This is a genomic window from Streptomyces sp. NPDC006476, assembly GCF_040612015.1.
GTDB classification, from domain to species: domain Bacteria; phylum Actinomycetota; class Actinomycetes; order Streptomycetales; family Streptomycetaceae; genus Streptomyces; species Streptomyces griseorubiginosus_B.
Genome location: NZ_JBEXPK010000014.1, coordinates 1 through 207,655 on the forward strand (window position 1 = coordinate 1; position 207,655 = coordinate 207,655).

Genomic DNA, 207,655 nt, shown 5'->3' on the forward strand with positions numbered 1-207,655 from the left:
TCGAAGACGATCGTGGCGGTCAACAAGGACGCCGAGGCCCCGATCTTCGACCTGGTCGACTACGGCGTGGTCGGTGACCTCTTCGACGTCGTCCCCCAGCTCACCGAGGAGATCAACACCCGCAAGGGCTGAGCGCGTTCAGGGGCTGCCCGGGCCGGTGGCGTCAATGCGACCTGGGCAGCCCAGCACGTGCTGGGACACGTAGTTCAGCACCATCTCCTGGCTGATCGGCGCGAGTCGCAGGAGCCGTGACTCCCGGAAGTACCGCTCCACGTGGTACTCGCGGGCGTACCCCATGCCGCCCAGTGTCTGCACGGCCCGGTCCGCGGCCTCGAAGCCGGCGTCGGCGCACAGGAACTTGGCCATGTTGGCCTCGCGGCCGCACTCCAGCCTCCGGTCGTAGCGCCAGGCGGCGTTGCGGGCCATCAGACGGGCGGCGTCGAGGCGGGTGAGGGCCTCGGCGAGCGGGAAGGCGATGTCCTGGTTCTGGCCGATGGGGCGGCCGAAGACGACGCGGTCGCGGGCGTAGCGGGTGGCCGCGTCGAGGGCGGCCCGGGCGAGGCCCAGGGCCTCGTGCGCGAGCAGGATGCGCTCGGGGTTGAGGCCGTCGAGGAGGTACCGGGAAGCCCTCGCCCTCCTCGCCGATGCGGGCGCTCGCCGGGACGCGCAGGCCGTCGATGAAGATCTCGTTGAGCCGACGGCGTTGCGGCCCATCTTGGGGATCGGGCGGATGTGTTCGCTGCTGGCCAAGGCGGCGGCCGGCCACGCTCTGACGGCGGCACGGCACTGCCGGCAGGTGCTGGGCGGCATCGGCTTCACCGCGGAGCACCCACTGCACCGGCATGTGCGCCGGGCCGTCGTCCTGGACGGACTGCTGGGCAGCGCACGGGAGTTGACCCGTGAGGCCGGAGCGCCTGTGCGCGCGGAGCGGGCGGCGCACCGGCTGGTTCAGATGTGAGTCACCAGGGCAGGCGCCCGTTGACGTCGAAGTAGCCGCCGGTCGGGCCGTCGGGGCCGATCTGCGCCATCCGAACGATGATCTCGGCGCCCTCCTCGACGGTCTGCGTGCCCGTGTTGCCGTTCAGGTCCGTCTTGGTGAAGCCCGGTTCAACGGAGTTGATCCGCATCGTGGGGTACGCCTTCGCGAACTGCACGGTGAGCATGTTGACCGCGGTCTTGGAGGTCGGGTAGGCGATGCCGGGATAGAAGTGGGCGGGGTGTTCCGGGTCGGAGAGGTGGGTCAGCGACGCCAGTCCGCTGCTGACGTTGACCACGACCGGCGCGGGCGAGCGTTCCAGCAGCGGCAGGAACGCGTGCAGGACGCGGACCACGCCGAAGACGTTGGTCTCGAACGTGGTGCGCATGTGGTCGGCGGTGACGCTCGCCGCGACCGGCACGCTGTTGTCCTCGGTCCGGGTCTCCATCCCGGCGTTGTTGATCAGCACGTCGAGTCCGCCGTCGGCCTCGATCGCCTTGGCGGCGGCGTCCACGGAGGCGTCGTCGGTGACGTCGAGCCGGACGAACCGGGCGCCGAGCCGCTCGGCGGCCCGACGTCCGCGCTCGGGGTCGCGGGCGCCGACGTACACGGTGTGGCCCGCAGCGACGAGCCGACGGGCGGTCTCGAAGCCGAGACCCTTGTTCGCTCCGGTGATGAGTGTTGTCGTCATGCCGTCCAGCGTCCGCCGGCACGACGAGATCAGCCAGAAGACCCTTCTTCCTGGGACTGCCGGTACCAGGCACATATGCGGCCGACGGTGTTCACTGGGTGGCATGACGGCGACGGAACTCGGACAGGCGCTCAGGCGCTGGCGCGACCGGGTCGCCCCGGACGCGGCCGGGCTGCCCACCGGCGGGCATCGGCGCGCGGCCGGGCTGCGGCGCGAGGAGCTGGCCCTACTGGCCGGGATCTCGGCGGACTACATCACCCGCCTCGAACAGGGCCGTGCGACCAACCCCTCCGCGCAGGTCGTCGAGGCGCTGGCCCGGGCGCTGAGGCTGTCGGCGGACGAGCGGACGTATCTGTTCCGGCTGGCGGAGCTGGTGCCGCCGGGTCCGGAGGTGGTGCCGGCGTTCCTCACCCCCAGCGTTCAACGTCTGCTGGACCGGCTGGGGGACACCCCCGTCGGCGTCTCCGACGCGGCGATGAACCTGCTGGTGGCCAACCCGATGTACGCGGCGCTGATGGGCGATCAGTCCGCCCTGCGCGGCTTCGAACGCAATGGCGTGTGGCGCGCCTTCACCGGGATGCCGACCCGGGTGCGGCACACCCCGGAAGAACACCGCGCCTTCGAGACCGGACTGGTCGCCGAACTGCGGGCGACCGCCGCGCGTTATCCGGCAGACCGTCAACTGCGGCAGATGATCGCCGAGTTGCGTGGCCGGAGCGAGCGGTTCGCCGAGCTGTGGGACGCGGGGGTGGTGGGCCGGCTGGACGCCTCCCACAAGACGATCGACCATCCTGAGGTGGGTCTGCTGACCCTGGACTGCGATCTGCTCAGGGTGGATGCGAACGACCTCCACATCCTCGTCTACTCCGCCGAACCGGGCACCGAGGCGGCCGAGAAGCTGCGCCTGATCTCGGTCCTCGGCACCCAGAACCTGGTCGAGAGGCACTGACCTCCGGCGGTGCGACAACGCTCGGACGCCGATGCCTGTCGCAGCTTCTCCTTCATCTCGTCCAACTTGGCCAGGATCGGGTAGCCGCTGACGCTGAGGGCGTTGCCGTGTCCGGCCGCGGCCTTGGCCATGGAGGCGGCCAGGCCACGCCGTGGGTCGCCCTCGGCGATGGTGAGGGCCGCGAAGTAGGCGAGGGCCGCGGGCGCGTTCGACGGCCACGTGCATGTCGGCCGCCTTGTGCTGGACGGCCTGGAAGGAGCCGATCGGGGTGTCGAACCGGTGGCGGCCGCGGACGTGGTCGAGGACCAGGTCGAGGGCGCGCCGACAGGCGCTGACGACGGTCAGGGCGAGACCGGTGAGGGCGATGTGCCGGGCGGCCTCCGGATCGGCCCGGCCGCGGTCGCTCTCGGTGACCCGGACCTCGGGGAAGATGACCTCGGCGATGTGCAGCCGGGGGTCGAAGACGGGGGTGCGTACGGCGCTCACCTCGGTGGCGGGTACGACGTACACGCCGGCGTCGGTGACCACGCCCAGGTGGTCGGCCCGGTCCCCGTCCAGTACGTGGCGGGCGGTGCCCTCCAGGAGCAGGCCGCCGTCGACGGGGCGCGCGGTGACGCCGGAGAGGACGGCGGCGCCGGACCGGCCGGGGGCGGCGAACTCCGGTGCGAGCGGGGCGAACTGGGTCAGCGTTGCCAGGTACGGGGTCGGGTCGGTGGCCCGGCCCAGCTCCTCCAGGACGATGGCCAGTTCGACCGCGTCGGCCGGATCCGTCAACTCCGTCCAGCCCAGGTCCCCGTACGTGCGCCACAGCGGGTCCGGGTCCGGCGCCGTCGTCGGCGCGCACCAGCGTCGGCAGGCACTCCTTGAGGACCGTTTTGTGCACGGCGTCCTGCCACAGCCGCTGCTCGGCGTCGAACTCAAACAGCATCGGGACCCCCGACTGCGAGAATTACATTCTCCGATTTCAGAATCAGCAGTCTCCCTCACGTCATCCGAGCCGTCCAGCCTGGTCATAGGATGCTTGTCGCTAAACTGCAGTAATGTTCTCCGCATGGCACCTGAGGCGGACCAGCCCGTGAGCACCCCGGCCGCGGAACCGGCCTGGAAGCAGCGCGCGGTCGAGCGTTCCACGCAGGCGGCGAAACGTCGGGCCGAGCAGCGCGTGGAGCGGTTCCTCGAGGCGGCCCAGGCGATCATGGCCGAGAAGGGTACGACCGACTTCACGGTCCAGGAGGTCGTGGACCGCTCGAAGCAGTCGCTGCGCAGCTTCTACCAGCACTTCGACGGCAAGCACGAACTGCTGCTCGCACTGTTCGAGGACGCGATGAGCAAGTCGGCCGACGAGCTGCGGGCGCTCGCGGTCCAGCAGGCTGATCCGCTGGACCGGGTCCGGGTCGTCGTCCAGGAGTTGTTCGAGATCTCCCGCCCTGGCCTCTCCGCCCGACAGCGACCGCTGTTCAGCGACTTCGCCATGCGCCTGCTCGTCTCGCACCCGGCCGAGATGCGGGTCGCCAACGCGCCGCTGCTCGCGCTGTTCACCGAGCTGATGGAGGAGCTGGAGGAGGCGGACCTGCTGCGCTCGGGCTTCACGGCGAGGCGGGTCGCGGCGCTGACCATGCAGACGGTCATGTTCAACGCCCAGTCCAGCGGTCAGGAGGGCGCGCACCCGATCACCGCGGAGGAGATCTGGGACTACTGCGCGAACGGCTTCACGATGGACGCGTACTCTTCCTGAGAATTGCATTCTCAGGAATCGAAAGCGTCGCTTACGCTCGGGGCATGCCGCTTGCCTCGAGTGACCTCTGGGACGACCTGCTCGGCTGCCTCGATCTGCGCCCGCTCCCGTCCCCGGCCCCCGGCTGCACGCGGCGGGAGCGGCCGTGGTCGTCGCCGATCTCGCCGACGACAAGGGCAAGGGCCTGGAGGCCGAGCTGGGGGTCCGCTATGTGGGGACGGACGCCACCGACGAGGCGGACATGCGGGCGGCGATCGCGGAGGCGGAGGCCCTGGGACCGCTGCGGATCTCCGAGGACACCCACGGCGGTCCGGCGAGCGGGGGCCGGCTGGTCGGCCGGGACGGTGAGCGGCTGGACCTCGCGGAGTTCCGGCGGACGATCGACATCTATCTGACCGGCGTCTTCAACGTGATGCGACTGACGGCCGCGGCGATGGCCCGCCAGGAACCGGCGGACGGGGACGGGGGCCGGGGTGTGATCGTCAACATCGCGTCGATCGCCGCGTACGAGGGCCAGATCGGTCAGCTGCCCTACGCCGCCGCGAAGGTGGGTACCGCATCCCCGGCGGATGGGCCGCTCCCCCGAGTACGCGGCGCTGGTCCAGCACATCTGCGAGAACGGCTATCTCAACGGCGAGGTGATCCGCCTGGACGGGGCGCTGCGGTTCCCGCCCAAGTGAGTCCCCGAAAAGGCGGATGCCGGGTCGGTGACGACCCGGCCTCTCCTGCTTCCCGGCTCAGTCCGTGCCGGACTCCATGGCCGCGCGGTCCAGCAGCGCGTCCTCCTCCGAGACCGCACCGCGGGAGGCGATGGCCTCGGCGCCGCCCTCGGGCAGTTCGGGCATGGTGCCGATGAGCCCGGTCGCGGCGGCCTGGGAGGCGCCGATGGTGGGGCTGCCGGTGCCGATCAGGCCGAGGCCGACGTACTGCTCGAGCTTGGCGCGCGAGTCGGCGATGTCGAGGTTGCGCATGGTCAGCTGGCCGATCCGGTCGACCGGGCCGAACGCGGAGTCCTCGGTGCGCTCCATCGACAGCTTGTCGGGGTGGTAGCTGAACGCCGGGCCGGTGGTGTCGAGGATCGAGTAGTCCTCGCCGCGCCGCAGCCGCAGGGTGACCTCGCCGGTGATCGCCGAGCCGACCCAGCGCTGCAACGACTCACGGATCATCAGCGCCTGCGGGTCCAGCCAGCGACCCTCGTACATCAGCCGGCCAAGGCGACGGCCCTCGTTGTGGTACTGGGCCAGGGTGTCCTCGTTGTGGATGGCGTTGACCAGGCGCTCGTAGGCGGCGTGCAGCAGGCCCATGCCCGGGGCCTCGTAGATGCCGCGGCTCTTGGCCTCGATGATCCGGTTCTCGATCTGGTCGGACATGCCCAGGCCGTGGCGGCCGCCGATGGCGTTGGCCTCCATCACCAGGTCGACGGCGGTGGCGAACTCCTTGCCGTTGATCGTCACCGGACGGCCCTGGTCGAAGCCGATCGTCACGTCCTCGGTGGCGATCTCGACGGCGGGGTCCCAGAACCGGACGCCCATGATGGGCTCGACGGTCTCGACACCGGTGTCCAGGTGCTCCAGGGTCTTGGCCTCGTGGGTGGCGCCCCAGATGTTGGCGTCGGTGGAGTACGCCTTCTCGGTGCTCGCCCGGTAGGGCAGGTCATGGGCGAGCAGCCACTCCGACATCTCCTTGCGGCCGCCGAGCTCGGTCACGAAGTCCGCGTCGAGCCACGGCTTGTAGATCCGCAGGTTCGGGTTGGCCAGCAGGCCGTAGCGGTAGAACCGCTCGATGTCGTTGCCCTTGTAGGTCGAGCCGTCGCCCCAGATCTGGACGTTGTCCTCGAGCATCGCCCGCACCAGCAGCGTGCCGGTGACGGCACGGCCGAGCGGCGTGGTGTTGAAGTAGGCGCGCCCACCGGAGCGGATGTGGAACGCGCCGCAGGTCAGCGCGGCCAGGCCCTCCTCGACCAGCGCGGCGCGGCAGTCGACCAGGCGCGCGATCTCGGCACCGTAGGTCTTCGCACGCCCGGGCACCGAGGCGATGTCGGGTTCGTCGTACTGACCGATGTCGGCGGTGTAGGTGCAGGGGACGGCGCCCTTGTCGCGCATCCACGCGACCGCGACCGAGGTGTCGAGGCCGCCGGAGAAGGCGATGCCGACGCGCTCGCCGGCGGGAAGGGAGGTGAGGACCTTGGACATAGCAAGAGTATGCATCAACTCGCATGGTCATGCAAAGCCCGTATCCACGACCTCACCGAAGTCACACACCGGCCCCCGAGGAGGCCACCCGCCGGTTCCGCAGAAACCGCACCACCGACCCCCAAAGAGACAGCACGCCTGCGCCCACAGAAGCCGCACTGTCGGCCCCCCGCAGAGACAGCACGCCTGCGCCCACAGAAACCGCACCACCGACCCCCGAAGAGACAGCACGCCTGCGCTCGCAGAAGCCGCACTGTCGGCCCCCCGAAGAGACAGCACGCCTGCGCCCACAGAAGTCGCAGTGTCGGCCCTCGAAGAAGTCCCGGTCGGCGCCCGCCGAGACCTCAAGCGAAGCCCCGCATGAGCCTCACGTGGACTCCCGCACGACCAGCCGGCACGGCACCGTGTGCACGCCCGGCACCGGCCCGGAGTCGATGGCCTCCAGCAGCTTCAGCGCGGCGATCCGGCCGATCTCCGTGAGGTCCATGTCAATCGTGGTCAGCGGCGGGCGGCAGGCCAGCGCCATGGTGTCCCAGTTGTCGTAGCCGACGACGGCGATCCGCCCGGGCACCTCGATGCCGCGCTCGCGCAGCGCGTCCGCCACCCCGCGCGCGATCTGGTCGTTGCCGCAGAAGAAGGCGTCGGTGTCGGGTGCCGTACGCAGGACCGCGTCGGCGGCGCGGCGCCCCCACGCCTCGCTCCACTCGCCGAAGTGGACGCGCCCGCCGGCGAGCTCCAGCGAGGAGTGGGCGAGCAGGTCGAGGGCGTGACGGGCGCGGTCGCGGGCGGCGGCATGGTGCTCCGGGCCGGTGACATGGGCGATACGGGTGCGCCCGGTGGCTATCAGGTGCTCGACGGCGAGACGGGCGCCGCCCCGGTCGTCGGAGGCGACGGAGGTGTCGGAGGGGTCGGTGGACGGGGAGAGCGCGTAGACGATCGGGATGCCGTCGACGCCCTGCAGGGACGGCCGCGGGTCGGTGCGGCGGCCGGTGACGATGATGCCGTCCACCCGCCGGTCCATGAGATTGCGCAGATGGTGCTGTTCCCGGATGGTGTCGCCCCGGGTGTCGCACAGCAGCACGGAGATCTTCCCGGCGCCGAGCGCGTCCTCGGCGCCCAGCAGCACGGGCGTGCTGAAGCGCCCGATGCCGTCCGTCGTCATCAGTCCTACCGTCCAGCTGCGCCCGGTGTGCAGGCTCTGCGCGTGCTGGTTGGGCCGGAAGCCGAGCTCCTCCACGGCGTCGAGCACCCGCTGCCGGGTCTCCGGGCGCATCCGGCCGCTACCGCTGAGCGCCTTGGAGGCCGTGCCGACGCTGACGCCGGCGAGCGCGGCGACGTCGGCGAGCTTGGCCCGTCCGGCAGAGGGGGAACGCGGAGCGGCTTCCGTCACGAGCAATCCTTTTCTCAATCGTCGTCCCTCTCGGGTTCGGCGCCGTCCATGGTGTCAGGCGGCCCGCTGGAGTGCCAGTCCTTGAGCAACCAGAGAAACACTGCGCAGACCTCTTGACCGCGATCCTCTCCCTGCCCTCTACTCAACGGCGAGGAAAACGGTTGCGCACACCGTTACTCAGTCCCGGTCGCTCCCCCGCCTTCGACCTCTCGGAGAGCCATGCCCCGCACCAACTCCGCCCAGCCCTCCCCCACCGGACCGGTCCGCCTCGGCCCCGGCTCCCACTCGGCCCTGCGCCCCGTCGCGGTCGACGTGGCCGACGGCTTCTGGCACGCCCGCCGCGAGGTCAACGCCCGGACCTCCATTCCCCAGGGCCCCGGCCTGCTGGAGTCCGCGGGCAACCTGCACAACCTCCGGCTGGCGGCCGGCACGGCCGACGGCGAGTTCCAGGGCGCATACCCGTTCGTGGACACGGACGTCTACAAGTGGCTGGAGGCCGCCGCCTGGCAGCTGGCCCAAGGCCCGTCCGAGCAACTGGAGTCGGACGTCGACCGGATCGTCTCCCTCGTCGCCGCCGCCCAGCAGCCCGACGGGTATCTGAACACCTGGTTCCAGCTGGTCAAGGGCGGCGAGCGCTACCAGGACCTGCGCTGGGGCCACGAGTTGTACTGCGCCGGCCATCTCATCCAGGCCGCCGTCGCCCACCACCGGGCCACCGGCCGCACCGAACTCCTCGATGTGGGCCGCAAGTTCGCCGACCACCTCGACGCGGTCTTCGGTCCGCCCGGCAGCGGCAAGAAGATCGACGGCATCGACGGCCACCCCGAGGTGGAGACGGCCCTGGTGGAGCTGTACCGGGAGACCGGGGAGCGCCGCTACCTCGACCTCGCCGGCTACTTCGTCGACCGGCATGGCCATGGTCTGCTCGGCGGGGAGGCCTACTGCCAGGACCGGGTGCCGGTGCGCGAGGCGACGAACGTCGAGGGCCACGCCGTACGGCAGTTGTATCTGCTGGCTGCGGTCGCCGACCTGGCCACCGAGACCGGGGAGGCCGAACTCCGGTCCGCCGCTGAGCGGTTGTGGCAGGCCATGACCACCACCAAGACCCATCTCACCGGCGGGCTCGGCGCCCACCACGAGTGGGAGGACTTCGGCGACCCGTACGAACTGCCCAACGAGCGCGCGTACTGCGAGACCTGCGCCGCCATCGCCTCCGTGCAGTGGAGCTGGCGCATGGCCCTGCTCACCGGCGAGGCCCGCTACTCCGACCTGATCGAACGCACCCTGTTCAACGGCTTCCTGGCCGGTGTTTCCCTCGACGGCGAGTCCTGGCTGTACGTCAACCCGCTCCAGGTCCGCGACGGCCACACCGACCCCGGCGGCGACCAGTCGGCGCGCCGCACCCGCTGGTTCCGCTGCGCCTGCTGCCCGCCGAACGTGATGCGGCTGCTGGCCGCCCTGGAGCACTACCTCGCCACGAGCGACGACGACGGCCTGCAGATCCACCAGTACGTCAGCGGCCGCTACACCGCCGGCCCGGTCGCCGTACGCGCCGAGACCGACTACCCCTGGCACGGCACGATCGCCCTCACCGTCGAGGACACCCCGGCCGACCGGCCCTGGACGCTGTCCCTGCGCATCCCGCGTTGGTGCCGTGACTTCCGGGTGCGGTGCGGGGAGGAGACGTACGACTCCCCCGCGCGGGACGGCTGGCTGCGGCTGGAGCGGACCTGGGCGCCCGGGGACCGGGTCGTGCTGGAGCTGGTCATGGAACCCCGGCTCACCGCGGCCGATCCGCGGGTGGACGCCGTGCGCGGCTGCGTGGCCATCGAACGCGGGCCGCTCGTCCACTGCCTGGAACAGGTCGACCACCCCGGGGGCGGCCTGGACGACATCGTCATCGACACCACACGCCCGCTCGCCGTGAAGCACCGCCCCGACCTGCTGGGCGGCGTCACCACGGTCGTGGCGGCCGGCCGGCGCCGGCACATCCCGGACGCCGGCTGGTGGCCGTACACCACCGCCGACGACCCCGCGCGGCAGGACGGCGACCCCGTCGAGCTCACCGCGATCCCCTACTACGCCTGGGCCAACCGCCAGGACGGCGCGATGCGCGTCTGGCTGCCCACCTCCTGAGCCCCTTCTCCACGACAACGAGGTCACCCGTGATATCCACCCGCCGCACTCTCCTGGCCGCCGTCGCCGCCGTCGGCACGCTCGCCTCGCTCACCGCCTGCGGAGGAAGCTCCGGTTCCTCCGGCTCCTCCGGCACGACCGGCGGGACGTACACCTTCTGGGACCCCTACCCGCAGTTCGACGCCTCCTCGGCCTGGGGCAAGCTCGTGACCTCGTGCGGCACCAAGGCGGGGGTGAAGCTCAAGCGGACCGCGTACGACACCACGGACCTGGGCAACAAGGCGCTGCTGGCCGCGCAGCAGGGCAACGCACCCGACGTCATGCTCGTCGACAACCCGGTCGTCTCCACGCTGGTGGAGGCGGGGATTCTCAACAAGACGAGCGACCTGGGCCTGAACACGTCGTCGATCCAGAAGAACATCATCGGCGCGGGCACCATCGACGGCGCCTCCTACGGGGTGCCGATCGGCGCCAACACCCTCGCCCTCTACTACAACAAGAAGATCCTCACCGCGGCCGGCGTCGACCCGGCGTCCGTCAAGGACTGGAACTCCCTGACCGCCGCGCTGAAGAAGGTCAAGGGGGCCGGGAAGAAGGGCATCACCTTCTCCGCGATCAACACGGAGGAGGGCAGCTTCCAGTTCCTGCCCTGGTTCTGGGGCGCGGGCGGCGATCTGACCAAGCTCGACTCCGACAAGGGCGTTGCCGCCCTCACGCTGTGGAAGCAGTGGGTGGACGCCGGCTACGCGCCCAAGGACGTCCTGCAGAACACCCAGACGACCAGCTGGCAGGAGTTCGCCACCGGCGACTACGCGTTCAGCGAGAACGGCACCTGGCAGCTGGGCAACGCGGACAAGGCCGGCTTCGGCTACGGCATCATCAACATCCCCGCACAGAACGGCGGTTCGGCGCCCGTGCCGACGGGCGGCGAGTTCGTGACGGTGCCCGTGCAGAAGGACACCGGGCGCTACTCCGCAAGCAAGAAGATCGTCACGTGTCTGACCAGCGACGCGAACCTGCTGCCCACCGACACCACACTGATGTACGTCGCCCCCACGGCCTCGGTCCAGGCCGAACAGGTGAAGCAGAACCCGAAGCTCAAGCCGTGGGTGGACGCGGTCGCGGCCGCCCGTGGCCGCACCAGTGGCGGTCTGGGCACCAAGTACCCGACCATCTCGCAGCCGATGTGGACCGCGGTCCAGGCGGCGCTGTCGGGCAGCAAGAGCCCCAAGGACGCGCTGGACGCCGCGCAGGCCGCGGCGGGGAAGGGCTGACCGGTGGCCGTGAGTCTGCGGGTCCGTGGGGGCCCGCCGCGCCCCGCGGCAAAGCCGCGCACCGGCGCGGCGCGGCGCCCCGACCGGGACGCCGCGCCGCAGGGAGCCCGCCTGTCCCCTGCCCTTCGGCGTCGGCTGACCGCGTTCGCCTACGTCCTTCCCCTGCTCGCCTACCTCGGCGCCTTCTACCTCTATCCGCTCTACCGCAACCTCGACCTGAGCCTGCGCGACTACACCGTCCGCTCCTTCGTGGCCGGGGACGCCCCGTTCTCCGGCTGGGCCAACTTCCGGAAGGTGCTGGACGATCCGACGTTCGGCCCGGCGATCCGGCACACGATGGTCTTCACCTTCGTGTCCATCGCCTTCCAGTACGTCATCGGGCTCGCCCTCGCGGTCTTCTTCAACCGGCACTTCCGTCTCGCGCCCACCCTGCGTGCCCTCTTCCTCATCCCGTGGCTGCTGCCGCTGATCGTGTCGGCGTCGACCTGGTCGTGGATGTTCAACAGCGAGTCGGGAGTGGTGAACTACTTCCTGCACTTCCTCGGGGTCGGCCCGGTCGGCTGGCTGACCTCGCCGGACTGGGCGCTGACGTCGGTGATCGTCGCCAACATCTGGATCGGCATCCCGTTCAACCTGGTGATCCTCTACAGCGGTCTGCAGAACATCCCGGCCGAGCTGTACGAGGCGGCGGCCCTGGACGGGGCGAGCGCCTGGCAGCAGTTCCGGCGGATCACCTTCCCGCTGCTGCGGCCGGTGTCCGCGATCACGCTGCTCCTCGGTCTCGTCTACACCCTCAAGGTGTTCGACCTGATCTGGATCATGACCAAGGGCGGTCCGGGTGACTCCTCCTCGACCCTGGCGACCTGGTCGTACCAGCTGGGCTTCGGCACGCTGCTGCCCAAGTTCGGCCCCGGGGCCGCGGTCGGCAACATCCTCATCCTCATCGCGCTCGTCTTCGGGCTGCTGTACATCCGCGTCCAGAGGAGGCAGGAAGCGTGAAGTCCCGCTCCAGAAGCCGCCGTTACACCGTCGTCGGCCTCGTCCTCACCGCGTTGATGCTGTTTCCGGTGTACTGGATGCTCAACGTTTCGCTCACCCCGCAGCAGGACATGCGCAAGGACCCGCCCGACCTGTTCCCGCTGCACCCCACCTTCGAGGGCTACCGGGCCGTCCTGGACGACCAGTTGCCCTACCTCGGCACCAGCCTGCTCATCGGCCTCGGCACGGTCGCGCTGACCCTGCTGCTCGCCGCCCCCGCCGGCTACTCGCTGGCGAAGCTCCGTCCGCGTGGGGGCGGCGCGCTCGGACTCGTCCTGCTGGTCGCGCAGATGATCCCCGGGATCGTCATGGCGATGGGCTTCTACGGCATCTTCCTGGACCTCGGTCTGCTCAACTCCTGGTGGGGACTGATCATCGCGGACTCCACCATCGCCGTGCCGTTCGGCGTCATGATCTTCACCGCGTTCATGTCCGGCATCCCCGGCGAGCTCATCGCCGCCTCCCGGATCGACGGTGCCGGCACCTTCCGCACCTTCTGGTCGGTGGTGCTGCCGGTGAGCCGCAACGCCCTCGTCACCGTCTCGCTGTTCAGCTTCCTGTGGGCCTGGTCCGACTTCGTCTTCGCCAACACCCTGGACGGCGGCGGCGATCTGAGGCCGATCACCCTCGGCATCTACAAGTACATCGGCAACAACAACCAGGAGTGGAACGCGATCATGGCCACCGCCGTCGTCGCGTCCGTCCCCGCAGCGGTCCTGCTGGTCCTCGCCCAGCGTTATGTGGCCGCGGGTGTCACCGCGGGCGCCGTGAAGGACTGACACCACCCGCGATTCCCCTCTCCCCCTTCCTCCCTGAGGAGACCTCTGTCATGAGCCGCACAAGACCCCCCGTTCCGGCGCGCCTGACGGCCGTCCTCGGCGCCGCCACCCTCACCGCGGCCGCCCTCGCCACCGCCGCACCGGCCCAGGCCGCCCCCACCTCCTCGACCACCCTCGTCGTCAACGCCGACCAGACCCTCCGCTCCGTCACCCATGTGGCGACCGGCAGCCTCTACGGCCTCGCCGACGCGAGCACCCCGGCCGACAGCCTGGTCACCCCGCTCAAGCCGAACACCTTCGTCCAGATGGCCCCGGGCGGCTCCCAGTTGCCCAACGGAGAGCCCAAGCCCGCGGGCGACGCCCTGGTGGTGGCCGCCAAGGCGGCGAACGCCGGCGCCAAGGTCGTCGTACGCATGCCGGACTGGTACCCGAACTTCCCCTACAAGTGGGTGAGTTGGAGCGACTGGCTGTCCGCCGTGGACAAGCAGGTCGCGTCCGTGCAGTCCTCCGGCGCCACGAACATCGCGGCGTACGAACTGTGGAACGAGCCCGACTGGACGTGGGACACCACCCACGCGGGCGCCTTCGACGCGGGGTGGGCGCGCACCTACCAGGAGGTCCGGGCGAAGGACACCAGGACGCCGATCCAGGGCCCGAGTTACTCGGCCTGGAACCAGTCCTGGATGAGCACGTTCCTCACCGACGCCAAGGCGAGCGGCACCGTGCCGGACATCATCTCCTGGCACGAGCTGCAGGGTTCGCAGAACATCGCCGCGCATGTCTCCGCCTACCGCGCACTGGAGACCAGCCTGGGCATCAGCCCGCGCCCCATCGCCATCGAGGAGTACGGCACCACGAGCGAGGTCGGCGTGCCGGGACCGCTCGTCGGCTATGTCGCCAAGTTCGAGCGGGCCGGAGTGCACGACGCCGAGCTGGCCTTCTGGAACCACTACGGCACCCTCGGCGACACCCTGACCGACACCGGCGGCTCACCGAACGGCGCGTACTGGCTCTACAAGTGGTACGGCGACATGTCCGGGAACATGGTCGTCACCACTCCTCCGGCGCAGACCGGCATCGACGGCTTCGCCGCCCGGAACGGGGCCGGCAACCAGATCAGCGTCGTCGCCGGCGGCTGCACCGGCTCCTGCGCCGTCACCGTCACCGGCCTGTCCTCGCTGTCGGCCTTCGGCAGCACGGTGCACGTCAAGCTGGAGTACACCCCCTCGAAGGGCCGTACGACGGCGGTCTCCGGGCCGCTCACCGTCTCGGACACCGACTACCCGGTCAGCAACGGCTCCATCACCGTGCCCGTCACGATGAATGCCTCCGACGGCTACCACCTGGTCATCACCCCCAGCGGCACCAGCACCTCACTGGCCGGGCGGTACCAGATCACCAACAAGAACAGCGGCCTCGCCCTCGACACCAGCGGCGCGGGCACCGTCCAGGGCACCTCGGTCGTCCAGGCCACGTCCACCACGGGCACCGACCAGAACTGGACCCTCGTGGCCGCCGGGAAGGGCCTGTACAAGATCCAGCAGCAGGCGAGCGGGCTGCTGCTCGGCATCAACGCCATGAGCACCGGCGACGGCGGCACCGCCCTGATCTGGGGCGACAACGGAACCGCCGACCACCTCTGGCAGCTCATCCCGGACGGCGCCGGCTACTACAAGATCGCCAACTACAACAGCGGACTGCTGCTCGGCGTGAACAACATGAGCACGTCCTCCGGCGCCCAGGTCCTGCAGTGGGACGACAACGGCACGGCTGACCATCTGTGGAAGCTCACTTCCCGGTGAGCCGGGCCAGCGTGTCGCGGAAGTCGTCGGTCTGGAAGGACTGTTCCTCGGCGCTCGTGGCGTAGTCGAGGGTGGCGAGCACCGCGCGTTCCAGATGCGTGTTGAGGACGCGTTTGGTGCTCTCCGCCGCCTGCCTCGGCAGCCCGGCGATCCGTTTCGCGCAGGCCGTCGCCTCGGCCGGCGGTCGGCCACCACATGGTTGGCCAGCCCCAGGGCGACGGCCTTCTCGGCCGGAATACGGGCGCCGGTGAGGTCGTACTCCTTGGCCGGCAGCAGGCGGTGTGCGGGCCAGGTCAGCGGACCGCCGTCGGCGGCGAAGGACTCCTTCACAGGAACCGGACAGGTGACTCGGACTGGTACCGCGTTCACTCCTCGAGCACCTTCACGTCCCAGGGGCCCAGTGGCACACCGTCGTCGTACACGGTGTCCGACAGCACGTCCCGCAGGGGCCCGGGCACGGGCACGGACACCGGCTCCCACGACCAGTTGTGCAGGAAGCGGACCCGGCGGCCGTCCGGGGCGGTTGCCGTGGTCGAGGTGACGCTCGGGTGGGCCGGGCGCCAGGAGTCGACCGGGGCGGTCCAGTCGAACAGGGCGCGGGCGAAGGCCGGGTCGGGGACCGTGCCGACGTGGGTGACACGCCCCTTGCCGTGCGGGTGCGTGGTGACCGCGGGCCACCGGCCGAAGTGCGGGTGGACGTACCCGGCCAGTTCCTCGGCACCCTGCGGACGCAGACCGTCCGCCCAGTACAGGGCGTGCGCCTCCGGCGGGAGGGCGAGGGTGGCGGTGCCGCTGACCGGCAGGGGTCCGTCAAGGTTGCTGAACTCGTCGTACGTCACCCCGGCCGCCTCCGCCAGACGCGCCGGCTGGGCGTCGGTGCGGGCCCGTGCCTCGTGATCGGCGTAGGCGGTACGCGGACCGAGGACGAGGTGGCCGCCCCGCTCGGCGTAGGCCTTGAGACGGTCGAGGACCGCGTCGTCGGCCGCGTAGTAGGCGGGGACCACCAGGACGGGAGGCAGGTCGGCGTCGGCGAGTTGGCCCGGGTGCAGGATGCGGGACTGCAGGCCCGCGTCGAAGGCGCCCCGGTAGAAGGCGTCGAAGATCCTCTCGTACGAGCGCGCGTCCGGGCCGCCGTCCGCGTCGGCGAGGGGCGGCTGCCCCTGCAACGCCCACTTGCTGGGGCCGTCGTAGAGGAACACCACGTCGGCGTCCGGGGTCAGCTGGGCCGCCAGCTCCCCGGCGTTCTCCAACTCGGCCCCGAGAGCGGCCAGTTCGCGGTACACGCGGCCCGGCCGGCCGTTGTGCGGGAGGATGCCGCCCCAGTAGGTCTCGGCGCCGAAGTGCAGGGTGTGCCAGTGCCAGTACTCGATCATCGCGGCACCGCGCGAGATCAGCGCCCAGGCGGCCTGGCGCCACTGGCCGTCATAGGCAGGCCGGTTGTTCCAGGAGAAGCCGATCGCCTGCGCGTTGGTCTCCGTCACCAGGAACGGCTCCTGGCGGGAGGAGTACATGCGGTCGGCGCTGCGGTACAGGGCCCAGGTGCCGTTGGTCGTCCAGTCCTGGCCGGAGCTGCCCCGGTCGGGCAGGGCGAGGGCGTCCTGCATCGTGTAGTAGGGGTTGCCCGCCGTGACGTCGAGGCGTTCGGTGAGCCGGTCGTCCTCCACGCCCGGACGGTCGTAGGAGATGCAGGTGGTGACGAACTGGCCAGGGCCGGCGTACTCGCGCACGATGTCGGCCTGCCAGGCGATGAACTCCGTGACCAGACGGGCCTGGAACCGGCGCCAGGCGAGGTCGTACTGCGGCTGGGCGTTGCCGTCCGGCCGCCACAGGTCGGCCCAGGTGGACAGCCGGTGCGACCAGTAGACCAGCCCCCACTCCCGGTTGAGGGTCTCCACATCGCCGTACCGCGCGCGGAGTTCGTCGGTGAAGCGCTGGAACACGCCATGGTTGTGCAGGAGATGCAGGCCCGGTTCGTTGTCGACCTGGAAGCCGATCACGGCCGGGTGATCGGCGTACCGGGCGACGACCTTGCGGATGATCCGCTCGGCGTGGAAGCGGAACGCCGGGTGGGTGATGTCGACCTCCTGCCGGGCGCCCCAGCCGATGCGCTCACCCGTGCGGACCTCCCCGGTGATCTCCGGGTACTGGCGGGCCAGCCACGGCGGCACGGCGTACGTCGGCGTGCCCAGGATCACCGAGATGCCCCGCTCGTGCGCGCCGTCGAGCACCGGCTGGAGCCAGTCCAGGTCGAACCGTCCGTTCTCCGGCTCCCAGGTAGACCACACCGATTCGCCGACCCGGATGACCGTGAAACGCGCCTCGGCCATCAGGTCGAGGTCGTCCTTCAGCCGCTCGTGGGGCTGGTACTCGTGGTAGTAGGCGGCGCCGAACAGAACGCGGCGAGGAAGCGGGAACATGGTTCTCCAAATGGTGATTGACGGGACGTCAGCCCTTGACGGCGCCCGTGGACAGTCCTTCGAGGAGCTGTTTTGTGTGCGCGTGCGCGACCGTCCCGGGCGGCGCACGCGGGCAGGGCTGTCCGGGCCCGCGGCTGGGGTGCCGGGGCCGTTCGGCCGGGGGGTCAGCGGCGGGGCGGTGCGGGTCTGCGGGCCGGTCCGGTGGAGGCCCGTACGGTCAACTCAACGGCGGGGGCGCTGGGTTCGTTGGGAGTGGGCCGTCCTTCGATCATGGCGACGAGCACGTCGATCGCGCGCTCGGCGATGACGGTGAAGTCCTGTCGGACGGTGGTCAGGGGCGGTGAGAGGTAGGCGGCGGCGGGGATGTCGTCGAAGCCGACGACGCTCACCCCGTCCGGGACGGACACTCCCGCTTCGGCGAACGCCCGCAGCGCACCGATGGCCATGTCGTCGTTGGCGGCGAACACGGCGGTGACGTCCGGGAGTCGGGCGAGCCGCCGTCCTGCGGCGTACCCGGAGGCCGGGGTCCAGTCGCCGGCCTCGGGCAGGGGCGGTTCGCTCGCGCCGGCGGCGGCGAGGGCCTCGCGCCAGCCCCGTACACGGTCACGGGCGGCCCACCAGTCCTGCGGACCGGGGATGTGCCAGACGGTGCGGTGGCCCAGGGAGAGCAGGTGCTCGGTGGCGATCCGCGCGGCGAGGGCGCCGTCGGCGCCGACCACCGCACTGACGCCGCCGGTCTGTTCCAGCCCCTCGGCGAGGCTGACGACGGGTACGTCCGCGCTGATTCTGAGCGGGGTGCCGTCGTCGATGGGCTCGGACAGGATGATGCCGTCGACGCCCTGTCCCAGCAGCGCCTCGACGGCGACCGGGACGCGCTGCCCTTCCAGGGTGCTGGCCACGGCGAAGGAGTAGCCCGCCCGCTGCATCGCCCGTTCCAGCGCGATGAGCAGGGTCGAGGGGCCGTACAGGGCGGTGCCCAGGGAGACGACGCCGATGCGCCGGTAGCGGCCCAGGAGCAGGGCGCGCGCCGCGTTGTTCGGGCGGTAGTCCAGTTCCTCGATGACCCTCAGCACGCGGTCGCGCACCTCGGGGCTGACGTGCGGTTCCCCGTTGACCACCCGTGACACGGTCTTCTGTGAGACGCCGGCCGCGCGGGCGACCTCGGTCATGCCGGGGCCGCGACGACGGCGCCCGGAACCGTCCGGGATCCCCTCGGTTCTACTTGTGGCCATACGCTCTCCCGCGGATTCCCTGGCGTGACTACGTAGTCAATCGAGCCCGGCCGCGGGGGTGGCCGCTTTGACTACGTAGTCACGCCAGTGTCGGGAAGAACGAGGGCCGCGTCAATGGCTCTGTACGGACATGGGTCCGTACGGACAATGGGTCTGTTCGGAGACGAAGCCGCCGACGTCGGTTCCGGGTCATCGCGCGAGCGCAGCCCGGGTGACCGCGAGGGCCTGCTCGGCGTAGGAGCGGCCGAACAGCACGGCGTGGACCAGCAGGGGAAAGAGCTGGTGCAGCCCGACGCGGTCGCGCCAGCCGTCCGCCAGCGGCGCGGCCTGTCGGTAGCCGTCCAGGACATGGTCCAGGTGCGGGCAGCCGAAGAGGTGGAGCATCGCGAGGTCGGTCTCCCGGTGGCCGCCGTGCGCGGCCGGGTCGATCAGCCAGGCGTGGCCGTCGGCACCCCAGAGCACATTGCCGTTCCACAGGTCGCCGTGCAGCCGGGCGGGGGGTTCGGCAGGACCCGCCAGGTCGGGCAGCCGCTCGCAGAGGCGCTCGACGGCGGACGTCTCGGCGGGGCGGATCACGCCCCCGTCGACCGCGGCACGCAGATACGGCAGCACCCGGTGCTCGGCGTACCAGCGGGGCCAGTCGGCGCCGGGGACGTTCCGCATCGGGGCGAGCCCGATGTACGCGTCGACGGGTCCGTCGGGCGGCGGCGCGCCGAAGGCGGGTGCGCCGGTCGCGTGCAGTGCGGCCAGCTCGCGCCCGAACTCCTCCGCCGTCCGTGCCGTCGCCCGGCCCTGCGGTACGAGATCGGTGACCAGCCAACTCCCCTCGCACCCATGGACGTTCGGAACGCGAACCGTGCCCGCGTCCGCCAGCCAGCGCAGTCCCGCCGCCTCGGCCCGCACGGCGTCGGCCTCGTCGGCCCGCTTCACCAGCACCGATCCACCGCCGTCGAGGGCGACTTCGGTGACCGCACCGGCCAGCGGGCGCTCACCGCGCACCGCGCGCCCGGTCAACCGCACCACCGCCGCACCGGGCCCGTCACCGACCGGAGCCCGTCCGCTCATGCGGTGCGCCGCCGGACGGTCCCGGGGGCCGCGAGGCTCACCGTCGAGGTCCCGGGCCCCCTCACGCGGGCGGAGCCTCCATCACCCGGCGGACCCGCGTGACCGCGGCCGCCACCTGCTGCTGGACCTCCTCGCGCAGCGGCAACCCCTGCACCGTGTCCACCAGGTCCTGCGCCAGCACATGCAGCTTGGTGTTGGTGTTCTGCGACGCCGTGACGAGCACGGTCCATGCGGCCTCCGGAGTCAGGTTGAACGTGGCCATCAGGATGCCCCGGGCCAGATCTATGGCGGGCCGGGTCCGCATGGCACGCCGTAACTCGGCGACCTCCCTGCGCAGTTCCCCGTCGACGTCCACGCGCGGGACACGCTCGTCCGGGGTGGCCCCCGCGCTCTGAGAGGCGGGCCCGGCCTGCGGGAACAGCTCCCGGGCGCCGGTCAGTTCCAGGAGCCGGTCGACCGAGGGACAGCTCACGCGCAGGGTCACCGTCTTGCCGTGGTCCATGGCCCGCCGCCGCAGATCCAGCAGCAGATTCAGCCCGGCGCAGTCGCAGAACGCGACCTCGCCCAGGTCCAGGTCGACGCCTCCGGCCGAGTTGTCGAGCGCCTCCTCCAGACGGTCCCGCAGCTGTCGGCTGCCGAAGTCGAGCTCGCCGTCGATCCGGATGTCCGTGCGCTCGCCGACCGGCAGCACATGGATCGTCGCGAGGCACGGCGGCACGGACGACGGGGCACCGCCGACCGTCGTGTCGTCGGCGTCCTGCCTCGTACGGGGCCGCGCCGCGTGCGCCGGCTCCGGCATGGCGTGTCTCCCTCGTATGCTCGGCCGCCCTCGACTCCCAGGTTCCCCGGTTCGACCCACATACGTCAACCAATACAGGAAACGCAGTACGTGTTTTTGAATGCGCGAAACCTGGGTCGCTAGAGTGGGGGCATGGATGGAGTGCCCGAGCCACACACCGGATGGACGTTCATCACGAATCATGCGCGGGTGCTGGCAGCCATCGCGGACAACCACAGCGCCCGAATCCGCGACATCGCCGCCCACTGCCGCCTCACCGAACGCGCCGTCCAGAAGATCATCGCCGACCTGGAGCAGGCCGGATACCTCTCCCACACCAGGGAGGGACGCTCCAACACGTACCGGATCGACCCCAGCAAGGTGCTGCGGCATCCGGCCGAGGCCGGCCTCACGGTGGCGTCGCTGCTGTCGCTGCTCATCCAGGCCGAGGCGGACCGCACGACCACCGCTCAGCCGAACGCCCGCCCGCACGCCTCGGCCTGAGCGAGCGGCGGTCGCGGTCGGCCCGGACGGCCGCGCAGGTCAGTGGTCGGCGGTCTCGCCGAGGGCCGTCAGGACGTCCTCGTCCGTCAGCTGCTCGAACTCCTCGTAGCACGGGCCGACCGCCATGAAGTCGTCCCGCCGCTGCAGACAGATCACCGCGTCCGCCTCCGCGCGCAGCAGGTCCGCCGCCTGCGGCGAGCAGACCGGGGCGGCCAGCACGACCCGCTCGGGTCCCTGTCGGCGTACGGAGCGCAGGGCGGCGCGGGCCGTGACGCCGGTGGCGAGCCCGTCGTCCACCACGATCACGGTGCGGTCCGCCAGGTCGGGGGCGGGGCGGTCCTGCCGGTAGCGGCGCTGGCGGCGCCGGAGTTCCTCGCGTTCCCGCTCGACGACGGGCGCGAGTTCGGTCTCGGTCAGGCCCAACCGGTCCAGGGCGTCCTCATCGAAGAGCGGCTCGTCGTCCCCGGCGATCGCGCCCACGCCGAACTCCTCCTGGAAGGGGGCGCCGATCTTCCGTACGACCAGCACGTCGAGCGGGGCGTCCAGGGCCCACGCCACCTCACGGGCGACGGCGACACCGCCTCTCGGCAGGGCCAGGACCAGGGGGTGGGGCAGCACGCCCTTCTCCTGCTCGATCCGCAGCCGCTCGGCCAGTTCCCGCCCGGCGTGCCTGCGGTCATGGAACTGCATCGCGGTCGTCACGGTCGTCACCCCTTCCCGCACGACGTCCACACTCTCCTGCCCGCCTACCCCGGGCGCCCCGGCCGATGCACCGCTCCCGATCGCGCGTGCGGGTCATGGGCCGCCGGGACGGGGGTACCCGTGCTGGTGAACGACCTCTTGTGAGGATGTTGAGGAGATGACTCGGATGCTGTTCCTCGGACTGCTCCTCCTCGGCGCGACGGGCGCCTTCACCGCCCTGGCGATCGCCGGCAACCTGTCCGGTGGCCCCGAGTACTCGGTGTCGGTGCTGGACCACCACATCGCCACCATGAACACGCTGGCGATCTTCAGCTCCGGCCTGGCGCTGGCGCTGCTGTTCTGCCTGGGTCTGGCCATGGTGAGCGGGGGCGCGCACCGCCGCCACCGCACCCCGCGGTCGTACGACACGGGCGCGAACAGTCACCTCGACGAGATGATGGGCCCGGACACCCGCGCCTGACGCGGCACGGCAGTCCCTCTCACCGGTCCCGCAGTTGTACGAGGTGGTGGAGCACCGGCATCGCGGCCGTGCGGTTCTCCCGCAGGGTGGGCCCGAGGAAGCGGTAGAAGCTGGGCTTGGTGAACTGGCGCAGGGCGACGGCGGCCAGGCCCGCGTCCCAGCGGGCGTGGGCGACGAAGCTGTAGTCCGACGCGCTCTCGTCCAGCGGCTGGAGCAGCACCGAGTTGTCCAGGCCCGTCTCGGCTGCGTACCAGCCGACGAGGTGCTCCCACAGCTCGGCCGTGCGCTGCGGGTCCTCCGCCACGAAGTAGGTGAACTGGAACAGGCCCTGGTGTCCGCGGTCCACGTCCGCCAGGCACTTGGCGCAGCGGGCGGTCATCTCGTGGACGTCCCGGGCCGCGTGTTCCAGCCGACGGCGCAGACGGCGGTAGGCGACGCTGTCCCGTACCGGGGCGATGTCGCGTGGTGTCCGGGTCTCCACGAGGAGGACGACGTCGTAGCGGGCGCGGTGCAGTCCCTCGGGCGGGTCCCAGCCGACGGCGGGCGCGAGGGCCGCGGCCCGGTAGACACTCGCCCGCTTCACCTCGGTCAGGCTGGCCAGGTCCTCCGCCTCGGCCCGCAGCAGGTCGAGCAGGTGGGACTTGCCCCGGCTGTGTCCCGGCCTGCCGATTCCGCCCGGGGGCGGCTCCACGGCTGCGGCGAGATGCAGATAGCCGGTCGGCGGCGGTTCGATGAGCCGTACCCGGGCGAACTTGGGGCGCGGATGAACGCTCATGGGAGTCTCCCGCGGGACGATGCGGTCCCTGACCGTGCGCCTACCCGTGAGGGCACGCCCTCACGCCCGGTGCGCTCAATGGTTGGGAGCGGCCCTGCTGATGTCCGCGAGGGCCGCATAAGGGTCCTCGGTGGTGGCGAGATCGCCGATGCTGACCACGCCGACCGGGCAGCCGCCGCGCTCGACGACCGGCAGGCGACGGACGGCGTACCGGCCCATCAGCTCGATGGCGCGGTCGGTGGTGTCGTCCGGCGACAGGGTGGCCACCGGTGGCGGGGTGCAGACGGACCCGACGGTCGTGTGCTCCGGGTCGAGTCCCGCGGCCAGGGCCCGGATCACGATGTCGCGGTCCGTGAGCACGCCGAACAGATCGCAGTCGTAGGCGACGAGCACGTCACCCACGTCGCGCTCCCGCATCACGCGGGCGGCGCGTGCCACGGTGGTCATGGGTTCGAGGGCGGCCGCGCCGGGCGACATCACGTCTCGTATCTTCCGGCTCATGAGGACCTCCCGGGTGCCGGAGGGAGCACAGGTGGCATGCCAGCCGCGTAGCCCGCACCGGCCCGGGTAAACCGCGCCTCCCCGGCAAGATCCGCCCGACGCACTTCCCGGCCGGACGCCCGCCTGTCCAACCTTCGCCCCTTGGACGGCCGACTGCAGGTCGTCAACGGCTACTACCGGCTGACGCGGGGCATCTTCGCGCAGTTCGGGCTGCCGGTGTCCACCCCGGAGCGGGTCGTGGACACGGTGCTGGACCACGCCCGAGACTCCCGGCACTTCGGGCCGGGCCAGGTCAACGCCTGCAACGTACTGGACGTCGCCCACCCCTTGCGGCTGTGCACGCGCCAGATCGGCACGCGCGGCGACGGCTACCGCACGGCCGACATCAGGGCCTGGGCCGAGCGGCAGCTGACGGCCGCACTCTCCCGCTGGCAGGACGGCAAGGGCTTCGGGTGCGGAGCGGGCGGCCCGGGGCCCGAACCGGGTCTGCAGGGTACGGAGATGTGGCTCGCCGTCGTCTGGTACCTCGCCGGCCTGCTGGGCCGCTCCGACGAGCTCGGCTACCGCCCCCGCGGAGTCCACCGGCCGGAACCGGCCCGCACGGGACTCGGCCGTCCCATCAGGTGAGGGCCGACTGAGTCATACGTGCGGGCCTTGCGGGGATGAACGCGCAGCAGGCGCTCACCGGCGCCGCCACGGCAGCACCGTCGGGTCGTCCGCCTCGTCGACGCGGTGCAGGGCGTCGCTGATCGCCTCGCCGATCTCCGCGAACTGCCGTATCTGCTCGGGCGTGAGGGCGTCGAAGACCGCTCGGCGGACGGCCTCCACATGGCCCGGGGCGGCCCGCTCCAGCAGGGCGTGGCCCTCGTCGGTGAGGACGGCGAGCTGGCCGCGGCCGTCGGCGGGGTCCTCGCGCCGGTCCACGAGGCCCGCCTCGCACAGCCGGTTGACCGCGTGGGTGAGCCGACTGCGGGTGATCTTCAGCCGCTGGGCCAGTTCGGACATGCCGAGGACGCCGTCGGGCGCCGAGGAGAGGTGGGCGAGCAGGCTGTAGTCGGCGTGCGTCATGCCGGCGTCCCGCCGCAGCTGCCGGTTCAGGTGGTCGGCGAGCAGGGTGGAGAAGTCGATGTAGGCCAGCCAGGCCCGTCGCTCCTCGGCGTTGAGCCAGCGTGGCGTCGTGGACATGGGCACACCCTACGGAGTCGCCGTCAGGCCGCCTCCTCCAAGGCGCCCTCGGTCTCGGCGGGCCGTCGAGGTACGGAACCGTGTCCGCCCGGGGCCCGGTGGAGCAGGACCAGGGCCGTGCCCAGGACGAGACCCACGGCGGCCAGGACGGGGACGCGTCCGTCCTCGGCGAAGCCCCGGGTGGCGAAGCGGATCAGGGCGAGGACGGTCGCGGCGAGACCGGGCCACAGCAGCCATGCGCGGTACGGGCCGGTGTCCGGGCGGATGTGCTCGTACCGTGCGACCAGGGCGCCCTCCGAAGGACGCAGGGCCGACACGACGACGGTGAGGAGCGCGCCGAGCACCAGCAGCCAGGGCAGGCGCAGGGCCCACCAGGACGCGGAGTTCAGGGCGGGTTCGGGAGCGAGGCCGGTCAGGTAGAAGGCGGCCGCGGCGATCAGCACGGGCAGCATGTGCCACAGATACAGGGTCATGCTGACACCGCCCAGCGTCCGCACGACCCGCCACCCCCGCTCGCGTTCGAGGAGGCGCCGGAGGGCGGGCGCGGCGAGCAGACAGGCGCCCACCTGGGCCACCGCCCAGGCCAGCATCGCCACCGACGGCGGATTGGTGTTGCTCGGGGTCTGTCCGGTCACCAGGATCAGGCTGACGGGGAAGGGGCCGAGGCCGACCAGCGCCGCGAAGACCAGCCCGCCGCCGACGGCCATCGCGGCGGGCAGCCGGCGCCCGGTCAGCAGTCCGTCGCGCCAGCAGAAGCCCAGCTGGTAGGCGACGCCCCAGACGAGGACGTAATTGAGCAGGCCCACGAAGGGCGCGTGGACGGTGAGCACGAGCGTGTCGGCGGCCACCGCGACCGCGCCCAGCACCACGGGGACGGCGAGCCCCCAGCGTCGGTGGGCGTCGTGCAGCACCGGCGTCAGCGCGCTGACCAGCAGGTACACCGGCAGGAACCAGAACTGCATCGCCATGGCCCAGCTGACCAGCGCGAGGGTGCCCGGATCCACGCCGACGGCTTCGCAGATCCCGACGGCGAGCAGCACCAGCCCGCTGTAGAGCCCGGTCGGCAGCAGCAGTCGTACGGCCCGCCGTCCCACCCATCCCGTGGCCGAACCGCCCGCCGCACGCGTCCGCGCCCAGGATCCGGCCGCCGCGTGTCCGCCGGCCAGGAAGAAGAGCGGCATGATCTGGAACAGCAGGGTCAGCCACTGGGTCCAGGGCGCTGTGGCCAGCAGCTCCGGCGCGCCCAGCGAACCGTCCGGGCCGTGCACCAGGGCCGTGATCAACCAGTGGCCGAGCACCACCAGAACGATCGCCCACGCTCGCAGAAAGTCGACGTACCGATCTCTCCCCATGGCTCGTCATGCTGCCGGAGTCCCCGGCGGGGCCGCTCCGCGAATCCCCGGCCGCAACCAATCCGTGCCCGCGACGAGATCGGGAACGCCGTGTTCGGCCATTCTGCGGGCGTGCGGGCATATGCCAGGCGGTTCGGCAGGACGCTCCCGAACCGGCCCCGGCCTGCCGAACGGGCATGGGGTCATCGCCCGCCATGCCATACGAACTGCCGTTTTCCTCTCATACGGCGGTCGTCGGGAGCCGTGGGGCGTCTCGGCACCCGCCTGGGACGCCCCCGCGTTACCGGTGGTCCCGGGGTGGCCGGAATCAGTCGGGTGCCGGGTCCGCGGTGACATTGACCTGTCAGTGTGCGCTCTCCAGTGGGGAGGCTTTCGGTGTTGACAGGGGAGGGATGCTTTGTGCTGAGACGAGAGGCCTTCCGGGTGCCCCGGCACCCGGCTTCCGTGGGCTTCGCCCGGCATCGGGTACGACGTCATCTGGCCACGTGGGGACATGGCAAGGATGACGCGATCACGGAGAACGTCGTACTGCTGGCCTCCGAGCTGGCGGCGAACGTCGTCCGCCACGGACCGATCCTCGAGCGGGAGTTCGAGATATCGGTGACCGCACGGGCCGACGGCTCCTGCTTCATAGCGGTGTCCGACCAGAGCCCGGCCCGGCCCGTTCTGCGGGACGCTCCGAGCCCGGACGACGAGCGCGGCCGCGGACTGCATCTGGTGGACCAGCTGGCCCGGACCTGGGGGGTACGGGACCGGGGGCGCAACGGCAAGACCGTGTGGGCCCTGGTCGGCGCGTCCGGTTAACCCCCGCTACACAGCCAACTGCGGGTAGAGCGCCGCCAGTTCGCCGGCGAGTCCCGCCTTGACCTGGCGTGAGATGTCGTCGGCCAGTACCTCGTGCGCCCCGGACTCGATGCCGTCGAGCGCGAGCGCGGCGACATCGCGGGCCGCGGACTTGGGGGCGTCGACACGCGCGGTCAGGTCGGTGTCCACGTATCCGACGTGCAGGCCGGTGACCGCGATGCCGCGGGGCTGCAGTTCGAGGCGCAGGGAGTTGGTCTGCTGCCACAGGGCCGCCTTGGAAGCGCTGTAGGAACCGGCGTTGCCCAGCCAGGACAGCACGGAGTGGACGTTGAGGATGTGTCCGCCGCCGTTGCGTTCGAGGACGGGTACGAAGGCGCGGGTCACCAGCAGCGGCCCGTAGAAGTTGATCTCGAACTCCCGGCGCACGTCGTCGACCGGGGTGTCGAGGAAGGGCCCGCCGACGGAGACGCCGGCGTTGTTGATCAGGACGGTGACGTCCTGCGCCCGCGCCGCCGCTGCCGCCACCGAGTCGGGGTCGGTGACCTCCAGGGCCAGCGGTACCGCATCCGGGTGCGTCACCGTGCGCGGGTCGCGGGCGGTGGCGTACACCTTGCCGGCGCCACGCGCGTACAGCTCTTCCACCAGGGCCTTGCCGATCCCCCGGCTGCCGCCGGTGACGAGGACGACGGCGTCTTTGATCGCGGTCATGACCACTCCTTGAGAACGAGGATGCACAGAACAGATACGGAAACCGATCGGTTTCATCTCACTGTAAACCGATCGGTTTCCGGACTCAAGGCCGGCCGTCTGTTGAGTTTGGAAAACGAACCCCCTGGGTCAGCGCGCGGCCGCGCGCTGGTCGAGCCGCTTCAGGGCGGCGTCGCCCCACTGCACGTTCGCCCGCTCCAGCGCCAGGCCGCCCAACAGGGTGAGGTAGGGGCCGATGCGCTCGGCGTGGGTGAAGTACTCGTCCTCGGTGCGGCCGTCGAGCAGCCGCTCCCTCAGCCGCTCGTAGCGGGCGAGCTTGGCGGTGGCCCGCTCGACCCGCTCGGCGACCGCGGCCCGTACGGCGTCGAGGTCGCCGATGTCGACGCACTGCACCTTGACCATCAGCTCGTCCCGGATGGCCAGCGGCTTGGCCGGGGTCGCCAGGATGTAGTCGCGCAGGACCTCCAGGCCCGCCTCGGTGAGGGAGAAGAGCCGCTTGTTGGGGCGGCGCTCCTGCTGCACGACCCGCGCCGAGACCAGCCCCTCGCCCTCCATGCGCTCCAGCTCCCGGTAGAGCTGCTGCGGGGTGGCCATCCAGAAGTTCGCCACCGAGGCCTCGAACCCCTTGGCGAGGTCGTAGCCGGACGCCTCGCCCTCCAGCAGTGCGGCCATCACCGCGTTGCGCAATGCCATTGCCCCAAATTAACACCGCGTTGATTAATCAAAGGGGTGACCAAGGCCCCCCAAGGGGCGCGGGACTGTATCGACATGCGACTCCGCCGCAGCGGCGCGACCAGCCACGACGGCAGATCGCGGCACTCGCACCGGAGCACTCAGATGCCCTCGGCCGGCACGGTCACCGGGAGCAGGGCGGGGCGCTTGGGCCCGCGTCCGTCGCCGGAGGAGCGGCCGCGTGCACGGCGGACGATCCAGGGTCCGAGGAAGGTTCCGGCCCAGCGCAGTTCGGCGCCGACGGCCCGCAGGCCCGAGCGGGTCGCCGCGCCGGGCGGCAGGGGCCGGGTCCAGCCGTCATCGCTGTCCGGCAGGGCGAGGGCATGGGCGACCGCGTCGGCGATCAGCGCGTGGCCCTCGGGGCTGGCGTGCAGCCGGTCGGCGCTCCACAGCCGCGGATCGGTCACCGCCGGGTGGGGCGAGGAGTCGGCCACCAGGACGCCGTGCCGCCGAGCGGCCTCACGGATGCGGGCGTTGAGGGCGAGGACCCGGGGCGCGAGCGGCCGGGCCAGCGGGGCGATGCGGCCGATGTCGGGGAAGGTGAGCGTGGCCACGCGGGCACCCCGTGCGGTGAGCGCGGCGAACATCGCCTCCAGATGGCCGGCGACCTCGTCCGCGTCGAACCGGGGCCGCAGCACGTCGTTGACCCCGGCGACGACCGTGGCGAGGTCGGGCTCGAGGGCCAGGGCGGGCGCCAGTTGCCCGTCCCGCACCTGCCCGGCGAGCCGGCCGCGGACGGCGAGGTTGGCGTACAGCAGGCCCGGGCTGTCGCGGGCGATGCGCTCGGCGAGCCGGTCGGCCCACCCCCGTAGCCCCCCGAGTTCGTCCCCGTCGCCGACCCCCTCGGTCTGGCTGTCCCCCAGGGCGACGTACCGCAGATACCCGCTGTCGGCCATTGAAGCCCCCAGTCGATGAGCCATCAGTCATACGACTAGTCACCTATTCGCATTGTTGACTATAGCGTCGGCCGGTCCGCTCCGTCGGTCCGGGATTCCAGGGCGTGCAGCACGGCCACCATGTCCTCGCCGCCGTGCCCCTGCTCGACGGTCTCGCCGAAGAGCGTGTGGCATACGTCGAGCAGGGGCGAGGCCAGGCCGGCCTTGCGGGCGGCCTCGGCGATCAGACGGTTGTTCTTCAGTACGTCGGAGGCGCCCGCCTGGACCGCGAAGTCCCGGGCCAGCAGCTTCGGCGCCTTCATCCGGGAGACCGCGCTGGCCATCGGGCCCGCGTCGAGGACATCCAGGAACAGCCGCCGGTCAAGGCCGTGCCGGTCGGCGAAGTGGAAGGCCTCCGTCAGACCGGTCACCAGGGTGATCAGGAACAGGTTCACCGACAGCTTCATCAGCAGCGCGTCCGGTACGGCACCGCAGTCGAACGTCTCGCGGCACAGGGGCGCCAGCAGCGGCCGTACCTCCGCCACGGCGTCGCTGTCGCCGGCCAGCATCGCAACCAACTGCCCCTGTTCCGCCGGGACTCGGGAGCCGGAGACCGGCGCCTCGACATAGCGTCCGCCCGCCGCCCGCACGGCGTCCTGCAGACCGCCCGAGTACTCCGGCGCGGTCGTCCCCATGTGGACGACGGTGCGTCCCGCGACCCGCGCGGTGAAGTCCGGTGTGCCCCGGCCGAGGACGGCGTCGGTCGCGACCTCGTCGGCGAGCATGAGGAAGACGACGCCCGCCCGGGCGAAGACCTCGGCGGGGTCGGCGGCGACCTCGGCTCCGGACGCGCGCAGGGGCTCGCAGCGGTCCGGCGTGCGGTTCCAGACGAGGAGCGGTGTTCCCGCGCGGGAGAGGTTGAGCGCCATCGGGCGGCCCATCACCCCGAGGCCGACGAATCCCACGTAGTCCACGATGCACCGCCGTTTCCGAACCCCAGCTGCCGGCTATGACCGCGGTCATAGTAGCCGTCTCTATGACCACGGTCATAGAGTGTCCGCGGAGACGTCGAGGGAGGTCGGGCATGGCGGAGTCCGAACGCGGGCCACGCGAGCGGATGGTCTTCAGCGCGGCCCAGCTCATCCGGCGCGAAGGCGTCGGGGCCACCGGGATGCGCGAGGTCGCCGCGCACGCCGAGGCCCCGCGCGGCTCGCTCCAGCACTACTTCCCGGGCGGCAAGGAGCAGTTGGTCAACGAGGCGGTGGGCTGGGCCGGCCGCTACGCCGGCAAGCGGGTCGCCCGTTTCCTCGCCACGCTCGCGGAGCCGACGCCGAGCGGGCTGTTCGCCGAGATGGTGCGGCAGTGGACGGACGAGTACGAGACCGTGGGCTTCGCGGGCGGCTGCCCCGTCGCCGCCGCCACCGTGGACTGCGCCGAGTCCAGCACGTCCACCCGGGAAGCGGTGGCCACCGCGTTCGCCACCTGGACCGGTCCCGTGGCCGAGGCCCTGACGGACATGGGCGTACCCGGCGAACGGGCCGGTGCCCTCGCCACGCTCATGATCAGCGCGCTGGAGGGCGCCATCCTCATCGCCCGGGCCGAACAGGACACCCGCGCCCTGACGACCGTGGCCCGGGAGCTGGGCCCCCTCCTCGACGCCGCTGCGCACACCACCGGTTGACCGCTGCTCTCAACTGACCCTTACGCCACAGTCGTTGACCGGACTTCGCTTCCGCCAGCAGAATGGGCCCACACCGCCTGAGAGCGCTCTCAGGCGTGACCGTAACCTGCCCAGGGAGACCCATGACCGGCAGTCGAGGCCCCGGAATCAGCCGCCGTGCGCTCATCGGGACCGGAGTCGGCGCGGGCGCCGCCCTCCTCACCGCCGGGACCGGCACAGCCGAGGCGGCGAGCGGCCCCTCGGCCCCTCGCCGCGCCCTCTCCTTCCTCGCCGCGGCCATGGACGCCTACCCGGACCACGGCACCGTCCGTCTGGCCCAGAGCTACACCGACCAGGCGGGCCTGTTCAGCACGGCGTTCACCTACGACAACGCCCTGGTGATCCTGGCGAACCTGGCCTCCGGCACGGCGGACGGCGGCACCCGCGCCACGGCCCTCGGGGACGCGCTGCTGTACGCGCAGGCCCATGACCCCGGCTATGACGACGGCAGGCTGCGTCAGGCCTACAACGTCGGCCCGTACACCTTCTACGACGGCTCGGCCCAGCCGGACGGGTTCGTCCGGGCGGACGGTACGGCCAACGTCGGCACCCAGTTCGGCTTCACCGGCACCGCGGTGGGCGACATGGCGTGGGCCGGCATCGCGCTCGGTGCCCTCGCCGGGCGGACCGGAGAGCGCCGGTTCCTGACCGGCGCCGTGCGGATCGGCGAGTGGATCGAGCGCAACGCCCGCACCGACGAGCCGCTGGGCGGCTACACGTTCGGGGTGAACGGAGCGAACGAGAAGCAGCCGTTCAGCTCCACCGAGCACAACACCGACCTGGTCGGTCTGTTCGGCCGGCTCGCCCGGCTGACCGGGGGCCGGGTGTGGCGGGAGCGAAGGGCCTGGGCGAAGGCCTTCGTCGAGCGGATGTGGGAGCCCGCCGGGGGCTTCTTCTACACCGGCTCCAACGACGGCGTGACGATCAACAAGTCGCCCGTCCCCGAGGACACCCAGACCTGGACCCGCCTCGCCCTTCCCTCCCCCGCCCACGCGCGCTCCCTGGACTGGGCGGCGGCCCACCTCGCCGTGCTGGACACGGCCGACCGCCCCAACAGCACGGTTGCGGCAGGACAGTCGTACGCGGGCGTCACCTTCAGCTCGGCCGGTCCGGTGGCGAACGAGGACGCGCCGATCGCCAGTGGGCAGCCGAAGCCCGACCGCAACGGCGTGTGGTTCGAGGGCACGGCCCATCTCGCGCTCGCCCTGCGCGACCGCCGCGCTCCCGGCGACGAGGCGCGCGCCCGGGGGCTGATCGCGTCCGTCGAGCGCGCCCAGGACCTGCTCGGCGGCGGCCAGACCCTCGGGTCGGTGGCGGTGGCCGAGCGGTCCGGTGTCGTCTCGGCCAGCAGCCCCCTCGACACCGGTTTCGGGTTCGGCTACTACCCGTACCGGCACACGGGCGCCACCGCCTGGTACCTGCTGGCCGTCGCACGCGCCAACCCGCTGCGGGCCTGAGTCAGTTCGCCGCCACGGTGCGCCCGGACCGCGAGCGCATCAGCGGCTGGATACGGGTGCCGAAGTTCTCGATGCCTTCGAGGAAGTCGTCGAAGACGAGCATGATGCCCTTGGTGCCGGGGACTTCGGCGATCTCGTCGAGCATGCGGGCGACGTTCTCGTACGACCCGACGAGCGTGCCCATGTTGAAGTTGACGGCGCCTTCGGGGGCCACGATGGTGCGGGCGGTGGAGGAGTCGTCGGCGGTCGTGTCCGTGGCCGACTCCCCCGCCATGTAGGCCAGGGCAGCGTGGTCGGCGTGGTCGTGGTAGTCCTGCCACGTGGCCCGGGCCGCCTCGTCCGTCTCGTCCGCGATGACCATGAACAGGGAGAGCGCACCCACGTCCCGGCCGCTGTCGCGGGCCGCCTCCGCCAGGGCGGCCGTGGTGTCCGCGAAGGCGAGCGGGGTGTTGACGCCGCTGCCCAGGACGAAGTTGTAGTCGGCGTGCTCGGCGGCGAAGCGGATGCCGGTGCCGCTCTGGCCGGCGGCGACGATGTCGATGTGCCCGTCCGCCGGGCGCGGGGAGAGCACGCAGTCGTCCATCTCGTAGAACTCGCCCTTGAAGTTGCTGACGCCCTCGCGCCACAACTCCCTCAGCACGGTGACGTACTCGACGGCCCGGTCATAGCGGTTGCCGAAGTGCTCGTCGCCGGGCCACAGGCCCATCTGGCCGTATTCGCCGGGCGCCCAGCCGGTGACGATGTTGACGCCGAAGCGGCCGGGGGCGATGGAGTCGACCGTCACGGCCATGCGGGCGACGATCGCCGGCGGCAGGGCGAGGATCGGTGTCGACGCGTAGAGCCTGATGCGGTCCGTCACGGCGGCCAGGCCCGCCATCAGGGTGAACGATTCGAGACTGTGGTCCCAGAACTCCGTCTCGCCGCCGAAGCCCTTGAGTTTGATCATCGACAGGGCGAAGTCGAGGCCGTGTTCCTCGGCCTTGCGCACGACCGCCTTGTTCAGCTCGAACGTCGGCATGTACTGCGGCGAGCTCTTGGATATGAGCCAGCCGTTGTTGCCGATGGGGATGAAGACACCGATGTCCATGCCGCTCCTCATGATCGGAAGCCTGCCCGTGCAGGGGCACGGTACTCGGCCGAAATTTCAACAACTTGCCGTTGTCCGTTGGCCGTTGCCGAGGAAGAGTTGGGGTGGGCGGCCGGTCGGAATCCGTGAAGCAGGTTTCGATCGGAAACAGGAACGATAAGTTCCCACCATGAACGCGCGGCTCGCTCTTCTCGGCACGGTGCCTCCCGGTGTGACGGAGAGCGAGGTCTTCAGGCTGGCGCTCGGGCAGGCGGTGGGCGAGCTGAGCGGGCTCGGCGGCACCATGCACCTGCGCGGACCGATGTCGGCTCTGCGGCTGGTGTCCTCGGTGGGGCTGCCGCCCGCGCTCACCCGCTCCTGGGAGATCGTCGACCAGGAGGGCCCCCTGGCCCCGGCCCGTGCCCTCCAGCAGGGCGAGGGCGTCTGGGTGCCGCACTCCGCTCCCGGCACCCCGCCCCAACCGGTGTGGCCCGGCACGGGGCTCGCCGCCCTACCGGTGTTCAGCGGGCGGCGCAGCATCGGCGCGCTGACGGTCCTGGCGGGCGACCGAGGCGAACCCACCCCGCAGCACTGGGACTTCCTGCGGGACGTGGTCGCCTGGACCGAGGACCGCATGGCCCAGGCCCCGCCACCGTCCGGACCCGCGCAGCCCGAGCTGAACGGCGAGCGCCTGCGGCACGCCCTCAAGGAGGTCCAGGTCGGCTCCTGGGACTGGGACATCCGGGGCGGCGAACTCATCTGGGACGAGGCGGCCCTGGAGCTGTACGGCACCCGGCCCGCCGACTTCACCGGGAAGATCGAGAACTGGATGCGGATCGTCCACCCCGACGACCTGGCCCCCACTCTGGCGGCGGCCCAGCGGGCGATCCTCGACCACAGCGTCTTCGAGGCCGAGTACCGGGTACGGCGGCTGGACGGCACCTGGGGCTGGACCCAGGCGCGCGGCCGGGCCACGTACGACGAGAACGGCGAGCCGCTGCGGATGATCGGCGTGGGCTGGGAGAGCAACGAGTCGCGCACCGCCCGCGACGCGCTCGGCCGGGCTCTGCGGCACATGAGCGACGGCTTCATCGCGGTGGACGACGAGTGGCGGATCACCTTCGCCAATCTGGAGGCGGAACGTTTTCTGGGCTTCTCCGAGGAGGAGTTGTTCGGCCGGCTGCTGTGGGACCTGCCGGCCGCCCGGGACATTCCGGGGCTGCGCGGCGGATGTCTGGAGGCGGCGGTCGAGGAGCGGCCCGCCGGCTTCGACGTCCTCGTCCCGGACTGCGGGCGGCGGCTGCATCTGCGGCTGGTGCCCGGACCCGACGGACGCACCCTCTACTTCCAGGACGTCACGGAGAAACGGCGGCTGGCGGAGGAACAGCAGGCGGCCGATCGCGACGCGGCCGAACGCTCGGCCCGGCTGGCGGAGCTGACCGCGGAACTGGCCAAGGCGACGACCTCCCAGGACGTGGTGGACGTGGTCGCCCGGCGGGTGCTGCCGGCGTTCGCCGCCGCGGGTCTGCTGGTCCAGGTCATCGAGGGAGACCGGCTGCACCACGTCGGGGCGGTCGGCTTTCCCGACGGCTTCGTCGACAGGCTCGACGCCCGTCCCCGGCCGGGACGCGGCGACCCGGCGTGGGACACGATCACCGTAGGGACACCGCTGTTCCTGTCCTCGTCGTCGGAGTTCGCCGCGCGCTACCCCGAGACGGCCCACCTGGCGGCCGTCGGCGGCAAGCGGTCCTGGGCCTTTCTGCCGCTGACGGCGTCCGGGCACACCTTCGGTGTCTGCGTGGTCGCCTTCGACCGGCCTCGGCTGCTCACCTACCAGGAGCGCGACCTGTTGACCACCATCAGCGCCCTGGTCGCCCAGTCGCTGGAACGGGCCCGTCTCTACGACGCCGAGCACACCCGGTCCCGCGAGCTCCAGCGCAGTCTGCTCCCCCAGGCCCTGCCCGACCTGCCGGAGTGCACGGCCGCCGCCCGCTATCTCCCGGCCGGGCCGGGCACGGACGTGGGCGGCGACTGGTACGACATCATCCCGCTGTCCGGCGGACGGGTCGCGCTCGTCGTCGGCGACGTCATGGGGCACGGTCTGCCGGAGGCGGCCACCATGGGCCGGCTGCGCACCGCCGTGCACACGCTGGCCGATCTGGAACTGCCGCCCGACGAGATCATGGGCCACCTCAACGACATCGTCGACGGCATGGGCGAGACCTCGTACGTCACCTGCCTGTTCGCGGTGTACGACGCCACCACCCGGGTCTGTTCCATCGCCCGCGCCGGACATCCGCCGCCCGCCCTGGTCCGCCCCGACGGCACCGTGCACTTCTCCGACCACGAGGCCGATCCGCCGCTCGGCGCCGCTGAACCGCCTTTCGACACCGTGGAGTTGGAGGTGCCGGAGGGCAGTCTGCTGGTGCTGTACACGGACGGTCTGGTCGAGTCGGCGAAGCGGGAGATCGACGAAGGGACGGCGGAGCTGGCACGGCTGCTGGGCACGGCCCACGCGGACGGCACGGCACGGGATCTCGAGCGGCTGTGCGACACGCTGACGGCCGGTCTGCTGCCCGCCGGCCAGCAGGCCCCCGACGACGCCGCGTTCCTGGTCGCGCGGCTGCACGCGCTGCCTTCGGACCGGATGGCGTCCTGGTCGCTGCCCCTGGACCCGAAGGCGGCGGGGCAGGCGCGCCGCCATGTGCGCGAGCAACTGGCCGCCTGGGAGCTGGACGGCCTGACCGCCACCACCGAGCTGCTGGCCAGCGAACTCGTCGGCAACGTCGTGCGTCACGCCAAGGGCCCGGTGCGGCTGCGGCTGCTGTACCGGGCGGGGCTGGTCTGCGAGGTCTTCGACGGCAGTCAGACGATGCCGCGGATCCGGCGGGCAACGGAGACGGACGAGGGCGGGCGGGGGTTGCAGCTGATCGCGGCCCTGTCGGCGCGCTGGGGAGCGCGCTACACACCGACGGGCAAGTGCATCTGGGCCGAACTTCCGCTGCCGGACGGCTCGGACGAGGAGCCGGCCGACGCGATGGAGCTGATGTTCCTCGGCGGGGGTGACCTCGAGACGGACTGGGACGCGCTGCTGTGAACTCGCTCGCGGGCGTCTGTCTGGTGCGGGCGCTGGGCGAGGAGAGCGCGTACGTCGTAGGGGCACGACTGGGGCGCGCCGGTGGCCTGACACACGGCGCTGCTGCGGCCCGACGTGGTGCTCGGCGTGGCCGGCCTGCGCGTGCCGGCGCCGCTCCGGGGCACACGGCCGCCGCCGGCCGTCAACGCGGCCCTGATCGACGTCCTCACCGAACACCGGGAGGAGCAGGGCCACTCGTGGGCGGTGGGCTCCGGCCGTTAACGAGACCGTTCCGGGCCGGCGCGGCACAATGGCCGTATGGTCGCCGAGGTCGTGGACGAGGCGGTACGGGTGCTACCGGCGCCGCCGCTCAGGGGACTGGTCGGCTGGTACTCCGGCTACCGGCAGCGCGGCGTCCCCGCCGCCACGCACCGCGGGCTGCCGTCCCCGTGGCTGACGCTGATCCTGACCCTGGACGAGCCGCTGAGCATCGCCGCCCACCCCGACCCGGGCGCCGCGCCCGGCGACTACCCGACCCTGCTCGGCGGTCTGCACACCTCGCCCGCCCTCATCCGGATCCCCGGCCGGCAGTCCGGCATCCAGCTGGCGATCAGCCCGCTCGGCGCCCGCGTCCTGCTGGGGCTGCCCGCGGGCGAGCTGGCCGGGATCGACGTCCACGCCGACGACGCCCTGGGGCCGGACGTGCGCAAGGTGCACGACAGACTGCGCGAGGCACCCGACTGGCCCGCCCGCTTCCGTGTCCTCGACGACTGGCTGCTGACCCGGCTGACACGCCACGACGGCACCCCCACGGCCGCCGCGGCCCTCACGGAGGCCTGGCGGCGGCTGCTGGCCACCGGCGGCCGGGTACGCGTCGAGGAGCTCGCCGCCGTGACCGGCTACAGCGACCGCCATCTGCGCAACCGCTTCCGCGCGGAGATCGGCCTCACCCCGAAGGCGGCCGCCCGGGTCGTCCGCTTCGACCTGACCCGGCGCCGCCTCGCGCGGCGGCCCGGCCGGCCCGACCTCGCCGCCCTGGCCGCCGACTGCGGTTACGCGGACCAGTCCCATCTCGACCGCGAGTTCGCGGCGCTGGCCTCCTGCACGCCGAGCGCCTGGCTGGCGCAGGAGTTCCGAAACATCCAATCCGGGCACCATCCGCCCGCGTGACGCTGAAGGGGTACGGCCGACTCTGGCTCCCCGCACCGAAAGGCCCGCCGTCATGACCGACACCGCCAAGCAGCCGCCCGCCCCGCAGGTCTGGCCCACCCTGCGCGCCCGAGACGCCCGGGCGCTGATCCGCTTCCTGGTCGACGCCTTCGGCTTCGAGGAGACCGTCGTCCACGGCGACGGCGATCTCGTCGAGCACGCCCAGCTCAGCTGGCCCGAGGGCGGCGGGGTGATGCTGGGCTCGGTGCGCGAGGACCAGGCCCCCGGCGAGGGCCCCACCCCGCCCGGCGCCTTCAGCGCCTACGTCGTCACCGCCGACCCGGACGCCGTGCACGCCCGTGCCAAGGCGGCCGGCGCCGACATCACCACCGGCCTCCACGTCACCGACTACGGCTCCCGCGACTTCGCCGCCCGCGATCCCGAGGGCAACCGCTGGTACTTCGGCACCTACCGGGGCGAGCCGCGCTGAGTGCCGGTCTCAGGTCGCGGTGTAGCCGAGCTGGCGTCGCATGTACGGCGTCATCAGGGTCTTCGCCTTGGCCAGCACCGAGGTGCGGCCTCCCAGGACGGCGGTCTCGCCGCCCGGGATGGGCACCGTCGTGACGCCGTCGGCGGAGCCGAACGGGACGATCATCGGGGTGCGGTGGAAAGGCCGGTACAGGCGCAGGTCCCTGCGGTGGCGTCCGGCGCTGTTCAGGTAGGTGCGGATGTTCCAGGCGGCGAGGTCGGCCTGGGTCAGCGCGGCCGGGGTGATCTTGAGCTCGGTGGCGTCGTTGACGTCGCCGACCGCGAAGACGTCCAGGCGGCCTCCGACGCGCAGCGTCCGGTCGACCTTGATGTGTCCGGTCTCGTTCAGCCAGTCGCCGTGGCCGCCCAGTCGCAGCCAGAGTGTGTTGGGCGTGGTGCCCGTCGCCCAGAAGGACAGGTCCGCTGCGATGACGTTGCCCCGTGCGTCGCGGTAGGTGCCGAAGTCGTTGCCGGGCGACATGAACGAGTCGAGGCGGACCTCGACGTCGTGCGACTCCAGCCAGGCGCGGGCACGCCGGCCGGCGCGCGCGATGCCCGTCGAGTGCAGCAGTTCGGTGCCGGAGTGGGCGAGGGTGACCCGGGCGTCCGGGCGGGCCAGGCGTATCTCGGCGCTGAGTTCGACCCCGGAGGGCCCGCCGCCGACGACCAGGATGTGCTCGGCGTCGGCCACCTTGTGCTGGTGGCCGGCGAAGGCCTCGACCGCCTCGTCGGCAGTGCTGCCGACGAATCGGGCCGGTTCGGGGTAGTCGGCGCCGGTGGCGATCACCACCACGTCGTACGGCAGTCGCTCCCCCGTGCCCAGCACCACCTGCCGTTCGGCGGTGTCGACACGGACCACCTTGCCCAGGACGACCCGGCCGTGCTGCAGCAACCGGTCGTAGGGGATGAACGGCGTCACGGACCACTCCGGGCGGACTCCGGCCCGCAGGGAGGCGATCCGGTGGAAGAACACCTCCTTGCGGTCCACGAGCGTCACCCGCGCGGTCCCGTCGAGTCGTTTCGCCACGCGCACGCCCGCGTAGCCACCGCCTATCACCACTACGTCGCCGTGCAGCACGCCGGGTCTCCTGTGCAAGTGGGGGGTGGTGAGCGGCGCCCTCCGTCGGCTCCCCCGGCCACTCGAACTGATGAGCAGCCTAGCGCTTGAACTTTTAAGCAAATGGGGGGAGTTTGTGTGCGTCCCGTGAAGCGATGGGGCAGGCTCGCCGCCGAACTCAGCGTACGAGACAGGGGCGTTGGGCGTCGAAGGTCCAGCCCTCGATGAGATAGCGCATGCCGACCGCGTCGTCGCGCCCCGACAGCGCCTTCGCCCGGTACAACTCGTGGGCCGCCATGAGCCGTTCCCGGTCGAGACGGACGCCGAGGCCGGGAGTGTCCGGCACGGCGACCTCGCCGCCGACGATCCTCGGCGGCTCGACGGTGAGCCGCTCCTGTCCCTCCTGCCAGATCCAGTGCGTGTCCAGCGCGTTGTACTCGCCCGGGGCCGCGGCTCCGCAGTGCGCCATCATCGCGAGCGAGATGTCGAAGTGATTGTTGGAGTGGCAGCCCCAGGTCAGCCCCATCGCGTCGCACAACTGGGCCACGCGCACCGACCCCTGCAGGGTCCAGAAGTGCGGGTCGGCGAGCGGGATGGAGACGGACTGCAGCGCGAGCGCGTGGGTCAGCTGCCGCCAGTCGGTGGCGATCATGTTGGTGGCCGTCGGCAGCCCGGTGGCCCGGCGGAACTCCGCGAGGATCTCGCGGCCCGAGTAGCCGTCCTCGGCTCCGCAGGGATCCTCGGCATAGGCGAGGGTGCCGACGAGGGGGCGGCACAGCTCGACGGCCTCGCGCAAGGACCAGGCGCCGTTCGGGTCCAGCGTGACGCGGGCTTCGGGGAAGCGGTCCTTCAAGCCCCGTACGGCCTCGACCTCCTCGGCGCCGGGCAGGACACCGCCCTTGAGCTTGAAGTCCCGGAAGCCGTAGTGGTCGTAGGTGGCCTCGGCCTGGCGGACGATCGCCTCGGGGGTCAGCGCCTCCTCGCGGCGGACGCGGTACCACGCCACGTCGGCGTCCGGCGCGCGGTGGTAGTCGAGGTCGGTGCGGTCGGGGTCGCCGACGTAGAAGAGGTAGCCGAGGACGCGTACGGCGTCGCGCTGCTTGCCGTCGCCGAGGAGGGCGGCGACCGGGACCTCCAGATGCTGGCCGAGGAGGTCGAGGAGAGCCGACTCGATCGCGGTGACGGCGTGCACGGTGGTGCGCAGGTCGAAGGTCTGGGCACCGCGGCCGCCCGCGTCACGGTCGGCGAACCGGGCCCGCACGGACCGGAGTACGCGTTTGTAGTCGCCAACCTGCGCGCCCAGCACGAGGTGTTCGGCGTCGCGCAGGGTCTGGGTGATCTTCTCGCCGCCGGGCACCTCGCCCAGACCGGTGCGCCCTTCGGAGTCCTCGATGACGACGACGTTGCGGGTGAAGTAGGGGGCGTGGGCGCCGGAGAGGTTGAGCAGCATGGAGTCCCGGCCGGCGACCGGGTAGACGGAGAACGTCGTGACGACAGGCTGGGTCATGGGCAAGTGCCTTTCTCGTGCGGGAGGTTGGCGGTGAGGTGTCACACGTTGAGGGCGTCGAGCACCTGTTCAAGGACGAGCACGCCGCCCAGGCCGAGTATCGCGAGCACCGTCGTGTAGGTCGTCCGTGCCTTGATCGCGTCGATGACGGACAGGTTGAAGTACTCCTTGAACATCCAGAAGCCGGGATCGTTCACATGGGAGAACGCGATCGAGCCGCAGGAGACGGCGAGCACCATGACCTCGGGGTGGACGCCGCTGCCGGCGAGCAGGGGCAGCGCGACACCGGAGGCGGTGACGACGGCGACGGTCGCGGAACCGAGAGCGACGCGGAGGATGACGGCGATCAGCCAGGCCAGGATGATCGGCGAGATGGACCAGTTCTCGGTGGAGTCCTTGATGTAGTCGGAGATGCCGCCCTCGACGAGCACCTGCTTGAAGGCGCCCCCCGCGCCGATGACCAGCAGGATCATCGCCATGGCCTGGGCGGCCTCCCGGCAGGAGGCGGCGACGTCCGCGAGGCTGCGCCCGATGCGCGGGCCGAGCGCCCAGATCGCCAGGAGCAGGGTGAGCAGCAGGGCGATCGGCGCGGAGCCGATGAACGCGACGAAGTGCAGCCACGGGCTCGATCCGGAGGTGGCGAGGTCGGTCACCGCGGCGCCCGCGATCAGCACGACGGGCAACAATGCCACGGCCAACGACCAGCCGATGCCGGGCAGTTCCTCCTCCTCGAAGACGCGCTCGCTGACCAGCCCCTTGGGGACGGTCGGGTTCATCGCGCGTACGAACGGCAGCCGCGGCCAGACCAGGGCGATGAGGGCACCGGCCGGGACGGCGACGAACAGGCCGTAGAACAGGGTGAGTCCGACGGAGGCGTGGAAGGTGGCGGCGACCGCGGTAGGGCCCGGGTGGGGCGGCAGGAAGCTGTGCATGGTGGACAGGGCGATGGACATCGGCAGGCCCACCCACAGCAGGTTGGAGCGGGTGACGCGGACCAGGGTGAAGGCGACCGGCACGATGATGACGAAGGCCACCTCGTAGAACATCGTCACGCCGATGAGCATGGCGGTCAGCACCATCGCGACCTGGACCCAGCGCGGGCCGCAGACGTCGAGGATCCTGGTGGCGATGTGCTGGGCCGCGCCGGAGTCCCCCATCACCCGGCCGACCATGGCGCCGAGCCCGATGGTGAGCATCGTGTCGCCGATCTGGCCGCCGATGCCCTCGGACAGGACGTCCGAGATCTTCTCCAGGGGAATGCCCCGGACCACGGCCACCCCCACCGCCACCAGCAGCAGCGCGGCGAAGCCGTTCAGCCTGAGCTTCGTCATCAGGAACAGGAGGATCAGCACGCTGATCCCGACCACCACGAGCGGCATCTGTCAGTTCTCCCTTGAACTGCCGTCCATTCACTTGAACGAAGTCCTCCCATGAGGACGTCGTCTACATATGAGGACGGAGGTTAGGTTGATCGACACGGCCGGGTCAATGGGTGCGCACCGGTCGGCTTGGGCTGACGCGCCGTCAGCCGGTCCGGTACCAGAGGGATACGGCCAGGCCGAGCCCCGCCAGCGCGATGGCGATCCGCAGCGGTTTCTCGGGCAGCCGTCGTACGACCACCGGCCCCACCCGGCTGCCGATCAGACAGCCGAGGCCGAGTGCCGCCGCCGCCCTCCAGTCGACCGGCGCGAGGAAGGCGTAGGCGATCGCCGCGGTGACGTTGGCGGCTCCGGTGGCGACGTTCTTCACGGCGTTGGTCACCCGGAGCGGCTCGTCGGCGGCGAGGGACAGCACCGCGAGCATCAGGACGCCGGCCGCGGCCCCGAAGTAGCCGCCGTAGAGCCCCACGAGGAGGACCGCGAGGATCAGCGGGAGCCGGCCGCGCAGGCCGTCCCGTGGCGGGCGTCGGTCGGCGAGCCGACGCAGTGGTTCACGTACCAGGATCAGGACCGAGCCCAGGGCGATCAGCCATGGCACGACATGCTCGAAGGTCGACGACGGCGTGCCCAGCAGCAGTGCCGCGCCGACCGAGCCGCCGGCCGCAGAGAGGAGCCCGAGCCGGACCAGACGGCGGCGCTGTCCGCGCAGCTCCTCGCGTGAACCGGCCGCGGTTCCCAGGGTGTTGGTGAACAGCGCGACCGTGTTGGTGACGTTGGCGGCCACCGGTGGCAGACCGGCGGCCAGCAGCGCGGGATAGCTGAAGAGCGAGGCCAGTCCCGCGATCGATCCGGCGAGCCCGGAGGCGACACCGGCCACGGCGAGCAGGAACACGGAGCCGACCGACACGGGGCCTCCCTCTCCAGTCGGTGAGCACGGAGGCCCCATCTTGCCCGGCGAGCGTCCCACATGTAAGACGGTGTCTACATAGGGAGACGGTCTTCTGGTCCCTTCCACGTCCAGGCCGGGGTCAGCGGGACCGGCTCAGGTCGCTCCACGGAGGTCGTCAGCGTGATGCGCCTGCCCTCGGCAGCGGAGCGCAGCAGCGCGGTCATCGTCTCCAGGACGTGCAGGGCGACGTCCCCGCCGGCGCGGGGCGGGCGCCGGTCGTCGGCCCTGAGAAAGTCGAGCAGGCCGATGCCGCGGGCCGCGTCGGCGTAACCCGCCGACGGAGCGAGGGTGCGCCAGTCGGTGCCGCCCAGTTCGAAGAGCTGTACCTCACCGTCGAACTGGTTGGGATCGGGGACGGCCAGGGTCCCCCTCTCGCCGTGGACCTCGATCGGCGCGGCGGTCGTGGTGACACCGTCGAAGCTCGTGGTGAGGGTGGACAGGGCGCCGCTGGTGTGTTCCAGGACGCCGGAGACATGACTGTCCACCTCGACCGGGATCCGCTCCCCCTGACGCGGCCCGGAGCCGATGACCCGCTCGCCGCGCAGCCGGCTGGACGCGCCGGTCACCGTCCGCACCGGGCCCAGGAGGTGGACGAGCGCCGAGATGTAGTACGGCCCCATGTCCAGCAACGGGCCGCCGCCCGGCCCGTAGTAGAAGTCGGGGTTGGGGTGCCAGCGTTCGTGGCCCGGGGTGACCATGACCGCCGACGCCGCGAACGGCCGCCCGATCAACCCGGCGTCGACGGCCGCGCGGGCCGTCTGGGTACCGGTGCCCAGGACGGTGTCCGGCGCGCAGGCCACACCGACTCCCGCCGCGGCGGCGGCGTCGAGGACCGCTCTGCCGTCGTCGAAGGCACTGGCCAGCGGCTTCTCGGTGTAGACGTGCTTGCCGCGGCCGATCGCTTCGAGGGCGATTTCGGCGTGCGCGGCCGGGGTGGTGAGGTTGAGGACGGTGTGGAGGTCGGAGGCGGCGAGCAGGTCCTCTACGCTCAACGCCTCGGTGCCCGGCAGCTGTTGGGCGACCTCGGCCGCGCGGGCGGCGTCGAGGTCGGCGACCGCGGCGATCTGCACGTCTGGGTGCTCCGTGAGCGTGCCGAGGTACGCCTGCGAGATGACGCCGAGCCCTACGATGCCGATGCGGTGCGCGTCGCCCACAGCATTCCCCTCTCGATGACGGTCCGGACGGCGGCGTCCTCCAGTACGTCGAGACTGTGTCCCGGCGTGGTGACGACGATGCGTCCCTCGCCCCACCGCCGGGTCCAGATCGCCGGCGAGGTCACCGGACGGTTCCAGGGCTGCCAGGGCCGTACCGGATGGGTGGTGGTGGCGAGGACGTCGATGAGGTCGTCGTGGAGCACCCAGTACTGCTCGGTCTCCAGCTCGAAGTCCTCCAGCCCCGCGGTCACGGGGTGTTCACGGCCGAGCTCCGTGAAGTGCACGGTGTGCGGCAGGAAGTTGTCCTCGGCCTCCCCGCGCCGAAGACAGGGCTCCTTGCCGGGGTGGGTCGCGAACTGGCCGCCGACCAGGTGGAGATAGTCGGAGGAGGCGCGGAAGGAGTCGGCGATCCCGCCGTGCCAGCCGGTGAGGCCGGTTCCCGCGGCGACCGCCGCGCCGAGTCCGGCCACCTGCTCGTGTGTGATCTCCGCCATGGTCACGCATTGCACGATGAGATCGGTGGCCCCCAACTCCTCGGCGTCGCCGTACACTTCAGTCGTCTCCTCGACGCGCACGGCGTAGTCGTTGTCCTCGAGGAAGGGGATGAACAGCTCGGTCGCCTTGACCGGTTGGTGCCCCTCCCATCCTCCGCGCACCACCAGGGCCCTTTTCTGCGCCACGTGCCGCTCCCTCTCCGGTTGTTGGCTTCGACGCCATGGGGCCTGCCCAGCCTGAACCACGGATGAACCGAAGATAGACTCGGGCGGCATGACCGTCTCACACCCGTTCACCCGCTACGTCGCGATCGGCGACAGCCTGACGGAAGGCGTCGGTGATCCCACCCCGACGGGCGGGCCCCGGGGCTGGGCCGACCGGCTCGCCGAGACCCTCGCGCGGACGCAGCCCGGTCTGACCTACGCCAATCTGGCCGTGCGCGGAAAGACCAGCACCCAGATCAGGGCCGACCAGCTGTCCCCGGCGCTGGCGTTGCGGCCCGACCTGGTGACGGTGACGGCGGGCATGAACGACGTCGTACGGCGGCGCTACGACCCCGAGGCGGTCGCCGCGAACATCGAGGAGACGTTCGCCCGGCTGACCGCGTCGGGTGCCCACGTCGTCACGATGACCTTCCCCGACCTCGGCACGGTCTCCCCGGTCGCGCGCCGGGTGCGACCGCGCATCATCGGTCTCAATTCCCGGCTGCGCGACATCGCGGGACGGTACGGCGTATCGGTCCTGGACGTCTTCCCGCACCCCTTCACGGCCGACCCCCGCCTGTGGAGCGACGACCGCCTGCACGCGAGCCCGGTCGGGCACGCCCGGATCGCCGCCGGCATGGCCCACACCCTGGGGCTGCCGGGCCACGAGAACTGGGCGGAGCCGCTTCCGGCCCTGACCCCCGTGTCGGTGTTCCGCGCCCTGGGAGCCGATGTCCGCTGGGCGGTGGACCATGTCGGCCCCTGGGCATGGCGGCGCCTGCGCGGCCATGTACCCGGCGACGGTTTCGTGGCCAAGCGCCCCGTGCCGAGCCCGGTGCTCCCCCAGCACGCGGGCTGAACCGCCCGGCCGGCTTCAGCGGGAGCCGGTTCCGTCGCGCCGGGGCCGGGCCGCCAGGACCGCCACGTCGTCCTCGGCGTGCCGCGCGCCCAGGCCGGTGAGGACGGTGTTCAGGATGTCCTCCACTCCGGCGCCGGGCCGGAACCGGATCCGGGCGAGCCGTTCCAGGGACACGTCGATGTCCTCGCCCCGCCGCTCGACGAGGCCGTCGGTGAACATCAGCAAGGTCTGCGTCTCGTCCAGGGCGTAGGTGGTGGGTTCGTAGCCCCCGAGCCCGGTGCCGAGCGGCGGCCCGACCGGCATCGGCAGAGCGGCCGTCCCTCCCCGGCGGCCGATCACCGTGGGCGGCAGATGCCCGGCACCGGCCAGCGTCACCCTGCCCCGGGCCGGGTCGACGCGGGCGATCAGACAGGTGGCGGGTCTGCGGTCGGGTGCGGCTGAGGCGATCTCGTCCAGCTGGCGCAGGATGCGCTGCGGCGGCAGATCGGCCGCGGCCAGGGAGCGCAGGTCGGAACGGTAGGCGGCCATGTCGACGGCGGCCTCCACGCCGTGCCCCATGACGTCGCCGACCACCAGCAGCGTGCGCCCGAAGTTCAGCCGTACCGTCTCGCACCAGTCACCGCCGACCAGGGCGCGCCTGCCGGCGGGCAGATAACGGGTGGCCACGTCGAGGTTGGGGTGCGGGCGTCCCGGCTCGGCACGCAGGGCGCGCTGCAGGTCCCCGGCGGTGCGGCTGACACCGGCGTAGTCCCGGGCGTGCCGGAGATGGGAGGCGGCCCGCTCCGCGAGAAGGGCGAGGAGACGGCCCTCGGTCGGGGTGAAGGGGGCGTGGTCCCGGGCGCAGACGAGGATGCCGTAGCGCAACGCGCCGGTGGCCACGGGCACGCACAGCGCGGGACGTGACCGCCCGGGTGCCGTGGAACCCTCCGGCAACCCGGCCTGTGCTTCGGCCCACGAGTCCACCGTGTCCCGCGCGATCGCCCTGGCCCACCGGACGTCCGGCAAGGCGTCCGCGTCGCCGACGATCGCCACGTACCCCGAGACGGTCGCGCCCTCGACCCGGACGACCGCGGCCGAGCAGCCGAAGCGGTCGGCGACCGCCCGGGTCAGCTCAGCGCAGGTCGTCTCCTCGTCGAGGGTCGTGCCGATCCCGGCCACCGCGGCCCGCAGCGTCTCCAGCGCCTCGCCGACGGAGCCGCACGACTCCACCGCCGGGGACGCGTCCACCGGCCTGGCAGTGCGGAGCGACCGGATCAGCCGCACGACTCTGAACACCTTCAAATCGTGACAAACAGCGGCGCCACCCGCACCGTACCCGGCCCCACCGTCACCGCCGCCGCACGCTCCAGTCGAAGCTCCCCCGGCACACCAGCGCTCCCGATGCGTCGACGACCTCGACCTCGGTGGAGAGCCGGACCCGGTCCGTCTCACGCGTCCACAGCGGGCGCAGGGCGTCGCGGGCCTCGTCCGTCAGACGACAGGAGGCCAGGAGCCGCCCGCGCGCCGGGGCGAGAAACTCCACGGAGGCGGATCTGCCGAGCGGCACGACGCCTTCCATCTCACCGTCGGCGCCGCCGGCCGCGATGATCGCCGCCAGGCCGGTCGCGTCGATCAGGGCGACGAGTCCGCCTGAGTGCAGTGAGCCGATGACGTTGGCCAGCTCAGGAGACGTCCGCAGCGCCACCTCGGCCGCGGCGTCGGCGGCGCGGACGACCTCGATACCGGCGGTGCGATGTGCGGGTATCGGCTCCAGCAGCGCGCGGGCCAGCGCGGTCCTGTCCATGGCCGCAGCCTCGCACGGGCCACTGGCCAGAAGGTGTCCACAAGGACAACAGCCCCGTCACCGCATCACGTGATCGACGCCACACCACGACAGATGTTCAAAATTTGAAGCACAGCGGCTATGGTCCAGCTATCCGATTCAAATTTGAATAAGCCATCGCCCTCGGGAGATGCCATGACCGCCCACGCCCCCGCCGCCTCCGTCCGCACCCGTGTCACCATCCCGCTGCGCTTCCCCGACGGCTACGAAGTCACCGCCGAGACCGTCACCTTCCACGGGCTCGTCGACGGCAAGGAACACGTGGCGCTGATCCTCGGGGATCCCGCCGCGGCCCCGGCGCCGCTGGTACGGATGCACTCGGAGTGCCTGACCGGGGACGTCTTCGGCTCCGCCCGCTGCGACTGCGGACCCCAGCTGCGCGAGGCCGTCGAGCGCATCGCCGAAACCGGCGGCGTCCTGCTCTATCTGCGTCAGGAAGGCCGCGGCATCGGCCTCTACAACAAGCTCGACGCTTACGCCCTGCAGGACGCGGGCCTGGACACCTACGAGGCCAACACCGCCCTGGGCCTGCCCGAGGACGGACGCGACTACACCGCCGCCGCCCAGATGCTCGGCGCGCTGGGCATCACCGGACTCGACCTGCTCACCAACAACCCCGACAAGGCGGGCCAGTTGCGGGCCCTCGGCGTCGACGTCCGCCTCGTGCGGCCCACCGGCGTCCACACCACCCCCAGCAACCTGCGCTACCTCCACGCCAAGGTCCGCCGTACCCACCACACCCTCGACCTGCCCCTGGTCGCCGGTCTCGCCGGCTGACGCCCTCACCCCGGAGTCGCACCATGCCCATGTCCCACGGCCGCGCCGCCACCGACGCCGCCCCGCGCTACGCCAAGCAACTCGCCTCGCACTTCGGCCGGAAGATCCCCACCGAGGAACTGCCCGAAGGGCGCCACCGCCTCACCTTCCAGCAGACCGACGTCCTGCTGGAGCCCGCGGAGGACCACCTGCTGATCCGGGTGACCGCGCCCGACGCCTCCGCGCTCACCGCCATCCAGGACGTCGTGGCCAGCCACCTCGAACGCTTCGGCCGCCGCAACGAGTTGACCGTCGTCTGGGAGCAGTCATGAGGGCCGTCACGATCGACGGCTTCGGCGCCGAGCCGCGCCTCACCGACCTTCCCGTGCCGCAACCGGGCCCAGGAGAGCTGCTGGTACACCTCCACGCGGCCGCGCTGAACCCCTTCGACTGGAAAGTGGCCGACGGCGCCCTCAGGGACGCGGTCGAGCACCACTTCCCCCTCGTCATGGGCTCCGACGGCGCTGGAGTGGTCGAGCGCATCGGTGAGGGCGTCAACCGCTTCCGCCTCGGCGACACCGTCTACGGCCAGTTCATGAACGTGGCCCGGGGACACGGCTCGTACGCGGAGTACGTCCTGGTCCCGGAGGACGGCAGGCTCGCCCGCATACCCGAGGACCTGCCGTTCGCTGTCGCCGCGGCCCTGCCGACCGCCAGTGCCACCGCCTACCAGGCCATCGAGGCGGCCCGGCTGGACACGGGGCAGATCATCCTCGTCAACGGCGCCTCCGGCGGCGTCGGTCAGTCGGCGATCCAGTTCGCCGTTCACGAAGGCGCACGGGTGCTGGCCACCGCCGCCCCCGACATCGCCGGTCACCTCCGCGACCTCGGCGCCCACGAGACCCTCGACTTCACCGCTGCGCCCGTCGCCGAGCAGGTGCTGGCCGCGCACCCGGACGGCATCGACGCCGTCCTGGACCTGATCACCCACCCCGGTGGAGACATCGGCGCCTTCGCCGCCCTGCTCAAGCCCGGCGGCCGGCTGATCAGCACCAACCACGCCACCGACCCCGAGGCCCTGGCCGCCCGCGAGATCCACGGCGTCAACCTCTCCAGCAGCCCGAGCCAGGCCGAACTCGCGGCCCTCGCCGACCTCGCGGCCGCCGGAAAGCTCCGCGTCACCGTCGACGCGGAGATCTCCCTGGCCGACGCCCCCGCCGCGGTGGCCCGCGCCCGCTCCGGCCACGCCCGCGGCAAGACGGTCATCCTGCTCTGAGCCGTATGGTCATCCGCGGTTCGGCTCCACGTACTCGCGGTCCTCGCACTCCCCTTCGACGGCGTCCCGCCTGTGCCGCCGCTGCGGCACAGGAGTCGAGGTCCCTCGCGGGACGTAGACGTCCCCGCTCAGGCGGCGCAGCGGTGTCACCCGGCTGCGGATCCGTGACGTTCCACTGATGTTCATGGTCCCACCCTGCGTCGCGGGAGCCGACGCAACCAGGTCCCTCCCGCACGCAGGATCACCGGTCCCGGTAGCAACGCCACCAGCGTCAGCGGGAATACGCGGGCTCCCGGCGCACGACCCAGCCGTACACGACCACCGAGCACACGGCCGCGAGCGCGCACCACGTCGAGACGAACTCCAGCCGCCACAGCACCCAGCACAGCAGCGCCCCCACCCCGGCCAGCAGACCGAGTCCGCGCACCCATCCGTCGGTGGCCAGCAGCAGCGCGCCCACGGTGGCCAGCAGATACCCCGCCACGAGCACACCCCCGTGTGTCAGCCCGAGCACGTAGCCGACGGTGTGGCCCCGGATCTCGGCGCGGACGGGGCGGGTGGCGATGGCGTACGACAGCGCGGCGGCGGTCGCGACCCCGCTCGCCACGGGAACGGCGAGCCGAACCCTGGCCCGTCGCGGAACCGCGCACAGCACCGCGAACGGCACCCACACCGCCAACAGCGGAAAGGCGATCACGGCCCAGGCGACGGTGGCCGGACCGGTACCGCCGTCGGCATGCCAGACCCACGCCTCGACCAGCTGATGGCCGCCCAGCAGCAACGGCAGTGCGGCCAGCGGAAGTTCACGCACCCGACGTACCCGCGCCACGCAGACGGCGCCGACGCCGGCGATCCCGGCGCCGGCGACGAGATCGGCCGTCGCGCTCCAGCACATGGCTCCACCCTGACCTCGACCGTGCCGCGCCGCCATGGCGGGACACCTGTGTGCGTACCGGTGCTCAGTCCGCCGGCGGCGGCCCGCTGGTCCCGCGTACCACCAGCTTCGGGTCCAACACGGCTTCCCGGGGGTCCAGTTCGGGTTCCTCCAGCCGCTCCACCGCGAACCGCACCGCGTGTTCGGCCATCAGCACCGCGTCCTGCCGTACGGTCGTCAGGCCGATCGGCATCAGATGCGAGAGGTGGCTGTCGTCGTACCCCACGACGGACATGTCCCGGGGGACCTCGACACCGGCCCGGGTCAGCGGCATCAACAGGCCCATCGCGCATCGGTCGTTGCCGGCGAGGACGGCGGTGGGCAGGGGCAGGCCCCGGTCGCGCTCCTGAAGCAGCAGACGTCCGGTCTCGATGCCGGACTCCTCGGTGTGGTCGCCGGGCAGGACCCGCGCCTCCTCCTCCAGCCCGTGCCGACGCATCGCCGCCCGGTAGGCCCGCCGCCGCTCGGCCGACCCCGGTCCCCGGCCGCCGTCGATGTGCAGGATCCGTCGGTGGCCGAGTTCGACCAGATGGTCCATGGCCTGCCGGACGCCCTTGCCCTCGGCGGAGTGGACGAAGTCCACATGGGCGTGCGGGACCCGGCGGCTGACGGAGACGGCGACCGTGCGGCGCCCCAACTCGTCCAGGAAGGCGGGCTCGGCGAAGGAGCCGAGCAGGATCACCGCCTCGCAGCGGTGACTGAGCAGCGCCTCGACGGCCTTCTCCTCGCTGCGGCCCCGGGTGGCGCCGGAGAGCAGGACCTCGTAGCCGAGACGTTCGGCCTCGGGGTAGATGCCCTCGATCAGATTGGTGTGGAAGGTCTGCTGGACGGTGAACATGACGCCGAGCGTGCGGCTCCGGCCACGCGCCAGCAGCCGGGCCGCGCTGTCGGGCCGGTAGCCGATCTCGTCGGCGACCCGCAGCACCCGCTCCCGGGTCTCCTCGCTCGCGCCCGGCTGGTTGCGGAACACGATCGAGACGAGCGCCCGCGAGACGCCGGCCTTCTCGGCGACGTCCGCCATCGTGGGCCGCTGCTTGCCCGATGCATCCACCCGTGACCACCCTCCGACGCCGCCCACCCTATTGGCATGACCTTGGGGCTGGGGACATCGTACCCGGCTAGCGCGCACTAATAGAGCGTGCGAGTGAAGCGTCGGACCGCTATCCGCCCAACGAAGGTGCGTCACCATCTTGACCGGTGACGCACCTCATGCGAGCCTGAGTCCCACGGCGGACCGCAGAACTCGATCCGCCAAGCGAACAGCGGAGGTTGACCGTGGAGATCCAGAGCACCCCGAGCAGCGCTGCGGCCGCGCGCCACGCACGGTTCGGCACGTTGCCCGAGCGCATCCGCTACGAGGACATGACCGAGGAGAAGGCGGCCACACCGCACGACCCGGCACGGGAGGCCTACAACCCCGAGGGCGCCTGGATGTCCTTCTCCTGCCTGGCCGCGGACCTCGGCCTGTGAGACGCCCGCGTCGACCGAGGATTCATCACCTGTCAGGACGGTGATGTCGATACGCCTAGTGCCAGTTGCTGATCCTGACGTCCTGAGGTGCCGGGTCGCCCTTTCCGGTCTCGACGAGCTTCTTGAGGCTCATCAGGAAGGTCGCCCACTTGGTGCTGCAGTGGTACATGAACTCCACCGGCTCCCGCCAGCCTTCGTGCCGGAAGAGGACGATCGTGAAGCCGTCCTCCTGCTTCAGGTCGAAGGTGATGTGGGTGCCGACCCATTCCTCGGGACCGTCGACCACCTCCCAGCGCACCAGCTCGCGGGGCCGGGCCTCCAGGACCTTGATGTCGAACCCGCCGGGCTCGAAGCGGAACCGGACCACTCCCCCGGTCTCGGGGTCGCCGTCGGTGTCCTGGGTCCACCAGTTCGCCAGCCCGTCGATCGTGGTCAGGGCCGCGTAGACCTCGTCGGGAGACGAGGTGACGCCGATCCTGTGCAGGATGTCCACCATGTCGATATCTCCTTCTCCGATGCTTCTCGGGCACTCGCCGCGCTCGCGCGCGGTCAGTGCTCCTCGTTACGGCGCTGGATCGCCTCGGCGATCCGCTTGATGCGTTGGAGCCGGGCGTCCCAGGCGGCGCCGACCGCTGACAACTGGTCGACGGCCCGGGCAAGTTGGGCCTCGTCGACCCGGTAGAGACGCTCGCGTCCGGACGGGGTGACGTGGACCAGTCCGACCCGGCCGAGCACGAGGAGGTGCTTGGCCACGGCCTGCCGGGTGACCGGCAGTCGCTCGCTGAGCGTGGTCGCCGTACCGCCGCCGTCGGCCAGCAGCAGATCGAGCATCCGCCGGCGTATGGGGTCGCCCACCGCCGACCAGAGCTCGTCGTCGATGGCAGTGCTCACGGCGTCGACACCACCCGGTCGACGTAGCTGACGAGCCGCGGGAGGAAGTGGTCCCAGCCGGCGGCGTTCTGCCGGTAGCGCTCTTCGAGCACGGCGGCCTCCCAGCCGTTCTCCCGGAAGCCGCCCTCGGAGAACCGCAGCAACGTGCCGGTGCCGGAGGGGACCAGGTCGAAGGTCACCAGCAGCGAGTTGTCGACCGACGCGACCTCACCCTCCTCGTACGCCCACCGGAAGGAGAAGCGCCGGGGCGGGTCGGCCTCCAGCACGGTGAGCGGTACGACGTTCGCCCCCGGGGTCGTTCTGTCGCCGAACACGACGACCCCGGTGGCCCCGGGCTCCGGCTTGAGCTCCGCCTCGTCCGGCCACCACTCCTGGAGGTGTTCGGGCGTGCTGACCACCTCGTAGACGACCTCGGGTGCGGCCTCCACGTAGATCTCGCGCTCGATGCTGCCGTACTCCATCCGCCCTCACTCCATTCGCAACCTTTGGTTGCACATCACCGTACGCCCCGAGCGACGAACGTGCAACCATTCGTTGCGCGACGGCTCCGTCAGGACAGCGGGGGCGGCGGGAGCTGGAGGTGGCGTACATCCTCCGGAACCGGCCCGCTGGGGCGGAACAGGGGTGCCGACTCGCCGTCCGCGGCCGTGGCCGGCGCGTCGGTCAGGCGCATGCGGTCACGCAGGCGGCCGTAGAAGTCGGCGGGGCTGAGCCTGACCAGGCGCAGCGGCTCGGGCGCCGCGATCACGCCGATCCAGTCCCCGGGTTCGAGGACGCCGCGCGGCTGGCCGTCGACGCTGACTGCGGCGCGCCCGGAGTGGGGCAGGACGCGCAGGGCGATCGGCTCGTCGGCGTTGGCGATCACCGTGCGGTTGAACGTCATGTGCGGGGCGACCGGCGTGAACACCACCGCCCGCATCCGGGGCGAGAGCACCGGTCCCCCGGCCGCGAAGCTGTAGGCGGTCGAGCCCGTGGGGGTGGCGACGATGAGACCGTCGGCGGAGTACGAGGCCAGCAGCCGGCCCGCGATGTAGACGCCGACACTCACCTGGCGGTCCCGGGCCAGCTTCTCCACCACGATGTCGTTGAGCGCGGTGACGTCCAGCGCCACGCCCCACGAGTCGTCGGAACCGGACCGCGGCGGTGGCGGCGGCAGCGCGGGGCCCCGGCCGTAGCACAGGATCTGCTCCATGTCGGAGGGCATCTCGAGCGGCTTGGACGCCCGCATCGTGAGGGTCATCCGCTCCTCGCACTCCGAGCGCCCGGCGTGCACGGCGTCCAGCGCCCGTTCGACCTCGGTGACCGGGGTCTCGGTCAGGAAGCCGACCTTGCCGAGGTCGACGCCGAGCACCTGGATGTTCTTCTTGGCCGCGATACGGGCGCCGCGCAGGAAGGTGCCGTCCCCGCCGAGGGTGACGATCAGGTCGGGACTGCCCGCGGCCCGCATCTCCTCCCGGCCGCTTCGGCGGCTGCCCTGCCCCTGCCACACGTCGATGTCCACGCAGCCGATGTCGCGCCGCGCGCACCACTCGCGCACGGCCTGCGCTCCCGACACCGCCTCGGGACGTCCTTCGTGCACGACGAGTCCCAACCGGCTGATCGGCATGTCGTCTCCCGGGCTGCCGTGGTCTGTCTGCGGGCTCTGTGACATGGTCACAGCTTTCGCAGGCGCCTGCCATGAGGCTGACGTACAACCGCTCCCCAGGATGTGCAGGGTCATCTGTTTTCGAGATGAGCGACATCTTGGATCATCGCAACAGGTGCGGAAGCTTCCTCCCTGCATCGGTGCTGAAGCCCTACGAGCGCCGACGCAGCCGCTCACCGAAGCTTTCCGTTCCGAGACCGAGAAGGCGGCCATGTCCCCGGATACCGGCTCCATGCGCTCAAACACAGCTCCAGCCCAGGACGCCCTCGCGCCGGCGTCCGGCGTGCCCGGCAGGCTCGTCGCGCTGCTGGCCGTCGCCTCCGGGCTGACGGTCGCCAACCTCTACTACGCCCAGCCCCTGCTCTCGACACTGCGCTCGGTCTTCCACACCGGTACGGCGACCGTCGGCCTGATCATCACCGTCACGCAGATCGGGTACGTCGCCGGGATGCTGCTGCTCGTCCCGCTCGGTGACCGCGTCGAGAAGCGACGCCTGGTGACCGTCCTGCTGGCCGTCACGACCCTCGCGCTCGTGGCGGCCGGTACGGCGACGGGGTTCGCCGTGCTGCTGGGCGCGTCCCTGATCGCCGGGGCCACCTCGGTGGTGGCGCAGATCCTGGTGCCGTTCGCCGCCGGGCTGGCCCCGGACCACGCGCGGGGCCGGATCGTCGGGCGGGTGATGAGCGGCCTGCTGACCGGGATCCTGCTCTCCCGGACCCTGAGCAGTCTGGTCTCCGACGCCGCGGGCTGGCGGGTGGTCTACCTGGGCTCCGCCGCGCTCATGGCGATCCTGGCCGTGACCCTGCATCTGACGCTGCCGGAGCACGCGCCGACCACCAGGGCGCCGTACCACCACGTCCTGCGCTCCACCCTCCGCCTGGTGCGCACGCACCCCGCGCTGCTGCGCCGCGGCCTCTACCAGGCGGCGATGTTCGGCGCGTTCAGCGCCTTCTGGACCACGGTGTCCTTCCTGCTCACCGGACCGGCGTACGGCTACTCCGCGATCGGCGTGGGGCTGTTCGCCCTGGTGGGTGCGGCGGGCGCGGCCGTCGCACCGCTGGCGGGCCGCTGGGCCGACCGGGGGCTGGCCCGGCCGGTCACCGGGATCGCGTTCGGGGTCGGCGCCCTCGCCTTCGTGCTGGCCGGGCTCGGACAGCACGAGGTCGTGCTGGTCGCGCTGGCCGCCGTCCTGCTCGATACGGCCGTGCAGACCACGCTGATCGTCGGGCAGCACACCGTCTACCGGCTGGACCCGGCCGCCCGGGCCCGCCTCAACAGCGCCTTCATCGCCGTCTTCTTCGCGGGCGGCGCACTGGGCTCGCAGCTCGGCTCGGTCGCCTACCACGCGGCGGGCTGGAACGCGGTCACCGCGCTGGGCGCCGTCCTTCCCGTCCTGGCCCTGCTGTACTGGCTGACGGAGCGGCGCACCCGCTGAACCGTCAGGCGGGCTGCCAGAGTTCGATCCGGTTGCCGTCGGGATCGGTGACCCAGCCGAAGCGGCCGACGCCCTCCATGTCCTGGGTCTCCGGGTCCACGTCCGCTCCCTTGGCGCGCAGCTGCGCGAGCATGGCGTCCAGGTCGCGGACCCGGAAGTTCAGCATGGTCTGCTGGGCGCGGGAGCCGAAGTAATCGGTCCCGGACTCGAAGGCCGCGAACACCGTGTCCCCGGGCTCCTGACGCCACAGGCCGTGCTCGTCGGTGTCCAGGCCCAGGCAGTCCCGGTACCACGCGCTCAGGGCCTGCGGGTCGCCGGCCCGCAGGAAGTATCCGCCGATTCCCAGCACACGTTCCATGCCGCCATCGTGCCAGGACCGGCCGTCCCCGGCCGGGCGAACTCCCGGTCCCGGCCCGTCAGCTGATGTACCGCAGCAGCGCGGCGACCGCCGGCGGCACCGGGCCCGGCGGACGGGCCAGCAGAACGTCCCAGTGCGGGGCCTGCCGCATGAAGCGGCGCAGGGTCAGATCCGGGAAGCGGGCGGCGATCGACTCCGGCATGGCGCAGACTCCGAGGTCGTGCCGCACCAGCTCGGCCGCGGCCACGATGTCGTTGACCTCGAACACCGCGCCGCGCTCCACCCCGGCCGACCGATAGGCCCGGTCCACTGCCTGGCGGACGGCCCATCCGGGGGCGAAGTCGACGAACGGCAGGCCGGCGGTCTCGGCGAGGGTGACCTCGTCGGGGCGGGCGAAGGACCGGGCGGGCGCCGCCGCCAGCACCATCTCCTCACGGGCCAGCACCTTGGTGACCAGCCCCCGTTGCTGCTGCCGGTCGAAGGCCACGACGGCGAGGTCCACCGACCCCTCCCGCAGGGCCTGCCGGATGTCGACGACCGCCGCCTGCCGCAGCCGGACCATGACCCGGGGGTGCTCGGCGCGCAGCGCGGCCAGCGCCCGGTGCAGGTCCGCCCACACGCCCTGCATCGTGCCGACCGTGATCCGCCCGCGCAGTTCACCGCGTGCGGCGGCGGCCGCCTCGCGGGCCTGCTCGGCCGCCCGCAGCGCGGCACGCGCCGCCGGCACGAACTCCTCGCCCGCCGCGGTGAGCGTCACCCGGTGCGTGGTGCGGTCGAACAGCCGGATGCCGAGCTCCTTCTCCAGCTCGCGCACGGTGCCGGAGACCGCCGACTGCACCACGTGCAGCCGTCGGGCGGCCGCCGTGAAGCCGCCCTCTTCGGCGACCGCGACGACGACCTCCATCTGCCGAAGGTCCATTCCCTCTCCCCACGCATCGCTCCACGGCCACCGACGTGCACCCGATCATCGCACCCACGGCCGGGCCGAACCCCGTCCCGCCACCGCTGATACCCGCAGGGCATGACAGCGGCCCGAAGAGGTCTTGGACGCCCCGCCCCGACCGCCCGCACGCTGAAGTCGACGTTTTCGACACCCCTTTGAGGAGCACATCCGATGAAGGTCTTCCTGACCGGCGGGTCCGGTTACATCGGCAAGGCGACGATCGCCGCCCTGATCCGGCACGGGCACACCGTGGAGGCGCTGGCCCGCAGCGAGGACGCGGCCCGTACGGTCGGCGAGCTGGGGGCCGTACCGGTGACCGGCGGTCTCGGCGACCTCGACGTGCTGAACGCCGCCGCAGCCCGCGCCGAGGCCGTCGTCCACCTGGCGCAGGCCGACACCGGTGAGGCCGATCTCGCGGCGGCCGGAGCCCTGCAGGACGGAATCGGCTCCGGCACGTACGTCCACACCGGCGGGACCTGGGTGTACGGCGACACGGACGGTGTGGCCGACGAGACCGCCCCGTGGAACCCGCCGCCCGTGGTCGCCTGGCGCCACCCGGTCGAGGAGGCGGTCCTGCGGCGGGCGGAGCGCGGCGGGCGCCCGGTCGTCGTCCAGCCCGGCCTGCTGTACGGCGGGGAGAACCGCCTGATCGACCTGTTCTTCACCGCCCCCGGCAGGCAGGCGGGCGCCATCCCCTACATCGGCGACGGCGGCAACCAGTGGGCGCTGGTCCACGTCGACGACGTGGCGGAGCTGTACGTCGCCGCGCTCGGGGCCCCGGCGGGAGCGGTGTACGTCGGCGTGGGCGGGGTGAACCCGACAGCCAGGCAGGTGGCCCTGGCGCTGAGCCGGGCGGCGGGCATCGCGGGGAAGATCGTCTCGATCTCCCTGGACGAGGCCCGTGAGCGCATGGGCGCCATCGCCGACGCCTTCGCCCTCGACCAGCGGTTCACCCCGGCCCGCGCCCGCACCGAGCTGGGCTGGACGCCGGTCCACACCGACCCGCTCGCCGATCTCGAACGCGGCTGACCGGATCAGCCGGCGGCGGGAACCGGCTCGCGCACCATGAACACGTCCACCGGATCCTCGCTCTCGACCCGGAAACCATGCCGTTCGTAGAGCCGGAGAGCCGGGCTGCCCCGCAGCACGTTCAGCCGGATCGGCGCGTCGTCGCGGTCGTGCCGTTCCAGGAGCGTGCCCAGCACGGCCGAACCGATGCCCCGGCCCTGGAGCGCGGGGTCCAGGTAGAAGTGCTCCAGCCAGTGGGCGTCCTGGGCGGGCCGCAACGCCACGCAGCCGGCGAAGGTGCCGTCGACCTCGATCACCCAGGTGTGCGCCGGGACGAACCCGTCCCGCAGCCGCTGCCGTACGCGGTGTTCGTCATAACGGCCGAGCCGTTCCAGGTCCGGTCGCATGACCTGCGCCCGCAGCTCAGCCACCGCCTCGAGGTCCGCCGCCGAAGCCGGCCGTATCTCCCAGTCCGCCATGATCGGGATGCTATCCGGCCGCTCCCCGGCCGCCGTCGGGCCGGTTCTGCCGCGCGAGAGCGAGGGCGATCTCCACGAAGTCGCGGATCAGGGGCGAGCGGCGGACCGCCGTCCACGCCAGGCACACCTGGCTGGGCCCGATGTCCTCCACCGGCACGGCGACGACGTCGGGCCGCGGGTAGAAGCCGGCCGTCGACAGCGGGAGCACGCACACCCCGGCCCCGGCGGCGACGAGTTCCAGCTTCTCCTCGACATGGCGGATGGGCGGGTTCCCGGGCCGGTCGGCCCGGCGCAGTTCCAGCGCCACGTCACGCCACTCGGGCACCGCCTCCGGGTCCTGGAGCAGGTGCTCGGCGGCGAGGTCGGAGACGGTGACGGCCTGCTTGCCCGCCAGCCGATGTCCGACGGGGAGCATGACGACCCGCGGCTCCTGGAACAGCGGGCGTACCTCCAGGCCCTGTTGGTCGACAGGCAGCCGGACGACGCTGACGTCGGCCCGTCCGTCCCTGAGCACCTCGACCTGGTCGTCCCAGCTGGTGCGCAGGAGGCGGACGCCGAGGCCGGGACGGCGGGCCGTCAGCGCGCGGACCTCGGCGGTCACGGTGATGCCGGGCATGAAGCCGATGGTGAGGGTCGGCACGCCGGTGGCGGCGTCGGCGACCCTCCTGACCAGTGCCTCGGCGGAGGCGAGGAGTGGACGGGCGTCCTCGAGGAGCTGTTCGCCGACGGCGGTGAGCTCGGTGCCGCGGTGGTCCCTGCGGAGCAGCTCGGCGCGCAGCTCGTCCTCCAGCGCGCGGATCTGCCGGGAGAGCACCGGCTGGGCGATGTGCAGCCGCTCCGCCGCGCGCCCGAAGTGCAGCTCCTCGGCCACGGCCACGAAGTAGCGCAGCTTGCGCAGGTCCACGTCCATGCGTCACCGTCCTTCCTAGGCCAGGATCTCCTGTTCGGCCACCGACGCGGCATGTCCTCGCACATGGTCCAGGAACCGCCCGGAGCTCGGCGGGAGCGTGCGGGAGGTCAGCCAGGCGATGCCGATGTCCCGGGCCGCCTCCACGTCGGTGACCTGGAGGTAGGACGGTCCGCCGGCGGGCGCGGCGGCGTGCGGGCGTGGGACGAGCGCGACGCCCAGGCCCGCGCTGACCAGGCCGCGCAGGGTGGCGACCTCGTCCCCCTCGAAGCCGACCCGGGGGCTGAAACCGGCCTCGCCGCACAGTGCTTCGGTCACCGAGCGCAGGCCCTGCTCGTGCCGCAGCAGGATGAAGGGCTCCTCGGCGACCTCGGCCAGCCGGGCCCGGCGGCGCTGCGCCAGCCGGTGCCCGGGAGGCACGGCCAGCCACAGCGGCTCGACCAGCAGACGGCGCCAGGTGATCAGGGGGTGGCCGGGGTCGCCGGCCGTGAGGAGCAGGTCGGCGGTGCCGTCCAGCAGGGAGGCGACGAGGACGGCCTCACTCCCCTGGCGCAGTTCGAACCGGGAGAGCGGGAACCTCTCCCGGAAGCCCGTGATCAGCGGGGGCAGCAGCCAGGTGCCCAGCGAGTGCAGGAAGGCCAACGGGATCAGGCCCGCTTCGGGGGCCACGGTCTCGTGGACCGCGCGCAGCCCCCGGTCGAGGCGCTCCAGTGCCGCGTCCGCGTGTTCCTTGAAGGCGCGTCCGGCCGGTGTCAGCCGCAGCACGCGCCCCACCTGCTGGAAGAGCTCGGCGCCGACCTCGTGCTCGAGGCGGCGCAGCGCCCGGGAGAGGGCCGGCTGGGTCATGTGCGCCTCCTCCGCGGCCTGGGTCACCGTCACACCGTCGGCGACCGCGACGAAACAGCGCAGTACCTGCACGTCCATGCGATCCATGTTACCGGTACATGGGTTTCCCCGTATCGAGTCATTGGACGCATGGAAGTGCGGGGTCCACTCTGGGGAGGGACAGGGCGACCGGCGGGTCGCGATCCGGACACGTCATGGAGCGACGATGAGTACCCAGTGGAAGCCGCAGGCCAACCAGTTCGAGACCTCGGCGCGCGGACGGGCCGTCCTGGCCGATCCCCGCCTCAACCGCGGTACGGCGTTCACCGAGCGGGAGCGCCGGGACCTGGGCCTGGACGGACTGATCCCGCCCCGCGTGCTGACCCTGGACCAGCAGGCCGACCGGGCCTACGGCCAGTACTCGGCCCAGCCCACCGACCTCGCCAAGCACGTCAACCTGGCGGCCCTGCACGACCGCAACGAGGTGCTGTTCTACCGTCTGCTCAGCGACCACCTCTCGGAGATGCTGCCGATCGTGTACACGCCGACGGTCGGCACGGCCATCGAGCGGTACAGCACCGAGTACCGGCGTCCGCGTGGCATCTACCTGTCGGTCGACGCACCCGAGGACATGGAACGCGCCCTGCGCGCCTCGGGGCTGGGCGCCGAGGACGTCGACCTGGTCGTGGCGACCGACGGCGAGGCCATCCTGGGCATCGGCGACTGGGGCGTGGGCGGCATCGACATCTCGGTCGGCAAGCTCGCCGTCTACACGGCCGCGGCCGGGATCGACCCCGCCCGCACCCTCGCCGTCGTCCTCGACGTCGGCACCAACCGCAAGCAACTCCTCGACGATCCGCTCTACTTGGGCAACCGTCACCCGCGGGTGGACACGGAGACGTACGACGCCTTCATCGAGCGCTACGTCACCACCGCCGAACGTCTCTTCCCCGATGCGCTGCTGCACTTCGAGGACTTCGGACCGGCCAACGCGCGCCGCATCCTCGACCGTTACCGGGGCGGGCACTTCGTCTTCAACGACGACGTCCAGGGCACGGGCGCGGTCAACCTGGCCGCGGTGCTGTCCGGCGTACGGGCCAGCGGGATGCCGCTGCCCGAGCACCGGGTGGTGGTCTTCGGCGCCGGTACGGCGGGCATGGGCATCGCCGACCAACTGCGGGACGCCATGGTCGCGGAGGGGCTGAGCCGTGAGGAGGCCACCGCCCGCTTCTGGGCCGTGGACCGCTACGGGTTGATCACCCGCGACCAGGAGGGACTGCGCGACTTCCAGGCCCCCTACGCCCGTTCCGCCGACGAGGTCGCCGACTGGCGGCGGGACGACAAGGTCCAGGGCATCTCGCTGGAGGAGGTCGTCCGGCGGGTGCGGCCGACCGTGCTGATCGGCACCTCCGGCCAGGGCGGTGCCTTCACGGAGAGCATCGTGCGGGAGATGGCCGCGCACACCGAGCGCCCGATCATCCTGCCGATGTCCAACCCGACCCGGCTCGCCGAGGCGGTGCCCTCGGAACTCCTTGACTGGACGGACGGGCGGGCGCTCGTCGCGACGGGCAGCCCGTTCGAGCCGGTGACCAGCGGCGGGGTGACCTACGAGATCGGCCAGGCCAACAACGCGCTGATCTTCCCCGGCCTCGGTCTCGGCGCCGTCGTCGCCCGCGCCACCCGTGTCACCGACTCCATGCTCTCCGCCGCCGCCCACGCCGTCGCCGAGCAGGTCGACTCCACGGACCAGGGTGCCTCCCTCCTCCCCCACACCCGGGACCTGCGGCGCACCTCCGCCGCCGTGGCGGTCGCCGTGGCGCGGGCGGCCGCCGAGGACGGTGTCGCCCGCGAGACCGTGGACGACGGCATCGAGGAGCGGGTGCGCCGGGCCATGTGGGAGCCGGTGTACCGGCCGGTGGTGGCGGTCTGAGGTGCCGGGGACAGGGATCACCATGAGCAGCGAGACCATCGACCGCGGGCCCGGCAGGAGGTTGTTCGCGGCGACGAGGGCCGTCGTGAGCGAGGACGACCGGCTCGTCCCTCCGCTGCTGATGCTGACCCTGCTCAGTGGTGTGATCGACGCGGTCAGCCTGCTCGGTCTCGGCCATGTGTTCGTGGCGAACATGACCGGCAACCTCGTCCTCGTCGGCCTGTCGCTCACCGGCGCGCCCGGGTCCTCGCCCACGGGTCCGCTGGTGGCGCTCGGCGGCTTCGTGGTGGGCGCCCTGCTGGTGCGGGCGGTGGCGCCACGCCAGGTCGGCCATCGCACGCTCCTCGGCATCTGCGCCGCGCTGGAGGCGGCCCTGTTCGTCGCGGCGGCCCTGGTGTGGTCGTACGACGATGTCGCGGTGCTGCCGATCCTGCTGGGCGCGGTGGCGCTGGGCATGCAGAACGCGGCGGTACGACGGCTCGGCCTGGCCGGCCTGACGACCACGGTGATGACCAGCACCCTGACCGGCCTGGTCGCGGGCCGGGCCGAGGAGCGCACCGCGTCGACCTCCCGCCGACAGGCGCTCAGTGTTCTCACCCTGGTCGCCGGTGCCGCGCTGGGCGCGGTGACCGTGCGGTCGGCCGGCACGCCCTGGACGCTGACGGCGGTCGCCGTGCTCGCGGTCGTGGTGGCGGTCACCGTGCTCGCGGGTCCGTCCGCCGAACGGGACGGATGACCGTCGCTCAGCCCGCGTTGGGCCGGGCGAGACCGATGTCGTACGCGAAGATCACCGCCTGGATGCGGTCGCGGGCGCCTATCTTCGCCAGGACACGGCCGACGTGGGTCTTCACGGTGGACTCGGAGAGCACGAAGTGCGCGGCGATCTCGCCGTTGGTCCAGCCCTTGCCGATCGCTTCCAGAATCTCGCGTTCGCGGTCGGTGAGGCTGGTCAGTCTCGGGTCCTCGTCCGGATCGCGGCAGGGGGCCGGCCGGTTCTGTGCGTACTCGTCGAGGATGCGGCGGGTGAGGGCGGGGGCGATGACGGCGTCGCCGGCGGCCACCGCGCGGATGCCGGCGAGGAGTTCCTCGGGGCGGGCGTCCTTGAGGAGGAAGCCGCTGGCCCCGGCGCGCAGGGCGGCGTGGACGTACTCGTCGAGGTCGAAGGTGGTCAGCACCAGGATGCGGGAGCGGTCGCCGGCGGCGACGATGCGGCGGGTGGCCTCGATGCCGTCCATGCCGGGCATCCGGACGTCCATCAGGACGACGTCGGGGCGCAGTTCGGCGGCCTTGCGGACGGCCTCGGCGCCGTGCGCGGCCTCGCCGACCACGTCGGTCTCGGGGACCGACTCCAGCAGGATGCGGAAGCCGTAGCGCTGCAGCGGCTGGTCGTCGACGATGAGCACGGTCGTCACTCGGTACCGCCCTGGGGAGTGAGGTCGAGGGTGGCCCGGACGCTCCAGCCGCCGCCGGGTGCCGGGCCCGCGCTCACGTCGCCACCGTAGAGAGCCGCCCGTTCGCGCAGACCCACCAGGCCGTGTCCTTCCTCGCCCGGCGGTCCGGGCAGCAGAGCGGGGCCGGTGTCCTGGACACGGATGGTCAAGGAGGTGTCCTCCACGAGGATCGCCAGGTGGACCCGGGTGTCGGGGCCGGCGTGCTTGAGGGTGTTGGTAAGGGCTTCCTGAGCGATCCGGTACACCGTCAACTGCACCCCGCTGTCGAGGGTTTCCACGTCCCCGGCGGTGCGGTAGACGACCTCCAGACCGGCCGCGCGCACCCCGGCGCACAGGGCGTCGATGTCGGCGAGGCCGGGTTGCGGGCTGAGCGCGGGCTCGGCGTCGGACGTGCCCGCGGTCTCGCGCAACACGCCGAGGACGCGCCGCAGTTCGCTCAGCGCCTGGCGGCCGGTGTCGCCTATGAGCTCCAGGGCCTCCTTGCCGCGTTCGGGGGCGAGGTCGGTGGCGTATCTGCCGGCGTCGGCGAGGGTGATGATGACGGACAGGTTGTGGCCGACGATGTCGTGCATCTCGCGGGCCACCCGGGCCCGTTCGGTGGCCACCGCCAGCCTGCCGCGCTGGTCGCGCTCGATCTCGAGGCGGGCCGCCCGCTCGCGCAGCCCGGCGAGCTGGGCCCGGCGGATGCGGACCGTCAGCCCCAGCGCGAGGGCCGCGGTCGCCGTGCTCAGCAGGAAGAACAGGGCGTCCCACACCGACACCGCGTGCGACACGCGCAGCGCGACCACGGTCAGGGCACCCGCCATGACCGCGCAGGCCCACGGCAGTTGTCGTAGCCGCCCGTGCAGCACCAGGCTGTAGAGGGCGATGAACAGGGCGAAGTCCGCGCGCAGTCCGGCGCCCAGTGCCCACTGGAGCAGAAAGACGGCCGTGATGACGCCGAAGGTCATGAGCGGCCGTCGCCGCCGCCACAGCAGCGGCAGCACCAGTCCGACCTGCACCGCCAGCATCGCCGGCAGGGACAGGTCGGTGAGGGCGAGGCGGAGCCGGTGCGGTCCGTCGTCGTCCGTGGCGGCGCCGGTGGCGTGCATCAGGTCCGGCACGCAGAACAGCAGGAAGACCAGGACCACGACCGCGGTGTCCAGCACCCACGGCCGCGCCCGGTCGGCCTGCCGCAGCCGCTGGCCGGCCCGGGCGAGCCGGGCGACCAGCGGCCCCAGCCCGCCGGCGTCGTCGAAGGTCACGGATGTCACCCGTCCATGGTGCAGGTGCTCAGACGTCGCTGCGCACCAGCCGGTACGCCGCTCCGGCCAGCGCGAGGACCGTCCAGCCGAGGAAGACCCACAGTCCGGCGCCGGGCGAGAGGCTGGTGGCGTCGTGGGTGAGGGCGTACATCGACTCGCCGGCGTTGCTGGGCAGGTAGGGGCTGATGTTGTCCTGCCAGGAGCTGGGCAGCAGCGTCACCAGGCCCGGGATCAGCATCAGCGTGGCGACCAGCACCGAGATCCCGCCGGCCACCGAGCGCAGCAGCATGCCCAGGGCCGCGCCGACCACCCCGACCAGGCCGAGGTAGAGCCCGGCGCCGAACAGGGCACGGACGACACCGGCGTCGGAAAGGCTCATGGCGGCCGGCGTGCCGGAGACGATGCCGCTGCCGATCTGGAAGGTGACGAACGCGCCGACCGTGCCGACGACGAGCACGACCACGCCGTACAGGGCGGCCTTGGACCACAGCACGGGCAGCCGGCGCGGCACCGCGGCCAGCGTCGAGCGGATCATGCCGGTGGAGTACTCGCCCGCGGTGACCAGGACACCGAGGACGCCGAGGGCCAGCTGGGCGAAGTTCGTGCCGAACAGGGACAGTTCCACGCCCGTCCGGCTGGCGAAGTCCTTGTCGAGGGTGCCGGAGTCGTAGCCGGACTTGTAGCGGGCCGTGGCGATCAGCCCGAACGCGACGAGGAACAGCAGCCCGAGCCCCAGCGTGATCCAGGTCGAGCGGAGGGACCACAGCTTGGCCCACTCCGAGCGCAGCACTCCCGCCGTGGTGACCCGGTAGGCGGGGCGTTCGGGGGTGGTGGTGCGCGGTGTCTCGGTGGTCGCGGTGATGGTGGTCATGCCGCCCTCCCGGGGATCTCGATGGCGGTCGTGGTGCCGTGGTACTCCACCGCGTCCCTGGTCAGGTCCATGAAGGCCTGCTCCAGCGACACCGTGCGGGAGCTCAGCTCGAACAGGGCGATGCCGTGCTCGGCCGCCTTCAGGCCGATCTCGCGGGCGGTGACCCCGGTGACCTGCAGCTCTTCGGAGCCGATGTGTCCGGTGATGTCGACGCCGGGTCCGGCCAGCACCTCCCGCAGCCGCGCCGGGTCCTGGGTGGCCACCGTCACGGTGTCACCGCCGGCCTGGCGGACCAGGTCCGACACGGTGGTGTCGGCCAGCAGCCGGCCCCGTCCGACGATGATCAGGTGGTCGGCGACGAGGGCCATCTCACTCATCAGATGTGAGGAGACGAAGACCGTACGGCCCTCCTCGGCGAGCGAGGTGAGCAGGTTGCGGATCCACAGCACGCCCTCCGGGTCGAGCCCGTTGACCGGCTCGTCCAGCATGACCGTCTGCGGGTCGCCCAGGAGGGCAGCCGCGATGCCGAGCCGCTGCCCCATGCCGAGCGAGAAGGCGCCGGCCCGCTTCCGGGCCACACTGCCCAGTCCCGCGAGCTCGATGACCTCGTCGACGCGGCCGCGCGGGATGCCGTGGGTCAGCGCCAGTGCCTTGAGGTGGTTGTAGGCCGAGCGGCCCGGGTGGATCGACTTCGCCTCCAGGAGCGCGCCGACCTCCTGAAGCGGCGCGCGGTGCTGGGCGTAGCGACGGCCGTTGACCGTCACGGAACCGCTGGTCGGGGCGTCCAGCCCGACGATCATGCGCATGGTGGTGGACTTGCCCGCGCCGTTGGGTCCCAGGAAGCCCGTCACCGTGCCCGGCTTGACGACGAAGTCGAGCCCGTCCACGGCCGTCTTCTCCCCGTACCTCTTGGTGAGCTGCTGTGCCTCGATCATCCGCGTGCTCTCTCTCGGTCCGCGGCACCCGTCGGCCGCCGCACCTCACACGCTAAGGAACCGGACCCTCCGATCCGGTGGTACCGCGGTTCGATCTAGGCCGGGCGGGTGGTACCGGGGTACTACGCGGGCTCGCACCCCCGGGGTCGGTCGCCGTCGTCGTTCAGCACGAGATCGAGCAGTCCGGGAAAGCGCGCCTCGAACTCCTCGCGGCGCAGCCGGTTGACGCGCCGGGGCCCTTCGTCGCGCTGCTCCACCAGGCCGGCAGCGCGCAGGACGGAGAAGTGGTGGCTGAGCGCGGCCTTGCCGACCGGCACGTCGAAGCTTCCGCAGCTGCGGCTCCAGTCGGCGGAGCCCGCGAGCTCGCGGATCAGCCGCAGGCGCACGGGATCGGCCACCGCGGACAGCGCGGTGAGCACGGAGACGTCCTCGGGATCGGTGTGCACCGGTGCCGCGCGGTGACCGCCGCCCACAGCCTGCTTCGCCATGCCCCTCTCCCCGTCCCCCGTCGTCCCGCCCACGCCGCTTGCCGAGTGTTCGATGGATATCTTACAGTCCCAGTGTTCGCTTTCCATTGAACACTGGCCGATGAAGACGACCGAGAGGCGGGGACGACCCATGCGCGCAGTCGAGTTCCAGGAGTACGGCGGCCCCGAGGTGCTGAAGGTCGTAGCGGCAGACATCCCCGAACCGCAGGCCGGACAGGTGACCATCGACACGGCCTATGTCGGCGTGAACTTCGCGGACCTCAAGGCACGCGCCGAGGGCTACCGGGTGCCGTCGCTGCCCTTCCGCCCCGGTCTGGAGGTCTCCGGCCGGGTCCGGGCCGTGGGCGAAGGCGTCGAGGGTCTGCGTCCCGGCCAGGAGGTCGTGGCGCTCGTCGAGGGCGGGGCGTACGCGGAGGTCGTCCTCGCCGAGCCGGCCACCGTCTTCCCGCTCCCCGAGGGCCTGGACCTGCGGACGGCGGCCACGCTGCCCACGGTGCTGCCGACGGCGCACGCCCTGCTCCACGAGGTGGGCCGGCTGCGCGCCGGGGAGAGCGTGCTGGTGCACGGCGCGGCCGGCGGCATCGGCACGGCGGCCGGACAGCTGGCCCGGGCGGCCGGCGCCGGCGCGGTCTACGGCGTGGTCTCCTCCCTGGGCAAGGCCGAGCACGCGCTCAAGCACGGCTACGACGAGGTGTTCACCGCCGACACCTTCTCCGAGGACGTGCGTCGCGCCACCGGCGGCAGGGGCGTCGACCTGGTCCTCGACCCCGTCGGTGGCGACACCCTGCGCCGCGGCCTCGAAGCGCTGGCCGTCTTCGGACGCCTGGTCTCCTTCGGCAACGCGAGCGGAGCCGAGCCCTGGCGGGTGGGCCAGCCGGAGCTGTACCCGTACGGCAGCTCCGTCGCCGGATTCTCCATCCTCGCGCTGGCCCGGTCCGCGCCCGAGGAGCTGCGCTCCCTGACCGAGCGAGCCTTCCGCAAGGTCACCGACGGCACGGTGAGCCTTCCCGTCACCGCGGAGTTCGATCTGTCGGACGCGGCCGAGGCACACCGTCTGATGGGCGGGCGCACCTCCACGGGCAAGCTGCTGCTGCGCGCCACCGACTGAGCAGCGCCTGCGGTCAGGCGGCGTGGCGGCGGACGGCCCCGATGAGGTGGTCGACGTCCTCCGGGGTGGTGGCGAAGGACGTGACGAGGCGGACGACGCCCGGCTCCCAGCGGTCGTGGTAGAAGGCGTAGCCGTCGGCCAGGAGTCCGTCGATGACCTGCCGGGGCAGACGGCAGAAGAGGATGTTGGCGTCGGCGGCACCGAGCAGTCCGACGTCGGGCACGGCCTTCAGGCCCTCCTGGAGACGGGCCGCCATGGCGTTGGCGTGCGCCGCGTTGCGCAGCCACAGGTCGTCGGTGAGATAGGCGTCCAACTGGGCGGCGTGGAAGCGCATCTTGGCGGCGAGCTGACCGGCGCGCTTGGCGCGGAAGGACAGTTCGGCGGTGAGTGAGCGGTCGAAGACGACGATCGCGTCGGCGGTCATGGTGCCGTTCTTGGTGGCCCCGAAGGACAGCAGGTCGACCCCGGCACGCCAGGTCACGTCGGCGGGCGCACAGCCGAGGGCGGCGACGGCACCGGCGAAGCGGGCACCGTCCATGTGCAGACGCAGCCCGGCGTCCTTGGTGATCGACCCCAGGGTGCGTATCTCGTCCAGGCTGTAGACGGCACCGGTCTCGGTGGCCTGGGTGACGCTCACCACGGAGGGCTCCACACTGTGCACGTCCCCGGCCTTGTGCCGTACGGCGGCGCGCAGTTCCTCGGGATCGATCCTGGCGTCGGATCCACCGAGCGGCACGAGCTTCGCGCCCGCGGTGTAGAACTCGGGCGCCCCGCACTCGTCGTTGTTGATGTGGCTGTCCCGGTGGCACAGCACGCTGCCCCAGGGCGGGGTGAGCGCGGCGAGGCTCAGGGCGTTGGCGGCGGAGCCGGTGGAGACCAGCAGGAGGTCGACGTCCCGCTCGAACACCTCGCACAGCCGGCGCCGGACCGTGGCCGTGATGTCGTCGGCGCCGTAGGGCAGGGCCTGGCCCGCGGCGGCCCGGCTGACGGCCTCGAGTACTTCCGGGGAGGCGCCGGCGGTGTTGTCGCTGCTGAAGACACGGGCTGCGGGAGGAGCGGAGCTCATGATGGTGTCCTTACGGTCCGTCAGGTGCGGGGGTGTTCGCTGACCGCGGGTCGCGCTCGCCCGGGTCCGCGGCCTCGATGAGCTGGCGCAGGGCGCCGAAGTAGACCTCGTGATCGGTCACGGCGGGCACGATCGCGGCGAGGTTGGCGGTCAGCGCGGGGAACCGGTCCGGGTCGAGGGCGGCCAGGGCGGTGCGGGTGGCCGCCCGGGCGGGTCCGGGGTCGCGGTGGTCGACGAAGCCGGCGCTGCCGAGGGTGAGCAGATACATCCGCCGGTACGCGGCGATCGCCTCCTGCGGGGTCATGCCGGCGGCGAGACTGTCGGCGAGCTGCGGCTCGACCAGCCGCGCCAGCAGATTCGGGCCGAGCCACGGGCGCGTCCCGCGCAGGGCGAGCAGGCCGGGATGGGCCGCCAACAGCTCGTACAGCGCGGTGAACCGGGCTTCGGTGGCGGCGGCCCACTCGGTACCGGGCTCGACATCGGGCAGCCTGGCGGCCACCTGGTCGACGCACAGGTCGAGCAGTCCCGCCAGGTCCGTGCAGCGCCGCTGGAGGGAGGCGAGCGAGATCTCCAGCCGCACGGCCAACGCCCGGAAGGTCAGCGCCTCGGGCCCGCCTTCGTCGAGGAGCCCGAGGGCGGCTTCGGCGATGCGCTCGGGGGTTGCACGGTCGAGAGCGGCGGAGTGGCGGGGCATACGGGTCAGTGTACGGTACGACGTATCGCTCATGGAGTGCGGCAGCGGTCAGTCGCTGGGGCGTCTGGTGGGCGGCGAGCGGGGCAGCCGTACCGCATGAAGCCCCAACCTCGTTTCTCGCTGGCCGCGACCACCCTTGACGCACCGAACGCCCGCGCGCTCGCGCACTTCTACCAGGGCCTGCTCGGCTGGCCGGTCCGGAAGGAGGAGCCGGACTGGCTGGAGATCGCGCCGCCCGACGGCGGCCAGGGGCTGTCGTTCCAGACCGAGCCCCTCTTCACTCGCCCCCAGTGGCCCTCCACCCGCTCCGACCAGCAGATGATGATGCACCTGGACATCGAGGTGACGGACCTCGCGTCAGCCGTCGAGCACGCCCTGGCGCTCGGAGCCACCATGGCGGACTTCCAGCCCCAGCACGAGGTACGCGTCCTGTACGACCCGGCCGGCCACCCCTTCTGCCTCTTCACGGCCGACGGCCACGACGCCTGAGCCCCGACCGGCATGACGGCCGGGCCGATGACGTGTCAACGACGGCTCAGTGGTGCGGAGGAGGGTTGCGGCGTGGGGTGATGACGGCGTTGGGCAGGGCGGGGGCGGGGAGGCGGCCTCCAGGGAAGTCCTCGAGGGTGCCGAAGCGGTCGGAGGAGGCCTCCCAGTCCTCGCGGGCCCGGGCGATGTCCTCGTGGCTGCGCCCGATGAAGTTCCACCACATGACGATCTCCTCCTCGAAGGGCGGGCCGCCGAGCAGGATCGTGCGTGCGGGCTCGTCCGATTCGTTGACCAGCGTCGAGGTGTCGGTACCGCAGGGGACGTAACCGAGATCGGCGGGGTGCAGCACGGTGTCCAACAGGCGGACGTCCCCTGCGTCCACGAGGAGTCCGTGCTCGACCGCCATTCGGCATCCGTGTACTCGGCGTCGCGCCGACGTTCATGCCGACCGAGGGGAACATGGCGGCGGCCGCCGCTGCGGGGGTCCCGCTGGACTCCGAAACGATCATGACGGTGATGCAGCCGGGCCCACTGGGCCGGCTCGGCGTGCCGGACGACATCGCGCGCGTGGTGCTGTTCTGCGCGAGCGACCTGGCGGCCTTCATGACGGGCAGCACACTCCTCGCCGACGCCGGTGAGACGGCCTGACCCCGACGCCGTACCCGCCGACCGCTCCGTGGAGGGCCCTCATGCTCCCGCCCCGCAGCAGCCCCACCCGTGACATCGTCGGATCGGCGCCGTCCCCGCCCTGGCGGGCGGCCTGATCATCAAGGTCTAGGTGAGGTCGGTCCGCTGAGCGGATGATCGGCCGGGGCCACCCCGCCATCGGCGGAAGCCGCGCAGTCGACCGTGACCGGGTCCGCCTCGTCCGCCGCCCCGGTCATACGGCGGCTCGCCTCGCCGAGCCCGTCGGCCAGCGCCCGCACCTGCTCGGGGCTGAGGGCGTCGAAGAGCAACTCCCGCACCAGCTCCACATGACCGGGAGCCGCCCGCTCCAGCAGGGCCATGCCCGCGTCGTCGAGTACGGCGTAGACCGCGCGTTCGTCACTCGGACAGGACCGCCGGCGCACCCATCCGGACTTCTCCATCTGCCCGATCTGATAGGTCAGCCCGCTCTTGGAGTTGACCAGGGCCCCCGCCAGCTCGGCCATCCGCAGCTCCCGGTTCGGCGCGCCACTGAGCCGGGCGAGGATCTCGTACTGCAGCCCGGAGAGACCGAAGTCGCGCTTCAGCCGCTGCTCGATCCGCCGGTACAGCAGCGCGTGGGCGTTGGTGAAGGCACTCCAGGCGCGCTTCTCCTCCTCGTTCAGCCATCGTGTATGACCCATGCCACCACCTTACCGTTCGTTCAAATTGGAACATCCGGTCCGGAGCCAAGGGGAGACACCTCGCGCTCGCCGGTACGGAGCCTGCTCAGCGCGGTGCGGGCGGCGGTGAGGCGTGCGGCGTCCTCCATGCGGCCGACGAGGTCGTCGGCGAAGTCGGGCAGGGGGTCCCGGTCCGGTAACCGGGCGAGCGCGGCGCTGTGTCGGCGGGCGGCTCGGCGGATGTTGCGCAGGACGTTGGTGGCGATGCCGTACAGCCAGGACCGCAGGCTCTCGTCCGCGGGCGTGGCGGTGTCCCGGTCGAGGCCGGCGGCCTCGGGTCTGAGTCGCTCGCGCAGCCGCCAGGCCTCCAGGAAGGTCAGGGACACCACGTCCTCCGCGGTGCCCCGGTCCCCGGTCAGCCGGGCGGCATGGCCGTAGACGGCCCGGGCGTGCGCGGTGAACAGCTCGGCGAACGCCTCGGGATCGCCCGCGCGTATCCGCTCACGTAGGGAAAGTTCCACAACCAGCTCTGTCCGCCCGGCCCGGGTCGTCTCTGTGGCGACGATCACATCATGCGTGGGCCGTCAGGGCGCGAGGCTCCCGTTGAGGGCGTCCGTGAGCAGGCTGCGGAGCTCCGGTTCGGTGACCGGGCGGGGGTTGGCGTAGGGCTGGGCCCGGGCCTGGGTGACGACCTCGTCCAGGTCCGCCTCGGTGAGGCCGAGTTGGGACAGGGAGCGCGGTGCTCCCAGCGCGGCGGACGTGCGGGCGAGGTGGTCGGGTACGTCGTCGGTGGCCAGCGCCCGGCGCAGGGACTGGTCTGCTTCCGTTGCCGCCGGGAGGTTGAAGGCGGCGACGTACGGGAGCAGGACGGTGTGGGTGGCGGCGTGGGGCAGGTCGAAGGTGCCGCCGAGGATGTGGCAGAGCTTGTGGTGCAGGGACATGGTGGTGGCGCCCAGGCACGCGCCGCACAGCCAGGCACCGCGCAGGGCGTCGGCGCGGGCGTCGGTGTCCAGCGGGTCGGCGGCGATCGCGGGCAGGGCCGTGCCCAGGGAGCGGACCGCCTCCTCGGCCATGGCGGAGACGATCGGCGAGGCGTCGGGGGCGTAGAGGGCCTCCACGGCGTGCGCGACGGCGTTGAAGCCGCTGGTGACCGACACCTCGACGGGGAGGCCGACGGTGAGGTCGGGGTCGTAGACCACGCTGCGGGGCAGGACGGCACGGTCGCGGCCGGTGCGCTTGCGGCCGTGCTCGGTCAGCCCCCACACGGGGGTCATCTCCGAGCCGGCGTACGTGGTGGGCACGCAGATCACGGGCAGCCCGGAGTCCAGGGCGATCGCCTTGCCCAGGCCGACGGTCGATCCGCCGCCGATGGCCAGACAGCCGTCGGCACCGGTGTCCCGGGCCGCCGCGCGGGCGGCCTCGGCGACCTCGACCGGGACGTGCATCCGGGCCTCGGTGAAGGTCCCGGCGCACGCGTCGCCGAGGAGGGTGGCCGCCTGCTCGGCGAGGGCGCGCTGACCGGGCGTGGACAGCACCAGCAGCCGGCGCAGCCCCAACCGCTGCGCCTCCTGAGGCAGTTGGCGCAGACTGCCGGAACCGAAGACGACCCGCATGGGCAGGGCCTCGTAGGTGAAGGTCATCGGGAGCCCTCCGGCGCCAGCACGATGTCGAAGCGGGCGTGCGCGAACGGCACGGCCACGCCGAGGCGTTCGGCGTCATCCTCGTCGCGGGACTCGGCGAACTCGGTGATCAGGCCGCTCTTCACGGCGAAGACGGCGTCGGAGTCGATGTAGGGGCTGTCGGCGACGAACACGTGCGTGGTCACCGGGAGATGGCCCGCCGCCTTCACGATGAAGTGGATGTGGGCGGGGCGGTAGGGGTGGCGGCCGGTGGCGTCGAGGAGGCGGCCGACGGGGCCGTCGGTGGGGATCGGGTAGTGGGAGGGGACGACGGTGCGGAACCAGTAGCGGCCCTCGTCGTCCGCGCGGAACAGTCCGCGTCCGTTGCCCGGCGGCTGGACGTCGGGCTGCTGGACGTCGTAGAAGCCCTGCTCGTTGCACTGCCATACGTCGAGCTCGGCGCCCGGCAACGGGGTCCCGTCGGCGGTGAGCACCCGGCCGGAGACCACGCATGCCCGGCCGGTGCCCAACAGGTCGATGGAATCGCCGAGTTCGCGGCTCGGGGACTCGGTCATGTGGAAGGGACCCAGGACCGTGCTCTCGGTGCCGTCCTCGGTCCCGTTGATGGTCTCCACCAGCATGGAGACGCCGAGGACGTCGGAGAGCAGGACGAACTCCTGCCGGGTGTCGTCGCACTTCTGGCCGACGGCGGTGAGGAAGTCGATCGCCTGCTCCCACTCCTCGATCGTGGGCTCGACCTCCCGCACGAAGTCGTGGAGGTGGCGGGTCAGGCTCCCCAGCAGCTCCCGCAGCCGCTGGTCCTTGGTGGTGCGGAAGCTTTCCACGACCGCGTCGGTGGCGGTCTCGACGGTGAAGTCCATGGCGTTCCCAGCTGTTCGAAGATCGCGGCCCAGTAGTTGATCCATAAACCAGTCTGCAGCGTACGCGTAGCGTTCGCCTGCGTGGCCGTAGAGCGTGTGTTCCCCGGGAAGCGGCCTGACCCGGCCTCTCCGCGAGCGGGCACGCCGGAGGACGACCGTCGCCCGGGGTGCCGCGGCGGCGGATACAGCCAGCCGGTGAGCGTCCCGCGGTGAGGGATCTCGACGCGCTCCAGTTGCTCGTCCGCGATGGCCACGGCCGCATCCTGCCACCGTGTCCAGCCGGCGGTCCCGGCGAGCGGCCGAGGGGCGTCCGCGTCGTCCCTGCCACAGTCGACCAGCCGGGTGAACGGCATGGCACAGTGCGGGCGCGCCGGCTCCCGCCTTCCGGCTGGTCCGACCGTCCGCTGCCGTGGTCCGATCTGTGGGCGGCTCCAGAGGGCCGTCGTCCGCTACCTTCTCGACATCCCCGGTGACCGCTGAACGCCTCGCAGGAGCCCGGGTGAACCCAGGGGGAACTCTTGGTCATGGCTTGTTGTGGACTCCTGTTCGTGCCGATTCCGGTTCCTAGGATGTGGTGATCACGTACGTACGACTCCGGAGGTCCGGATGCCGTTCTCCGGCCTCAGGCTGACCCCGCTCCGGCTGGGCGGGGCGCTCGGTCTGCTGCTGGTGCTCGCGCTGGTCGGCCTCTCGCTGGCCCGCTCCGGGGGCGGAGCCCACGCCCGGACCGCCTCCGACGGGCTGCCACACACCACCGTCGAGGTCTCGCCGAGCCGCTGCGGCCGCGGCTGGGACGACCCGGTCCCCGGCGTCCAGGTCTTCGACCTGCACAACACCACCGACGGCGCCGCCGAGGTCTTCCTGGAGGACCCGAGGAGCCAGGCCGTGTACGGCGAGGTCGAGGACATCGGCCCCGGCACGACCCGCACCCTGACCGTCCGTGTCGGCAAGGGCTCCTACGCCTTCAAGTGCGTGCCCGACGACGCCGACGCCGTCACCGGACCCACCGTCCGGATCAGCGGCGGCCGTCCGGGACCGGCCGCCGCCCCGGTCAGCGAGCACGACCTGATCTTGCCCGCGATCGCCTACCAGAAGTGGGTCGGCACCGGACTCTCCGACGTCGTACGGCTGACCACCACCCTGCGCGACGACATCGACCGCGGCGATCTCGCCGGGGCGCGCACCGACTGGCTGCCGGCGCATCTGGAGTACGAGCGGCTGGGCGCCGCCTACGACGCCTTCGGGGACGCCGACGGGCAGATCAACGGCACCGACGCGGGGCTGGCCGCCGGGGCGCGCGACAAGGACTTCACCGGGTTCCACCGGATCGAGTACGGGTTGTGGCACGGGCAGTCGGCGCAGGAACTCCGCGGCCCGGCCGGCGCCCTGGTGAAGGCCGTCACCGCGTTGCGCGACGACTGGGCGCAGACCCGGATGGACCCCGCCCAGCTCGGGCTGCGGGCGCACGAGATTCTGGAGAACACCGTGCAGTTCGAGCTGACCGGCCGGACCGACTTCGGCAGCGGCAGCAACCTCGCCACCGCCCGCGCCAACCTCGACGGCACGCGCGAGGTGCTCTCCCGGCTGCGGCCGCTGCTCACCACCCGGTACGCCGATCTGCCCGGCCTGGACAAGGAGCTGGACCGGGCCGGGCAGACCCTGGACGGTTTCCGGCACGGTGGCACCTGGACGCCGCTGGACCGACTGAGCCGTACGCAGCGCGAGGACGTCGACGCGGTGTTCGGTGATCTGGTGGAGCGGCTGGCGTCGGTGGCGACCCTGTTCGACCCGCGGAGGACGGTGTGAGCACGCACGAGCAGCCGGGCGGAGTCGGCCGGCGCCGGTTCCTGCGCGGCGCGGCCCTGGCGGGAGCGGGGCTGGCCGCGGGTGGCGCGGCCGCCCCCGGCGCGGCGACGACCGCCTCCGACGCGGCCACTCCCCCGATCGCGCCGTTCCACGGCGTCCACCAGGCCTCCGTGATCGCCAAGCCCCGCAGGTGCACGGTGTTCGCCTCCCTCGACGTGACCGCCGAGAACCGCGCCGAACTGACCGACCTGCTCAGGACGGTCACCGAGCGCGCCCGCTTCCTGACCGCGGGCGGCACCCCCGACCCGGTCGGCATCACCGCCCCGCCCGCCGACTCCGGCGTCCTCGGCGAGCAACTGCCGTCCGGGGCACTGGCGGTGACCGTGGGCGTCGGCGCGTCGCTCTTCGACGACCGGTTCGGGCTGGCCGAGCTCAGGCCCCGCCGTCTGACAGCCATGCCGTCCTTCCCGGACGACGACCTCAGGGCGGACTGGTGCCACGGCGACCTCAGCCTGCAACTGCACGCCGACGACACCGACACCGTGCTGCACGCCCTGCGGGACATCGCCCGGCACACCCGCGGCGGGATGCAGGTCCGCTGGCGCCTGGACGGCTTCTCCAGCCCGCCGAGGCCCTCCGGCACCCCGCGCAACCTGATGGGCTTCAAGGACGGCACCGCCAACCCGGACCACACCAGTGCGCGCGAGATGGACCGGCTGGTGTGGGTGGGCCGCTCGCTGGGCGAGCCGGACTGGGCCGTCGGCGGCAGCTACCAGGTCGTCCGGCTGATCCGGATGCTGGTGGAGTTCTGGGACCGGGTCTCGCTGAACGAGCAGGAGCGCATGTTCGGCCGCTCCCGTGAGTCCGGCGCGCCCCTGGACGGCGACGCGGAGCACGACACGCCGAGGTACACCGACGACCCCAAGGGCGACGTCATTCCGCTGGACTCCCACATCCGGCTCGCCAACCCCCGTACGACGGCCACCGCCGACCAGCGCGTCCTGCGCCGCGCCTACAACTACGACCGGGGCATGGACGGCAACGGCAACCTCGACATGGGGCTGCTGTTCTGCTGCTACCAGCAGGACCTGGCCCGGCAGTTCGAGACCGTGCAGCACCGGCTGTCCGGAGAGCCGCTGACCGATTACATCAGCCCCTTCGGCGGCGGCTACTTCTTCGCCCTGCCCGGCGTGCGCGACAGCGGGGACTGGTACGGGCGCGCCCTGCTGACCTGACCGCGTATCACCTGACCGTGTATCACCTGACTGTGTATCACCTGGCCTTGTATGGACAACTTCTTAGCCCGATCGGTCAATACACAGTCAAGGTTTGTCCCAGCATCCCTGACCCGGTGTTCACCCTCGCGCCATCATGTCTCCGCCGAAGTGCCCCGCGCACGGCGGAGCATCCGTGCCGGTAAGACGCACCGACCTTCATGCCCGGAGGGTGAACCAGCATGGCCAGCACTGGAAGACGAACGGCGACGAGGAGCCTTGGGGCAATGGTGGGGGCCGCCGCGCTCACCGTCCTCGGCAGCAGCGCCCCCACCTGGGCGGCCGTACCCGCGGGCCACCCGGGCCACTCCTCGACCGCGACGCCGATCAAGCACGTCGTCGTGCTGTTCGACGAGAACATCTCCTTCGACCACTACTTCGCCACCTACCCGAAGGCCGCCAACACCGACGGCACGAAGTTCACGGCGTCCAAGAAGACGCCGAAGAACATCGACACGCTGGCGCACGCGGGTCTGCTGACGAAGAACCCCAACCAGTACCTGCCGAAGCGGCTCACCCCCGCGCAGGCCCTGACCTGCGACCAGAACCACTCCTACGGGCCGGAGCAGTACGCGGCGGACGGCGGCAAGGCCGACCAGTACGTGCAGAACACCGAGGTCGACAAGTGCAGCGGCGGCCTGTTCGGCGAGCCGGGCCTGGTGATGGACTACTACGACGGCAACACCGTCACCGCGCTGTGGAACTACGCCCAGCAGTACTCCCTCAGCGACCGCTCCTTCAGTTCGGTCTACGGTCCCTCCACGCCCGGCGCGCTGAACCTGGTCTCGGGGCAGACGCACGGTGTCGTCTCCGTCGACCCCACGACCGGCAAGCAGACCTCGACCCCCGACTCGTACGCGGTCAAGTCGCCGGACGCCAAGGGTGTCGGCACGGTCATCAACGACCCCGACCCGGCCTTCGACGACTGCTCCGACAAGGACCGCACCAGCGCCAGCGCGCTGGCCGCGATGCAGGGCAAGAACATCGGTGACCTGCTCAACGCCAAGAAGGTGACGTGGGGCTGGTTCCAGGGCGGCTTCCGGCCGTCCACGGCCTGGGACGGCAAGTCGGGCGACTACGCCAAGTGCGACACCGCGCACGCGAACATCGGCGGCGCCTCCTCGGTCGACTACAGCCCGCACCACTCGCCGTTCCAGTACTACAAGTCGACGTCCAACCCGCACCACCTGCCGCCCAGGAGCGTCGACGAGATCGGGCACAACGGCCAGGCCAACCACAACTACGACCTGACCGACTTCACCGCCGCGGTCAAGGCGGGCAAGCTCCCGGCGGTCAGCTTCGTCAAGGCCGGCGAGTACCAGGACGGCCACGCCGGCTACTCCGACCCGATCGACGAGCAGCACTTCCTCGTCAGCCAGATCAACGCGCTCCAGAGCTCGCCGCAGTGGAAGTCGACGGCCGTCGTCATCGCGTACGACGACTCCGACGGCTGGTACGACCACGCCTACGTCGCCCCGCGCAACGGCTCCACGGACACCTCGCTCGGTTCCAACAACAAGGCCACGGACAGCCCCGCCTGCCAGGCCGGTCCGAAGGCGTCCGGCGGCTACGCGGACCGCTGCGGCCCCGGTACCCGTCAGCCGCTGCTGGTCATCTCGCCCTACAGCAAGGTCAACAAGGTCGACCACACGCTGACCGACCAGTCCTCCATCATCCGTTTCGTGGAGGACAACTGGCACACCGGCCGTATCGGGGACCACTCCTTCGACGCCACGGCCGGTTCGCTGTCCGGCATGTTCGACTTCCGGCACCCCAACGACAAACAGGTGCTGCTGAACGCGAACGGCTCGGTGAAGTCGGTCGGTCCGATCCGGCACATCGCCCCGGTCTCCACGCACATCACCCCGGGCCCGGCGATGCAGAACACCGCCGCGAGCACCGAGGCCTCGCAGTACCCCACCCTGGCGGTGGGCCTGGGCGTGGGCGCGCTGCTGGCCGCGGGCGCCACGGGCACGTACCTGACGATGCGCCGCAGGCAGCACGGCGCCGCCTGATGCCAACCGCATGACCAGTGGGGCCCGGTCCTTCCGGAAGGACCGGGCCCCACTGCGTGCGACGCGCTCAGCGCGTGCGCAACGCCGTGAGGGCGGCGTCGAGGTCGCTCGCAGGCGGGCGGTTGTGGGGCAGCTTGGCGAGCAGGGCCGCCATGCCGCACGTGTTCGTCAGGGCGGAGACGACCAGACCGGCCGCGACAGCGGCGGCGAGCAACCGCAGGGCCGGGTGCACCAGCAGGCCGAGGAGGAGGCCGAGCAGGACCACGCTGCCCGCGGTGAAGCGGACCTGACGCTCCATGGTCCAGCCGGCCCGTGCGGCGGGACGGTGCAGTTCATGGCCGTCGGCGGCCCAGGCGGCGGTGCCGCCGGCGAGGGTGGCGGTGGCGACACCGTGTTCGGCCAGGAGCCGGGAGGCGGTGTCCGAGCGGGCGCCGGACGCGCAGACCACAAGGACGCCGCCCCGGTCGGCGGCACCGCGTATCTCCGGCAGCGCGCGACGGACGTGGTCCAGCGGGATGTTGAGTGCGCCCGGGAGATGACCGGAGGCGTATTCGCCTGGCGTGCGGACGTCGATGACGGTGAGGTCGGGCAGCCGGGTGCGGGCCTGGCCGGGGTCGAGGGCGAGGGGGGTGGTCATGGCAGGTGTGATCCTTGTGATCCGGTAATGGTCGACGCCGTCCCGAACCGGGACGTACAGTACCCCTAGGGGTATTGGTCGAGGAGTGATGGTGGAACTGGAACTCGAGGGCGCGGACCTGAAGTCCGTGCTGAACCGGCTGCGGCGCGCACAGGGTCAGATCTCCGGGGTGATCCGGATGATCGAGGAGGGACGCGACTGCGAGGACGTCGTCACGCAGCTCGCCGCCGCCTCGCGCGCCCTCGACCGGGCCGGTTTCGCGATCATCGCCACCGGTCTGCAGCAGTGCCTGACCGATGTCGAGTCCGGCCGCAGGAACGGTGAGGACACCGAACAGATGCGGGCCCGGCTGGAGAAGCTGTTCCTGTCACTGGCGTGAGACGGGCGGCCGTTGCGGTCACAGCAGCGCGTCCAGCAGCATGAAGGCCGCCACGAGCAGCAGGACGACGGCGAAGATCCGCTGAAGCGCGATGCCGGACACCTTGGCCGCCAGCCGCTTGCCGTCCCAGGCGCCCAGGATCGCGGCCCCGACGAACGGACCGACGACGGCCCAGTCCAGGCTCTGCGCCGTACGGCCCCGCATCGCCAGTGCCGCCAGCGAGTTGACGGTGATGACGAGCAGGCTGGTGCCCACCGCCGCCCGCATCCGCAGGCCGAGCACGCCCACCAGCGCGGGCACGGCGAGGAAGCCGCCGCCGACACCGAGGACACCGGTGACCGCGCCGAGACCGGCACCGGCCGCCGTCGCGCGGCCCGGACGCACCGCCACGGCGCCCTGCAGGGCGGGCCGCGAGCCCAGCATCCGTACCGCCGCCGCTCCCGCCATCACCGCGAAGCCCGCCGTCAGCACCGGCTGGGGCACGCTCCCGGCGAGCGCGCCGCCCAGCATCGCCGGGCCGGTTCCGGCGGCCGCGAACAGCAGTCCCGTACGCCAGCGCACCTGGCCGTCGCGGGCGTGCGCGGACAGGGCGGTGGCCGAGGTGAGGGTGACGATGACCAGGCTCGCGGTGGTGGCCGCGACCGGGGTGAAGCCGAGCAGGTAGATCAGGGCGGGCACGGCCAGGACGCTGCCGCCGCCCCCGAGCACGCCGAGCGCCAGCCCTATGGCGCCGCCGGCGACCAGGGCGAGGACGACGGCGGTCACGCGACGGTGCCGTTGCGGCCTCGGGCGTCCACCACCGGCAGTCCGGAGGCGGCCCAGTCCCGCATTCCGCCGATGACGTCCACGGCGTCCGCTCCCCGCGCGGCGAGCAGGTCGGCGGCCTGCCGGGACCGGTTGCCGGAGCGGCAGATCACGACCAGCGGCCGCGCCTGCGCCCGCGCGGGGAGCCCGGCTCCGGCGACCAGCGCCGAGAGGGCCAGATGCACGGCCCCGGGCGCGTGCCCGGCCTGCCATTCGTGGGGTTCGCGGACGTCCAGCAGGACGGCGTCGCCGCCGTCGCCGGTCCGGGCGGCGGCCTTTTGGACGCTCACCCGGCCCGGACCGCCCCGGCCCCGCCGGAAGAGACTCATCATGCTGTTCACTTCGTTCCCTGCTCCCTGCTCCCTGCTGGGGTGGCTCAGCCGTTGCGGACGACGAGCCCGGCCTGCTCGGCCGCGTCGAAGCCGTCGTCCACGGCGACGACGTCACGGCCCGCGGCGTCCAGCAGGGAGGCGGCGACGGCGGCGCGCATACCGCCCGCGCAGTGCACCCAGACCTGGCCGGCCGGGACCTCGTCGAGGCGGCGGTGCAGGGTGTGGACGGGAAGGTGCACCGAGCCCTCGACATGTCCGCCCGCGCGTTCGGAGTCACGGCGGACGTCGAGGACGACGACGCCGTCGCGGGGATGCGCGGCGAGGTCGGCGAACGTGGCGCGCCGGAAGGAGGCGGGCCGTTCGCCGGGGCGGAGCCAGTCGGCCGGAGCGCCGGTCGCCGCGGCGGCCGGACGGTCGATGCCGACCCGGGCCAGCTCGCGCTGCGCGGCGGCCAGTTGCTCGGCCGACTCGGCGAGCAGGGTGACCGGCTTGCCCCAGGGGATCAGCCACGCCAGGTAGGTGGCGAGCTGTCCCTGGGCCTCGAAGTTGAACGAGCCGGCGACATGCCCCTCGGCGAAGGCGACCCGGTGGCGCAGATCGACCACCCACTCCCCCGCGTCCAGCCGGCCGGCGATGGCTTCGGGGTCGGCCTGGGCGGGCGGGGTCAGGTCGACGGGCGCGGGGCCGGCGGCATTGGCCGGTCCCATGTGCGTGTAGTAGGCGGGGATGTCGTCCAGGCCGGCCAGCAGCCCGGCGACGAAGGCGTCCACGTCCCGGGTGAGGGCGTCGTTGGACGCCTTCTCCTTGCCGATGGTCGTGTCGCCGCCGGCCGTCTGGGCGGACGAGCAGAAACTGCCGAACCCGTGCGTGGGCAACACGGCCGTGCCGTCGGGCAGTTCGGCGGCCAGGCGCCGGGCGGAGGCGTGCTGGGCCCGGGCGAGGCGTTCGGTCAGCCGCGGCTCGACCAGGTCCGGCCGGCCGACGGTGCCGATCAGCAGCGAGCCGCCGGTGAAGACCGCGACGGCCGTGCCCTCGTCCTCCAGGACGTAGGAGATGTGGTGCGGGGTGTGGCCGGGGGTGGCCAGCGCGCGCAGGCCGAGCCCGGCGTCGACGGCCACGCTGTCGCCGTCGTGCACCGGGGTGCGTTCGAAGGAGACGTGGGCCGCGGCGGGGACCAGGTAGGCGGCGCCGGTGACGCGGGCCAGTTCCAGGCCGCCGCTGACGTAGTCGTTGTGCACGTGCGTCTCCACGACGTGGGATATCCGCACCCCGCGCCGCGCGGCGACGGTGATCACCCGGTCGATGTCGCGCGGCGGATCGACCACCACGGCGGTTCGCTCACCGCCCGCCAGGTAGCCGCGGTTGCCGAGGCCCGGCACCTCGATGACGTCGACGAAGAACACGACCTGCTCCCTTCCGTTCGATCATTCGGGAAAGCGAGAATTCGAAAATTACCCCCTGGGGTATATGGACGACGGTAGCACGGATACCCATGGGGGTATTTTCTCGGGAGCCCGGTGTCCGGTCAGGCGGTGCGGTTCAGGCGTTCGACCCGCGCCGCGGCCGTTTTCGCGCGTCGGCCGGCCTCGCGTACGCGGCGCTCGGCGGCCCGAGCCCGTTCGCGGGCCTCGCGGACGGCGGTCCCGGCCTGTCGCTGCTCCTCCTCGAGCCGGCGCAGCTCCTCGCTCAGTTCGCCGACGCGCCGCCGTAGGGCATCCGCCCGCTCCTCGGCCTCCCGGATCCGCCGGTCGGCCTCGGCCGCCTCGTCCCGGCCGGCTCTGAGCTCCGCCTCGGCCTGCTCGGCCTCCCGCCGGGCCTCGTCCAGACGGCGGCGGCGCTCGTCGGCCGCCTTGTCCGCGCGCCGGGGCGTGGAAGGAGGCGGCGCCGGCCGACGGGCGGGCGGGGTGCGGCGGGCGGTGGCGTCGGTGGAGGCGGCGGGGAAGCCGACGGTCGGGCCGAAGGGCTTGACCAGTCGTCCGGTGGCCCATTCCCGTCCGGCGTCGGGGTCGGCGAGGACGGTCTGCAGCATCGCCTCGATCTCGCGCTGGACGTCGTCGCCGATCGGGTGGCCGGCCTGGTCGGCCAGATGGCGTGCCTGCCGGGACAGGGCGTTGATCAGAACGTGCTGCCGACGGCTGAGATCGCGCAGCTGCGCCCCGTCCAGGTCGTGGTGGGCCTGGCGCAGCGCCTCACCGAGCCGCAGCAGCGGTTCGACGTCCTCCGGCTGCCGCCGTACCAGGAGGTTGCTGGCCCAGGCCGCCAGGCTCGGGCGGCGCAGCCTCCCGATCCGCTCGGCGAGGGCCCGGTCGCCGCTCTCCCGGGCCGCGGCCGCGCGGGCCTGCCGGGCGGCGGTGAAGTCCTCCGGCCGCAGCCCGTACAGCTCGTCGGCGACAGTGTCCAGGTCCACCAGCGTCCTCTCCGGTCACCTCCCGGGTTTCACACCTGCCGCCGCTCATGCGGTGCGCCGAGGCATCCGTCAACCGTCACTGGCCCGGACACGGCCAGGGAGGAGCACGGGCGCGAAGGGTCGTCCCGCCGCCCGAAGCTGGAACGGCCGGCGGCTGAGGAGGACGGGACATGGAACTCCCGGTCACGATGACGCCCCGGGTACCGGCAGGAACATCGGAGCGAGACGTGGAGGACGTACGGACCCGGGACGCGGCGCACACCCGTGAGCCGGCCGCGCGGGGTCGGGTGCCGCCATGCCCCCGCGGGTCTGGCGGACCGACGAGGAGCTGAGCGGACGCGGCCCGCGCTCCCTCCCCACGGCCGACTGGCTGCGCATCGAGACCGTGCCGCTGACCCGGCACCCCAGCGACCCGGGCTCGCGGGACTCGGCGCCCGTGACGACCCCGGCGGCATGACGGACGAGGAGTCGACAGTGAGTGATCTCTCAGGGAGCACCGTCGTCGTCATCGGCGGCACCTCCGGCATCGGTCTGGAGACGGCCCGCCAGGCGCACGCGGCCGACGCCCGGCTCGTGGTCACCGGCCGGGACCAGGGGCGGCTCGACGCCGTACGCGAGGAGCTCAAGGCGTCGACCGCGACCCTCGATCTGGGCGACCCCGCGGGGCTGCGCGCGTTCTTCGCCGATGTGCCCGCGCCGATCGACCATGTCCTGGTCAGCGGTGGCGGGCCGATCTACGCGACGATCGCCGAGATGGACTTCGACCAGGCGCGTGCCGTCCTCGACGAGCATCTGCTGGGGTCGCTGCGCATCGCCCGCGAGTGCGCCGCACGCGTGCGGCCCGGCGGTTCGCTGACGTACGTCACCGGAACCGGCGCGCGTCGGCCTGGTGTGGGGCTGAGCGTCGCGGCGATCGCCACCGCGGCGACCCCCGCCGTGACGGCCGTCGCCGCCCTGGAGCTGGCCCCGGTCCGGGTCAACGCGGTCGCCGCCGGTTTCGTCGACACCCCGCTGTCGGCGCGCCTGCTCGGTGACGACATCGAACGGCGGCGGGAACAGCTGCGGGCCACGCTGCCGATCCGCCGCGTGGTCGGTCCCGCCGACGTGGCCGCACTGGTCCTGCACCTGATGACCAACACGGCCCTGACCGGGGCGACGTACGACGTCGACGGCGGCCAGCAGCTCATCCCCTGAGCCGCTCCTGGCGCCCGAAGCCGGACTCGCCGCGGGCCGGGACGTCCCGGAGCTGTCGACGGGAGGTGATCGACAGCTTGGTGAAGATCTTCCGCAGATGCCACTCGACCGTGCGGGGGCTGAGGAAGAGCCGGGCGGCGACCTCCGGATTGGACAGGCCGTCGCGGACGAAGAGGGCGATCTGGTGCTCCTGGGGCGTGAGCTCCTCGCTGGACGCGGTGGACTCGACCTTGCGCTTGCGGACGGTTTCGCCGGTGGCGAGCAGTTCCCGCCGCGCTCGCTCGGTGAAGGCCTCCATCCCGATCGACACGAACATCTCGTGCGCGGACCGCAGTTGGTCCCGCGCCTCCGTGCGCCGGCGCTCCCGGCGCAGCCACTCGCCGTACAGCAGATGGGCGCGGGCGAGTTCGGGCCGCAGCCGGGTCCGGCCGAGCCGCTCGATCGCCTCGCGGTAGAGACCGTCCGCCGCTGCCGTCTCGCCGAGCAGCGCCCGGCAGCGGGCCAGGACGCCCTGGGCCCAGTCGGTGTCGCAGGGTCCGGCCGCTTCCGCCAGGGCGTCGAGCGCGTCCCGGGCGACCGGGTCGTCCCCGGCGCGCACCGCCGCCTCGACGAGTTCGGGCAGCATCCACACGGAGACCCACGGCTCGGCGATCCCGGTACTGGCCTGGGCCGCCGTCATCGCCTCCTCGTAGCGGCCGAGACCGTTGCACAGGACCGCGGCCGCCCAGTGCGCGACCGTGACGTCCATCAGCCGACCGCCGACGCCGGCCTCCTCGATGGTCGCGGCGATGAGCGCCTCCGCCTCTTCCTTGCGGCCCCGCAGCGCGCTGAGCCGGAGCTTGACGTGCGGTGCGAGGGGAACACCGGTGGCCTCGGCCAGGAGGTCCGCCTCGGCGACGACGGCCGCCGAGGCGGCGAAGTCCCCGGTCCAGGTGGTCGCCATCCCGAGGGAGGCGAGGCAGAAGGGCAGCTCGGCCAGGGCGCCCGCGGTGCGGGTCACCTCGACGGCCCGGCTGTGGAGCGTGCGCATGGCCCGGTCGTCCCAGACGGCCCAACCGACGCCGTTGGCCGCCCAGCCCCACTTCAGGACGTCGCGCGCGGGAAGTTCGGCCAGCGCGGCCAGGGCCCGCCGCAGCACGGGTACGGCGGCGGCCCGGCCGTCGGTGACGAGCAGCGCGTAGCCCTCGATCACCAGGTCCAGGGCGCGAGGCGTTCCCGTGGGTGCCGGCAGGGTCCTCATCGCCTCGGAGATCGCCAGGAGGCTGTCGGCGTCCCCGGCGATCAGGGCCGAGGTGCCCCAGGCGACCAGGTACGTCTCGCGCGCGAGGTCGCTGTCGAAGGGCTGGAGCCGCCGGGCGGCCGCGAGCAGCAGCGGCGGTGCCCGGCCGTCGAGGCCCGCCGCGAAGGCGATTCGGCTGTGGGCGAGCTGGGCGCGTGCGTGCTGGAACTCGGTGCGGGCGTCCCGGCCTGCGATGTCGGCGAGTCGGCGGGCGGCCTCGGGGTCGCCGGCCTGGAGGGTGGCGTCCGCGGCCGCGAGAGCGCGGTCGGCGCGCCGCGAGGTGTCGACGGTCAGGGCCACGGAGCGCTGCAGGAACGCGGCCGCGGCGGCCAGGCCGCCGCGTGACTGTGCTCGGCCGGCGGACCGTTCGAGCTCGACGGCCACGGACTCGTCGGGTCCGGCCGCGGCCGACGCCAGGTGCCAGGCGCGGCGGTCGGGGTCGAGGCGGGCGTCGGTGACCTCCGCCAGGGCCAGGTGCGCCGACCGGCGCTCCTCCTTCGTCGCCGACCGGTACACGGCGGACCGCACGAGCGGATGCCGGAAGGTGACGCGGGCGTCGAAGGACAGCAAGCCGTCCGTGCCGCCCGCGAGCGCCGTTCGCGGGCGGGCACCGAGCCGGTCGGCGGCCCGCCACACAAGGGCGGGGTCGCCGACCGGTTCGGCGGCGGCGACCAGGAGGAACTGCCGGGTCCGTTCAGGTAGGGCCTCGATCCGGCTCACGAAGCCCTGCTCGATCCGGCCGTGCAGAGCGTCGGTGTGCAACAGGCCGAAGCCGCCCGCCATCTGACTGACCGTCAAACCCCGGGGCAGTTCGAGCAGGGCCAGCGGGTTGCCCCGGGTCTCCGCGACGATCCGGTCGCGCACCTGCGCGTCGAGCGCGGAGTAGGTGACGGAGTCCAGCAGGGCCTGGGCATCGGCGTCGTGCAGTCCCGTGACCTCCAACTCCGGTAGTCCCAGCAGGTCCTGGGCCCGCTCGCGGACGCCGAAGACGAGCGCCACGGACTCCGCCAGCAGCCGGCGGGCGACGAAGCCCAGCACCTGCGCCGAGACCCGGTCCATCCAGTGCGCGTCGTCGACCACGCAGAGCAGTGGTTGCCCCTCGGACGCGTCCGAGAGCAGTCCGAGGACCGCGAGGCCGACCAGGAAGCGTTCCGGCGGGGTTCCGGTGCGCAACCCGAACACCGTCTCCAGCGCGGCGCGTTGGGGTTCGGGCAGGTTCGGCAGCCGGTCCAGCAGCGGCACGCACAACTGGTGCAGGGTGGCGAACGCGAGCTCCCGCTCGGACTCGATGCCGATGGCGTGCAGCACCCGCAGTCCGGCGGCCGCGTTCGTGGCGTACTCCAGCAGGGCCGACTTTCCGACGCCGGGTGCCCCGTGGACCACGAGCGCGCGGCTCTCTCCGGTACGGACCGCACCGATCATCCGGTCGAGTACGGCGCACTCGAGCCGTCGCCCCAGCAGGCCCGTTTTCGCCCCGTGCTCTGGTTCGTGCCCCGGATGTACCACCGTTGGCCGCCTTTGCCGCGGTTGTCCCGCAGGTCACTCAGCACGCTACAACGGCGTCGGCGCGACCCGCATCCGCACCGGGCAAAGCTTTCCTCACAACGGTCCCGGACGATCACGCTCCGTCGGGCCGCGTCGACCGCCGATCCCAGCCGTGGAAGGAGGCGTGGTCGCCGGACTCCCAGGCCTCGCGCAGGCCGGGGCTGCTCAGGTCCCAGTCCGGCCGGATCTCCCGGGTGGCATCGCGCAGATCCCGCCACAGGTCGTCCACGGACGGCCGCCCCCAGAACCAGTAGCCGTTGTAGACGCTGTGCACGACCAGGCCCGGTTTCAGTACGAGGGTGTGCGGAATCATCGGGTCGTGTTCGGGTCGGTGTACTCCTGGATGTCGAGTTCGCGCTGGACGATCCGGCCGGGGTCGGACAGGAAGGGCCACTGGGCGCCCACCGCGAGACGGAACTCCTGCAGGGTGTGGTGCTCGTCGGTGGAGATCGTGGCGATCTGCGTGTAGGCCACCGCGGCCTTCGGCTGGAACACCCTGGCCAGCTCCTGGTGCTGCTGGTGCTCCTTGGGGCAGTAGTGCCCGCGTGCCAGGGTGAGGACCAGCGGATCACGGCCCTGCAGCTCGCTCAGCTTGCGGACGGTCCCGGTGTGGTCGGGCAGCGCGAAGTCGGGAAGGACCCCGCCGGGGACGATGTCGGGACGCATGGTTTCAACCACCTTTCTTCCTCGCCGTATGCGGGTCCTACGAGGCCGCGGCGCACGTCTCGGCGGTCAGGTGGGCAGGTCCGTGCCGGCCTGTTCGGCGACCATGTACCGCGCGTACCAGTCCGGCCAGTCCGGGTCCTCCGCGCCGATGCGTGCCTCGTGCTCGCCGTGCGCCGCCGCGGCCCGGCGCAGGGCGCTCGCCAGGTCGTCGGCCGAGGCGAAGTCCGTGCTCGCGGGGTCCAGCCGGCCCGGGAGCCGGGTGGTGATCTCCTGCAGGAGGTAGCCGTTGCCGTCCGGGTCGCTGAACGACAGGAACGAGCCGTAGCTGCTGCGCCGCGGGTCCGGCCCGGGCACCCGGGCGTCGGTCCCGGCGTGGTGGAAGACCCCGCCGGCGTCGTGGAAGACCTCGCTGGGCTCGGCGCCGCGCCGCTTCAGCTCGTCGTGGGCGGCGTCGATGTCGTCCACGATCAGGTGCAGCCCCCGCGCCGAACCGGGCGCCTGGTCCGTGACGGAGGTACCGAAGATGACCGACGCGGGGGAGCCGGGCGGGGTGACCTGGACGACCCGGAAGTCCTCGCCGGTGGCCACGTCCGCGTCGAGCCGCCAGCCGAGCGCCGTGTAGAACTCCTTGGCCCGGTCGACGTCGGACACCGGCACCACCACGACCTCGAGTTTCATGTCCATGACTTCCACCTTCCGCGCGGGGGACGACATGCGGACGGGTACGAGACTCACGCGGCCGGCCGCCCGTTCGCGCCAGGGAGTCCCACGGGTGATGGACGCCGGAGAAGGTTGTTCCAGTTGACGCTGAGGCTCTGGACGTCCAGCATCAAAACGTTACCCTCGCGGTCAAAAACGCCCATCCTTTGACAGGTGGAAGGCGGTGGCCCCATGGCAGACGGGACCTCGAGAAAGGTACTCCTCGGCGAACTGGCCGCTGAGTTCCTCGGCACCATGGTTCTGATCCTCTTCGGTGTCGGTGTGGTCGCCCAGGTGGTGGCCGGCGGCCTCGGAGATCACGACAGCATCACGTGGGCGTGGGGCTTCGGCGTCACCTTCGGTGTGTACATCGCCGCTCGCCTCAGCGGCGCCCATCTCAATCCCGCGGTGACCGTGGCCCTGGCCTGCTTCAAGGGCTTCCACTGGGCCAAGGTGCTGCCCTACATCGTGGCGCAGACGCTGGGGGCGTTCGTCGCCGCGCTGCTGGTGCGCTGGAACTACACGGAGGTCCTGGCGAAGTTCGACCCAGGTCACACGATCAAGAGCCAGTTCGTGTTCTCCACGCTGCCCGGCAACGGCGCCCTCCCGATCAGCGAGCTGGGCGCACTGCGCGACCAGATCATCGGCACCGCCATCCTGCTGCTGCTGATCTTCGCTGTGACAGACTTGCTGAACACCCCGCCCGGCGCCAACCTGGCCCCCGTGGTCATCGGTTTCCTCGTCGTGGCGATCGGCATGGCCTGGGGGACCGACGCCGGGTACGCGATCAACCCGGCCCGTGACTTCGGACCCCGACTGGCCAGCTACCTCACCGGATACGGCACGGCGTGGCGAGATCAGTACGGCAATCTGTACTGGTGGGTGCCGATCGTCGGGCCGTTCGTCGGCGGTGTGATCGGCGCCGCGGTGTACCGGTTCGTCATCAGTCCGTTCCTGCCCACGGCGGAACAGGAACCGGGTCGCGTGCCCGCGCCCGACGCCGAGTGACACGGCGGCACTCACCTACGACACCGGGGCGGCGGCGACCGTGAGACGGTCACCGCCGCCGCGGCCACTTCAGCCCGCACCAAGGTCCTAAAAACCCCGCCGTGCCGCGAAGAAGGCGGGCAACGTGGCCCTGGCGGCAGCCCTCGGCGGCTTCGTCCGTCGGGCCGTCACCTGTCTCCTCGGCCGCGTCGGCTGACGCCGGGGTTCTCACGCTCGGTGAGACGGTCACCGAAGTGATCGGCGACGAGTTCCGCCATCGCGGAGGCGTCGCGGGAGCCGTCCACCTCGAAGACGCGTATACCAAGGCGACGCGCGCCGCGGACGGCGTCCTCGGCCACGGTCACCGCCGCCGCGGCCACTTCAGCTCGCACCAAGGTCCTAAAAACCCCGCCGTGCCGCGAAGAAGGCGGGCAACGTGGCCCTGGCGGCAGCCCTCGGCGGCTTCGTCCGCCGGGCCGTCACCTGGCTCTTCGGCCGCGTCGGCTGACGCCGGGGTTCTCACGCTCGGGGAGACGGTCACCGAAGTGATCGGCGACGAGTTCCGCCATCGCGGAGGCGTCGCGGGAGCCGTCCACCTCGAAGACGCGTATACCGAGGCGACGCGCGCCGCGGACGGCGTCCTCGGCCACGAGCCGGTCCCGGGCCAGCCGGTTGGCCTGCGCCCGGACCGGATCGCTGACACGGTGACCGAGGGAGCCCGCTCGGGGCAGGTCGCGGGCCTGCCGGAGGCGGAACTCGGCGGTGGGCACCAGGACGACCATCCGACGGGGTGAGTCGAGGAGAGGAGCGACGAGCTCGGGCCGCAGCCCCCAGCCCTCCGCGATGACAGGACGGCCGGAGACGAGCGCGCGCAGATCGTCGAGGGCCCAGTCGAACCGGTCCCGGAAGCCCGCCAGGGCCGCGGCGGCCATCTCCTCCGGGGTGGTGTGGACCCACACCTCGTCCGGGTCGGGCTCGTCGGCCGGCTCACCGCGGGCGATGCGACGGGCGATCCGCCGGTCGTTGTGACCGCGAGCGTCGTGGTAGTCGTAGTGGTAGGCGGTGACGCCGTGCCGGAGGGCCAGCAGCCGGGCGACCGTCGACTTGCCGGCCCACTGGCCCCCGCCGATCCACAACGCCCGCCGCAAGGTGCCGAACGGGTCCCAGACGTCGCTGTCCGCCCGAGAGTCATGACTGGCCAACCGACGTCCCCCCTGGATCACCTCGGACTGCCGCCGTACGCGCCGCTTCCCCCGCCCTCAGCGCATGGTGAGGACCATCCGGAAGCGAGCCGCCCCCGAGAGCATCCGCTGGTACGCCTCGCCGGCCTGGTCCAGCGGCACGGTCTCGGTCATCGGGCGGATCCCGTGCAGGGCGCTGAACTCCATCGTGTCCTGGACGTCCTGCGCCGTACCGGACGGATGACCGCGCAGGATCCGACCGCTCATCAGCAGCTGGGCCGGGTTGACGCCCAGCGGTTCGGGGGCGCCGCCGATGACGACGAGTTCACCGCGCGGCGCGAGACCGTCGACGGCGGAGGTGATGGCGGCGGAGTTGCTGGCGGTCGCGAGCACCACGTTCGCCCCGCCGAGGGACTGCAGGGCGTCCGCGACGGAGGTGTCCGCCGTGCTGTCGACATAGTGGTGGGCGCCCAGCTGCTTGGCGAAGTCGGCCTTGTCCGCGCCCCTGGCGATGGCCACGGTCTCGAAGCCCATCGCGACCGCGTACCGCACCCCCAGGTGCCCGAGCCCCCCGATCCCCAGCACGGCGACCAGAGCGCCGGCCTTGGCGGAACTGCGCCGCAGCCCGTTGAACATGGTCACGCCCGCGCAGGCCAGCGGACCCGCGTCAGCGGCGGACAGCGCCTCGGGGATGCGGGCCAGTGCGTCGACCGGCGCGATCGCCATCTCCCCGAATCCGCCGTCGTACGCCCAACCGGGCACCTTGAGGTTCTGGCAGACGATGAAGTCGCCCTGCCGGCAGGGCTTGCAGTGGCCGCAGCTGCCGCCGAACCAGCCCACCGTCACCCGGTCGCCGACCTGCCAGCCGTACTCGGCCGCGCCCTCGCCGAGCTCGTCGACCCGGCCGGCGATCTCGTGCCCGGGAACCACCGGGAAGCTCACGCCGGGCACCCCGGCGTTCACGAACAGGACGTCGCTGTGGCAGATCCCGCAGGCGTCCACGGCGATCCGTACCTGGCCCGGACCCGGCCGTGGAACGTCACGCTCGGTGATCTCGAAGGCTCCGCCGCGGGTGGCCACTTGTGCAACTCGATAGGTGCTCATGCTTCTCTCCGCACATCGGGTACGACCTTGTCCGCGAACCAGCACACCAGCTACGGCGGAATCACGCGCGCCGAACGCCGGTGGTATGTGACATGGCACTGGGCCCGGTACCCCGCATCACCCCTCCCCCACCACCCCAGTGGACCCCCGCACCTCCAGAAACGGCGCCGCCAGCTCCACCGCACCCGGTCGCCCCGGGTTCTCGATCCGGTCCAGAAGGCGTTGCGCGGCCCGGCGGCCCACGTCATGACTGGCGTTGTCGACGGTGGTCAGCCACAGGTGCCGCAGCCTCGAAAGGTAGGTGTTGTCGTAACCGACGAGCGAGAGGTCGCGGGGCACCCTGAGTCCGCTCTCCTCGGCGGCCGACAGCGCGCCGACGCACGACATGTCGTTGACCGCGAAGACGGCGGTGGGCCGCCGCGGCCGGCTCAGCAGCCGTACCGTGGCCCGGTAGCCGCCCTCCTCGGTCAGGTCGCCCTGTTCCACGACAGCCGTGTCCGCCAGCCCGTGCTCGCGCATCGTGGCCTCGAAGCTGCGCCGGCGCAGCTCGCCGACCGCGCCGTGGCCGGCGATGTGCGCGATGTGCCGGTGGCCGAGGCGGATGAGGTGCTCGGTGGCCAGTCGGGCGCCTTGCTCGTCGTCGTTGGCCACGATGTCCACCCCGGGCAGCACGGGCTCGCGGGTGCCGACGACGACCGTGGGGATCTGTCCGGCGGCGGTGCGCAGCGCCTGCGGGTCCTGCAGGGTGCCGACGGCGACCAGGCCGTCGACGCGCAGTTCGGTGAAGGTGCGGGTGAGGTCCTCGCCCAGGCGCCGGTTGAGGTGACCGTCGGCCAGCAGGGTGTGCAGTCCGCTGTCGTACAGGCGGGAGTTCAGGCCGTCGAGGAGTTCCACGAACCAGGGGTTGCGCAGGTCGTTGAGGAGGACTCCGACGGAGCGGGTGCGGCGTTCGCTGAGGCTGCGGGCGGCGGCGTTGGGCCGGTAGCCGAGTTCCTCGATCGCGGTCATGACGGCCGCGCGTTTTTCGGGGCGCACGCCGTCGGCGCCGCGCAGCACCAGCGACACCAGGGACTTTGACACGCCGGCCCGCGCGGCGACGTCACGGATGGTCGGGGTCCTCATGGGTTGGACCGTTCCATACACTCTCCGTGCTGTAAAGACCTTTCCTGGACCCCTCTTGACACTTGCCTTAGGGACGACCCATGGTGGGCCGGACGTTTGGATCGGTCCAAAGAAGGGCTGTCATGGTGAAGACGCTGGGTATCGCCGTCGTGGGATTCGGCTGGATGGGACGGGTGCACACACAGGCGTACACCCGTCTGCCGCACCACTTCCCGCAGCTGCCCCTGCGGCCCGAGCTGGTCGCCGTCGCGGACGAGGTACCCGGCCGGGCCGAGGAGGCGGCGGGGCAGTACGGCTTCGCTACCGCCGTCCGCGACTGGCGGGAACTGGCGGCCGATCCCCGGGTGCGGGCGGTGAGCGTCACCGCCCCGAACTTCCTGCACCGTGAGATCGGCGTCGCGCTGGCCGAGGCCGGCAAGCACATCTGGATCGAGAAGCCGGTGGGCCTCACGGCCGAGGACGCCCGGGCGGTCGCCGACGCCGTCGGCAAGGCGGGTGTGCAGGGCACCGTCGGCTTCAACTACCGCAACGCCCCCGCCGTCGAGGCCGCCCGGGACCTGGTGGCCTCCGGTGAGATCGGCACGGTCACCCATGTCCGCGTCCGTCTGTTCAGCGACTATGCAGCCCACCCCGAAGGCGCCCTGACCTGGCGCTACGAGCGTGCTCGCGGCGGCAGCGGAGTGCTCGGCGACCTCGCCTCGCACGGTGTGGACCTGGCCCGTTTCCTGCTCGGCGACATCGAGTCCCTCAGCGCCGACACCGCGGTCTTCGTCCCGGAGCGGGCCCGCCCGACCGGCGCCACCGCCGGCCACACCCGCGCGACGGGCGGCGAGCTCGGCCGGGTCGAGAACGAGGACTACGTCAACTGTCTGCTGCGTTTCGCCTCCGGTGCCCGGGGTGTCCTGGAGGCCTGCCGGGTCTCGGTCGGCGAGCAGAACAACTACGGCTTCGAGATCCACGGCACCAGGGGCGCCGTCTTCTGGGACTACCGCCGCATGGGCGAGCTGGGCGTCAGCCGGGGCGCCTCCTACCAGGACCAGCCGGTGAGCACGGTCTTCGTCGGCCCGGGCGCCGGTGAGTACGCGGCCTTCCAGCCGGGCTCGGCCAACGCCATGGGCTACGACGACCTGAAGGTCATCGAGGCGTCCCACTTCGTGCGCTCCGTCGCGGAGGGCGTGCCGCACGGCCCGACGCTGCAGGACGCCGTGGCGAGCGCGGCGGCGCTGGACGCCATGGTGCGCTCGGCCGAGCGGCGGACGTGGGTGAGCCTGGAATGAGCGCCGTACGCGTGGGCGTGATCGGCGCGGGCAACATGGGCGCCGATCATGTGAACACGCTGCACCCTCGCCGAACTCGCCGCCCGGCGCGGCCTGTTCTGCGCGGAGGCCCTGTGGACCTTCTTCCTGCCCAAGTTCGACGTCGTACGGCAGATCCTCGACTCGGGTGTCCTCGGCGAGGTCCGCACGGTGCTGGCGGACCACGGTGAGCAGTTCACGGCCGGCCACCGCATCCTGCGCGCCGACCTGGCGGGCGGCCCGCTCCTCGACCTGGGCACCTATCCGCTGTCCCTCGCCACCTGGGTACTCGGCGCTCCGGCCGGGATCACGGCGCAGGGGCAGCCCCACCCAGCCGGGTTCAACGGCCAGGTGTCGGCCGTCCTGCGGGACACCGACGGCAACCAGGCCGTTATCCACACCACGCTCTTCAGCGACACGCCCACCAGCGCCACGATCGCCGGCACGCACGCCACCCTGACCCTGCCCGGCCCCTTCTACCAGCCCGGCGACCTGCTGCTGACCCCCTCGGGCGAGGGCACCCCGCTCACCTTCACAGAGCCGCGCACGGCCCACGACGCCCTGTACTTCGAGGCCGCCGAGACGGCCCGGCGCATCAGCACCGGCGACCGCGAGACGCCCCTGCGCCCACCGGCCGACTCCGTCACCACGCTCCGGGCGATGGACGAGATCCGCGCCCTGTGCGGGATCACGTTCCCCGGGGAGGACCGCGCCGACGCGTACGCGTAGGTGCTAGGAGCCGACCGCCCTCCTCGCCTCGGACCAGTTGGCGTGCAGCCGGTCGAGGTACGCCTGGGCGTCGGTGCCGGGGGTCGCACCGCGGGCGAAGGCCAGCATGGTGCCGGGACCGGCGTCGTAGCCGAGCGCCAGCAGTTCGTCCTTGGTGTACGGGGCGGACCACTGGGCGGGCAACCGGGCCGCCAGGTCGTGCAGGTACCAGGCCTCGGCCTCGATGGCGAGGTCCCGGTCGTCCGGCAGCTGGGTCCAGTCGCGGTCGGCGAAGTCGCGGCCCTTCTTGACCTCGTCGAAGGTGGCGCGGTGCATGTCGGCGATGCCGAACGCGGCGCCCGGCTTGATCTTCTGCCAGGCCCGCTCCAGCGCCGGATCATGCGGTTTGTACGCCTCGTTGTAGAGGATCGCCATCACCAGCCGGGCGCTGACACCGGCCTCCCGGGCCCGGGTGCGGACCTGGGGGGCGTAGTCGGCGGGATCGTACGAGGACGGGGCCGACGAGCGGGAGGCGCTGGGCGATTCGGCCGACGGGGTCGGGGTGGGGACGGTCTTCCCGGCCGGTGGCGGGGTGTGGCCCTGCGGAGTGTTGGCGGCCCGCACGAGGACGTAGACGGCCAGGGCGAACACCACCATGAGCGCCAGCCGCCGGTACCTCACCGCCCGGAAATCGGACATGTCCCGCCCTTCTCCCGCCCCCTCGGCCAGCAATCTTCTACCGCAAGGCGATTAAGGCCCGCGTGAGCTGACGCTGTATGTGATCACAGGGTCCGGTCGGGTTCCTGCCACGCCACGTCCGAACTGTCGCCCCGAATACGGCTCCCGTTCACCGCGGGCCTCCCGGACGGCACCGGCACCCCTGCCTATCGTGACCGGCAAGGACGTGATCGGGGTGGTGAAGAGCTGTGGGCGGGCATGACCTGGACGGCGCTCTGCGGGTGGCCGTGGAGCTGGCCGAGTGGGCGTCGGAGAAGATCCGGGGGACAGACGCGGGCGCCGGAGGGCCGGTACGGCAGAAGGCGAGCCCCGCGGACATCGTCACGGACACGGACGAGGCCGTGGAGCGGCACGTACGGGCGGTGCTGCGGCGGGAGTTCCCCGGCTGGGGCATCGACGGCGAGGAGTACGGCGTCGAGGAGGGCTCCTCGCACGCTCCGCACTGGGTGATCGACCCGGTGGACGGAACCACCAACTACGCCCATGGCCTGGGCTGGTGCTCGTTCTCGCTGGGCCTCGCGGAACCGGACGGCAGCCCGCTGCTGGGCGTGGTGGCGGACCCGTGGCGGCGTGAGATCTTCACGGCCGTCTCGGGCAGGGGCGCGCACCTCGACGGAACTCCGATCCGGGCGGCGGACCACACCACCCTCACCGGGCACGTGTTCATGACCGAGTGGGCCGCCCACGCCCACTGGCCCGGACTGGACGCCCTGTTGGGCGAGCTGGCGGCCCGCCACTGCACGGTCCGGGTGATGGGCTCCACCGCGCTGTCCCTGGTCCAGGTCGCGGCCGGCCGCGCCACCGCGGCGGCGATCGGCGAGTTCCACCCGGTGGACGGCCTGCCCGCCCTTCTCATCGCGACGGAGGCCGGCGCGGTGGCGATGCCACAACTCCCCGCCTACGACGAGCCGTTGCTGCTGGCCGCACCGGGCGTGGCAGCCGAGGCGAGGGAGTTGTGGCAAACCACGGTCAACTCCCGCACGTGAGCCGGGCGTCGGCCCAGTCCGCGTGGTCGTGGGCGTTGCCGTCCCCGCCGTCCTGGACCACCAGGTGCAGCTCCTGAACGCCGCTGACGTCGACGTCCAGGGGCGTGGCCGCGGATGAGCCGGTCAGGACGGGCGTGGTGGTGAGGGTGCGGCCGTCGGCGACGACACCGAAGGTGACCGAGCCGTACGGGGCCACCTCGTCGTCGATGCCGACGGTGGCGGTGAGCCGGGTGCAGTTGCCGCCGAGGTGGAAGGCCACGTCGCCGGCGGCGTGCACGCCGAGTCCCTTGGCGTGTGCGCTACCCCTGATGGTGATCGGCTGCCCGTCGCCCGCCGCCTGCTCGCCGTTGGAGCTGTCGCGTTCCACCGGCCCCCAGCCGTTGCTGCTGGAGACGAACGACAGATCGCTCAGGTACGGGCTTCCGGTGGGCGGCGGGATCGGCACCCGGGTGCTCGCCGCGCCGTACGTCCAGTGCATTACGCCGTCCCGTGAGTAGGTGGCCAGCGGGGAGAAGCTGTTGGTGACGGGGGTGTCGGCGGCCGTGGGGGCGGTGACCGTCCAGCGTGCCGTGACCGAGTGTCCGGGGGCGACCTTGGAGAAGGTGACGGGGGTGGTCGCGGCGGTCTTCCAGCCCGCCGGGGTGCCGGGGGTGAGGGTGAGGTCGGTGGCCGCTCCGCCCTTGGCCGGGAGCGTGAACGTGGTCGTGAGGGTCGCCGACTCGCCCCGCTGGACGGTCTCGGGCAGGGCGGCTTTCAGCGTGGCCGGCGGTGCGGCCGCGTGGCGTACGGGGGTGATGGCGAGGTTGTCGAACTCGTCGGTCTGGTAGCCGACCACGCCGAGGCCGACCTGGCCGGCCCGGTACGCGGAGTCGTCCACCGCGCCGATCCGCCGGCCGTCGATGCTCGCGGTGATGGTGGTGCCGCTGAAGCCGAGGGCCAGGGTGTGCCAGCGACGGGTGCCCAGGGCGCGGGTGGTGCCGTCGGCCAGGGTGGTCAGCCGTCCGCCGGTGTCGCTCTTGACCACGGACCACGTGCCGGTGTCGGAGACCCGCAGGAAGTAGCCGGCCTGGTGGGACTGGGGCCGCTGCTGTTCGCCCGCCCGGCCGATGAGCTCGACGGTGCCGGGCTGTTCGAGGTAGACGTCCGAACTGACCGTGTAGTCCTTCCAGTCGGTGTCGCCGAGGAGGGCGAAGGCGTCGCTGTCGTCCTGCCATTCGATGGGCTTCTCGGCAGCCGTCTGCCGCACGCACCGCCCCTTGCGTCCCCGGCAGGGCACGGTCTCGAAGGCGCCCTGCATGTCGGAGAGGTACTTCGCCTCCCGCCCGCGCGTGTGCTGCTCGAAGGAGTCACGGTACGGCAGCGCCAGATGGCCCTGGGGCGGGCTGACGGCCGTGCCGTGGCCCTGGCCGGTGGTGGTGGTCAGGGAGTAGACGTGGCCGGGCTGGAGCGTGACCGAGAAGTGCCCGTCCTTCGGGGTGACGTCACCGGTGTGCACGAAGCCGCGTCCGCCGGGGGCGAGGTCGGTGGCCCAGATGTGGACCGTGCCGGTGGGCAGTCCGCCGCCGATGGTGAAGTCGGCCGTCTGGGCGCTGCCGGCGGTGGAGGTCTCCACGATGGTGCTGTAGGCGGAGTTGTCGGCCGGTTTCAGCGTGACGTAACTGCCGTTGGTGCGGTCGCCGCCGAGGTAGCCACTGGCCTGGTCGACGAACGTCCAGCCGGGGCGGGTGACTTGGGTGACCTGGGCGGTGGTCCACAGGCTGGTGCCGAGGTCGTAGGCCCCGGACCAGGGCTGGTTGGCGACGGCGAGGCCGACGGTGTCGTAGGGCAGGTTGGGGTAGACGGCCGCCAGCAGGGGCCAGTTGAGGTAGGCGGTGTACCTGCCGTCGAGGTAGCCGCGGGTGATGGAGCGGATCAGCGCGCCGGCGCCGGTGTTCTCGTCCAGGGAGCCGTTCTCGCTGGCCCACAGGGGTTTGCCGGTGGCCTGGGCGTTGTCGGAGCTGTAGCAGGTGTTCGCGGTGCCGCCGTCGCCGCCCTCGCAGGGGTAGTGGACGCCGACGACGTCGACGGAGTCGGCGAACTGCTGGTCCTTGGCGATGTCGTCGGCGACGTCCAGGCCCGAGTCGGCGGCCACGATCCGCACGGGCAGGTGGCGGGCGGCGAGGGCGGTATGCAGTTTCTCGTACCAGGCCGTGTCGTAGCCGCGTTCGTTCCAGCCGCCCAGATAGTCGATGTCCAGGCTGTGTTGGCGGGCGCAGCCGAGCCAGGCGGTCAGGTAGTCGATCGTGTCCTGGGACCAGAAGTTCCCCCCGCCAGGGGTGTTGCCGGTGTTGCCGATCCAGCCGGGGGCGCCCCAGGCGAGGCCGTAGAGCTTGATGTGCGGGTTGCGTTTCTTGGCCTGTTCCATCAGCCACCACTCGTAGCCGCTGTCGCAGTGCACGGTGCCCCGGGTGTGCTCGATGCTGGGTTCGGAGCCGTCGGTGGAGTTGGTGTCGCCGCCGATCTCCACCTTGAGCAGGTGCAGGGAGGCGCCGTAGCCGGGCTTGAAGAGGTAGTCGAGGATCTGGCCTCGTTGTGGTTCGGGGTAGTTGATGAGGAGGCGTGAGTTGCCTCCGCCACCGCTGATGGCGCCGATGCCGTCGAAGGTGCGGCCGGTGCCGGAGCCGTTGACGGTGATGTCGGTGGTGCCCGGCGTGGGTGCCTCGCCGACGAAGTCGATCCGGTCGACCGTGACGGCCGTGCCGCTGGAGGCCGCGTTCTTGCGGCCGGTCCAGGCCAGGGTGAAGGTGTGGGGTCCGTCCGTGAGGGTGGGGCTGGTCCACACGGTGGCGTCACCGGTGCGGGTGGCGCTGTAGAAGTCGACGTCGGCCGGGGTGCCGCCGTCGACGGAGACGGTGCCGATGCCGTGCCCGGGGTCGGTCACCGCGTGCAGGGTGAGCCGGGTGCCGGTGAAGGCGAAGTCGACGGAGTCGCCGGTGTGGTCGGTCCAACTGTTGGTGCCCTGGTAGGGGTTGGCAGGTGCGCCCTCGCCGCCGGCGTGGCCCCAGCCGGAGCCGTGGTAGTCGAACTGGTCCCGGCCGCTTCCCTGGACGGAATCGTCCACCGTGACGGTCGTGGCAACGTTGTCGGCGGCTGCCGGCACCGGCGTCAGGCCGGACAGACACAGCACCAGGGCACTCACTGTCGCGCCGCCCCAGGACAGGGCGCGGCGCCGGACGGACTGGAGCATGCGCTCTCCCGGCCTCGGATCCGACGGAGGTGAACACCTCCGCGCACATGGCTACAGGAACGCACGCTTCCAAGGAAGAGTCCGGTCAGAATCCAACACAGAATTGTGGCGGGTGAGTTGTGCGGCGCGGGCCGCGCCCTCTCACCGCAGGGCGCTGCCCGACTGCCAGGTCGGCCAGTCGACGTTCCAGTCGCCGTAACCGTTGTTGGCGGCGACCGCGTCCTTGGAGTTGACCACCGTGACCGGGTCGCCGGTGTGGACGTGGCCGTAGAACCACTTGGCGTCGGCGGTGCTCATGCCGATGCAGCCGTGGCTGCCGTTGATCCGGCCGAACTTGCCCTCGTTCCAGGGGGCGGCGTGCACGAAGGTGCCCGAGGGGGTGAGCCGGACGTCCCACTTGACCGAGCCGAGGTTGTAGGCCTCGGGCCCGAAGATGCTCACCGTGCGGGAGTTCATGCGGATGGTGGGCGTCTTCTCCAGGACGACCATGGTGCCGTTCCAGGTCTCGAAGCCCTTCTTGCCCGCGGAGACCGGCAGGGTGCGCAGCTTCCTGCCGTTCTCGGAGACCGTCATCGTCTTGGCCGCTGTGTCGACGGTCGTGGTCACCGCGTCGCCGATGCGGAAGTTCACGACCCGGTTCTGGACGCCGTACAGCCCGCCGGCCCGCACGCCGTCGAGGGACATGCGCAGGGTGACGTCGGTGCCGGGCTTCCAGTACTTCTCGGGCCGGAAGTCGACGCGGTCCCTGCCGTCGCGGTCGGTCATCCAGTGCCAGGCGCCCTGCACGGAGGGGCTGGAGGTGACCTGGAGGTGGCGTTCGACGGCCGCCCGGTCGTGGATCGGCTTGTTGAAGACGATGGAGACGGGCATGGCCACGCCGACGGTGGTGCCCTTGTCCGGGTGGTACTCGCCGACGAACGTCTTCGACTTGGGCGCTTCGGCGGTGGTGAAAGTGGCGTTCCTGGTGAGCTGCTTTCCGTCGGATCCGGTGGCGCGGGCGCGCACCGTGTAGGTGACGCCGGGTGCGAGCTGCCCGTTGGACGTCCAGGTGCCCTTGTCGCCGGAGAAGGTCCCCTTCAGATCGCCGGGGCCCTGCGCGGTGACCTTGACGGAGGTGATCCTGCCGTCACCGGCGCGTATGGTCACCTTCCGGTTCACGGCGACGGACGTGCTGTCGGACGCGGGCGAGACGGTGAGCCCGTCGTGCTTCGCGTCGTTCCCCCGCCCGCCGTCCCCCGTGGAGCCCCCCGAACCGCTGCAGGCCGTCACGACCAGGAGCGCCGCTGCGGCCGACGCGGCAACGGGCAGGCCCGGGCGGCTTCGTGGGGCGTTCCCGGCGGTGCTCGACGGTGCGTGCGGCATGCTTGCTTCAACCGCCTTCCCTGCGTCCCGGCGAGCGCCGGGCGCGCTCGCTCTCCGACAAGGCGGGTAACCCGCCGGAGGCCGGGCATAACCCGCAACCGGGTCAGGAGGGGGTGAGGGGCAGATCGTCTGTGTAGGCGTTGACCGGCGGGGCGATGCGCCGCGTCCCGCCGACGTCGAGAGCGGCCTCCGCCGACCCGGTGCCCAGGCTGCCCTTCGGGTGCCAGGTCCCGGTCACCGCCAGCCAGGTGTTGGCGGGCGGCACGGCTCCCCCGTACATCCGGACCTTGACGGTCTGGGAGTCCGCGGCGCAGCAGGTGAAGATGATCCGGGTCAGGTACCAGCCGCCGCCGTGCGCGGCCGGGGTGACGAAGCCGGTCATCTGGACGGTGCGGTGCCGGATGGCGAGGCCGCGGTCCTGCTGCACCCGGGTGGTGAAGTCGGTGAGCGTCATGGGCAGCGGGGAGGTCGCGGGCAGCGGGTCGAAGCCCTTGCGCACCGTGACCGCCTTGCCGTTGGTCCGCGCCGCCGTGTACGCGCCGAGGGCCGGTGGGACGTAGAGGAGCAGGCTGAGCGCGGGGAGGAACAGCAGCCAGGCGACGCGGGGTGCCCGGGAGTGGTCGTGGCCGTGCGCGTGGCCCTCGTCGTGGGTGGGGCGCCGGTCCAGGACCGCGCTCGCGAGGCCGAGCAGGAGCAGGGTGACGCCGGAGACGATCAGGACGGGTCGGAGGCCCTCCTTGACGTAGCGCAGGTAGAGGTCGGTGAGGAGGGAGACGTGCAGCAGTCCCGCTCCGGTCAGGACCAGCAGCAGTGTCTGGGCGTGGCGTTTCACAGCAGCACGCCTCCGGTCAGCGCGCTCGCGGCGACCGCCACGACGACGGTGGCGGTGGAGAAGCGCCAGGCGAACGCCCGCCCGAAGGTGCCCGCCTGAAGGGAGATCAGCTTCAGGTCGACCATCGGGCCCACCACCAGGAACGCGAGCCGGGCGACGGGCGAGAACCCGGTGAGCGAGGCGGCGACGAAGGCGTCGGCCTCCGAGCACACCGCGAGGACGATGGCGAGCCCGGTCAGGAAGAGCACCGACAGCCAGGGCGAGCCGGAGAAGGCGTCCAGCACGGCGCGCGGCACCGCGACGTTGAAGGTGGCGGCGGCCATCGCGCCGAGCACGAGAAAACCCCCGGCGTGCAGGAAGTCGTACTGGAAACCGAGACGGAACTCCCGCCAGCGGCTGTGCCCGGCGTGATGGCCGCCGTGCCGTACGGCGGGCCGCAGCCACTCCTCCCGGCCCAGCCAGAGCCACAGCCAGCCCATCACGGCGGCGGTGGCGAGCGAGGCCAGCAGCCGGGCGGCGACCATCGCGGGATTGCCGGGGAAGGCGACGGCGGTGGCGGTCAGCACGACGGGGTTGATGGCGGGCGCGGAGAGCAGGAACGCGAAGGCGGCGGCCGGGGTGACACCCCGTCGGATGAGGCTGTTCGCGACGGGTACCGAGGCGCACTCGCAGCCCGGCAGGACCGCGCCCGCCGCGCCGGCCACCGGAACGGCGAGCGCGGGGCTCCGGGGCAGTACCCGGGTGAACAGGTCCGCCGGTACGAAGGCGTTGATCGCGCCGGACAGGACCGTGCCGAGGATGAGGAAGGGCAGCGCCTGGACGGTGATGGCGAGGCACACGGTGCGCCAGGCGGCGAAGGCGGGCCCGCTCAACCAACGGGTCTGCGTCAGGGTCAGCACCACGGCGACCAGCGCGGCCGCCGTCGCCGCCCCGATCACGACCGACTGCGCCGGCAGGCGGCGAGCGGGGGGAGCGGCCGTCGCGACCACGCCATCGACCAGTTCATCCGTTCTCACCATGGTCACTCCGGATGTCGGTGTCCTGGCGAAGATAAGCGACGATCACGAAGGGGGCCGGGCGCACACACCTCCGCAATCGGGTGACGGGGACACTGGGACCATGACGACCCCGCTCGCCTCCCACGTCGCGTCCTGGACGCCCGCCCCGGTCACGGACGAGGACGCCCTCTCCCCGGCTCCGGCGGCCGCCCTGTCCGCGCTGCTGGATCTGCCGGAGACGGCCGCGAAGTCCGGCGACGCGCTGCCGCCGCTGTGGCAGTGGCTGTATTTCCTGCACTGGCCCGCCCAGCGCGACCTCGGCGCCGACGGCCATCTGCGGGACGCCCGCTTCCTGCCGCCGATCCCCGACCGGCAGCGCATGTTCGCCGGCGGGCGCTGCGAGATCACCGAGCCGCTGCGCCTGGGCGAACCGGCCGAACGGGTCAGTGGGCTCGGTGCGGTGACACCCAAGCAGGGCCGCTCGGGAGAGCTGCTGTTCGTGACCGAACGCCAGGAGTTCCGCCAGCGGGGCCGCCTCTGTCTGGTGGAGGAGCAGGACATCGTCTACCGGTCGGGCCGCGGCGCCACAGCGCACCCCGCCACGCTGGACGAGCAGGCCGTCCCCGAGGCGGAGGGCCCCTGGCAGCTGCGCCTGCACCCAGGCCCGTCGTTCCTGTTCCGCTTCAGCGCCCTGACCGCGAACGCGCACCGCATCCATTACGACGCCCCGTACTGCCGTGCGGTGGAGGGGTATCCGTCTCTCGTGGTGCACGGCCCGCTGCTGGCCCTGCTGATGCTCGAACTCGTCCGCATCAACGCCCCCGACCGCCGCGTGCGGTCCCTGTCCTACCGGCTGCACCGCCCCGCCTTCGCCGGCGAGCACCTCCTGGCCGACGGCTCCCCCACCGACGACGGGGCCGGTCTGCGCGTCGCCGGTCCCCGGGAGGACCGGCACGCCACCGCCGAGGTGACCTTCGCACCGGCGTCGGTCGTCAGCCCCGCACACCGCCCGTCATGAGGCCGCCGACGATGAAGCGCTGGAAGAGGGCGAAGACACAGACCACGGGGACGCTGATGAGGGTGGCGGTGGCCATCAGGGCGCCCCAGGACGTGCCGTGCTGCCCCACGAAGGAGTTGAGCAGCACGGTGACCGGCTGGACGTCCGGGCCTCCGGCGAGGGTGAGGCCGAAGAGGAACTCCCCCCAGGCGATCAGGAAGGACAGTCCGGCCGCCGCGACCACACCGGGCACCATCAACGGCAGGACCACCCGCAGCAGCACGCCCGGCAGTCCGCACCCGTCGAGCTGCGCGGCCTCCTCCAACTCCGGCGGCACACCGCGCAGTACGGGCCGCAGCACGATCACCGTGAACGGCAGGGTGAGGGTCGTGTCGGCGGCGATCAGCCCCAGGTAGGTGTCGGCGAGTCCGGCCCGGCGCTCGAGGATGAACAGCGGTGCCGCCAGCACGATGGCGGGCGGCAGCTGGGCGACGAGCAGGGCGAGCACCATCGTGCCCGAACCCCGCATCCGGACCCGGGCGAGCGCGTAGGCGAGCGGGACGCCCAGCAGCAGGGTCAGCGCGACCACCCCGGAGGAGATGACCAGGCTGTTGAGCAGGGCCCGGGTCAGTCCGGCGTACCCCAGTGCCGTCGTGTAGTTCCGGGCGGTGACGGGAGTGGGGGCCCACTGCGGGGTCGGGCTCAGGATGTGGTCCGGGCGCGTGAGACTGGTCTTCACCATCCAGTAGACCGGCAGCAGGAAGGCCGCGGTGACGACGGTGGCGATCGCGGTGAGCAGCCAGGGACGGCGGTGCGGTCTCATACCGCGCCCCCTGCCGCCGTCTCTTCCTCGCGCCGCAGCCGTCGTACGTAGAACACGCCCGCCAGCAGCGGCACGACGAGCAACAGCAGGCCGGCGGCGGCGCCCTGGCCGAAGCGGAAGGAGGTGAAGAAGACCTCGTAGACGTAGAGGGAGAGCACCCGGGTGGCGTCGACGGGCCCGCCGCCCGTCATCACGAAGACGATGTCGAAAACCTTGAAGGTGTAGAGGAGGCCGAGCAGAAGGACCGTCACCGAGACCGGGCGCATCAGCGGAAGGGTGATGTGGCGGAAGCGCTGCCAGGCGCCCGCGCCGTCGATGGCGGCGGCCTCGTGCAGTTCGGGGTCGATGGTGTGCAGGCCGACCAGGAGCAGCAGCATGTTGAAGGGCACGCCGACCCAGACGTTGGCGAAGATCACCCCCGCGAGGGAGGTGGACGGGTCGGTGAGCCAGTCGTGCCCGAGGCTGCCCAGGCCCACGGCGCCGAGCAGGGCGTTGTAGGCGCCCGACTCCGCGTCCAGCATCCAGCGGAAGAGGGTGCCGCTGACGACCGGGGGCAGCAGCCAGGCGACAAGGAGCAGCGAGCGCAGCAGGCCGCCCAGCGGGAAGGGCCGGGCGAAGAGCAGGGCGAGGGCGAAGCCGAGGGTGAACTGCAGCAGCAGGGAGCCCAGGGTGAAGATCAGCGAGAGGCGTACGGCGTGCCAGAACGCCGGGTCGTCGAGGACGGCGCGGTAGTTGTCCAGGCCGTTGAACCGTTCCGTCCCGCCGAGCAGTTGGCCGAGGTCGACGTCGTGGACGGAGGTCCACACGGTGTAGCAGAGCGGGTAGGCCAGGAACAGGGCGAGGAAGGTCATCCCCGGCAGACAGAACAGGTACCCCGCGCGGCGCCGGCGCGCGGAGAGGGAAGGGCTCGGTGTCATTGCTTGCCCAGCGCTTTGTCGATCCTGAGGGCCGCCGTCCTCGCGGCGCCGGACGGCGAGGCGGCCCCGGTGAACACCGCCTGCTCCGCCTCGGCGACGGCCTGCGAGGCGTCGGCGTAGTGCGGGCCGTACTGGCGGGGACGGGCCAGGGGGAGCTGGCTGAGGAACAGGCGCAGGGCCGGGTCGGAGGCCCAGGTGCCCTGGTCGGCCAGGTCCTTGCGGGACGGCAGGTCGCCGAACGACACCAGGTAGGGCACCAGCACCGAGGGGCGCTGGGTGTACTCCAGCACCTCCCAGGCCTTGTCGATGTGTCTGCTTGTCGCCGTCACGACCCAGTTCTCGCCGCCCAGGCAGGTGGCGGCCTCCCGGTCGCGGGGCAGCGGGACGACGTCCCAGTCGAAGGACGCCTTCTTCAGGGTGGGGATCTGCCAGGGGCCGTTGATCTGCAGGGCGGCGCGCTGGTTCAGGAAACGGGTGTTGACGTCCTGCTGGGTCCAGCCGACGCACTGTTCGGACAGGGAGCCCTTGGCGATCAGGTCGTGGAGGAAGGAGAGGGCGGTGGCGCCGTAGGTGCCGAAGGTGTCGAGGTCGCCGCCCGACTGCCACAGGAACGGCAGGAACTGGAAGACGCCCTCCTCCGTCCTGATCGCGCTCAGCGCCAGTCCGTAGCGGTCCCCGCTGGTCAGCCGGTGGGCGGTGGAGGCCAGTTCGTCCCAGGTGGTGGGGGGCCTCACTCCGGCGGACTTGAGCATCCGGGTGTTGTAGTACAGGGCGAGGCAGTTGCTGTTGTTGGGGATGCCGAGGGTCTTTCCGCCGACCTGGCAGCCGTCCCAGGGGCCTTTGTAGTACTGGTCGGCCTGTCCCCACTTCGCGACCCGGCTCGTGAGGTCGGCCAGCAGGTGGTTGCCGCCGAGGGTGTTCATGGCGACGTTGTCGACGATGGCGATGTCGGGGAGGTCGCCGGAGATCGCGGCCAGGGCGAGCTGGCGGTCGAGTTCGGCGAAGGGGAAGGTCCGCCGCTCGATCTTCACGTCCGGCACGCCCGACTCGATGTCTTTGATCAGACGGTTCATGCCGGGCTGGAAGTTGTCCAGGGTGAAGTAGTCCCACCACGTGAGGGTGACGGGGCCGGAGGAGCCGGAGCCGCAGGAGGCCAGCGTGCCGCCCAGGGCGACCGTGGCCGCTGTCGCGCCCGCGGTGCGCAGGAGCGCGCGGCGGTCGACGGAGTACGACATGTTCTGCTCCCTGGGTAGACGAACGGTCACAGAAACCGACGTATCAGAAATCCAGGTCGAAATCGGGGAACTCCGGCTCGGGTTCCGAGCCCGGCACCGGTCGGCAGCGCCCGGTACTCGCGCGGAGGGTGATCAGGGGTTTGAGCAGGACGTGCCGGGGACGCGCCTCCGGCGTCGTCAGTCGCCGCACCATCAGCTCGACAGCGACCCGGCTCATCTCCTTGGCGGGGATCTCGGCCGCGGTGAGCGGCGGGGTGACCTGTTCGGCCCAGGGGCTGGCCGCCACGCCGACGACGGAGAAGTCACGCGGCACACTGCGGCCGTGCCGGGTCAGTCCCCGGTAGATGCCCTCCAGGGCCGCCTCGTTCTGGGTGACCAGGGACGTGGTCGCCGGGTCGTCGCGCAGGATCCGTTCGACGACCGCCTCTCCCGAGGCGAGGTCGTCCCCGCACAGGTATGCGCGGGGTGTGAGCAGCAGTCGCTTCATCGCCTCGGTGTAGCCCTCGTCGCCGAGCCGCGCGAAGCCGTAGCCGCTGTCGAACAGTTCCTCCGACCGGTTGACGAAGGCGATCCTGCTGTGGCCCAGGTCGGCGAGGTGCTGCACACAACCACCGGCCAGCCCGGCGAAGTCCAGGTCGACCCAGTCGGCCTTGTCGGCGAGGTGGTTGCGGCCGATGGCGACGAACGGGAAGCCCGAGTCGGCCAGATGTGCCACCCGGTCGTCCTCCCGGCGGATCTCCATGACGATCACGCCGTCCACCAGCCGCCCGCCGACCATCCGCCGGAACGAGGGGTCCGTGCGGCTGCCGGCGGGTGAGAGGAGCAGGTCGTAGCCGTGTGCGGTGGCGGTCTCGGCCACCCCGCCGACGAAGGCGAGCTGCATCGTCGTGTACGTCCGCTGCCGGCCGGACGGCGGATACAGCAGCCCGAGCATGTGCGTTGCGTCGGCGGACCCCCCGGTGCGCCGTGCCGTCACGTCCTCGGTGCGCTCTGCCATGGTCAGCCGACCGGGAGGGGCTGTTCCGCCCAGATGGTCTTGCCCAGGGGACTCTGCCGGGTTCCCCAGCCCTGGGTGAGCTGGGCGACCATGTGCAGACCGCGGCCGCCCTCGTCGTAGGTGCGGGCCCGGCGCAGATGCGGGGCGGTGTTGCTGGCGTCGGACACCTCGCAGATCAGGGTCCGGTCCCGGATCAACCTCAGCCCGATGGGGACGGCGCCGTAGCGGATGGCGTTGGTGACCAGCTCGCTCACCACCAGCTCGGTGACGAAGGCCGCCTCCTCCAGTCCCCAGACGGCGAGCTGCCGGGAGACCTGGGCCCGGGCGTCGGCCACGACCGACGGGTCGGAGGGCAGGGACCAGGCGGCGACCTGGTCGGCGTGCAGGGCCCGGGTCCGCACCAGGAGCAGGGCCACGTCGTCGGCGGGAGAGTCGGGCAGCAGCGCCTTGAGGATCGCGTCGCAGGTCACGTCCAGCGAGGGCACGGGCCGGGCCAGCGCGTCGCACAGCCGGTCGAGCCCGAGGCCCAGGTCACGGTCGCGCGCCTCGATCAGGCCGTCCGTGCAGAAGGCCAGCAGACTGCCCTCGGGCAGCTCCAGTTCGGTCGTCTCGAAGGGCAGACCGCCGACGCCGAGCAGCGGGCCGGGGGTGAGACGGACCAGCTCGACCGTGCCGTCCGGGAAGAGCACGGCGGGCGGGATGTGGCCGGCGCTGGCGAAGGTGCACACCCGGGAGACCGGGTCGTAGACGGCGTACAGACAGGTGGCGCCGATCTCGCCGCTGACGAAGTACGGCTCGTCCGCGGCGACGTCCTCCCTGTCGGAGGAGAGATGGGCCACCAGGTCGTCGAGGTGGGTGAGGAGCTCGTCCGGGGGCAGGTCCACGTCCGCGAGGGTGCGTACGGCGGTGCGCAGCCGGCCCATGGTGGCGGAGGCGTGGATGCCGTGCCCGACGACGTCCCCGACGACCAGTCCGACCCGGGTGCCCGACAGCGGTACGACGTCGAACCAGTCGCCGCCGACCCCGGCGCCCGACCCGGCCGGCAGATAGCGGTACGCCACCTCGACGGCCGCCTGCCGGGGCAGGTCCCGCGGCAGGAGACTGCGCTGCAGAGTGAGGGCGTTGGTGCGTTCACGGGTGTAGCGGCGCGCGTTGTCCACGCCGACCGCGGTCCGGCCGGCGAGTTCCTCGGCGAGGATCAGGTCGTCCGGCTCGAAGAGCGGGGAGTCGCCGATCCGGGCGAAGACGGCGACCCCGAGGGTGATGCCCCGGGCCCGCAGCGGCGTCGCCATCACGGAGTGGAAGCCGTACTCCTCGTTGCGGGCGGTGCGTGCCTCGTTTCCGGCGAGCCAGCGGGCGAAGTCGGGGTCGCCCGCGCCGGTAAGCACCGGCCGCCCGCCGGCCAGAGCGCGGGCGGGCGGCGAGAACGGCGGGTAGGTGTCGATCCCGCCGAGGTCGATGGCCGCCTCGGGCACACCCGTGCCCTCGGCGGCGGACTGGTGCGCGACCCGGCGCAGCGCCACGGCCGCGTCGACCGGCCCGGGTACGGGCTCCTCGCCCCGCAGGACGGAGTCGAGCAGGTCCACGCTGACGAAGTCGGCGAGCCGCGGGACGGCGAGGTCGGCGAGTTCCTGGGCGGTGCGGGTGACGTTCAGGGTGGTGCCGACGCAGGCGCCCGCCTCCTGCAGCAGGGCCAGCCGCTCCCGGGCCGCGTGCTGCTCGCTGCTGTCGAAGGCGGCGGTGCCGACGCCGACGACCTCGCCGGTGGCGGGGTCCCGCACCGGCCACAGTTCGATGACCCAGGCGCGGTGCCGGACGGGTGCGGAGGCGGGCTCCGGGACGACGCGCTCGTATCGCATCGGCCTGTCCTCCTCGGCGACGCGGCGCACACAGCGCAGGAAGCCCTCCTCGCCCTCGCCGCCCTCGGCACCCGCCGCGTCCTCCTCGGCGGCGGCCGCGTTGAGGTGCCAGGAGCCGGCGGCCGTGCTGTGGGCGGAGAGGCCGACCGACGCCTGGTCGAACGCCCACTCCACCATCCTCCGGTCCCGTTCCGAGGCCGCGGACGAGGTGCCGACGGTCACCACGAACCCCTGCGGCCTGCCGTCGCGGTCCAGCGACGGATGGGCGTGCAGGGTCACGTCGACGCGGTGACCGTCCCGGTGCCGCAGCGCCGCCGTACCGCTCCACTCCTCGGAGCCCAGGAGCGCGAGACCGCTCGCCTCGGGAGCCTCCCGGCCGAGGAGCAGTTCGGCGGCGGCGCGTCCTACGACCTCGGGTGCGCGATGGCCGAGCAGCCGCCGCGCACCCTCGCTCCAGCCCGTGACGGTGCCGTCGCGACCGAGGGTCACTGTCGCGACATCTTTTGACCACCCGCTGTGACCGCTTCCTTGGACATAAGTGGTCATTATTGCTCTATTCGCGCGCTGAGGTTCCTCAAAGACCCAGCGTGCGCGTCCGACAGGATTCGGACAAGTCAGAGCGCGGGGGTGTGCTCGATGCGGACGGCGTCCAGGGAGCGCGGGTCCAGACCGAGCAGACGCAGGATCGTCGGGGCGATCTGCGTGGTGCGCACCGGACGGTTGACGCGGACACCGTGCGGCGTCGCGGCTCCGGAGACGACCAGGGGGACGTCGAGGTCGTCGGCGTGGGCGCCCCCGTGCTCGGCGATCTTGCCCTTGCCGCCGGTGTAGACGACGCCGTACTGGCTGATGCCGAACAGGTCGGGCACCCGGGAGTCGCCCGGCTCGACGTGGAAGTAGCGGGCGGCGGCCGCCCCCGCGTACACGGTCTTCAGACCGCCGGCCGTGAAGGGCTTGGCCTTGCCGTCGACGCCGTTGCCGGTGCCCGACTGGGCCAGCAGGTAGGCCTTGGCGAAGTCGGTGGCGGCCCGGGAGCGGTCGGTGAGCCACAGGAGCATGGCGTCGTCGTCGACGGCGTGGGCGACGAGGTCTCCCGCGCCCGCGTGGGCGCTCTTCCAGGCGGCGTTGAGGCCGTCGAGGAGGGGACCGTCGTCGATGCGGGTGAGCGCCGAGGGGTCGGTGGGCGACTGTCCGTGCTTGGAGGACAGGATCACCGTGGTGCTGGAGGCCAGGTGGCGCTTGCGGAGCTCGCCGAGGAAGGCGCCGATCTGCCGGTCGACGTAGGCGAGGTTCTTCGCCAGCAGCGGGCCGGGCACGCCCTTGCTCGTGTAGCCGCCGGTCAGGCCGTCGGAGGCGGGCAGTTTCTGGGCGGTCGAGACGGACTGGAAGTTCATGCCGAATACGGCGGGTGTGCCGACCTTGTGGGTGCGGCCGTGGTCGTAGCCGTCGATCTCGTTGAGGACGGCCTTCACCTTGTAGCCGTCGTACTGCTCGGTGGCCGCGTTGTCCTTGGTCCAGTCCTCGGCCGCCGGGTAGCCGATGGCGGTGCTGTTGATCTCGGGGGCGAACAGGTCCTGGATGCCGTTGCCGGAGGGGCCGCCGAGGATCTCGTAGGCGACGTGCTTGTCGGACCAGGCGGTCCGCAGACCGGCCTTGCGGGCCACGTCGAAGACCGTGTTCACCTTCAGGTACGCGTGCGGGTAGACCGGCTTGCAGGTCTTGGGGTCGACCGGCAGCTTCGACGGGTCGATGAGGCTCGCGGCCTTCCCGGTCATCTTCAGGATGCTGCCGGGCAGACCGGTGAGGCCCTGGCCCGCGTCGATGGAGTCCTTGTTCTTGTCGAGGTCCTCGGTGAGGTCGACCTCGACGCCGGGCTTGACGCCCGCGCAGCTGGTGGTGCCGGCCGGCAGCAGGGCGTTGCTGTAGGTGTCGTCGTAGTAGACGCCGGTGACACCGGGGTCGCCGCCGGTGACCTGTCCGACCATGCCGGGGAAGGAGTCGGAGGGGACGGTCGTTCTGGCGTGGGTGTACTCCACTCCCCCGGCGGCGAGCCGGGCCAGCGCGGAGTCGGGGTGCTGGGCGACGTACCAGGCGAGGTCGGACTGGTGCAGGCCGTCGACGGACAGGAGCAGGACGTGCCGCGCCGTGGCGGGGTGGGCTGAGGCCGGTGCGGCGGCGGTGACGGTGAGCGCGCCGACGGCGGCGAGCGCGGCGGCCGCCGCGGTGACGGTGCGGGCGGGACGGACGGGACCTCGTGGCATGGTGCCTCTCCTCAAAGCCGTGCGGGCGCAGGAAGGTCTGCGGACCGTGCACCGACATGGCAGTGGCCGAAAATGTACGGCGCCCGACGCCCGCACCCGCTCCTGCCAAAGAAAGGGCTCAGCGGGAGCAAAGGAACGGCCCGCCGTGACACGCCACCGATCGGCCTATCCGCCCGGTCCGTAAATAAGTTGGGCATAACGTGCCGAATATGAAGAAACTCCATATCGCCTATCTGGCGTGCAGCGCCGCGATCGTCGGGACGGGCCTCGGTGCCGCCCCGTCGGCCGCCGGCCACATCATCCAAACGGTCCGTCCGGGAGAGTCCATCCAGAAGGCGGTGGACGCCGCTCGGCCCGGCGACACCGTCCTGGTGCTGCCCGGCGTCTACCACGAGAGCGTCAAGCTGACGACGGCCGACATCACCCTGCGCGGCGTGGGTCGGCGGACGGTGATCGAGCCGGGCACCAAGAAGGCCGGCGACCGCTGCTCCGAGAACGGCAACGGCATCTGCGTCGTGGGCGCCAAGGACCGCAGCCTCAAGGGCGTCACCGTCGCCTCCCTGACGGTCAGCGGCTTCAGCCACAGCGGCGTCTTCGCCATGGGCACCGACGGTCTGACGGTGCGTGACGTGTCCGCGCTGAACAACGGGGTCTGGGGCATCGCCCAGGAGCGTTCGGTCCGCAGCGTGCTGCGGGGCAACACCGTCAGCGGCAGCGGCGACGCGGGCATCTTCCTCGCCAACACGATCACGGCCGAGAAGGGCGCCACGGACACCGAGGGCACCCGGGTGGTGCGCAACCGGCTGCAGGGCAACCGCGTCGGCGTGACCGTGCGCCGGCTGCGCGACCTGCAGGTCGACCGCAACTACCTCACCGGCAACTGCGTGGGCGTGTTCGTCGTCGGCGACGAGAACAAGCCCAAGGCCGGGGACCTCGCCGTGCGTCAGAACCGCATCGTCGCCAACAACAAGTCCTGCCCGAAGACCGCCCGGCTGCCCGCCCTGCAGGGCTCCGGCATCGTCCTGACCGGCGCCGAGAAGACCCTGGTCGCGAACAACGAGATCCGCGACAACGCCGGCACCTCCCCGCTGTCGGGCGGCATCGTGCTGTTCAAGAGCTTCGTCGGCACCACCAGCGACGACAACCGGATCACCGGCAACCGCCTGTCCGGCAACGCGCCCGCCGACCTGGTCAACTCCGACCTCGGCAAGGGCAACACCTTCGAGAGCAACACCTGCCGGGCGTCCAAGCCCGCGGGCCTGTGCTGAGCGGCCCCCGCTCCCCCGTCGCATCTCCCATCACCCCAAGGAAGGCAGGCGGCGCATGACGACCGCACAGACCGCCCCACCGCCGCCGATGCGGCTGAGGGAACTCGTGTTCGGGGCGGCGTGTGCCGCCGCCCTCCGCGCGTCCGCCCGGCTGGGCGTGCCCGACGCGCTCGGCGACGCCCCCATGTCCGTGGAGGACCTGGCGGCCGCGGTGAAGACCGAACCCCGTCCGCTGCGACGGCTGTTGCGGGCCTTGTCCTGCTACGGCGTCTTCGCCGAACGGCCGGACGGCACCTTCGCGCACACCGAGATGTCCCGGCTGCTGCGCGAGGACGACCCGAACAGCCTGCGCTGGATCGCCCTGTGGTGCACCGAGCCGTGGACCTGGGACGCCTGGCCCAAGCTGGACGAGGCGGTGCGCACCGGGAAGAACGTCGTACAGGAGCTGTACGGCAAGGAGTTCTTCCCGTACCTCAACGAGGACGCCCCGGAGTCCGCGGACGTCTTCAACCGGGCGATGACCACCTCCAGCGAGCAGTCGGCGCGGGACGTGGCGGCGCTGCTGGACCTGTCCGGCAGCGCGTCGATGGCGGACATCGGCGGCGGGCAGGGCCATGTGGTGGCGAGCCTGCTCGACAAGTACCCGTCGATGCAGGGCAGTCTGCTGGACCTGCCCCGGGTGGTGGAGAACGCGGTGGCGCGGCTGCGGCCGGGCGGCGATCTCGCCGGCCGGGTGCGGATCGTTCCCGGTGACGTCCGGGAGGCCGTGCCGGTGCGGGCCGACGTCTACATCATCAAGAACATCCTGGAGTGGGACGACGACAGCACCGCCCGCACCCTGCGCAACGTCATCGAGGCCGGTGGGCCGGGTACGCGGGTCGTGGTGATCGAGAACCTCGTCGACGACACCCCGTCGATGCGGTTCAGCACCGCGATGGACCTGTTGCTGCTCCTCAACGTCGGCGGGGCCAAGCACACCACCGACAGCATGGTCGGACGGCTGACCGGCGCCGGGCTGGTCGTCGACGGCATCAGTCCGGTCAACCCCTATCTGCACGCGTTCGACTGCCACGTGCCGGGGTGAAGGGCCCACACAAACGTCCGCTGCCACCGGTCGCCGGGTCCTTCGGCCGGTGGCAGCGGACGGTCTCAGGCGGTGGCGTCCCGCTCCCAGAGGTAGAAGCGGTTCGCCATCGCGTCCTTCGGCGAGCGCCAGGTCTCGGGGTCGTACGCGCTGACGTACGCCGCCAGCCGCTCGCTGACGTCACGGAACTCGGGGTGTCCGGTCACCTTGGCGATGGCCGGCCCGGGGTCCCGCTCGGACTCGATGAGATGCAGGTACACGTCACCGAACTGGAAGAGGCTGCGCCGGGTGACCCCGACCAGGTGCGGCAGCTCCCCCCGGTCGGACTCGGCGAACACCTTGGCGATGTCCGGGGCGGAGCCCGGTGCCATACGGGCCACGATCAGGGCCTGGTGCATCGGTCTGTCCTTCCTGCCGTGCGGCGGATCAGTCGGTCAGGCCCGGGGTGAAGCCCTGCTCGGCGGCCGCCTTCTCGATGCGGTCGCGGATGAGGGCCATCTGGACCTTGGAGTTGCGGTTGATGTTGTCCGTCATCCAGTCGTCGTCGACCGGGGCGTCGGGCTTCATCGCGAAGTCCTGCGTCCACACCATCCGCACACCCTGGGGCAGCTGCTCGTAGGTCCACAGGATGTTCATGTGGGCGAAGGGCCCGGTCTCCACGCGGCGGGCGCGCACGGTGAGGCCCGCGCGGTCGGTCTCCCGCTCCGAGACCCAGCTCCACACCTTGCCGTTGTCGTCCGGGTGCATGGTGAGACGGAACGTGGTCTTGTTCCCCTCCACGGAGAGGATCTCCGCCGAGGCGTACTCGGTGAACAGGTTCGGCCAGTTCGCCACGTCGTTGGTCATGTCCCAGACCAGGTCCAGCGGAGCGGCGACGGTGATCTCGTTCTGGGTGTGTCCGGGCATGTCAGGCTCCTGCGAAGAGGCTGCTGTTGACGAGGTCGAGGAACTCGCGGGGGCTCTTGCAGCGCTCCGCGTCGGGGGGCAGCGGAGCGCCGTAGCGGTTCTCCAGCTCTCCGACCACGCCGAGCAGTCCGAGCGAGTCGATGCCGAAGGTGTCGAACCCGGAGTCGCGGCGCTGCTGCAGCTCCTCGGGGGCGACGGTGACGCCGGCGGCCTTCTTCATCAGCTCGGCCAGTTCGTCCACGGTGATGCGGTCACTCATGCGGTTCCTCTCTTCCTTCGCTGGCTGGCGCCTCGTCAGGAGGCGTCGTCGGCGCCGCGCCGCAGCACGAGCGCCGAGTTCGATCCCATGAGCCCCCGGCTGAGGACCAGCACCGTGCGCAGTTCGACGGCGCGGGCGCGGGTGGTCACGAGGTCGAGGTCGTGGCAGATGTCGTAGACGTTGGGGGTGGGCGGGAGGATGCCGTGCTCCAGGGCGAGCACGGCCGCGGCGCTGTCCAGGACGGGCGCCGCGCAGTAGCCGCGGCCGATGCCGGTCTTGGGCGCGGTGACCGGCACCCGCCGGCCGTGGGCGCCGAGCGCGTCGGTGATGGCGAGCGCCTCGGCGCGGTCGGCCTCCGGAACGCCGAGGGCGTCGGCGAAGACGGCGTCGATCTCCTCGGGGGCGCAGCCGGCCTCGTCCAGGGCGCCGGCGACGGCGTGCGCGAGCCCGTGCCGGGACTCCTCCCAGCGGGAGGCGCCGGTGAAGGTCGCCGCGTGTCCCGCGACCAGGGCACGAACCCGTGCGCCCCGCTCCCGGGCCGTGCGCTCGTCCTCCACGACGAGCATCGCGCCGCCCTCGGCGGGCACGAAACCGCAGGCCTGGGCGGTGAAGGGCCGGTAGGCGCGGTCCGGGTCGGCCTCGGTGCTCAGCTCCTGGTAGCCGAGCTGGCAGACCCCCGAGTAGGGGGCCAGAGGGGCCTCGGTCGCGCCGGCCACGATCGTGTCGGTGCCGCGCCGCACCGCCCGGGCCGCGTGCGCGAGGGCGTCGAGCCCGCCGGCCTCGTCGGCGGCGACCACCGAGCAGGGGCCCTTGAAGCCCCGGCGGATGGAGATCTGGCCGGTGCTGGCGGCGTAGAACCAGGCGATGGACTGGTACGGGCCCACGAACCGGCTGCCCTTGCCCCACAGTTGCTGCAGCTCCCGCTGGCCGAACTCACCGCCGCCGGACCCGGCCGCGGTGACCACGCCCACGGAGAACGGACTCCCGCCCTCATCGGCGGGACCGAACTCGGCGTCGTCCAGGGCGCGGTCGGCCGCCGCCATGGCGAAGTGGGTGAAGCGGTCGGTCTGGACGAGGAAGCGTTCCTCGACCGCCGCCGGCGCGTCGAAGTCGCGGACCTCGCCCGCCACCCGCATCGGCAGGTGCCCGCAGCCCTCGCGGGTGACCCGGTCGAGGACGCTGATGCCCTCCCGGGTGGACTTCCAGAAGGACTCGGCGCTGGTTCCGTTGGGCGCCACCACACCGATGCCGGTGACGGCCGCACGCCGTGGATACGGTTCGCTCATCGTGTCCTCTCCCTCGGCCGGGTCAGCACCACCGCGGACTGGAAGCCGCCGAACCCGCTGCCCACGGACAGCACGCTCGTCAGCTTCCGTTCGCGTGCGACGCGCGGCACGTAGTCCAGGTCGCACTCGGGGTCCGGCGTCTCGTAGTTGGCGGTGGGCGGGACGACCTGATGGGCCAGTGCCAGCACACAGGCGACGACCTCGATCGCGCCGATCGCGCCGAGGGAGTGGCCCACCATGGACTTGATGGAGCTCATCGGCGTGGCGTAGGCGTGCTGACCCAGGGCCCGTTTGACCGCCGCGGTCTCGTGACGGTCGTTCTGCTGGGTGCCGGACCCGTGGGCGTTGACGTAGTCGATCGCCGTGGGGTCGAGGCGGGCGTGGATCAGGGCGGTGTCGATCGCCCGGGCCATCTCCAGGCCCTCCTTGGTCAGCCCCGTCATGTGGTAGGCGTTGCCGAAAGTGGCGTAGCCGGCCAGCTCGCAGTACACGTGGGCGCCCCGCGCCCGGGCGTGTTCGAGCTCCTCCAGGACCAGTACGGCGCCGCCCTCGCCCATGACGAAGCCGTCGCGGTGGGCGTCGAAGGGGCGGGAGGCGTGGGCCGGGTCGTCGTTGTTGGGCGACGTGGCCTTGATGGAGTCGAAGCAGGCCATGGTGATCGGGGAGATCGGCGAGTCCGAGGCGCCCGCGATGCACACGTCGGCCCGGCCCTCCTCGATGGTGTGGAGGGCGTAGCCGACCGCGTCCAGGCCCGAGGTGCAGCCCGTGGAGACGGTCTGCACCGGCCCGCGCGCCATGAACCGCTCGGCCACCGCCGAGGCCAGCGTGCTGGGCGAGAAGGCCCGGTGCAGATGCGGTTCGGCCTCGCGGGGGTCGACGTCCCAGCGCTCACCGTGGTGGCTGACGAGCACGTAGTCGTGCTCCAGACGGGTGGTCCCGCCCACCGCGGTGCCCAGGGAGACCCCGACCCGCCAGGGGTTCTCCCGGTCCAGGTCGAGACCGGCGTCGCGCACCGCCTCGTCCCCGGCGGCCAGGGCGAACTGGATGTAGCGGTCGTTGCGCGCGGTCTCCTCGGCGTCCAGTCCGTGGGCGGCCGGGTCGAAGTCGCACTCGGCGGCGATCCGGGAGCGCAGCCCCGCCGGGTCGAAGAAGGTGATGCCGCGTGTCGCGGTGCGCCCGGCCGCCAGCAGGTCCCAGAACGCCGGCACCCCGATGCCGCCGGGTGCGACGATGCCTATGCCGGTGACCGCCACCCGCCGGCTCATGAATGGACCTGCTGTCGGTCGTCGACCCCGACGCCGGCGGGGGTCTCCTCGGTGTCGACGTGGCCGAGCGGCGGCGTCGGCGCGAGCGGCCCGAGGTGGAAGACGATCCGCGCCTCCACCTTGCCTACGTTGCGGAAGCGGTGGCGCATGTTGATGGGGATCATCAGCCCCTGCTCGGGCCGCAGCGGGTGCGGTTCGCCGTCGAGGTCGACTTCCAGCTGACCGCAGACGACGTACACGAACTCCTCGGAGTAGGGGTGGTAGTGCTCACCGATGCGGTCGCCGGGCTGCACGATGGCCACGCCCATGAAACCGCTGGTGGAGCCGACCGTGTTGGGGGTGAGCATGGCGCGCAGATCGCCGCCGCGCCGAGTGTTGGGCTCGACGTCGCTGAGATCCACGATGGTGGGACGAGGTTGGGTCACGGCGTTGCTCCGATCGTGTGCTGGGGCGGCGAGGCGGATCAGGCTTCGGGCGAACGGCGGTCGGTGACGAGGTCCGCTCGGGCCTGACCGAGGACGTGCTTGAGGTCGCCGTCCTTCGACGACAGCGTTGTCAGCTCGGCCAGCCGGGCGGGGTCGGCGATGCCGAGGACCTGCGCCGGGTCGGCGGCGTCGAGGTCGCCGCGTACGTCGATCAGCCGGACCACGACCTCGTCGCGCTGGAAGATCGTGCTGCGCACGACGGGGCTGCGCGGGTCGTCCGCCGCCTTCTCGTCCTGCCGGGCCAGCAGCTCGGCCAGTTCCATGCCGCGGCCGGGACGGGCCGGGTAGTACAGGGCGTGGCGCTGCGCACCGGGGTCCTCCTGCTCGGCCGTCACATGGTGGACGGCGGGCAGCGCGGCCCGGGTGAAGAAGACGCGGGCGGACTCGGGGTCGTCCAGGTCGCGGTCCTGCTCCAGGTAGGGGTTGATGGCCTCCTCCACAGCGCGGACCTCGGGCTGGCGGGCGACGTGGCGCAGGGCCGCGAGCAGGTCGCCGCGCACCTCGATGGCCCGCACCACCCGGTTGCCGTGCATGAACAGGGAGGTGCGGCACAGCCGGGTGTTCTGGTCGACCTCCGGCTTCGGCGAGGCGTAGTCGGAGAGGATCTCGGCGACCTTCTCCTCGCTGCCCGGCTTGACGGTGAAGGTGAGCGCGTGGCGGATCACCCCGTCGCCGATGCGGGGCGCGGCCTGCAGCCGCCGCCCGGAGTCGGCCGGGGCCGGGCCGCCGGTCTCGCGGACGATGTGGAAGCGCAGCGAGCGGGTGTCGCGGACGCAGCTGTGCAGGGGCTCGACCATGCGGACGTGCTCCTCGCTGTTGACCCAGGCGAGGAACGGCGGCGCGCTCTCCCACTCGCTGGTGATCAGCCACTGGGAGGGGTTCTCGATCGACTGGCACAGCTGGTCGCTGACGTGCCCGGGCACGGAGGCGACCTGGTTGCACAGCTGCTCGTAGGCCTCCAGGAACTGCTGCTGGGCGCCCTCGTAGACGTCCACCAGCAGGACGACACGGAGCCGGGAGCCGTCGAAGACGGACTGCGAGACCCGGGGCGACACCTGTCGCGCGAGCGGTTGTGAGGCGGATGCGGACAGGGTGGTCATGGAGCACATCTCCTTCGCGGGACAGCGGTGGACGTAGGCCGCTCGAGGGCCACGTCGGCGTTCCTTGATCCTGTGCCCGGGCCGTGAAGGGCGCGACTCGGATGAACTACCTGGGTGACCGCGCCGCCTTCGCCGGGGCTCACACGAGGTGGGCGAAGACCACAAGGTTGTCCTTGTAGTCACGGGCCGTGCGGTCGTAGTCGCCCGCACAGGTGATCAGCCGGACCTCGGCCCGGGAGGTGTCGGCGTACACGCGATCGCTGGGGAAGGCGTCCTTGGCGAAGGTCTCGGCGCTGTCGACGACGAAGGTCGCCTTGCGGCCGTCGGCCCGCACGACGTGGAAGAGGTCGCCCTTGCGCAGTTCGCCGAGGCCGGCGAAGACGGCCGCGGACGTCGTGGTGTCCACGTGCCCGGCGATGACCGCGGTGCCGGCCTCACCGGGTGAGGCGCCGTCGGCGTACCAGCCGACGAGGTTGGTGTCGTGCGCGGGCGGCGGCTCGAGCTGGCCGGTGGGACCGATGGCGAGGTCGGTGAAGGGGGCGTCGACGGAGATCTTCGGGATGAGCAGGCGCACCGGCCGGGACCGCGGAAGATGTGGGGCGGCGCTCTCCTGAGCGTCGGGCGAGGCGGGCGCCGCGGGTGCGGCGGGCTGCGGGGCCGCGGCGGGGGTACGGGGCCGGTCGGCGGAGGTGTCCCGGCCACCGGCCAGGCTCACCGCGACGATCACCAGGGCGGCGGCGCACACCATCATCAGGTTCGCGCCGGACCTGGAGCCGTTCGGGGCCTGCTCGTCGTCGGAAGAGGGGGAATCGGGGGCTGCCATCGAGGACCACCTCACTTGGCTGCGGCAGCGGGGTGAACGGGCGAGGAGGGCCGGCCGGGCCGCCACCGGGGGCGCGGGTGGCGGCCACGGCGGCTATCGCGTCAGGCATGGATCAGGCCAGGCCCGCGGCGGTCTTCCTGCGCCGCGCCATGTAGATTCCGGCTCCGGCGACGGCGAGGACGGCCACGCCGCCCGCGGTCACCCCGGGGTTGGCGAGAGCGCCGCCTCCGGTGTGCATGCCGCCGTGCGGCTTCTCGTGGCCGCCGCCCCAGGAGTCCGAGTCGCCGTGGGAGTTCGAGCCGCCCCAGGAGTCGGAGCCGCTGTCCTTGTCCTTGTCCTTGTAGGTGTCGGGGTCGAACCGCGGGTCGCGGGCGCCGCCGCCGTCCTGCTTGACGGCGGTCAGCGCACCGCCACCCGTGTGCACTCCGCCGTGCGGCCGGCCGTGGCCGCCGTCCTGGTCGTGGTCCTTGGTGTACGAAGAGCTGTCGTGGCCGGAGGAGCCGTCGTGGCTCCAGGACGAGCCCGACTGGTCCCCGTCGCCGCCGTAGGCGTAGGCGGCGGGGGCGCCGAGGGCGAGAACGGCCGAGACCGCTCCGGTGGCCAGAAGCATGCGAGCAGAACGCATATGACGTTCCTTCCGTCGCGACCGGGCAGCTGGCGCTTCGTCAGCTGAGGTGACCCGGCCCCGATGTGAACCACCGTCAACCAGGCGCCGACCTCTCACCACTTGAGCGGCTCACCCGGGTGACGCCGGGAAGTTCCGGACACCGCCCGCCCGGAGCAACGCGCATCGCATCCGTGCAGGACACACGCACGACGAGCCGCCTTCCACCCGTTCTGGACGGGTGGAAGGCGGCTCACTCGGTTGCTCCGCGGTCAGCTCCGAGCGAGAACCGCCGTCAGGACCTCGCGCAGGGTCGACTCGGGGTCCTCGACCGGGCCTTCACAGCGCCAGGCGACGAATCCGTCGGGCCGGACGAGGACGGCGCCCTCACGGGTCGTGCCGTGGGCCGCGGCCCAGTCCGCCCCCTCCTCCGGCACCAATTCCTCACCCATCCGGTAGGGGACGAGCGGCAGGGACAGCTGCTCGGCGAGGCGGAGGGCGGCCTGGTGCCAGCCGTTCGGCGTGGTGCCGTCGCTGAGCAGGACCAGGGAGCGTTCGTACAGGTCGAGGGTGGAGACCCGCTCGCCCTGGTGACGGACCCACAGATGGGGCGCGCGGCTGCCCGGTTCACCGTTGAGGGCGAGTTTCTCCGGGACGACCGGCATCGCCGGATCGGCTCCGGCGACCGCGCCGTGCGGGTAGCGGTAGCCGAGGGCGACGTTGAGGATGCCGCGCTGCGGGCCGCTGCCGGCGCCGGGCGGCGCGGCGAAGCCGGGGTGGCTGTGCTCGGCGGACCGTACGGCGGCGCGGGCGCTGGTGGCCTCGGCGACCGGTCGGCGTTCGGCGTCGTAGCTGTCCAGCAGGCCCTGACCGGCCCAGCCGCCGAGCACGGCGGCCAGTTTCCAGGCGAGGTTGTGCGCGTCCTGGATGCCGGTGTTGGAGCCGAAGGCGCCGGTGGGTGACATCTCGTGGGCCGAGTCGCCGGCCAGGAAGACGCGTCCGGAGCTGTAGCTGCGTGCGACACGCTGGGCTGCGTGCCAGGGGGCCCGGCCGGTGATCTCGATGTCCAGGCCCGGATCGCCGACCGCGCGGCGGATGTGGTCGGCGCAGCGTTCGTCGGTGAACTCCTCGAGGGTTTCCCCGTGTTCGGGGTGCCAGGGGGCGTGGAAGACCCAGTGCTCGCGGTTGTCGACCGGCAGCAGGGCGCCGTCGGCCTCGGGGCTGGTGAGGTAGCAGACGATGAACCGGCGCTCGCCCACGACGTCGGCGAGCCGGCGGGAGCGGAAGGTGATGCTGACGTTGTGGAACAGGTCGCCGGGGCCGCTCTGGCCGATGCCGAGTTGCTCCCGCACGGGGCTGCGGGGGCCGTCCGCGGCGACCAGGTAGTCGGCGCGGATGGTGGTGTGCTCGCCCGTCTCCCTGCTCTTGACGAACGCGGTGACGCCGGTGGAGTCGGCGTCGAAGGACATCATTTCGGTGGAGTAGCGCAGGTCGCCGCCGAGCCGCGTGGCGTGGTCGAGCAGGACCGGTTCGAGGTCGTTCTGGCTGCACAGGCACCAGGCGGTCGGGCTGAAGCGGGCCAGTCCGCCGCCCGGGTCGATCTCCTTGAACAGCCACTCACCCGCGTCGCCGACCAGGGTGGGGGTCTGCAGGATGCCGTGGTTGTCGGCGAGGGTGGACGCGGCCTGATGGATCGCCGGCTCGGTGCCGGAGACCCGGAACAGCTCCATCGTCCGGACGTTGTTGCCCCGGCCGCGGGGGTGGATGGAGGTGCCGGCATGGCGCTCCACGAGGGTGTGCCGCACCCCCAGTCGGCCGAGGAAGAGCGAGGTGGACAGACCGACCAGTGAACCGCCGACGATCAGGACCGGCACCTTGTGGACCGTTCCGCCTGTCTGCTCGGTTCTTGCATTCATCACGCGCCTCCAGCGTGTCGCCTCCGCCGACTCGTCCGGATACGGCCGGGATCTTCATGCATGCCCCGCTCGACGGGCGGCGGCCCAGGCTTCACCCGCTTACGTGACGTCCGCTCAGGGGGCGACGGTGGCGACCCCCACGACGGAACAGCACAGGCGGGAAGGCGTTGCCGCCGAAGATGTCGCTGACGGCGAGCTGGTAGTCGCCCAGACGGGTGGAGGTCAGGCCGGTGCTGATCTCGGCGAAGAACTCCTCGCCGGTGCGCTCGATGGCCACGCCGGCGACCAGGGTCGCCGGGGCCGCCGCGGCGAAGATCAGCGCTGCGGGACCGGAGCCGACGCCCTGGTCGGTGGTGGCCTTCTCCTTCTTGCCGCGGGAGTGGCCACGCGAGCGAGCCGGCCGTCGGGGGCGTCGCCGCCCTCCCACCACGGCAGCCCGTGACGAGCTGGAGGCCGGCGGCGAGCCGGGGCAGCGGGGCGCGCGGCCGTACCCCGGCGGCGTCCAGGACGGCCAGGACGACGGTCTGGATGGTGGGCCGCCGAGGATGTCGTCGACGGCGACGCCGAGTTGCCCCGCGTACCAGATGACAGCCGCACTGACGGGGAGGCTGCCTTCCGGATGCGTGGCCCGCCGTCCCGGGGTTACCCGCCGGGTATGGCGAGACTGCATCTTCCGGGTCGGAAGAACCACCAGGACACGGACCAGGCACCCGAGCCACCCGAGCCGCAGGAGGTCGGGCCGGGGCCCGAGGTCGAGCGGCGGGCGCCGGACGCCCCCACGAAGCTGCCCAAGCGGGCCTGGGGCGCGGTGTTCAAGGGGGCGCTGCGCGAGTTCACGGACGACGAGCTGGCCGACCGCGCGGCGGCGCTGACGTACTACGGGGTGCTGTCGCTGTTCCCGGCGCTGCTGGTGCTGGTGTCGCTGCTCGGCATCACCGGCAAGTCGGCCACCGACTCGGTGCTGAAGAACCTCAGGCAGCTCACCCCCGGTTCCGCCCGGGACATCATCACCCGGGCCGTGGAGCAGTTGCAGAACCACTCCGGCACCGGTTCGGTCATGGCGATCGTCGGCATCGCGCTCGCGGTGTGGTCGGCGTCCGGGTATGTCGCCGCGTTCATCCGCTCGGCCAACAAGGTCTACGACATGCCCGAGGGCCGTCCGGCGTGGAAGATCCTCCCGGTGCGCCTCGGGCTGACGGTCGTGCTGATGGTGCTGGCCGTGATCAGCGCCCTGATCGTGGTCTTCACCGGTGCCCTGGCCCGGCAGGCGGGCACCGCGCTCGGCATCGGGGACACGGCGCTGACCGCCTGGTCGATCGCCAAGTGGCCCGTGCTGGTCATCCTGGTCACGGTCATGATCGCGATCTTGTACTGGGCCAGCCCGAACGCGAAGGTCAAGGGGTTCCGCTGGGTCACCCCCGGCAGCTTCCTCGCCCTGGTGATCTGGATGATCGCCTCCGCCGGCTTCGCGATCTACGTCGCGAACTTCGCGTCGTACAACAAGACCTACGGCACCATGGCCGGCGTCATCGTCTTCCTGGTCTGGCTGTGGATCAGCAACCTCGCGATCCTGCTCGGCCTGGAGTTCGACGCGGAGACGGTACGGCAGCGGGCGATCGCCGGGGGCCTGCCGCCGGACCAGGAGCCCTACACCGAGCCGCGCGACACACGGAAGTGGGACGAGGCCGACCTGCGCCGGCTGGAGGAGTCATGACCCGTCCCGCTCCGGGCGGCGCAGCACCGGGCGCAGGTTCTCGATGACGTTCGGGTCGTCCACCGTGGAGGGGATGGGCTCGTCGAGGCCGTCGGCGATGCCGCGCATGGTCTTGCGCAGGATCTTTCCCGAGCGGGTCTTGGGCAGGGCCGGCACGACCGCGACGTCCTTGAGCGAGGCGACGGCGCCGATGCGTTCGCGGACGAGCCGGACGAGTTCCGCCTCGACCTCGGCGGGTTCGCGGGCGGTGCCCGCCTTCAGCACGACCAGGCCGCGCGGCACCTGTCCCTTCAGGGCGTCGGCGACGCCGATCACGGCGCACTCGGCGACGTCGGGGTGGGTGGCCAGGACCTCTTCCATGCTGCCGGTGGACAGCCGGTGTCCGGCGACGTTGATGACGTCGTCGGTGCGGCCCATGACGTACACATAGCCGTCCTCGTCGATGTGCCCGCTGTCGCCGGTGAGGTAGTAGCCGTCGTAGGCCGAGAGGTAGGAGGCGACGAAGCGGGCGTCGTCGTTCCAGAGGGTGGGCAGCGCGCCCGGCGGCAGCGGAAGCCGTACGACGATCGCGCCGTCGACCCCCGGCGGCACGGGCTGCCCGGAGGGGTCGAGGACGCGGACGTCCCAGCCGGGCAGCGGCCGGGTGGGCGAGCCGGGTTTGACGGGTGCGGCCTCGATGCCGACCGGGTTGGCGACGATGGGCCAGCCGGTCTCGGTCTGCCACCAGTGGTCGATCACCGGGATGTCCAGCAGGGCGCTCGCCCAGTGGTAGGTCTCGGGGTCGAGTCGTTCTCCGGCGAGGAAGAGGTAGCGCAGGCGGGAGAGGTCGTACCCGGCGGCGAGGGTGCCTTTCGGGTCCTCCTTCCGGATGGCGCGGAAGGCGGTGGGCGCGGTGAACATGGTCTTGACGCCGTACTCGGCGGCGACGCGCCAGAACTGGCCCGCGTCCGGCGTGCCGACCGGCTTGCCCTCGTACAGCACGGTCGTGGCACCGGCCAGGAGCGGTCCGTAGACGATGTACGAGTGCCCGACGACCCAGCCCACGTCGGAGCCGGTGAACATGGTCTCGCCCGGGCCGATGTCGTAGACGGCGTCCATCGACCAGAGCAGGGCCACCGCGTAGCCGCCGCAGTCGCGGACGACTCCCTTGGGTTTCCCGGTCGTTCCGGACGTGTAGAGGATGTAGAGCGGGTCCGTCGCGGCCACCGGCACACAGGGGGCCGCCGGCGCGGTGGCGACCAGGTCGGCCCAGTCCAGGTCGTCCGGCCCCAACTCGGCCGGCTCCTGGGGCCGTTGCACGATCACCCGCTTCTCGGGCCGGTGCCCGGCGAGTTCGATCGCCTGGTCCAGCAGCGGCTTGTAGGGGATGACACGCCTGCCCTCGATGCCGCAGGAGGCGGAGACGACCACCTTCGGGGCCGCGTCGTCGATGCGGACGGCGAGTTCGGGCGGGGCGAAGCCGCCGAAGACGACCGAGTGGATCGCGCCGATGCGGGCGCAGGCCAGCATCGCGACGGCCGCCTCGGGGATCATCGGCATGTAGATGACCACCCGGTCGCCGTGCCCCACGCCGAGCCCGCTGAGCGCGCCGGCGAACGCGGCCACCTCGTCCCGGAGTTGGGCGTAGGTGTAGGTGCGCCGGGTCCCCGTCACCGGGGAGTCGTACACCAGCGCGGGCTGCTCGCCGCGGCCGGCCTCGACGTGCCGGTCGACGGCGTTGAAGCAGACGTTGAGCCGCCCGTCCGGATACCACCGGTGGAAGGGAGCACCCGAGGAGTCCAGGGCGCGGGTGGGTGCCGCCTCCCAGTCGACGGCCTGAGCCGCCCTCAGCCAGAAGGTCTCCGGGTCCTCGGCGGCGGCGCGGAAGACATCGTCGTAACGTCCCATCGGCGCTCTCCTTCACCGGTCGTGCGGTGGCGGGGTCGCCACCTTCTCACAGGTTGATCATGTGTCCCGCCAGACCGTGGACGGCCTCCTTGACGGCCTCGCCCAGGGTGGGGTGGGCGTGGACGTTGCGGGCGACCTCGTGGACGGTCAGGTCCCACTGCTGGGCCAGGGTCAGCTCGGGCAGCAGCTCCGTGACGTCGGGGCCGATGAGGTGGCCACCGAGGAGTTCGCCGTACTTGGCGTCGCTGATCAGCTTCACGAAGCCGGTGGCGTCGCCCAGACCGTGCGACTTGCCGTTGGCGGTGAAGGGGAACTTCGCCACCTTCACGTCGTGGCCGAGTTCGCGGGCCTGGGCCTCGGTGTAGCCGAAGCTGGCGATCTGGGGCTGGCAGTAGGTGGCGCGCGGGATCATGACGTAGTCCAGCTCCATCGTCTCCGCGTCGGCGATGGTCTCGGCGGCGATGATGCCCATCGCCTCGGCGGCGTGCGCGAGCATCAGCTTGGCCGTCACGTCGCCGATGGCGTACAGGTGGGGCACGGAGGTACGGCAGCGGCCGTCGACGTCGATCGCGCCGCGCTCGGTGACCTTCACGCCCGTGTTCTCCAGGCCGTAGCCCTCGATGTTCGGCTGGAAACCGATCGCCTGGAGCACCTTGTCCGCCTCCAGCACCTGCTGGGAGCCGTCCTTGGCGGTGACGGTGACGCGGACCCGCGGCCCGGACTCGTCGATGGCGTCGACGCGGGTGGAGGTGAGGACGTCGATGCCCAGCCGGCGGTACTGCTTGGCGAGTTCGGCGGAGACCTCGGCGTCCTCCAGGGGCGCCATGCGGTCCAGGAACTCGACGATGGTCACCTTCACGCCGTAGTTGTGCAGCACGTAGGCGAACTCGACGCCGATCGCGCCGGCACCCGCGATGACGATGGACTGCGGGAGGTCCTCGGCGAGGATCTGCTCCTCGAACGTCACCACGCGGGCGCTGCGCTTGGTGCCGGGCAGCAGCTTCGGGGTGGCGCCGGTGGCGATGATGCAGTGGTCGAAGCGGATGGTACGGGTCTCGCCGTCGTAACCGGCCACCTGCAGCGTGTGCGGGTCCACGAAGGTGCCGCGGCCGTCGAACTCGGTGATCTTGTTCTTCTTCATCAGGTAGTGGACGCCCTTGACCCGGCCGTCGGCGACCTTGCGGCTGCGGCGGAACGCCTCGCCGTAGTCGAAGCTGACCTGGCCGTCCACCTTGATGCCGAAGGTCTTCGCCTCGCGGGTGAAGATGTGCGCCAGTTCCGCGTTGCGCAGCAGGGCCTTGCTCGGGATGCAGCCCACGTTCAGACAGACGCCGCCCCAGTACTTCTCCTCCACGACCGCCACGCGCTTGCCCAGTTGGGCGGCGCGGACGGCGGCGACGTATCCGCCGGGGCCGGCTCCGAGGACCACGACGTCGAAGTGCTCGCCCTGCTCGTCCATGACGTTCCTCTCTCGCGGCTGCCGGCCTGGTCCCCGGTACAGCTTCCCCGTGACTCACCTGGGCCGCACCTTAGGCTGCGGCCTCATCCCGGGCGAACGTTTTCGGCGTCCCCGGCATGCCCGCGCGCCGTGTCTTCCTGGTCACTCCAGCAGGGCCAGAAGAGGGCGCGCGGGCAGCGGGTGACGGGTGTCGCCGTGCGGGCCCGTGGTCGTGGTGGCCGTCAGCAGCGCGTTGAGGACGGACTCCTCGACGGCGTCGAGGGCGGCGGTGAACAGCGGGTCGAGGGTGTCGTCGGGCACGACGGCGGGTCCGGCGGTCGTGCCCAGCGGACCCGTGCCGAAAGCCAGGCCGTAGTCGCCACTGCCGTGTCCGTACGCGGCGCCGACCCGGGCCGGCGCGTAGACACAGCGACGAGCCAGCCGGGTCAGCTGACGGGCGTCCAGGGGCGCGTCGGTGGCGGCCACGACCAGGCACGAACCGGCCTGCGGCTCGGGCCTCTCGGCGGGCAGCCCCACGTCGGCGGGCGTGACCGTGCGCCCCCGCACCCGCAGCGTGCCGCCGAAGTTGGCCTGCACGAGGACGCCGAGCGTGATCTCCCGGCCGGCGAGCGGCAGGCGCCGGGACGAGGTGCCGATGCCGGCCTTGAAGCCGAGGGCGGTCAGCCCGGTGCCCCCGCCGACACAGCCCTCCGCGACCGGCCCGTACGAGGCCGTGTCGACCGCGGCGCGCACGTGCTCCTCGCGCACCGGGCGCGAGCGGATGTCCGACAGGAGCCCGTCGTTGCACTCCCCCACCACAGGGTTCAGGCTCCGCGCGTCCGCTCCCTCCGGCCGCTCCAGGACCCAGCCCACCAGCGCGTCCGCCGCCCGGAAGGCGGAGAGGGTCGAGGTGAGCAGGACGGGCGTCTCGAGCGTGCCGAGCTCGGCGATCTGGGTGGCGCCGATCAGCTTGCCGTAGCCGTTGCCCACGAACATCCCGGCCGGCAGCGGACTGCCGGGTCCCACTCCGTCCGGCACGATCGCGGTGACCCCGCCGTGCACCCGTGGCGGACGGATCAGCGTGGTGTGCCCGACGCGGATGCCGGGCACGTCCGTGAGCGCGTTGTACCGGCCGGTGGGCAGCTCACCGACGGTGATGCCCAGGTCGCGGGACCTGGGGCGGCTGATGGGTGGCGGGGGCATGGACGGCACGGTATCCGCGTCCGCGGCCGGTCCGCTTCGGCTCGCCGGCCCGCTACGGCTCAGGGGCCCAGGGCCGACAGCGGGTCGTCGAACAGCGCGATCCGGGCGGTGATGCGCTTGCCCACGGGCTCCCTTCTCGCCTCGAAGCCCTGCACCACCGCCAGCACGATCTCCAGACCGTGCTGCCCGACCCGTCCGGCGTCGGCGGCCCGGGCCACCGGAAGCACCGGATCGGTGTCCCACACGGCGATCTCCAGCGCGCTGTCCGCGATGCCCAGCTGCAGCAGCACCGGCCCCGGCGCGTACTTCAGCGCGTTGGTCACCAGCTCGCTGACCACCAGCTGCGCGAGGTCCAGCGTGCGGGCCGACACCGGCAGCCCGTGCTCGGACTGAGCACGGGTCAGGAAGCGCGACGCCTCGTTCCTGGCGTTGGCAATACAGCCTTCGGCCCCGTCCAAGGCCACGGTCACGTCGGCAGGTGCATCCGGCATCCGGGAACACTCCTCGGGCGGGACAGGCTCCTTGCCGACATAAGCAAGTACCCCGTTCATGGTCGCGCGACTACCCCGTGACGCGGGGACTACTCCTGTGTCGCGCGGACTACTCCTGTGTCAGGAGCAACTCGTGCGTGGAAGCGTGCATCGAGGCGGCGATCCCGGGGCAACGTGGCAACAGAGACCTGGCTCAGCCCCACCGAGTGCGCTAAGGACGCAAGTGGCAGACAACAACGAAGCAGCGGGTCACGGCCAGCTGTCCGTGGTCCGCGACGATGTCGACGGCATCGCCGTCCTCGGCCTCCGCGGCGAGGTCGACTACCAGAGCGTGGGCGCCCTGAGCGAGGCCGTGCCCCAGCCGAGCGGTGACGGCCTGCGGATCGTCGTCGATCTGAGCTTGGTCACGTTCATGGACTCGAGCGGCGTCAACGCCCTGATCGCCGCCCACCAGACCACTCAGGCCGCGCGGGGATGGCTGCGGCTCGCGGGGGCCCGGGGCGCGGTGCTGCGCACCGTGCAGCTCGTCGGCCTGGACAGCCTCGTGTCCTGTCACCCGACCGTGGAGGACGCCCTGGCGGCGTGAGGGCAGGGCGGTGGGCGGGCCGGGCGCTGCTGAGCGGTGCCCCTCGCCGGGTCACGCCGTGCGCGGGTCGTGAGCCGCGTGATGTCCTTCTTGTGGTGCCTTTCTCAGCGGAGCCCCCTCCGCGGTGTGATGCGTCGTCGTTGTGATGCGTCCCCGTGGTGATGCGTCGCCGTCGTGATGCGTCCCGGTGGTGATGCGTCGCCGTCGTGATGCGTCCCGGTGGTGATTCGTCCCCGTGGCGTTTCTCAGCGAGGGGGCATACGGGAAGGACACGCGGGACAGGACGCGTGCCGCGGCCGGGCGAACGGCGGCCGGCGGTGGCTCGATCGGCGGGAGGCAGGACGTGGCGGAGCCGGTGAACAGGCAGAACCGGCGGCAGCGGGCCGTACCCGCCCCCTCCGCCGGGCTGACCGGGGCGCTGGAAGCCATCGGGACCGGCGCCTACGTGGTGGACGAGGAAGGCTGCATCATCGCCGTCAACGCCCGCACCGAGCGGCTGCTGGCGCGGTCCGCCGACGATCTCCTCGGGCACGACGCGCACGATCTGCTGCATCGCGGGCCGCAGGGCCAGCTCCTGCCGCGGACGCAGTGCACCATGCGGCAGGCGTTCCACGCCAGACGCGCGGCCCAGGCCGACCAGGACCACTTCGCCCGGGGGGACGGCTCGCTGCTGCCCATCTCCTGGACTCTCGCCCCCTACGACGTCGACGGAGACGGCGGCGACAGTGCCACGCTCGTCGTCTTCCACCCCGTCGAGCCCCCGGTGGAGACCGTCCCCGAGCCGGAGCCGGCGGCCGAGCCGATGCCGGAACTCGAACGGCTGGCCCTGCTGGCCGAGACCACGACCCGGCTCACCTCCACGCTCGACGCCGAGGAGACCCTGCGCCGGCTGGTCGAGCTGGTCGTACCCCGGCTGGGCGACTGGGCGGTCGTCGACCTGATCAGCGAGCATGACGAGGTGTGGCGCACCGTGGTGGCCCACGCCGAGGACGGCTCGCTGAGCCGCCGCGAGGACCTGCAGGGTCCTATGCCGCCGGTGCCGGAGTCGTCCGCCATGCCGCTGTCCCGGGCGCTGCGCGGTGTCGCCTCGACCCTGGCGGACCAGCAGACGTACCGGCAGCCCCCGGACGCGGGCATCGCGGTCGAGCAGCGCCGCCTGTTCGACGCCACGGGAATGCACTCCGCGGCCATCGCCCCCATCCGCAGCACGCGCGACGTGCTGGGCGCCCTGACCGTCGGCCGGTCCGAGAACCCGGTGCCGTTCACCCCCACCGATCTGCCGCTGATCGAGGACATCGCCCGGCGTGCCGGACTCGCGCTGGACAACGCCCGTCTCTACCAGCGCCAGCGCAAGATCGCCGAGACCATGCAGAACCATCTGCTGCCCCAGATGCCCAGCGTCACGGACCTGGAGATGACGGTCCGCTATCTGCCCGCGCCCCACGCCTCGCAGGTCGGCGGCGACTGGTACGACGCCTTCTCGCTCTCCGACGGCTCCACGGCCCTCGCCGTCGGGGACGTCGTGGGACACGACCTGGAGGCCGCGGCCGGCATGGCGCAGGTGCGCAACATGCTCCGCGCCTACGCCTGGTCCCAGCAGGAACCGCCCAGCCGGATCGTCGAACGGCTCGACGAGGCGATCCAGCACATCACCGACGTCTCCATGGCCACCGTGGTCCTCGCCCGGCTAGAGCCCGAGGAGCAGGGCCACTGGCGGCTGTCCTGGACCAACGCGGGCCATCCCCCGCCGTTGCTGATCAGCCGCGACGGACTGACCCAGTACCTCACCGCGGGCCACGGCATCCTGCTGGGGACGGGAGCCCGCACCGCCCGACCCGACGCCGATCTCTCCCTGCCGCCTGGTTCCACGCTCGTGCTCTACACCGACGGTCTCATCGAGGACCGCGGCCACACCCTGGACACCGGCCTCAACAGGCTGCGCCAGCACGCCGCCGCCCTCGCCCACCGTCCGCTCGGGGCCTTCACGGACCAGCTGCTGCGTCGCGTACGCCCCGCCGGGAACGACGACGACGTGGCGCTGCTGGCCCTGCGCACCCCGAACCGCTGACCGCTGACCGCTGACCGCTGACCGCTGACCGCTGACCGCCGGAAACGAAAGCGCCGGGAGCCGTGGCCGCTCGCCGTTGTCGGGGTACCCGGGTGGAGCCTGGTGTTCTTCCAGCGGAGGACAGAGGGAGGTGTTCGGTGTGGCGGACCGCCCCGGGACAGCGCTGATACGGCTGATGCAGGACAGCCATACCGCCACTCTCGAAGAACTCCCGGGCTTGATCGCCGAGTACGCCGCCGCGGTCGGCCTGCACGACACGGTCGTCCTCGTCGTCGACCTCCGCGAGACGGTGCTGCGCCAGCTCACCGGCGCGGGACCGGACGCGGGCGCCGGCGGCCAGGAGTTCACCGTGGGGGGCAGCCTGCCCGGCCAGGCCTATCAGCGCGTCACTCTGCTCTCCGAGACCGCGGGAGGCGAGGACGGTCCGGACCGGCACCGGTGGTGGGTGGCCGTCACCGACGGGGTGGAACGGCTGGGCGTGCTGCGGGCCGTCACCGAAGGCGACGACGCCGACACCCGCCGGGCGCTGCGTGACCTGGCGTCGATGACGGCGCTTCTGCTGCTGAGCAAGCGTTCCTTCAGCGACTCCTATGCCCGTCTGGTGCGCACCGAGCCGATGACCGTGGCGGCGGAGATGCAGTGGAACCTCACGCCCCCGCTCGCCTACGCCGGGCACGACGCGGTCGTCGGTGCCGTGATGGAGCCCGCGTACCAGATGGGCGGTGACGCCTTCGACTACGCGGTGGCCGATCGCACCCTGCACCTCGGGGTCTTCGACGCGATGGGTCACGACACCGCCGCGGGGATCACCGCCAGCGTCGCGGTGGCCGCCTGCCGCAACGCCCGCCGCCAGGGCGCCACGCTGACGCAGACCAGCCGTCTGGTGGAGAACGCCCTGGTCGAGCAGTTCGGCACCAGTCGCTATGTCACGGCCACCCTGGCGGATCTGGACATGGCGACCGGCCGGCTGTCCTGGATCAACCGCGGGCATCCTCTGCCGATCCTGTTGCGCGACAACCGGTGGACCCTCGACCTGGCCTGTCCGCCGGCAGGCCCGATGGGGGCACGTCTGGGGCTGCCCGTCCACGAGTGCCACGAGCAACTCGAGCCCGGTGACCGGCTGTTGATGTACACCGACGGTGTCATCGAGGCGCGCGACGCCCGCGGCCGGCAGTTCGGCCGGGACCGTTTCATCGACTTCGTGCGCCGTCACCACTCCGGCCGCCACACCGTCCACGAGACCCTGCGCCGGCTGATGGCCGCCGTACTCGACCACCACGACGGCAGGCTCGAGGACGATGCGACCGTCCTGCTCACCGAGTGGCGCGGCGGCCACGAGGACCGGCTCACGCCGTGAGGTGCGGCCCTGGGAGCCGGGCATGAACCAGACCGTGTGCGGGCTGTCCCTCAGCCGCTCGCAGCTGATGTGCTTCGCGCACGTCACCTGGACGGACACATTCCCCGAGTCCGGGGTGCGGCCGACCGGGTGCGGCGGGTGTGCCCGCGCTGCGCCTCCGTGGCCGGACGGCGTGGCGGCGACGCCAGCCCGCGCCGGAATCGCGTGAACCCACGGCCTTGAGGTCCGCCCGGGCGAGGAGTCGGACGCGACGGGCGGGTGATGTCACGGGCAGCGGGCGCGGATCACCGCGGCTCCGGGCGTCGCGCCGGAGGTGGGTGACCGGGGTCAGTCCCGCGCCACCACCCGCAGCGTCTTCACCGAGGGGTCGGCGGCGTCCGGGATCAGGACGCCGTGCTCGACGCCGCTGCGCAGGTAGTCCAGGACCGCGTCGGTGATGACCTCGCCGGGGGCGACGGCCGGCACGCCCGGAGGGTAGGGGCTGATCATCTCGGCGGCGATACGGCCGGCGGCGCTCTCCACGGGCACGTGCTCGACCTCGGCGAAGAACGCCTCGCGGGGCAGCATGGCCTGCTCCAGTTCCAGAGCCGAGGGCGCGGGCAGCCGCACCGGGGGCCGGCGCTCGATGGTGTCGGCGCCGTCGACCAGGGCGCGCAGGGAGTCCAGCAGTACCTTCTCGGTCTCGTCGTCATCGGCGTGGGTGATGGAGGCGCTGAGGCGGCAGGTGTCGGAGCCGCCGACGTCCACATGCCGTTCGGCCCGCAGCCACTCGGCGGCCTGCATGCCGCTGATGCCGAGTTCCCGTACGTCGATCACGATCTTCAGGGGGTCGAAGTCGGCGGCCAGCCCCTCCTCCACGATCTCCTGGCCCATGGGCCTGAGACCCGGCAGATCACCGGCGGCCCTGCGGATGCGTTCGGCGCGGCGCAGGGCGGCGTCCAGGAGTTCGTGCCCGTCCTCGACCATCTGGCGCCGCCAGCCGTCGAGGGTGGCGTACACCAGCGTGGAGGCGCTGGTGGTGCCGAGCAGGTCCTCCCGCTGCTTGAGCGCCTCCGGCGACACGCGGTCGTACTGGAGGTGGAAGACGGAGCTCTGCTCGATCGCGCCGCCCATCTTGTGCACGCTGGTGAGCACCAGGTCCGCCTCGGCGTGCATGCCCCAGGCGGGCAGCTCGGGGTGGAAGGGCAGATGGGCGCCCCAGGCCTCGTCGACGATGAGCGGGACGTCGAACTCGTGGCAGACCCGGGCCACGCCCCGGATGTCGGCGCAGGTCCCCCAGTCGGTGGGCGTGATCAGCAGCATGCCCTTCGCGTCGGGGTGTTCCTGGAGGCGGCGGCGTACGTCGTCCGGCTCCGGGGGGTGGGCGATGTGCCGCTCCTCGTCGAACTTGGGGTGGACCCAGATCGGCTCGACCCCGTTGACGACGACGGCGGATATCACCGACTTGTGCGCGTTGCGGGAGATCAGCAGCTTCTCGCCGGGGCCGGCCACGGCCAGCATGGCGGTCTTGACCGACAGGGAGCTGCCGCACGTGGAGAAGAACGCCTGCTCGGCGCCGACCGCGTCCGCCATCAGCTCCTGGGCCTGGCTCAGTACTCCCTGGGACTGGCGGCGGTCGTCGAGCCCATTGAGGGACAGGACGTCCGAGCGGAACACGTCGAGGCCGACGACCTCGGCCACACGCGGGTCGGCGCCTCGGCCCTGCTTGTGACCGGGCGGCCCGAAGACGACGTCTCCGCGGCGCCGGAACTCCTCCAGCGCCTCCAGCACGGGCACCCGTGAGTGATCCATGGTCCCTCCCACGTCCATCCCCGAGTCCGGGCGTCGTGCCGGACGGACGCGCGGTCTTCGCGCTCTGGGCTCCGTGTTGACCACGTGGGCGTGGTCAAACGCCGCGCAGCTCGTGCGACCGGCCGGGACGGGAGGCCGCCGCACCGGTGACCGGTGGCGCAGCCGTCTCCCGCCCGGCCGGTCCAGGTCCCGGCCCGCGGCGCTCGCCGCGGGTTTCGTCGATCAGCATGTCCACACAGGCCGGCAGCCCCTCCGCCTGGGCCGTGCCGCGTATCCGACGGGCGGCGCTGCCCTCGGCCAGGGCCGCCTCGGTCAGCTCCCCGACGGTCTGCCAGTCGCCGTGCGCCTCCAGCGCGGGACGCAGCCGGGTGAGGAGCTTGCGGACGACCTGCGCGGCGGGGGCGTCCCGATGGGTCTCGGGGTCCACCAGGGTGCCTTCCAGGCCGGATCGAGCGGCCCGCCACGACGCGCCGCGCAACCACTCGTGGCGGCCTTCGCAGGGCGTCGCACCGGCCCCGCGGTGTTCCAGGACGTCGGTCACCAGGGCGCGGAACAGGCCGGCCACCAGGACGACGCTCTCGACCCGCGGGCAGGCGTCGCAGATGCGCAGCTCCAGCGTCCGCAGGTGCGCGGAGGGCCGTACGTCGTAATAGATCATCCCCGGATCGCTGATGATCCCGGACCGTACGAGGTCGTCCACCGCGGCGTCGTATGCGGCCGCGCTGGAGAAACAGCCCGCCGGGCCCGCGGTCGGCCAGCGCTGCCACAGCAGGGTGCGCCAGCTGGCGTAGCCGGTGTCGGTCCCCTGCCAGTATGGCGAGCTGGCGGACAGCGCCAGCAGCACGGCCAGCCAGGGCGAGAGCGCGCACATGACCGTCACGGCGGTGTCGCGGTCGGGTACGTCCACATGGATCTGTGCGCTGCAGATGAGCTGCTCGTCGGCGACCCGGCGGTACTCCTCGACCATGTGCCGGTAGCGCGCGTCGTCGGTGGGGTGTCCGGAGGCGGCGGGGGCCAGGGGGGCCGTGCCCGCTGCCAGCACCGCGAGCCCGAGGGAGGACGCGGCGGCGTCCAGCCGCCGTCTGGTCTGTGCCAGGTCGGTGTACAGCTCGTCGAGAGTGGCGTGCACTCCGATGTTCGTCTCCACGATGGACTGGTGCAGTTCCGCGGTGAAGGTCCCCCGGGGCAGCCGTCGCAGCAACTGGTCGGCGCGCGGCACGACCAGTCCGCTCTCCGCCTCCAGGAGGTGGAACTCCTCCTCCGCTCCGATGCGTATGTTCACGGCACTCCTCGAGGTTCTCCGGCCCTGCCCCCCAGATGCCCAACGCGCTGATCGATAAGCCCGAAATGTACGTTTGATGGGCCCGTTTCAGGCGGCTCGCTGGGAGGCCGCGGCGTCCGGGCGCAGGTCGTCCAGGGTCAGCAGGTGGGCCGGGGGGTCGGGCAGGACGAGGTGATGGGTGGTGTGCAGGTCGGGGCCGACGTGGAGGAGCTCGCCGGGCCGCAGGGCCCGCCAGTGGGGGTTGTCGTCCATGCGTTCGCTGGCGACGACGACCGCGGGGTGCCCGGCCAGGTGCTCGGAGTGGACGCGCATACGGCCGTGCGAGCCGCTGTGGTCCAGGTGCCGGTCACCGTGCAGACCACCGGCCGGACGCTCGAGGACGAACAGCTCGTGGGTGTCCGGGTAGCGCAGGGCCCAGAGTTCGTCGCGGGTGACGAGGACCAGGTTGAGGGCGTACACGGGCAGGTTCCGGGCGATCCAGCGCGCGGCGTGCTCGATGCCGGCGGTGATGTCACCGTCGCGGTCGCGTGTCTCCCGGGTGATCAGGGCGAAGAACCGCTCGGAGTCGGTGTCGCCCGCGACCAGTGACCGGTCGTCGCCCAGGTGCGCGTCGAGGTCGTCGAGGCCCTCGATGACACCGTTGTGCGCGAACAGGCGCCCGTCCTGCTGGAAGGGATGCGTGTTGCGGGCCTCCAGGTTGCCGGTGGAGGCGTAGCGCACATGGGCGAGGAAGGTGGCGGACCGCACCTGCCGGGCGTCCTGGGCGAAGGCACGGTCCTGGTAGGCGGCGATGGGGGCCTTGTCGACGTGCGGGGCGCCGTCGGCGTCGAAGTAACCCAGGCCGGTGCCGTCGGGGTCGTGATGGCTCTGCCGGCTGAGACTGTCGGGAGCGTCGAGAAGCCAGAAGGTGGCGAGGGTGCGCTCCGGGGCGCTGCTGAGACCGAACAGACGACACACGGGATGCCTCCTTGGTCGGCGGTCGGTGGTCGGCGGTCGGTGGCGGTGGGTGCTGTCCCCGTACGGACAGGATGCGCCACCGATCCCGAGCGGGCAGGTCGAGGGCGACCCGGGAGGCGCCTGATCGTGCCGTGGCGCACGTCTGCGCGGACGCGGCGACCAGTGGTCCCGGTGGCGCGACGCGTCGTTCGCCGCCGGAGGGGCGGGGGGCCGCCTGGGCCGTGGGCGCGGTCGTGCCGGGCGGCCCGTTCACCGCTCACGCGGGCCGGCATCTGGTCGTCGGCATGGCCGCTCCCGTGCCGCTGGTCCTCGCACGCCCTCTCACGCTCGCCCTGCGGGCCCTCCCGCGGGCCCGGCGCGGCGGGGGCTGCCGGCCCTGGCGCATTCCCGCCCTCTGGGCCTGCTGGTCTTCCCGCCGGTCGCGGCGGGGCTGGACGTCGCCACCCTGTGGCTGCTGTACCGCACGAGGCTGTTCCCGGCCGTGGAGGAGCGGCCGTGGCTGCACGACCTGGTGCACGCGCACGGGGTGCCGTTCTGACGGTGGCCGGTGCGGCACACGCGGTGCTCGCCAAGTCGCTGTACGCGTCACCGCCGCCCGGCACCCACTTCCCTGCCGCCGATCTGCACAGCGGTGCGCAGTGGATGTACTACCGCGGCGACCCCGGGCGGACGCGCCCGGAAGCGCCGTGCGCGACGAATCGGGCGGTTGACCGCGCCATCGGGGGCACTCGCCGATCGTCATGAAGTTGCCGAACGTGGAGGAAGACCATGAGCGCTGACGTGCGAAGCCTGGGCGAGGGGCCCGGGCGGCAGAGAATCCTCGGGATTTATCTCAACGACCATCTGGCGGGTGCCACAGCCGGCACGGAGCTGGTCCGCCGCATGGTCCAGGAACACGGTGACACCCCCTACGGCGAGGAGATGCGGAGCCTGGAGGTGGAGATCTCCCAGGACCGGCGGGCCCTGCTGCGGCTGATGACGGAGCTGCACGCCCCCGCGCGGCGCTACAAGGTGTACGGGGCGTGGGTGGGCGAGAAGCTCGCACGGGTGAAACCCAACGGCCGGCTGTTGCGCCGATCCGGCCTCACGGTGCTCGTCGAACTCGAAGCGCTGCGCACGGGCATCGCCGGCAAGGCGATGCTCTGGCACGCCCTGCTCTCCGCCGCCCCGGCGGAGCCGCGCCTGGACTCCGACCGGCTGGAGGAGTTGCTGCGCCGGGCCGAACGGCAGATCACGAGGGTCGACGAGCTGCACGACCGGGCCGCCTCGGCGCTGTTGTCCCCGGCCGGGTCACTCCGGACGGCACCGAGGGCCGCAGCGGACAGCACGCCCGGCGGGAACCAGGTCTAGCCGGGTCTGGCCGGTCGTCCCGCCCGTCTTCCCGCGCCGCAATCAGGGAGCGCGGACGGGGCACCCGACAGCGCGCACTGACCCGTCTTGAGTGAGGTGATCCTGTTTCCGGTCCCACCCCGTACGGCAACTATCCGCCCCAGGGCCCCGTCGACTACCAGGACGGGCGTCTCCAGCGACGTCCGTCGGACGTGGTGGCGGGACGGCTGTGGGCCACCGGTGCCGCCACGGCGGCGGTGGCGGCGCTCGCCGCGGTAGTGGCCACGCTGCTGATGCGCGGGGTGCTGGACGTGGCGGTGTTCGCACCACACCGGGCCGGTGTGTGGGGCGACGCCACCACGGGTTACCTCGCGGCGTGGGCCGCGGTCGCCGCCCTGACGGCCACCGGGCTGCTGCATCTGCCGCTGGTCACGGTCGCCCGGCCGCGGGCCTTCTTCACGTGGATCGCCTCGCTGGTCACGGTGGCGATGATGCTGCTGCCCTTCACCACCGGCCTGAGCACGGGCTCCCAACTGGCCAGCGCCGTCGTCTTCCTGGTCATCGGCGCCACCATCACGGCTCTGCTGTCCGCCGCCGTACCCGGTGTCGCGCCCGACCGTGCCTACGACGGCTGACGCCCCGGCGAGGTGACGTCCGCGCCTTGCTCAGGCGCCGAGTTGGGCCACCATGGTGTTCAACGTGCTGGCCAGCACGTCCAGTTCGCGGTCCGACGGGGAATCCGTGCCGATCCGGCGGGCGAGTTCCTCGCCGGACATGACATCGACGGCGCCCGCGTACCAGTCCGTGCTCCGTTCCGCGGCGGCGATCACCTTGGCCGGGCCCTCCAGCAGCACCAGGGTGGCGGAGTCCTCGCGCGCGGCGAGCAGTTCGCGCATCAGAGGCCCTCTACAGGATCATCCGGTGTGTCGGCGGGCCGATCCGCCGGGCACGGGTGTTCAGTGACCAGTGCCCGACCGCGGTACGCGGTGACGAGCGGATCCTCCCGTGGGCGTGCCGGGTGCCCGACGCGCCCCGCGCGAAACGCACCGGCCACCGCCACTGGGCGTATCCCCCGGACCAGGTCCAGGCGCTGCTGCCGAAGGGTCTGGTCGTGGACGAGGCGGACGGTACGGCGCCGTAGGGATGGACTTCCAGGGGCTGGGGCGCGACGCCTTCGCGCTGCTGCGCGGCCAGTTGGAGAGGGACTACGAGGCCCGGCGCCGACCTTCGCCGGTGCCGAGCTGGTGGTCCGGGAGAGCTCGTGACGAACGTTCGCGGTGCCTTCGGCGTCTGAGAAGACGGCCGGCGCATGAAGCGCCGAGCCGTACGAAGGGAAAGCCGATGGTCCGAACTCCGCGCCGCCGTGGCCGTACCGCGTCGGCGGCCGTGTCGTCGGCTGTTCCGGACCGGACATCCGCAGCGGTGCGCCCCCGCTGAAACTGTGCGGGGTCACCTTCTGGAGCGGCGCCGAAGGTATCGGCACGACCCGTCTCACCCCGTCCACCCGCGGCATGCCCGCCGCCCCGGCCGCCTCCCGGCTTCCCGCCTCGGCGACCCGGCACGACGGCGGCCCGCCGCCCCGGGTCGTCTCCGTCTCCTCCGACTGCTCCCACGGCCGTACCGTCGTCGTCTCCCCCGCGGCCCCGGTGCGGGTGCGGGCGGTGGCGAAGGACGGCGGCGGTCGCGTCCTCGCGCTCTCCCTCGTCCCGGGGAAGCCCGGCAGGTCGGTCGAGGTCCACGTCTACGCCTACGCCGGTACGCGCCCGGCCGGCCAGGTGCTCACCGTCGTACCCTGACGGAACGGGACTGACACCGGGGCCGCCGCACACGGCGCGGCTCTCGCGCACAGCGGGGTCTGGCATACCGTACGGGGAGATCATCACCTGCCCGGGAGTTCGCATGGCCGCCGACAGCCGACGACGGAAGAGACCCGACGAAGTCCTCGACGCCATCGAGCCGCCGGGCAACGCCGAAGTGGTCGTGGGCGCGCTGACCGCGACGCTGCTGGTGGAGATCCTCAGCGCCCTGTCGGGGACCGAGGTGTGGATCCTGGCGCTGCTGGTGTTCCTGCCGAGCACGGCGTCCGCGCTGTGCACGGTCCGGCAGACCGGGTTCGTGGCCGCGTGGACGACCGTCATCGTCACGATCACCACCGTGCTGCGGGCACCCGCCGGCGGGCACTGGCTGGACCGGACCCTGCTGGTCCTGTTCACCCTCGCCCTCTGTGTGACCTCGGTGTACGCGTGCCACCGCCGTATCCGGCGCGAGGCCGAGATGCTGCGGCTGCGGTCGACGGCCGCGGCCATGCAGCGGCACATCCTGCATCCGCTGCCGCTGCTCACCGAGGACGTCCTGGTCAACGGCGTCTACGAGCCGCTCCAGGAGGACCGGCTGGTCGGCGGCGACATCTACGACGTGGTCGACTCGCCCTTCGGCACCCGGGTGCTCATCGGCGATGTACAGGGCAAGGGGCTGGCGGCCGTCGGTGCCGCGTTCGCCGTCATCGGCGCCTTCCGCGAGGCGGCCCACCGGGAGCCCACGCTGACGGCGCTCGTCGACGCCCTGGACGCCTCGGTCGTACGGCACAACTCCTATGCGGCGCACACCGGGGACGACGAACGCTTCGTCACCGCGCTGATCATCGGGGTGGACGTCGACACCGAGGTGCAGGCCGTCAACTGCGGGCATGTCCCGCCGTACGTGGTGCACGAGGGCGCGGTCGCCCAGCCGCCGGTGGAGACCGGTGTGCCGCTGGGGCTGGCGGAGCTCGCCGACGAGCCCACCACCGTGAGCTGGTTCGACTTCCCGGAGGGCGCCACGCTGTTGCTGAGCACCGACGGGCTCACCGAGACCCGGGCGGCGGACGGCACGTTCTATCCGGTCGAGGAGCGTCTGGCGAAACAGCTGGACCTCTCCCCCACCGCTCTGCCGCAGACCCTGTACGAGGATGCCCGGGCGTTCGCGGGCGAGGGCGGCCAGCACGACGACATCGCCGTCCTGACCGTCCGCCGGTCGCCGCGAGTGTGAGCATCCCGAACTGATGGGCGGGGGGCGGTAGTTCGGACATAGGTTGGGGCGTGCGTGGTCCATGCCCCGGCTCAAGGACGGACATCGCCCATGACCGACTCCGCCATCGACACCTCGGTGCCGCACTCCGCCCGCATCTGGAACTACTGGCTCGGCGGCACGGAAAACTACCCGGTCGACAGGGAGGCCGGCGACGCGTACACCGCCGTCTTCCCCGGCATCGTCACCATCGCCCGCGGCAGCCGTGGCTTTCTGCGCCGGGCCATCACCCACCTGGTCGCCGAGGCGGGCATCCGGCAGTTCCTGGACGTCGGCACGGGGCTGCCGACCGCGCAGAACACGCACGAGGTCGCCCAGCGGATCGCGCCGGAGTCCCGGATCGTGTACGTCGACAACGACCCGATGGTGCTGGCCCACGCCCGGACCCTGCTCACCTCCACGCCCGAGGGCGCGACCGCCTATCTGCACGCCGACGTGACGGACCCGGACCGTGTCCTGGCGGGCGCCGCCGAGACGCTGGACCTCGGGCGGCCCACCGCGCTGGTCCTCAGCAACATCCTGGGCCACGTCGCCCACCACGAGGTGGCCCGCTCGCTGGTCACCCGGCTGATGGCCGCGCTGCCGTCGGGCAGTTACCTGTGCGTCGACGACGGCTCGCGCGGTATCGACCCGGTCTTCGAGCAGGCCCAGGACGCCTACAACGACAGTGGCGCCGTCCCGTACAACCTGCGCACCGTGGACGAGATCACCGCGTACTTCGACGGTCTGGAGTTCGTCGAGCCGGGCGTCGTCCCGGTCACCCGGTGGCGTCCGGAGCCGGACGACCCGGCCCCGGAAGTCGTCGCCGAACATGGCGGGCTGGCCCGGAAGCCCTAGCCCGTCGGCGTCACGGGCGGATCGTCAGCCAGTCCAGGGCCGCGACCCGGGGGCCTCCCTTCGCGACGAGGTGGACGTCGTGGGTTCCGGTCACGGTGCGGGGCAGGGTGACCGACTGCTCCTGCCAGGTGTCGGGGGAACCGGTGGCGTGTACGGGCAGGGTCGCGGCCAGGGGGCCGTGCGGGGTGTCGAGACGGAGTTGGAGGGTGCAGCCGGTGGCGCAGGTGGAGGCGAGGCGGACGGTGAGACGGTCGCCGTTCAGGCTGGTGTGCCGGTAGGCGATCCAGTCGCCCGAGGCCAGTACGTCGGTCGCGGCCGGGCCCGGCCTCACCCCGTGCGTGGAGGTCGCCTGCTCGGCCTGGAGCGTGGTCGAGGCGTCGGGGCCGTCGCCGTACAGGCGCAGGTCGTTGACGACCCAGGCGGCGGGGCCGCTCGCGGTGAGGGTGACGCGGACATAGCGGGCCGTCTGCGTGGGGAAGGCGGCGTCCTGGGTGAAGGAGCGGCCGGCGACCCGCGCCAGGGCGCCGCCGAAGTGGCTGCCGTCGCGGCTGACGGAGACCGTGAAGCCGTAGGGCTGGCCGCTGGTGTCGCGTCCGGCGTCGAGGGAGAGCCGGTCGAAGGTTTTGGCCTCCCCCAGGTCGACGGTCAGGGACTGACCGGGGGCCTGTGAACTCGCCGCCGTCCAGCGGGTGTTGATGTCGCCGTCCACGGCGGCGGAGGCGTCGGTGCCGTCGCTCGCGGTGGCGGTCCACTCGCCGTGCCGTACGCGCTGTTGGCAGCCGGGCAGGTCGCAGCCGGTCGACCAGACCGGTGCGCCGTACTCGTAGGCGCCGACGTCGGGGGCCGTGCCGCGTACGTCGGTGGTGACGCCGTCGATCGTCTCGCCCGCGTCGATCACCGGTGAGCCGGCGGTGGGCCACAGCTCGCCGTTGACGGTGTCGGTGTAACCGGGCTTGTCCGTGATGACGTTGGAGCGGACGACCGGCAGCGGATCGCCCTTCTGGGTCACGCTGACCGGCATCGGTCCCACGATGTTGCTGATGTACGACCCCGAGGCGTCCGTCGCTCCGCTCAGCTGGACCGAGGTGCCGTTGATGCCCATGCCGTAGCTGGAGTTGTGGTCCTGGTTGGCGATGCTGGGACCGGTGTGACCGTTGAAGAAGGTGCCCCGACTGCCGGTGTTCCAGGCGACGTTGTGGTGCAGCAGGAAGTGGCCGGAGTAGTTGTCGACGTAGAACCCGACCTGCCCGTCGGCGTCGTGCGAGGTGTTGTGGTCGATGGAGGTGCCGGAGGCGTCGAGGCTGCAGCAGACGTAGAAGGGCGAGCCGTCGCGGGAGGTGCGCATGGCCTCGGACATGTCGTTGTAGGCGATGCGGTTGCCGTGGAACTCGGTGCCGTTGAGCTGCCAGGCCGTGTCGATGGCGGCGCGTCCGGTGCGGCGGATCGTGTTGTGGGTGACCGTGTGGTCGTTGCCGTTGATCTCGATGCCGGGGGTGTAACTGCCCATCCAGCCGACGTCGTGGATGTAGTTGTCGGTGACCGTGTTGCCGGTGCCGCGCACCAGGACGCCGTCGCCGGCCGACTGGGAGATCTCGCTGTTCTTCAGGGTGTTGCCGGTGCCGAGGATCTGTACGCCCGAGTCGAGGATGCGGGAGGCGACGATGTGCCCCTCGAAGGGCGGGATCGCGAGGTCGCTGTCCGGGGGCATGGGGAGGGTGGAGAACTCGGAGATGTACGTGGCGTGCAGTCCGTCGACGACAACTCCGGTACTGGAGGCACCTGTTCGCAGGGAGGTGCCCCACAGGTTCAGGCCGCGCACGGTGACATGGGAGCTGCCCGTCAGGTCGACGCCCCACAGACGGTGCTTGGCGGTCACCGTGTGCCCGGCCATGCCGCCCTTCGGCTGGACCATGTAGAGGCGGTGCGCGGTCTTGTCGTAGTACCACTCCCCCGGCTGATCCAGGGCGGCCTTGGAGCCCACCAGGTAGTAGTTGCGGTAGTTCTGGTTGCCCATGCACAGCGGCGGGCAGCGGTGGTTGCCGCCCTTGAAGTCCAGCTTGCCCGGTGCGGTGGCGGTGACCGTGCCGGTCTGCTGGGCCCAGGGGTTGGAGCCCGCCCACAGATGGACCGTGGCGCCGGTCCAGTCGGCGTCCGGCAGGTCGGTGTCGTCGATGTGCTGGTCGGTGGAGGTGGGGTCGGCCTCGGCCCAGGTGGTGTTCAGCGGATCCGCGCCGGAGTTGGGCCAACGCCCTTCCGCCGCCCGCTCGTTGTCGAGGAACACGGCGTTGAAGTCGGGGTCGGGCGGCAGGTCGGTGTCGGCGGCGACCAGCCCGCCCCCGGCGTCCTTCCAGCCGGACACCTTCTCGGTTCCGTCGACGGTGACCGGGCCGTCGCCGTACGCGGCGAGGGTGATCGGCGCGTCCTTGGTGCCGGAGGGCGGGGTGACCTGCTCGCGGTAGGTGCCGTGGTGGATCAGACAGGTGTCCCCGGGGCGGACGCGGTCCAGACACGCACCGATGGTGCGCAGGGGGCTCGTCGGGGAGCCGTGCGCCTTGTCGTTGCCCCAGGGGGCCACCTGGTAGGTACGGGCGGAGGCCGCCGCCTGCGCCTGGACCGGGACGGCCAGGAGGGTGGTCACGGCGGCCAGGGTGAACAGATGCCTCGGTCTCATGTGCCGTCTCCCGTCGTGGGTCTCATGTCAGCCTTTCTCCGCTCCGGCGGGCAGCCCCGTGCGCAGGAAGCGCTGCGCGAGCAGGAACCCCAGCAGCAGCGGCGCGCACGCCACCAGGCCGGCGAGCGCGGCTTCCGGCTGGTGGATGTCGAGGTCGGCGAAGCCGCTGGAGGTGTCGACCGCGCCGGTGGCGTCGGGGAGTCCTGCGGCCCGCCACCGCATTTACGGACACGCTGCCCTTCCGGTCCCCAGCCCGGCCGACGGCGGCTTTCCTCGCCGTCGGCCGGGCCGGTCGTTCGAGTCAGCGGTAACAGGTGGTGATCCCGGGACGCCACGGGCAGGCGATGCCCGCGAAGCCGCCGCCGGCCACGACGTCGACGCTGAGCGTCGCTCCGCCGCGCAGCACCTTCTGGTCCTGGACGAGCCCGTCGGCGCCGTCCCGGATCGTCTGCACCAGCCACCGCCCCGGGCCGAGGGACAGCGGTACCTGCGCGGTGTGCGCGGCGCCCGCGTACACCCCGCCGATGAACCAGCGCTGTCCGCTGCGGCGGGCGAGGACCGCCTCCTGGCCGGGCTGTCCGGCGAGGAGCCGGGTGTCGTCCCAGGCGGCGGGGATCTGCTGGAGGAAGTCACGGGCGAGCGGCCGGGCGTCGTACGAATCGGGGGTGCCGGCGAACATCTGCAGGCCCGACTCGTAGGCGACGGTGAGGCCGACCTCGGCCGCGTCGGAGTTGGGGCGCTGGCCGACGCGCTGGAAGCCGCCGGGGGTGAAGTCCATGGAGCCGATGACGTTGCGGGTGAAGGGCAGGGTGGTGAGGTGGGTCGCGGTGTTGGTGCGCTTCTCCTCGCCGCCGACGCCCTCCAGGGTCATGACCTGCGGCCAGGTGCGCTGGATGCCCTTGGGGATCGTGGAGCCGTGGAAGTCGATCATGAGGTGGTGGGCGGCGGTGTCCTTGAGGACGTCGTCGTACCACTGGAGCATGGACTGCGCCTCGGAGTTCATGAAGTCGATCTTGACGCCCTTGACGCCCCAGCGTTCCAGGGTGGGCAGCCACTGGGCGCGCTGCTCGGCCGTGGCGAGGTCGCGCTGATGGATCCAGACGACGATGCCGACCCCCTTGGCGCGGGCGTAGTCGACGAGTTGCGGCATCCAGCTGTCGGTCTGCCAGTTCGGGTCCGTGGTGTCCCACGCGTCGCTCTTGAAGTACCAGCCCGCGTCGACGGCCTCGTAGGGCCAGTGGCGTGCGGCTGCGTAGTCGACGTAGGCCTTCTGCGCCGCAAGGCTCTGCCCGGCCTCACGCCCGCCGGCCAGCCAGGTCCACAGGACGGTGCCGGGGCGGATCCAGGAGGTGTCGGCGACCTTGGAGGAGGGGGCGAGGTCGTCGGTGAAGGTGGAGCGGGTGACGGTGCCCAGGTCGCCGGTGATCATGGCCCGCCAGGGGGTGGTGAGCGGGCCGGTGGTGTGGACCCGGTCGTCGGAGAGCTTGATCCGGTAGGTGCCGGTGCCCTGGTCGTGGGCGAGCCGGGCGCCGGAGTAGCGGCCGGTCAGGTCGGACTCGGCGAGCAGGGTGTAGCCGCCGGGGGTGGAGAAGAGGGCCTGGTCGGAGTACTCACCGGTGGGGGCCGTGGCGGCGGTGTACTGGTTGAACTGCCCCTCGTTGTCGACCCGGTAGGTGCCGAGCCAGGCGCTCGCGTCCGAGGGGAGGTTGAAGGCGGAGGTCTCGCCGAGGACGTCGCCGTTTCCGGCGGGCAGGACATAGCGGTAGGCGATGCCGTCGGCCGATGCGCGTACGACGAGGTCGAGGCGGGCGCCGGCGGGCGTGGTGAAGGACAGCCGGGTCTCGTGCATCCGGACCCGGCGGTCCAGGCGCTTGCCGGACTTCGTCCTGTAGTGCTCGTCGACCAGCCGGTCGGTGCGGCGCAGGAAGCGCAGGTCCTTGGAGAAGTCGGCCTGTTCGGTGACGATGCCGACGGGCGAGGGCTCGATGACCGTACGGCCCTCGCGGGACACGGACAGGCTCAGCGCGCCGGTGGAGTCGTCGAGGGACACCCGTGCGTGGGGTGCGTCGTGCGCGGTGGCGGACAGGGACCAGACATGGGCGCGCTGTGCGGTGTCCTGCTCCGCCCGCGCGGGCGCGGTCAGACACAGTGCGGCCGCCAGGCCGGCGCACAGGGCCGTGACCGTCGTTCTCAACCGCACTGGCAAGCGCTTCCCCGGCTGCGAGGTCATCATCGTCCTCCAGACTGACGGCTCATGGATACATCGGGTGTATCGGCGAACCTAGGCGGACTTCATTTCACCTGTCAACGGCCTCATCAGGCAGGGCAGTTGTCCAATACTGCCTACTTACAAGCTGATTCACCCTTCGATCACATCCACAACCACTGTCCAACACCTTGACTCCTCCGATGTATTGCGGTTGCCTGCGTCCGACTCCGACCGGAAGGACTGCACGGTATGCGCACGTTCACGATCCGGTACCTGCTCGCGGCTCTCGCCGCCGCACTGCCCCTGGCTCTTGTGCCGCTCCCGGCGGGCGCGGCCGCCCCGGGCCCGCACCGGCCCGACAGGCCCACCTGGACGGGTACTTGGGAGGCGGCCGCCGCCGGCACCGTCGCCGAACTGCCCGGCCAGTCGGTGCGCAACGTGATCCACACCAGTGTCGGGGGCCGCGCGGCCCGCGTCCGCGTGTCCAACCGACTCGGCACCGCGCCGCTCGACCTGGGAGCCGTGACGGTCGCCGTGCAGGAGCCCGGTGCTCCCAAGAGCCCCGACGCCGTGGCCGGTTCGGTCCGCACGGTCACCTTCCACGGCGCCGCCTCCGTCGAGATACCGGCGGGCAGCGACGCGGTGAGCGATCCGGTACCGCTGCGGGCGCCCTCGGACGCCAACCTGCTGGTCAGCCTCTACACGCCCGACGACTCGGGACCGGCGACCTATCACCGCTCCGCCCTGCAGACGTCCTTCATCGCCCCGGCCGGGGACCACACGGCGGACCGGGCGGGCTCCGCGTACACCGCGACCACCGGCTCCTGGTACTACCTGACCGGCGTCGACGTGCTGGGCGCGCCGGCCGTGGGCAGCATCGTCGCACTGGGCGACTCGATCACCGACGGGTCCGGTTCGACGGCGAGCGCCAACCACCGCTGGCCCGACCGGCTCGCCGACCGGCTGGGTCAACTGCCCCAGCGAAAGCGGCTGGGCGTGCTCAACGCCGGCATCGCGGGCAACCGTGTGCTGCTGGAGGGCACCGGGCCGAGCGCCCTGGACCGGCTGGACGCCGATGTACTGTCCCGCAGCGGTGTGCGCGCGGTGATCCTGATGGAGGGCATCAACGACATCAAGGGCACGCCCAACCAGACCGACCCGGCCGCCTTCGAGGCCGCCTACCGCCAGATCGTGGCGCGCGCCCACGCCCGGGGCATCCGCGTCATCGGCGCCACCATCACGCCGTACGGCGGCAACGGCGGCTGGACCGCGGCCCGTGAGGCGGTCCGACAGTCCGTCGACGAACTGATCCGGCACGGCGGGATCTTCGACGCGGTGGTGGACTTCGACGCCGTGGTCCGCGATCCCGCCACGCCCGACCGAATCCTTCCGGCCTACGACTCCGGAGACCATCTGCACTTCAACGACACCGGGTTGCAGGCGATGGCCGACGCCGTCGACCTCAACTCCCTCACCGGAAAGGTCACTCGATGAACAGGAGATCCGTCTTACGGGCCGGCACCGGCCTGCTCGCGGGGGGCGCCGCGCTCGCGCTGCCGTCCGTCGCGCGTGCCGCCGCGGCCGCCGAGCCCACCGACGGCTGGACACAGACGTCGTTCGACTACAGCTGGCAGAAGCCCTGGAACCTCGACCTGGGCGACCGGCACAGCTACAGCGGCGGGGTGCACCGGATGTGGGTGTACGCCACCGACGAGCCCTTCGAGAAGGGCAGTTCGACCGACCCGTCCGGCACGGACGGCGCCTCCTTCGTGCAGATCCTGCGCAGCGTCCACCCCTCGGGCACCCCCGCCACCGACATCATGCTCAACGCCTATGACACGAACGGCGGAACGGTACGGCGCTACGACGGCACGGTGCTCAGGACGGGCGTGTACGACACCTGGTTCAACGTGAAGATCGCCCATCAGGCGAGCAGCGGGACCGGCACGGTCAAGGTCTACTTCGACAACTCCCTCGTGCTGACCGTCGCCGACCGGGGTCCCGCCACCCGCTATTTCAAGAACGGCGTCTACAACCACGGCTCCGGCCGCGCGGAGGCCCGCTTCCGCAACCTCCGCTACTGGACGCGGTGAACGGAACGGCCCGTGGCACGATCGGCTCGTGCCGAGCCGGTCGGATCCCATCGAGCTGAGCGAGCGGGAACTCCGTGAGATCGCGGCTCTGCGACAGCACGGGTGGGCGGCGTTCAGAGGGGCGCGGGAAGCGGCGGCCGCGGAGCCCGCCGCCGCCGCGGCGCGGGCGGCGAGCAACGCGGCCGGCGCCGCGTTCCTGCATCCCTGGCCGACGCCCACCAGGTCAAGCACATCCTCGGTGCGGCGGCCCAAAGGCGGTGGCCGTCGGCCCGTGAGTCGGCGAGGGACGACGGCCGTCCTCACGGCCGGTGAGGCCTCCGTCCGGCAGTGGCCGACCGGCCCCTCGGGGCCACCGAAGGACCCGTCGCGCTCAGCGGAGCGTCGCCCGGCGCTGCCGTACCGCGCCGAGCACGATCCCCGCGAGCAGGAAGATCACCCCTGCGGCCAGCCACACCCAGGGGTTGTACTCGTCCACGCACGACTGGCTCGTGGATGTCGTCGTGCACACGTTCCCCGGGCCGCCACGGTTGAGGAAGGCCACGTACAGCAGCGGCACCCCCAGCCCCGAGACCAGTCCCGGCAGCCCGGCCGAGGAGCCGCGCCGGGTGGCCAGCAGGCCGGCCGTCAGCAGCGCGAGCGGCAGCAGGTAGACGCCGATGGTGAGAATGGCGAGGAGTGCGAGCGAGCCCAGGGCTCCTACGACGAACCACGCGCAGAACCACGGCCGGCTGCTCGATCTCATGGGTCCTCCTCGACGTGGTCGCTGCTCTCCAGAGTGGCGCGTGTCCTGGCCAAGAGCCAGGCTCAGGGGCCCTGTTGTGTGCGGCGCAACACCAGGGAGACGAATCCGAAGGCGTCCCGGTAGCCGCGCAGCCACTCCGAGTGGCGGGTGGCGGCCGTCCGCAGGACCGCCGGTGCCTCCGGGTCGTCGGGGTGGTCCAGGGCCCACTCGGCCAAAAAGCCCCAGCAGGCCCATTCGTAGGCGTCCAGTTCGGCACGGGTGCTGACGTGCCCGTCGACGGGGGTCCAGCCGTCGGCCACGACACGGTCCACGGTGGTCGCGAGGTCGCCGAGGTCGCCGAGGATGCCGACCGCCTCCGGGGACGGGGGCCGCTCCCAGATCCCCTCCCCGATCAGGACCCGGCCGCCGGGGGCCAGATGCCGGCGGGCGGCGGCGAGCGTCGGGAGCAGGCCGCCGAAGGCGTGGGTGGCGCCGAAGCTGAGCACCACGTCGAACGGCTCGGGCGAGACGAACTCCTCGGCCTTCCGGTGGTGCAGGACGAGCCGGTTGCCGACGCCGAGTTCGTCCGCGGCCCGCCGCGCCTGCGCCAGGTCCTCGCCGGAGATGTCGACGCCCTCGGCACGGACGTCCGGCCGCGTGGCAAGGGCCCGCAGCAGCCACTCCGCGCTTCCGCACCCGAGGTCGAGCACCCGCTCGTCGCCCCTGGGCAGCCCGCGGTCCAGCAGCCGCCGTACCGAGTCGTCGTCGAGCGGGGCCTTTATCGGGTGCCCGGTGTGGGCGATCATGGACATGCGTTCACGGTTCACCGCCGCAGCCTGCCAACGACTGCGCCCCGCTCGCACCTGATTTTGGCGGCGCGGGCGACCAGGCTCCGCGGCTGCCCGCGGGCCCGCTCCCCTCACGTCGAGCAGCGGGGCAGCCGCCGCCCCGGGCGCCCTGAGCGGATGCGGCCGGGCTCGGCGCGGTAGCGGCGCGCGGGTGGGGGCGCCGTACGCAGGGGTGGTCCGCCCGCGACGCCCCGCTCGGGTGACGGTGGGATCGGTGGGCGTCCGCCGCCGCGTCTGCCGCGTGGGGCCCGCTGCGGCCAGCACAGGACGTAGGCCGCCGAACCCACGGCGAAGGCGAGGCGGATCAGCCCCTGGGTGGAGGCGGAGGGGACCAGCAGGGCGCTGCCGTAGAGGGAGATCAGGGCGATCCAGCTGACCCAGGGGACCAGGCGCCGCTGGCCGATGGAGTCCCAGATCAGGGTGCCCAGCAGGACCGAGGCGTTGTAGTACGTGTACACGCTCGGGTCCAGGGCGATACGGGCGTCCGCGGAGAGCAGCACGACCGCCGGCCAGCGCCCCCGGCGCACGGCGAGGGCGCCCAGCGCCACACCGAGCGCCATCTGGGCGGGGCGGTCCCACGAGGGGGTGACGGGATCGTGCACGCCGAACCAGCGCAGTGCGGAGGCGGGCTGGTTGGGGATGGTGAAGCGGGCCGCGGCCAGGGTCTCGGTGTGGGTGAGGTAGAAGGGCAGCCAGGCCACCGCCACCAGGCCGAGCAGCCAGGCGGCGGCGCGCGGCCACGCGGCGCGCGGGAGTGCCAGCAGCAGCGGCAGGAAGCCGACCGCCCAGGGTTTGCAGCCGACCGCGAGCGCGAGGAAGACGCCGACCGCGGTCGCTCTGCCGCGCACCAGGGCGCGCACAGCGAGCGTGGTGAAGAACAGCGCCAGGACGTCGTCGAGGTGGGCGAACCGCACCGCGACCTCCACCCACATGGGGATGAAGGCCGCCCCCGCGACCAGGACCCGCTGCTGGAGCCGGCGGTGGTTGATCCCCGTGCCCCGGTAGTGATCCGCGGCGGCCCTGCCGACCAGGACGAGCATGTACAGGCCCAGCACCGACATGAACAGGTCGGCGAGCTTCTCGCCGAGCTCGGGCGGGAACGGCGCGAACAATCCGGCGACGAGGAAGCTGACCGGGCCGATCTGCAGCTCGGGGTGGTTGGCGTAGAGGGCCAGGCCGCCGCCGGGCATCTGGTTGAACAGGAGCTGCTGTCCGGTGCGCAGATAGTGCCAGGACACCGCCTCGTGGCGTTCGGCGACGACGAACCAGACCGCCGTCCACAGGGTCAGCAGCAGGTTGTGCCACCGCACCAGGGGCCATCTGAGCCGGCCGGTCCGTTCCCCGTCGTCGAGCACGGGCACGGTCCCTGCCGTCTCCCGGTTCCGCACACCCTGTCCTTTCCCCTCCGTGCGCTTTCGGCGCCGGGACGGCCGAGGACGCGGTCCGCGCGGCCTCAACTGTGTAGAGGGGGTTCGGGGGTTGCGGGTTGCTCGTCGAAGGTCAAACCCGCCGCCACCGGCCGATGGAAGCCGAAGGTCGACTCGCGGCTACCCGGCCGATGGAACCCGAAGGTCAACTCGCGGCTACCCGGCCGATGGAACCCGAAGGTCAACTCGCGGCTACCCGGCCGATGGAACCCGAAGGTCAACTCACCGCTACCCGTCCGATGGAACCCGAACCGCGGAAAACCCCTCTACATGATGTAGTAGGGGAGGATCTCCGCTGCCCGGACTCAAGGGGGCGTCCCGGCGGCGGAGAGGGCTGAGGAGGTGGCCGCCATGGCCGACACCCATGAGGCAGGTCCGGGCATGGAAATCCGTCGCCGTCCGCTGACCAGCCCCGCCGTACCTCCCTCGCCGCCCGTCCCGGAGTCGGGCCAGCCGGCCGCCGCGCCGGGGCAGCTGCACCGGGGCATGACCCTGGTGGCCACGATCAGCCTCTTCATCGGCACGCGCGACGCCTGGACCACCGCGATGGACTCGCATCCGGCCGTCGCGGGCGTCATCTCCGTCTGCTACGCCTCGATCCTGGTGTGCGGCATCCTGAGCCTGCTCGTCCGGAGCCGGCGGGCGCTGGTCCGCGTCGACGTCCTGGTCCTGCTGACCGCCCTCACCCTCGTCGCCTGCGGGTACGTCCTCGATCACGCGGGCGCCGACGAAGGGGTGTTGACCGCCCAGGCCGCGAGCGAGATCCTGCGCGGCCACCCGGTCTACGGCCAGTCGTGGCCCTGGCTGTTCGACACACCGACCGTCGGAGTCACCAAGACCATGTCGGGCGGCGCCGACTACACCTACGGCTATCCGCCGCTGACCGCGCTGCTCGCCGCGCCGGTCCACGCCGTCGTCCACTCGACGGCGGCCGCCACCCTGGTCACCACGGGCGCGCTGGCCGCCTCCTCGGTCCTGCTCTGGTTCCTGCTGCCGGTTCCCTGGCGGTCCGCGGCCACGGCCGTGTGCCTGGGCTTCGGCCTTCTGCCGCACTACGCGTACTCCGGTTACACGGCGATCACCGCGCTCGCCCTGCTCGTCCCGGTGGTGGTCCGCTGGCCGGCCACCGGAGCGGGCGGCCGGCTGGGGCCGGGCGGTGTGCTGCGTGCGGCCTGCCTGGGTGCCGCTTGTGCCGCCCAGCAACTGGCGTGGTTCCTGCTCCCGTTCCTGCTGATCGGCCTGTACGCCCTCCGGCGCGGGGAGCTCGGTCGCCGGCGCGGGCTGGCGGTCACCGCCCGCTACGCCGCCACCGCCGCGCTGAGCTGGGCCGCCATCAACGCCTACTTCGCCGTACAGCAGTTCTCCTCCTGGCTGCAGGGCACACTGCTGCCGCTCGACCAGAAGGCGATCCTGCACGGCCAGGGCCTGATGGGCATCTCCTACTACTTCACCGCGGGCAGCAGCCGCCTCGACTACTACTCCTACGGCAGCCTGCTGCTCCTGCTCGCTCTCCTGGCCGCCACACTGCTGTTCGTACGGCGGCTGGGACCAGCCATCACCGTCCTGCCCTGGTGCGCGTTCTACCTGGCCACGCGGTCCCAGGACGGCTACTACATGCTGATGACGCCGCTGTGGCTCGCAGCCGTCGCCACCGTCCCGGCCGCCGCGTTCGCCACCGCCTGGCAGCCGCGGCTGCCCCGGGTCACGAGCCATCGCGCCAAGGGCTTCCTGGCCGCCGGTCTGCTCGCGCCGGCGTTCGTGTGCGTGGCGATCGCCGCCGCGAGCCCGCCGCCCCTGCGGCTGAGCCTCGCCCCGCACTTCACCGCGCACCGCTCGAGTGCCGGCGTCACGGCCGTGCGCGTACACGCCGTCAACGCCACGGGTACGACCCTCACCCCGCACTTCGCCGATCGCGCCGGCCAGGGTGCCTCCGACTGGTGGACCATCGCCTCGGGCCCCGCCGAACTGGCCCCCCACGCGTCCGCCGACTACCTCGTGGAACCCCCCGGTGGCTATCTCCCGATGCCGGCCGACGAGCATCCGCGCACCTACCTCATCGCGGTCACCGGCACCCCCATGACCATCACCACGGCCCGGATCCCGTCCCCACCGCAATCGGTCCGGCCGGGAGACTGACGGGCCAGGTCGATTCGGGAGCCGACGGCGTCGGCTCGGCGCAGTACGACTGGAGTTCCACCCGGGTGTCGTCCGGTGTCCTGATGTGTGCGGTGCGCAGGTTCGGGCCCCACTCGGGACGGTCCCGGGGCTCGGCGAGGACCCGGGCGCCGTGTCCGCCCAGACGGCGTGCCACGTCTTCGACGCTCTGGCGGGAGTACAGCACCAGCACGGCTGCGCCGCCCAGGTCCCAGTCGGCGCACCCGCCTTCGGGCAGTCCCCGGCCTCGGGTCAGTCCACGATCCAGCCGCGTTTGCGGACCAGGTCGACGACACAGGCCCGGACCTCCTTGAGCTGGGCGACCGTCAGGCTGCCCGCGTGCTCCAGGAGGGCCTCGGTGAGATCGATGCGGAAGTCCTCCACCGACAGCAACTCGACCTCGCCGTCGATGTCCTGCACGTCCCCGTGCCGCAGCGGCACCTCCGAGAACGAAGGGGCCGCACGGTCGGTCCGGTGGTCGTGGTGGTCATGGCCGGCATGGCGGACGAGGCGGATGTCCGAGGCCTTCGGCCCCTTCTCGCCCTGCTCCAGGGAGAACTCGACCTCGCTGCCCGCCTGGTACAGGTACTTCTCGTCGATCAGGTCGTTGGCGTGCATGAAGACGTCCTCGCCCCCGTCCCTGGGGCGGATGAAGCCGTATCCCCGCACCTCGTCGAACCGCACAACCCGACCCCGTGTCACCACACCGCACCTCCACGCTCACAACGGACCCGGGACGGCCCGGCTCACCTACCCGGTGCGAGAACTTACACAGCCACGCCCCTCACCCACGAGCCCTGCCCGTTCCCGGATCGGCCGCGGCGGTGCAGACGGTGTTCCCGGAGCCGTCGTCGTCACCGCCGACCACCGCCTGGGAGCGCTCGGTTTCCTGCATCTGGCGGACCTCGGCGGCGACTGGGCCAGGGCGGCACAACATCGCCGCTTTCGGTGGCGACCGGGGCAACATCACTCTGGGGGACAGTCCGCCGGTGTCTCCTGCATCGGGGCGCTGCTCGCCGCGCCCTCGGCCGCCGGGCCCTTCCACGAGGCCGGCCTGCAGAGCGGACGCACGTCCGCGTTCTGCGACCGGGCGACCGCGACCGCCATGGCCGAGGACCTGATCGCCGCGCCGAGCCTGGACGACGCGGAAGGACTGCGCACCATCTCCGTGCGGCGGATCCTGGACCGGTAGCGCTCGGTCATCACCGGCGACTTCGGCGAACGCGGTCTCCCCGGGGCCGCTGCTGGGGCCAGCTGCTCATCGGCGCCACCCGGGACGAGGTGCGAGTGTTCCAGCTGGTCAACAGCGACGCCTTCGATCCGTCTGACGTGGCCAGGCTGCACACCGAACTGCGCCGGGCCGGGATCGCCGAGCCCGGCCCGCTCCTGGAGGCCTACCGCGCCCACACCGGCGCGTCGGACCTGGCGGACCTGCGTGCCGCGTTCCTCGGCGACGCCGTCTTCCGTGCACCGGCCACACATCTGGCCCGGGCCCAGGTCGCCGTCCGCGGCGGCGCGTACCGCCACCTCCTCCTCGACGAGCCGTGCGGGTCGACCCTGGGCACCTTCCACGGCGCGGACCTGTTGTACCTGCTCGCCAAGCTGTCCCTGGTCGACGCGGAGACTCCCCACATCTCGCGGTCCGCGACACCTGACCGCCGACTGGGCCGTCTTCGCGGCGACCGGAGAGCCGGGCCGGCCATCGAACGTTGTCGACTCGAAGGGCAACTCCTGTGCCATCGGCGACCCCTCACCGACCGACGACCCGATGATCACCGAGCCTCCGGCGGACGACGGCATCGCGCAGTGGCCCGCCGCGGGCGGCGCTCCCCTCGGCCCTTTCGAGCCCTGACACGGGGCTGCGCGCCGCCGAGTGTCAGCCCTCGCGCAGCGCCTTGTTGATCACTTCCAGTGCGTTGGTGAGCCGCCTGTAGTCCTCACCGGCCACCGGCGCGACGAAGTACTGCTCGACGACCTCGGCGTGAGCGGCCGCTGCCCGGAGGAACACGGCGTGCCCGTGTTCGGTCGGCTGGACCAGGACGCTTCTGCGGTCGCCGGGTGCCGGTACGCGGCGTACGAGGCCGGCTTCCTCCATGCGGTCGATCAGCCGGGTGATGCCACTGCTGGTCAGGGTGAGGTCGTCGGCGAGTTCGCGCTGCGAGACCCGCTCGTCCGGCTGCCGGCAGAGCCGGATCAGGACCTCGAACATCGTGTGGCCGATCCCGCACTCGCGCCGCAAAACGGTGTCGATCCGCTGCTCCAGCCGCGTCGCGGCCTTGATCAGCAGCCCGAACTCCTGAACACGTCGGCTGTTCGCGGCGCGGGCGGCGGCCTCGCCGCCCCGCCGAGTGGCGGCATTCACCAGTCGTCGTCCTCTCACGCCGTCGGCTCCGTGCCGGGCCGGTCCGGGCCACTTTACTGCCGCCGCACCTACCAATGTCTCAATTACTGAGCAGTCAATTGCTGAGTCATCAATGAAATCGTATGCTGAGCGCGCCCCGGAGGAGGGCGTCGCGCAAGGGAGAATCCATGGATCTGCAGCACTGGCTGGGCCGGGCCACCGAAGCGATACAGGAGTGGGCCGACGGCTACGGCCCCTACCGACCGCACCCGGCACTCCAGGTCGACGACACCCGCTTCGCCGCCGCCTTCGAGGAGCTCACCGGACGCCTGACGGACAACTACCCCTTCTTCCACCCGCGTTACGCGGGGCAGATGCTCAAGCCGCCGCATCCCGCGGCCGTGGTCGGTTATCTGACCGCGATGCTGATCAACCCCAACAACCACGCCCTGGACGGCGGTCCCGCCACCGCCGCGATGGAACGCGAGGCCGTCGCGCAGCTCGCCGCGATGTTCGGCTACGACACCCACCTCGGCCACCTCACCACCAGCGGCACCATCGCCAACCTGGAAGCCCTGTTCGTCGCCCGGGAACTCCACCCCGGCCGGGGCGTCGCCTACAGCGCCGACGCGCACTACACCCACGGCCGCATGTGCCACGTCCTCGGCATGAAGGGCTACGCCATCCCCACCGACGACCGCGGCCGTATCAGCCTCGACGCGCTGGAGGACGTCCTGCGCACCGGCGAGGTCGGAACGGTCGTGCTCACCGCCGGCACCACCGGCCTCGGCGCCGTCGACCCGATCCACACCGCCCTCGCCCTGCGTGAACGCCACGGCGTCCGCCTCCATGTCGACGCCGCCTACGGCGGGTTCTTCACCCTGCTGGCCGGGGCCGACGGCCCCGAAGGGCTGCCCGCCGAGCCCTGGCGGGCCATCGCCCACTGCGACTCCGTCGTCATCGACCCGCACAAGCACGGGCTCCAGCCCTACGGCTGCGGCGCCGTCCTCTTCCGCGACCCCGAGGTGGGCCGCTTCTACCTCCACGACTCGCCGTACACCTACTTCACCTCCCCCGACCTCCACCTCGGCGAGATCAGCCTGGAGTGCTCCCGGGCGGGTGCGTCGGCCGCCGCGCTGTGGCTCACTTTCCGGCTACTGCCGCCGACCCCGGACGGTCTCGGCAGGGTGCTGGCGGCCGGCCGACGGGCCGCCCTGCGCTGGGCGGACCTGATCACCGCGTCCGAGGTGCTGGAGCTGTACCAGCGGCCCGAGTTGGACATCGTCGGCTACTTCCCCCTGCTGGAACCGGCCACCCTGAGCGCGGTCGACGCGGCGTCCGCGTCCGTCCTCGCGGACGGCATGACCGGCGCCGACCCGGTGTTCCTCAGCACCCTCCGAGCCGACCGGGAGGCGTTCACGTCACGTCATCCGAAGATCACCGCGGACGCGGACGGCGCACGCATCCTGCGCAGCGTCCTGATGAAGCCCGAGTCCGAACACCACGTGGCGGACCTCCACCGCCGGGTCGAGCAACTCGCACGACCCCACTGAGCGACGAGCTCGCCGAACGTCTCTTCGTCACCCAAGGCTGACAGGGCTGACGCACCGTCAGCCCGCAGCAGTGAACCCCTCCACCGGGAACCTGCCAATGCATCAAGTCGCTTCCCTGGCACGAGAGTTCCACAACTTCCCGACGGGTTGACACACCGATTGCGGGGCGCCCATCATCGGTGCCACTTCGGCGAGGTGCCTCACCATCCCACGATCCATTCGGGCCCGGGCCGTCGTGATCGACCTCTTTGAATCGATTCAACCCCTGCGTTCCCCGCCCCGTTCCGGGAGGTCCCGATGCGCCGCCACCGCCCCCCACTGAACCGGCCCTCCCGCCTCAGACGCCTGCTCGGCCTGGCCTCGGCGGTGGCCGCCGTACTCGCCGTGGCTCCCGCGCCGTCCGCCGCCGCGGCGCGGCCCGTGACCACAACGGCCGTATCGGCGGCGGAAGTCGACCCCCTCACCTACGCGCCGACCTCACGCACGGTCAAGCCGGTCGCCGTCCACCGCACGTCCGGCACGGTGGCGAACCCGCAGAACGTTCTGAGCGGGCAGCCGACGCGGATCTCCGGCTCACAGTCGGCCATCACCCTCGATTTCGGCAAGGAGGTCGGCGGCCTGGCAACGTTGTCCTACGGCGCCACCAGCGACGGCGGCCAGCGCGTCGGCCTGGCCTTCAGCGAGTCGTCGCTGTACGTCGGCACGACCAGCGACCGCAGCAACGGGGGCAGCGGGGACGACGGCGCGCTCCTCGGCGCGGCACCCGCGAACGGCAGCTACACCATGCCGACCGCCCAACTGCGCGGTGGATTCCGGTACCTGACGGTCTTCCTCGACAGCTCCGGATGGGTGGACCTCAAGGACGTCACCCTCGCCTTCACCGCAGACCCGGGCAAGGCCAACCCGGCCGACTACGCCAACTACTTCCACTCCAGCGACGATCTGCTGAACCGCATCTGGTACGCGGGCGCGTACACCGTGCAGTTGGACACGATCGCCTCCGACCAGGGCCGTGCCTGGCCGCCGCCGGCCTCGGGCTGGGACAACGGCGCGACGGTCGGCGCGGGTGACTCCGTCCTGGTCGACGGGGCCAAGCGGGACCGTGCCGTGTGGCCCGGCGACCTGGGCATCTCCGTGCCACGCAGTACGCCTACTCGGGCGACCTCACCTCCACCCGCAACGCGCTCACCACGATGTACGACGCGCAGTCCGCGCAGGGCGAGATCCCCTGGTCGGGGCCGCCGATCAGCCTCACCGGCTCGGACACGTACCACACCTGGACGCTGCTGGGCACGGCCACCTACTACACCTACTCGGCGGACCGGGCATGGCTGGACTCCGAGTGGGCGAACTACAAGCGTGGGATGGCCTTCATCACCGGCAAGATCGGCGCCGACGGTCTGCTCGACGTGACCCGCACCCAGGACTGGGCCCGGGTCGGCCAGGGCGGCGAGAACATCGCCGCCAACGCGCTGCTCTACGCGGCGCTCACCTCCGGCGCCGGCCTGGCCACGGTCGAGGGCGACAGCGCGCTCGCCGCCGGCTGGACCAGCAGGGCGGCCGCGCTCAAGTCGGCGGCGAACTCCCTGCTGTGGGACGCCGCGCAGGGCATGTACAAGGACAACCCCGGCAGCGCCCTGTATCCGCAGGACGGCAACTCGCTCGCCGTCTGGTACGGGTTGACCGACTCCGCGGCCAAGGCGCGCAGCATCGTCACGCGGCTCGGGACCCGCTGGGGCGCCTACGGCCCGACGACACCCGAGTGGGGCAGCAACGTGTCGCCCTTCGCCGGCGGGATGGAGCTCAACGCCCGCTTCACCGCCGGTGACGACTACGGTGCCCTGGCCCAGATCCGTCGCACCTGGGGCCACATGCTGGACAGCGACATCGGCACCCGGAGCACCTTCTGGGAGGGCGTGAAGGCCGACGGTGGTCTCGCGTACGGCGGTTCGTACATGAGCCTCGCCCACGGCTGGTCCACGGCGCCCACCTCCACGCTCACCTTCGACGTGCTCGGCACCGCGCCCGAGTCGGCGACCGGCGCCTACCGCTTCGTCCCGCACCCCGGCGACCTGACCAGTGCCGAGGGCCGCATCACCATGCCTCAGGGCACCGTCGACGCCTCGTGGTCGCGCGATCCCGCCGCCGGCACCTACGCGGCGCGGCTGACCAGTCCGACCGGGACCACCGGCAGGATCGGCATTCCGAAGTTCGGCGGCGACGTCTCGGTGTCGGTGAACGGCGCCGTCGTATGGCGGGGCGGCTCCTTCACCTCCGTCCTCGGCATCACCGGCGCGAGCCAGGACGACAGCTACGTGTACCTCACCGGCGTCTCCCCCGGCAGCTACAGCGTGACCGCGACCGGGCTCGGCGATCCGCCCGCGCCCACCACCCCGGGCACGAGCGCCCTGCGCGCGGGCTTCACCCGGTGCGCCGGCGAGGGCGGCACCTGCTCCTTCAGCGGCACCCGGGCGGTGGCGTACGGGGCGGGGACGTACACGTACAAGACGGTGACCGACGGTACCGCGTGCGGCAACGCCTCCTTCGGCGGTGACCCGGCGGTGAATCTCGTCAAGTCCTGCTACGTCGCCGACGCGGGCGGCCCGTCCGGGTACACCGTCTGCGCGAGCGAGGGCGGCACCTGCTCCGTCCCCGGCTACAACCGTGACGTCGTGTACGGCGGGAACGGCAACTTCGCGCACCAGGTCGCGCACGGCTCCGTCGACTGCTCCAACGCCCACTTCGGCGATCCCGTCGACGGTGTCGTCAAGTCCTGCTACCTGCCGCCCGCCGGTGGCCCGCCCGGCTACACCGCCTGCGTCACCGAGGGCGGCACCTGCCCGGCCGTCGCGGGGCAGCCGGTCGCCTACGGTGCCTTCGGCGCGTTCACCACGGTCACCGCCACCGGCGACACCCCCTGCACCAACACCAGGTTCGGCGACCCGATCCCCGGCGAGGCCAAGACCTGCTACACCGCCACCGGCGGTCCGGCCGGCTACGCGACCGCCTGCGCCGACGAGGGCGGCAGCTGCACCTTCGGCGGACAGCAGACCGTCGCCTACGGCGCACGCGGCAGTTTCGTCTACAAGTCCTTTGCAAGCGCAGTGAGTTGCTCGACGGCGGCCTTCGGCACCGATCCGCTGCCCGGCGTCCGCAAGACCTGCTACCTCACTCCCTGAGCTCCCACCCCCACATCCCTGGAGCCGACATGAACCCGACGGCACGGCACATCCGGAGCATCGGAACCTGTCTGATCGCCACGCTGGCCCTGCTGACCCCGGCCGGCACCGGTGTCGCGAGCGCCGCCGACACGGCGGCGATCTGCAACAAGTACTGCGACACCCGCGACCCGGCCCTGTCCCCGCAGGACCGGCAGCCCGTCACCGCCACCGTCTACTCCCGCGCCGTCACGCTGCACTTCGACGACACCGACGCGATGGGCTGGGCCTCGATCGACAACGGCAGCCCGGGCGACGAGGTCTGGCTCGACCGCTCCTTCGACGGCGGCCGCACCTGGAGTTCGGGCAGCAAGCTCGGCGACACCACCATCCCCTCCGGACAACGGGGCTGGCGCACGCTGATGTACAACGTCGACGACTGGAACAACCACGGCGTCGGCGCGCTGCGGGCCTGTGGCAAGGCCGGGGACCGGGCCGAGATCGCCTGCACGCCGTGGGCCCGTACCACCTGGAACGCCTGGAGCCGGTCCACGGCGGCGGCGACCGCGCTGATGCAGTCGTACGACAACTCCACGGGTCTGTTCGACACCACCGGCTGGTGGAACTCCGCCAACGCCCTGACCGCGATCATCGACAACATCCGCGCCTCGGGGATGCCCAGCTACACGTACGCGGTGGCCACCACCTACGACCGTCAACTGAACGCCCAGGGCGGCCAGTTCCGCAACGACTACATCGACGACACGGGCTGGTGGGGGCTCGCCTGGGTCGACGCCTACGACCTGACCGGCGACAGCCGCTATCTGAACACCGCCCGCGCCGACGCCGACCACATGGCCCAGTACTGGGACTCCACGTGCGGGGGCGGGGTGTGGTGGAGCACGGCGCGGACGTACAAGAACGCCATCGCCAACTCCCTCTATCTTCAGCTGAACGCGGCCCTGCACAACCGTATCGGCGGCGACACGGTCTATCTGGGCCGGGCGAACGCGGAGTGGTCCTGGTTCAGGAGCACCGGCATGATCAACAGCTCGCACCTCGTCAACGACGGTATCGACCTGTCCACTTGCGGCAACAACGGGTCCACGGCCTGGTCGTACAACCAGGGCGTGCTCCTGGGCGGACTGGCCGAACTGTTCCGGGCCACGGGCGACTCGAGTCTTCTGACGGCCGGACGGCAGATCGGTGACGCCTCGACGACATCCTCGGCGCTCAACTCCGGCGGAATCCTGCGCGAACCGTGCGAGACGAACGGTTGCGGCGGCGACGGCCCCTCCTTCAAGGGCGCCTTCATCCGCGGCCTGAACGCCTTCAACGCCAAGCTCTCCGACCGCCCTTACACCTCCTACATCGCCCGCCAGGCCGACTCGGCCCATGCGAGCGACCGCACCGCGCTCGACGCGTACGGACTCCACTGGGCCGGCCCGCTCGACTCGACGGACGCCGCCCGCCAGCAAAGCGCCCTCGACCTGATGAACGCGGCGTCCTGACCGGGTCAGGCGATGGACAGCAGCATGTTCGTCGCGGCCACTGCGAGCAGGGTCCCGACGATGAAGAACACCCCTTGGACCACCGCGGTGACCGGCATCCGCAGACGCGCGTGGATGAACGTCGACAGCGCGAGAACGGCGGGAAGCACCCAGGCCAGGGCGAGCCCTGAGTAGGAGAAGCCAGGATGACGTGGCGCACCTCCCCCCACGCCCTCGTCCGAGTTGCCCATTCCGACCAGGACGATGACGATGGCGAAACCCGCCAACGCCATGGCATCGGCGACCCCCAGCACCAGCGCGACCACGAGGTCCGTCAGCCGGGAGGGCCGTTTCGCCGTGGCGGCGGTTTCGTCCTCGCCGTGTCTCCGGCGATTGCCGATCTTCTTCCGAATTCCGTCGAATCGGGCCACAGCTCGACTGCACCACGGAAGGCACGATTCCGCCATTGCCGGTACGTAACGAACCGGACTCCGAAAGGGCGAGTATCGGTATCCGTCTGGTATGACCTCATATCCGCAAGCAGAACGGGCCGAAGGGTTCGGCACAGCATCTATACGAGCGGTATGAGGGCGGTATAGTTCAGGCGTCAACTGCCAACGTCGGCAGGTCAGTTCCCTTCCCTGTCACCGTTGCGAGATTTGCCGCAGCACAGTTCATTTCCGCACAGCGCATTTCCGAGCGGGAAACTGCCGTCTTTCGTCCCCCTCAGCACCCCTCACCGAAAGCCCTGTTCTTGGCCATCACCGTGCACGAGGACCGGCCCGCGGGTCGGCATGCCGCCATTCCGTCCGGCAGCCTCTTTCGGCGAATCTATGCTCCGCGCGCGAGTGATGCGCTGGCCTTTTCCATGTCCACGTACGCGATGCCGCTGTTGGTACTGACCATTACCAGTTCGGCGTCACTGACGGGCCTCGCGTTCGCACTGGAATGGACCCCGCGAATCGCCGCGTTCGTCCTCGCCGGGAACGTGGTGGACCGGCGCGGCGCGGCGATCGTGTGCTTCCTTGCATCCCTCGGACGGGCCACGGTGGTGGCGGTCGCGGCGGTCGCCCTGATCATGCTGCCGCGGGGCTCCGCGGAGACCGCGGTCATCCTGGTGCTGGCGGCCGTGACCGGGACCCTCTCCCAGTTCGGTTTCGTCGCCAACGAGGCCGTCGGCGCGGTCGTCGCGCGACGAGGGGCGGCGCGGCCTCATGGCATCCAGGCGGTCCTCGTCGGCATCGACCAGACGGCCACGGTCATCGGCCCGTTGCTCGCCGGTTTCCTGCTGCTGGCCGGACCGGGATGGATGCTCGGATGCCTGAGCGCGGTGTCCTTGTTCGCGGCCGTGCTCGGTCTGCAGACTCCGCCGACGCCACTGCGCGCCGCGTCCACGAACGGGGCGGGACAGGTCAGCGGACTGCGGAAAGGGATGCGCACTCTGCTGAAGCTGCCCGCCCTGGGCTGGCTCGTGGCCGGACTGACCTGCTCGAACCTCGCCCTCGGTCTGCTGCAGTCCGCCAGCCCGGTCATCGTCGTGGAGACGTTCCACCGCTCCTCGGCCAGCGTCGGCACCATGTGGTCCGCCGCCGCGGTGGCGACCCTGCTGGCGATCACCTGCTGTCGTCTCGTCCTGAGCCGGCTCGACCTGTGGGCGGTGGGTGTCGTGTCCGCGACGCTCGCCTCCGCGGCCTGTCTGGCCGTCCCCCAGGCGCCGTCCTACGCCTCCTACACCATCCTGGTGGCGATCTTCATGGCCGGGGACGGCGGCCTCACGGTCGTGCTGCGTACGGTGCGCTCCGTGATCATCCCGTCCACGGCACTCGGCGCCACGCTCTCGTTGACCATGCTGATCCTGCTGCTGCCCTTCCCCGCGGCCGGTGTTCTCGTCGCGCTCACTCCGCCGGCGCACCTCGGCCGGGTCCTCATGGCCTGCGCCGTCGTCCAGGCCGTCGCCCTGATCGTCACCTTCACCCGGCTCCGCAAGGCACCGGCTCTGCGCCTGGTGGCCGACCGGCGATGAGGAGCGCCTCCGATCGTTGCATTTGAAGAAGAGTGAACGCTATGCTCGGGCGCCGCACGGAAGATCGAGGGGAGACCGGGATGCCCGGAGGCAGGCTCACTCAGCCGGAGCGCCAGCAGATCGCGACGGGGCTGGCCGACGGGCTCGCCTACGCGGAGATCGCCCGGCGTCTCGACCGCCCCACCTCCACGATCACGCGCGAGGTGATGCGCAACGGCGGCCCCACGGCCTACCGCGCCGACCTGGCCCACCGCGCCACCGAACGCCGCGCCCACCGACGCAGGCAGACGGCCCCCCGGGGACCGCAAACAGCCCAGCGGCCCCAGGGACGCGACACCGAGGCCGTACGCGAGTACGAGGAGACCTTCACCACCCTCCTCATGCAGCAGGGCCTGCCCAAGATGATGTCCCGGGTGCTGACCTGTCTGTACACGACCGACGCGGGCAGTCTCACCGCGTCCGAACTCGTCCAGCGGCTCGACGTCAGCCCCGCCTCCGTCTCCAAGGCGACGGCGTTCCTCGTCAGCCAGGGCCTCATCCGCCGGGAACGCGACGAACGCCGTCGCGACCGTTACCTCGTCGACAACGACGTCTTCTTCACGGGCATGATCGCCGCCGCCCGATCCAACGCCGAACTCGCCAAGACCGCACGGCAGGGCGTCGGCCTCCTCGGTCCCGACACACCCGCCGCCGTCCGCCTGGAGAACATCGCCCGCTTTGTCGACTTCGTCGCCGACAGCATGATGCGCGCCGCGGAACAGGCGCGCGACATCCTCTACGCACAGCCCGAACCGGCCTCGGCCGGGGCCGCCGCGCCGGGTTCGGACGACGACTAGCCACCCCTGTCGACGCGGAGCCTCGCCGCTCGTCAGGTGCCGCGGGGCGCCAGCAGGCCCGGCTGGGACGGCGGGGCGCGGTCGAGGCGCGGACGACGAGCTCGACCGGTGGCTCGCTCGCGGGCGGGCGTCCGGCGTCGGGTTCCTCGATGGTGTGCACGAGCAGCCGGACGCCTTCCCGCGCGGCGGCGGCGAACGGCTGCCGTACGGTGGTCAGCGGCGGGGAGACGTAGGCGAAGACCGGGTTGCCGTCGAAGCCGACGACGCTGATGTCCTGCGGTACCCGCCGGCCGGCTTCCCGCAGGGCGTGGATCAGCCCGATGGCGGGTCATGACCATCCCGCGGTTCAAGAACGTCACCTCGCACTTCACGATGAAGACGGTCAAGCCGGCCCCCTGGCTCCGGCCCTCAGGCTGGGCCGGCGATCATCGTTTCAGCAGGCTCAGGATCAGCGTGGTGATGTCCTCCGGCGCCTCCTCCGCCATGAAGTGGCCCGCACGGGTGGTGAAGTGCTGGAGGTCGGTGGTCCACGGACGCCAGATCGCCGTGGCGTCGAACCCCAGCTGCCGGCCCCAGTCCTGCTGGATCACCGTCACCGGCATCGTGAGCCGGTTACCGGCGTCGAGGTCGGCCTGGTCGTGTGCGATGTCGACGGTCGCCGTGGCGCGGTAGTCCGCGACGATCGACGCTACGGCGTTCCGGCAGGCGCGCAGGTACTCGGCGCGCACGTCCGCCGGGATCGCGTCGGGGCTGGTGGCCCAGACGTCGAGGAAGTGGCCGAAGAACGCGTCGGCGCTGCCCGCGATCATCCGCTCGGGCAGACCGGGCGGCTGCGCCATCAGATACAGGTGGAAGGCCACCGCCGCCCCGACCCCGTGCAGGACGTTCCAGGTGTCCAGCGTGGGGACGATGTCCAGCAGGCCCAGGTGGCTGACCCGGTCGGGGTGATCCAGACCGGCCCGGAAGGCTACGTGCGCGCCTCGGTCGTGCCCGACGAGGGCGAACCGCTCGCACCCCAGGGCGTCGGCCAGACGGACGACGTCCGCGGCCATCGTCCGTTTCGCGTACGTGTCCTCGGTGACCGCCTCCGGTTTGCCGCTGGCGCCGTAGCCGCGCAGATCGGGACAGATCACGGTGTGCTGCTCGGCCAGGGCGGGAGCGACGTGCCGCCACATCAGATGCGTCTGGGGAAAGCCGTGGAGCAGGACGATCGCCGGCCCCTTTCCGCCGACCGCCGCGTTCAGCTCGATCCCGTCCGCCCCTGCGTACGACCGGGTCTCGAACCCCGGGATGGCGATGCTCATCGGTGCTGTCTCCTTCTCCCGCGTCCGCAACCGTGAGCCACCGCGGCTCACCGGTCGATGCGGGGACGAGAAGAGCCTCGGCGAGGCCGGTCAGCAGTGGGTCAGCGACCGCCGATGACAATGGAGGCATGAAGATCGTGGTCAGGGTGCTCGGGCCGATCGAGGTCACGGATGCCGAGGGCCGCCCGCTGTCGGTGGGCAGTCGGCGACGCCGTGAGCTGCTGGGCCGGCTGGTCGCGGCCGGCGGCCGGGCCGTCCCGCTGGCGGTGCTGGCCGACGATCTCTGGGCGGACCCTCCGTCCACCGCGGCCGGGACGATCCGTACCTTCGTGGCCGAGGTGCGCCGGGCCCTCGAGCCGGACCGTCCCCCGCGAGGCCGTTCGTCCGTCATCGAGACCGTCGGCAGCGGATACGCCCTGCGCATTCCGCGAACCGACATCGACGCCCACCGGTTCGAGGACACCCTTCGCACGGTGGCCGACGTACCCGACGGCCAGGCCGTCGACGTGCTCGGCGAGGCGCTCACCTGGTGGCGGGGAGAGCCGTACGGAGACCTCGACTCCTCGCCCTGGTTGACCTCGGAGCGTGCCCGACTGGCCGAACTGCACAGTCAGGCCGTCGAGTTGCGGGCCCGGGCCGTGCTCGACCTCGGACGAGGCGCCCCACTCGTCCCGGAACTGGAGACCTTCACCGCCGCGCACCCTTGGCGGGAGCGTGCCTGGGGACTGCTGTCCCACGCGCTCTACCAAGCCGGCCGCCAGGTCGACGCGTTGGCGATCCTGCGTGACGCACGAGCCCGGCTGCTGGAGCAGTTCGGGCTCACCTCGGCGGACGGCCTCGACCATCTCGAACGTGACATCCTCCGGCAGGCTCCCCATCTCACGCCCGCGCCGCGGGAGGAGGACCGGTGGCGCCTGCTCACCCGCACGGAGGCGACGGGGACCTACACCCGGCTGCGCACGATGAGCACGGTCGCCGGTGCCGCAGCGATCACCGGTGGCACCAACCTGGTCCTGGCGCAGGAGCAGCGCGCCGCGGCCGTCGCGGAGGCGGAACGGACGGGCGATGCCGCTCTCACCGCCCGCGTCATCGCGGCGTACGACGTCCCCACCGTCTGGACGCGCGCCGACGACGCCGTACGCGCCGAGGCGCTGGTCACGACCACCCGCCGCACCCTGCGGCGGCTCGGACCGCAGGCGCCGGCCGCGCTACGGGCACGGCTGCTGGCCACCATCGGGCTCGAACATCGCGGGAGCCGGGACTGCTGGGCCGCCGAGGCGGCGACGGAGGCCGAGGGTCTCGCCCGGGAGCTGCACGACCCGAGCCTGCTGGTGCTCGCGCTCAACGCCCGTTTCGTGCAGTCCTTCCAGCGTCCCGGGCGCACCGCCGAGCGGGACGCCATCGGCGGCGAGCTCATCGACGTCGCCACGCGGCACGACCTCCCGTTGTTCGAGATCCTCGGCCTTCTGATCCGGATCCAGGTCTGCGCGGCCCGCGGTGACGTCGAGACCGCACACCACCACGTCGTCACCGTGGAGCGGCTCGCCGACCGTCACGAGACGCCCCTTGTCCACGTCCTCACCGCCGGGTTCCGGACCATGCTGCTGGCGGCGCGATCGAGCGACCCCGCGGAGGTCGCCCACGCCTATCGCGGCCTCGCCGCCGATCTCGCCGGGGCCGGTATGCCCGGAGTGGAGGCGGGCCTGTTCCCGCTCGCGCTGCTGTCGGTCCGCATCCGCCATCGACGCCCCGCACCGACCGACCCCGGCCTCGACTGGGGTCCGTACCGACCCTGGGTCCAGCCCCTCCTCGACCTCGCCCGCGGCGACCGTACGGCGGCCCACCGAGCCGCCGCCGCCCTGCCCGTACCTGCCGCCGATCACCTGTACGACTCGCTGTGGGCCGTGAACGCCCATACCGCCACCCTGCTCGGGGACGACTCACTCGCCGCCCGGTCGCGGGACGCCCTGTCACCCCTGCGCGGCGAGATCGCGGGCGGTGTGACGGCCATGGTCACGTTTGGGCCCGTGGACGACATCCTGCGGCCCGGTTGAACCGCCCGTGCCCCGGATCAGTGATCGTGCGGACCCGGGCGGTGGACCGGGCCGTGGGCGTCGTCGCAGTGTTCGGGGGCATCCGCCGTGGGGGCAGTGATCTGCAGCAGGGTTCCGGCTCGGGTTCCCTCGCCGAGGTGGTCGACCTGGAGCGTGGTGTGGGTGATGCCGTAGTCGTGGCGCAGCAGGTCCTCAAGGTCGCGGCGGACGGCGTGACAGTCGCCGCCGGGTTCGACCAGGACGTGCGCGGAGAGGGCGGACTGACCGGAGGTGATCTGCCAGACGTGCAGGTCGTGCACCTCGACGACGGCACGGTGGGCGACGAGCTGGTCGCCGACGGCGTCCGGGTCCATGTCGGCGGGCGCCGCCTCCAGGAAGATGCGGCCGGACTCGCGCAGCAGCCCGTAGCCGGCCTTCACCATGAGGGCGACCACCACGAGGGTGGCGATGGGGTCGGCCCGGTCGAAGCCGGTGAGAACGACGATCAGGGCGGCGACGGCGGTGCCGATGAAGGCGAACAGGTCGTTGAGGATGTGCTGGTAGGCGCCCTCGACGTTGAGGGAGCTGCGGTTGGCCCGGGAGATGCACCAGGTGGCGACCACGTTGACGGCGATGCCGGTGAGGGCGGTGGCGAGCATCAGGCCGCCCTCGACCTCGGACGGGCTGATCAGCCGCCGTACCGCCTCGTACGCCAGCCAGGCGCCCAGCAGGAGCAGGGTCAGGCCGTTGGCCTGGGCGGAGAGGATCTCGGCGCGCTTGAGGCCGTAGGTGTAGCCGCCGCGGGCCGGGCGGGCGGCGAGGCGCATGGCGATCAGCGCGAGGACGATGGAGGCGGCGTCGGTGAGCATGTGCGCCGCGTCCGAGATCAGGGCCAGGGAACCGGCGATGACGCCGACGACGACCTCGACCGCCATGAAGGCCGCGATGAGGGTCAGGGCGATGCCCAGCCAGCGGCGGTCCGCGTCCGCCGACACACCGTGGGAGTGCCCGCCGTGCCCGTGCCCACTCGCCTCGTGGTCGTGCCCCGGCCCGTGACCGTGGCCGTGATCGCTCATGTCGTACGCCTTCCCCCTCGCGGCGGGTTGTCCTCGCCGCAGTGAAACGCATGGTGGAGTGAATCACCAAAGGCTGCACCGGTGACCGTTGTCATCATCGTTAAGATGTCGCTGACCTGGGGGAATGTAGGGCGTCCCGGTGGGGATGGGATCGGTTTCCATGAGCGGGCCGCCGCCCTGGCGACCGGGAACAGATCGAAGGTTTCAAGCCGGGGAAGGCGGTCACTCCTCGTCCTGGCAGCCCTGCCCGGTGGCGCGGCGGGCCTGTCGCGGTGGCGCGTATCGCGGGGTGCACGAGGACGCGCGGCCGCGGTTCTTCCTGGGAGGCCCGCCGCGCGCACCGGGCAGGGCTGCCGTCGGCGCTCGGCTGCCCCGCACGGGGCCGGCTCGCGGCCCGTCCGCCCGGAAAGACCCGGTTCCAATGAACGCAGAGACGGTATGCCAGAGGACAAGGACATCTGCCCTCCGTGGGTCCTGCGCGAGTACGCCCTCCTCGCCGACGGCGAGCGGGGGGCGCTGGCGGATCCGCACGGACGGATCGTGGATGCGGGAAGTGCGCCTCCACGGGCGGACGTGGGCGGCCCGGGCGGGCGATCCGGTCCGTTCCGAAGCCGGGGCGGGGGTCGAGGGACAACCGCAGTCGCGCCCAGCCGCGTTCGACGCGCATCCGGCGCAGCAGCACCAGCCGGTCCGCGGACGCCGGCATGGCCAGCGCGTCGCGGCACTCGATCACGCTGTCCGCGGTCACCCAGCGGCTGACCCGGATGAGGGTGCCGTCCTCGTAGTAGCCGCCCCACACCCGCCACCGGTCCACGGGCTCGACCGCGAAGTAGCCGTTGCCACCGATGAGGGAGGAGAAGACCGCGTCGCTGTGCCAGCGCGGCGCGCACAGCCACGTCCGGGCTGTTCGCGGAGGAATACGACGTACGACAGCGCCAGTTGCGCGGCAACCTGCCCCAGGCCTTCGTCCACGCGCTGCTGCTGGAGTGCGCGGTACGGCTGAAGGACGCCTCCGGGACCGAGCGCTGAGGCAGGACGGCACACCGGGTCCAAGGCCGTTCTCGGCGAGCGGTTACGGCCGACCCGGACCGGCAGCTGCCTACGACGGGGTAGCCCGGGTGTGCGCGAGGGCTTCCACGGCCGCCGCGACCTGGCGGGGGCTGGAGATCATGGTGAGGTGGCGGGCTCCGGGGATGAGGGTGGGCGGGGGTGCGCCGATGCGACGGGCAGTCTGCTGCGGGGTCTGTTTGCTGAACACGTCGTCCCGGGCGCCGAAGACGACGGACTTGGGGATGTGGACGGCGGCGAGACGGGCCACCTGATACGCGGGCAGGCCCGGCACGCCCTGGCCGAGCATGTCCCACAGCGCGCTCTCCGCCCCCGGCACCCGCAACGGCCGCCGCCACTCGTCCAGTCCGGCCGCGTCCAGCCGCGGACAGGCCGGACCGCACTGGGCGTCGTAGAAGGAACGGATGAGCCAGTCGACGCCGAGGCCGAGACGCAGCAGGCTGGTGCGATAGGGGTCGATCAGCACGTACTTGAAGGCGGACGGCGGACCGGCGCCGGTGTTCAGGGCGTCCCCGTCGAGCAGCATGACGCCGGCCAGCCGGCCCGGGGCGCGCAGGGCCGCCTCCGTGACGACCGCGGCCCCGCTGGAGTGGCCCACCAGCAGGGGGCGTTCACCCGGCCCGCCCAGGTGCAGGGCGTCGAGGAAGCCCAACAGCTGGCGGGTGAAGTGGTCGACGGTGTAGGGGCCACGGCGTTGGCTGTAGCCGTCTCCGGTCAGGTCCAGCGCGTAGACGCGGTGATCGCGGGCGAGGAGCGGGGCGAGGCGTGACCAGGTGTCCGCCTGCTCGAAGGCACCGTGGACGAGGACGACCGGCGTGCCGCTCGTGCCCCAGGTCCGGTACCGGGTGCGGACATCGGCCGCCTGGACGTACCGCAGCCCGTGGGGAGGCGCGGCCCGCCCCGCCGTGAAGGCGTTGAACACCAGCGAGGCCGTGGTGACGACGGCCAGCAGAACGGTGCAGGCGATCACCGCGCGCCGCACCCACCGCCTGAGCCGCGACTGGCCCCGCGCGGGTGTGCTCCCTACGGTGTCGGCATCCACCGGCCGGGGTTCGACCTCCACGTACGCTTCCCTTCTCTCCCTGACCTCCGCTCCACAGCATCGCCCCGTCGGGGATGGGGATCATCCACCGCAGGTCGTCATCGCGCGTACTCCCGTGGGCGTAAGGGCCCGTCCCCCAGACCCAGGCGGCTTCGGCCTCGTCGGGCTCAAGGAGCGGGTGACCGCACTGGGCGGTCAGCTGGACGCCGGGCCGCGGGGTGGCATGGGCTGGCAGGTGCGCGCGGGGTTCCCGGCGCGGAAGTCCTGAGCGCCACGGCCTTTCGCTCAGCGGAGGGGCAGTCACCGAGCGGGTGGAGTGGACGTCTTCAGTTCCAGCCGCCGAGGAAGCCGGAACTGAGCTGGGCGTCGCAGATGTTGTACCCGCCGGACGCGTGCCCCTTTTTCGTGTGGCCGTCGACCGTCACCGAACAGTTGATGTCGCCGGAACCCTGGAGCTGGGCCGTCACGGTGTAGTACATCGCGTCCTTGTGCAGCGGCAGCGTGGCCTTGAACTCGCCGTTCTTGAAGGTTCCCTTCCGGGTGTCTGAGTCGGAGCCGTAGCTGATGTCCAGCGGTCCGAGCGCGCCGGCGGGCGCGGTTCCCCACACCTTGAAGGTGACGACCTTGCTGCCGGCCTTCTTGGTGTCACCGGTCTTCTGCCCACTGCTCGTGCCGGTGTCGGCCGCCGGCTTCCCGCCCGTCGACGCGGAAGCCGTGGCCTTGGCCTGACCGGAACCGCTGGAGTTCTTCGAGCCGGAGCCGCCGCCCAGGATCCCCGCGACGACACCGATCGCCACCACCAGGCCGACGATGCCCAGGCAGCCGAACCCGAGGATCCTTCCCACGCCGGTCTTCTTCGGCGGCTGCGGCGGGAACGGCGGCTGGCCGTAGGGCTGCTGAGGACCGCCCCAGCCGGGTTGCTGCGGCGGGTACTGCTGGTTGCTCATGGTTCCCCCAGATACAGATCTGCTGAATGCGAGGTATGTGACTCGCAGGGGAACGCCCGAGGTTGCCGTGGATCACGCGGTTCACTCGAAGGTGTTCAGCGGGAGTGCTCGGTGTCGGGCGGTTCGGGCAGGTCCTCCAGGAAGTCCGCCGTGGGGACGTGGAAGAGGGTCCCGGTCAGGGCGGTGGAGAAGTCGAGGATCCGGTCGTGCGGCGCGTCCGGGGTGCCCAGGAACATGCGCTCCAGCATCGTCTCGGTGACCCTCGGCGTACGGGCGTAGCCGATGAAGTAGGTGCCGAACTCGCCCCGGCCGACGGTGCCGAAGGGCATGTTGTCGCGGAGGATCTCGTGCTCCGTGCCGTCGGCGTCGGTCACCTTGGCGAGGGCGGTGTGCGAGTCGGCCGGCTTGACGTCGTCGTCCAGCTCGATGTCGTTCAGCTTCGTCCGACCGATGATCTTCTCCTGCGCCTCGACGGGGAGGGCGTTCCACGCCTCGAGGTCGTGCACGTATTTCTGCACGACGACATAACTCCCGCCCGCGAACTCCGGGTCCTCGTCCCCGACCAGGACGGCGGCGCCCGCTCCGGCTCCGACGGGGTTCTCCGTGCCGTCGACGAAGCCCAGCAGATCGCGTTTGTCGAGGTACTGGAAGCCGTGCACCTCGTCCCGTACGGTCACCGCCTCGCCGAGCCGGGCCATGATCTCCGTGGCGAGCGCGAAGCACAGGTCCAGCCGTGCGGCGCGCAGGTGGAAGAGCAGATCACCGGGTGTGGCCACGGCGTGGTGCACGGGTCCGTGCAGCTCGCGGAAGGGGTGCAGCTCGGCCGGGCGGGGGCCTGAGAAGAGACGGTCCCAGGCCTGGGAGCCGATTCCGGTGACGCAGCTGAGCCTGCCCTCCGGCTCGGCGCGGAAGCCGACGGCACGCTGCAGGGAGCTCACCTGGGACAGCACGTCCCGGGTGACGGCCTCACCGCCCGGGTCGATCGTGGCGACCAGGAAGATCGACGCGCTGGTGAGCGGGGACAGCACCATCTGCGGAGTCGGTGCCGAGGCGTCGTGTGCCATGCGCGGCTCCCCTTCCCGTCGTCGTCTGCGGTACGGCGGCGGACGCACACCACGTCTTCGGCCGGAACGGAGGCGTCGGGGGCAGGGCCTCCTCGCTCCTCGCCGACTCTATGACCCAGAGGTCGCCGCCGCAGCCGGACGGAGGGGAACCGGGAGACGTCGTGATCTGGCACTGTCGGGACAGCGCTGCGAGGCGGCGGCCGACACCGGGCTTCCTGCTCAGCGGAGTCGTCTGGCTGCCCCGGGTGGGCCGGGAACGGCGTTGGCTGTTGTCCGTCGTCCTGCCGTGCTGCGCGCTGCAGAGGCTCCTGGCGGAGTTCGGGGCCGCCGTACCGACCGCGTCCGTCGTCTGGCTGTTCGTCCTCGTCGTGCTGTGGCCGACGCTGTACGAACACCGTCGCGCAAGAAGGCGGGTGTAGCCCCGCGAGGTGGGGGTAGACGTGCGCCTGGCGGTCGGGAAGGGCTGTGACCTGGGGAGGTTGAGCAGCCCTTCCCGACCAACTCACTTCGGCGGCTCAGCCGTTGACCGGGGCGACTTCGACGTGGTCGATGTCCGGTGCCCAGGACGAGGCGTTGGAGAACTTCAGGGTGTTGGCGCCGGGGTTGAGGGTGACGGTGGTCGGCAGGGGCCAGTAGTCGTTCCAGCTGTAGGTGTTGCGGAAGGTGAGTGTGGCGGGCGTACCGCCGTTGACCGACAACTGGGCGGTGCGCGACTCGACGTTGGTGTTGTAGTTGCCGGAGCCGGCCCGGTCGTTGTTGGCGTAGTGGACGACGACCGTGTACCGGCCGGCCGCGGTGGCGCTCACATTGCCGAAGGTCAGCGTGTTGGCGCTGCCGTTGCCGATGTAGCCGACGTTCTTGCCGCCCGAGGCCCAACTGTCCGACTGCGCCTTCGCCTGGCCGGCCACAGTCGCGTTCTCCGCCTCGTACTTGGTGACGCCGGTGGTGTCACCGGAGCCGTCCACCTTGAGGTCGCTGAGGGTGAGCGTGGTGCCGCCGTTGGGGCTGACGGCGATGCGGTTGATGCCGGCGGTCAGGTACAGCCGGGTGCTGGAGGTGGTCTAAGAGCCGCCGGAGGAACCGTAGGTGGCGACTGTCGCGCCGTTCAGGGCCAGGGGGGTGCCGCCCCCGGCGGAGGCGTAGTCGGCCTTGACGGTGTAGTAGCCGTCGGTCGGGGCGTAGGCGTCGAAGGTGGCCTGGTCGCCGGAGGTCATGACCAGGCGGCCGGTGCCGGTCTCGCCGACATCGCCGTACGAGTATGCCGGGCTGCCGCTGACGTCGGCGAGGGTGGCCTCGTATACGGTCTCGGGCGTGCTCGGTGCGGCGGTCAGGTCGATCTTGTCGAGGGTCACCTGGCCTTTGGACATGCCCAGCGTCGGGTCGGTCACGGCGAGCGACACGGTGTGGCTGCCGGCGCTGAGGGTGACCGGGACGGTGACGGTGGAGCGGTACTGCCAGTTCAGTGTGGAGGGGTAGCGGAGTCCCGAACGCGGCAAGATAGCCGCTATGTCATTGCCTGCCCTCCCTGAAGAGTCCTTCCGGCGCCTGCTCTGTGTCGTCGCGCACCCCGACGACATGGAGTACGGCACCTCCGCGGCCGTCGCCCGCTGGACCGCTCACGGCATCGAGGTCGGCTATCTCCTGCTCACCCGCGGCGAGGCCGGCATGCCGAACCGTCCCGAGGAGACGGCCCGTCTGCGCCTCGCCGAACAGCGGGCCGCGTGCGAGGTCGTCGGCGTCCAACACCTGACCGTCCTCGAACACCCGGACGGCGTGCTCGTCTACGGTCTCGACCTGCGCCGCGACATCTGCCGGGAGATCCGCCGGTTCAAGCCCGACGCGGTGCTGGGCGGGGGGTACGAGGTCGAGGCGCCCTACGGCTTCGATCAGGCCGACCACCGCGCGGCCGGGCTGGCGACGCTCGACGCGGTGCGCGACGCGGGCAACCGGTGGGTCTTCCCGGAGCAGATCGACGACGAGGGCCTCGAAGTGCACACGGTGCGCTGGCTCCTCCTCCCCGGACTCCCCGGCTTCGGCGCGACCCATGGCGTCGAGGTCACGGGTGAGCCGCTGCGCCGCGGTGTCGCCTCGCTCAAGGCCCACGCCGCGTACCTGGCCGCCCTCCCGGACCATCCCGCGCCCGAGGACTTCATCCCGAAGATCACCGCGATGGGCGGCAGGGCCCTGGGCGTCGAGCACGCCGTCCTCTTCCGCGCCCACGACCTGCAGGCACCGCCGGACTTCCTCGGCGAGGCCGGGCAGGAGTGACGCGAGGTCAGCCGACCTGATCGCCGGCCACGTCACCCACCGCGTTCTCGGTCAGCAGCACGGCCGCCATGATCCGCTTGCCCACGGGTTCGCGGTGCATTTCGAGGCTCCGGCACAGGGCCGTCACGATCTCCAGGCCGTGCTGGCCGACCCGGCCCGGATCCGTGGCCTGGACGAGCGGCAGCTGCGGTTCGCTGTCCCACACCGTCACCTCCACCGCCCCATCGCCGACCTCCAGCGTCAGCAGGCAGGGGCCCGGCGCGTACTTGTGGGCGTTGGTCACCAGCTCGCTCACCACGAGCTGGACGGCGCCGACGGCGCGGGGCGAGACCGTCAGGCCGTGCCTGTCCTGGAGGTCGAGGAGGAAAGAGCGGGCCAGGCCGCGGGCTTCGGCGATCTCCTCGTGGCCCTCGAAGGCGACGGCGGCGGAGATCCGGCGCTCCAGCAGGGGTTGCGGGCCCTCCTCGTTCTGCCCAGGCAGCTCCATACACAGTCCGCCTCACGTCCGAAGCGCCGCTTGCCCACCCCATCTACCCCCGGCGCATCACCACATTCGTCATATAGGTGAAATCTATTTGAGGTAAACGCCCCCACCGGGCCACGGCCCGCTTTCACCCGCGGTGGGTGATGTCCCCGGCATGGCCCGGGCCGAAGACTTGTCGTGCACAGATCTGTGGCGGCTCCCGCCCTGCCGCCACAGCGTCCCGGACCCGGCAGGGGGATCACGTGAACCGGTACCCGCCCATCGCGGAACACGGCATGGTCGGCGACCTCCAGACCGCCGCCCTGGTGTCGTCCGGCGGAACCATCGACTGGTGGTGCACGCCTCGCTTCGACTCACCCAGCGTCTTCGCCTCCCTCCTGGACGGCGAACGCGGCGGCCACTGCCACCTGGCCGCGGAGTTCCCGGACGGGAACGCCATGACCGTACGACAGCTGTACCTGTCCGACACGGCCATCCTGGTCACCCGCTTCATGGCTCCCGACGGAGTGGGCGAGGTCGCCGACTTCATGGTGCCGAACCCGTCCAGGACACCGACCGACGTCCATCAGCTGGTGCGGGTGGTCCGGGTCGTCCGGGGCCGGCTGCCCTTCGCCCTCACCTGCCAGCCGCGCTTCGACTACGGCCGCGGCACGCACAGCCTCTCGTTCCCCGACGAGCACTCCGCCGTCTTCCACGGCCCGGGCGCGGACCTGCATCTGCAGTCCACCGCCGGCATCGCCTTCCACGAGGACGGCGACGACGTCAGCGCACGCTTCACCCTGCTCGCCGGCCAGGCCGCCGCCGTGGTTCTCACCAGCGCGCCCGGCGGGTCTCCCGCTCCGCCCGTGCCCACGCTGGAGGGGGTCGCGGACGCCATGGAGACGTGCCGCACCTTCTGGCTGTCGTGGCTGCGCTCGTGCACCTACCGGGGCCGCTGGCAGGACATCGTGAACCGCTCGGCGATCACGCTCAAGCTGCTGACGTACGCGCCGACCGGCGCCCCCATCGCCGCCGCCACCATGGGACTGCCCGAGCAGATCGGCGGTGAACGCAACTGGGACTACCGCTACACCTGGATCCGTGACGCGTCGCTGTCCGTGCGCGCGCTGATCGACCTGGGATTCGAGGACGAGGCGTACGCCTTCCGCCGCTGGCTGCGCGGGCGCATCGAGACCACGGACCGGAGCTCGGGCGACCCGCTGCAGATCATGTACCGGATCGACGGCGACCCCCATCTGTCCGAGGAGACCCTCGACCATCTGGAGGGCTACCGGGGCTCCCGACCGGTGCGGGCGGGCAACGCGGCGGCGGACCAGCTCCAGCTCGACATCTACGGCGAGGCCTCCGACGCGCTGATGGTCGGCAGGGACATCGGCGCGATCCGCGGCTGGCATGCGCTGAGCGAGGTCCTGGACTGGCTCGCCGAGCACTGGGACCAGCCCGACGAGGGGATCTGGGAGACCCGGGGCGGACGGCAGGACTTCACCTACAGCCGACTGATGACCTGGGTGGCGTTCGACCGCGGCGTCCGCGCCGCCGCCGAGTTCTCCCGCCCCGCCGACATCGCCCGCTGGACCCGCGCACGGGACGCCGTCTTCCGTCAGATCGTCGAACGCGGCTGGCACGACAAGCGCCAGGCCTTCGTGCAGCACTACGACACCGACGTCCTGGACGCCTCACTGCTGCTGATGCCGAGGGTCGGCTTCGTCTCGCCCCACGACCCCGACTGGCTCAGCACCCTCGACGCCATGGACGAGGAACTCGTCAGCGACAGCCTGGTCTACCGGTACGACCCGGCGGCCTCCCCCGACGGCCTGCGCGGTTCGGAGGGCACCTTCAACCTGTGCAGCTTCTTCTACGTCGAGGCACTCGCCCGCAGTGGCAGGCTCAACCAGGCCCGGTACGCCTTCGACAAGATGCTGACCTACGCCAACCACGTCGGCCTGTTCGCGGAGGAGATCGGACCCTCGGGCGAGCAACTCGGCAACTTCCCGCAGGCGTTCACCCATCTCGCCCTGGTCACCGCGGCCATGGCACTCGACGAGGAACTCGAGAAGGCCAAGACAGGACCCCGTCACGGCGACAGGGGCCACCCCGTGACCCATGGCCTCACGGTGCCCCACGCGGACGCGGGCGGGGGCGGCACCGGTGGCTGAGACGGCCGCGGCGGCTCGGTCGCCGGGGCACGACAGAGTGCTCGCCGCACTCGCCCTCGCGCAGTTCATCTGCAGCTTCGCCGGCTCCAACATGAACGTGATGATCAACGACATCAGCGAGGACCTGGACACGAGCGTGCAGGGCGTACAGGTCGCCATCACCGTCTTCCTGCTCGTCATGGCGGCGCTGATGATTCCCGGCGGCAAGCTGACCGACCGCTACGGCCGAAAGCGCTGCTTCCTGGCCGGTCTGATCGTCTACGCCATCGGGTCGCTGCTCAGCGCGGCCGCTCCCGGTCTCGGCGTACTGATCCTCGGCAACTCCATCTTCCAGGGCGTCGGTACGGCCCTGCTCATCCCGCCCGTGTACATCCTCACCACGCTCCTGCACCCGGACCTGACGTCCAGGGCACGGGCGTTCGGCATCGTCATGGCGCTGGGCGGCATCGGTGCCGCCGCCGGCCCGCTGATCGGCGGGCTGATCACCGAGGGGATCAGCTGGCGTGCCGCCTTCGTCTTCCAGGCCCTCGTCGTCGCGGTGATCGTGACGCTCGGACGACGCCTGGAGGACCCGCTGCCGCCCGACCCGACCCGGTCCTTCGACACCGGCGGGGCGATCCTGTCCGCCCTCGGACTCGTCCTGGTCGTCATGGGCATCCTGGCCGCCGACAACAACGTCTGGCTGATGATCGGCCTGCTCGTCCTGGGCGCCCTGGTCCTGCTCTGCTTCTTCCGCTGGGTGGGCGCCAAGGAACGGTCCGGCGGGCAGCCGCTCCTGTCCCTCACCCTCTTCCGCAACCACACCTCCAACATGGGCCTGGTCACCCAGAACACGCAGTGGCTGCTGCTGATGGGAACCTCGTTCACGGTCGCGGCGTACCTCCAGGTCGTACGCCACTTCAACGCCATCGAGACCGGTGTCATCTTCACCGCCGCCACTCTCGGGCTGCTCATCTCGTCGCTGTCCGCCGCACGACTCGCGAAGCTGCGCCCCCAGCGCACCCTGATCATGGCGGGCTTCGTCGTCGCCATCGCCGGTGTGGCCCTGCTGATCGCGCTGGCCGCCGCGTACACCACCGCCTGGGCCTACGTCCCCGGGCTGCTCCTCATCGGCCTGGGCCTCGGCGGGATGCTGACCCCCTCGGTCAACGTCGTCCAGTCCAGCTTCCCCGAGGACCGCCAGGGCGAGATCTCGGGCCTGTCCCGAAGTGTCTCCAACCTCGGCTCCTCCTTCGGCACCGCCATCGCCGGCACAATCCTGGTCTCCGGCCTCACCAAAGGCGCCTACGCCGTCGCGATGATCACCCTCGCCGTCGCGGCCCTCATCGGCCTGGCCGCCGCGAGCCGCCTCCCGAGGACCACGGCCGCCGGCGACCGGCAGCCGGCCCGGCCCGCCTCACCGGCGAGCCACTGATCACGAGGTCTGCTGTGTGCGGCCCGAGATGGACGAGGACAGCACCGTCCTGTCGGCCCTGCCGAGCTCGTCGCCCGTGACCAGCCGCAGGTGGGCGGTGATCTCCTTGCCCCTGCGGCGGGGAGTGACGACGACCTCGTCACTGACCGAGTGCACCAGGTGCAGTCCGTGTCCGCCGACGCGGCCGCGGTCGGGGGGCCTGACCGTCGGAGCCTGGGGCGAGGTGTCGTACAGGCTGATGGCGAGGTGTGTGCCGGTCAGCTGCACCGTGAGCGCGCAGGGGCCGGGTGCGTGCCGCAGGACGTTGGTGACGAGTTCGCTGACGACGAGTTCGGCGTCCATGGCCCGGGATGCGGGAACGGGTGCGCGGCCGGCGCGCGGGACATGGGCGAGGACGGCGCGCAGGTCGCGGCGTGCCTGGGCGGCGCAGGCCGTGGTCGGGCCCCACGCTGCGGCGTAACGCAGCGTGGCGTGCTCGTTCCAGCCCGGCTCATCCTCCGCCTGCTTCATAAGCGGGATGACCATGTGGAGCTCTTTCGTTGTTCACCACTCGTGACCGATTGCCGCTCTTGCGGCTACCCGTGCACAGGCCACGTACACAGCCCCACACGATCCCGGCTGCCTCCGAAGCCGGGAGCGACGTCGTGGCGACGGTCAGAACCAGTGCAGGCAGTGCGGGGCGCGGTCGGCGCGGAAGAGGGCGTCCGCCCGGGTAGCCGCGTCCGGGTGGTGGGCCCGGATGTGTCCGGCGCGCACGAGGGTGCTCGGGGTGGTGCCGCCGAGGTAGATCGAGCCGAGGTCGCTGACGTCCAGGGACAGGTCCGGCTCCCGGTCCGTCGGCACGCACTCGGCCTTGCTGTCCCGGACGGTCAGCAGATGGCGGCCTTGCTCGCCGAGGAACTCGTCGGTGACGTCGAGGACGAGCTCGCCGTCGGTGAACCAGCCGCGCGCGGTCAGCGCACGCGGTATGTCCAGCAGCCGCACCCAGAGCCAGTCGGTGTGGTCGCCGACCTGGCCGGCCCGGAAGTCCTGGAGCTGCCAGCGCAGCGGGTGCTCCGGCGGGACGTGCTTGAACACCACCTCGGTGACCAGGTCGTGGCCGAGCAGGAACCGGGCGAGGGCGGTGAAGACGGTGTCGTCACCGGTGATGATCTCGTCGACCGTCAAGGTGGCCGGATCGGCGAGCGAGTAGCTGGCGTATCCGTCCGCGACACCGTCGGCGTCCCGGTGGACGGCGATGTAACGCGGCGCGGGAGAGATCGGTGGCTGGCCGGCGCCCACGGCCCACCAGCGGTGTGGCCGGGACAGCGCGCCGGGCTGGCCGCGGCGGTAGCGGTCGTACACCTCTTCGAGGAGTTCGCCGCACTCGGCCCGTCGCAGCACCTCGACCGTCCCGGTGTCGGGGACGCTCGAAGGAGCGTCGGCCCTCGCGTGTGCCCGCGCGGGGGCGAAGGCGCCCCGGTGGCGTGGCACCGTCAGCCGCTGGGTGTAGGTGGCGGGTCCGTACCCGAACCGGCGGTAGATCAGCGCCTCGGAGGCCAGCAGCACCGACAGGAACTCGCCCCGGGCCCTCAGTTCGGAGAGCTGTATCCGCATCATCGCGGTGAGGACGCCCTGGCGTCGGTGCGAGGGCAGGACACCGACGGCGGTCACACCGGCGGCCGGGACGAGGATCTCCCCAGGCAGGGTGAGTTCGAAGGAGTACGCGCCGGCGGTGCCGACCGGGCGCCCCTCGGCGGTGACGGCGAGCAGGTTGCGGTCCATCTCGAACGCAGACCACCAGACCCCGCCACCGGCCTCGTTCGGGGTGTCCGGGAAGCGTCCGAACGCGGCGTACATGGTGTCGACGAAGACCTCGAGGTCCTGGTCGGTCGTGGAACGGATCTCCATGCTGCCGCTGCCTCCCCTGGTTTTCGCCACCACGATGTGTGATGCCACGCCACCATGCGGCGTCAACCCATGCCCGGGTCAAGCGAATTAAGCCCGTACCCGGTGTCGGTCGGCCTCGGTCGCGCATATGGTCACCATCGGGTTACCCAGGCACCGAAAAGTGCGTTCTTCCACGTCAGCCCTCACTCTCCTATGGTTGTCGAGTAACCAAAAGAGACCACTAGGTCTGACATGAAAGGCGGACAGCATGGCCATCACTCTCAGGAATCCCGAGGGGCTGCCGAAGATCGACGTCTACCGCCAGGTGGCGATCGCCTCCGGTTCACGGTTGGTCTTCGTCGCCGGGCAGGTCGCCTGGGACGCCGAGGGGACGACCGTCGGCAAGGGGGACCTCGCCGCGCAGGTCGAGCAGTGCTATCTCAACGTCGCCACCGCCCTGGCCGAAGCCGGGGGCTCCTTCGACGACGTGGCGAAGCTGACCTTCTACGTCGTCGACTGGAACCCCGACAAGATGCCCCAACTCCTGGACGGCATCTCGCGGGCCACCGCGAGGCTCGGGGTCACTCCGGTCCCGCCGACCACACTGATCGGGGTCGCGGCACTGGACGTCCCCGAGCACCTGGTCGAGATCGAGGCGACCGCGGTCCTCGACTGAGCATATGCCGGCCCTGAGCAACTGGCCCTCGGGGCCCGGTTGTTGTCCCGACCGCGCCTCGGCATGATGGATGTCGTACGCCGTGAGTCACCACCGGCCACCGTCCCTCCGGGACGGCACTCGGCCGGGGTCCATGTCGCGATATAGCGTTAGTCTTCTCGTCGCGTCGCTGCTCGCGTCGCGCCAAGACGTCGGATGACGTTCGACAGGACCAGGACGGAAGCATGTCGGGAGAGATGTCGCCCACCCCAAAGGGCTCCGACCTCGGGTCGCCGCCCGAGCTGCGAGCCTCCCACGCGGACCGGGACCGCGTGGTGGACGTGCTGCGCATCGCGGCCGGGGACGGCCTGCTGACCTCGGACGAGTTGGACGAGCGTCTGGAGGTCGCCCTGTCGGCACGGACCCTGGGCGAACTGTCCGCGCTCACCGCCGATCTGCCGAACGTGTCGGCCGAGGCGGAGGCCAAGGACGTGGTCCGGATCGAGCAGGTGCACAGCGGCGCGATCGAACGCGTGGGGCGCTGGGTGGTACCGCGGAGAATGGAACTCGCGGTGTACTGGTGCGATGTGACGCTCGACTTCACCGAGGCCGTGATCACGCACGACACCTTGCGGATCGACCTGGAGACCGCGGGGAAGGCCCTGACGCTGATCACGAGGCCGGGCGTCGTCGTCGACACCGACGGCCTGCGACTGCTCCACAGCAAGCTCAAGTACCGTCGGGCGCCTGCGGATCAGCACACTCCGGTCACCCTGCGCGTGGAGCTGGTCGGGCAGAAGGCGCACGGCCGCGTGGTGGTACGGCCCCCTCGGCGGACCTTCGGCCAGTGGCTGCTGCGCAGGCCCACACCCCCTGCCGCAGGCGCTTGATCCGCTCGCGCCGGGGCGGCGGTCGGCGTCGGCGCAACGTCAGAGGGAAGCCGTACCGACCCAGCGGTGGTACGCGGCCATGTCGACGTTGCTGCCGCAGATGACGGTCACCACGTGCCGGCCGGCGAAGCGGTCCCGGTTCTCCAGAAGGGCCGCGACGCCGAGCGCCGCCGACGGTTCGACGACGAGGCCGGCGTGGTGGAGGAGCATCCGCATGCCGGCGACGATCGACGCCTCCTCGACCAGCAGGGCGTCGTCGGCGACCAGCAGGAGGTCGTCCAGGACGGCCGGGATGGGGTGCCGGCCCGCGACGCCGTCGGCGATCGTGTCGGTCGAGTCGGTGGTGACCACGCGCCGGCTGTGCCAGGAGCGGGTCATCGCCGGCGCGCCCAGCGGCTGGACGCAGATCACCTCGGTCCCGGGCGCCAGGTCCTTGACCACGTGCCCCACACCGGTGGCGAGCGCCCCGCCGCCGAGTGCGATCAGGACGGCGTCGAACGACGGCTCGGCGTCCACGAGTTCCAGGCCGATGGTCGCCGCGCCCTCGCAGGTCTCGATGTCCAGGCTGTCCTCGACCAGCCGGATGCCCTCGTGCCGCGCGACGGCCGCCGCCCGCTCACGCGCCGACTCGTGGTCGCCGTCCACCAGTTCCAGCCTGGCGCCCAGCGCGCGGATGCGATCGAGCTTGGCCACGGTCGCGAAGCGCGATGCCACGACGGTGACGTCGAGCCCCCGCCCACGGCCGGACCAGGCGAGCGCCTGGCCGAGATTGCCCGCGCTGGCGCACACCACGGCCCGCGGACCGTGCTCGGCGAGCCGGCTCGCGACCACCTCGGTCCCGCGTGCCTTGAAGCTGCGGACGGGGTTCGCCGTCTCCAGCTTGACGCTCACCGCGCAGCCGAGGTGCGGCTCCAGCGCCTCGCAGCGGTACAGCGGCGTGTCGAGGAACACCGGGTCGATCACCCGGCGGGCCGCCCGGATCCGGGCGATGTCGAGTCGCGTCTGCCGCACGACGCAGCAGCGTACCGGTGAGGGCCGGCACGGCGACCGTCACCGATGTGCGCCCCGGGTCACAGCGTCGCGGTCGTCTGCTCCCCGGCTCCGCTGCCCGCGAGCCACTGGCTCCAGGAGAGGTTGAAGTCGGCGTAGCCGTTGTCGGCCGGGGCGTTGCCGCGGGGTGAGCCGGTGATGGTGATGGGGTCGCCCTGCTTGATCTGGCCGTAGAACCACTTGGCGTCCGCCATGGACAGGTGGACGCAGCCGTGCGAGCCGCGGGCGCTGCCGCTGCCCGGATAGGGGTCACCGGTCGAGTAGTGCACGTACGTGCCGGACTGGGTCAGGTGCACGTCCCAGGGCAGCGTCAGGTCGTAGTAGTTGGGGCTGCCCTTGTCGCAGCTGATGCCGACGCTGCAGGAGGTCATGTGGACCTTCTCCTGCTTGTCGATGACGGCCATCGTGCCGTCCCACGTCGGGTACTGTGCGCTGCCCGCGTTGATGGACAGGGTGCGCACCAGCTTCCCGTTGCGGGTGACCTTCATGGTGTGGCCGGTGACGGAGACGTCCGCGCGGACGTCGTCGCCGATGGTGAAGGTGTGCGTGTAGCCGTGCACGCCGTAGCGTCCGTTGCCGTTGCTGACGCCCTTGAGGTCGGCGTCGATCTTCACCTTCGTACCCGAGGGCCAGAAGGTCTTGGGCCGCCAGTCGGCGCGCCGGTCGCCCATCCAGTGCCAGGCGCCGGCCACCGGCTGGGAGGCGCTGACCTTCATGTGCTTCTCGACCGTGGCCCGGGCCTTCTCCGCGACCGGGTTCGTGAAGATCACCGAGATCGGCATGGCCACGCCGACCGTGGTGCCCGTCTGCGGGGTGATGGTGTCCAGCAGCATCGGCGGGCCGGCGGGCTTCGTCGGCGTCGGCGAGGCACTCGCGCTCGCCTTCCCCGACGCCTTCGCGTCGGTGCCGCTCGCCTTGTCACTGCCGCCCGCGCCGCAGGCGCTCGCACCGACGAGCGTCGCGACCGTGACGAGTGCGATCCCTATGCCACTTGTGCGCCGTCCCACGACCTGTCCCGTTCTCTCCACTGCCCAGCCCCTACGGGCCCCGACTCCTAGTCAGATGACTACGGCATGCCTCGCAGTTGCGTGCGGTGGGCAGATTTTTGGTGATCCATATCACTCCTCGGTCCCGGATGTCACCTCCCCGATCAGCGCACGGACGCGGGTCTCGATCTCGTCGCGGATGGGGCGTACGGCCTCCACGCCGCGCCCGGCCGGGTCGTCGAGCCGCCAGTCGAGGTACCGCTTGCCGGGGAAGACGGGGCAGGCGTCGCCGCATCCCATGGTGATGACGACGTCGGAGGCCTGGACGGCCTCGGTGGTGAGGATCTTCGGGGTCTGCGCGGAGATGTCGATGCCGACCTCGCTCATCGCCTCGACGACGGCGGGGTTGACGGCGTCGGCGGGGGCGGACCCGGCCGAGCGGACCTCGACCCTCTCGCCTGCGAGGTAGGAGAGGAACGCGGCCGCCATCTGGGAGCGGCCGGCGTTGTGCACGCAGACGAACAGTACCGAGGGGCGAGGGGCGGAAGTGCTCATGGCGGGGCTTTCTCGGAAGGTGGAGTGCGGTCAGGAAGAGGCGGGTTCGGCTTCCGCGGGCGGGACGGAGGCGGGCGCGGTTCCGGCGAAGGCGCCGATGCCGGTGATCGCCTCCCCCGCGAGACGACAGCCGCGGGAGGACTTCACGCGGTGGTCCCGGCGGGTAGCGGGGTGGTGAGGAAGGCTGCGAGCCGGTCCAGGACGCCGGGCAGCACCCAGTAGTACACCCAGGTGCCGCGCCGCTCGCAGTCGATGAGCCCGGCCTGTCGCAGCAGCTTGAGGTGGTGGGAGATCGTCGGCTGGGACAGGTCGAAGGCGGGGGTCAGCTCGCACACACAGACCTCGCCGCCCTGACCGCGCGAGGCGATCATCGACATCAGGCGCAGTCGGACGGGATCACCGAGCGCCTTGAAGACCTTGGCCAGGTCGGTGGCCCGGTCCTCGTCCAACGGCGCGGCGGACAGGCCGGCGCAGCAGGCGGCGTCCTGCCCGAGCACCTGGAGCTGTTGTTTCGACATTCCTCTATGTTGACGTCTTTCGAATCAAGGCGCAAGCTTGTATCAACGAACATCAATACAAGCCGTTCCGGGCCGGTGTTGAGGCCCGTCAACCGGGAGTGCGTCATGAGCGAGCAGTCCACCGACCTGCGCGAGGCCGTCCGTCAGCGGTACGCGGCGGCCGCCACCAAGGTCACCGAGGGAAGTAGCGCGTGTTGCGGGCCCGAGCCCGTCGAGGCCGACGAGAACTTCGGCTCCACCCTGTACGCCGCCGACGAGCGCGACACCCTGCCCGCCGAGGCCCTGGCCGCCTCCCTCGGCTGCGGCAACCCGACGGCCGTGGCCGAACTGCGCGAGGGCGAGCGCGTGCTCGATCTCGGTTCCGGCGGCGGGATCGACGTCCTGCTGTCCGCCCGCCGAGTCGGGCCGACCGGCAAGGCGTACGGACTGGACATGACCGACGAGATGCTCGAACTCGCCCTGGCCAACGCCGCGCGTGCGGGCGCGACGAACGTGGAGTTCCTCAAGGGCACCATCGAGGCGATCCCCCTTCCCGCGGGCACCATCGACGTCGTCATCTCGAACTGCGTGATCAACCTCTCGGTCGACAAGCCCGCGGTGTTCGCGGAGACGTTCCGTGTCCTCAGGCCCGGCGGCCGGATCGGCGTCTCCGACGTCGTCGCCGACGACACGCTCACCGTGCGGCAGCGGGCCGAGCGCGGCGACCACGTCGGCTGCATCGCCGGCGCGCTCTCCTTCAGCGAGTACCGCGCGGGCCTGGAGTCCGCCGGGTTCGCGGACATCGAGATCACCCCGACGCACGCGGTCGCCGACGGCATGCACTCCGCCGTCGTGCGTGCCACCAAGCCCGCCGCCGTCAGGGACCCATACGGCTCCTGCTGCGGAGTGAGCGCCTGCTGCACCCCGGCGGAACAGTCGGCCGACCCGTCCGTCACTGTGAGCGAGGCCAAGAGCGCCGCCGGGTGCGGGTGCCGGCACTGATCGCGGTCAGGGTCTTCGCGTACGGCTCAGGTCCACGGCGTGGGCGTCGTCTGCCAGGGCGCGGGCAGATCCACGGACGCGGCCGGCGGCGCCTCGTGGCAGGTGAAGCCGAGGCGGACCAGCGCCCTGCGGACCTCCCCCGCGGTGAAGTCACGGCGGTCCTGCCGGGTGATCACCTCGCCGACCTGCATGACGGGGTAGGTGCGACGGCCGATGGTCACGGACACGCCGGTGACGTCCTCGGGCTTGATGCCCCGCACCGACTGCTCGACCTCGCTCTTGGTGAGGTCGAAGGGGTAACGGGCGATGACACAGCGCATGGTGCCTCCACAGGGCTGGGACGGAGCCGCCGGGCGGGCCGACGACGTACGGGCGGTCAGGGCAGAAGGGCGAGGACGCCCAGGGGCGCACGGGGAGGCCGGGTCTCATCCAGTCCGGCGGGCCCGGGCGGGCTGTCCGGTTCGGCGGCGCCCGGCGGAGCGGGGGCGTCCTGGTGCGGCGGCGACCGGGGCGGGGACAGTGACGGGCGTGCCGGACGGCGCCCGGGCTCCGGTGATACGGCTCAGCTCGGCGTCGGCCGAGCGGGTGCGGACGGTGCGCGCGGTGACGCCGGCGTCGGCCAGCAGACGGCTCATCGCGCGCCGTTGATGCCCGAGGACCAGGGTGACGACGGTGCCGGACGCGCCGGCCCGTGCGGTACGGCCGCCGCGGTGCAGGTAGTCCTTGTGGTCGCCGGGCGGGTCGACGTTCACGACGAGGTCGAGATCGTCGACGTGGATGCCGCGGGCCGCGACGTTGGTGGCGACCAGAGCCGTGACCTGGCCGTCCTTGAACTGGGCGAGCGTGCGGCTGCGCTGCGACTGGGACTTGCCGCCGTGCAGCGAGGCAGCGCGCACCCCGACCGCCAGCAGCTTCTTCGCCAGTCGGTCCGCCGCGTGCTTGGTGTCGAGGAACAGCAGGACCCGCCCCTCGCGGGCCGCGATACGGGCCGCGGTGGCGTGCTTGTCGTCCTCCTCGACGTGCAGCACGTGGTGCTCCATCGTGGTGACCGCGCCCGCGGCGGGGTCGACCGAATGAACGACGGGGTCGTGCAGGTACCTCCGCACCAGGCGGTCGACGTCCCGGTCGAGGGTGGCTGAGAACAGCATCCGCTGACCGTCGGCGGGCACCTGGTCGAGCAGGGCGGTGACCTGCGGCATGAATCCCATGTCGGCCATCTGGTCGGCCTCGTCGAGGACGCTCACGGCGACCTGGTCAACACGGCAGTCGCCCCGGACGATGAGGTCCTTGAGCCGCCCGGGTGTCGCGACGACGACCTCGGCGCCGGCGCGCAGCGCGCTCGCCTGCCGGCCGATGGACAGACCGCCGACCACGGTCGCGAGCCGCAGGTGCAGCGCCCGGGCGTAGGGGGTGAGCGCGTCGGTGACCTGCTGTGCCAGTTCTCGGGTGGGGACCAGGACGAGGGCCAGCGGCCGGCGAGGCTCGGCCCGGCGCCCGTGGAGGCGGACGAGCAGGGCGAGCCCGAAGGCAAGCGTCTTGCCCGAACCGGTACGGCCACGGCCCAGCACGTCACGGCCTGCCAGCGAGTTCGGCAGGGTCGCCGCCTGGATGGGGAACGGCGCCGTCACCCCCTCGGCCAGCAGAGCGGCCCTCAGCGGCTCGGGCAGATCAAGGTCGGCGAAGGAGTCGACAGGGGGCAGAGACGGGGTGGCGGCCGACGACGCGACCTCTTCGCGGGACGCGGCGGAACGAGACGCGATGGAACGGCTCCTACGGCCGCTCCGCCCGCTCTCGTCCGGACGGGCACGAGTGTTGCGGCGCGCCGGCTTCTCACGCTGGGAGCGGGCGACGTCATCGGTCGTGCGACTTTTGCGGTCCATGCGGAACCTTCCTCGATGCGGCACGCGTCGAGGAATTCCGGGAGGCGGCGCGGTGCCGTACCGAGATTCGCAAGAATGGGCCTGCCTGGGTTGCCGTGGGACTGGCGTGATTGCCGTGAAAATGCAACGGATCGGGGCCCGCACCCAGAGTGCGGGCCCCGATCACGTGGAACGCTACGCGTGTGTGTCAGGCAGGAACGATGTTCTCGGCCTGCGGGCCCTTCTGGCCCTGCGTGACGTCGAAGGTAACCTTCTGGCCTTCCTGAAGCTCGCGGAAGCCGCTGGTGGCGATGTTCGAGTAGTGGGCGAACACGTCAGCGCCGCCACCGTCCTGCTCGATGAAGCCGAAGCCCTTTTCCGCGTTGAACCACTTCACGGTGCCAGATGCCATATTGAATCTCCCTTTGGGGGCAGTGCCGGGTTCCGCACTTTACGGAATCCGAGTCGCCGCGATGATCACCCCTCCGGAAAGATCCGGAAAGCTCTGCAAAGAAACAAGTCTCTGGCAACCAAAACTGCAACCGTAGTCACGCTAACACACGTGGGACGGGGACACGTCACGGGTTTTGGCGGGCATCCAGCTATTCTCACCCTGCCGGGACCCGCATTTCTGCTCCGGCGGTACTAGATATTCGCGCCGTCCTCGTCCAGCTTGCGGCGCAGCTCCCGGTTCAGCCGGAGGGCGTCGTCGAGTTGGTCCTCGAGGGAGACGATGCGGCAGGCGGCCTCGACGGGCGTGCCCTGGTCGACGAGCTCGCGCGCGCGGGCGGCGGTGCGCAGCTGGCGTCGGGAGTACCGGCGGTGACCGCCTTCCGACCGCAGCGGAGCGATCAACTCGATTTCGCCGACGGCGCGCAGGAAGGCGGGGGTGGTGCCGAGAACGTCGGCGGCGCGCCCCATGGTGTACGCGGGGTAGTCGTCGTCGTCGAGGTTCCCGGCGACAGGGGTGTTCTCAGCGGGCATAGCCGCCTTTCGTTTCGGGACTCTGAAGGAACCGGCACGGGGGGCCGAGGGAATCGGCGTCAGGTGCCTGGTACCCCCAACCCTAGTCCCGCAGCCCCGAAGATCTGGCCTCGCCGTGGCAGATTTTCCCCACGGCGAGGAGCGTGGCGACGACGCCCCGTCGGCGGTCCAACGGTCAGGCGAGTGCTCGTGTCGCTGACGAAGCGGATGCCCCCGATCACCGAACCGGTGAGGACACGCCGGGCGCCGCCGAACAGGAACCGTCGACGGACACCGGCCCCCGGGCGGCGCCGACGGAGACCAGGGCGACCTTCCTTGGTCAGTCGGTGGCCGGGGCGGCGGCGTACTCCTCGTCGGTGACAGGGGTCAGCCAGTGGACGACGTCGTGGTCCGCGTCGCTCTCGTTGATGGCGAGGTGGACCATGAGGCGGTCGGGCGCGGCGCCGTGCCAGTGCTCCTCGTCGGCCTCGAACAGGACGCGGTCGCCGGGCCGGATGACCTCGATCGGCCCTCCCCGGCGCCGGCACAGACCGACCCCCTCGGTCACGAACACGGTCTGGCCGAGCGGGTGCCGGTGCCAGTGGGTTCGCGCGCCGGGCATGAAGTGCACGAGGTTGGCGCTGACCCGGGACGGCTCCGGCGCGGCGGCGACGGCGTCGATGTACACGTCACCGGTGAACCAGTCGGAGGGACCCTTGACGGTGGCGATCGAGCTGCGGGTGATCTGCAAGGCCGTTTCCTTCAGTGTGGTTCCTGGGCTGCGGTCGTTTCAGGGCTTGAGGAGGGTCTTGATGGCGCGGCGTTCGTCCATGGCCCGGTAGCCCTCGGCGACCTGGTCGAGGGGGAGGGTGAGGTCGAAGACCTTGCCCGGGTTGATCTTCCCCGTCAGGACGCGGTCGATGAGGTCGGGCAGGTAGCGGCGCACGGGGGCGGGGCCGCCGCGCAGGCCGACGTGGGAGAAGAACAGCTCCTGGCCGTCGACGGCGACCTCGTGGGGGACGCCGACGAAGCCGACGTTGCCGCCGGGCCGGGTGGAATGCAGGGCCTGTTGCATCGACTGGGCGGTGCCGACGCACTCCAGCACGCTGTCCGCGCCGATGCCGCCGGTGAGGTCCTTGACGCGGGCGACGCCTTCCTCACCGCGCTCGGTGACGATGTCGGTCGCGCCGAACTCGCGGGCCAGCTTCTGCCGTGACTCGTGCCGGGACATGGCGATGATCCGCTCCGCGCCCATCTCCTTCGCGGCGATCACGGCGCACAGGCCGACCGCGCCGTCGCCGACGACCACCGCGGTGGAACCGGGCCTGACCTCGGCGGCGTCGGCCGCGTACCAGCCGGTGCCCATCACGTCGGACACGGCCAGCAGCCCCGGCCAGAACTCCTCGCCCGGTACCTCGCCGGTGGCGACGAGGGTGCCCTGGGCGTTGGGAATGCGCACGTACTCGGCCTGGCAGGTGCTCATGAACTCGCGGTTCAGGCAGTTGGACTGCCATCCGTTGCGGCAGTTGGTACAGACGTTGTCGGAGGTGGCGAAGGAACCGACGACGAACTGGCCCGGCCTGACCGCCGTGACCTCGCTGCCGACCTCCTCGACGAAGCCGACGTACTCGTGGCCCATGGGATGCGCCTCGTGGGTCGCGTCGAGGCCGCGCCAGGGCCACAGGTCGGAGCCGCACACACAGGTGACGGCCGTGCGGATGACCGCGTCCGTCGGCTTCAGGATCTTCGGGTCGTCCAGGGTCTCGAAGCGCACGTCGCCGGGGGCGTGGATCACTGCTCCGCGCATGGGGGGATTCCTTACGTTGTCGATCGTGGGTCTGGGCAGGCGCGTCGTCGACTTCGCGCGCCGCCGGGCCGGTCATCCGCGGGGAGCGGCGGTGCCGCTCGGGATCACCTCTGTCTCAGGTAACCGCGTATCCCGGCGGTAAGCGAGTCACCGCTGAAAGGTGTACTGGCAGTACATCCCTCACGTGGCGGGCAGGCCGTACGGTCGAGGACATGGACAACCGTGAGGAGGTCCGCGAGTTCCTCACCTCGCGGCGAGCGAAGATCACCCCGGACCGGGCCGGCCTGCCTGCCGGTTCCCGACGTCGTGTGCCCGGGCTGCGCAGGAGCGAGGTCGCCGCGCTGGCCGACATGAGCGTGGAGTACTACGCGAAGCTGGAGCGGGGAAACCTCGCCGGGGCCTCCCCCGTCGTCCTTGAGGCTGTGGCCCGCGCACTGCGGCTGGATGACGCCGAGCGCGCCCATCTCCTGCACCTGGCCCAGGCCGCCGACGGCTCCGACGCGCTCACCCGCCCTCGTCGCCGTACCGCCGCCCCGCAGTGGACCCCGCACCGCAGCCTGCAGTGGACGCTCGACGCGATCACCGCGGGGCCGGCGATCGTGGGCAACGGCCGTATGGACATCGTGGCCGCCAACTCCCTCGCCCGTGCCTTCTACACCGACCTGTTCGTCAACCCGGACAACCAGCGGAACCTGGCCCGCTTCAACTTCCTCGACCCGGCCTCCCGCCGGTTCTACCCGGACTGGGAGCTGTTCGGGGACATGGCGGTGGCGATCCTGCGCCGTGCGGCCGGACGCGATCCCCACGACAAGGACCTGCACGACCTCGTCGGCGAACTGTCCACGCGCAGCGGCGACTTCCGTGCCCGGTGGGGCGCCCACAACGTCCGCCGCCACGGGACCGGCACCAAGCGGTTCCGCCACCCGGCGGTCGGTGACCTCACCCTCGCCTACGAGTCCCTGGACCTGGCCGCCGAACCCGGGTTCACCATGACGATCTACACCGCCGAACCCGGCTCCCCGTCGGAAGAGGGCCTACGCCTGCTCGCCTCCTTGGCGGCCACGGAAGCCGTCAGCCCGGCAGAGCGGCACCCCACCGCCTGAGACCACGACGGCAAGCAGCAGTTGGCGACGGAAGCCGTCCGCTCCACGGGCGCGTGGGTCTCGCGCGGCCTGCGCAAGGAACTGGAGGCGGGCCCGGTGGCCGGCCTGCGGCCTTCCTCGCCCTGTGGCGCAAGATCGTCGTGGACCGCGACTTCCGGGCCGGCTACCCCGTCCTCGCCGTCGCCGTCGAGGAGCCCGCCGACGAGGAGACGCCCGCTCGCGACACTCGTCGTCGCCGCTGGGTCACAGCAGGTCCGACCAGCTGCTCCAACCGCTCGTCGCCTTCGTCACGCGGCCCTTGAAGGTGCCGGTGCCGGTGCCGGCGTAGAAGTACAGGGCGCCGGAGGAGTTGGTGGCCATGAGGTCGGCCTTGCCGTCACCGTTGGCGTCCCCCGGCGAGAAGAGCTTCTTGTACTGCTGCCAGCCGGTGCCGATCTTGACGCGGGCGGAGAAGGGAGCGGACGCGCTGCCCGTGCCCGCGTAGCGCCACAGGGCACCGGAGGAGTCGCGGGCAAGGAGGTCGGGGCGGCCGTCGCCGGTGATGTCGCCGCCGCCGATCAGGGCGTTGTACTGCTGCCAGCCGGTGCCCAGCTTCACGCGCCCGGCGACGGAGGTGCCGGAACCGTTGCCCGCGTAGAGATAGAGCGTGCCGGAGCTGGTCACAGCCAGCAGGTCGCCCTTGCCGTCCCCGGTCACGTCGCCGGGGCCGACGATCCGGCTGTACGTCGTGGAGCCGGCGGCGATCAGCGGGTCGGTGAGGGCGTAGAACGCCGGGTTGGTCAGCTTGCCGCTGCTGACGGAGTGGACGACCAGGTCGCCCAGGCCGCTGTCGCGCAGGGAGGAGGCGTAGGCGAGGCGGGTGGAGGACGTCGGCCAGGACGATCCGATCAGCAGCTTGCCGCTCAGGTTGCCGGTGCCGGTGACCTGGTAGCTGTAGACGGAGCCCGACGACGTACGGGCCATGATCCCGTACTTGCCGAAGTGCGGGGTCTCACCCGCCCCCGCGAACTGCGTCACCGCGCCCCAGCCCTTGCTGCGGGCGGCGCGGGTCGCGAAGGTGCCGTTGCCGTTGCCCGCGTAGAACCAGAGGTTGCCGGAGTAGTCCCGGGCCAGCAGGTCGGTCTTGCCGTTGCCGTCCCAGTCGCCGCCTCCGACGATCTGGTTGTACGACCCCCACTCGGTCCTGGAGTCCTTGACCTTGGCGCTGAAGGTGCCGCCCTTCTTGCCCAGGTACCGGTAGAGGACGCCGGCCGGAGTACGGGCCAGCAGGTCGCCCACGCCGTCGCGGTTCAGGTCGCCGGCGCCTATCAGCTCGTCGTACTGCTGCCAGCCGGTGCCGATCTTGACCCGGCTGCCGAAGGCCCCGGTGCCCAGGCCCGGATAGAAGTACAGGGTTCCGGCCGGGGTGCGGGCCAGCAGGTCGACCTTGCCGTCGCCGTTCATGTCACCCGGAGCAGCGATCTTGTTGTAGACCTGCCAGCCGGTGGCGACCGTTTTGCGTGAGCCCAGACCGCCGGGGACGCGGGCGAAGATGCCGTAGTGGAAGGACAGGACACCACTGGAGCTCAGGGTGAGCACGTCCTGGACGCCGTCGCCGTCGAGGTCGCCCGGGGTCAGGACGTCCTTGACCTTGGAGACGTCCGCGTCGAGGGCCATGGTCTCGGCCGAACCGGTGTTGATGTACAACTGGCCCGCCACATTGCGGTAGACGAGGTCCGAGGTGCCGTCGCCGTCGAAGTCGCCGCGGGCCGGCCCGCTCGCGTCCGCGTCGGAGGGCAGCACCGTCAGCACGCCGGCCACGAGCACGGCCGCGGTGCCGGCGAGCAGGGACGCCTTGACGGCGACGGGGCGGCGGTGTCTGTGGTTCCCGTCGCGCCGGGATCGAAGGGTGAGCACGTTCTCTCCCGGGAGTCAGGCGGTGGTCGTCACGTCGGTGGGTGACACCTCGGTGGAGGTGCCGGTGGAGCTGCCGGCGGGGCTCTCGGTCGGCGATTCGGTCGTGTCCGTCGGGGTCGCCTGATCCGTCGGGCTCGGGGATGCGTCCGCGCTCTCGCTCGCCGGTGCCTCCGTCTGCGCGTCGACCCGGTGGACGCCCGGCACACCGTTGTCGACCCGGAAGGTCGCTGCCGTACTGGTCGTACCGTTCTTGGTCAACACCGTTGAGATGGCTCGCAGTTGGGCGTCGATGCCGGTCGGGGTGATGTCGAGGAGCAGATAGCCGCGGCGGGCGTCGATCATCTTCCAGTGCGGGTTGTCCGCCAGCTTGGGCGCCCACTCGGCGGCGAAGGCCTCGAGGTCCTCGTCGCCGTTGCTGGAGATGGAGGTGCCGACGAACTCCGCTCCGACGACCGTCGAACCCGGGTCGGAGTAGTCCAGTTTGAGGTCGCTGACGATGGTGCGGTGGCGGTCGCCGGAGAGCACCACGGGGTTGCGGACGTCCTTGAAGTCGGCGAGCAGGGCGTTGCGTTCGACCTGGTAGCCGTCCCAGGCGTCGTAGTACCACTCCTTGCCCTCGCCTGCGAGGAGGTCGGTCTCGGCCATCATCACCTGGGAAGCGACGAGGTTCCACTGCTTGCCGGAGGTGCGCATGCTGTCGACGAGCCAGTCGCGCTGGCTGTCGCCCATGATGACGCGGCCGCTCTCCATGGCGCCCTGCTGGGTGGTGGCCTGGTCGTCGCGGTACTGACGGGTGTCCAGGACGTGCAGCCGGGCCAGGGAGCCGAAGTCGAGCTTGCGGTAGATCAGGACGTCCGGGCCGCTGGGCTTCTGCGCGGCGCGGATCGGCATGTGCTCGTAGAAGGCCTGGAAGGCGGCCGCCCTACGGGCCAGGAACTTGTCGGTGGGCCAGGCGGCCGGGTCGTCCGCCACGTCGCCGGCCCAGTCGTTCTCGACCTCGTGGTCGTCATAGACGACGACGAAGGGGGCGTCGGCGCGCATCGCCTGCAGGTCCGGGTCGGTGTTGTACTGCTCGTGGCGGGAGCGGTACTCGGCGAGGGTGACGGGAGCGGCCGACCCCTCGTGACGGCGTACCCGGTAGGAGAAGGCGGAGCTCTCGTAGATGTAGTCGCCGACGAACAACACCAGGTCGGGCTTCTGGGCGCGCATGTCCTGGTAGACGGTGAAGTAGCCGTGCTGCCAGTTCTGGCAGGAGGCGAGCGCGATCCGCAGCTTCTCCGGAGTGCTCCCGGCGGCGGGTGCCGTGCGGGTCCGGCCGGTGCGGGAGGTGTGACCGAGCGCCTTGAACCGGTACCAGTAGTCGGTCGCCGGGGTGAGGCCCGTCACGTCGACGTGGACGCTGTGCGCGAGGCCGCTGCTCGCCGTCGCCGTACCGCTCTTGACGATCTTGGTGAAGCCGCTGTCCGAGGCCAGCTCCCAGGTCACCGGGACACTGGACGGCAGGATCCCGGAGTTGCCCTGGTTGACGGGTGTCACCCGGGTCCACAGCACGATCGCGGTGGGCAGCGGGTCACCGGAGGCGACGCCCAGTTTGAAGACCGTGCCGGAGACCGACGCACCCGCACCGGCCGGTGCCGTCGAACCGCCCACCGAGGCCGAGGCGTTCCCGGTCAGAAGCTGTCCGCCCGCCACCGCGCCCGCGGCTCCCAGCGTGAGGGCCCCCGCACCGAGAAAGCGCCTTCTACGCATCCCGTCGGTGCCCGTGGCGTCGCTGCTCGACTGCACGCGCGTACCTCTCCCCCCATGGCGGTGCGCGCTCCGCAGCGCCGGTGAACGTGATCGCCGAGGATTCTATGCAATACGCTCACCCTTGCGGGTCCCGGGCCGTCAATCTGCTCGAAACCGTCCGTTCAACAGCGTCCGTCCGACAACAGGCAGGAGCCATGCGCCGACTACCGATCGCCGTCACCGTCCTGCTGCTCGTCGGGGCGGCGGGGTGTTCGTCGGCCTCCTCCTCGTCGTCGCCCGGGTCGGCGGACCGTCCGGAAAGCGGTTCCGCTTCGAGGTCGCCGGGCTCGTCGAGTTCGTCGGGCACGGCGGCCAAGGGCCGGGCCGACAGCGGTGGTACGGCGTCCCCGTCGGCCGGGGTGCTCTTCGGAGCGGACTCCCTGCCGAGCCCCGCGGCCGACCACTGCCGCACGAAGGACCTCAAGGGCACGGCCGTCAGCACCGGTCAGGGCCGGGCCTCGGTCGTGATCACCAACAAGGGGGACGGCTCGTGCACGGTGCGCGGCTTCCCGTCGCTCATGTTCGTCGGGACGGCCGGCCGCATGGAACTCCCGGTCGACTGGGCCGGGTCGGCCGCCGACGCGGCGAAGGTCAGCCTCTCCCCCGGTGATTCCGCTTCCACCGCGCTCACCTTCACCAGCGTCGAGGACTGTGACGTCGTCGCGGGCGTCGACGTCGTCCCGCCCGGCGAGTCCCGCCCCCTCAGCCCGGCGTTCACGGGCGGCGGCGGGAAGAAGACGACCGTACGCATCTGCGACACGGGTGTCCGCGTGAAGGCGTTCACCGCGTCGTAGGACAGGCTCGCTGCGTACGGATACGCGATCGCCGCGGGCGACGAACTCGGGTCGTCGCCCGCGGCGATGTGCGTCCTTTCGGCCGCGCCCTTCGAGGAGTTCTCAGTCGGCGGCCGGACCCTGGTTGCGGATCGGGACGAGATACGGGGTCAAGAGGTGGGAGTCGAGCAGGGACACGTCGGCCGTGCGGTCGGCGCGTGCGTAGCCGGCGAGCATGCGTTTGGTCAGGACGAGGGCTTCCGGCGAGCGCCTCAGCAGGGGCCGCGTCCATGCGCCGACTTTCTTGTCCAGTTGGTCGAGGGGCGCGATCTCATGGACCAGGCCGAGCCGGTGGGCGGTGTCCGCGTCGAACACGTCGCAGGTCAGCAGGAGTTCGCGGATCCTGGCGACGCCCGCCTCGGAGATCAGGCGGCCCATGGCTCCGCCCCAGGCCGGCGGGAGGCCGAGGCCCACCTCCGGCATCCGGAAGCGGCAGGTGTCGGCGGCAGCCCGCAGGTCGCAGAAGGCGGCGAGCGCGAGACCGGCACCGATCACCTTGCCGTGGAGGCGGGCGATGGTGATCGCGTGAGTGGTCTCCAGGGCGTTGCACAGCCGGTGGGCCCGGTCCGTGATCCGCCGCAGTGCGGCGCCGGTCGGGTCCGTGGCCAGCGCCGTCTCGTATTCGGTGCGGTCGGCTCCCAGACAGAAGTCGTCCCCCTCGGAGGACAGCACCAGAACGCGGATGTCGGGCCGCCCGTGGAGGTCGTCGAGAACGGCGATCAGGTCGTCGAGGACGGCGACGCCGAGCGTGTCGTCCTGCCGGGTGGGGTTGAGGCGTACGTGGAGCACCGGGCCGTCCTGGTCGACGGCCACGGTCTTGTGCGCGCGGGCGAGGAGGGTGTCGCCGGTTTCGTTCATGCGAAGGTGACGTCCAGGTTCAGCAGACGCCGGAACGCGACCCGGGGCGCCCAGGACGGGCGTCGTACCAGGGTGAGGCGGGGCAGGCGTCTGAGCAGATGGTGGAGGAGGGTCTGCGCCTCGAGGCGGGCGAGGGGTGCGCCCAGGCAGTAGTGGATGCCGCCGCTGAAGGCGAGATGGTCGGGCCGCTCGCGCCGCAGGTCGAACCGGTCCGGATCCGGGTGCCGGGTCGGGTCCCGGTGTGCCGCGCCCACCATGAGGTGGATCATGTCGTCCCTGCGGACGGGGAATCCGCCGATCACGTTGTCGGTGGCGGCGACCCGGCTGATCACGTGCGTGGGCGGGTCGTGGCGCAGGGTCTCTTCGACGAACGCGGGGACGAGGGAGGGGTCGGCGGCGAGCTGGTCCCAGCGCTCGGGATGTTCGACGAGCCGCAGGACCATCGTCGACAGCAGCGTCGAGGTGGTCTCGAGTGCGGCGAGCAGGACGAAGAGGGCGATGAAATAGACGGCTTGGTCGGCCTTGTCGCGGTCGGGTTCCAGGGTGTCCCAGGTCTGGATCCACATCGACACGGGATCCTCGCCGGGGCGTTCGCGCCGCTGGCGGACCAAGTCGGTGAAGTAGGCCCGCAGTTCGGCCGTGGCCGCGTCGGAGAGCGCCAACTGGCTGGCTGTCGGCAGCAGTTCCTGGGTGAAGACCTGGTCGTGGGTCAGTTCACGCAGTCGGGGCCGGTCGGCGGACGGCACCTCCAGCCAGTCGCCGATGGCGGCCACCGGGAGTTCCTCACTGACGAGGGCGACGAAGTCGGCCTCCCCGTGGTGGAGTTGCTCGGTCAGGGAGGTCAGGAGCTGATCGGTGGCCTGGCTGATCATCCGGCCGATCCGCTGCATGGCAGTGCGGCCGAACGTGCCGGCCGCCCTGCGTATTCGGGTGTGTTCAGGGGGATTGAGCGCGGGCATGGTGTTGCTCATCTCCCGCGAGGAGGGGGCGCTCCAGCGGGTGCGCGGTCCCTGGCTCTCTCGCCAGCGTTTGTCCGGCTCGAGCCACTCGCGGTCGCGCAGTACCTGGTCACACATGTCGAAGCCGGTCACGAGCAGGCCGCCCCACGGCGCCGGGGTGACCGGGCCCATGGAGCGGAGTTGCGCGTAGAGGGGGAAGGGATCGGCCTGCCCCTTCGCCGTGCGGAGACGGGAGAAGAGGGCGACGGCCGAACGGCGGTCGTGCGACGGGTGTGCGTCAACCACCATGATGACGGCTCCTTTTCCTGGGGAATCAGCCGCCATACGTACCCATGGGTAAATTGAACCATCCACTAAACCGAGTTAAGTGAGGGTTACCTTCGTCACTTGTGTTCGTCAATTCCCCTGGTCATTCCCCTCTGGTCCATGCCAGGAATCGGCTGAACAGACCCCGGGGCTGCGCGGGGGCCTTGGGTGCCTGAGGCGTCGGCGTGGCGGTCCGCTGGGGAGCGGCCGCGGTCGGCTGAGCCGTGTGGGCACGCGCCGGATCGGCGGGGGCCGCCGCGCGCAGGGTCCGCGGCGTGAACCGGACCGGCAGGGTCACCAGGGAGCGGCTCCAGGGGGTGGGTGCCCAGGTCAGGTCCTTGAAGGGGACCCGCATCTCGATGTCCGGCAGCCGGTTGAGGAGGGACTCGACGGCGGTGACCGCGATCATGAAGGCGGGGTCCTTCGCGGGGCACGCGTGCGGACCCGCCCCGAACGCCAAGTGCGCCTTGGTGCTGAGCTGTTCGCGATGCTGAGCCAGCTTCGGGTCGGTGTTGGCCGCCGCGAAGGAGATCAGGATGGGGTCGCCCGCCTTGAGGACCCGGCCGCCCAACTCGACGTCGTGGGTGGCGTAGTGGCCCGCGTAGTTGGCGATCGGCGCGTAGTTCCACAGTGTCCGGGCGACGGCGTCCTCGACGGGCAGCGCGGCCTGGCCGTCCTCGCTGAGGAACAGCGCGGCGCTGGTGCCGATGGCGGCGGCCAGCGGCGCGGTGCCGCCGGACAGCAGGGTGACCAGCTGGTGCAGCACCTCCTCGTCGGTCAGCTGGGCGGGGTGCTCCATCAGCTTCGTCGTCAGGTCGTAACCGGGCCGGCGGCGCTTGAGGGCGATCAGCTCCGCGAGGGCCCCGCCCAGCACCTCGTCCGCGCCGGGGGTCCCCTCGAAGATGCCGCTGATGCCGACGATCACCCGGTCGCCGAGTTCCGGCGGGCAGCCGAACAGATCGCTGAAGACCAGCAACGGCAGCGGCTGGGCGTAGGCGGCCATCAACTCGGCCTGGCCGCGCGGCTCGGCGCCGAACTGGCTGATCAGGTAGTCGGCGGACTGCTGGGTCTGCCGTACGAGCTTGAGTTCGTTGACGGTGGCGAGACTGTCGACGACCGCCTGGCGCAGACGGGCGTGCGCCGCTCCGTCGCTGAACAGCGCGTTGGGCCGGTATCCCATCATGGGCAGCGCCGGGCTGTCCTCGGGCACGCGCCCCTCGTTCAGCGCGTTCCAGCGGCGCGAGTCACGGACGAAGGAGCCGGGGTTCTGCAGGATGTACAGGGCGGCGTCGTAGCTGGTGACCAGCTCGACCTCGACCTCGGGCGCGATGTCCACGGCGGCGCTGGGCCCGAGGGAGCGCAGGTAGGCGTAGGTGGCCTCGGGGTCGGAGCCGAACTGCGGGCCGTACAGCGGGACCTTGCCGTGGGCGGGGCACCCGGGCGGTATCTCCTGCGCGTCGTGCTGCTGGTGCATGGCGGGGCTCCTAGGCGAGAAGGGACTTCAGGTGCTGCACGAGGGTGATGAGGGCCTGGGCCGCCGAGTGCTGGTCGCGCACGTCGCAGGCCACGACCGGGGTGTCCGCGGGCAGGTTCAGCGCCTCGCGGACCTCGTCGATCGGATACGTGGTGGCGCCCTCGAAGTGGTTGACGCCGATGGCGTAGGTCAGGCCGAACCGTTCGACCAGGTCCAGCACGGGGAAGGACTCGTCCAACCGCTGGGGGTCGACGATGACCAGCGCGCCCAGCGCTCCCCGGGAGAGTTCCTCCCACATCTCCTTGAAGCGCTCCTGGCCGGGCGTTCCGAAGATGTAGAGGACCAGCTCCTCGCTGAGGGTGAGCCGGCCGAAGTCCATGGCGACGGTGGTGGTCGTCTTGTCGGGTGTGCGGGAGAGGTCGTCGAAGCCCACGCTGGCCTCGGTGATCTCTTCCTCGGTCTGCAGGGGTTCGATCTCGGAGATGTTGCCGATGTAGGTGGTCTTGCCGACTCCGAAGGGCCCCACGACGAGGATCTTCACCGAGCGCAGGACGTCTGGATCCAGGTACACGGGCTACGCTCCGAATCGGGATTTCAGGCCATCGAGGACGGCACCGAGCAGTTCTCGGTCGAGAGGATCGGCGCGCGGCACGGGCTTTCTCACGAGGACGAGACCGCTCTCCTCCAGCTGTGCCAGGAGAATGCGCACGACGCCCAGGGGCAGGTGCGTATGGCCGGCCACCTCGGCCACGGACAGGAAGCCGTCGGCGACCAGGTCCATGATCACCTGGCCTTCCGGCGACAGCGTGCGGGCCGCGGCGGCGCCCTCCTTGCGCGCGGTCACGAGAGCGGTGCGCTCGTACTCCTGGTCCGGAGGCAGAGCACGCCCGTTCGTGATCACGAACAGTGGCACTAATGAGGACGTCAGTTCCAGATGCGGCTCCTGCCCGTACTCGTCAGACATCGCTGCGCACCCCCTCCCGCGGCATCCGGTACTCGCCCAGCCGGGCCACCGCCTGGTGCAGGCGAGTGGTGAACTCCTCGATGTCGGTGTCGTGTTCGGCGGCTGCGGCCAGCAAGGAGCCGCCGCTGGCCGCGATCAGGAAGATCCAGCCGTGCTGGAACTCGATGACCGTCTGCCGCCACCCGGCGTCGTCTTGAACGCCCGCGAACCGGGACGTCACACGGCTGTAGGCGTGAATGCCCGTCATGGCCGCGGAGATGGTGTCCACGAGATCCCGGTTGATGCCCGAAGTCGCCCCGCGGGGCAGTCCGTTGACCCCGAGGAGCACGGCGTGCCGGGCCCCGCGCACGTCGGCGATCACCTCGTCGAGGTCGTCGAGGACCAGTCCCGAACGGTCGGCGCCCGCGTCCCGGGCCGTGCCGGCCTCGCCCTGGGGCGGCTCCTCCGCCTCCACGCGCGGCGGCGCGGTGAGGTTGTTTCCCAGCCGGGCGACGAGCCGGTGCATACGGAAGGAGATCTGCTGGATGTCGACGTCGGGTTCCGCGGCGGCGGCCAGGTAGGCCCCCTGCCCCGCGCCGATCAGGAAGATCCACCCGTGGGAGAACTCAATGATCGTCTGGTGCCACTGCGGGTCCTCCCTCGGCTCGATGAAGTGCGCCGTGGCCCGGCTGAGCGACTGCATCCCGGCCATGGCGGCGGAGATGGTCTCGACATCCCTCTCCAGCAGGCCGTCGGTGGCCCCGCGGGGGATGCCGTCCGCGGAGAGCAGGACGACGTGACGTGCCTTGGGCACATTGGTCACGATGTCCGTGAGCATCCACGACAGGTCGGTGGTCATGCGTCTTGGGACCCTTCGCTGGACGCGGAGTCGAGGTTGCGGCCCGAGAGCGTGCCTCGCTGCAGGGCACCGAGGGCGCCCAGACTGCGGCCGGAGGCGCGGCCCGCGTCCTGGCCCGCCCGGGACGGCGCACGCCCGTCCTGACCCGCGACGCCCGCGACGGGAGTCTGCCGACTGGTCCGCTTGGGCAGCCCGTGCACCGTGCGGGGCCTGTCACCCGTCCCGCCGTCGGCCCCTCGGACGATGCTCACCGGGGTGGCCTGGTCGACCGGGGAGGGCTGCTCCTCCGTCCACAGCTCCTCGGGCAGCAGCACCACGGCGCGGACTCCGCCGTAGCGGGAGACACCGGTGACGTCCACCCGGAAGCCGTGCTGGCGGGCGAGGAGGCCGATCAGGGGGAAACCGAACTTCGGCTGGGTGCCCAGCTGCGACAGACGCGGGACGAAGTCGCCGGAGAGCAGGGCGCTGGCCCGCTGCCGGTCCTCGTCGTTCATGCCGACGCCGGCGTCGTCGATGATGATGCACAGGTTGCGCTGGACGCGCTGGAAGGTCACCTCGATCGGCGCGTCCTGCTGCGAGAAGCTCGCCGCGTTGTCCAGCAGCTCGGCCACCGCTAGGGAGACCGGCGAGACCGCGGACGCCTTGAGCGCGAAACCGGTCTGCTGCATGATCTCGACGCGGCGGAAGCTGCGGATCTGCGACTGCGCGCTGCGCACCACGTCGTAGACGCTCGCGGCCCGGTTGCGGCGGCCGACCGGCGCACCGCACAGCACGGCGATGCCCTGCGACTTGCGCTGCATCTGCGCGTTGGCGTGGGTCACTTCCAGAAGATCGCCGAGCACCGCGTGGCCGCCGTACTTGCGCTGGAGCTCCTCCAGGACCGCCATCTGCTCGGCGGCCAGACCCTGCAGGAAGCGGGCCGAGCCCTTCAGCACCGCCTTGGTGCTCTCCTCGGAGGCCTCCTCGGCCTCCCGGATCGTGCCATCGAACTCCTGCTGGTACTTCTGCAAGGCGGCCTGAACAGAAAGCACTTGGGTCTGGGCGGCGTTGAGCTGGCTCGTCAGCGATGCCTCGGTCTGTCGCTTTCTCTCCCCCAGGGCCCTGTTGCGGACGACGAGCACCACGATCACCGCGACGGCTATCGCCGTCACCGCAACCAGGCACCACGCAAGCACGTCTCGACTCATGGAAACCTTTCCCGACGCATGAAATGCAGACGTAGACGGATGCACTCCCCCGCGAGTACGCACCCGCGACACACACAGCGCCTGCCCAAGCGCGGTGGCGCGGAGAGCAGGCTGACCTCAAGTCAGCGCCTGAAGTGAGTGGATCAAGGTCGCAGATGCGGGGATGCTACCACCGGAAGTCACGCTTCCAAGAGCCGCCCTCCCCTTCCTCCGCAACTTCAACACGCCGTCTAATAGGCCAAGTTGGGGGAGCCGGAGGATGCTGCGGGAATGCGACGACGCCACCGGGCAACGTTCACGGAGAATTCACGCGGGACGTCAGGTCGATCACCCGTATTGATCAGCGGTGAGGAGCCGTTCCGGTGCCGCAGGTCTTGACCGGTCCTTTCGTCTCCGGGCAGGTGCGATGTGCGAGTCTGGCAGGGGTGGCACGGGCCCAGGAACGGGATGGTGAAGATCCAATGCGCGAGGCGTATCACAAGGAACTAGAGACGATCACCGAGGCACTGGTCGAGATGGCGAACCTGGTCGGTTCGGCCATGGGCCGCGCCACCGGTGCCCTGCTGGACACCGATCTGCAGACGGCGGAGCAGGTGATCTCCACCGAGGAGCGAGTCGAGGAACTGCAGCGGGACCTGGAGGAACGGGCGATCACGGTACTGGCCCGCCAGCAGCCGGTCGCCACGGACCTGCGGATGGTGGTGACCTCGCTGCGGATGAGCGCGGACCTGGAGCGCTGCGGTGTGCTGGCCCAGCATGTCGCCACGGTGGCCCGCCGCCGTTATC

At 71.6% G+C, this 207,655-nt stretch carries 202 protein-coding genes and 13 pseudogenes; 81 read left to right on the forward strand and 134 right to left on the reverse strand.

The window, feature by feature from the left end:
- Nucleotides 1-132: pseudogene (locus ABZZ74_RS17380) on the forward strand (electron transfer flavoprotein subunit alpha/FixB family protein); the annotation flags it as partial.
- Nucleotides 133-138: 6 nt separating this feature from the next.
- Here the strand turns inward: ABZZ74_RS17380 and ABZZ74_RS17385 are convergent.
- Nucleotides 139-714, reverse strand: coding sequence for an acyl-CoA dehydrogenase (locus ABZZ74_RS17385; protein ID WP_356765695.1), 576 nt, complete (start codon nt 712-714; stop codon nt 139-141).
- Between the two features lie 16 nt (nt 715-730).
- On the opposite strand from ABZZ74_RS17385, the gene ABZZ74_RS17390 reads away from it, so the two are divergent.
- On the forward strand, nt 731-958 hold the full coding sequence (locus ABZZ74_RS17390; protein ID WP_356765697.1) for a hypothetical protein: 228 nt from the start codon (nt 731-733) through the stop codon (nt 956-958).
- A 1-nt stretch (nt 959) separates the two neighbouring features.
- On the opposite strand, the gene ABZZ74_RS17395 is transcribed toward ABZZ74_RS17390, so the two are convergent.
- Nucleotides 960-1,667, reverse strand: a complete 708-nt coding sequence (locus ABZZ74_RS17395; protein WP_356765699.1) for an SDR family NAD(P)-dependent oxidoreductase — start codon at nt 1,665-1,667, stop codon at nt 960-962.
- A gap of 103 nt (nt 1,668-1,770) precedes the next feature.
- Between ABZZ74_RS17395 and ABZZ74_RS17400 the strand changes: the two genes are divergently transcribed.
- On the forward strand, nt 1,771-2,616 hold the full coding sequence (locus ABZZ74_RS17400; protein ID WP_356765701.1) for a helix-turn-helix transcriptional regulator: 846 nt from the start codon (nt 1,771-1,773) through the stop codon (nt 2,614-2,616).
- 258 nt (nt 2,617-2,874) lie between these two features.
- Here ABZZ74_RS17400 and ABZZ74_RS17405 read toward each other — a convergent pair.
- Nucleotides 2,875-3,669, reverse strand: a pseudogene (locus ABZZ74_RS17405) (acyl-CoA dehydrogenase family protein); the annotation flags it as partial.
- Between ABZZ74_RS17405 and ABZZ74_RS17410 the strand changes: the two are divergent.
- Nucleotides 3,668-4,351, forward strand: coding sequence for a TetR/AcrR family transcriptional regulator (locus ABZZ74_RS17410; protein WP_356765703.1), 684 nt, complete (start codon nt 3,668-3,670; stop codon nt 4,349-4,351). The pseudogene ABZZ74_RS17405 and the gene ABZZ74_RS17410 sit on opposite strands and share 2 nt — an antisense overlap.
- A gap of 145 nt (nt 4,352-4,496) precedes the next feature.
- A pseudogene (locus ABZZ74_RS17415) lies at nt 4,497-4,850 on the forward strand (SDR family NAD(P)-dependent oxidoreductase); the annotation flags it as partial.
- A gap of 238 nt (nt 4,851-5,088) precedes the next feature.
- Here the strand turns inward: ABZZ74_RS17415 and argG are convergent.
- Complete coding sequence (argG, locus tag ABZZ74_RS17420) at nt 5,089-6,543, reverse strand: argininosuccinate synthase (protein ID WP_356765705.1); 1,455 nt, start codon at nt 6,541-6,543, stop codon at nt 5,089-5,091.
- A 367-nt stretch (nt 6,544-6,910) separates the two neighbouring features.
- Entirely contained in the window at nt 6,911-7,933 is a 1,023-nt protein-coding gene (locus ABZZ74_RS17425; protein WP_356765707.1) for a LacI family DNA-binding transcriptional regulator, read from the reverse strand.
- A gap of 219 nt (nt 7,934-8,152) precedes the next feature.
- On the opposite strand from ABZZ74_RS17425, the gene ABZZ74_RS17430 reads away from it, so the two are divergent.
- The 5 genes from ABZZ74_RS17430 to ABZZ74_RS17450 all read left to right on the forward strand — a co-directional run bounded on the left by ABZZ74_RS17430 (nt 8,153) and on the right by ABZZ74_RS17450 (nt 14,962).
- A complete protein-coding gene (locus ABZZ74_RS17430; protein ID WP_356765709.1) occupies nt 8,153-10,069 on the forward strand; it encodes a beta-L-arabinofuranosidase domain-containing protein in 1,917 nt (638 codons plus the stop codon).
- A 29-nt stretch (nt 10,070-10,098) separates the two neighbouring features.
- Nucleotides 10,099-11,343, forward strand: a complete 1,245-nt coding sequence (locus ABZZ74_RS17435; protein WP_356765711.1) for an extracellular solute-binding protein — start codon at nt 10,099-10,101, stop codon at nt 11,341-11,343.
- A gap of 111 nt (nt 11,344-11,454) precedes the next feature.
- Nucleotides 11,455-12,342 carry a sugar ABC transporter permease gene (locus tag ABZZ74_RS17440; RefSeq protein ID WP_356766071.1) on the forward strand — a complete coding sequence of 296 codons (888 nt, stop codon included), beginning with the start codon at nt 11,455-11,457 and terminating at the stop codon, nt 12,340-12,342.
- The gene (locus ABZZ74_RS17445; protein ID WP_356765713.1) at nt 12,339-13,160 is read left to right on the forward strand and encodes a carbohydrate ABC transporter permease; all 822 of its coding nucleotides are present in this window, start codon (nt 12,339-12,341) and stop codon (nt 13,158-13,160) included. Before ABZZ74_RS17440 ends, ABZZ74_RS17445 begins: the two co-directional genes overlap by 4 nt.
- Before the next feature lie 50 nt (nt 13,161-13,210).
- Nucleotides 13,211-14,962: an RICIN domain-containing protein gene (locus tag ABZZ74_RS17450; RefSeq protein WP_356765715.1), complete on the forward strand. Its 1,752-nt coding sequence runs from the start codon at nt 13,211-13,213 to the stop codon at nt 14,960-14,962.
- A 365-nt stretch (nt 14,963-15,327) separates the two neighbouring features.
- Here the strand turns inward: ABZZ74_RS17450 and ABZZ74_RS17455 are convergent, their stop codons facing one another.
- From ABZZ74_RS17455 to ABZZ74_RS17470, 4 genes are all read right to left on the reverse strand, one after another.
- Entirely contained in the window at nt 15,328-17,379 is a 2,052-nt protein-coding gene (locus tag ABZZ74_RS17455; protein WP_356765717.1) for a beta-galactosidase, read from the reverse strand.
- Nucleotides 17,380-17,543: 164 nt separating this feature from the next.
- Entirely contained in the window at nt 17,544-18,611 is a 1,068-nt protein-coding gene (locus ABZZ74_RS17460) for a LacI family DNA-binding transcriptional regulator (RefSeq protein WP_356765719.1), read from the reverse strand.
- A gap of 189 nt (nt 18,612-18,800) precedes the next feature.
- The gene (locus ABZZ74_RS17465) at nt 18,801-19,676 is read right to left on the reverse strand and encodes a fructosamine kinase family protein (RefSeq protein ID WP_356765721.1); all 876 of its coding nucleotides are present in this window, start codon (nt 19,674-19,676) and stop codon (nt 18,801-18,803) included.
- 61 nt (nt 19,677-19,737) lie between these two features.
- The gene (locus ABZZ74_RS17470; protein WP_356765723.1) at nt 19,738-20,475 is read right to left on the reverse strand and encodes an ANTAR domain-containing protein; all 738 of its coding nucleotides are present in this window, start codon (nt 20,473-20,475) and stop codon (nt 19,738-19,740) included.
- A 132-nt stretch (nt 20,476-20,607) separates the two neighbouring features.
- Here ABZZ74_RS17470 and ABZZ74_RS17475 point away from each other — a divergent pair, with 132 nt between their 5' ends.
- Nucleotides 20,608-20,958 carry a helix-turn-helix domain-containing protein gene (locus ABZZ74_RS17475; RefSeq protein WP_356765725.1) on the forward strand — a complete coding sequence of 117 codons (351 nt, stop codon included), beginning with the start codon at nt 20,608-20,610 and terminating at the stop codon, nt 20,956-20,958.
- Between the two features lie 39 nt (nt 20,959-20,997).
- On the opposite strand, the gene ABZZ74_RS17480 is transcribed toward ABZZ74_RS17475, so the two are convergent.
- The gene (locus tag ABZZ74_RS17480) at nt 20,998-21,648 is read right to left on the reverse strand and encodes a phosphoribosyltransferase family protein (RefSeq protein WP_356766073.1); all 651 of its coding nucleotides are present in this window, start codon (nt 21,646-21,648) and stop codon (nt 20,998-21,000) included.
- 169 nt (nt 21,649-21,817) lie between these two features.
- Between ABZZ74_RS17480 and ABZZ74_RS17485 the strand changes: the two genes are divergently transcribed.
- The gene (locus ABZZ74_RS17485) at nt 21,818-22,120 is read left to right on the forward strand and encodes a hypothetical protein (RefSeq protein ID WP_356765727.1); all 303 of its coding nucleotides are present in this window, start codon (nt 21,818-21,820) and stop codon (nt 22,118-22,120) included.
- A 19-nt stretch (nt 22,121-22,139) separates the two neighbouring features.
- Here ABZZ74_RS17485 and ABZZ74_RS17490 read toward each other — a convergent pair whose 3' ends face one another.
- Together ABZZ74_RS17490 and ABZZ74_RS17495 are read right to left on the reverse strand one after the other, a co-directional pair.
- Nucleotides 22,140-22,895, reverse strand: coding sequence for a hypothetical protein (locus ABZZ74_RS17490; protein ID WP_356765729.1), 756 nt, complete (start codon nt 22,893-22,895; stop codon nt 22,140-22,142).
- 75 nt (nt 22,896-22,970) lie between these two features.
- Entirely contained in the window at nt 22,971-23,396 is a 426-nt protein-coding gene (locus ABZZ74_RS17495; RefSeq protein ID WP_356765731.1) for a CBS domain-containing protein, read from the reverse strand.
- A gap of 147 nt (nt 23,397-23,543) precedes the next feature.
- Here ABZZ74_RS17495 and ABZZ74_RS17500 point away from each other — a divergent pair.
- A pseudogene (locus ABZZ74_RS17500) lies at nt 23,544-24,023 on the forward strand (acyltransferase); the annotation flags it as partial.
- A gap of 54 nt (nt 24,024-24,077) precedes the next feature.
- Here the strand turns inward: ABZZ74_RS17500 and ABZZ74_RS17505 are convergent.
- On the reverse strand, nt 24,078-24,581 hold the full coding sequence (locus ABZZ74_RS17505; protein WP_356765733.1) for a MarR family winged helix-turn-helix transcriptional regulator: 504 nt from the start codon (nt 24,579-24,581) through the stop codon (nt 24,078-24,080).
- Nucleotides 24,582-24,604: 23 nt separating this feature from the next.
- Nucleotides 24,605-25,933 carry an acyltransferase gene (locus ABZZ74_RS17510; protein WP_356765735.1) on the reverse strand — a complete coding sequence of 443 codons (1,329 nt, stop codon included), beginning with the start codon at nt 25,931-25,933 and terminating at the stop codon, nt 24,605-24,607.
- Nucleotides 25,934-26,332: 399 nt separating this feature from the next.
- Between ABZZ74_RS17510 and ABZZ74_RS17515 the strand changes: the two genes are divergently transcribed.
- On the forward strand, nt 26,333-26,737 hold the full coding sequence (locus ABZZ74_RS17515) for an ATP-binding protein (protein ID WP_240870766.1): 405 nt from the start codon (nt 26,333-26,335) through the stop codon (nt 26,735-26,737).
- A gap of 6 nt (nt 26,738-26,743) precedes the next feature.
- Here the strand turns inward: ABZZ74_RS17515 and ABZZ74_RS17520 are convergent, their stop codons facing one another.
- The 4 genes from ABZZ74_RS17520 to ABZZ74_RS17535 form a co-directional block, all read right to left on the reverse strand.
- Nucleotides 26,744-27,445, reverse strand: coding sequence for an SDR family oxidoreductase (locus tag ABZZ74_RS17520; protein WP_356765737.1), 702 nt, complete (start codon nt 27,443-27,445; stop codon nt 26,744-26,746).
- Nucleotides 27,446-27,574: 129 nt separating this feature from the next.
- Nucleotides 27,575-28,138 (reverse strand): PadR family transcriptional regulator, encoded by a 564-nt coding sequence (locus tag ABZZ74_RS17525; RefSeq protein WP_356765739.1) that lies wholly within the window; start codon nt 28,136-28,138, stop codon nt 27,575-27,577.
- Between the two features lie 140 nt (nt 28,139-28,278).
- Nucleotides 28,279-29,073, reverse strand: coding sequence for an SGNH/GDSL hydrolase family protein (locus tag ABZZ74_RS17530; protein ID WP_356765741.1), 795 nt, complete (start codon nt 29,071-29,073; stop codon nt 28,279-28,281).
- 59 nt (nt 29,074-29,132) lie between these two features.
- The gene (locus tag ABZZ74_RS17535) at nt 29,133-30,026 is read right to left on the reverse strand and encodes an NAD(P)-dependent oxidoreductase (protein WP_356765743.1); all 894 of its coding nucleotides are present in this window, start codon (nt 30,024-30,026) and stop codon (nt 29,133-29,135) included.
- A gap of 110 nt (nt 30,027-30,136) precedes the next feature.
- Between ABZZ74_RS17535 and ABZZ74_RS17540 the strand changes: the two genes are divergently transcribed.
- The gene (locus tag ABZZ74_RS17540) at nt 30,137-30,733 is read left to right on the forward strand and encodes a TetR/AcrR family transcriptional regulator (protein ID WP_356765745.1); all 597 of its coding nucleotides are present in this window, start codon (nt 30,137-30,139) and stop codon (nt 30,731-30,733) included.
- A 122-nt stretch (nt 30,734-30,855) separates the two neighbouring features.
- Nucleotides 30,856-32,229: a Tat pathway signal sequence domain protein gene (locus ABZZ74_RS17545; RefSeq protein WP_356765748.1), complete on the forward strand. Its 1,374-nt coding sequence runs from the start codon at nt 30,856-30,858 to the stop codon at nt 32,227-32,229.
- 1 nt (nt 32,230) lies between these two features.
- Here ABZZ74_RS17545 and rutA read toward each other — a convergent pair whose 3' ends face one another.
- Nucleotides 32,231-33,316: a pyrimidine utilization protein A gene (rutA, locus tag ABZZ74_RS17550; RefSeq protein WP_356766075.1), complete on the reverse strand. Its 1,086-nt coding sequence runs from the start codon at nt 33,314-33,316 to the stop codon at nt 32,231-32,233.
- 169 nt (nt 33,317-33,485) lie between these two features.
- Between rutA and ABZZ74_RS17555 the strand changes: the two genes are divergently transcribed.
- The 4 genes and pseudogenes from ABZZ74_RS17555 (at nt 33,486) to ABZZ74_RS17570 (ending at nt 38,010) form a co-directional block, all read left to right on the forward strand.
- A complete protein-coding gene (locus ABZZ74_RS17555; RefSeq protein WP_356765750.1) occupies nt 33,486-36,392 on the forward strand; it encodes a SpoIIE family protein phosphatase in 2,907 nt (968 codons plus the stop codon).
- Nucleotides 36,393-36,406: 14 nt separating this feature from the next.
- Nucleotides 36,407-36,566: pseudogene (locus ABZZ74_RS17560) on the forward strand (alpha/beta hydrolase); the annotation flags it as partial.
- Between the two features lie 123 nt (nt 36,567-36,689).
- Complete coding sequence (locus tag ABZZ74_RS17565; protein WP_356765752.1) at nt 36,690-37,541, forward strand: helix-turn-helix domain-containing protein; 852 nt, start codon at nt 36,690-36,692, stop codon at nt 37,539-37,541.
- 52 nt (nt 37,542-37,593) lie between these two features.
- The gene (locus tag ABZZ74_RS17570) at nt 37,594-38,010 is read left to right on the forward strand and encodes a VOC family protein (protein WP_356765754.1); all 417 of its coding nucleotides are present in this window, start codon (nt 37,594-37,596) and stop codon (nt 38,008-38,010) included.
- A gap of 9 nt (nt 38,011-38,019) precedes the next feature.
- Here the strand turns inward: ABZZ74_RS17570 and ABZZ74_RS17575 are convergent, their stop codons facing one another.
- The 6 genes from ABZZ74_RS17575 to ABZZ74_RS17600 form a co-directional block, all read right to left on the reverse strand.
- Nucleotides 38,020-39,126 carry an FAD-dependent oxidoreductase gene (locus tag ABZZ74_RS17575; RefSeq protein ID WP_356765756.1) on the reverse strand — a complete coding sequence of 369 codons (1,107 nt, stop codon included), beginning with the start codon at nt 39,124-39,126 and terminating at the stop codon, nt 38,020-38,022.
- 157 nt (nt 39,127-39,283) lie between these two features.
- The gene (locus ABZZ74_RS17580; RefSeq protein ID WP_356765758.1) at nt 39,284-40,612 is read right to left on the reverse strand and encodes an enolase C-terminal domain-like protein; all 1,329 of its coding nucleotides are present in this window, start codon (nt 40,610-40,612) and stop codon (nt 39,284-39,286) included.
- Nucleotides 40,613-40,653: 41 nt separating this feature from the next.
- Nucleotides 40,654-41,991: a gluconate:H+ symporter gene (locus ABZZ74_RS17585; RefSeq protein ID WP_356765760.1), complete on the reverse strand. Its 1,338-nt coding sequence runs from the start codon at nt 41,989-41,991 to the stop codon at nt 40,654-40,656.
- A gap of 145 nt (nt 41,992-42,136) precedes the next feature.
- Nucleotides 42,137-42,898 carry a sulfite exporter TauE/SafE family protein gene (locus tag ABZZ74_RS17590; protein ID WP_356765762.1) on the reverse strand — a complete coding sequence of 254 codons (762 nt, stop codon included), beginning with the start codon at nt 42,896-42,898 and terminating at the stop codon, nt 42,137-42,139.
- 74 nt (nt 42,899-42,972) lie between these two features.
- Nucleotides 42,973-44,094, reverse strand: a complete 1,122-nt coding sequence (locus ABZZ74_RS17595; RefSeq protein WP_356765764.1) for a Gfo/Idh/MocA family oxidoreductase — start codon at nt 44,092-44,094, stop codon at nt 42,973-42,975.
- Nucleotides 44,064-44,774 (reverse strand): ThuA domain-containing protein, encoded by a 711-nt coding sequence (locus ABZZ74_RS17600; protein ID WP_356765766.1) that lies wholly within the window; start codon nt 44,772-44,774, stop codon nt 44,064-44,066. The genes ABZZ74_RS17595 and ABZZ74_RS17600 overlap by 31 nt, the downstream gene beginning before the upstream one ends.
- An 88-nt stretch (nt 44,775-44,862) precedes the next feature.
- Here ABZZ74_RS17600 and ABZZ74_RS17605 point away from each other — a divergent pair, with 88 nt between their 5' ends.
- On the forward strand, nt 44,863-45,651 hold the full coding sequence (locus ABZZ74_RS17605) for an SGNH/GDSL hydrolase family protein (RefSeq protein WP_356765768.1): 789 nt from the start codon (nt 44,863-44,865) through the stop codon (nt 45,649-45,651).
- 15 nt (nt 45,652-45,666) lie between these two features.
- Here ABZZ74_RS17605 and ABZZ74_RS17610 read toward each other — a convergent pair whose 3' ends face one another.
- Nucleotides 45,667-46,926: a PP2C family protein-serine/threonine phosphatase gene (locus tag ABZZ74_RS17610; RefSeq protein ID WP_356765770.1), complete on the reverse strand. Its 1,260-nt coding sequence runs from the start codon at nt 46,924-46,926 to the stop codon at nt 45,667-45,669.
- Between the two features lie 52 nt (nt 46,927-46,978).
- The gene (locus tag ABZZ74_RS17615; protein ID WP_356765772.1) at nt 46,979-47,434 is read right to left on the reverse strand and encodes a DUF4442 domain-containing protein; all 456 of its coding nucleotides are present in this window, start codon (nt 47,432-47,434) and stop codon (nt 46,979-46,981) included.
- Nucleotides 47,435-47,608: 174 nt separating this feature from the next.
- Here ABZZ74_RS17615 and ribA point away from each other — a divergent pair, with 174 nt between their 5' ends.
- The 3 genes from ribA to ABZZ74_RS17630 are packed head-to-tail and all read left to right on the forward strand — an operon-like array spanning nt 47,609 to nt 49,505.
- Complete coding sequence (ribA, locus tag ABZZ74_RS17620) at nt 47,609-48,250, forward strand: GTP cyclohydrolase II (protein WP_356765774.1); 642 nt, start codon at nt 47,609-47,611, stop codon at nt 48,248-48,250.
- A 23-nt stretch (nt 48,251-48,273) separates the two neighbouring features.
- Entirely contained in the window at nt 48,274-48,561 is a 288-nt protein-coding gene (locus ABZZ74_RS17625) for a DUF2218 domain-containing protein (protein ID WP_356765776.1), read from the forward strand.
- Nucleotides 48,558-49,505 (forward strand): NADP-dependent oxidoreductase, encoded by a 948-nt coding sequence (locus tag ABZZ74_RS17630; RefSeq protein ID WP_356765778.1) that lies wholly within the window; start codon nt 48,558-48,560, stop codon nt 49,503-49,505. Before ABZZ74_RS17625 ends, ABZZ74_RS17630 begins: the two co-directional genes overlap by 4 nt.
- Before the next feature lie 9 nt (nt 49,506-49,514).
- Here the strand turns inward: ABZZ74_RS17630 and ABZZ74_RS17635 are convergent, their stop codons facing one another.
- From ABZZ74_RS17635 to ABZZ74_RS17645, 3 genes are all read right to left on the reverse strand, one after another.
- Nucleotides 49,515-49,691, reverse strand: a complete 177-nt coding sequence (locus tag ABZZ74_RS17635; protein ID WP_356765780.1) for a hypothetical protein — start codon at nt 49,689-49,691, stop codon at nt 49,515-49,517.
- An 85-nt stretch (nt 49,692-49,776) separates the two neighbouring features.
- Nucleotides 49,777-50,400, reverse strand: a complete 624-nt coding sequence (locus ABZZ74_RS17640; RefSeq protein ID WP_356765781.1) for a DUF6629 family protein — start codon at nt 50,398-50,400, stop codon at nt 49,777-49,779.
- A 64-nt stretch (nt 50,401-50,464) separates the two neighbouring features.
- Nucleotides 50,465-51,460, reverse strand: coding sequence for a LacI family DNA-binding transcriptional regulator (locus ABZZ74_RS17645; RefSeq protein WP_356766077.1), 996 nt, complete (start codon nt 51,458-51,460; stop codon nt 50,465-50,467).
- Between the two features lie 254 nt (nt 51,461-51,714).
- Between ABZZ74_RS17645 and ABZZ74_RS17650 the strand changes: the two genes are divergently transcribed.
- Nucleotides 51,715-51,909: a hypothetical protein gene (locus tag ABZZ74_RS17650; RefSeq protein WP_356765783.1), complete on the forward strand. Its 195-nt coding sequence runs from the start codon at nt 51,715-51,717 to the stop codon at nt 51,907-51,909.
- A 55-nt stretch (nt 51,910-51,964) separates the two neighbouring features.
- Here ABZZ74_RS17650 and ABZZ74_RS17655 read toward each other — a convergent pair whose 3' ends face one another.
- The 4 genes from ABZZ74_RS17655 to ABZZ74_RS17670 all read right to left on the reverse strand — a co-directional run bounded on the left by ABZZ74_RS17655 (nt 51,965) and on the right by ABZZ74_RS17670 (nt 54,406).
- Nucleotides 51,965-52,405 (reverse strand): SRPBCC domain-containing protein, encoded by a 441-nt coding sequence (locus tag ABZZ74_RS17655; protein WP_356765785.1) that lies wholly within the window; start codon nt 52,403-52,405, stop codon nt 51,965-51,967.
- A gap of 53 nt (nt 52,406-52,458) precedes the next feature.
- Nucleotides 52,459-52,800, reverse strand: a complete 342-nt coding sequence (locus ABZZ74_RS17660) for a helix-turn-helix domain-containing protein (protein ID WP_356765787.1) — start codon at nt 52,798-52,800, stop codon at nt 52,459-52,461.
- The gene (locus ABZZ74_RS17665) at nt 52,797-53,261 is read right to left on the reverse strand and encodes an SRPBCC domain-containing protein (protein WP_356765789.1); all 465 of its coding nucleotides are present in this window, start codon (nt 53,259-53,261) and stop codon (nt 52,797-52,799) included. The genes ABZZ74_RS17660 and ABZZ74_RS17665 overlap by 4 nt, the downstream gene beginning before the upstream one ends.
- 89 nt (nt 53,262-53,350) lie before the next feature.
- Nucleotides 53,351-54,406, reverse strand: a complete 1,056-nt coding sequence (locus ABZZ74_RS17670) for an NAD(+)/NADH kinase (protein ID WP_356765791.1) — start codon at nt 54,404-54,406, stop codon at nt 53,351-53,353.
- 271 nt (nt 54,407-54,677) lie between these two features.
- Here ABZZ74_RS17670 and ABZZ74_RS17675 point away from each other — a divergent pair, with 271 nt between their 5' ends.
- Nucleotides 54,678-55,880: an MFS transporter gene (locus tag ABZZ74_RS17675; protein ID WP_356765793.1), complete on the forward strand. Its 1,203-nt coding sequence runs from the start codon at nt 54,678-54,680 to the stop codon at nt 55,878-55,880.
- 4 nt (nt 55,881-55,884) lie between these two features.
- Here the strand turns inward: ABZZ74_RS17675 and ABZZ74_RS17680 are convergent, their stop codons facing one another.
- Together ABZZ74_RS17680 and ABZZ74_RS17685 are read right to left on the reverse strand one after the other, a co-directional pair.
- Nucleotides 55,885-56,238, reverse strand: coding sequence for a VOC family protein (locus ABZZ74_RS17680; RefSeq protein ID WP_133049129.1), 354 nt, complete (start codon nt 56,236-56,238; stop codon nt 55,885-55,887).
- A gap of 58 nt (nt 56,239-56,296) precedes the next feature.
- The gene (locus ABZZ74_RS17685; RefSeq protein ID WP_356765795.1) at nt 56,297-57,157 is read right to left on the reverse strand and encodes a LysR family transcriptional regulator; all 861 of its coding nucleotides are present in this window, start codon (nt 57,155-57,157) and stop codon (nt 56,297-56,299) included.
- Nucleotides 57,158-57,352: 195 nt separating this feature from the next.
- Here ABZZ74_RS17685 and ABZZ74_RS17690 point away from each other — a divergent pair, with 195 nt between their 5' ends.
- Nucleotides 57,353-58,210 carry an NAD-dependent epimerase/dehydratase family protein gene (locus ABZZ74_RS17690; RefSeq protein WP_356765797.1) on the forward strand — a complete coding sequence of 286 codons (858 nt, stop codon included), beginning with the start codon at nt 57,353-57,355 and terminating at the stop codon, nt 58,208-58,210.
- 5 nt (nt 58,211-58,215) lie between these two features.
- Here ABZZ74_RS17690 and ABZZ74_RS17695 read toward each other — a convergent pair whose 3' ends face one another.
- The 3 genes from ABZZ74_RS17695 to ABZZ74_RS17705 are packed head-to-tail and all read right to left on the reverse strand — an operon-like array spanning nt 58,216 to nt 60,499.
- Nucleotides 58,216-58,668, reverse strand: coding sequence for a GNAT family N-acetyltransferase (locus ABZZ74_RS17695; protein ID WP_356765799.1), 453 nt, complete (start codon nt 58,666-58,668; stop codon nt 58,216-58,218).
- 10 nt (nt 58,669-58,678) lie between these two features.
- A complete protein-coding gene (locus tag ABZZ74_RS17700) occupies nt 58,679-59,578 on the reverse strand; it encodes a LysR substrate-binding domain-containing protein (RefSeq protein WP_356765801.1) in 900 nt (299 codons plus the stop codon).
- A gap of 15 nt (nt 59,579-59,593) precedes the next feature.
- On the reverse strand, nt 59,594-60,499 hold the full coding sequence (locus ABZZ74_RS17705; protein ID WP_356765803.1) for a LysR family transcriptional regulator: 906 nt from the start codon (nt 60,497-60,499) through the stop codon (nt 59,594-59,596).
- Between the two features lie 127 nt (nt 60,500-60,626).
- On the opposite strand from ABZZ74_RS17705, the gene ABZZ74_RS17710 reads away from it, so the two are divergent.
- Entirely contained in the window at nt 60,627-62,330 is a 1,704-nt protein-coding gene (locus tag ABZZ74_RS17710; RefSeq protein WP_356765805.1) for an NAD-dependent malic enzyme, read from the forward strand.
- A 22-nt stretch (nt 62,331-62,352) separates the two neighbouring features.
- Complete coding sequence (locus tag ABZZ74_RS17715) at nt 62,353-63,066, forward strand: YoaK family protein (protein WP_356765807.1); 714 nt, start codon at nt 62,353-62,355, stop codon at nt 63,064-63,066.
- A gap of 7 nt (nt 63,067-63,073) precedes the next feature.
- On the opposite strand, the gene ABZZ74_RS17720 is transcribed toward ABZZ74_RS17715, so the two are convergent.
- The 5 genes from ABZZ74_RS17720 to ABZZ74_RS17740 all read right to left on the reverse strand — a co-directional run bounded on the left by ABZZ74_RS17720 (nt 63,074) and on the right by ABZZ74_RS17740 (nt 67,319).
- Entirely contained in the window at nt 63,074-63,742 is a 669-nt protein-coding gene (locus ABZZ74_RS17720; protein ID WP_356765809.1) for a response regulator transcription factor, read from the reverse strand.
- On the reverse strand, nt 63,739-65,034 hold the full coding sequence (locus ABZZ74_RS17725; RefSeq protein ID WP_356765811.1) for a sensor histidine kinase: 1,296 nt from the start codon (nt 65,032-65,034) through the stop codon (nt 63,739-63,741). The genes ABZZ74_RS17720 and ABZZ74_RS17725 overlap by 4 nt, the downstream gene beginning before the upstream one ends.
- Nucleotides 65,035-65,053: 19 nt before the next feature.
- Nucleotides 65,054-65,896, reverse strand: coding sequence for an ABC transporter permease (locus tag ABZZ74_RS17730; RefSeq protein WP_356765813.1), 843 nt, complete (start codon nt 65,894-65,896; stop codon nt 65,054-65,056).
- The gene (locus ABZZ74_RS17735; RefSeq protein ID WP_356765815.1) at nt 65,893-66,831 is read right to left on the reverse strand and encodes an ATP-binding cassette domain-containing protein; all 939 of its coding nucleotides are present in this window, start codon (nt 66,829-66,831) and stop codon (nt 65,893-65,895) included. Before ABZZ74_RS17735 ends, ABZZ74_RS17730 begins: the two co-directional genes overlap by 4 nt.
- A gap of 122 nt (nt 66,832-66,953) precedes the next feature.
- Entirely contained in the window at nt 66,954-67,319 is a 366-nt protein-coding gene (locus ABZZ74_RS17740) for a helix-turn-helix transcriptional regulator (protein WP_356765817.1), read from the reverse strand.
- Between the two features lie 130 nt (nt 67,320-67,449).
- Here ABZZ74_RS17740 and ABZZ74_RS17745 point away from each other — a divergent pair, with 130 nt between their 5' ends.
- Complete coding sequence (locus ABZZ74_RS17745) at nt 67,450-68,427, forward strand: zinc-binding dehydrogenase (protein WP_356765819.1); 978 nt, start codon at nt 67,450-67,452, stop codon at nt 68,425-68,427.
- 13 nt (nt 68,428-68,440) lie between these two features.
- Here ABZZ74_RS17745 and ABZZ74_RS17750 read toward each other — a convergent pair whose 3' ends face one another.
- Both ABZZ74_RS17750 and ABZZ74_RS17755 read right to left on the reverse strand, forming a co-directional pair.
- On the reverse strand, nt 68,441-69,493 hold the full coding sequence (locus ABZZ74_RS17750) for a low specificity L-threonine aldolase (RefSeq protein ID WP_356765821.1): 1,053 nt from the start codon (nt 69,491-69,493) through the stop codon (nt 68,441-68,443).
- Nucleotides 69,494-69,503: 10 nt separating this feature from the next.
- The gene (locus ABZZ74_RS17755; RefSeq protein WP_356765823.1) at nt 69,504-70,187 is read right to left on the reverse strand and encodes a TetR/AcrR family transcriptional regulator C-terminal domain-containing protein; all 684 of its coding nucleotides are present in this window, start codon (nt 70,185-70,187) and stop codon (nt 69,504-69,506) included.
- A 96-nt stretch (nt 70,188-70,283) separates the two neighbouring features.
- Between ABZZ74_RS17755 and ABZZ74_RS17760 the strand changes: the two genes are divergently transcribed.
- Nucleotides 70,284-70,676, forward strand: coding sequence for a VOC family protein (locus ABZZ74_RS17760; RefSeq protein WP_356765825.1), 393 nt, complete (start codon nt 70,284-70,286; stop codon nt 70,674-70,676).
- Nucleotides 70,677-70,722: 46 nt separating this feature from the next.
- Here ABZZ74_RS17760 and ABZZ74_RS17765 read toward each other — a convergent pair.
- Nucleotides 70,723-71,079 (reverse strand): annotated as a pseudogene (locus ABZZ74_RS17765) (pirin-like C-terminal cupin domain-containing protein); the annotation flags it as partial.
- Nucleotides 71,080-71,117: 38 nt separating this feature from the next.
- Between ABZZ74_RS17765 and ABZZ74_RS17770 the strand changes: the two are divergent.
- Nucleotides 71,118-71,324, forward strand: coding sequence for an SDR family oxidoreductase (locus tag ABZZ74_RS17770; RefSeq protein ID WP_356765827.1), 207 nt, complete (start codon nt 71,118-71,120; stop codon nt 71,322-71,324).
- A gap of 119 nt (nt 71,325-71,443) precedes the next feature.
- Here ABZZ74_RS17770 and ABZZ74_RS17775 read toward each other — a convergent pair whose 3' ends face one another.
- The 4 genes from ABZZ74_RS17775 to ABZZ74_RS17790 all read right to left on the reverse strand — a co-directional run bounded on the left by ABZZ74_RS17775 (nt 71,444) and on the right by ABZZ74_RS17790 (nt 74,483).
- Complete coding sequence (locus ABZZ74_RS17775) at nt 71,444-72,004, reverse strand: MarR family transcriptional regulator (protein ID WP_356765829.1); 561 nt, start codon at nt 72,002-72,004, stop codon at nt 71,444-71,446.
- A gap of 20 nt (nt 72,005-72,024) precedes the next feature.
- Entirely contained in the window at nt 72,025-72,504 is a 480-nt protein-coding gene (locus tag ABZZ74_RS17780; RefSeq protein ID WP_356765831.1) for an RNA polymerase sigma factor, read from the reverse strand.
- A gap of 63 nt (nt 72,505-72,567) precedes the next feature.
- Nucleotides 72,568-73,623 (reverse strand): maleylacetate reductase, encoded by a 1,056-nt coding sequence (locus tag ABZZ74_RS17785; RefSeq protein WP_356765833.1) that lies wholly within the window; start codon nt 73,621-73,623, stop codon nt 72,568-72,570.
- Complete coding sequence (locus ABZZ74_RS17790; protein ID WP_356765835.1) at nt 73,620-74,483, reverse strand: dioxygenase; 864 nt, start codon at nt 74,481-74,483, stop codon at nt 73,620-73,622. The genes ABZZ74_RS17785 and ABZZ74_RS17790 overlap by 4 nt, the downstream gene beginning before the upstream one ends.
- Before the next feature lie 606 nt (nt 74,484-75,089).
- Between ABZZ74_RS17790 and ABZZ74_RS17795 the strand changes: the two genes are divergently transcribed.
- From ABZZ74_RS17795 to ABZZ74_RS17805, 3 genes are all read left to right on the forward strand, one after another.
- Complete coding sequence (locus tag ABZZ74_RS17795) at nt 75,090-76,289, forward strand: EfeM/EfeO family lipoprotein (RefSeq protein ID WP_356765837.1); 1,200 nt, start codon at nt 75,090-75,092, stop codon at nt 76,287-76,289.
- Nucleotides 76,286-77,524 (forward strand): iron uptake transporter deferrochelatase/peroxidase subunit, encoded by a 1,239-nt coding sequence (efeB, locus tag ABZZ74_RS17800; protein WP_356765839.1) that lies wholly within the window; start codon nt 76,286-76,288, stop codon nt 77,522-77,524. The genes ABZZ74_RS17795 and efeB overlap by 4 nt, the downstream gene beginning before the upstream one ends.
- A gap of 221 nt (nt 77,525-77,745) precedes the next feature.
- Nucleotides 77,746-79,578 carry an alkaline phosphatase family protein gene (locus tag ABZZ74_RS17805; RefSeq protein ID WP_356765841.1) on the forward strand — a complete coding sequence of 611 codons (1,833 nt, stop codon included), beginning with the start codon at nt 77,746-77,748 and terminating at the stop codon, nt 79,576-79,578.
- Between the two features lie 67 nt (nt 79,579-79,645).
- Here ABZZ74_RS17805 and ABZZ74_RS17810 read toward each other — a convergent pair whose 3' ends face one another.
- Complete coding sequence (locus tag ABZZ74_RS17810; protein ID WP_356765843.1) at nt 79,646-80,215, reverse strand: rhodanese-like domain-containing protein; 570 nt, start codon at nt 80,213-80,215, stop codon at nt 79,646-79,648.
- 91 nt (nt 80,216-80,306) lie between these two features.
- Here ABZZ74_RS17810 and ABZZ74_RS17815 point away from each other — a divergent pair, with 91 nt between their 5' ends.
- The gene (locus ABZZ74_RS17815) at nt 80,307-80,594 is read left to right on the forward strand and encodes a metal-sensitive transcriptional regulator (protein ID WP_133049167.1); all 288 of its coding nucleotides are present in this window, start codon (nt 80,307-80,309) and stop codon (nt 80,592-80,594) included.
- Between the two features lie 18 nt (nt 80,595-80,612).
- Here the strand turns inward: ABZZ74_RS17815 and ABZZ74_RS17820 are convergent, their stop codons facing one another.
- From ABZZ74_RS17820 to ABZZ74_RS17835, 4 genes are all read right to left on the reverse strand, one after another.
- Complete coding sequence (locus ABZZ74_RS17820; protein WP_356765845.1) at nt 80,613-81,359, reverse strand: sulfite exporter TauE/SafE family protein; 747 nt, start codon at nt 81,357-81,359, stop codon at nt 80,613-80,615.
- Nucleotides 81,356-81,727: a rhodanese-like domain-containing protein gene (locus ABZZ74_RS17825; RefSeq protein WP_356766080.1), complete on the reverse strand. Its 372-nt coding sequence runs from the start codon at nt 81,725-81,727 to the stop codon at nt 81,356-81,358. The genes ABZZ74_RS17820 and ABZZ74_RS17825 overlap by 4 nt, the downstream gene beginning before the upstream one ends.
- A gap of 47 nt (nt 81,728-81,774) precedes the next feature.
- Entirely contained in the window at nt 81,775-83,133 is a 1,359-nt protein-coding gene (locus tag ABZZ74_RS17830; RefSeq protein WP_356765847.1) for an MBL fold metallo-hydrolase, read from the reverse strand.
- Between the two features lie 122 nt (nt 83,134-83,255).
- Nucleotides 83,256-84,137 (reverse strand): hypothetical protein, encoded by an 882-nt coding sequence (locus tag ABZZ74_RS17835; protein ID WP_356765849.1) that lies wholly within the window; start codon nt 84,135-84,137, stop codon nt 83,256-83,258.
- 295 nt (nt 84,138-84,432) lie between these two features.
- Between ABZZ74_RS17835 and ABZZ74_RS17840 the strand changes: the two genes are divergently transcribed.
- Together ABZZ74_RS17840 and ABZZ74_RS17845 are read left to right on the forward strand one after the other, a co-directional pair.
- Entirely contained in the window at nt 84,433-84,594 is a 162-nt protein-coding gene (locus tag ABZZ74_RS17840; RefSeq protein ID WP_356765851.1) for a hypothetical protein, read from the forward strand.
- 17 nt (nt 84,595-84,611) lie between these two features.
- Nucleotides 84,612-85,331 (forward strand): SDR family oxidoreductase, encoded by a 720-nt coding sequence (locus tag ABZZ74_RS17845; protein WP_356765853.1) that lies wholly within the window; start codon nt 84,612-84,614, stop codon nt 85,329-85,331.
- Here ABZZ74_RS17845 and ABZZ74_RS17850 read toward each other — a convergent pair.
- From ABZZ74_RS17850 to ABZZ74_RS17865, 4 genes are all read right to left on the reverse strand, one after another.
- Nucleotides 85,321-88,116 (reverse strand): AAA family ATPase, encoded by a 2,796-nt coding sequence (locus ABZZ74_RS17850; protein WP_356765855.1) that lies wholly within the window; start codon nt 88,114-88,116, stop codon nt 85,321-85,323. The genes ABZZ74_RS17845 and ABZZ74_RS17850 overlap by 11 nt on opposite strands.
- Nucleotides 88,117-88,228: 112 nt before the next feature.
- Nucleotides 88,229-88,468: a hypothetical protein gene (locus ABZZ74_RS17855; protein WP_356765857.1), complete on the reverse strand. Its 240-nt coding sequence runs from the start codon at nt 88,466-88,468 to the stop codon at nt 88,229-88,231.
- On the reverse strand, nt 88,465-88,821 hold the full coding sequence (locus ABZZ74_RS17860) for a redoxin domain-containing protein (RefSeq protein WP_356765859.1): 357 nt from the start codon (nt 88,819-88,821) through the stop codon (nt 88,465-88,467). Before ABZZ74_RS17860 ends, ABZZ74_RS17855 begins: the two co-directional genes overlap by 4 nt.
- Nucleotides 88,822-88,887: 66 nt before the next feature.
- Nucleotides 88,888-89,505 carry a VOC family protein gene (locus ABZZ74_RS17865; protein ID WP_356765861.1) on the reverse strand — a complete coding sequence of 206 codons (618 nt, stop codon included), beginning with the start codon at nt 89,503-89,505 and terminating at the stop codon, nt 88,888-88,890.
- A 207-nt stretch (nt 89,506-89,712) separates the two neighbouring features.
- Here ABZZ74_RS17865 and ABZZ74_RS17870 point away from each other — a divergent pair, with 207 nt between their 5' ends.
- Nucleotides 89,713-90,528, forward strand: a complete 816-nt coding sequence (locus ABZZ74_RS17870) for an MIP/aquaporin family protein (RefSeq protein ID WP_356765863.1) — start codon at nt 89,713-89,715, stop codon at nt 90,526-90,528.
- Nucleotides 90,529-90,695: 167 nt separating this feature from the next.
- Here the strand turns inward: ABZZ74_RS17870 and ABZZ74_RS17875 are convergent, their stop codons facing one another.
- The 4 genes from ABZZ74_RS17875 to ABZZ74_RS17890 all read right to left on the reverse strand — a co-directional run bounded on the left by ABZZ74_RS17875 (nt 90,696) and on the right by ABZZ74_RS17890 (nt 93,914).
- Nucleotides 90,696-90,899 (reverse strand): hypothetical protein, encoded by a 204-nt coding sequence (locus tag ABZZ74_RS17875; RefSeq protein ID WP_356765865.1) that lies wholly within the window; start codon nt 90,897-90,899, stop codon nt 90,696-90,698.
- A gap of 87 nt (nt 90,900-90,986) precedes the next feature.
- The gene (locus ABZZ74_RS17880; protein WP_356765867.1) at nt 90,987-91,709 is read right to left on the reverse strand and encodes a hypothetical protein; all 723 of its coding nucleotides are present in this window, start codon (nt 91,707-91,709) and stop codon (nt 90,987-90,989) included.
- 57 nt (nt 91,710-91,766) lie between these two features.
- Nucleotides 91,767-92,792 carry an alcohol dehydrogenase gene (locus ABZZ74_RS17885; RefSeq protein ID WP_356765869.1) on the reverse strand — a complete coding sequence of 342 codons (1,026 nt, stop codon included), beginning with the start codon at nt 92,790-92,792 and terminating at the stop codon, nt 91,767-91,769.
- A gap of 117 nt (nt 92,793-92,909) precedes the next feature.
- A complete protein-coding gene (locus tag ABZZ74_RS17890; RefSeq protein WP_356765871.1) occupies nt 92,910-93,914 on the reverse strand; it encodes a LacI family DNA-binding transcriptional regulator in 1,005 nt (334 codons plus the stop codon).
- Between the two features lie 122 nt (nt 93,915-94,036).
- On the opposite strand from ABZZ74_RS17890, the gene ABZZ74_RS17895 reads away from it, so the two are divergent.
- Nucleotides 94,037-95,191: a Gfo/Idh/MocA family oxidoreductase gene (locus ABZZ74_RS17895; RefSeq protein WP_356765873.1), complete on the forward strand. Its 1,155-nt coding sequence runs from the start codon at nt 94,037-94,039 to the stop codon at nt 95,189-95,191.
- Between the two features lie 189 nt (nt 95,192-95,380).
- A complete protein-coding gene (locus ABZZ74_RS17900; protein WP_356765875.1) occupies nt 95,381-95,938 on the forward strand; it encodes a hypothetical protein in 558 nt (185 codons plus the stop codon).
- 3 nt (nt 95,939-95,941) lie between these two features.
- Here ABZZ74_RS17900 and ABZZ74_RS17905 read toward each other — a convergent pair whose 3' ends face one another.
- The gene (locus ABZZ74_RS17905; protein WP_356765877.1) at nt 95,942-96,616 is read right to left on the reverse strand and encodes a lytic transglycosylase domain-containing protein; all 675 of its coding nucleotides are present in this window, start codon (nt 96,614-96,616) and stop codon (nt 95,942-95,944) included.
- Nucleotides 96,617-96,843: 227 nt separating this feature from the next.
- Here ABZZ74_RS17905 and ABZZ74_RS17910 point away from each other — a divergent pair, with 227 nt between their 5' ends.
- Nucleotides 96,844-97,641 carry an inositol monophosphatase family protein gene (locus ABZZ74_RS17910; protein WP_356765879.1) on the forward strand — a complete coding sequence of 266 codons (798 nt, stop codon included), beginning with the start codon at nt 96,844-96,846 and terminating at the stop codon, nt 97,639-97,641.
- Here the strand turns inward: ABZZ74_RS17910 and ABZZ74_RS17915 are convergent.
- The 4 genes from ABZZ74_RS17915 to ABZZ74_RS17930 all read right to left on the reverse strand — a co-directional run bounded on the left by ABZZ74_RS17915 (nt 97,625) and on the right by ABZZ74_RS17930 (nt 104,080).
- Nucleotides 97,625-100,867, reverse strand: a complete 3,243-nt coding sequence (locus ABZZ74_RS17915; RefSeq protein ID WP_356765881.1) for an NPCBM/NEW2 domain-containing protein — start codon at nt 100,865-100,867, stop codon at nt 97,625-97,627. The genes ABZZ74_RS17910 and ABZZ74_RS17915 overlap by 17 nt on opposite strands.
- 141 nt (nt 100,868-101,008) lie before the next feature.
- Nucleotides 101,009-102,229: an Ig-like domain-containing protein gene (locus ABZZ74_RS17920; protein WP_356765883.1), complete on the reverse strand. Its 1,221-nt coding sequence runs from the start codon at nt 102,227-102,229 to the stop codon at nt 101,009-101,011.
- Nucleotides 102,230-102,332: 103 nt separating this feature from the next.
- A complete protein-coding gene (locus ABZZ74_RS17925) occupies nt 102,333-103,061 on the reverse strand; it encodes a TIGR03943 family protein (RefSeq protein ID WP_356765885.1) in 729 nt (242 codons plus the stop codon).
- Complete coding sequence (locus ABZZ74_RS17930; RefSeq protein ID WP_356765887.1) at nt 103,058-104,080, reverse strand: permease; 1,023 nt, start codon at nt 104,078-104,080, stop codon at nt 103,058-103,060. Before ABZZ74_RS17930 ends, ABZZ74_RS17925 begins: the two co-directional genes overlap by 4 nt.
- Nucleotides 104,081-104,180: 100 nt before the next feature.
- On the opposite strand from ABZZ74_RS17930, the gene ABZZ74_RS17935 reads away from it, so the two are divergent.
- Entirely contained in the window at nt 104,181-105,077 is an 897-nt protein-coding gene (locus tag ABZZ74_RS17935) for a hypothetical protein (protein WP_356765889.1), read from the forward strand.
- Here the strand turns inward: ABZZ74_RS17935 and ABZZ74_RS17940 are convergent.
- The 6 genes from ABZZ74_RS17940 to ABZZ74_RS17965 form a co-directional block, all read right to left on the reverse strand.
- A complete protein-coding gene (locus tag ABZZ74_RS17940) occupies nt 105,052-105,879 on the reverse strand; it encodes a carbohydrate ABC transporter permease (RefSeq protein ID WP_356765891.1) in 828 nt (275 codons plus the stop codon). The genes ABZZ74_RS17935 and ABZZ74_RS17940 overlap by 26 nt on opposite strands.
- Entirely contained in the window at nt 105,876-106,796 is a 921-nt protein-coding gene (locus ABZZ74_RS17945) for a sugar ABC transporter permease (protein ID WP_356765893.1), read from the reverse strand. The genes ABZZ74_RS17940 and ABZZ74_RS17945 overlap by 4 nt, the downstream gene beginning before the upstream one ends.
- The gene (locus ABZZ74_RS17950) at nt 106,793-108,031 is read right to left on the reverse strand and encodes a sugar ABC transporter substrate-binding protein (protein ID WP_356765895.1); all 1,239 of its coding nucleotides are present in this window, start codon (nt 108,029-108,031) and stop codon (nt 106,793-106,795) included. The genes ABZZ74_RS17945 and ABZZ74_RS17950 overlap by 4 nt, the downstream gene beginning before the upstream one ends.
- Nucleotides 108,032-108,074: 43 nt before the next feature.
- Nucleotides 108,075-109,028, reverse strand: coding sequence for a substrate-binding domain-containing protein (locus ABZZ74_RS17955; RefSeq protein ID WP_356765897.1), 954 nt, complete (start codon nt 109,026-109,028; stop codon nt 108,075-108,077).
- A 2-nt stretch (nt 109,029-109,030) separates the two neighbouring features.
- Nucleotides 109,031-111,433: a SpoIIE family protein phosphatase gene (locus ABZZ74_RS17960; RefSeq protein WP_356765899.1), complete on the reverse strand. Its 2,403-nt coding sequence runs from the start codon at nt 111,431-111,433 to the stop codon at nt 109,031-109,033.
- Nucleotides 111,434-111,501: 68 nt separating this feature from the next.
- Nucleotides 111,502-113,148, reverse strand: a complete 1,647-nt coding sequence (locus tag ABZZ74_RS17965; protein WP_356765901.1) for an alkaline phosphatase family protein — start codon at nt 113,146-113,148, stop codon at nt 111,502-111,504.
- A gap of 209 nt (nt 113,149-113,357) precedes the next feature.
- Here ABZZ74_RS17965 and ABZZ74_RS17970 point away from each other — a divergent pair, with 209 nt between their 5' ends.
- Nucleotides 113,358-114,416, forward strand: a complete 1,059-nt coding sequence (locus ABZZ74_RS17970; protein WP_356765903.1) for a right-handed parallel beta-helix repeat-containing protein — start codon at nt 113,358-113,360, stop codon at nt 114,414-114,416.
- A 55-nt stretch (nt 114,417-114,471) separates the two neighbouring features.
- Nucleotides 114,472-115,500: a methyltransferase gene (locus ABZZ74_RS17975; protein WP_356765905.1), complete on the forward strand. Its 1,029-nt coding sequence runs from the start codon at nt 114,472-114,474 to the stop codon at nt 115,498-115,500.
- 65 nt (nt 115,501-115,565) lie between these two features.
- Here the strand turns inward: ABZZ74_RS17975 and ABZZ74_RS17980 are convergent, their stop codons facing one another.
- From ABZZ74_RS17980 to ABZZ74_RS18030, 11 genes are all read right to left on the reverse strand, one after another.
- A complete protein-coding gene (locus tag ABZZ74_RS17980; RefSeq protein ID WP_356765907.1) occupies nt 115,566-115,898 on the reverse strand; it encodes a TcmI family type II polyketide cyclase in 333 nt (110 codons plus the stop codon).
- A gap of 28 nt (nt 115,899-115,926) precedes the next feature.
- Nucleotides 115,927-116,406 (reverse strand): SRPBCC family protein, encoded by a 480-nt coding sequence (locus tag ABZZ74_RS17985; RefSeq protein ID WP_133049349.1) that lies wholly within the window; start codon nt 116,404-116,406, stop codon nt 115,927-115,929.
- A gap of 1 nt (nt 116,407) precedes the next feature.
- Nucleotides 116,408-116,665 carry an acyl carrier protein gene (locus tag ABZZ74_RS17990; RefSeq protein ID WP_356765910.1) on the reverse strand — a complete coding sequence of 86 codons (258 nt, stop codon included), beginning with the start codon at nt 116,663-116,665 and terminating at the stop codon, nt 116,408-116,410.
- 35 nt (nt 116,666-116,700) lie between these two features.
- The gene (locus ABZZ74_RS17995; RefSeq protein WP_356765912.1) at nt 116,701-117,951 is read right to left on the reverse strand and encodes a ketosynthase chain-length factor; all 1,251 of its coding nucleotides are present in this window, start codon (nt 117,949-117,951) and stop codon (nt 116,701-116,703) included.
- Entirely contained in the window at nt 117,948-119,216 is a 1,269-nt protein-coding gene (locus ABZZ74_RS18000; RefSeq protein ID WP_356765914.1) for a beta-ketoacyl-[acyl-carrier-protein] synthase family protein, read from the reverse strand. Before ABZZ74_RS18000 ends, ABZZ74_RS17995 begins: the two co-directional genes overlap by 4 nt.
- Nucleotides 119,213-119,617: a cupin domain-containing protein gene (locus ABZZ74_RS18005; RefSeq protein ID WP_356766082.1), complete on the reverse strand. Its 405-nt coding sequence runs from the start codon at nt 119,615-119,617 to the stop codon at nt 119,213-119,215. Before ABZZ74_RS18005 ends, ABZZ74_RS18000 begins: the two co-directional genes overlap by 4 nt.
- Before the next feature lie 62 nt (nt 119,618-119,679).
- On the reverse strand, nt 119,680-120,801 hold the full coding sequence (locus tag ABZZ74_RS18010) for a SchA/CurD-like domain-containing protein (RefSeq protein WP_356765916.1): 1,122 nt from the start codon (nt 120,799-120,801) through the stop codon (nt 119,680-119,682).
- Nucleotides 120,802-120,940: 139 nt separating this feature from the next.
- Complete coding sequence (locus tag ABZZ74_RS18015; protein ID WP_356766084.1) at nt 120,941-121,549, reverse strand: class F sortase; 609 nt, start codon at nt 121,547-121,549, stop codon at nt 120,941-120,943.
- Between the two features lie 187 nt (nt 121,550-121,736).
- Entirely contained in the window at nt 121,737-122,249 is a 513-nt protein-coding gene (locus tag ABZZ74_RS18020) for a hypothetical protein (RefSeq protein ID WP_356765918.1), read from the reverse strand.
- A gap of 251 nt (nt 122,250-122,500) precedes the next feature.
- On the reverse strand, nt 122,501-124,144 hold the full coding sequence (locus ABZZ74_RS18025; protein WP_356765920.1) for an FAD-dependent monooxygenase: 1,644 nt from the start codon (nt 124,142-124,144) through the stop codon (nt 122,501-122,503).
- A 91-nt stretch (nt 124,145-124,235) separates the two neighbouring features.
- On the reverse strand, nt 124,236-124,814 hold the full coding sequence (locus ABZZ74_RS18030; RefSeq protein WP_356765922.1) for a hypothetical protein: 579 nt from the start codon (nt 124,812-124,814) through the stop codon (nt 124,236-124,238).
- On the opposite strand from ABZZ74_RS18030, the gene ABZZ74_RS18035 reads away from it, so the two are divergent.
- Nucleotides 124,800-125,858 (forward strand): YihY/virulence factor BrkB family protein, encoded by a 1,059-nt coding sequence (locus tag ABZZ74_RS18035; protein WP_356765924.1) that lies wholly within the window; start codon nt 124,800-124,802, stop codon nt 125,856-125,858. The genes ABZZ74_RS18030 and ABZZ74_RS18035 overlap by 15 nt on opposite strands.
- On the opposite strand, the gene ABZZ74_RS18040 is transcribed toward ABZZ74_RS18035, so the two are convergent.
- The 4 genes from ABZZ74_RS18040 to ABZZ74_RS18055 form a co-directional block, all read right to left on the reverse strand.
- Complete coding sequence (locus ABZZ74_RS18040; protein WP_356765926.1) at nt 125,853-127,745, reverse strand: propionyl-CoA synthetase; 1,893 nt, start codon at nt 127,743-127,745, stop codon at nt 125,853-125,855. The two genes, ABZZ74_RS18035 and ABZZ74_RS18040, sit on opposite strands and share 6 nt — an antisense overlap.
- Before the next feature lie 46 nt (nt 127,746-127,791).
- Nucleotides 127,792-129,204, reverse strand: a complete 1,413-nt coding sequence (gene lpdA / locus ABZZ74_RS18045; RefSeq protein WP_356765929.1) for a dihydrolipoyl dehydrogenase — start codon at nt 129,202-129,204, stop codon at nt 127,792-127,794.
- A 141-nt stretch (nt 129,205-129,345) separates the two neighbouring features.
- Complete coding sequence (locus ABZZ74_RS18050; protein WP_356765931.1) at nt 129,346-130,386, reverse strand: P1 family peptidase; 1,041 nt, start codon at nt 130,384-130,386, stop codon at nt 129,346-129,348.
- Between the two features lie 59 nt (nt 130,387-130,445).
- On the reverse strand, nt 130,446-130,877 hold the full coding sequence (locus tag ABZZ74_RS18055) for an ATP-binding protein (protein WP_356765933.1): 432 nt from the start codon (nt 130,875-130,877) through the stop codon (nt 130,446-130,448).
- A 223-nt stretch (nt 130,878-131,100) separates the two neighbouring features.
- Here ABZZ74_RS18055 and ABZZ74_RS18060 point away from each other — a divergent pair, with 223 nt between their 5' ends.
- The 4 genes and pseudogenes from ABZZ74_RS18060 to ABZZ74_RS18075 all read left to right on the forward strand — a co-directional run bounded on the left by ABZZ74_RS18060 (nt 131,101) and on the right by ABZZ74_RS18075 (nt 135,110).
- Complete coding sequence (locus tag ABZZ74_RS18060; protein WP_356765935.1) at nt 131,101-131,463, forward strand: STAS domain-containing protein; 363 nt, start codon at nt 131,101-131,103, stop codon at nt 131,461-131,463.
- A gap of 343 nt (nt 131,464-131,806) precedes the next feature.
- The gene (locus ABZZ74_RS18065; RefSeq protein WP_356765937.1) at nt 131,807-133,531 is read left to right on the forward strand and encodes a SpoIIE family protein phosphatase; all 1,725 of its coding nucleotides are present in this window, start codon (nt 131,807-131,809) and stop codon (nt 133,529-133,531) included.
- A gap of 139 nt (nt 133,532-133,670) precedes the next feature.
- On the forward strand, nt 133,671-134,888 hold the full coding sequence (locus ABZZ74_RS18070) for a PP2C family protein-serine/threonine phosphatase (protein ID WP_356765939.1): 1,218 nt from the start codon (nt 133,671-133,673) through the stop codon (nt 134,886-134,888).
- Nucleotides 134,830-135,110, forward strand: a pseudogene (locus ABZZ74_RS18075) (hypothetical protein). Before ABZZ74_RS18070 ends, ABZZ74_RS18075 begins: the two are co-directional and overlap by 59 nt.
- A gap of 105 nt (nt 135,111-135,215) precedes the next feature.
- Here the strand turns inward: ABZZ74_RS18075 and ABZZ74_RS18080 are convergent.
- The 3 genes from ABZZ74_RS18080 to ABZZ74_RS18090 form a co-directional block, all read right to left on the reverse strand.
- Nucleotides 135,216-136,679: an ornithine decarboxylase gene (locus tag ABZZ74_RS18080; protein ID WP_356765941.1), complete on the reverse strand. Its 1,464-nt coding sequence runs from the start codon at nt 136,677-136,679 to the stop codon at nt 135,216-135,218.
- 94 nt (nt 136,680-136,773) lie between these two features.
- Complete coding sequence (locus ABZZ74_RS18085) at nt 136,774-137,961, reverse strand: glutamate--cysteine ligase (RefSeq protein ID WP_356765943.1); 1,188 nt, start codon at nt 137,959-137,961, stop codon at nt 136,774-136,776.
- A gap of 87 nt (nt 137,962-138,048) precedes the next feature.
- The gene (locus tag ABZZ74_RS18090) at nt 138,049-138,918 is read right to left on the reverse strand and encodes a class II glutamine amidotransferase (protein WP_356765945.1); all 870 of its coding nucleotides are present in this window, start codon (nt 138,916-138,918) and stop codon (nt 138,049-138,051) included.
- Between the two features lie 284 nt (nt 138,919-139,202).
- On the opposite strand from ABZZ74_RS18090, the pseudogene ABZZ74_RS18095 reads away from it, so the two are divergent.
- The 3 genes and pseudogenes from ABZZ74_RS18095 (at nt 139,203) to ABZZ74_RS18105 (ending at nt 140,882) form a co-directional block, all read left to right on the forward strand.
- Nucleotides 139,203-139,456, forward strand: a pseudogene (locus tag ABZZ74_RS18095) (cytochrome c oxidase assembly protein).
- Nucleotides 139,457-139,686: 230 nt separating this feature from the next.
- Nucleotides 139,687-140,268 carry a hypothetical protein gene (locus ABZZ74_RS18100; protein WP_356765947.1) on the forward strand — a complete coding sequence of 194 codons (582 nt, stop codon included), beginning with the start codon at nt 139,687-139,689 and terminating at the stop codon, nt 140,266-140,268.
- Nucleotides 140,269-140,462: 194 nt separating this feature from the next.
- A complete protein-coding gene (locus ABZZ74_RS18105) occupies nt 140,463-140,882 on the forward strand; it encodes a DUF6069 family protein (RefSeq protein WP_356765949.1) in 420 nt (139 codons plus the stop codon).
- Between the two features lie 30 nt (nt 140,883-140,912).
- Here ABZZ74_RS18105 and ABZZ74_RS18110 read toward each other — a convergent pair whose 3' ends face one another.
- Nucleotides 140,913-141,143, reverse strand: a complete 231-nt coding sequence (locus tag ABZZ74_RS18110; RefSeq protein ID WP_356765951.1) for a hypothetical protein — start codon at nt 141,141-141,143, stop codon at nt 140,913-140,915.
- A 56-nt stretch (nt 141,144-141,199) separates the two neighbouring features.
- Here ABZZ74_RS18110 and ABZZ74_RS18115 point away from each other — a divergent pair, with 56 nt between their 5' ends.
- The 4 genes from ABZZ74_RS18115 to ABZZ74_RS18130 all read left to right on the forward strand — a co-directional run bounded on the left by ABZZ74_RS18115 (nt 141,200) and on the right by ABZZ74_RS18130 (nt 144,150).
- A complete protein-coding gene (locus ABZZ74_RS18115; RefSeq protein ID WP_356765952.1) occupies nt 141,200-141,388 on the forward strand; it encodes a hypothetical protein in 189 nt (62 codons plus the stop codon).
- Between the two features lie 370 nt (nt 141,389-141,758).
- Nucleotides 141,759-142,043: a hypothetical protein gene (locus ABZZ74_RS18120; protein WP_356765954.1), complete on the forward strand. Its 285-nt coding sequence runs from the start codon at nt 141,759-141,761 to the stop codon at nt 142,041-142,043.
- Between the two features lie 103 nt (nt 142,044-142,146).
- Nucleotides 142,147-143,274 carry a PP2C family protein-serine/threonine phosphatase gene (locus ABZZ74_RS18125; protein WP_356765956.1) on the forward strand — a complete coding sequence of 376 codons (1,128 nt, stop codon included), beginning with the start codon at nt 142,147-142,149 and terminating at the stop codon, nt 143,272-143,274.
- Nucleotides 143,275-143,364: 90 nt separating this feature from the next.
- Entirely contained in the window at nt 143,365-144,150 is a 786-nt protein-coding gene (locus ABZZ74_RS18130; protein ID WP_356765958.1) for an SAM-dependent methyltransferase, read from the forward strand.
- Nucleotides 144,151-144,160: 10 nt separating this feature from the next.
- On the opposite strand, the gene ABZZ74_RS18135 is transcribed toward ABZZ74_RS18130, so the two are convergent.
- The 3 genes from ABZZ74_RS18135 to ABZZ74_RS18145 form a co-directional block, all read right to left on the reverse strand.
- Complete coding sequence (locus ABZZ74_RS18135; protein WP_356765960.1) at nt 144,161-146,821, reverse strand: carbohydrate-binding protein; 2,661 nt, start codon at nt 146,819-146,821, stop codon at nt 144,161-144,163.
- Nucleotides 146,822-146,848: 27 nt separating this feature from the next.
- Entirely contained in the window at nt 146,849-147,043 is a 195-nt protein-coding gene (locus ABZZ74_RS18140) for a hypothetical protein (RefSeq protein WP_356765962.1), read from the reverse strand.
- Nucleotides 147,044-147,122: 79 nt separating this feature from the next.
- On the reverse strand, nt 147,123-149,027 hold the full coding sequence (locus tag ABZZ74_RS18145; protein ID WP_356765964.1) for a glycoside hydrolase family 97 catalytic domain-containing protein: 1,905 nt from the start codon (nt 149,025-149,027) through the stop codon (nt 147,123-147,125).
- A gap of 252 nt (nt 149,028-149,279) precedes the next feature.
- Here ABZZ74_RS18145 and ABZZ74_RS18150 point away from each other — a divergent pair, with 252 nt between their 5' ends.
- Nucleotides 149,280-150,524: an SGNH/GDSL hydrolase family protein gene (locus ABZZ74_RS18150; RefSeq protein WP_356765966.1), complete on the forward strand. Its 1,245-nt coding sequence runs from the start codon at nt 149,280-149,282 to the stop codon at nt 150,522-150,524.
- Complete coding sequence (locus tag ABZZ74_RS18155) at nt 150,521-151,123, forward strand: cinnamyl alcohol dehydrogenase (protein ID WP_356765968.1); 603 nt, start codon at nt 150,521-150,523, stop codon at nt 151,121-151,123. The genes ABZZ74_RS18150 and ABZZ74_RS18155 overlap by 4 nt, the downstream gene beginning before the upstream one ends.
- 370 nt (nt 151,124-151,493) lie before the next feature.
- Here the strand turns inward: ABZZ74_RS18155 and ABZZ74_RS18160 are convergent, their stop codons facing one another.
- The 3 genes from ABZZ74_RS18160 to ABZZ74_RS18170 form a co-directional block, all read right to left on the reverse strand.
- Nucleotides 151,494-151,865, reverse strand: coding sequence for a hypothetical protein (locus ABZZ74_RS18160; RefSeq protein ID WP_356765969.1), 372 nt, complete (start codon nt 151,863-151,865; stop codon nt 151,494-151,496).
- Between the two features lie 62 nt (nt 151,866-151,927).
- The gene (locus ABZZ74_RS18165) at nt 151,928-152,671 is read right to left on the reverse strand and encodes a class I SAM-dependent methyltransferase (RefSeq protein ID WP_356765971.1); all 744 of its coding nucleotides are present in this window, start codon (nt 152,669-152,671) and stop codon (nt 151,928-151,930) included.
- 92 nt (nt 152,672-152,763) lie between these two features.
- Nucleotides 152,764-154,053: a hypothetical protein gene (locus ABZZ74_RS18170; RefSeq protein WP_356766086.1), complete on the reverse strand. Its 1,290-nt coding sequence runs from the start codon at nt 154,051-154,053 to the stop codon at nt 152,764-152,766.
- Nucleotides 154,054-154,470: 417 nt separating this feature from the next.
- On the opposite strand from ABZZ74_RS18170, the gene ABZZ74_RS18175 reads away from it, so the two are divergent.
- Entirely contained in the window at nt 154,471-156,255 is a 1,785-nt protein-coding gene (locus ABZZ74_RS18175; protein WP_356765973.1) for a hypothetical protein, read from the forward strand.
- Nucleotides 156,256-156,525: 270 nt separating this feature from the next.
- Here ABZZ74_RS18175 and ABZZ74_RS18180 read toward each other — a convergent pair whose 3' ends face one another.
- Nucleotides 156,526-156,978, reverse strand: coding sequence for a cold shock domain-containing protein (locus ABZZ74_RS18180; protein ID WP_356765975.1), 453 nt, complete (start codon nt 156,976-156,978; stop codon nt 156,526-156,528).
- A gap of 52 nt (nt 156,979-157,030) precedes the next feature.
- On the opposite strand from ABZZ74_RS18180, the gene ABZZ74_RS18185 reads away from it, so the two are divergent.
- Nucleotides 157,031-157,465, forward strand: coding sequence for a hypothetical protein (locus ABZZ74_RS18185; RefSeq protein WP_356765977.1), 435 nt, complete (start codon nt 157,031-157,033; stop codon nt 157,463-157,465).
- 89 nt (nt 157,466-157,554) lie between these two features.
- Nucleotides 157,555-158,175, forward strand: coding sequence for a hypothetical protein (locus ABZZ74_RS18190; protein ID WP_356765979.1), 621 nt, complete (start codon nt 157,555-157,557; stop codon nt 158,173-158,175).
- On the opposite strand, the gene ABZZ74_RS18195 is transcribed toward ABZZ74_RS18190, so the two are convergent.
- Complete coding sequence (locus ABZZ74_RS18195; RefSeq protein WP_356765981.1) at nt 158,150-158,635, reverse strand: MarR family transcriptional regulator; 486 nt, start codon at nt 158,633-158,635, stop codon at nt 158,150-158,152. The genes ABZZ74_RS18190 and ABZZ74_RS18195 overlap by 26 nt on opposite strands.
- A 167-nt stretch (nt 158,636-158,802) precedes the next feature.
- Between ABZZ74_RS18195 and ABZZ74_RS18200 the strand changes: the two genes are divergently transcribed.
- The 3 genes from ABZZ74_RS18200 to ABZZ74_RS18210 all read left to right on the forward strand — a co-directional run bounded on the left by ABZZ74_RS18200 (nt 158,803) and on the right by ABZZ74_RS18210 (nt 164,836).
- A complete protein-coding gene (locus ABZZ74_RS18200; protein WP_356765983.1) occupies nt 158,803-160,167 on the forward strand; it encodes an aminotransferase class V-fold PLP-dependent enzyme in 1,365 nt (454 codons plus the stop codon).
- 1,193 nt (nt 160,168-161,360) lie between these two features.
- Nucleotides 161,361-163,346 carry an alpha-L-rhamnosidase gene (locus ABZZ74_RS18205; RefSeq protein WP_356765985.1) on the forward strand — a complete coding sequence of 662 codons (1,986 nt, stop codon included), beginning with the start codon at nt 161,361-161,363 and terminating at the stop codon, nt 163,344-163,346.
- 29 nt (nt 163,347-163,375) lie between these two features.
- The gene (locus ABZZ74_RS18210) at nt 163,376-164,836 is read left to right on the forward strand and encodes a glycoside hydrolase family 76 protein (protein WP_356765987.1); all 1,461 of its coding nucleotides are present in this window, start codon (nt 163,376-163,378) and stop codon (nt 164,834-164,836) included.
- 5 nt (nt 164,837-164,841) lie between these two features.
- Here ABZZ74_RS18210 and ABZZ74_RS18215 read toward each other — a convergent pair whose 3' ends face one another.
- Nucleotides 164,842-165,246, reverse strand: a complete 405-nt coding sequence (locus ABZZ74_RS18215) for a hypothetical protein (RefSeq protein WP_356765989.1) — start codon at nt 165,244-165,246, stop codon at nt 164,842-164,844.
- 323 nt (nt 165,247-165,569) lie between these two features.
- On the opposite strand from ABZZ74_RS18215, the gene ABZZ74_RS18220 reads away from it, so the two are divergent.
- On the forward strand, nt 165,570-166,838 hold the full coding sequence (locus ABZZ74_RS18220) for an MFS transporter (RefSeq protein WP_356765991.1): 1,269 nt from the start codon (nt 165,570-165,572) through the stop codon (nt 166,836-166,838).
- Nucleotides 166,839-166,918: 80 nt separating this feature from the next.
- Complete coding sequence (locus ABZZ74_RS18225) at nt 166,919-167,674, forward strand: helix-turn-helix domain-containing protein (protein WP_356765993.1); 756 nt, start codon at nt 166,919-166,921, stop codon at nt 167,672-167,674.
- A gap of 73 nt (nt 167,675-167,747) precedes the next feature.
- Here ABZZ74_RS18225 and ABZZ74_RS18230 read toward each other — a convergent pair.
- Together ABZZ74_RS18230 and ABZZ74_RS18235 are read right to left on the reverse strand one after the other, a co-directional pair.
- Nucleotides 167,748-167,999, reverse strand: a pseudogene (locus ABZZ74_RS18230) (substrate-binding domain-containing protein); the annotation flags it as partial.
- 100 nt (nt 168,000-168,099) lie between these two features.
- Nucleotides 168,100-168,978, reverse strand: a complete 879-nt coding sequence (locus ABZZ74_RS18235; protein ID WP_356765995.1) for an alpha/beta hydrolase — start codon at nt 168,976-168,978, stop codon at nt 168,100-168,102.
- 128 nt (nt 168,979-169,106) lie between these two features.
- On the opposite strand from ABZZ74_RS18235, the gene ABZZ74_RS18240 reads away from it, so the two are divergent.
- Complete coding sequence (locus ABZZ74_RS18240) at nt 169,107-171,032, forward strand: AfsR/SARP family transcriptional regulator (RefSeq protein WP_356765997.1); 1,926 nt, start codon at nt 169,107-169,109, stop codon at nt 171,030-171,032.
- A 17-nt stretch (nt 171,033-171,049) separates the two neighbouring features.
- Here ABZZ74_RS18240 and ABZZ74_RS18245 read toward each other — a convergent pair whose 3' ends face one another.
- Entirely contained in the window at nt 171,050-172,087 is a 1,038-nt protein-coding gene (locus ABZZ74_RS18245; protein ID WP_356765999.1) for a cation diffusion facilitator family transporter, read from the reverse strand.
- A gap of 592 nt (nt 172,088-172,679) precedes the next feature.
- A pseudogene (locus tag ABZZ74_RS18250) lies at nt 172,680-172,982 on the reverse strand (trehalase-like domain-containing protein); the annotation flags it as partial.
- Nucleotides 172,983-172,984: 2 nt separating this feature from the next.
- On the opposite strand from ABZZ74_RS18250, the pseudogene ABZZ74_RS18255 reads away from it, so the two are divergent.
- Nucleotides 172,985-173,116 (forward strand): annotated as a pseudogene (locus ABZZ74_RS18255) (glycoside hydrolase family 15 protein); the annotation flags it as partial.
- Nucleotides 173,117-173,186: 70 nt separating this feature from the next.
- Here ABZZ74_RS18255 and ABZZ74_RS18260 read toward each other — a convergent pair.
- On the reverse strand, nt 173,187-174,218 hold the full coding sequence (locus tag ABZZ74_RS18260; RefSeq protein WP_356766001.1) for an alpha/beta hydrolase: 1,032 nt from the start codon (nt 174,216-174,218) through the stop codon (nt 173,187-173,189).
- 124 nt (nt 174,219-174,342) lie between these two features.
- On the opposite strand from ABZZ74_RS18260, the pseudogene ABZZ74_RS18265 reads away from it, so the two are divergent.
- Nucleotides 174,343-174,465: pseudogene (locus ABZZ74_RS18265) on the forward strand (sensor histidine kinase); the annotation flags it as partial.
- Nucleotides 174,466-174,523: 58 nt separating this feature from the next.
- Here ABZZ74_RS18265 and ABZZ74_RS18270 read toward each other — a convergent pair.
- On the reverse strand, nt 174,524-175,144 hold the full coding sequence (locus ABZZ74_RS18270; RefSeq protein WP_356766003.1) for a hypothetical protein: 621 nt from the start codon (nt 175,142-175,144) through the stop codon (nt 174,524-174,526).
- A gap of 95 nt (nt 175,145-175,239) precedes the next feature.
- The gene (locus ABZZ74_RS18275; RefSeq protein ID WP_356766005.1) at nt 175,240-176,208 is read right to left on the reverse strand and encodes a Dyp-type peroxidase; all 969 of its coding nucleotides are present in this window, start codon (nt 176,206-176,208) and stop codon (nt 175,240-175,242) included.
- A 161-nt stretch (nt 176,209-176,369) separates the two neighbouring features.
- Here ABZZ74_RS18275 and ABZZ74_RS18280 point away from each other — a divergent pair, with 161 nt between their 5' ends.
- Nucleotides 176,370-176,627 (forward strand): hypothetical protein, encoded by a 258-nt coding sequence (locus tag ABZZ74_RS18280; protein WP_356766007.1) that lies wholly within the window; start codon nt 176,370-176,372, stop codon nt 176,625-176,627.
- 96 nt (nt 176,628-176,723) lie between these two features.
- Here the strand turns inward: ABZZ74_RS18280 and ABZZ74_RS18285 are convergent, their stop codons facing one another.
- Nucleotides 176,724-177,173 (reverse strand): carbohydrate-binding protein, encoded by a 450-nt coding sequence (locus ABZZ74_RS18285; protein ID WP_356766009.1) that lies wholly within the window; start codon nt 177,171-177,173, stop codon nt 176,724-176,726.
- Between the two features lie 96 nt (nt 177,174-177,269).
- Nucleotides 177,270-177,704, reverse strand: a complete 435-nt coding sequence (locus tag ABZZ74_RS18290; RefSeq protein WP_356766011.1) for a hypothetical protein — start codon at nt 177,702-177,704, stop codon at nt 177,270-177,272.
- 10 nt (nt 177,705-177,714) lie between these two features.
- On the opposite strand from ABZZ74_RS18290, the gene ABZZ74_RS18295 reads away from it, so the two are divergent.
- The gene (locus tag ABZZ74_RS18295) at nt 177,715-178,476 is read left to right on the forward strand and encodes a PIG-L deacetylase family protein (protein WP_356766013.1); all 762 of its coding nucleotides are present in this window, start codon (nt 177,715-177,717) and stop codon (nt 178,474-178,476) included.
- Nucleotides 178,477-178,483: 7 nt separating this feature from the next.
- On the opposite strand, the gene ABZZ74_RS18300 is transcribed toward ABZZ74_RS18295, so the two are convergent.
- A complete protein-coding gene (locus ABZZ74_RS18300) occupies nt 178,484-178,963 on the reverse strand; it encodes an ATP-binding protein (RefSeq protein ID WP_356766015.1) in 480 nt (159 codons plus the stop codon).
- Between the two features lie 239 nt (nt 178,964-179,202).
- Here ABZZ74_RS18300 and ABZZ74_RS18305 point away from each other — a divergent pair, with 239 nt between their 5' ends.
- Together ABZZ74_RS18305 and ABZZ74_RS18310 are read left to right on the forward strand one after the other, a co-directional pair.
- The gene (locus ABZZ74_RS18305) at nt 179,203-181,116 is read left to right on the forward strand and encodes a glycoside hydrolase family 15 protein (protein WP_356766017.1); all 1,914 of its coding nucleotides are present in this window, start codon (nt 179,203-179,205) and stop codon (nt 181,114-181,116) included.
- Entirely contained in the window at nt 181,109-182,530 is a 1,422-nt protein-coding gene (locus tag ABZZ74_RS18310; RefSeq protein ID WP_356766019.1) for an MFS transporter, read from the forward strand. The genes ABZZ74_RS18305 and ABZZ74_RS18310 overlap by 8 nt, the downstream gene beginning before the upstream one ends.
- Here ABZZ74_RS18310 and ABZZ74_RS18315 read toward each other — a convergent pair whose 3' ends face one another.
- Both ABZZ74_RS18315 and ABZZ74_RS18320 read right to left on the reverse strand, forming a co-directional pair.
- Nucleotides 182,531-183,055 carry an ATP-binding protein gene (locus ABZZ74_RS18315; RefSeq protein ID WP_356766021.1) on the reverse strand — a complete coding sequence of 175 codons (525 nt, stop codon included), beginning with the start codon at nt 183,053-183,055 and terminating at the stop codon, nt 182,531-182,533.
- Nucleotides 183,056-183,184: 129 nt separating this feature from the next.
- A complete protein-coding gene (locus ABZZ74_RS18320) occupies nt 183,185-184,420 on the reverse strand; it encodes a GNAT family N-acetyltransferase (protein WP_356766023.1) in 1,236 nt (411 codons plus the stop codon).
- A 247-nt stretch (nt 184,421-184,667) separates the two neighbouring features.
- On the opposite strand from ABZZ74_RS18320, the gene ABZZ74_RS18325 reads away from it, so the two are divergent.
- Nucleotides 184,668-185,075, forward strand: a complete 408-nt coding sequence (locus tag ABZZ74_RS18325; RefSeq protein ID WP_356766025.1) for a RidA family protein — start codon at nt 184,668-184,670, stop codon at nt 185,073-185,075.
- Between the two features lie 236 nt (nt 185,076-185,311).
- Nucleotides 185,312-185,944 carry a DUF1707 domain-containing protein gene (locus ABZZ74_RS18330; RefSeq protein ID WP_356766027.1) on the forward strand — a complete coding sequence of 211 codons (633 nt, stop codon included), beginning with the start codon at nt 185,312-185,314 and terminating at the stop codon, nt 185,942-185,944.
- A 39-nt stretch (nt 185,945-185,983) separates the two neighbouring features.
- On the opposite strand, the gene ABZZ74_RS18335 is transcribed toward ABZZ74_RS18330, so the two are convergent.
- The 4 genes from ABZZ74_RS18335 to ABZZ74_RS18350 form a co-directional block, all read right to left on the reverse strand.
- Nucleotides 185,984-186,955, reverse strand: a complete 972-nt coding sequence (locus ABZZ74_RS18335; protein ID WP_356766029.1) for a pyridoxal-phosphate dependent enzyme — start codon at nt 186,953-186,955, stop codon at nt 185,984-185,986.
- A gap of 59 nt (nt 186,956-187,014) precedes the next feature.
- Nucleotides 187,015-188,001 (reverse strand): L,D-transpeptidase, encoded by a 987-nt coding sequence (locus tag ABZZ74_RS18340; RefSeq protein WP_356766031.1) that lies wholly within the window; start codon nt 187,999-188,001, stop codon nt 187,015-187,017.
- 111 nt (nt 188,002-188,112) lie between these two features.
- Nucleotides 188,113-188,535 (reverse strand): arsenate reductase ArsC, encoded by a 423-nt coding sequence (locus tag ABZZ74_RS18345; RefSeq protein ID WP_356766033.1) that lies wholly within the window; start codon nt 188,533-188,535, stop codon nt 188,113-188,115.
- Between the two features lie 143 nt (nt 188,536-188,678).
- Entirely contained in the window at nt 188,679-189,053 is a 375-nt protein-coding gene (locus ABZZ74_RS18350; protein WP_356766035.1) for a metalloregulator ArsR/SmtB family transcription factor, read from the reverse strand.
- Nucleotides 189,054-189,158: 105 nt separating this feature from the next.
- Here ABZZ74_RS18350 and arsM point away from each other — a divergent pair, with 105 nt between their 5' ends.
- Complete coding sequence (gene arsM, locus ABZZ74_RS18355) at nt 189,159-190,034, forward strand: arsenite methyltransferase (RefSeq protein ID WP_356766037.1); 876 nt, start codon at nt 189,159-189,161, stop codon at nt 190,032-190,034.
- A gap of 26 nt (nt 190,035-190,060) precedes the next feature.
- On the opposite strand, the gene ABZZ74_RS18360 is transcribed toward arsM, so the two are convergent.
- The 6 genes from ABZZ74_RS18360 to ABZZ74_RS18385 all read right to left on the reverse strand — a co-directional run bounded on the left by ABZZ74_RS18360 (nt 190,061) and on the right by ABZZ74_RS18385 (nt 194,663).
- Nucleotides 190,061-190,354, reverse strand: coding sequence for an SCO5918 family protein (locus ABZZ74_RS18360; protein ID WP_356766039.1), 294 nt, complete (start codon nt 190,352-190,354; stop codon nt 190,061-190,063).
- Nucleotides 190,355-190,459: 105 nt separating this feature from the next.
- Nucleotides 190,460-191,914, reverse strand: a complete 1,455-nt coding sequence (locus ABZZ74_RS18365; RefSeq protein WP_356766041.1) for a DEAD/DEAH box helicase — start codon at nt 191,912-191,914, stop codon at nt 190,460-190,462.
- A 187-nt stretch (nt 191,915-192,101) separates the two neighbouring features.
- Nucleotides 192,102-192,305 (reverse strand): cold-shock protein, encoded by a 204-nt coding sequence (locus tag ABZZ74_RS18370; protein WP_007383480.1) that lies wholly within the window; start codon nt 192,303-192,305, stop codon nt 192,102-192,104.
- A 233-nt stretch (nt 192,306-192,538) separates the two neighbouring features.
- Nucleotides 192,539-192,877 carry a MerR family transcriptional regulator gene (locus ABZZ74_RS18375; RefSeq protein ID WP_356766044.1) on the reverse strand — a complete coding sequence of 113 codons (339 nt, stop codon included), beginning with the start codon at nt 192,875-192,877 and terminating at the stop codon, nt 192,539-192,541.
- A gap of 319 nt (nt 192,878-193,196) precedes the next feature.
- Nucleotides 193,197-193,607 (reverse strand): cupin domain-containing protein, encoded by a 411-nt coding sequence (locus ABZZ74_RS18380; protein ID WP_356766047.1) that lies wholly within the window; start codon nt 193,605-193,607, stop codon nt 193,197-193,199.
- Nucleotides 193,608-193,646: 39 nt separating this feature from the next.
- Nucleotides 193,647-194,663 carry a zinc-dependent alcohol dehydrogenase family protein gene (locus tag ABZZ74_RS18385; RefSeq protein WP_356766049.1) on the reverse strand — a complete coding sequence of 339 codons (1,017 nt, stop codon included), beginning with the start codon at nt 194,661-194,663 and terminating at the stop codon, nt 193,647-193,649.
- 212 nt (nt 194,664-194,875) lie between these two features.
- Here ABZZ74_RS18385 and ABZZ74_RS18390 point away from each other — a divergent pair, with 212 nt between their 5' ends.
- Together ABZZ74_RS18390 and ABZZ74_RS18395 are read left to right on the forward strand one after the other, a co-directional pair.
- A complete protein-coding gene (locus ABZZ74_RS18390) occupies nt 194,876-195,766 on the forward strand; it encodes a helix-turn-helix transcriptional regulator (RefSeq protein WP_356766051.1) in 891 nt (296 codons plus the stop codon).
- Between the two features lie 6 nt (nt 195,767-195,772).
- Nucleotides 195,773-195,984: pseudogene (locus ABZZ74_RS18395) on the forward strand (TetR/AcrR family transcriptional regulator); the annotation flags it as partial.
- Nucleotides 195,985-196,009: 25 nt separating this feature from the next.
- Here ABZZ74_RS18395 and ABZZ74_RS18400 read toward each other — a convergent pair.
- Together ABZZ74_RS18400 and ABZZ74_RS18405 are read right to left on the reverse strand one after the other, a co-directional pair.
- Entirely contained in the window at nt 196,010-197,662 is a 1,653-nt protein-coding gene (locus tag ABZZ74_RS18400) for a VCBS repeat-containing protein (RefSeq protein ID WP_356766053.1), read from the reverse strand.
- Nucleotides 197,663-197,677: 15 nt separating this feature from the next.
- On the reverse strand, nt 197,678-199,411 hold the full coding sequence (locus ABZZ74_RS18405; RefSeq protein ID WP_356766088.1) for an alkaline phosphatase D family protein: 1,734 nt from the start codon (nt 199,409-199,411) through the stop codon (nt 197,678-197,680).
- A gap of 194 nt (nt 199,412-199,605) precedes the next feature.
- Between ABZZ74_RS18405 and ABZZ74_RS18410 the strand changes: the two genes are divergently transcribed.
- A complete protein-coding gene (locus ABZZ74_RS18410; RefSeq protein ID WP_356766055.1) occupies nt 199,606-200,244 on the forward strand; it encodes a DUF4232 domain-containing protein in 639 nt (212 codons plus the stop codon).
- A gap of 102 nt (nt 200,245-200,346) precedes the next feature.
- On the opposite strand, the gene ABZZ74_RS18415 is transcribed toward ABZZ74_RS18410, so the two are convergent.
- From ABZZ74_RS18415 to ABZZ74_RS18445, 7 genes are all read right to left on the reverse strand, one after another.
- Complete coding sequence (locus ABZZ74_RS18415) at nt 200,347-201,141, reverse strand: enoyl-CoA hydratase/isomerase family protein (protein ID WP_356766057.1); 795 nt, start codon at nt 201,139-201,141, stop codon at nt 200,347-200,349.
- On the reverse strand, nt 201,138-202,388 hold the full coding sequence (locus tag ABZZ74_RS18420; protein ID WP_356766059.1) for a cytochrome P450: 1,251 nt from the start codon (nt 202,386-202,388) through the stop codon (nt 201,138-201,140). Before ABZZ74_RS18420 ends, ABZZ74_RS18415 begins: the two co-directional genes overlap by 4 nt.
- Before the next feature lie 121 nt (nt 202,389-202,509).
- A complete protein-coding gene (locus tag ABZZ74_RS18425; protein WP_356766061.1) occupies nt 202,510-203,880 on the reverse strand; it encodes a cytochrome P450 in 1,371 nt (456 codons plus the stop codon).
- Between the two features lie 10 nt (nt 203,881-203,890).
- Nucleotides 203,891-204,451 (reverse strand): ATP/GTP-binding protein, encoded by a 561-nt coding sequence (locus ABZZ74_RS18430; protein ID WP_240858853.1) that lies wholly within the window; start codon nt 204,449-204,451, stop codon nt 203,891-203,893.
- A 3-nt stretch (nt 204,452-204,454) separates the two neighbouring features.
- Entirely contained in the window at nt 204,455-204,844 is a 390-nt protein-coding gene (locus ABZZ74_RS18435) for a DUF742 domain-containing protein (protein WP_133049787.1), read from the reverse strand.
- The gene (locus ABZZ74_RS18440) at nt 204,837-205,682 is read right to left on the reverse strand and encodes a roadblock/LC7 domain-containing protein (RefSeq protein WP_356766064.1); all 846 of its coding nucleotides are present in this window, start codon (nt 205,680-205,682) and stop codon (nt 204,837-204,839) included. Before ABZZ74_RS18440 ends, ABZZ74_RS18435 begins: the two co-directional genes overlap by 8 nt.
- Complete coding sequence (locus ABZZ74_RS18445; protein WP_356766066.1) at nt 205,679-206,869, reverse strand: ATP-binding protein; 1,191 nt, start codon at nt 206,867-206,869, stop codon at nt 205,679-205,681. The genes ABZZ74_RS18440 and ABZZ74_RS18445 overlap by 4 nt, the downstream gene beginning before the upstream one ends.
- Before the next feature lie 461 nt (nt 206,870-207,330).
- Here ABZZ74_RS18445 and ABZZ74_RS18450 point away from each other — a divergent pair.
- Nucleotides 207,331-207,655, forward strand: a 325-nt coding sequence (locus ABZZ74_RS18450) for a PhoU domain-containing protein (RefSeq protein ID WP_356766068.1), incomplete at its 3' end; no start/stop codon positions are given.

Excerpts from the sequence above, each read along its gene's own strand:
- ABZZ74_RS17430 (WP_356765709.1), top strand. The coding sequence starts at position 8,153 with ATGCCCCGCACCAACTCCGCCCAGCCCTCCCCCACCGGACCGGTCCGC.
- argG (WP_356765705.1), bottom strand. The coding sequence starts at position 6,543 with ATGTCCAAGGTCCTCACCTCCCTTCCCGCCGGCGAGCGCGTCGGCATC.
- ABZZ74_RS17695 (WP_356765799.1), bottom strand. The coding sequence starts at position 58,668 with ATGGCGGACTGGGAGATACGGCCGGCTTCGGCGGCGGACCTCGAGGCG.
- ABZZ74_RS18410 (WP_356766055.1), top strand. The coding sequence starts at position 199,606 with ATGCGCCGACTACCGATCGCCGTCACCGTCCTGCTGCTCGTCGGGGCG.
- ABZZ74_RS17950 (WP_356765895.1), bottom strand. The coding sequence starts at position 108,031 with ATGTCGTACTCCGTCGACCGCCGCGCGCTCCTGCGCACCGCGGGCGCG.
- ABZZ74_RS18390 (WP_356766051.1), top strand. The coding sequence starts at position 194,876 with ATGGACAACCGTGAGGAGGTCCGCGAGTTCCTCACCTCGCGGCGAGCG.
- ABZZ74_RS17570 (WP_356765754.1), top strand. The coding sequence starts at position 37,594 with ATGACCGACACCGCCAAGCAGCCGCCCGCCCCGCAGGTCTGGCCCACC.
- ABZZ74_RS18125 (WP_356765956.1), top strand. The coding sequence starts at position 142,147 with ATGGCCGCCGACAGCCGACGACGGAAGAGACCCGACGAAGTCCTCGAC.
- ABZZ74_RS18035 (WP_356765924.1), top strand. The coding sequence starts at position 124,800 with ATGGCGAGACTGCATCTTCCGGGTCGGAAGAACCACCAGGACACGGAC.
- ABZZ74_RS17745 (WP_356765819.1), top strand. The coding sequence starts at position 67,450 with ATGCGCGCAGTCGAGTTCCAGGAGTACGGCGGCCCCGAGGTGCTGAAG.
- ABZZ74_RS18135 (WP_356765960.1), bottom strand. The coding sequence starts at position 146,821 with ATGAGACCGAGGCATCTGTTCACCCTGGCCGCCGTGACCACCCTCCTG.
- ABZZ74_RS17505 (WP_356765733.1), bottom strand. The coding sequence starts at position 24,581 with ATGTCCACGACGCCACGCTGGCTCAACGCCGAGGAGCGACGGGCCTGG.
- ABZZ74_RS18320 (WP_356766023.1), bottom strand. The coding sequence starts at position 184,420 with ATGGAGATCCGTTCCACGACCGACCAGGACCTCGAGGTCTTCGTCGAC.
- ABZZ74_RS17555 (WP_356765750.1), top strand. The coding sequence starts at position 33,486 with ATGAACGCGCGGCTCGCTCTTCTCGGCACGGTGCCTCCCGGTGTGACG.
- ABZZ74_RS18325 (WP_356766025.1), top strand. The coding sequence starts at position 184,668 with ATGGCCATCACTCTCAGGAATCCCGAGGGGCTGCCGAAGATCGACGTC.
- ABZZ74_RS18110 (WP_356765951.1), bottom strand. The coding sequence starts at position 141,143 with ATGCGCGAACTGCTCGCCGCGCGCGAGGACTCCGCCACCCTGGTGCTG.
- ABZZ74_RS17410 (WP_356765703.1), top strand. The coding sequence starts at position 3,668 with ATGGCACCTGAGGCGGACCAGCCCGTGAGCACCCCGGCCGCGGAACCG.
- ABZZ74_RS17400 (WP_356765701.1), top strand. The coding sequence starts at position 1,771 with ATGACGGCGACGGAACTCGGACAGGCGCTCAGGCGCTGGCGCGACCGG.
- ABZZ74_RS17705 (WP_356765803.1), bottom strand. The coding sequence starts at position 60,499 with ATGGACGTGCAGGTACTGCGCTGTTTCGTCGCGGTCGCCGACGGTGTG.
- rutA (WP_356766075.1), bottom strand. The coding sequence starts at position 33,316 with ATGGACATCGGTGTCTTCATCCCCATCGGCAACAACGGCTGGCTCATA.
- ABZZ74_RS17855 (WP_356765857.1), bottom strand. The coding sequence starts at position 88,468 with ATGATTCCGCACACCCTCGTACTGAAACCGGGCCTGGTCGTGCACAGC.
- ABZZ74_RS17520 (WP_356765737.1), bottom strand. The coding sequence starts at position 27,445 with ATGACCGCGATCAAAGACGCCGTCGTCCTCGTCACCGGCGGCAGCCGG.
- ABZZ74_RS17640 (WP_356765781.1), bottom strand. The coding sequence starts at position 50,400 with ATGTGCTGGAGCGCGACGGCCGATCTCGTCGCCGGCGCCGGGATCGCC.
- ABZZ74_RS18415 (WP_356766057.1), bottom strand. The coding sequence starts at position 201,141 with ATGAACGAAACCGGCGACACCCTCCTCGCCCGCGCGCACAAGACCGTG.
- ABZZ74_RS17975 (WP_356765905.1), top strand. The coding sequence starts at position 114,472 with ATGACGACCGCACAGACCGCCCCACCGCCGCCGATGCGGCTGAGGGAA.
- ABZZ74_RS17680 (WP_133049129.1), bottom strand. The coding sequence starts at position 56,238 with ATGGAACGTGTGCTGGGAATCGGCGGATACTTCCTGCGGGCCGGCGAC.
- ABZZ74_RS17865 (WP_356765861.1), bottom strand. The coding sequence starts at position 89,505 with ATGGACATGAAACTCGAGGTCGTGGTGGTGCCGGTGTCCGACGTCGAC.
- ABZZ74_RS18235 (WP_356765995.1), bottom strand. The coding sequence starts at position 168,978 with ATGAGCATCGCCATCCCGGGGTTCGAGACCCGGTCGTACGCAGGGGCG.
- ABZZ74_RS18120 (WP_356765954.1), top strand. The coding sequence starts at position 141,759 with ATGCCCGCCGCCCCGGCCGCCTCCCGGCTTCCCGCCTCGGCGACCCGG.
- ABZZ74_RS18345 (WP_356766033.1), bottom strand. The coding sequence starts at position 188,535 with ATGAGCACTTCCGCCCCTCGCCCCTCGGTACTGTTCGTCTGCGTGCAC.
- ABZZ74_RS17540 (WP_356765745.1), top strand. The coding sequence starts at position 30,137 with ATGGCGGAGTCCGAACGCGGGCCACGCGAGCGGATGGTCTTCAGCGCG.
- ABZZ74_RS17795 (WP_356765837.1), top strand. The coding sequence starts at position 75,090 with ATGCCGTTCTCCGGCCTCAGGCTGACCCCGCTCCGGCTGGGCGGGGCG.
- ABZZ74_RS18425 (WP_356766061.1), bottom strand. The coding sequence starts at position 203,880 with ATGCACCAGCAGCACGACGCGCAGGAGATACCGCCCGGGTGCCCCGCC.
- ABZZ74_RS17630 (WP_356765778.1), top strand. The coding sequence starts at position 48,558 with ATGAGGGCCGTCACGATCGACGGCTTCGGCGCCGAGCCGCGCCTCACC.
- ABZZ74_RS17760 (WP_356765825.1), top strand. The coding sequence starts at position 70,284 with ATGAAGCCCCAACCTCGTTTCTCGCTGGCCGCGACCACCCTTGACGCA.
- ABZZ74_RS18200 (WP_356765983.1), top strand. The coding sequence starts at position 158,803 with ATGGATCTGCAGCACTGGCTGGGCCGGGCCACCGAAGCGATACAGGAG.
- ABZZ74_RS17675 (WP_356765793.1), top strand. The coding sequence starts at position 54,678 with ATGCGCTCAAACACAGCTCCAGCCCAGGACGCCCTCGCGCCGGCGTCC.
- ABZZ74_RS17715 (WP_356765807.1), top strand. The coding sequence starts at position 62,353 with ATGAGCAGCGAGACCATCGACCGCGGGCCCGGCAGGAGGTTGTTCGCG.
- ABZZ74_RS17995 (WP_356765912.1), bottom strand. The coding sequence starts at position 117,951 with ATGAGCGAACCGTATCCACGGCGTGCGGCCGTCACCGGCATCGGTGTG.
- ABZZ74_RS17920 (WP_356765883.1), bottom strand. The coding sequence starts at position 102,229 with ATGCCGCACGCACCGTCGAGCACCGCCGGGAACGCCCCACGAAGCCGC.
- ABZZ74_RS17545 (WP_356765748.1), top strand. The coding sequence starts at position 30,856 with ATGACCGGCAGTCGAGGCCCCGGAATCAGCCGCCGTGCGCTCATCGGG.
- ABZZ74_RS18350 (WP_356766035.1), bottom strand. The coding sequence starts at position 189,053 with ATGTCGAAACAACAGCTCCAGGTGCTCGGGCAGGACGCCGCCTGCTGC.
- ABZZ74_RS17480 (WP_356766073.1), bottom strand. The coding sequence starts at position 21,648 with ATGCAGTTCCATGACCGCAGGCACGCCGGGCGGGAACTGGCCGAGCGG.
- ABZZ74_RS17455 (WP_356765717.1), bottom strand. The coding sequence starts at position 17,379 with ATGTTCCCGCTTCCTCGCCGCGTTCTGTTCGGCGCCGCCTACTACCAC.
- ABZZ74_RS18150 (WP_356765966.1), top strand. The coding sequence starts at position 149,280 with ATGCGCACGTTCACGATCCGGTACCTGCTCGCGGCTCTCGCCGCCGCA.
- ABZZ74_RS18210 (WP_356765987.1), top strand. The coding sequence starts at position 163,376 with ATGAACCCGACGGCACGGCACATCCGGAGCATCGGAACCTGTCTGATC.
- ABZZ74_RS18300 (WP_356766015.1), bottom strand. The coding sequence starts at position 178,963 with ATGGAGCTGCCTGGGCAGAACGAGGAGGGCCCGCAACCCCTGCTGGAG.
- ABZZ74_RS17785 (WP_356765833.1), bottom strand. The coding sequence starts at position 73,623 with ATGACCTTCACCTACGAGGCCCTGCCCATGCGGGTCGTCTTCGGTTCC.
- ABZZ74_RS17945 (WP_356765893.1), bottom strand. The coding sequence starts at position 106,796 with ATGACACCGAGCCCTTCCCTCTCCGCGCGCCGGCGCCGCGCGGGGTAC.
- ABZZ74_RS18040 (WP_356765926.1), bottom strand. The coding sequence starts at position 127,745 with ATGGGACGTTACGACGATGTCTTCCGCGCCGCCGCCGAGGACCCGGAG.
- ABZZ74_RS17525 (WP_356765739.1), bottom strand. The coding sequence starts at position 28,138 with ATGGCATTGCGCAACGCGGTGATGGCCGCACTGCTGGAGGGCGAGGCG.
- ABZZ74_RS17805 (WP_356765841.1), top strand. The coding sequence starts at position 77,746 with ATGGCCAGCACTGGAAGACGAACGGCGACGAGGAGCCTTGGGGCAATG.
- ABZZ74_RS17890 (WP_356765871.1), bottom strand. The coding sequence starts at position 93,914 with ATGAGGACCCCGACCATCCGTGACGTCGCCGCGCGGGCCGGCGTGTCA.
- ABZZ74_RS17655 (WP_356765785.1), bottom strand. The coding sequence starts at position 52,405 with ATGGTGGACATCCTGCACAGGATCGGCGTCACCTCGTCTCCCGACGAG.
- ABZZ74_RS17470 (WP_356765723.1), bottom strand. The coding sequence starts at position 20,475 with ATGCCGGAGCCGGCGCACGCGGCGCGGCCCCGTACGAGGCAGGACGCC.
- ABZZ74_RS18130 (WP_356765958.1), top strand. The coding sequence starts at position 143,365 with ATGACCGACTCCGCCATCGACACCTCGGTGCCGCACTCCGCCCGCATC.
- ABZZ74_RS17985 (WP_133049349.1), bottom strand. The coding sequence starts at position 116,406 with ATGCCCGGACACACCCAGAACGAGATCACCGTCGCCGCTCCGCTGGAC.
- ABZZ74_RS17990 (WP_356765910.1), bottom strand. The coding sequence starts at position 116,665 with ATGAGTGACCGCATCACCGTGGACGAACTGGCCGAGCTGATGAAGAAG.
- ABZZ74_RS18315 (WP_356766021.1), bottom strand. The coding sequence starts at position 183,055 with ATGGTCATCCCGCTTATGAAGCAGGCGGAGGATGAGCCGGGCTGGAAC.
- ABZZ74_RS18405 (WP_356766088.1), bottom strand. The coding sequence starts at position 199,411 with ATGCGTAGAAGGCGCTTTCTCGGTGCGGGGGCCCTCACGCTGGGAGCC.
- ABZZ74_RS17465 (WP_356765721.1), bottom strand. The coding sequence starts at position 19,676 with ATGAGCGGACGGGCTCCGGTCGGTGACGGGCCCGGTGCGGCGGTGGTG.
- ABZZ74_RS17530 (WP_356765741.1), bottom strand. The coding sequence starts at position 29,073 with ATGGCCGACAGCGGGTATCTGCGGTACGTCGCCCTGGGGGACAGCCAG.
- ABZZ74_RS17730 (WP_356765813.1), bottom strand. The coding sequence starts at position 65,896 with ATGACCACCATCACCGCGACCACCGAGACACCGCGCACCACCACCCCC.
- ABZZ74_RS18050 (WP_356765931.1), bottom strand. The coding sequence starts at position 130,386 with ATGCCCCCGCCACCCATCAGCCGCCCCAGGTCCCGCGACCTGGGCATC.
- ABZZ74_RS18245 (WP_356765999.1), bottom strand. The coding sequence starts at position 172,087 with ATGAGCGATCACGGCCACGGTCACGGGCCGGGGCACGACCACGAGGCG.
- ABZZ74_RS17935 (WP_356765889.1), top strand. The coding sequence starts at position 104,181 with ATGACGACCCCGCTCGCCTCCCACGTCGCGTCCTGGACGCCCGCCCCG.
- ABZZ74_RS18010 (WP_356765916.1), bottom strand. The coding sequence starts at position 120,801 with ATGACCACCCTGTCCGCATCCGCCTCACAACCGCTCGCGCGACAGGTG.
- ABZZ74_RS17960 (WP_356765899.1), bottom strand. The coding sequence starts at position 111,433 with ATGACCACTTATGTCCAAGGAAGCGGTCACAGCGGGTGGTCAAAAGAT.
- ABZZ74_RS18275 (WP_356766005.1), bottom strand. The coding sequence starts at position 176,208 with ATGGCACACGACGCCTCGGCACCGACTCCGCAGATGGTGCTGTCCCCG.
- ABZZ74_RS18360 (WP_356766039.1), bottom strand. The coding sequence starts at position 190,354 with ATGCGCTGTGTCATCGCCCGTTACCCCTTCGACCTCACCAAGAGCGAG.
- ABZZ74_RS18205 (WP_356765985.1), top strand. The coding sequence starts at position 161,361 with ATGTACGACGCGCAGTCCGCGCAGGGCGAGATCCCCTGGTCGGGGCCG.
- ABZZ74_RS17390 (WP_356765697.1), top strand. The coding sequence starts at position 731 with ATGTGTTCGCTGCTGGCCAAGGCGGCGGCCGGCCACGCTCTGACGGCG.
- ABZZ74_RS18440 (WP_356766064.1), bottom strand. The coding sequence starts at position 205,682 with ATGACCACCGACCTGTCGTGGATGCTCACGGACATCGTGACCAATGTG.
- ABZZ74_RS18370 (WP_007383480.1), bottom strand. The coding sequence starts at position 192,305 with ATGGCATCTGGCACCGTGAAGTGGTTCAACGCGGAAAAGGGCTTCGGC.
- ABZZ74_RS17585 (WP_356765760.1), bottom strand. The coding sequence starts at position 41,991 with ATGCCGCTCGTGGTGGTCGGGATCAGCGTGCTGATCCTCCTGTTCCTG.
- ABZZ74_RS18295 (WP_356766013.1), top strand. The coding sequence starts at position 177,715 with ATGTCATTGCCTGCCCTCCCTGAAGAGTCCTTCCGGCGCCTGCTCTGT.
- ABZZ74_RS17450 (WP_356765715.1), top strand. The coding sequence starts at position 13,211 with ATGAGCCGCACAAGACCCCCCGTTCCGGCGCGCCTGACGGCCGTCCTC.
- ABZZ74_RS18225 (WP_356765993.1), top strand. The coding sequence starts at position 166,919 with ATGCCCGGAGGCAGGCTCACTCAGCCGGAGCGCCAGCAGATCGCGACG.
- lpdA (WP_356765929.1), bottom strand. The coding sequence starts at position 129,204 with ATGGACGAGCAGGGCGAGCACTTCGACGTCGTGGTCCTCGGAGCCGGC.
- ABZZ74_RS17665 (WP_356765789.1), bottom strand. The coding sequence starts at position 53,261 with ATGGAGTACGGCAGCATCGAGCGCGAGATCTACGTGGAGGCCGCACCC.
- ABZZ74_RS17885 (WP_356765869.1), bottom strand. The coding sequence starts at position 92,792 with ATGAGCACCTATCGAGTTGCACAAGTGGCCACCCGCGGCGGAGCCTTC.
- ABZZ74_RS17915 (WP_356765881.1), bottom strand. The coding sequence starts at position 100,867 with ATGCTCCAGTCCGTCCGGCGCCGCGCCCTGTCCTGGGGCGGCGCGACA.
- ABZZ74_RS18445 (WP_356766066.1), bottom strand. The coding sequence starts at position 206,869 with ATGAGTCGAGACGTGCTTGCGTGGTGCCTGGTTGCGGTGACGGCGATA.
- ABZZ74_RS18155 (WP_356765968.1), top strand. The coding sequence starts at position 150,521 with ATGAACAGGAGATCCGTCTTACGGGCCGGCACCGGCCTGCTCGCGGGG.
- ABZZ74_RS18435 (WP_133049787.1), bottom strand. The coding sequence starts at position 204,844 with ATGTCTGACGAGTACGGGCAGGAGCCGCATCTGGAACTGACGTCCTCA.
- ABZZ74_RS18140 (WP_356765962.1), bottom strand. The coding sequence starts at position 147,043 with ATGCGGTGGCGGGCCGCAGGACTCCCCGACGCCACCGGCGCGGTCGAC.
- ABZZ74_RS17735 (WP_356765815.1), bottom strand. The coding sequence starts at position 66,831 with ATGATCGAGGCACAGCAGCTCACCAAGAGGTACGGGGAGAAGACGGCC.
- ABZZ74_RS18020 (WP_356765918.1), bottom strand. The coding sequence starts at position 122,249 with ATGCGTTCTGCTCGCATGCTTCTGGCCACCGGAGCGGTCTCGGCCGTT.
- ABZZ74_RS18375 (WP_356766044.1), bottom strand. The coding sequence starts at position 192,877 with ATGCCCGCTGAGAACACCCCTGTCGCCGGGAACCTCGACGACGACGAC.
- ABZZ74_RS17755 (WP_356765823.1), bottom strand. The coding sequence starts at position 70,187 with ATGCCCCGCCACTCCGCCGCTCTCGACCGTGCAACCCCCGAGCGCATC.
- ABZZ74_RS17840 (WP_356765851.1), top strand. The coding sequence starts at position 84,433 with ATGCCCCCGCGGGTCTGGCGGACCGACGAGGAGCTGAGCGGACGCGGC.
- ABZZ74_RS17895 (WP_356765873.1), top strand. The coding sequence starts at position 94,037 with ATGGTGAAGACGCTGGGTATCGCCGTCGTGGGATTCGGCTGGATGGGA.
- ABZZ74_RS17710 (WP_356765805.1), top strand. The coding sequence starts at position 60,627 with ATGAGTACCCAGTGGAAGCCGCAGGCCAACCAGTTCGAGACCTCGGCG.
- ABZZ74_RS17495 (WP_356765731.1), bottom strand. The coding sequence starts at position 23,396 with ATGAGCCGGAAGATACGAGACGTGATGTCGCCCGGCGCGGCCGCCCTC.
- ABZZ74_RS17930 (WP_356765887.1), bottom strand. The coding sequence starts at position 104,080 with ATGGTGAGAACGGATGAACTGGTCGATGGCGTGGTCGCGACGGCCGCT.
- ABZZ74_RS17825 (WP_356766080.1), bottom strand. The coding sequence starts at position 81,727 with ATGAGTCTCTTCCGGCGGGGCCGGGGCGGTCCGGGCCGGGTGAGCGTC.
- ABZZ74_RS17625 (WP_356765776.1), top strand. The coding sequence starts at position 48,274 with ATGCCCATGTCCCACGGCCGCGCCGCCACCGACGCCGCCCCGCGCTAC.
- ABZZ74_RS17615 (WP_356765772.1), bottom strand. The coding sequence starts at position 47,434 with ATGGACAGGACCGCGCTGGCCCGCGCGCTGCTGGAGCCGATACCCGCA.
- ABZZ74_RS17565 (WP_356765752.1), top strand. The coding sequence starts at position 36,690 with ATGGTCGCCGAGGTCGTGGACGAGGCGGTACGGGTGCTACCGGCGCCG.
- ABZZ74_RS17970 (WP_356765903.1), top strand. The coding sequence starts at position 113,358 with ATGAAGAAACTCCATATCGCCTATCTGGCGTGCAGCGCCGCGATCGTC.
- ABZZ74_RS18330 (WP_356766027.1), top strand. The coding sequence starts at position 185,312 with ATGTCGCCCACCCCAAAGGGCTCCGACCTCGGGTCGCCGCCCGAGCTG.
- ABZZ74_RS17810 (WP_356765843.1), bottom strand. The coding sequence starts at position 80,215 with ATGACCACCCCCCTCGCCCTCGACCCCGGCCAGGCCCGCACCCGGCTG.
- ABZZ74_RS18160 (WP_356765969.1), bottom strand. The coding sequence starts at position 151,865 with ATGAGATCGAGCAGCCGGCCGTGGTTCTGCGCGTGGTTCGTCGTAGGA.
- ABZZ74_RS17870 (WP_356765863.1), top strand. The coding sequence starts at position 89,713 with ATGGCAGACGGGACCTCGAGAAAGGTACTCCTCGGCGAACTGGCCGCT.
- ABZZ74_RS17905 (WP_356765877.1), bottom strand. The coding sequence starts at position 96,616 with ATGTCCGATTTCCGGGCGGTGAGGTACCGGCGGCTGGCGCTCATGGTG.
- ABZZ74_RS17385 (WP_356765695.1), bottom strand. The coding sequence starts at position 714 with ATGGGCCGCAACGCCGTCGGCTCAACGAGATCTTCATCGACGGCCTGC.
- ABZZ74_RS17750 (WP_356765821.1), bottom strand. The coding sequence starts at position 69,493 with ATGAGCTCCGCTCCTCCCGCAGCCCGTGTCTTCAGCAGCGACAACACC.
- ABZZ74_RS18100 (WP_356765947.1), top strand. The coding sequence starts at position 139,687 with ATGAGCGCTGACGTGCGAAGCCTGGGCGAGGGGCCCGGGCGGCAGAGA.
- ABZZ74_RS17740 (WP_356765817.1), bottom strand. The coding sequence starts at position 67,319 with ATGGCGAAGCAGGCTGTGGGCGGCGGTCACCGCGCGGCACCGGTGCAC.
- ABZZ74_RS18365 (WP_356766041.1), bottom strand. The coding sequence starts at position 191,914 with ATGGACCGCAAAAGTCGCACGACCGATGACGTCGCCCGCTCCCAGCGT.
- ABZZ74_RS17790 (WP_356765835.1), bottom strand. The coding sequence starts at position 74,483 with ATGGACTTCACCGTCGAGACCGCCACCGACGCGGTCGTGGAAAGCTTC.
- ABZZ74_RS18385 (WP_356766049.1), bottom strand. The coding sequence starts at position 194,663 with ATGCGCGGAGCAGTGATCCACGCCCCCGGCGACGTGCGCTTCGAGACC.
- ABZZ74_RS17860 (WP_356765859.1), bottom strand. The coding sequence starts at position 88,821 with ATGCGTCCCGACATCGTCCCCGGCGGGGTCCTTCCCGACTTCGCGCTG.
- ABZZ74_RS18000 (WP_356765914.1), bottom strand. The coding sequence starts at position 119,216 with ATGAGCCGGCGGGTGGCGGTCACCGGCATAGGCATCGTCGCACCCGGC.
- arsM (WP_356766037.1), top strand. The coding sequence starts at position 189,159 with ATGAGCGAGCAGTCCACCGACCTGCGCGAGGCCGTCCGTCAGCGGTAC.
- ABZZ74_RS17490 (WP_356765729.1), bottom strand. The coding sequence starts at position 22,895 with ATGAGCGTTCATCCGCGCCCCAAGTTCGCCCGGGTACGGCTCATCGAA.
- ABZZ74_RS17770 (WP_356765827.1), top strand. The coding sequence starts at position 71,118 with ATGCCGACCGAGGGGAACATGGCGGCGGCCGCCGCTGCGGGGGTCCCG.
- ABZZ74_RS17605 (WP_356765768.1), top strand. The coding sequence starts at position 44,863 with ATGACCGTCTCACACCCGTTCACCCGCTACGTCGCGATCGGCGACAGC.
- ABZZ74_RS18420 (WP_356766059.1), bottom strand. The coding sequence starts at position 202,388 with ATGGTGGTTGACGCACACCCGTCGCACGACCGCCGTTCGGCCGTCGCC.
- ABZZ74_RS17955 (WP_356765897.1), bottom strand. The coding sequence starts at position 109,028 with ATGGCAGAGCGCACCGAGGACGTGACGGCACGGCGCACCGGGGGGTCC.
- ABZZ74_RS17460 (WP_356765719.1), bottom strand. The coding sequence starts at position 18,611 with ATGGCCACAAGTAGAACCGAGGGGATCCCGGACGGTTCCGGGCGCCGT.
- ABZZ74_RS17645 (WP_356766077.1), bottom strand. The coding sequence starts at position 51,460 with ATGGCGGACGTCGCCGAGAAGGCCGGCGTCTCGCGGGCGCTCGTCTCG.
- ABZZ74_RS18175 (WP_356765973.1), top strand. The coding sequence starts at position 154,471 with ATGGCCGACACCCATGAGGCAGGTCCGGGCATGGAAATCCGTCGCCGT.
- ABZZ74_RS18080 (WP_356765941.1), bottom strand. The coding sequence starts at position 136,679 with ATGGATCACTCACGGGTGCCCGTGCTGGAGGCGCTGGAGGAGTTCCGG.
- ABZZ74_RS18025 (WP_356765920.1), bottom strand. The coding sequence starts at position 124,144 with ATGAATGCAAGAACCGAGCAGACAGGCGGAACGGTCCACAAGGTGCCG.
- ribA (WP_356765774.1), top strand. The coding sequence starts at position 47,609 with ATGACCGCCCACGCCCCCGCCGCCTCCGTCCGCACCCGTGTCACCATC.
- ABZZ74_RS17670 (WP_356765791.1), bottom strand. The coding sequence starts at position 54,406 with ATGCCGATCAGCCGGTTGGGACTCGTCGTGCACGAAGGACGTCCCGAG.
- ABZZ74_RS17980 (WP_356765907.1), bottom strand. The coding sequence starts at position 115,898 with ATGCACCAGGCCCTGATCGTGGCCCGTATGGCACCGGGCTCCGCCCCG.
- ABZZ74_RS17395 (WP_356765699.1), bottom strand. The coding sequence starts at position 1,667 with ATGACGACAACACTCATCACCGGAGCGAACAAGGGTCTCGGCTTCGAG.
- ABZZ74_RS17940 (WP_356765891.1), bottom strand. The coding sequence starts at position 105,879 with ATGAGACCGCACCGCCGTCCCTGGCTGCTCACCGCGATCGCCACCGTC.
- ABZZ74_RS18030 (WP_356765922.1), bottom strand. The coding sequence starts at position 124,814 with ATGCAGTCTCGCCATACCCGGCGGGTAACCCCGGGACGGCGGGCCACG.
- ABZZ74_RS17700 (WP_356765801.1), bottom strand. The coding sequence starts at position 59,578 with ATGGACGTGGACCTGCGCAAGCTGCGCTACTTCGTGGCCGTGGCCGAG.
- ABZZ74_RS17580 (WP_356765758.1), bottom strand. The coding sequence starts at position 40,612 with ATGACCCAGCCTGTCGTCACGACGTTCTCCGTCTACCCGGTCGCCGGC.
- ABZZ74_RS18240 (WP_356765997.1), top strand. The coding sequence starts at position 169,107 with ATGAAGATCGTGGTCAGGGTGCTCGGGCCGATCGAGGTCACGGATGCC.
- ABZZ74_RS17475 (WP_356765725.1), top strand. The coding sequence starts at position 20,608 with ATGGATGGAGTGCCCGAGCCACACACCGGATGGACGTTCATCACGAAT.
- ABZZ74_RS17485 (WP_356765727.1), top strand. The coding sequence starts at position 21,818 with ATGACTCGGATGCTGTTCCTCGGACTGCTCCTCCTCGGCGCGACGGGC.
- ABZZ74_RS17635 (WP_356765780.1), bottom strand. The coding sequence starts at position 49,691 with ATGAACATCAGTGGAACGTCACGGATCCGCAGCCGGGTGACACCGCTG.
- ABZZ74_RS17685 (WP_356765795.1), bottom strand. The coding sequence starts at position 57,157 with ATGGACCTTCGGCAGATGGAGGTCGTCGTCGCGGTCGCCGAAGAGGGC.
- ABZZ74_RS18015 (WP_356766084.1), bottom strand. The coding sequence starts at position 121,549 with ATGGTGTGCGCCGCCGCCCTGGTGATCGTCGCGGTGAGCCTGGCCGGT.
- ABZZ74_RS17690 (WP_356765797.1), top strand. The coding sequence starts at position 57,353 with ATGAAGGTCTTCCTGACCGGCGGGTCCGGTTACATCGGCAAGGCGACG.
- ABZZ74_RS17775 (WP_356765829.1), bottom strand. The coding sequence starts at position 72,004 with ATGGGTCATACACGATGGCTGAACGAGGAGGAGAAGCGCGCCTGGAGT.
- ABZZ74_RS17965 (WP_356765901.1), bottom strand. The coding sequence starts at position 113,148 with ATGCCACGAGGTCCCGTCCGTCCCGCCCGCACCGTCACCGCGGCGGCC.
- ABZZ74_RS17510 (WP_356765735.1), bottom strand. The coding sequence starts at position 25,933 with ATGGGGAGAGATCGGTACGTCGACTTTCTGCGAGCGTGGGCGATCGTT.
- ABZZ74_RS18055 (WP_356765933.1), bottom strand. The coding sequence starts at position 130,877 with ATGCCGGATGCACCTGCCGACGTGACCGTGGCCTTGGACGGGGCCGAA.
- ABZZ74_RS18270 (WP_356766003.1), bottom strand. The coding sequence starts at position 175,144 with ATGAGCAACCAGCAGTACCCGCCGCAGCAACCCGGCTGGGGCGGTCCT.